Below are 227049 nucleotides of genomic sequence, written 5' to 3'. Positions count from 1 at the left end.
CCCGCGCCCTCGACCGGGTGCTGCAATGGGGCTACTACGTGATCCCCAACTGGCACATCAAGACCTCGCGCGTGGCCTACTGGGACCATATCGGCCACCCCAAGGTCTCGCCCAAATATGACATCGGCATCCAGACCTGGTGGATCAAGCCCGACGCCAAGCCGGCCGTGACCCCGGACACCCACTCGCAGGCCGCCTCCGCCGGCGTGGAGCAATAAGATGCTGGCTTACATTCTGCGGCGACTGCTGCTGATCATCCCTACCCTGTTCGGCATCCTGCTGATCAACTTCGTGATCATCCAGGCCGCTCCCGGCGGCCCGGTGGAACAGATGATCGCCAAGCTCGAGGGTTTCGAGGGCGCCACCAGCCGCATCGCCGGCGGCGGCGCCGAAGTCTCGGTGGCCGGTTCCAGCTACCGTGGCGCCCAGGGCCTGGACCCGGCCCTGGTCAAGGAAATCGAGAAGATGTACGGCTTCGACAAGTCGGCGCCGGAACGCCTGTGGATCATGATCAAGAACTACGCCACCCTGGATTTCGGCGACAGCTTCTTCCGCGACGCCAAGGTGGTCGACCTGATCCGCGAGAAACTCCCGGTGTCCATTTCCCTGGGGCTGTGGAGCACCCTGATCATGTACCTGGTGTCGATCCCCCTGGGGATCGCCAAGGCCACCCGCCACGGCAGCCACTTCGATGTCTGGACCAGTTCGGCGATCATCGTCGGCTACGCGATCCCGGCGTTCCTGTTCGCCATCCTGCTGATCGTGATGTTCGCCGGCGGCAGTTATTTCGACTGGTTCCCGCTGCGCGGCCTGACCTCGAACAACTTCGACCAACTGAGCTGGGGCGGCAAGATCCTCGACTACTTCTGGCATCTGACCCTGCCGGTGACCGCCCTGGTGATCGGCAACTTCGCCACCATGACCCTGCTGACCAAGAACAGTTTCCTCGACGAGATCAACAAGCAGTACGTGATCACCGCCAGGGCCAAGGGCCTGACCAAGCGCCGCGTGCTGTACGGCCATGTGTTCCGCAACGCCATGCTGCTGGTGATCGCCGGCTTCCCCTCGGCCTTCATCGGCATCTTCTTTACCGGATCCTTGCTGGTGGAGGTGATCTTCTCCCTCGACGGCCTGGGCCTGATGAGCTTCGAGGCGGCGATCAACCGCGACTACCCGGTGGTGTTCGGCACCCTGTTCATCTTCACCCTGCTGGGGCTGGTGGTGAAACTGATCGGCGATTTGACCTATACCCTGGTCGACCCACGCATCGACTTCGAAAGCCGGGAGCATTGAGATGAACCTGTCCCCCCTCAATCGCCGGCGCTTCGAACTCTTCAAGGCCAACAAGCGCGGCTGGTGGTCGCTGTGGCTGTTCCTGGTCCTGTTCGGCCTGAGCCTGGGCGCCGAGCTGATCGCCAACGACAAGCCGCTGGTGGTGCATTACGACGACGGCTGGTACTTCCCGGCGCTCAAGCGTTACCCGGAAACCACCTTCGGCGGCGAGTTCCCCCTGGAGGCCAACTACAAGAGCCCGTACATCCGCGAGCTGCTGGCGGCCAAGGACGCCTGGGTGCTGTGGGCGCCGATCCCGTTCAGCTACCAGAGCATCAACTACGACCTGAAAGTCCCGGCCCCCGCGCCGCCCTCGGCGGACAACCTGCTGGGCACCGACGACCAGGGCCGCGATGTGCTGGCGCGGGTGATCTACGGCTTCCGGGTGTCGGTGCTGTTCGCCCTGACGCTGACCATCCTCAGCTCGATCATCGGCGTCATCGCCGGGGCGCTGCAGGGTTTCTATGGCGGCTGGGTCGACCTGGCCGGGCAGCGGTTCCTGGAGATCTGGTCGGGGCTGCCGGTGCTGTACCTGCTGATCATCCTCGCCAGCTTCGTGCAGCCGAACTTCTGGTGGCTACTGGGGATCATGCTGCTGTTTTCCTGGATGAGCCTGGTGGACGTGGTACGCGCCGAGTTCCTGCGTGGGCGCAACCTGGAATACGTGCGCGCCGCCCGCGCCCTGGGCATGCAGAACGGCGCCATCATGTTCCGCCATATCCTGCCCAACGCCATGGTCTCGACCATGACCTTCATGCCGTTCATCCTCACCGGCGCCATCGGCACCCTGACCGCCCTCGACTTCCTCGGTTTCGGCCTGCCACCCGGCGCGCCGTCCCTGGGCGAACTGGTGGCCCAGGGCAAATCCAACCTGCAGGCGCCATGGCTGGGCATCAGTGCCTTCGCCGTGCTGGCGATCATGTTGAGCCTGCTGGTATTCATCGGCGAGTCCGCTCGCGATGCCTTCGACCCGAGGAAATGAGATGAATCAGGACAATCTGATCGAAGTCCGCGACCTCGCCGTCGAGTTTGTCGTCGGCGAACACCAGCAACGGGTGGTCGAGGGCATCAGCTTCGACATCAAGCGCGGCGAAACCCTGGCCCTGGTGGGCGAAAGCGGCTCCGGCAAGTCGGTGACTGCGCACTCGATCCTGCGCCTGCTGCCCTACCCGCTGGCCCGCCACCCGTCCGGGACCATCCAGTACGCCGGCCAGGATTTGCTGAGCCAGAAAGAGAAAACCCTGCGCCATATCCGCGGTAACCGCATCGCCATGATCTTTCAGGAGCCCATGACCTCGCTCAACCCGCTGCACAGCATCGAGAAGCAGATCAACGAGGTGCTGGGTCTGCACAAGGGCCTGACTGGCAAGATCGCCACCCAGCGCACCCTGGAGCTGCTGGAGCTGGTGGGCATCCCCGAGCCGCACAAGCGCCTCAAGGCCCTGCCCCACGAGCTGTCCGGCGGCCAGCGGCAACGGGTGATGATCGCCATGGCCCTGGCCAACGAGCCGGAGTTGCTGATCGCCGACGAGCCGACCACCGCCCTCGACGTCACCGTGCAGTTGAAGATCCTCGAACTGCTCAAGGAGCTGCAGGCGCGCCTGGGGATGGCCTTGCTGCTGATCAGCCACGACCTCAACCTGGTCCGGCGCATCGCCCACCGCGTCTGCGTGATGCAGCGCGGCTGCATCGTCGAGCAGGCGCCTTGCGAAGAACTGTTCCGCGCGCCCCAGCATCCCTACACCCGTGAACTGCTGGCGGCCGAACCCAGCGGCAAGCCGGCGACCAATGAGGTCGGCCCGCCGCTGTTGCAAGTCGAGAACCTGAAGGTCTGGTTCCCGATCAAGAAAGGCCTGCTGCGCCACACCGTCGACCATGTGAAGGCGGTGGACGGCATCAACTTTAGCCTGCCCCAGGGCCAGACCCTGGGCATTGTCGGCGAAAGCGGCTCGGGCAAATCCACCCTGGGCCTGGCGATCCTGCGGCTGATCGCCAGCAAGGGCGCCATCCGCTTTGAAGGCAAGCAGCTGGACTGCCTGTCGCAGCAGCAGGTGCGGCCGTTGCGCCGGGAGATGCAGGTGGTGTTCCAGGACCCCTTCGGCAGCCTCAGCCCGCGCATGTGCGTGAGCCAGATCGTCGGCGAAGGCCTGCGCATCCACAAGATCGGCACCGCCGCCGAGCAGGAACAGGCGATCATCGAAGCGCTCAAGGAAGTGGGGCTCGACCCGGAAACCCGGCACCGCTACCCCCACGAGTTCTCCGGCGGCCAGCGCCAGCGCATCGCCATCGCCCGCGCCCTGGTGCTCAAGCCAGCGCTGATCCTGCTGGACGAGCCGACCTCGGCCCTCGACCGCACCGTGCAGCGCCAGGTGGTGGAGCTGCTGCGCAAGCTGCAGGCCAAGTACAACCTGACCTACCTGTTCATCAGCCACGACCTGGCGGTGGTCAAGGCCCTGAGCCACCAGTTGATGGTGGTCAAGCACGGCCAGGTGGTGGAACAGGGCGACGCGCAGAACATCTTCGCCGCGCCGCAGCATCCCTACACCCGGCAGTTGCTGGAGGCCGCCTTCCTGGTGCCGGCCAGCGAGGCATGAGCGTGAGTTTTGCCTGCTGTCACCGGGCGACGGCCAGCAGGCGAGCGCGGATGCAGCAGTGGCCGGCAGACACCTCACGGCCGCAACCACCTGAGCCAGGTTTCGGCCTCCTAGGCGACGCAGATGCCCGGTACCGCGACCTTCTGGAACAGATGCGGGGAAGCGACCGCCGAGGACGGATAGTGCGAAAGCTTGGCCCTGAACTCCGGATGCACGAAGGCCGCCCGGAAATGCGCGTTGGACTCCCAGACCGCGTAATTGAGATAGGTCGGGCTTTCGCCGATGGCGCGATGCAGCTGGGTGGAAATGAACCCCGGCTGTTGCTTCATGAAGCTGGCATCGTCTTGCCAGGCCTGCAGGAAGGTCGGCTCGTCGGCCTGGTCCAGGGTGAAGACGTTGATCAGGATGACCGGCGAGGCTTCCAGTGTGATCTGGCGGTCGATCGGAAAGGCGGGGTCCATAGGGCGAATGAGAGGCATGGCAAGCTCCAGGTGTGAGGGCTGAATTCGTAACCACATTGCGATATTGACATCATGATGTCAATATCCCTGAAGAATCACTTTGTCTGGATAACCACGTTATGCACGAACCTGAACCCACCCCGGCCGGGGCTGCCCTGACCGACTTCATTCTGAGTATGTTCCGGGCCAGCAACCTGACGCTGGCCTGGGGCGACCGGATAGTCGCACCCCTCGGGCTGACCAGCGCCCGCTGGCAGATTCTGGGCGCGATCGTGGCGGCGGAGCGCCCGCAGCCGGTCGCCTGGCTCGCTCGGGACCTGGAGGCCAACCGGCAGAATGTCCAGCGCATCGTCAACGATCTGGAGAAGGAAGGGCTGGTGACATTCCAGCCCAACCCGCATCACCGGCGCGCACAGCTCGTGACGCTGACAGACAAGGGCACGGCAGCCTTCAACGAGGCTATCCGCCTGTACACCCCGCTGGTCAACGAGCTGTCGGCCGGACTTGAGGTTGAAGATATTCAAACGGCCCTGCGCGTGATCACCGAGCTGCGCAACAGGCTTCAAGGGCAGACAGACACCGAGCAATAACCAGCCGTATTGCGATATCGGTCCAGCATCACGCCTTCAACGGCCCGAGGCCAGGCCTGCTCATGGACTTGTCGGCATCCGCCAGCAAGGTTTCCACATCGACCGGCCGGGCCGGATCGAACTCGATCTGGCCGATGCTGAAGCAGATGTCGTAGATACACTGCTGGGTGGCCGTGCGCTCGTCGAGGATGGCCTGCAGGCGGGTGATGATCGCCAGTTTTTCCACCCGTTCCGAGCCGGTCAGCAGTACCGCGAAACGCTGGTACTCCAGATGCCCGACCACGTCGCTCTCGCGAAAGGCGATGCGCAGGCCGTCGGCGAAGGTTTTCAGCGCCGCCTCGCCTTCGTCCGGCCCGTAAGCGCGGGCGATGCGGTAAATATCGTCGAGATCGAACAGCAGCAAGGTCGCCGGGCAGTTCAGGTCCTTGCAGGCCTGCAACGCATCGCCGGCCAGCACCGCAAAGCCGTGGGGGTTGGGCAGCAGGGTCAGTTTATCGAGGTTGGCTACCTGCACCGCGGCCAGCTCCTGCTCGGCCCGGCGGTTCTGATCGCGCAACAGTTGCCGGGACGGGTCATCCGCCTCCGGGGATGGCACCTGGTCCGGTGCCTGGACAGGCTTGTCTGGGGAAAACATCGCACACTCCATTGGCGGGAATCACCTATAGAGCTTAGTTGCCGAGGCCTACACCTGCCCCGCAACCAGCCCTCCCTGAGGCCCCCTGGCGTCAACTTCCGACCGCCGGACAGGGGCCGCCCGCCTCGGCCCAGAGTTTGAACTGGCTGACGAACACCTCGTGGGGCACCGGTACCGGCGCGCGATTGCCACCGGGGCTCCAGCCCCAGAGCACCAGCTTGTCTTCGCTGACATGCCTGATCAGCGCGGCAAAGTCGCGGTCGCCGTTGCTGGCCTTGTCCTTGATCATCTGGCACAGGCGGTCGGCCGGCAGGCCGATCCAGGCCATCTTGTGCGCCGCCGGCGGCAGGCTCCAGTGCGGCGCCCCCGGTGGCATGTGCGGGCCGTAGCTGGCCGGCGGGTTGCTTGCGCCATGGCAGGTGGCGCACGGCAGCCCCGCCGCGCCCTTGCCGTCCAGGCCACGGACCACGGCCATGGCATGGGGCGTACCGGCGTCGAACTGCAACGGCGCATCCCCGGGAATGTGGCAGTTCTGGCAGCGTGGGCTCTGGAACACCTTCTGCACCGTCGCGAACGCCGCCAGCGCCGGTTCATCGGCGGCGAACAGGTCCGAGGCATAACCGCCCAGGCCGACCAGGATCAGCGCACCGAGGAACAGGTGGCGTTTCATCTCACACCCCCGCCAGTTGCAGCGGCAACTCGCGCAGGCGCTGGCCGGTCAGGGCGAACACCGCGTTGGCCACCGCCGGCGCCGTGGGCGGCACGCCTGCCTCGCCGATACCGCCGGGCTTCTCGGTGCTGGCGACTAGGTGCACCTCGACCTGGGGCATCTCGTTCAGGCGCAACACCTGGAAGTCGTGATAGTTGGACTGCACCACCCGGCCGTCCTTGAAGGAAATGCGGCTGTGCAGGGCCATACCCAGGCCAAAGGTGATGCCCGACTCCATCTGCGCGGTGATGCTTTGCGGGTTCACCGCAATGCCGCAATCCACCGCGCAGACCACCCGGTGCACGCGAATCCGCTCGGCCTCCTGGGACACCTCGACCACCTGCGCCACATAACTGCCGAAGGACTCGTGCACCGCAACGCCCAAGGCATGGCCATTGGGCACGGGTTTGCCCCAGCTCGCCTTCTCCACCGCCAGGTTAAGCACGCCCAGGTGCCGCGGGTGATCCTTGAGCAAGATGCGGCGGTACTCCACCGGGTCCTTGCCCACCGCGTCGGCCATCTCGTCGATCAACGACTCGACGACGAACGCGGTGTGGGTGTGGCCCACGGAGCGCATCCACAGCACGGTGATGCCGGTCATTGGCGAATGCAGGTCGACCCGGTGATGTGGAGTGCCCTTCAGGTAAGGACCGTCCGCCAGCCCCTCGACCGAGGTGTTATCGATACCGTTCTTGACGAAGCTGGCCTCGAACGAGGTGCCGGCCATGATCGACTGCCCCACCAGCACATGCTGCCAGGCCAGCGGCAGGCCCTGGGCGTCCAGGCCGACTTGCGCCTGATGCAGGAACGCCGAACGGAAATAGCCGCCGCGCACATCGTCTTCCCGCGACCAGACGGTTTTCACCGGGGCTGCGGCGGCCTTGGCCACCGCCACCGCCTCGCTGACGAAGTCCGAAGTGGGGTTGGCCCGACGGCCGAAACCGCCGCCCAGGAATTGCGTGTGGATCTGCACCTGCTCCGGCTTGAGCCCGGTGATCTTCGACGCGACCATCTGGTCCAGGGTCTGGAACTGGGTGCCGGTCCAGATCTCGCATTTGTCGGCGCCGATGCGCACCGTGCAGTTGAGCGGCTCCATCGGCGCATGAGCCAGGTAAGGCACGCTGTATTCGGCCTTGATCACCTGGGTCGCCTTGGCCATGCTCCCGGCCGCATCGCCAGCCTCGGCCGCCTTGGTCCCGGGGGTCAGCGCCAGTTTGCGAAAGCTCTGCATCAGGCTTTCGCTGCTCATATTGGCGTTCGGCCCCAGGTCCCATTCGGCCTTGAGCGCATCACGCCCCTGCTTGGCCGCCCAGTAATGCTCGGCGACCACCGCCACGCCCGTGGGCACCTGGAGCACCTTGAGCACCCCGGGCACCGCCAGCGCCGCCTGGGGATCGAAGGACTTGAGGGTGCCGCCGAACACCGGCGAACGCAGGACCACGGCGGTCAGCAGGCCGTCGAAATACATGTCCATGCCGAACTGCGCGCGGCCGGTGATTTTCTCCGGGGTGTCCAGGCGCTTGGTCGGCTTGCCGATCAACCGCCAGTCCTTGGCCTCCTTCAAGCGCAGCGAGGCCGGGGCCGGCACCGGCAGCTGCCCGGCGTCGTTGGCCAAGTCGCCGTAGCTCAGGCGCTGCTTCCCGGCCACCACCCAGCCCTGCTCGGTGTGCAGGGTCGAGGGCGCCACCTGCAGGCGCTTGGCCGCCGCCTCGATCAGCATCTGGCGGGCCGCGGCGCCGGCCTGGCGATAGCGGTCGAACTCCATCCAGGTCGAGGTCGAGCCGCCGGTGATCTGCATCCCGCCGAATGCCGGCAAGCCATACACCGCGGCGGCCGGCGCGTGTTCGACGCGGATCTTCGACCAGTCGGCATCCAGCTCCTCGGCGATCAGCATCGACAGCCCGGTCCAGATGCCCTGGCCCATTTCCGAATGGCCGAGCACCACGGTGACCACCCCGTCCGGGGCGATGCGCAAGAACGCATTGGGCACGAATTCTTCGCTCGCCGCCCGGGCAAAACGATTGGCCCCCGGGATGACGAACGCCACCACCAGCCCGCCGCCGAGCAGCGCGCCCCCTTTGAGAAATCCACGACGCGACGCAGTGATCATGCCTTGTCCCTCTTAATGCCGACTCAGCCGATTTCGGCGGCGCGTTTGACCGCCGCGCGGATCCTTGGGTAGGTGCCGCAGCGGCAGATATTGCCGGACAGCGCCTGGTCGATATCGCTGTCGGTGGGCGACGGGATCTTCGCCAGCAAGGCCGCGGCCGACATGATCTGCCCCGACTGGCAGTAACCGCACTGCACCACGTCCAGCTCGGCCCAGGCGCGCTGCACCGGGTGCGAGCCGTCCGTCGACAGGCCTTCGATGGTGAGGATCTTCTGCCCGTTGGCCACCGCCGCGGCCGGGGTCACGCAGGAACGCAGCGGCGCGCCATCGACGTGCACGGTGCAGGCGCCGCATTGCGCCATGCCGCAGCCGAACTTGGTGCCGGTCAGGTGCGCCACATCGCGCAGCACCCAGAGCAGCGGCATGTCCGCGGGCACCTCGAGCTGCTGGTCCTTGCCATTGATATTGAGTGTCAACATGCATAGTTCCTCAGGCCGAGGGGGACAGGATTCACGGGATCCTGGAGCGGCGTCGCTGTGGCCAAAGGCCTACGCGCGCCGCGAGGTTTTCCATACAGCTAAGCGCAGTTTGCCGAACAGGCCGGATTCTGCGACCGCCGGTCACGCCCAACCGCCCTGGACGGGGCGGCCGGGCGATGACCACAGCATCAAAAATCGGTGGAGGCCGACAGCGCCCGCCAGGTCGCGGTTTCCTGCTCGACGTAGGCGTTCTTCGCCGCGATGGCGCCCAGGGTGTCGGTGCCCAAGGGCAGGCGCAGCGGCGGTTGCCCGGCTTCGACCAGGGCGATCATCGCCTGCGCCAGTTTGTCCGGGTCGCCCGGCTGCTGCTGGTTATAGGCCTTGGCCTGCTGGCGTACCTGGCCAAGGGTGGTGGTGTAGTCGGCGATCGATGCCGGCGACTCCAGCAACGAATTGCCGTCGAGGAAGTCGGTGCGGAAGTAGCCCGGCTCGACCACCGTGACCTTCACCCCCAAGGGCGCCAGCTCGCTGTGCAGGGCTTCGCTCAGGCCTTCGACGGCGAACTTGGTCGAGCAGTAGACGCCGTAGCCCGGCCCCGACTGATAGCCGCCGATCGACGAGATATTGATCACATGGCCACTGCGGGCGGCACGCATGTGCGGCAGCACCCCGCGGGTGACATTGAGCAGGCCGAACACGTTGGTTTCATAGACCCGGCGGATCTCGTCGCCGCTGGCCTCCTCCACCGCGCCGAGCAGGCCGAAACCGGCATTGTTGACCAGCACATCGATACGGCCGAAATGCTCGACGGCCATCTGCGCCACGTCGCGGGCCTGGGCCTCGTCGGTGACATCCAGTTGCGCCGCCAGCAGGCCCGGCTGCGCGCCAAAACGCTCGCTGATCGACTGGGCATTACGCGCGGTGGCCACCACCGCATCGCCATGGGCCAGGGCCGCGGCGGTGATTTTTGCGCCGATGCCACGGGAAGCCCCGGTGATCAGCCAGACACGTTTGAAAGTCGTTTGCGAAGTCATGATCGGTACCTTGTGAGAAGTGGGTGAGCACAAGGTACGCAAGCGCATTGGCTGGAAAAATGGCCTCATGCTACAAGCACTATGAACCTTTCTTTCATAATGGCCTTGCAATGAACCAGGACCCTTTCGACGGCCTGACCGAGTTTCTCGCCGTCGCCGAACACAAGAGCTTCACCCTCGCCGCCACCCAGCTGGGGGTGACCCCGACTGCAGTGAGCCATGCGGTAAAGACCCTGGAGCGGCGTACCGGGGTGCTGCTGTTCCAGCGCACCACCCGCCGCGTGGCCCTGACGGAAGCCGGCAGCAGCCTGTTCATCCGCCTGCGCCCGGCCGCCAGTGAAATCGGCGACGCCCTGGCGGTGCTGGGCAGCTATCGCGACCGGCCAATGGGCACCTTGCGCCTGACCGCGCCACGGCTATCCGGCAAGCTATTGATCGAACCCTTGGTCTCGCGCTATCGCGCGGCCTATCCCGACGTCAGGCTGGAGATTTCCCTGGACGATGCCGCGGTCGACCTGGTCAGCGAGGGCTTCGATGCCGGTATCCGCCTGGGCGAATCGATCGAAAAGGACATGGTCGCCGTGCGCCTGACCCCGGACCTGCAATGGTCGGTGGTGGGCTCCCCGGACTATTTCGCCCGGGCCGGCAAGCCGCAGACCCCGGAAGAACTGACCCGGCACCAGGGCATCGGCTTTCGCTTCCTCACCTCGGGCACGACCCATCGCTGGGAGTTCCGGCGCAATGGGCGGGATTTCACCGTCGGCGTCGAGGGTGCGCTGGTGGTCAACGATCGGCACTTGCTGGTCGCCATGGCGCGGGGCGGACAGGGGCTGGCCTACGCCTGCGACTTCGAGGTGGCCGACGACCTGGCCAGCGGGCGCCTGGAGTCTGTGCTGCAGCCTTTCATACCGCTGAGTTCGGGCCTGTACCTGTACTTTCCCAGCCGCACCCAGAGCCAACCGAAACTGCGTGCTTTTATCGACATGGCCAACGCCTGGGTAGCCGAGCAAGGGCGGCGCTTCTGAAGCGGATGCGCTGGCTCGATACCACTCCTCGCCCGGCTGCGCTTTGTCGATCTACGGCAGCCCCGGCCGCCCCCGGGCTGGCTACGCTTGCTCAAGCGTGGACCAGCCGCCGAGGAGAACCGTCATGTCTTACATTCACCGCATCACGCCCTGCCTGTGGTTCGACCATCAGGCCGAAGCCGCCGCCCAGTTCTACTGTTCGGTCTTCGAGCACTCGCGCATCACCGCCCTCACCCACTACGGCAAGGCCGGCTTCGAGTTCCACGGCCGCCCCGAAGGCTCGGTGATGACCGTGTCCTTCGAGCTCGATGGGCAGACCTTCACCGGCCTCAACGGCGGTCCGGTATTCCAGTTCAACGAAGCGGTTTCCCTGCAGGTCAACTGCCAGAACCAGGGGGAAATCGATCATTTCTGGAGCGCCCTGTCCTACGGCGGCGATCCCCAGGCCCAGCAGTGTGGCTGGCTCAAGGACAAGTTCGGGCTGTCCTGGCAGATCGTGCCCTGCGCTTTGAACCACTGGATGACCGCCCCCGACACGGCCAAGTCGCAGCGGGTGATGCAGGCCCTGCTGCAGATGAAAAAACTCGATATCGCCGCGCTGGAGCGAGCCTTCGCCGGCTAGACCTAATACACTCGCAGACCGACGCTTGCCGATGGGATGCCTTTGATGAAGCCGAGCTTGAGCCCCAGCCTCGATACCGCCCCGCAGTTCTGGCGCGATGCGGCGCTGCCCTTTATCGAGGCCCGCTCGATCGCCGATGGGCGCAAGGTCTGTTACGCCCGGCATGCCCACGAGCATTTCTCCATCGGCGCCATCACCGCCGGGCACAGCACTTACCTGCACGAGCAGGCGCAATTTCGCATCAGTGCCGGCACCGTGGTGCTGATGAACCCCGGCGAAGTGCACGCCTGCAACCCCATCGACGACCAGCCCTGGTCGTATCTCATGCTTTATGTCGACACCCCCTGGCTGACCGATCTGCAGCACCAGCTGGGGTTCAGCCAGGACCAGGGCTTTCGCGCCTTTTCCACGCCCCACAGCGATGACCCCGAACTCTATGCCGGGCTCAATCGCCTGTATGAGGTGTTGGTGGACGAACAGGCCGAGGTCCTGCAAAAACACAGCGCCGCGGTGGCGTTTTTCAGCGACCTGCAACAGCGCCTGAACCCGGCAAGCCGGCCGCCGCGCGAGAGCAACCAGAAGCTGCAACGGGCGGCCGACTACATTCGCCAACACTGCACCCGTTCGCTGAAGCTGGAGGAAATCTGCCAGGCCGCCGAGCTGTCGCCGTCCTACCTGATCCGCGCCTTCAAGCAGCATTACGGCATGACACCCCACGCCTTTGTGGTCAACCAGCGGGTGCAGTTCGCCCAGACCCGGCTGCGTGACGGCGAGCCGATCGCCGACGTGGCCCTGGAAGCCGGTTTCGCCGACCAGGCGCATTTCCAGCGCGCCTTCAAGCAGCACCTGGCGGCGACGCCGGGGCAATATCGCGGGTGATTCATCGCAGCCCGCAAACCGCTTCTGTAGGAGCGAGCGGGCGGCGATCCGACTTGCCCGCGATAGCCATGACACTAAATGCCCGGCACACCGCTCAGATGCTCAAGGCAACAACAGATACACCGCGCTCGCCACCAGCAGCGCCGCCATGCTGCGGTTGAACAAGCGCATGCCCTTCGGGTTGCTCAGGTACTGGCGCAAAAAAGTCCCGGCGTAGGCCCAGCAGGCAATCGACAGGTAGCAGATCACGAAGTACACCAGCGCGAACTGCCACACCAGCAGCGCCTCGCCATTGGCGGCGAACGCCCCCATGCCGGCGACGCAGGCCAGCCATGCCTTGGGGTTGAGCCATTGCATGATCGCCCCGTACAGGGCCGACGGCGCCTTGGCCTTGTCGTCGCTGCTCAGCCGGCCGTCGTCCAGCGCCAGCTTCCAGGCCATGAACAGCAAGAAGGCCACCCCGAACAGCTGGATGCCGCGGGTCAGGAACGGCCACAGCCGCAACAGCTCATGCAAGCCCAGGCCGATCAGCACCAGCAACAGGACAAACCCCAGGGTCGCGCCACCGACATGCCGCAGGCTGGCGCGAAAGCCGAACTGCGCGCCGGAACTCAGGGCCACGATATTGACCGGGCCGGGGGTAATCGAAGAGGCTAGCGCAAAGGCCGCCATGGAAAACACTAGGCTCATCACACACCTTCAAAGGATCAATCGGAAAGTCCGGTGCCCAAGGTAAGTGCGCAGACCGCCCAGTGTATTGAAGAAAAATACCCCCTAGCGTTCGGACGAATCCCATGCTCGATACCCCCTCCTCCGCGACCACCCTCACCGCCCGCCTGCTGTTGCGCGCGCCAACGGCCGCCGACCTGGACGTCACCCACCTGATCCACGGCGACCCACAAACCCAGCGCTACAACCCGGCCGGCCCGGACAGTCGCGAGAGCTGCCAGCACCGGTTGCAGGGCTGGATACAACACTGGCAGGAACAGGGTTTCGGCTATTGGGTGGTCTGCGACCGCGAGCAGCCCGAGCAGGTGCTGGGGTTCGGCGGCGTCATGCACAGCCGCTTCGGCGAGCGCACCGGGCTGAACCTGTACTTTCGCTTCGCCGTCGATGCCTGGGGCCAGGGTTATGCCAGCGAAATGGCCGACGCCGCGCTGCACCTGGCGTTCCGCGTGCTGGGCAAGGAACAGGTGATCGGCCTGGTACGCCCCGACAACCTGCCATCGCGCCGCGCCCTGGAACGCCTGGGCCTGACCCTGGACGGCGAACTGGACGACTTCCCCGGCCTGGCCCCCAGCCTGCTGTACAGCCTCAGCGCCGAACGCTACTTCGCGGCCCAGGCCACATCGCCCACCGACACGGTTCGGAGCCTGGAACCATGAGCCTGATCGAACTGCACCCGGCCCAGCGCGACGAGTTGGAATGCATCGAAAACCTGATGCAGTTCTTCATGTACGAATTCAGCGAGTGGCTGCCGATCAAGCTCGGCCGCCACGGCCTGTTCCAGATCCAGCCGAAGACCGAATACTGGCGCCAGCCCGGCACCCGTCCCTGGCTGCTGCGGGTCGACGGCGAACTGGCCGGCTTTGCCATAGTCGACGTCCAGGTGCACTTTGCCGAGGTGCAGTACAACCTCGCCTACTTCTTCGTGGTCCGGCGCTTTCGCGGTCGCGGCATCGGCCGGCAGGTGGTGGTGCAACTGCTGGAGCTGCTGCCCGGGCACTGGCAGATCTTCCATATCGATGACAACCGGCCGGCCCGGGATTTCTGGGCCCGGGTCATTCCCGCGCTCATCGGCGACGCCTACAGCTGCCATCCAATCACGGCAGACGGCTACCCCTGCACCCTGTATAAATTCCACACCCCGACATCACCCGGGCAATGATCGAGGCGCGATCGTCAACAGCCTCGCCCGCCGCACAAGGACCGCCCTGGCATGGACTCAATGAGCCTTCTGGAAACCGAGCACTGGCGCATCAGCTATCGCCGCGATGCCCGCCACCCGGGCAGCCTGATCGTCGCCTCCCGCGCCCAGGCCAGCGACCTCGTCGACCTCACACCACCGGCGCTGACAACCCTGGGCCAGGTTCTGGCCCTCAGCGAACGCCTGCTGCGCCTGGAGTACCAGCCGCACAAGGTGGTGTTCTACAAGCTGGGGTTCTCCAGCGGCTTCAGCGTGCATTTCCACGTGGTGGCGGTGACCCGGGAACTGTTGCAAGAGATAGTCGAACACCCGGATTATCCCGACGAACCCGACGGCAACGACGCCATTCTGTTCGTCAGCCGCGAATACGCCGAACGGGCGCTGACAGCCACGGAACAGCTTGAGCAGACGCAGCAGGTCGAACGCCTGCGCCAGCGGCTGGCAAGCCTGGACTGAGTCCCAGCAACATCGTCTTGCCAACGGAAAGCGTCGTTCCAGAGACCTCCAGCTACTTTTTTCGATGGATCAAAAAATATCACGCGTGAGTCATTGAGTCGTAACAAAATCCCCTGTAATGTTCTCACGCGTGATACGTGAACAGCGGAGTCACCCCATGAAAAAGACCCTCCCGGCCAGTCAGCCTGCTGACCTACCGGCTTCCTCAGAGAGTCGACAAGGAGAGCGCTCGAAAGCTTCCAGCGACAAGGCGTCCGGCAAGAAACCATCGAGCTTCTACATGAAGCAGATGCGCGCGGGCCTGAGTGCCGCTGGTTATGTGAAACACGAAACCTGGGTACTTCCGGAAAACCGGAGCGTGCTCAAGCACATTGAGAAGAAGCTGCGCCAACCCCTGATCGGCGGCGCACCGGTATTGGAGAATGACATGATCGCAGGTGAGAACTGGACCATCGACCGCCTCTTCAGCGCCTTGCAGGCCCTGGACGAAGTGACCTCGAACGAAATCGGCCTGAGCCTGATTCAAGGCGCCGAGCCAAGCATCAAGCTGGAAATGCACGACTTCGGCGGCCTGCCGATCTACATCGCGGTGGTCGGCGAGCAGATCATCGTCGACACCGTGCTGGTGGACCTGGAGTCGATCAACGACGTCGCCCGCTTCAATGACGCGGTGCTGCGCAGCCGGGAGATGTTCCCCCTCTCCTCGATCGGCATCGAGTCCATGCCCAACGGCCAGACCGTCTACAACATGTTCGGCGCCCTGAGCGCCAGCTCGAACCTGACCAACGTGGTGACCGAGGTCAAGACCCTGGTGGACAACGTTCAACGCGCCACCGAAGCCTTCGAAAGCTTCTTCAACTGATTGCCGAGAATCCGGAGTACGCCTACATGACTCAGTCCATCTGGAACAAACTGTTCACCGCCCTGCGCGGCGGCGCCAACGAAGTCGGCGAAGCCATCGCCGACCAGCAGGCCCTGCGCATCCTCGACCAGGAAATCCGCGACGCCGACAACGCCCTGTCCAACGCCAAGCGCGAACTGGTCACCATCATGGCCAAGCACAAGCTGTCCTCGGAGCGAGTGAGCGAATTCACCGCCAAGATCGCCGACCTGGAATCCAAGGCCCTCGCCTCGCTGCAGGCCAACCGCGAAGACCTGGCCCTGGAAGTCGCCGAAGCCATCTCGACCCTGACCACCGGCCTGGAAGCGGAACAAAAGCAAGCCAGCGAATTCGGCGCCTACGCCGAGAATATGCGCAAGGACATCGGCAAGGCCGAAGCGCGCATCCGCAGCCTGCGCCAGCAAGTGGACATGGCCAAGGCCCGGGAAAGCGTGCAGAAGGCCCAGGTCAGCGCCTCGATCGCCAGCGGCGGCGCCAACGGCAAGCTGGAAACCGCGGTCAACACCCTGAACCGCCTGCAGGCCCGCCAGGATCAGCGCGCGGCGGAAATGGAAGCCCAGGAGCAACTGGCCGATTCGAGCAACGGCAACGACCTGGAACGTCGCCTGCGCGAAGCCAACATCGTACCGGACCAGGGCAGCGCCAACGCGATCCTCGAGCGACTGAAGAAACAGAAGTCGGCCGAGTAAGGCCCCTCCTGTAGCCGCTGCCGCAGGCTGCGTACGACTGCGCAGCAGTCGCAAGGCCAGGCGGCGCGGCACTTCAGAAAGGCTGCGCACTCAGGCTTCGCGACTGCTGCGTCGGAATGCCGCCCAAGCCGATCGCGGGCTTCGCCAGCGGCTACATCCGCAGTGCCCTTTTTCTGGCCTATGGGAGGGCCTCGATGGCAGTTGCAAACGGTTTCAAGACCCTGGCGGGACTGGCCCTGGTGATGATCGCCGTACAGGTGCTCAACAGCCTGAGCGGCTACAGCCTGAATATCTTCGGCCTGATCCCCCGTACCCTGCAGGGTTTGCCGGGGATACTCACCTCGCCCTTTCTCCACGGCTCCTTTACCCACCTGACCGCCAACCTGGTGCCCTTCCTGATCCTCGGCGCCATGGTGATCGCCGAAGGCCAGCGGCGCTTCGTGGTGGTCAGCCTGATCATCGTCCTGCTCGGCGGCGCGCTGGTCTGGCTGTTCGGCTTCCGGGGCATCCATGTCGGCGCCAGCGCCTGGGTCTTCGGCCTGTGGGCCTACATCCTCACCCGTGCCTGGTTGCTGCGTAGCTGGAGCAGCCTGCTGGCCGCCGCGGTGACGATGTTCCTGTATTCCGGCCTGGTCCTGGGGTTCCTGCCACGGGCCGGGGTTTCCTTCGAAGGGCATATCTTTGGTGCCTTCGCGGGGTTCATCGCGGCAAAAATGCTTTTATCCGGCGCCAAGCCGATGTCTAATGCCGCGCGGCAATGAGCCATGCCTTGCCCGGGCACGGCGCGCTGCATCACGGATAGATCAGCTCATCAGGAAATCAGGGATTCGATGTCGATTTTCATCTTGCTTCGGGTATACGCGGCCACCTTCTTCCAGCGCTTCGGCTGGATGGGCCTGGCCATCGCGCTCGGCGTGCATGCCGCGACCTCCTATCTCGGCCTGGTGGCCCTGGGCGAGCAACACCTCACCGCGCCCGCGACCTTCATCTATTTCTATTTCACCACCACCCTGACCGTGGGTTATGGCGACCTGTCGCCGCAATCCGCCGCTGGCCGGGTCTTCGTGGCGGTGTGGGTGATGCTCGGCGGCATCGCGCTGCTGACCGCGGCCATCGGCAAGACCACCAGCAGCGTTATGGACCTATGGAGAAAAGGCATGAAAGGCAAAGGCGACTTCACCGGCCAGACCGGGCATACCGTACTGGTCGGCTGGGAAGGCGCGTCCAGTGAGCGGGTGATCGAATTGCTGCTGCAGGACGAAACCTCCAACGACAACCTGATCGTCATCTGCGACGCGACCCTCGACGAGAACCCGATGCAGGGCAAGGCCGCCTTCGTCAGGGGCGAAAGCCTGTCGTCCGCGGCCCTGCTGTTGCGCGCCGGAGTGCCCGGCGCCGAACGGGTGCTGGTGCGCACCAGTTCCGACGACCTGACCCTGGCCAGCGTGCTGGCGATCAACCAGCTGCGCCCCGCCGGCCATGTGGTCGCCCACTTCAACGACAGTGAAATCGCCACCCTGGCCGCCTCCTACGCGCCAAAGCTGGAGTGCACCTCGAGCATGGCCATCGAGATGCTGGTGCGCTCCTCCCAGGACCCCGGCTCCTCGGTGGTGATCAACGAACTGCTGTGCGTCGGCCAGGGCGCCACCCAATACGTCATGCGCCTGCCCGAGACTTACGAGGGCCGTTTCGCCGAACTCTACGTACACCTCAAGGAACGCTACAACGCCACCCTGATCGGCTACCGCGCCCGCGGCGCGCAACACCCGCAGATCAACCCGCACAGCGATACGCGGATCCAGGGCGGCGAACTCTTCTACATCGCTTCCACCCGCCTCAAGGACATCGACAATGGGATGGTTTAAACGCTTTCTGGGGCTCCAGGCCCCGGCCACCACAGGCTCGAGTTTCGCCACCGGCCCACTGGGCCTGAGCATGGGCGCGGGCATCCGCTTCGATGCCAGCCTCAAGCTGCTGCTCGCCGACAACAGCCGCGTGGCGATTCCCGCCGACCAGGCGGTCTACAGCGAAGGCCTGGTGGACCTGGGCCAGTCCGAATGGCTGTCGCGCTACTACCTGGACGACGAGGACTACTGGCTGCAGGTGCACACCAGTGGCGGCATCGACGGCCAGGTCAAATCGATCATCCTGTTCAACTACCTGAGCAACCAGGCTGTCAACAACGAAGCCGAGCTGCGGCGCCTGGCCGGCCCGGACAGCCTGATCGGCCAGCCCACCTACAGCCTCGAAGGCGTCGAGTACCAGCGCGAATGGGGCACCGAAGCCGGGCAGACCGAGCTGGTGCCGCTGCGCGAGCAGGTGTCCAAGCCGGACGAGACCTTCGCCTTCGAAAGCCATTCGATGCTGTATGCCCGTGACACCGGCCTGACCAATCGCCGCGAGTTCCTGCTGTTTTCCGTGGAGCAATACGCCGACGGCAGCGTCAGCCTGGTGACCTCCCTGGGCATTTCCCTGTACATGACCGACCTGCAAACCCTCTGACAAGGACCAGAACCCATGCTTGAAGCCCTTTCCATTTCCCTGAACAAATTCGCCGTGGTCGGTTTCCTGACCTACATCCTCGGCGCGGCCGTGCTGTTCGCCCTGTTCCAGTTCGTCTACACCCGCCTGACGCCGCACAAGGAGTTCCAGCTGATCCGCGAGGGCAACATCTCCGCCGCCATCGCCCTGGGCGGCGCCATCATCGGTTTCGCCATCCCGGCGAGCAACGTCATCGCCTACTCCATCAGCCTGCTGGACTTCGCCGTCTGGGCGCTAATCGCCGCCGTGGTGCAACTGCTGGCGTTCCTGATGACCAGCCTGGTGCTCAAGGGCACTTCGCAGCGCATCCGCAACGGTGAGATCGCCGCCGGCATCTATGTCGCCGCCGTGGCCATCAGCGTCGGCCTGCTCAACGCCGCCTGCATGACCCCTTCGCAGAACTGATCGACCGCACGGAGCCCTCGATGAAACGAAGCCAATACGTTCAGCTCTCCCTGGCCGCCTCGGTGGCGCTGGCGATCTCGGGCTGCAACTCGGAGCCGGAGACCCTCGCGGTCCAGCAGAAATTCAACTTCCAGTCGGTGCAGGAATGCGTGGACGGCAAGATCGCCGTGGACGTCTGCTCCGATGCCTATATCAAGGCCATGGCGGAGCACCGCGCCCAGGCGCCGGTCTACGACAATCAGGCCGATTGCGATGCCGACTTCGTCGAAAACTGGTGCCAGATGGATTCCAGCGGCAAGTTCGTGCCGAAGCTGGGCGGTTTTGAAATCAACGCCCAGGGCGCGTTCACCCGCGAGCAGCTGGCGGCAGCCGGGGTCAGCCCCGAGGCCGGCCGCAGCTCGTCGTTCAGCAGCAATGACAGCGGCCTGCTCACCGGCCTGCTGATCGGCAACCTGCTCAGCGGCGGCAACCGCAACTATTACTCCGAGCCGGTCTACCGCTATCGCGACGACCGCGGCAGCTACGCCAACTCGACGCTCAACCAGCGCATCGCCAGCGGCTCGACCTTCTCCAAGTCACGCCAGGCGCAGTCGGGCAGCGGCTTTAGGACCACCACCCGGCCGATGTCCGTGTCCTCCTCCACCTCCCGTGGCGGCTTCGGCAGCCAGGCCAGCGCCCGCAGCGGCTGGGGCGGCTCCAGCTCCTCGAGCTGGAGCTCGGGACGCTCGAGCAGCTAAGGAACCGCGCCATGAAGAAGATCCTCTGCAACGAACGCCCGGACTGGCGACAGACCGCGGAAAAACTCGGCTTCCTGTTCCACACCATCGACGGCGAAGCCTACTGGGACGAACGCGCCTACTACCAGTTCAGCCTCAAGCAGATCGAGGACGACCTGGAAGACCCGACCACCGAGATCCATGAGATGTGCATGGACCTGGTGGACCGGGTGGTGCGCAGCGAGGCCCTGCTGGATCGCCTGAGCATTCCGCCGGCCTTCTACGACATGATCCGCACTTCATGGCTCGAGGGTCACCCGCACCTCTACGGCCGCCTGGATTTTTCCTATCACGGCCAGGGCCCGGCCAAGCTGCTGGAGCTGAACTACGACACCCCCACCAGCCTCTATGAAACCGCGGCGTTCCAATGGGGCTGGCTGGAGCAGAACATCGAGCGCGGCCTGCTGCCGCGGCATGCCGACCAGTTCAACAGCATCGACACCCGGCTGCACCAGGCCTTCGCCCAGTTGGGGATCGAACGTCCGTTCTATTTCGCCTCGATGAAGGACTCGGTGGAAGACCGCGCCACCACCGACTACCTGCGCCTGATCGCGGAAAAGGCCGGCATCGAGTCGCGGCATATCGACGTGGAAGACATCGGCCTCACCGCCGAAGGTCGCTTCGTCGACCTGCAGGACCGCTGGATCCCACACCTGTTCAAGCTGCACGCCTGGGAGTTCATCTTCCACGAACCCTTCGGCGCGGCGATTGCCGCCAGCGACACGCAGTTCTTCGAACCGGCGTGGAAATCCATCCTCTCCAACAAGGGCATCCTGCCGCTGCTCTGGGAGGCCCACCCGGGCCACCCGAACCTGCTGGAAACCCACCTGGACCCGCACCCGCAGCGCGACGTGCCCAAGGGCTGGGTGCGCAAGCCGTTCTTTTCCCGCGAAGGCGCCAACATCGAGTTGCGCACCCCGCAGGACGAGGTGGTCAAGGAAGACGGCCCCTACACCGACGCGCCCTACATCCTGCAGTCCTTCGCCCCGCTGCCGCGCTTTGGCGACAGCTACACCCTGATCGGCTCCTGGGTCATCGGCGACCAGGCCGCCGGCATCGGCGTGCGCGAAGACGACAGCCTGATCACCAAGGACTCCAGCCGCTTCCTGCCGCACCTGATCCTCGACTGAACAGTCGCCGGGGCGCGCAATGCGCCTCGGCCTGTTTCTCCAGGCGTTCAAACTGTCGCAGCACAATAACTATCGAGCGCATGGCTTCATAATATTGTTTCAATGACAATTACTCAGGCCTGCCCTATATAACTTGCCCCTTCATTTATCTGAGTTCCGATACAGACCTTACTTAAAGCTGAACGAATATATGATTCGTGGCAATTTAATCTTGACTTGACAGGTCGGCCTGAGTAAATTGCGCGGGCCGGCCAAACCGGCCTTTTTTCAACTCACTAAAGAAGCCAATGGACACAGTATCTAGACGCTGTCTGGTCGATGCGCTTGCGCAGGGCTGGGCACTTAACCCAGAAAATGACGGGACTCGACTTTTCGGTCGGGTGAGCTGCGCTAGAGCTTGACGCTCCTTCGTAACTTGCCTTCACCGGAGCCAGTCCGGTCGCGAGGCAACTGTTATGAACTTCAAATCCACTGTAATGCCCGGCGTACGCGCCTTCGCATCGACCATGCGGGTCAAGCCCTGCGCTGAGCGCGCTGGCGTTTCCCGGGTCGGCACCCTGTATTCCACCCCCTCCTCGCAAACCCGGCCGCGGGCCAACTGGCGCGTCTGCCCGGTCACCTGCCGGCTCCAGCAACGCTGGAGTTTCGACGACAGCCAGGACCCGCAGAGTCGGAGCCTGGCCGGCCTCCTGATGCAGGCCGGCCTGCTGCTGAGCCTGTCCCGGGACTCGCACTTCTAGTTCAATCGAAGGCACTTTCAAGTCCTTCCGGAACGTTTTCCTGAATAAGGAATTCGGCAACTTCCTATTGCCTGCTTAAAACTAAAAGTTGGTGGTAATTGTTATGGACGAAGCCAGTAGTAGGTTCGTCGTCTATTCATGCTCATTGAATAGGCGGCGAACGTTAAAACCAATAAAACGCAACTACCTGAATCGATCGCTTACTTGCGGCTCGACATACGTTCGCTCGTCTTTGAATAGGTGAGTGGTCTGTGTGTCGTGCCGCAAGCCTGCGGCAGGAGCACACGTAATGACTACGGTAAAAACCCGCACCTCCTCCTCGCAAAACCCCACCCGCGACGACACCCGGCTGTCGATGCGTGCCGCCCGCGAAGCGCAAAACAGCCTTGGCGTGACCCTGGACAACGTCAAGTCGAACGCCAACGGCCTGACCGAACTCGACGCCGAAGGCCGCCTGCAGCGCGACGGCTTCAACGAGGTGGCCCACGACCGGCCGCCCCACGCGCTGGTGCAATTGCTGCAAGCCTTCAACAACCCGTTCATCTATGTGCTGATGACCCTGACCGGCATCAGCTTCTTCACCGACTTCTGGCTGCCCCTGCAGGCCGGCGAGGAAACCGACCTGACCGGAGTGATCATCGTCCTGGTCATGGTCCTGGCCAGCGGCCTGATGCGTTTCTGGCAGGAGTACCGCTCGGCCAAGGCCGCCGAGGCGCTCAAGGCCATGGTGCGGACCACCGCCACCGTGCTGCGCCGCGAGCAGATGGGCATGAAGGCCGCGCTGCGCGAAGTGCCAATGCGCGACCTGGTGGTCGGCGACATCGTGCAGCTGTCGGCCGGCGACATGATCCCCGCCGATATCCGCCTGATCGAATCCCGCGACCTGTTCATCAGCCAGGCGGTGCTGACCGGCGAGGCGCTGCCGGTGGAGAAGTACGACACCCTGGGTGCGGTGCAGGAGAAATCCGCCCACCGCACGGCTGCTGCTGACCAGCAGGACCTGCTCGACCTGCCGAACATCTGCTTCATGGGCACCAACGTGGTCAGCGGCACCGCCACCGCGGTGGTGGTGGCCACCGGGTCGCGCACCTACTTCGGTTCCCTGGCGCGCTCCATCGTCGGCTCGCGGACCCAGACCGCCTTCGACCGCGGGGTGAACAGCGTCAGCTGGCTGCTGATCCGTTTCATGCTGGTAATGGTGCCGGTGGTGCTGCTGATCAACGGCTTCACCAAGGGTGACTGGGCCGAAGCCTTCATGTTCGCCCTGGCGGTGGCCGTCGGCCTGACCCCGGAAATGCTGCCGATGATCGTCAGCGCCAACCTGGCCAAGGGCGCCGCGGCCATGGCCAAGCGCAAGGTGGTGGTCAAGCGCCTCAACGCGATCCAGAACTTCGGCGCCATGGACGTGCTGTGCACCGACAAGACCGGCACCCTGACCCAGGACCGGATCATCCTCGAGCACCACGTCGACATCAGTGGCAGCCGCTGCGACCAGGTGCTGCAACTGGCCTGGCTGAACAGCTACCACCAGAGCGGCATGAAGAACCTGATGGACCGCGCGGTGGTGAGCTACGCCGAAAACAACCCGAAGTTCAGCGCGCCCGACGCCTGGAGCAAGGTCGATGAACTGCCGTTCGATTTCGTCCGCCGGCGCCTCTCGGTGATCCTCGCCGACGACAGCGGCCATCATCTGCTGGTGTGCAAGGGCGCGGTCGAGGAAATGCTCGACACCGCCACCCGGGTGCGCCAGGACGGCGTCACTGTGGCCCTCGACGCCGGGCGCCGCGCGGCGCTGCTGGAGCTGGCCGAGGAATACAACCGCGACGGCTTCCGCGTGCTGCTGGTCGGCACCCGCGACCTGGCGCCGGGGCAAACCCGCCAGCAATACAGCGCCAGCGACGAACGCGAGCTGATCATCGAAGGCTTCCTGACCTTCCTCGATCCGCCCAAGGAAACCGCCGGCCCGGCCATCGCCGCGCTGCGCGAGAACGGCGTGACGGTGAAGGTGCTGACCGGCGACAACCCAATTGTCACCGCGAAGATCTGCCGCGAGGTCGGCCTGGAAGTCGGCGAGCCGCTGCTCGGGCGTGATATCGAACGCATGGACGACGCAGTGCTCGCGCGCCTGGTGGAAGAACGCACGGTGTTCGCCAAGCTCACCCCTCTGCAGAAATCCCGGGTGCTCAAGGCCCTGCAGGCCAACGGCCACACCGTGGGTTTCCTCGGCGACGGGATCAATGACGCCCCGGCGCTGCGCGACGCCGACGTCGGTATCTCGGTGGACAGCGGCACCGACATCGCCAAGGAATCGGCGGACATCATCCTCCTGGAAAAGAGCCTGATGGTCCTGGAAGAAGGCGTGATCAAGGGCCGCGAGACCTTCGGCAACATCATGAAGTACCTGAACATGACCGCCAGTTCCAACTTCGGCAACGTGTTCTCGGTGCTGGTGGCCAGTGCGTTCATCCCGTTCCTGCCGATGCTGGCGATCCACCTGCTGCTGCAGAACCTGATGTACGACATCTCCCAGCTGTCGCTGCCGTGGGACAAGATGGACAAGGAGTTCCTGCGCAAGCCGCGCAAGTGGGACGCCAAGAACATCGGGCGCTTCATGCTGTGGATCGGGCCGACCTCATCGATCTTCGACATCACCACCTACGCCCTGATGTGGTTCGTGTTCGCCGCCAACAGCGTGGAAATGGCCGCCCTGTTCCAGTCCGGCTGGTTCATCGAAGGCCTGCTCTCGCAGACCCTGGTAGTACACATGCTGCGCACCCAGAAGATCCCGTTCATCCAGAGCACCGCGGCGTTGCCGGTGATGCTGATGACCGGCCTGGTGATGGCCCTGGGTATCTACGTGCCGTTCTCGCCGCTGGGTGAAATGGTCGGCCTGGTACCGCTGCCGTGGGAATACTTCCCTTGGCTGGTCGGCACCCTGCTGTGCTACTGCGTCGTCGCCCAGACCATGAAGACCCTCTACATCCGTCGCTTCAAGCAATGGTTCTGAGGAACTGAGCCGGGATCGCGTCATCGGTTGGAGCTGGCTTGCCAGCGCTCAGCGATGACGCGGTACTTCTGATGACCGGCGGCGCCTTCATCGCGGGCAAGTCGAATCGCCGCCCGCTCGCTCCTACGGGGTTGGCGTCGCATGCGACCCGGAGAACAACCATGAAACCTATCACCGAGCTGCTGGCCCGCGGCGAGCGCACCTTGCGCGCCCTGCTGGTGAGCACCCTGGAAGGCATCGCCGCCCTGATCACCCTGGTCGGCATCCGCCTGTATGCCAGAAGCCTGTTGAGCCGCGCTGCCATTCGCCTGCTGCTGGGCCTTGCCAGCGCCATTCATCGCCGCTGCATCCGCCTGCTGCGATCCGCCAAGCCATGAAACACACAAGGGAGAGTCCTCATGTCGGGAACTACTCTGCTGATCAACCTCGCCGGCTCCATCGCCCTGCTGCTATGGGGCACCCAGATGATTTCCTCGGCGCTGCTGCGCGGCTTCGGCACCCAGTTGCGCCAGTGGCTGGGGCAGCACCTGAACAACCGCTGGATGGCCCTGCTGTCCGGCATCGCCATCACCGGGGTCCTGCAAAGCAGCACCGCGGTGAGCCTGATGGCCAGCTCCTTTACCGCCACCGGCACCCTGGGCCTGGCCCCCGCGCTGGCGGTGATGCTCGGGGCCAATATCGGCTCGACCCTGGTGGTGCAACTGCTCAGCGTCGATATCTCGATCCTCACGCCGCTGGTGCTGCTGGCGGGCTTTATCGTGTTCCGCCTGCGCGACGACTCGCGCTTTGAAAGCCTCGGCTGCGCGCTGATCGGCCTGGGGCTGATGCTGCTGGCCCTGCGCATGCTCGGCAGCACCCTGGGCGAAGTGGAAGGCACGCCGGTGTTCGCCGCGCTGATGCGTGGCCTCGACGGCGACCTGCTGATCGCCCTGCTGGCGGCGGCGCTGCTGACCTGGCTGTGCCATTCCAGCGTCGCCGTGGTGCTGCTGGTGGCGTCCCTGGCCGCCACCGGGCTGCTGTCCTCGGTGACCGCCATGGCCCTGGTGCTGGGGATCAATATCGGCGGCGCCCTGCCGTCGCTGCTCAACGCCGACTCCAGCGTCGCCCGGCGCCTGCCCCTGGGCAATCTGCTGGTGCGCCTGTGCGGTGCCATCGCGCTGCTGCCGTGCCTGCCCTGGATCGCCCAGAGTGCGCCGGTCGCCGCCGTGGATGCCAGCTTGCAGGTGGTCTACTTGCACAGCCTGTTCAACCTGGTGCTAGCCCTGCTGTTCATCGGCCTGACCGGGCCCATGGCAACCCTGCTCAACCGCCTGCTGCCGGAGCCGCCGCGCGACGTCGACCCGGGCATGCCCCACTACCTGGACGAAGCCGGCCTGGCGGTGGCCAATATTGGCCTGTCCAACGCCGCCCGCGAGGCCCTGCGCCTGGCCGACATGCTGTCGCTGATGCTCGACCGGGTGCTGCGCCTGTTCCAGGCCTCGACCCCGGCCGGTGCCGATGAAGTGCGGCGCATCGACCAGTCGCTGGACCTGCTCAGCGCCGCGATCCGCGCCTACCTGGCGGATATCGGCCAGGACGGCATCAGCGACCAGGACGCCGACCGCGCCCAGGAAATCCTGCTGTTCGTGATCAACCTGGAACACGCCGGCGACATCCTCTCCAGCAGCCTGACCCAGCTGGCGGCGCGCCGGCTGCGGCGTGGCGAGCAGTTCTCGGTGTTCGAGCTGGACTGCATCGAGCCTCTGCACCAGGCCGTGGTGGACAGCCTGAGCCTGGCGATCACAGTGTTCCTGCGTGAAGACCTGGCCAACGCCCATCAATTGGTGAACCGCAAGGAACTGGTCAGGAGGCTGGAAGCCGACGCCAGCCGCGAGCACTTTCGCAGCCTGCGCGAAGACCGCACGGCCTGGGCCGAGTCCGGCGACATTTTCCAGCGGGTGCTGCGCGACTACCGGCGCGTGCACCACCACATCGCGGCCCTGGCCTATCCGGCGCTGGAGCGGGCCGGCGAGCGCGACCTGGATAACGCCGAGCTGAGCGACGTGCTGCTGGACAACCCGTTGAGCATCAACCCGACGGCGCAGGAGCGCGCACGATGCGCGTCCTGATCTGCGCGGGGCGCCATTACGCCGACGTCCAGCTGTGCCGGCGGGTGCTCGACGCCTTTCAGCGCCTGCATGAAGTGCAGGTGCTGATCCATGGCGGCAGCCAGTTCCTCGGCGCGGAGATAGAAGACTGGGGCCGGGAAATCGGCGCCGACATCGTGCGTTACCCGGCCAACTGGCAGCTGCACGGCAAGCTCGCCGAACGCCTGCGCAACGCCTTCATGCTGCGCGACAGCCGGCCCGACCTGGTCATCGCCCTGCCCGGCGGCGACGACACCGAAGAGCTGGTGGCCCTGGCCAGGGCTGCCGGCATCCAGACCCTGTCAGTGAGCGACTGGCAATGACCCTTTTCCCCACTCGACCACGGAGCGGCCCGCGCGGCGCGACCGCTTCCCATGCCTTAGCGAGAACCGCCATGTCCAAGTACAACCCTTCCCGCCACAACCGCTTCGCCAGCCTGACCCGCGACCTGCCCCCGGCGAAACGGCGCATGCTGCGACGCAACCTGATGTTCGTCACCATCACCCTGAGTCTGATCGGCCTGCTGACCCTGGTCGCCAAGGCCAACGCCGCGGGCGGCGCCTACGTGGTGGACGACGGCGCGATCAACGCCCCGGGGGAATGCAACCTGGATATCTGGTACCAGAGCCTGCACCACCAGGGTTCCAACCATGGCGCGGTGTTCTCCCCGGCCTGCACCTTCGCCGGCCTGCCCTGGTTGCAGGTGGGCGCCGCCATCGAGCGCAGCCGCGAGGACGGCCACGGCGAAACCCAGCTGAGCCCGCAGCTCAAGGCGCAACTGTGGAACCGCGAAGACCTGGGCCTGCAACTGGCGCTGGCGACGTCCGCGCATTTCGCCCTCGACCGCGGCCACTCGTTCGACGGTGGCGACATCAGCCTGCCGCTGACTTATCAGCCCCTGGAAAGCCTGCGCCTGAACTTCAACGCCGGCTGGGCCCACGCCTATGACGATGGTCAGCAGAACCATCACTGGACCTGGGGCAGCGGCTTCGAATACGACCTGGGCGAACGCCTGACCCTGGTCGCCGAACGGTACGGCCAGCGCGGCGGCGAACAGGCCTGGCAAGCCGGGCCACGGCTGCATCTGGGAGCGAACCTGGACCTCGACCTGGTGCTGGGCGGCCAGCTGAACGAAGGCCGCGACCGCTGGCTGACCAGCGGCGCGACCTTGAGGTTCTAAGAGGCTTCTGTAGGAACGGCCAGTCGATGCTCGATTGCCGGCGATGAGGACGACGCGGTGTGTCTGATACGCCGCTTCGCGCGCAAGCTGCCCGAAGACAGCTTCTGTAGGAGCCAGGCTTGCCGGCGATAGACACGCCGCGGTGTGCCTGACACAACGCTTCGCGCGCAAGCTGCGCTCCTACAGAAGCAGGAAGCAGGACGCCGGTCTGTCAGGTCAATGCAGCTTCAACGGATATCGCTGCGCCGATACAGGCTCAGGCCCACCGCCAGGACCGCGAGCATGCCGGCGCAGCTGCGGTTGATCCACAGCATCACCCGCGCGGAGAAGGTGCGCATGGCATAGCGCCCGCCAAAGGCGTAGGTCGCCATCATCACGCAATTGATCGCCGTGCTGACCAGCGCCAGGATCAGGTACTGCTGCGCCACCGACTGGTCGGGGCGCACGAACTGCGGCAGGAAGGCGGAGAAAAACAGCAGGCCCTTGGGGTTCGACAGCCCCACCAGTAACGACCGCACAAACGCCCCGCGCCCGCTGCTGGCACTGCCGCCTGTCTGCGTGGCCAGCGCCTGGGTCGGTGCCTTCCACAGCACCCACGCCAGGTACAGCAGGTACGCAGCACCGCCCCATTTGACCAGGGAGAACAACTGCTCGGAGGCTTGCAGCAACGCACCCAGGCCGCAGCCCACCGCACCGATCAGCAGCAGGTCGGACAGCATCGCGCCAGCCATGCCGCAACCGGCGATACGCATACCATGAGTGGCACCGTTATTGAGAGCCAGCAGCATCGACGGCCCCGGGGTCATCATCACCGCGCTGACGGTGACGACGTACAGAAACAATGTGGTGGCGTCCATCCGAACCCTCCGTAAAACCACAGACACGACAGGTCGGCCAGCATACACCAGGCGCGTTCAGCCCGGCAGCGAAGCGCCCCAGTCCGCCACCTGGCGGGCGCTGATGCTGACGCCGCCGCACACCACGATCACCACATCCCGCGCCGCGGCGATGGCCGGATGATCGAGGTAGGCCACCGCCAGCGAGACGCCGCAGGCCGGCTCCACCAATTGCCGCATATCGTCGGCATAACGCACCACACCGAGGATCGCCTCGGCATCCGACAACACCAGCGACTGATAGGGAAAACCCTGGATCTGCTGCAACGGCCAGGCCGCCACCTGGGCGGCGCCGAGGGAGCTGGCGACGGTGTCGATCTTCGCCAATTTGACCGGGTGCCCAGCCGCCAGCCCCGCGGCAAAGGAGGCGCTGCCAGTGGTTTCACAGGCGATGATCCGGCAGTCCTGGCGCTGCTGGCGCAACAGGCCGGTGAGGATGCCGGCCAGTAAGCCACCGCCGCCCACCGACGCCACTATGGTGTCGACCTGCGGACAGTCTTCGAGGATTTCATCGACCATGCTGCTGTGCCCTTGCCACAGCACCGGGTGGTCGAAGGCCGGCACGTATTCGCTGTCGGCGTCGCTGCTCAGTTGCAGCGCGCGCTCGTTGGCCTGGTCCCAGACCTTGCCGTGCACCAGCACCTCGGCGCCGGTCCGGGCGATGCGCTCGCGGGTGGTTTGTGGGGTGGTCTGCGGCACTACGATGCAGGCTTGCAGGCCGAGGCTGGCCGCCGCCATCGCCGTGGCCAGCCCGGCATTGCCACCGGAGGGACAGACCACGCGGCGCTTGCCCTGCTGCGCGGCCTGGGCACAGAGCAGGCCCAGGCCGCGCATCTTGAACGAGCCACTGGGCTGCAGGTTTTCCAGCTTGAGCCAGATGCGCCGGGTGGCCGTGGACAACCCGGGATGCAGGATCAGGGGGGTGCGGATATGCAGCATCATGGGCTCCTTGGAGGAAGACGGGTGTCTTGCAACCATAGATGCTCAGGCCGGCCTATGCCGCCTCCCCCGGCCGCTCGCCGGTCAGCGAATCGGCGGTACGCGAATGTCGCCGCTGCGGCACTGGGTGCGCACGCCCTTGCCACAGGCACCGAAGCCCAGGTTCTTGTCCAGGCAGACCCGCACTTCGGAGAGTTCCGGGCCGCTGCACAACACCGCTACGCCCTTGTCGGGAATGCCCGGGTTGGCCTGGCGAAACAACTGCTCGATCTCCCGGGCCTCGAAGTAATGCACGGTGGTCGAAGGTTCCAGCACTTCAGGAATCTTCACCTTGCCCAGGGCCTGGTCGGAGGTATCCAGGTAACCCATGGCGCCCAGGCCGCTGCAGGTGCCGTGCTTGCTCCATTCGTGTTCCAGCAGCTTGCCGGTGGGGAACATGGTCAGGCCCTTGGCCCGCTCTTCGGCGGTCAATTGAGTCAAGGGCGGGCAGGACTCCGGCCAGCCGCCCTTGGCGTATTGCGGCCACAGGCCATGCAGGACAAAACCGTAGCCCTTGCCGGAGCACTGCTCGTTTTCCGGATGGGTCAGGCAAAAGGTCGGCGACCAGGACAGCGACAGCAGGTAGTAGTCGAACACCCCGGCGACCGAGTCGCGCTGCTGCCGCGCCTCCCGTGCCTGGCTGACACCGACGGTGCAGATCATCAGCGCGGCCAGCGCCGCGGTTGCGAAAAGTTTTCTCATAGACCCTCTCCTTGGGATGGGGCGATTAGTAAACGGCCCCCTAGTGACCTGGCCGGTATCGGCCAGACACCTTTCTTGGCACGGGGCTGTTGCAGGAAGATGACAGCCCGCCTCCCCCGCGGGAGAAGCTGGCCGATGCTAACGAAGCGTTGTAGCAGACAGATCGGGTTGTCGCCATTGCCAGCGGGCGGCTTCTACGGAATGGCCAGGCGAATGTGGAATTTGTAGCGAACACTCGCTTCTGTAGGAGCCAGGCTTGCCGGCGATAGGGATGATGCGGTGTGCCTGACACGACGCCTCGCGAGCAAGCTTCGCTCCTACAGAGGCAAACCTGGGCTTGGCAATAAAAAATGGTCGCGGGCACCAAGTGCGCAAGATCGTTCAAGCCATTCCCGTCGAGGGCTGGCACAGTCGGTTTCCGTTCCTTGGTTGCAGGCTGTCATGTCCAGCGTTCTTCTTCCCCGTACCGCGTTCCTGCGCGGCGCCGTTGCCATCATGCCGCTGTCCCTGGCCACCGCGCCCTGGGGCCTGCTGGCGGGCTCCATGGCCATCGAGGCCAATCTCACGCCCCTGCAAGGCCAGGGTTTGTCGAGCATCGTCTTCGCCGGCGCCGCGCAACTGGTGGCGATCGGCATGCTCAAGGGCGGTGCGGGGATCTTCTCGATCCTGCTCACCACCCTGCTGCTGACCTCCCAGCACCTGCTGTACGGCATGAGCCTGCGCTCGGTGATTTCCCCGCTGCCGGGACGCTGGCGGGTCGGCCTGGGGTTCCTGCTCACCGATGAGCTGTTCGCCCTGACCAGCCAGCACGACAAGCAGCAGTTCGACCGCTGGTACGCCCTCGGCGTGGGCCTGACGTTCTACATCGCCTGGAACCTGTTCACCCTGGCCGGCATCGTCCTCGGGCGCGCCATTCCCGGGCTCGAACACCTGGGCCTGGACTTCTCCATCGCCGCGACCTTTATCGCCCTGATCACCCCGCTGGTGCGCAATGTGCCGACCCTGGTCTGCGTGGCGGTGTCGCTGTTCTGCTCGGTGCTGCTGAGCTACTGGCAATGGGGCTCGGCCCTGGTGCTGTCGGGCCTGATGGGCATGACCGCGGGTTTTCTCTGCAACAAGTTCTACCGGGAGCGCACATGATGGTCTGGGCAGTGATTTTCGGCATGGGGTTGCTGGTGTTTCTCAACCGCTATGTGTTTCTCGAACCGCGCCTGCCGGTGCGCCTGAGCAGCAACGCCCGACAGTTCCTCGGGTTCGCCGTACCGGGCATGCTCACGGCGATCTGCGGGCCGATCGTGTTCATGCCCGAGCACCAGCTGAACCTGGCCTACGACAACCCGTACCTGATCAGCTCGCTGGTGGCCATCGTCCTGGTGATCTACACCCGCAACACCCTGGTCAGCATGCTGCTGAGCATGGCGTTCTTTTTCCTGCTGCGGTGGTGGTTGTAGGAGCTGGCTTGCCGGCGATCGGGGCTGCGCGGGGTGTCAGGCAGGACGCCTCGCGAGCAAGCTTCGCTCCTACAGGTTCGGGGTTTGCCACGAATCCGGCATACGCCGCAAAACTTGTAGGAGCCAGGCTTGCCGGCGATTGGGCGCGACGCGGTGTAACTGACCCACCGCTGCCTCACGACGCCTTGGCCTCCTGCAACAACTGCTGGATCACCTGCTCCTGGGCCTCGTAACTGCCCTCGCCAAAGTGGCTGTAGCGCACCTGCCCGCGGGCGTCGATAAAGTAGTGGGCCGGCCAGTACTGGTTGTCGAAGGCGCGCCAGATCGCGTAGTCGTTGTCGATGGCCACCGGGTAGCCGATATCCAGCTTGCGCACTTGGGCCTTGACGTTGTCGATGACCTTTTCGAAGGCATACTCCGGGGTGTGCACGCCGATCACCAGCAGCCCGTCCTTGGCGTACTTTTTCGCCCAGGCATTCACATAGGGCAGGCTGTGCTGGCAGTTGATGCAGTCGTAGGTCCAGAAGTCCACCAGCACCACCTTGCCGCGCAGGGTTTCGGCGTCCAGCGGCGGCGAGTTCAGCCATTGCACCGCGCCACTCAGCGAAGGCATCGGGCCTTTGCTCGGCAGCGTCTCGACGGGCGTGGCGCCGGCCTTGTCGATCAGGTAGTCCAGGGCCTTGGGCACGGCCTTCAGCAGGCCCTGCTCGAGGGCCGCACCACCTTGAGATGAAGTGCTGGCCAACAGACGGTCGTCCACCCCGCTGCCGATCGCCACCACCGCCAGCAACACCAGGTAACCGGCGGCGCGGCGCAACCAGGCGGTGGCCGGCAGGGACGGCTTGAGCCGGTTGACCAGCCCTCTTCCGGCGAAGATCAGCAGCCCCAAGGACAAGGCACTGCCCAGGCCGTAGGCCAGCAGCAACAGGCTGGTCTGGGCGCTGGCCCCTTGCAGCATGGCGCCGGTCAGGATCACCCCGAGAATCGGCCCGGCACAGGGCGCCCAGAGCAAACCGGTGGCCACCCCGAGCAACAGCGCCGTCAGCGGCCCGGAGAGCTTGCGCGCCCGGTCGAGGCGCAGGCCATCCAGGCGATTGCCCAGGCTGACCCAGGGCCGCGCCAACCAGTTGCCGAAGCGGGTGAAGATCAACGACAAGGCGAACAGCCCCAGCACGATCAGCGCCAGCTGGCGCCCGATGCCGTTGGCGCGGATGATCCAGTCGCTGCTGACCACCGCCAGGCTCGACACCAGGGCAAAGGTCAGCGCCATGCCGCCGAGGGTCAGCAGCACCGAGCCGCGCGAGCGGTCGGCCCGGGCGAACAGGAACGGCACCACCGGAAGGATGCAGGGGCTGAGGATGGTCAGAACCCCGCCGAGAAACGCAATGAGCAACATGGCATCACCTGTGATCGGTCAATGTCCGCCCGCCATCGGCGGCGGGCGTATTCAGGGGTGGCAGGCCGGGTTCAGGCCTGGTTGTCGGCACGCATCCCTTGCGGGGTGCGCTCGTAGCCGCCTTCGGCCAGCCAGCTGTGCGTCTGCAAGGTGCTGGCTTTCAAGGTGCTCGCTTTCAAGGTGGCAGGCTTCAAGGGGCTGGCACTTGAGAGCGGGCTGAGCTGGAAGCAGGTCGAGCAGGATGCCTCGGCGGCGCTGGCATCCACGGCCACGCCGGCCAGGGCCAAGGTCAGGGAAAGCAGGCAGGTTTTCAGGGTATTCATGGGCTGATCCTCATGTTCAACAGGGACTACATGACAAGGGAGTGCACTCAGTTGCCGTCGTTACAGTTGTTGGCGAACTTGCGGTAATCCAGGGCCTGGGTGCGCCCCTGGGAATCGAGGTAGGTCATGCGCGCATTGACCACGCCGCAGCTCGGCTCGGCGTCTTCGGTCATCGACAGGACTTTCTGGATATCCAGCTCGGTGCCATAGCTGTAGGTCTGGGCCTGCACGGTGCTTTCGGCACGGGCCGACAGGGTGCAGATATTCAGGGCGGCGAACAGGCAGGCGGCGTAGAGGGCGGTGCGTTTCATGATGCTTTCCTCGGGCGACAATGGGTTTGGGTGGCGAGGCGAGTGGCTGTGCCTCGATGGCGCCCATTGAATGCGCGGGAGGTATCGCGCTTGTGTCGGCAAACCGCCCTTGCGGTCTCCCTGCGTATCCACGCCGCCGGGGGATACAGAGCGATACAAAGGCGCCGGAAAAACCTTGTTTTGCATCGCCGTGTGTTCAACAAGGCGCCAGATACACTGCAATACAAAGGCCCGCAGGCAAGGCCGGCCGGGCCCTATAAACTAGGCAGCACGACCCTATACAGAGGCAGCCCCATGGATCATGTCGATCACGTATTGATAGTCGATGACGACCGCGAGATCAGAGAGCTGGTAGGCAACTACCTGAAAAAGAACGGCCTGCGCACCACGGTAGTGGCTGACGGACGGCAGATGCGCAGCTTCCTGGAAACCACCCCGGTGGACCTGATCGTGCTCGACATCATGCTGCCCGGCGACGATGGCCTGCTGCTGTGCCGCGAGCTGCGCGCCGGCAAGCACAAGGCCACGCCGGTGCTGATGCTCACCGCGCGCAACGACGAGACCGACCGCATCATCGGCCTGGAGATGGGCGCCGACGATTACCTGGTCAAGCCCTTCGCCGCCCGCGAACTGCTGGCGCGAATCAATGCCGTGCTGCGCCGCACGCGCATGCTGCCGCCGAACCTGGTGGTCACCGAGAGCGGCCGCCTGCTGGGCTTCGGCCGCTGGCGCCTGGACACCACCGCGCGCCACCTTCTAGACCAGGACGGCACCCTGGTGGCCCTGAGCGGCGCCGAATACCGCTTGCTGCGGGTGTTCCTCGACCATCCGCAACGGGTGCTCAACCGCGACCAGTTGCTCAACCTGACCCAGGGCCGCGACGCCGACCTGTTCGACCGTTCCATCGACCTGCTGGTCAGCCGCCTGCGCCAGCGCCTGCTGGACGACGCCCGCGAACCGGCCTACATCAAGACCGTGCGCAGCGAGGGCTATGTGTTCTCGCTGCCGGTGGAGATCCTCGAGGCCACGTCATGAAGCTGGCGCTGCACTGGCCGCGCACCCTCGCCTCGCGGCTGTCGCTGATTTTCCTGATCGGCCTGGCACTGGCCCAGGGCCTGTCGTTCGCCGCGCAGTCCTACGAGCGCTACCAGAGCGCGAAGATGACCATGCTCGGCAACCTGGAGAGCGACGTCTCGACCTCCATCGCCATTCTCGACCGCCTGCCCGCCGCCGAGCGCCCCGCCTGGCTGCAACGCCTGCAACGGCGCAACTATGGCTACCTGCTCAGCGCCGGCGAACCCGGCCAGCCCCTGGACGGCGAGGATGTACCGGTCTCGGTGTACTCGATCAAGAACGCCCTCGGCCGCGACTACGAGCTGGCATTCAACAACATTCCCGGCCCGCGCCAGCACTACCAGGCCCACCTGCGACTGGTCGACGGCAGCCCGGTGACCATCGACGTGCGCCCGGCGCTGATGCCGATGTCGCCCTGGCTGCCGGCGGTGCTGCTGGGGCAGTTGCTGGTGTTGATCCTCTGCGCCTGGCTGGCGGTGCGTATCGCTGTGCGCCCGCTGACCCGGCTGGCCCAGGCGGTGGACAGCCTCGACCCCAATACCCACGGCGTGCACCTGGACGAACAAGGCCCGATCGAAGTGGTGCACGCGGCCAAGGCCTTCAACGCCCTGCAGGCGCGGATCGGCGCCTACCTCAAGGAACGCATGCAACTCTTGGCGGCGATCTCCCACGACCTGCAGACGCCGATCACCCGCATGAAGCTGCGCGCCGAGTTCATGGACGACTCCACCGAGAAGGACAAGCTGTGGAACGACCTGAGTGAAATGGAGCATCTGGTGCGCGAGGGCGTGGCCTATGCCCGCAGCATCCATGGCGCCACCGAGGCCAGTTGCCGCATCGACCTGGATGCCTTTCTCGACAGCCTGGTGTTCGACTACCAGGACACCGGCCAGGACGTCGAGCTGGCGGGCAAGAACGGCGCGCTGATCGACACCCGCCCCCACGCCCTGCGCCGGGTCCTGGTGAACCTGGTGGACAACGCGCTGAAGTTCTCCGGCGCGGCGCGGATCGAGGTCCAGGCACAAGCCGGCGAGCGCCTGTCGGTCAAGGTCCTGGACCGTGGCCCGGGGATCAGCGAAGAGCAACTGGCGGAGGTACTCAAGCCGTTCTACCGGGTGGAAAGCTCGCGCAACCGCGACACCGGCGGCACCGGCCTGGGCCTGGCCATCGCCCAGCAACTGGCGGTGGCCCTGGGCGGCTCGCTGCGCCTGAGCAATCGCGAAGGTGGCGGCCTGTGCGCCGAACTGATCCTGGTCAGCGACAACCAGGCCAGTCTCTGAACGCTTTGCTACACAGGCATACATAACCGCCCTTTGCCGACACAGCCGATATACACGGCCTTGCAAGACTCCTGGGACGCGCCGCGACAGCGGCGCCCAACCTCAAGGAGCCCCTCATGCCCACTCAATCCCTCCCCTTGCGTTTCCACGGCTGGCGGCTGTTCAGCCTGCTGGCCGCCGTCGTGCTGCTGATGACCGCGCTGATCCTGCTGCTCAATCCAGACCTGGTCGAGGCCACCCGTAGCGCCATCCGCGCCACCGCGCGTTCGTCCTTCGTGCTGTTTCTGCTGGCCTTCACCGCCTCGGCATTCGCTGTGCTGCTGCCCTCGCCGCTGGGCCAGGCGCTGGTGCGCGAGCGCCGTTTCATCGGCCTGGCGTTCGCCTTCTCGCACCTGGTACACGCGCTGCTGATCTACAGCTACGGGCAACTGAACCCGGAGTTCTGGCCCGGCCGCAGCACCCTGGACAACCTGCCCGGGTCCGTGGGTTACCTATTCATCCTGCTGCTGACCCTGACCTCGTTCAAAGGCCCGGCATCGCTGCTCAGCCGTACCGCCTGGAAACGCCTGCACACCAGCGGCATGTGGGTGATCGCCGCGATATTCGCTTTCTCCAATTTCAAACGCATTCCCCTGAGCACCTGGTACCTGCTGCCCTTCGCCATCACCTGCTCGGCCATGACGATCAACCTGCTGGGCAAGCTGGCCCAGGCCAACAAACGCCGGCAACGCCAGGCCCTGAGCCCACGCTGAACTCAACCGCGCCGCCCTGTAGCCGCTGCCACAGGCTGCGATCAACGCCGCAGGCGGCGCAGCTTTTGCGATATTCCCCTAACAGGAGATCACCCATGATCCTCACGCTTTCGTCCGCCCTCGACGGGCTGCAACGCCACCTCAACCGCGTCTCCCCCTGGGTCGCGCTCCTCAGCCTGCGCCTGTTGCTGGCCTGGGAGTTCTTCGAAGCGGGCCTGGAAAAATGGCGGGGTGAAAACTGGTTCCAGCAGATCCAGTCCGCCTTCCCCTTTCCCTTCGACCAGTTGCCGGCGAGCCTGAACTGGCAGCTGTCGATGTGGGCCGAGCTGCTGTGCGCCATGGCGCTGCTGCTGGGCCTGGGCACCCGCTTCGCCGCGCTGGTGCTGATGGTGGTCACGGTGGTCGCCACCGCCGCCGTGCACTGGCCGACCGAGTGGTCGACCCTCGGCGAACTGGCCCAGGGTTACGCCATCAGCAACAAGGGCCACGGCAACTTCAAGCTGCCGGTGATCTACCTGGCGGCGCTGCTGCCGCTGCTGTTCCAGGGCCCGGGCAAGCTCAGCCTGGATGCGTTGATCGGGCGCCTGCGCCACGGGCACTGATGCCTCGGGGCAGAAAAAAGCCGCAGCTTGAGCTGCGGCTTTGGTGTTTTTGCGGGGTGGAAAGCTTGATAACAGGCGCATATCCCTGTAGCCGCTGGCGCAGCCTGCGGCTACACAGGGCCGATAACGCCTTGGCCGTGCATCTGTTGCAGCAGGTTCAGGCCATTGGCGAGAAAGGTCTCGAGGTCGTCGATACCTGCTTCCAGGGCCAGGCCTTGCAACTGGTCGCGACCCGATAGCAGTGGAAAGGCCTCGATACGTTGCAGCAGGCGCCAGGCCAGGGGGCTGAGTTCGGAGAAGTGCACCCGGTAGTCGGCATCGCGGCGGATCAGCAGCAAGGTCGGTGCTGCCCCGGGCTCGGCAGGACGCCAGGCCGGCCCCAGGCGCTGCACCGGCCAGGCATAGGCCAGCGGCCAGGCCAGGGGCGACAGGCGCAAGGGCTGGGTCAGCAACCGCTCCGGGTCGCTGGCCGGCAGCGGTTCGGCCTCGGCCTGTTGCAGGGCCATTTCGATCCACTCGTAATGGCTCAGCTCCAGCATAAAGGCCGGCCAGCCGGCGTCCTGCAAAGCGGCGGGCGCGGAGGCCATCCAGGCCACGAACTCGCCGGCGATCTCGCCGAACTTCGGCGTGGCGCAACGGTGCTCGCGCAGGAACACCCGCAGCAGCCGGCGCCAGTCCGCCTCGCCCAGTATCGAGCGCAACACCGGGAAGGTATTGCCAAGCAACGACAGCAGGTTGTCGAACACCAGTTCGCGGTAAATCTCCACCCGCGCGCGGTCCATCCCGGCGGGCGGCGCGCGGCGCTCAGGGTCGCGCAGGTAGGCGGTCAGGGCTTGTTGCTGGGCGTCGAGGGCGATCAGCGGCTTAGCCATGGGCCAGCCTCCCCTGTGCCTGGCAGGCATCGGCCTGCAACTGGCGGATGCTGTCCAGCTCGCCCAGCAGCTCGGCGAATGGCGGAAAGTTGAAGTCCCGCTCCAGCAGGGTCGGCTGCACGCCAAACAGCTGGTAGGCGCGCGCCAGCAAGTCCCAGACCACCGGTTTGACCGGCGCGCCGTGGGTATCGATTTTCAGGCTGTCGGACTGGTCGTAGTGCCCGGCCACATGCATCGCCACCACCCGCTCCGGCGGCAGGCCGGCGAGAAAGGCCCGGGGCTCGAACCCGTGGTTCACCGAGTTGACGTAGAGGTTGTTGACGTCCAGCAACAGGTCGCAATCGGCTTCGGCCAGCACCGCGTTGGTGAAGGCCAGCTCGTCCATGTCCTGGCGTGGCGCGGCGTAGTACGACACGTTCTCCACCGCCAGGCGCCGGCCCAGCACATCCTGGGCCTGGCGGATGCGCGCCGCGACATGGCGCACCGCCTCTTCGGTGAACGGCAGCGGCAACAGGTCGTAGAGGTGCCCGTCGTCGCCGCAGTAGCTCAGGTGCTCGCTGTACAGCGGCACATTAAATCGATCGAGGAACTGCCGGACTTCCCGCAGGAACCCCAGGTCCAGCGGCGCCGGACCACCCAGGGACAACGACAGCCCGTGGCAGCTCAACGGGTAACGCTCGGCCAGGGCGCGCAACGCGGCGCCATGGGCACCGCCGATGCCGATCCAGTTTTCCGGCGCCAGTTCCAGAAAATCAAAAGCGCCCGCAGGCGCCGTATTCAATGAGTCGAGCAAGGCACGACGCAAGCCAAGCCCCACGGCTGCCGAAACGGGCTGCCGTGGGGCTTGGGCGGATGATGGGATGTTGCAGGGTCGTATTGAGGGAGGCATGGGCCCGATCTCCTGTTGCCCCGGAAAAAATCGGGGAGCACCTGGGTGCTCCCCGCCACCGCCGATCAGGACTCGATCGCCGCACCGCACTTGCCTTCGCCACATTTGCCTTCGGCCGAGCCGGCCTTGGCCGCCAGGTACTGCTTGGCTTCGCTCAGGCTGATGGCGCCATCGTGGTTGGCGTCGATCTTGTCGAACTCGGCGGCGCGCTCGGGGGCGGCGGCGATGAACTCCTCGCGGGACACCTTGCCGTCGTGGTTAGTGTCGGTCTTGGCGAACTTGTCTTCGCCGCACTTGCCTTCGGTGGAGGTCTTGACCCCGTCGGCCGCGGCCAGGGTGTAGCCCTGGGACAGCTCGGTCATGCTCAGCGCCGAAGCGGCGGTGGACAGGCCCAGGCCGCCGACCAGTGCCAGGCCGAGCGCGACGTTGGAAACATTGGAGAGTTTGAACATGCTGATACCCCTTGGATGGATTGATTAACGGTTCCCGCCACCGACACCGAGAAGCTCGGTGCTGGCGAGTGGACGTAGTTAATCCGCGGGGTGTATCCGGGTTGTGTGCGCAACCGGCGCCAGGACAAGCAGGTGTATCAGCGCCGGGCCGATACACACTCCGATACAAGGCTGTCGACCACCCGGCCTGCTGAACGCGGGTTCAACTGGCCGGATTACAACGCGGGATGTCTTGCAGCGAGCGGTAGACCGGCAGGCCCAGGCCCTCACCCATCGCGACCAGCGCATCGGCACTGGCGCAGGCACCGCCGATGCGCAACAGCGCGTCGCAACGCTGCAACTGATGCCGCGCACGCTCCTGGAACCGGGCGCCTGGCTCACCGGCAGCGCTCGAATCCTCCGCCGCCAAGCCCAGCCACTGGCCGAACACGGGGCTGTGCCCGGCCTCGAACAGCCGCGCGGCACAGTCGTCCAGGCTGGCGACCTGCCGCGCCAGCGCCGCTGCATCGTCGGTCGCCGAATACCGGGGCGCGGCCACCAGGATCGTCAGCCGACGCGACGGCATCAAGCGCAGCTCCAGGTATTGCAGGAGCATGATGGTCTTGCCGTCGACAATCTCGCCACTGCGCACCATGTCCAGCGCCTGCTGGTAACCCAGCTCCAGCACCTCGATGTCCTCGCCCTCTTCCTCCAGGCCGCCGCCGTCGCCGATGCGGTCGTCGGGGGAATACTCGCCGATGAAAAAGTGCAGGCGCTCGGTGACCGAGCCGGGGCTCATGAAGGCTTCATAGACCTTCTCCACCGCACCGACGCGGTAGCCGGTTTCCTCTTCGGCTTCCAGGCGGATGCGTTCTTCCGGGCTGGCATTGTCCAGCAGGCCGGCGGCGGTCTCGATCAGGTAGCCACTGTGGTCGTTGACGTAGGTTGGCATGCGGAACTGGCGGATCAGCAGCACCCTGCGCCGCTCGCGGTTGTACAGCAGGATGGTCGCGCCATTGCCGCGGTCGTAGACCTCGCGGGTCTGCGCCTGCCAGCTGCCGTCGCGGCGTTGCAGGTCGAAGCTGTATTTCTTCAGCAGGTACCAGTTGTCGGAGAGCATCTCCTCGGCGGTGATGCGCACGGGTGCGGCTTGCATGGTCTTCCCCCTTGGCAATTGGGTGTCGTTCAACTCGTCACTGATGGGCGCCGATCGAGCGCCAGGCAGCCTCGGCCAGTTCCTGGCGATAGGTGCTCGGGCTACTCTGGACCCGGCCGGACAACCAGGCGCGGCAGTAGTTTTCCGCCTGCCCGACGATCAGCGACGGCAGCAGCTCGGCGGGTATCCGTGGTAATTCGTCGGCCCGGGTGTGGGCCGTCAGCCATTCGCGCAATTGGCGGTTGCGTAGCTTGTTGCGGCTGGTCAGCTCTTCGGCGAACGGGCCCTTGGCGACCGCATACCGCGCCTGGAACTGGAACCGCGCCCACTCGGGCTGGGCGTCGACCCAATCCACATAGCTGTGCACCAGCGCCTGCACACCCTGCTCCAGGGTCTGGGCGTCGCTCATGTAGCGCTCGCGCAGGCCGGCCTGATCGTCCAGCGCGGCGAAAAACAGCGCGGCCACCAGCCCTTCCTTGTTGCCGAAGTGGTGATAGATCGCGCCGACGCTGGTATCGCAGGCCGCGCGGATCATTTCGATGGTGGTGGCTTCGAGGCCCTGTTCGTTAAAGCACGCCAGGGCTCGGCGGAGGATGTCGCGTTTGAGTTCGGCCCTGCGGCCGGGGTAGCAGCGTTCAAGCAGATCGATCGTGTCCATTGCCCATCACAAAACCAAGGTCCAGGGAACAAGGCGCGCACGCCTCAGTGAATGGTGGCGCCAGCTTGACATATTTCGCGAAAGCCGAATATTGTTCTTTTACAGAATATTATTCTGTAAACCCTGAAAACAATCCCGATACGAGGCATCCCCATGAGTCAGGTTCTCAGCATGTTCAGCGCCGCCGGCCCGGAAAAATTCAGTCAGATGGCCTGCCAGATGGCCCCCTACTTCAGCACCATCAATCCGTTGATCGCCGAGCTGAGCGCGGGACGTTCGGTGGTGCAGGTGCCGTTTCGCAAGGAAATCACCAACCACCTGGGCACGGTGCACGCCATCGCCCTGTGCAACGCCGCCGAACTGGCGGCCGGGGTGATGACCGACGTGTCGATCCCGGCCGGCGCGCGCTGGATTCCCAAGGGCATGACCGTGGAATACCTGGCCAAGGCCAAGACGTCGGTGCGCGCGGTGGCCGATGGCGGCGCGGTGGACTGGAACAGCAGCGGCGACAAGATTGTCGCGGTGGAGATCTACGATGAGGAAGACCTCAAGGTCTTCAGCGCGCGTATCACCATGAACGTGAAAACCGCCTGACGCAGAAACGACAACGCCCCTCATGAGAGGGGCGTTGGCGATGACGCAGTAAGCTCGCTTACACCTGGATCAGGTTGGCGATCTTCACGTCCGGATCGACATCGGCTTCGTAGTCGACGCCGTCGATCTCGAAGCCGAACAGGCGCAGGAATTCCTGCTTGTAGCCGGTGAAGTCGGTCAGCTGGTAGAGGTTTTCGCTGGTGACTTCATCCCACAACTGCTTCACGCGGTCCTGGATGGCCGGTTCCAGTTCCTTGTAGTCGGCACGCAGGCGGCCTTCCTGGTCGATGATCGGGTTCGGGTTGTACAGGCTGTCCTTGTACAGACCGTAGACCTGCTCGATGCAACCTTCGTGACTGCCCTGCTCTTTCATGACCTTGAACAGCAGCGACAGGTACAGCGGCATGATCGGGATCGCCGAGCTGGCCTGGGTCACCACGGCCTTGAGCACCGATACCCGCGCGTCGCCGCCCAGCTCCGACAGCTCCTTGCGGATGCCGATGACTTTCTGGTCCAGGTCCTTCTTGGCTTCGCCGATGGAACCGTTCCAGTAGATGTCGTGGGTCAGCTTCTCGCCCAGGTAGGTGAAGGCGGTGGTTTTCGCGCCTTCGGCCAGTACGCCGGCTTCGTGCAGCGCGTCGATCCACATCTGCCAGTCTTCGCCGCCCATCACGGCTACGGTGCCGTCGATTTCTTCCTGGGTGGCTGGCTGCAGGGTGGTCTCTTTAACGATTTCCTTGTCGGTGTCGACACCGCGCAGGGTCACCGACTTGCCCAGCGGCTTGAGGGTCGAGCTCAGGACTTCGCCGGTTTTCGGGTGGGTGCGACGCGGAGCGGCCAGGCTGTAGACCACCAGGTCGATCTTGCCCAGGTCGCGCTTGATGGTTTCGATGGTCTGGCGCTTCACTTCGTCGGAGAAGGCGTCGCCGTTGATGCTCTTGGCGTACAGGCCTTTTTCTTCGGCGAACTTGTGGAAGGCTGCGGTGTTGTACCAGCCGGCGGTGCCGAGCTTGCCGTCAACGCTGCCGCGCTCGAAGAACACACCCAGGGTGTTGGCGCCGCAACCGAAGGCGGCGGTGATACGTGCGGCCAGGCCGTAGCCGGTGGAAGCGCCGAGCACCAGTACGTTCTTTGGCCCAGCGTCGATGGTGCCTTGTTCGGTGACGTAGTCGATCTGTTGCTTGACGTTGGCTTCGCAACCGACCGGGTGGGTCGTCACACAGATAAAGCCGCGAACGCGGGGTTTGATGACCATACACAATCTCCCAATTTCAATATGCCAAGAGCCAATACGGGCTGCAGCAGCGTCACTTGTTCAAGTCGTAGACGCTCGGAACGTCCTCGCGTCACGCCTTGGGCTTTCAATGAGTGCAGATTTGCCCGCCAGCATAAGTTCATTCCGGGGTTTGGGCCAGAAAACGCTGAGATTGCCCCATGGCCTGTACAGCCAGGGAAAAGCGGCGGTCATTTGTTCAAACGGTGGGCATCGTAGGCGTCCAGGGCCTGATAGGCGGTGTAGGTTGCCTGCGCCGCGACCAGGCCGGCCAGGCCGAAGGTGGGCACCAGGCCAAACTTGCCGAACCCCTGGGGAATGGGGATGGCCTTGGCAATGGCATCCGCCAGCACCTCCCCCGCCACCGTGGTCGGGGCCATGCCGTGACCGCCAAACCCCACGGCATGCCACACGCCGTTGTCGTCCTGGCCGATCTGCGCCATCTGCTGGCGACCGTAGCTCATCAGCCCGCCCCAGGAATACTCAATCTCCACGTCGGCCAGTTGCGGGTAGACCGTCACCAGGTCGGCTTTGAGCAAGCCGGCGATCGCCTGCGGGCCACGGTTGAGGATGGAAATCCGCCCGCCCCAGAGGATCCGGCTGTCCGCCAGCGGGCGGTAGTAGTCGAAGGCAAAGCGGGTGTCGTAAATGGCCGACTCGCAGTTGATCGAATCCTTCAGGGCCTCGCCCAGGGGCTCGGTCGCCACCACATAGGTGGCAATCGGCAGCGTCGCCCGCTCCACCGGGCGGTACAAACCGCGGGCATAACCACCCGCGGCGAACACCACCTGCTCGGCCAGCACTTCGCCGCCCGCGGTCTTGACCAGGTACTTGCCGCCCTGCCGCTCGATCGCCAGGGCCGCGGAGTGTTCGTGGATATCGATGCCGTAGCCGGCGACAGCCGCGGCCACGCCATACACATACTTGAGCGGGTGGAAGTGAAAGGCATTGCTCTCGAACAAGGCGCCAAAGTAGCGCTCGGTCTTCAGCCTTTCCCGCAACTCGCCTGGGGGCACGTACTGCCAGTCGACGCCATAGACCTCCTGCATCAACTGGCGAGGCTTTTCCAGGCGCGCCGGGTCGTTGAACCAGTTGGCCAGCAGCACGCCCTTGTCGGTCAGGTCGCACTGGATGCCGTATTGCCGGACACGCTGGCGGATCAGCTCGACCGCGTCGATGGTCAGCCGGTAGAGCCGCCGTGCTTCCTCACGGCCCAGGGTCTTGAGCAGCTCGGCATTGCCCAGGCAGTAGCCGCCGAACACAAACCCGCCGTTGCGCCCCGAGGCGCCATGCCCCAGGGTGTGGGATTCGAGGACCACCACGTCCTTGACGCCGCGCTCGGCCAAACCAAGGGCCGTGGAAAGCCCGGCCAACCCGCCGCCCAGAATGCACACCCGGGCCTCCACCCGGCCGCCGAGCGCCGGATAAGCGGTCTTTTCAACCGTGGCTTCGTAATAACTTTCGAGAAAATCCTGACTCATCACTTGGCTCCGAGCTGGGTCATTCGCACAGGAAGACCCGCACTCTCATTCATAGCCGATTCCGGCGGCGGGCAAGTCTCGGACTTGTTGCGAATCATTGAAAAGCTCATGTCGTCGAACCTGACAAACCTGGATCCACTGATGAGCTTGTGCGCCAGCCAGATCACCAGGAACAGCACCAGACCAATATAGGTGGCGGTCATTCCGGCCCAATCGATCGAGTCGCCGAGCAGGGCTTGATAGTTCTGCCCCAGGGTGACGAACAGGCACAGGACAAAGGCGAAAATCGGCCCGAACGGAAAGAACCGCGACACATAGGGCAGATTGCCCAGGTCATGGCCCTGGCGCACATAGCCGCGACGAAACCGGTAGTGGCTGACCGCGATGCCCAGCCAGGCGATAAAACCGAGCATGCCCGAGGTGTTGAGCAACCAGTTATAGATCTGCCCCGGGCTGAAAATGAAGGTCAAGAAGCACAGGGCCGCCACCGTGGCGGTGGCCAGCAACGCCCAGCGCGGGGTGCCGGATGCGCTCAAACGGGCGAAGATCGCTGGCGCCTTGCCTTCCAGGGCCAGGCTGTAGAGCATCCGCGAGGAGGCATACATGCCGGAGTTCCCGGCGGACAGCACCGAGGTCAGGATCACCGCGTTCATCACCGCGGCCGCGCCGAGCATGTCGGCTCGCTCGAAGATCAGGGTAAAGGGGCTGACCCGGATATCGGACACCCCATTCCTCAACAGGCTGGGGTCGTTGTAGGGAATCAACAGGCCGATGATCAGGATGGTCAGCACGTAGAACAGCAGGATCCGCCAGAAGATCTGCCGCACCGCGCGCGGCACGTTTTTCCCGGGGTCCCGGGTTTCACCGGCGGCGATACCGACGAACTCAGTGCCCTGGAACGAAAACCCCACGATCATCGCCACCCCGACCAAGGCCCCCAGGCCGCCGACAATAGGCGCATCGCCAATCAACCAGAGCCTGGGGCCGGCATTTTCGCCGCCGCTGAGAATGCCGAACAGCATCAGAATGCCCACCGTGATAAACAGCAGGATAGTGATGACTTTAATCAGGGCGAACCAATATTCGGACTCACCAAACAAGCGCACCGAGGCCATATTGAGTGCGGTGATAATCAATAAAAAAACCGCACTCCAGATATACCCCGGCACATCCGGAAACCAATAAGCCATGATGATCTGCGCGGCCACCAGATCCACAGCAATGGTCACCGCCCAGGCATACCAGTAGTTCCAGCCCAGGGCGAAGCCGAAACTTTCATCGACATACTTCGAGGCATAAGTGGAAAACGAACCGGTGACCGGCATGCAGGACGCCAGTTCACCGAGGCTGGTCATCAGAAAGAACACCATGGCGCCAATGACCACAAAGGCCAGCAGCGCTCCGCCCGGCCCGGACTGGGCAATGGTCGAGCCCGAAGCAACGAACAGCCCGGTGCCGATGCTGCCGCCAATGGCGATCATGCTCAGGTGCCGGGGCGTCAGGGTTCGTTTCAACCCGCCAGTGGTTTTCTCGCTGTGAAAATCGCCGGCCATGTCGCACGCACCCGGCACTTTTGTGGAGTCTGTCATGGATCACCTTTTTATTATATTTAAGCCACCGATGAGTTAACTCACGCGGTATGGCAGTGTCCCTGGATTGTTTTCCTTCCCCACTAAAGCCCACAAAAATACCGCTGACAAATGATTTTCCAGCATCACATCAGTCGCTCAGGGAATACGCCAGCGGTTACAAGTTTTAAAAAATCGACACACTAGCAAAGTGCTATTCGCCCATAAACCATAACTAAAAATCTGTCAGGATTAGTTGGTTTTCCACGAAGAAAAATAGAAGTTTCCTACGGGCTAATAACTTGATTTAAGGAAAATACTCTTCAAATAGCCCAGCCCGTTCCTGGCGCCCGGCAGGCCTTGGTCTTTGATGGCGGTGCAGGCCCGAATCACCCCGCCGGCTAACCGTGCCAACCAACAAACCACTGCCCGAACACCCGGGCCGGCATGGGTGAGGAAAACAGCTGGCCCTGCCCCACGTCATAGCCCCGCGCCTGCAAGATGTCGCGCTGCGCGGCGTGTTCGATGCCCTCGGCGACCACCCGCAGGGACAGGCCCTTGCCGATGCCGATGACCGCCTCGCTCAAGGCGCGACAGGAGGCGTCGTGCTCCAGCTCCTCGACGAAGCTCTGGTCCAGCTTCAGCTCGCTGATCGGCAAGCGTCGCAGATAGCCCAGGCTGGAATAGCCCGCGCCAAAGTCATCGATGGCCAGGCGCACGCCCAGGGTATGCAGGTCCTGGATGGTCTGCTCGGTAGTCGGGCTGCTGCACAGGAAAACGCCCTCCGTCACCTCCACGCACAGGTCCGCCGGCTGCAGGCCGCAGCGCTGCAACTGGCGGGCGATCAGGGCCGCCAGGTTGAGGTTATGGAAGTTGATCGGCGACAGGTTGACCGAGATGGACGGCACCCGAATTCCCGATTGGCGCCAGCGCGCCAGTTGCTCGCAGGCTTCGCACAGCACCCACTGGCTGAGGTAGTTGATCAACCCGCACTCCTCGGCCAGCGCGATGAATTGCGCGGGCGGGATAGTGCCCAGGCTCGGATGCTCCCAGCGCGCCAGCGCCTCGACCCCGACCAGGCCATTGGTGTGCAAATCGATCTGCGGTTGATAGACCAGGTGCAGGCCGTCGCTGGTCAGGGCCTGGCGCAGCGCCGTCTCCAGCTGCAGGCGCTGCTGGGCGAGCTGGTCCATCTCCTCGAGGAAGAACCTGAAACCGCCGCGCTCGGTACGCTTGGCCTGGTACATGGCGATATCGGCGCAGTGCAGCAGGCTTTCCATGTCCTGGCCGTCGCTGGGGTACAGGCTGACGCCGACGCTGGCCGAAGGAATCATGGCGGTCCCGGCAATATCGGCCGGGGCGCCCAGGGTCAGCATCAGGCGTTCGAGAAAGGCCGTGACCCGGGTGGCGTTCATCCGGGGCAGCACCAGCACGAACTCGTCGCTCGACAGCCGCCCGACGATGTCCGACTCGCGCAGCACGCTGCACAGCCGTTGCGCCATGACCTGCAGCAGCTCGTCGCCCGAGGCATGCCCCAGGGCATCGTTGACCTGCTTGAAGCGGTCCAGGTCGACATACAGCACCGCCAGCTCGCCCTGCTCCAGGGCGACCTCGGCGAGGCTGCGGTTGGCCTCGGCCAGCAGGGAACTGCGGTTGGGCAAGCCGGTCAGGGCATCGGAGCAGGCCATGCGGCGGATCGACTGGCGCGCCTCCTCGCGCTCCAGGGCCAGCATGCACAAGTGGGTCCCGGTCATGATCAGGTGGGTATGGGTGGTATCGGGCTTGCGGCTCTCCCTGAAGTACAGGGCAAAGGTCGCGCAGACCCTGCCGCCGCTGTTGCGCACCGGCATCGACCAACAGGCCCGCACCCCGGCCTGCTGCGCCAGCCAGCGGTAATCGGCCCACAGCGGATCGGTGTCGATATCAGTGACCAGCACCGGCTCGCCACGAAAGGCCGCGGTGCCGCAGGAGCCGGCGGCGGGCCCGATCGGCAGCTCCTCCATGGCCCTGGAGTAGTCGGCTGGCAGGCTGGGGCTGGCCAGGTGATGCAGCAGCCCTTGCGGGTCCACGCTGAGTATCGAGACGACGACCTCCGGCGCCAGGCGCTCGATTTCCTGGCACAGCAGGGTCAACACGTTCTCCAGGGGCTGCTCTTGCAACAGGGCGCCGATGACCTTGTCCTGCAGCACTTCGGGCAGCCTGGAACGGGTGATGTCGGTGAACACTATGACGATGTTGCCGATCCGCCCCTTGGCGTCGAACACCGGCGCCGAGCAGACATGCACCCACAGCCGCTGGCCGTTGCGCTTGCTGACCAGGCCACAGGCTTCATGGGGCTGGCCACTGAGGATGCTCTCCAGGTGCAGCTCGTCGGCCTGGGCCTCCCCCGGGGTATCGGCGACGAAGAACATCTGCGGCGAGCGCTCCAGCAATTCCTCGCGGGAATACCCGAGCAAGCGCACCAGCCCGTCGTTGATGTAGATCAGCCGGCCGTCGGCGTCGACGATGCAGGTGGCCGAGCTGCTGGCGTTGACCGACATCGACAGCAAGCGCTGCTCGATATCCTTCAGCCGCGTCTGGGTCACGTCCTTGAAAAAGGCGGCATAGAGCATGCGCCCCTGCAGAGTGATTTTTGAGATTGCCATCGCGCCCCAGCGTTCTTCGCCATCCTTGCGGGTGATGCACACATCGCGGCTGGTGCCGATGATCTTGTTGACCCCGGTCTCGCCGTCGTTCCGCGAGCGGATGGGGATCGGCACCAGCGTGCCGACCTCGCCGCCCAGCACCTCGTGCCGTTGACAGCCCCAGAAGCGCTCGGCCGCCGCATTGAAGAACACCACCTGGTTGCGATCGTCGATGATCACCACGGCATCGTTGGCCTGTTCCAGGGTCTGCGCGAAAAAGTCAGCCGCCTCTTCTCCGGTCGTTGACCCGACGCTCATATCCATTGCCGCCACTGCATGCATGCCATCACGGTCATCGTCCCTGATCACGGTGAAGCGCCATCAAGAGCCCTCGAACTGGAGGGGGCCGGTCCTCGAAGCAACACCCGACACGGCTCAGCGACACTGAGAAACGCGCTTTACCCGGGCGAGCAGGACATCAGGCCATAGGCGTGGACATGGATCTTCTAGGCCATCGACCTGAAATTAGAGAATAGCCGCGAAGTGACAGGCCCACGGAAAACCGTACGAACCTCGCCAAACCTCGGCAACACCGGGTAATTCGGGCGCTGGCCCATCGGCAACAGCCGCCCCTGCCTGTTGCCCCGGCTGGCCATTTCGTCTCTGGCCATTTCGCCACTTGCGTTGTCCGATGCGCTTGGCTTCTCATGGCGCCCCTGAGCACCACGCGAACCTGCGTGGTTCTTTTCAGGTTCTTCAACCCAGGGCAACAGGAGTGGCGGTGAATAAATTCTCGGACATGAGCACCTTCGTCGCCGTCGTCGAGGCGGCCAGTTTTTCCGAAGCCGGGCGACGCCTGGGGACCACCAAGTCGCTGGTCAGCCAACGCATGCAACAGCTGGAAAAGCGCCTGGGCGTGGTGTTGCTGACCCGTGGCCGGCCGCTGAAGCTGACCGAGGCCGGCCAGCTGTTCTACGCCGATTGCACGCGCATCCTGCTGGACCTGGCGCGCGCCGAAGAGTCGGTGCAGGACCGCCAGGCCAGCCTCGGCGGCACCCTGCGCCTGGCCGCGCCGATGGCCTTCACCCCGCGCTACCTGGCGCCGCTGCTGGCGCGCTTCGCCCTGCAATACCCGCAACTGTGCGTGGACATGGAAGCCCAGGACAAGGTCGCCAACCTGCAAGATGGCCACTTCGACGTCGCCATCCGCCTGGGCAACCTCCACGATTCCTGCCTGGTGGCACGGCCGCTGACCGAGAACCGCCACCTGATCTGCGCCAGCCCCGACTACCTGGCGCGCCAGGGCACTCCCGAACACCCCGGCAACCTGCAGCAGCACGACGGGCTGATCTACTACAACCGCGAGCCCAACGGCATGTGGAGCCTGCCGCTGGACGGCGCGCAGCACTCGTTCCGGGTCCGCGTGCGGATGCGCACCGACTCCGGGCATCAGTTGCTCGAAGGCGCGCTGGCCGGCCTGGGACTGGCGATTCTGCCAACCTTCCTGGCGGCCGACGCCCTGCTCGACGGCCGGCTGGTGTCGGTGCTGGACGACTATGCGCCGTCCGGCGGGCACATCTCGGCGGTGTACCTCAAGACCCTGAAAACCCCGCCCAAGGTCCAGGCGCTGATTCAATTTCTCGGCGAGGAAATCGGTCGCCCGGCGCCCTGGGACGCGGCTTTGATCGCTCGCGGGCTGCTGGCGAGCGGCTCCAGCGCCTGACTGCGCGGGGCCCGCTGCCTGGTCAAGTAATACTGAACCAGCGGTTCACTTTAGAGTGGCTGTCGCTCAACCCGGGCGCACCTTAGCCTCATCTTCCATCTGACAGGCATTCGCCTGCTATGGGAGATGAGCGATGAGTCACCACCAACCAGAAAACCCTTCGCGCCGCAAACTGCTGGCCCAGACAGTCGCCGGCTCGGCGACCCTGGCCATCGGTTCCATGCTGGGCGCCGGCCCCGCTTTCGCGGCAGCCCCGCAAGGCGCCAACGGCAAGCGCGACGGCAGTGCCGGCAACCCGGTCGACGTCCTGATCATCGGCGGCGGTTCCGCCGGCGCGGTCCTGGCCCGGCGCCTGAGCGAACGCAGCGAGCGCCAGGTGCTGCTGCTCGAAGCCGGCCACGTCTACGGCACCCGCGACTACCCGAAAGTGATCGCCAGCAGCGACAGCGTCGGTGGCGATGCCAGCAGCGACTGGGGCTACCAGACCTTGCCCGGCTACATCGGCCATCCGATCCACGCGATTCGCGGCAAGGTGCTGGGCGGCAGCTCGGCGGTCAACGGCGCGGTGGCGATCCGCGCACGCAAGCAGGACCTGGTCAACTGGAACCTGCCTGGCTGGTCCTATGAAGAATTGCTGCCGTCGTTCAAGAAGCTGGAAAAACGCAACACCGGCAGCGCCGAACTGCATGGTCACGACGGCCCCCTGCCGGTGCACCAACTGACCCGCAATGACATCACCCCCATGCAGCAAGCCTTCGTCGACGCCACCGTCGCCAACGGCTACCGCGTGGTCGACGACTTCGACGGCCCCGACGCCAACGGTGTCGGCCCCTACCCGATGAACATCGTCGACGGCGTGCGGGTCAACACCGGCATCGCCTACCTCGACAATGCCGTGCGGGCCCGCGGCAACCTGCAGATCCGCGGCGACGTGCTGGTGGACAAGGTGCTGTTCGACGGCCGCCGCGCCACCGGCGTGCGCCTGGCCAGCGGCGAAGTCATCCATGCGGGCGAAGTCATACTGTCCGCCGGCACCTACGGCAGCGCGGCCATTCTGCTGCGCTCCGGCATCGGCCCGCGCGACCACCTGGCGTCGCTGTCTATCCCCCTGGTCGCCGCCCTGCCCGTCGGCCAACGGATCAAGGATCACCCCTTCTACTACAACGCCTATGCCGCGCGCCCCGAGCTGATCGGCAAGCAGTCCCCGGCCATCGGCGCCAAGCTCTGGACCCACAGCTCCACGGCGAAAAATGGCGACCTCGACCTGCACATCACCGCCACCCACCTGTTCCCCCACGACCAGAGCCCGACCAAGGTCGGTTTTGTCCTGGCCGTGGCCCTGACCCGCCCGCTGTCGGTGGGCAGCCTGAAACTGGCCAGCCGCGACCCGGCCCAGGCGCCGCTGATCGACCTCAACTTCCTGGCCCAGGCTGAGGACCGCGCCCGCCTGCTGGAAGGGGTGAAGCTGGCGCGCAAGATCGGCCAGACCGCGCCGCTGAAGGACCTGATCCATTCGGAACTGAACCCGGGCGCCCAGGCCAGCAGTGACCAGCAGATCGAGCAGTCGATGCTGACCACCCTCGACACCTACCACCACCCCACCTCCAGCGCCCCGATGGGCCATGCCGGCGACCCCGGCACCGTGGTCGACCTGGAAGGCCGAGTACACGGCGTGCAGGGCCTGCGGGTGGTCGACGCGTCGATCTTCCCGGACGCCATCTCGGTCGCCACCAACGTCACCACCATTGCCACCGCCGAATACATCGCGCGCCGCTACAGCTGAGCCGGAGAACACTGCCATGACTATATCCAACACCGTTGCCAAACACTGGATCGACGGCGCCTGGGTCGATTCGACCGAACACCGTGAATCCATCGACCCGGCCACCTCCAAAGTCATCGGCCACTACGCCGATGGCGGCGGCGCCGAGGCCGATGCGGCCATCGCCGCGGCCGTGCGCGCCTTCAACAGTGACTGGACCGACGACAGCGCGTTGCGCGCCCGGGTCCTCGACGAACTGGCCGTCGCCTTCGAGCGCAACAGCGAGGCGCTGGTCGAGCAACTGGCGCTGGAGAACGGCAAGATCAAGCCCGAAGCCCACTTCGAAGTCAGCATGGTGCCGTCCAAGCTGCGCTACTACGCGGCCCTGGCCCGCACCGAACGCGGCCACAGCGGCACCCCGCGCCCCGACGTACTGTCCATCGTGCTGCGCGAGCCCATGGGCGTGGCCGGCATCATCGTGCCGTGGAACTCGCCGGTGGTGCTGATGGTGCGTTCGCTGGCACCGGCCCTGGCCGCCGGCACCACAGTGGTGATCAAGATGCCGGCACAGACCGCGCAGACCAACGCCCTGATCGCCAAGGTGATGTCCGAGGCACCTTCCCTGCCGCGCGGGGTGATCAACCTGTTCACCGAGTCCGGCGGCGAAGGCTCGCGTCGCCTGATCGCCTCGCCCCAAGTGCCGGTCATCAGCTTCACCGGTTCTTCCGCCACCGGTCGCGCGATTTCCGCGGTGGGCGCGCAGTCGCTCAAGCGCTTCGGCCTGGAACTGGGCGGCAAGACCCCGCACCTGGTGTTCGACGACGCCGACCTCGACGCCGCCCTGCCGGTCCTGGAAAAAGCCCTGACCGTGTTCGCCGGGCAGTTCTGCATGACCGGCTCGCGGCTGCTGGTGCAGCGCGGCATCGCCGACCAGTTGCGCGAGCGCCTGGCGGCGCGCCTGCAAGCGGTGCGGGTCGGCCCGGCATCCGACCCGCGCAGCGACATGGGCCCCTTGATCGACAAGGCCAACGTGCAGCGGGTCGACCAGGCCGTCGAGGCGGCAATTGCGGCAGGCGCCAAGGTCATCCTCCGCGGTGGCCCGGCCACGGACGGCGAGCTGGCCAACGGCGCCTTCTACCGCCCGACCCTGCTGGAAGTCAGCGACTCGAAGCTGGACATCGTGCAGAAGGAAACCTTCGGCCCGGTGCTGACCCTGCAAGTCTTCGACAGCGAAGCCGAGGGCCTGGCCCTGGCCAACGACAGCGAATACGGCCTGGCCGCCGCCATCTGGACCCGCGACACCCAGCGCTCGCTGCGCGTCGCCCGCAAGGTGCAGGCCGGCACCGTGTGGATCAACGACTGGGCCAAGGTCTACGACGAATTCGAGGAAGGCGGCTATCGCCAGTCCGGCCTGGGCCGCCTGAACGGCGCCGCGGCGATCGACGATTTCATCGAATACAAACACATCAGCCTGTCGACTGCCGGGGCATAGGTCCAGGCCTCAGTCGACCCGCCACGTACCTGTTTATCCTTAAAGAGGTGACATCAGCATGAAAGGCAAAATCGTACTCGAGGAACACGTCAGCACCGAGCTGAACAACAGCCTGTGGGATGCTTCCGGCGAAGCCACGCGCAATGGCCGAGCCTATATGGCGGATGTGGAAAGGCGCCTGCTGGACAGCGACCAGCGCATCGCCGATATGGACCGTCATGGCATCGACCTCGCCATCCTGTCCCTCACCTCCCCCGGCGCCCAGTCGCTGCTCGATCCGCGCCAGGCCATCGCCTTCGCGCAACGCACCAACGAGCAGGTCACCGAGCAGTTCGTCTCCCGCCACCCGCAGCGCTTCAAGGCCTTCGCCACGGTGGCCCTGCAATCGCCCAGGGCGGCGGCCGATGAACTGGAACGTGCGGTAAAGGATTACGGCATGGTGGGGGCACTGATCAACGGCTACACCAACATCGGCAACGCCGATACCGCGCAGTACCTGGACGAACCGCCGGTATGGGAATTCTGGGAGCGAGTCGCGGCGCTCAACGTGCCGGTCTACCTGCACCCACGCGAACCGCTGCCAAGCCAGCGACGGATCTACGAGGGCTATCCGTCCCTGGTCGGCTCGGCCTGGGGCTTCGCCCACGAAACCGCCACCCACGCGATCCGCCTGATGCTCAGTGGCCTGTTCGACCGTTACCCCAACCTGACCCTCATCCTCGGCCACCTGGCCGAAGGCCTGCCGCTGATGCTGCCACGCCTGGAACACCGCCTGCACATGCAACGCGAAGGCGAAGGCCTGGGCAACGCCAAAAAACCGGTCAGCCACTACTTCAGCCACAACTTCTACCTGACCACCGCCGGCCACTTCCACACCAAGGGCCTGCTGGATTCCATCAGCGAAATTGGTGTCGATCGTGTGCTGTTTTCCGCGGACTATCCGTATGAAAGCATGGCGACGGCGAGTAACTGGTTTGATCAGGCGCTGATCAGTGAGAACGATAGGGAGAAAATTGGGCGGGGGAATGCGCGGAGGTTGTTTGGGTTGAAGTGACACAAAATGGGGTGCGGGTATTTGGGTGAGTGGGTGGTGCCTGGGTATCCGTGCTTTGAACCGTGGCTGCCTGGAAGCGTAAACCGAAACTAGAAGTGAGGATTCACTCCGACCTGAGCTGCCAGTACATAAGCTCCTATTCGTGGAGTTTTCTGAACCGACAGGCACCTAGATCTGTGTGCACTGATTAGGTGGGTGGTTTGTTGTAAAGGTTGAGTAGATCCGTCAACGAGTGCGACAGCACAACTTGATACCTGACGTCTAGCTTGGCTTGCCGAGCGCGTGAAACCGATGCTTTTTCCGCGATAACTCGCGATGAGTACGGAATCGCGGTGTAGAAAGATTGCATATCTAAAACGTCATTCGTGGTCAGTGCACCAGCTTCAGCTTCCAGACGAGCCGACATTTCAGCCTCAACATTTAATGTGGGTACTTCTTCGACCAGAGCTTTGACTGCTGAAGCACCGATCGACTTCAGGCGCTCGTATGAGTAACCGAGGTGATCAGCGATGCGTATGAATAACTCTTCGTGATCCATGAAGAGTTGAACGAAGTAGGCACGACGGCGTAGATCAACCCGCTCTCCTGTCAACCTCTTCCGGCGCATCTCCATTCGACCGACAAGATCCGATAAGCCTTGTTTTAGAGAGGCGTGTGCCATCTGACGTACTTCATCACTCTGTCCAGTCATATAGTCGGTATACAAATCGGCTGGAGAGATGACAGTGAGTATTCGCGAAATCCGTTGGACCTCCTCAGATTGGCTAATCAAGGAGTCCAACGACTCGAACGCCTCAAGAAAACATTCAGCAAGAAACCAATGCTCTGGTAGGTTCATTGGTGGATTGCCGAAGATCTGATGCATGACTGAGCAAATCTCCACCTGAAGCCTGCTCGCCCTGCTTCGATAAGCGAACCCTTTGCTCAATACGGCTTGTGTAGCTGCGACATGGCCTCTACTTTCAGGATCGTTCCGCTTAGACGTCTCAAGCACATGAGATGCTGAAAGGGGGAACAGTGCCCGTCCAGCCTCAACAGCGGCAAGAAGTTGGAAATACACTTCCGCCAGAGGGCCAGATCGCACAGCGCCAGAATAAACACGCGCCAACTCAATCCATTTGTTCTGATCCAGATACACGATATCCATACGATAAATCCCTAGCGCTTACATGTTCACCGGCATCTGGAAGGCCATCGGCCGCTTAGATGCGTTAGCAGGCGTGGGCTAATATCGGCTTCTGACCGAGACTGTGTCAAAACACTTTTGTGCAGATGAACCATCGAAGTCGACGTAAAAATCATGCCCCCTACGCAAAACTCAGGCCTGCTGACTAACCTGACGCTTGCAGATTTAACGTAGACGCGAGGACTTCAAAATAGCGTCTGCACTTTTACAGCCTAGACTAGAAGCGATGGACATAGGTCGCGTCACCGATGCTGCTTTCGGGTCTAGAAGGCAGCAGGGTTTTCTGTCACCCGTGTTGTATTTATCTCTTGGAATTATCGCGTTTCCCGCGACCTGTTCTAAGCTAGACAAGGACTTTCAGAAAGGTAAGGAGCATTGTACAACACGCCATCGAGACATGGCATGCCGCCTAATAGCAGTTAGCCACCTAAACTACCTACATAGCCCACCCCTCATAAGAAAATCTAAGGGAAAAGTATCAAAATGGCCTTTACCGAACCCAACTTACATTCTCGAAATCTTAAATTAATCTCAATGATGTTCATTGTGTATTGGGTATTAGGGCTCGCTCCCGCTGGCGACTCTATCCGGCTTATATTTATTAATTACGAAATCACAAATCCAGCCGCACTCCCATGGATTGCCCATACTATCCTTCTATACTTCGCTTGGCGGTTTTATCTGAGTTCGAGAAATATGATCAAGCATGGATTCATTAAAACAATTAACACCAACCTAAGCGGCAAGCACGGCTCCTTGCTCTACAGGCTACTAGAGAAGCGTGCTAGAGAAGACTATGTAAAAAACCAAAAAGATAAATTCCAGAAAGAACGAGAAGATTATGCATTAGAGCAAGGTATAAGCACTTACAACAATATTGACTTCCTCACTAACCCGCAAGAACTGAAGTACGAGTACGGGGAGTTATGTCTGACTTATCAAGCTTACTATAGGGAGCCGCGCTTGCCGGGAAATGACTTCAGAGGATACACAATAAAATACCAATGGTTTCACTGGCTATGGTTTAAGACCTGGAAGATATTTGAGTTCTTAACAAAAAAAGAAGAAACTCCTGATTATTTGATACCTTGGGTTCTTTTCTTGTGCGCACTACTTACGAGCGCCTTTAACATCTTAGAAATTACGGCCAGAAACATAAGCCTTTTAAGCTAGCACGTGCAGGACACGACCAGCATAATAACATCAACTTTTATATACCTAATCTTAAGACTAAGCAGACCGTAGATATTGGATGTAAAATTTTCAAGCACACACATAGGAGGCCAACCTAATGTTCAGCTTCTCACCATTTAATAAAAGCTTTAGTGATTTAGATGCTCCAGACCTTGCATCACTCAAGGCCGTTACTGAAGGCTGGTACGTTGAATATAAACAAGAGGTTCCTAAATCTGAATCAATAGCTAAGTCAATTGCTGCAATGGCAAATAGCTATGGCGGATGGATTTTTTATGGAATAAAAGAAGAAAGTAAAGAGAACAGCGTTGCAGGTGAATTTATTGGAATAGATAAGAGTTTGGCAGATGCGTCGCTACAAAAGATAAGGCAAGCCGTAACCAGTGCGATCAATCCAGATTGCCATTATGAAGCAAAAGCAATATTCGGCCCTTGTAGTGAGATTAGCTTAGATGGGGCGAAGTGCATCATATGCATAGCTGTTCCACAAAGCATTGAAGCACCGCATGTACATAGCAGAGGAGTCATCTACAGGCGCATAGCTGACGGTTCTGAGCCAGTGGCTGAAACCGATCGCCACATGATTGAAAAAATGTTTCAGCGTTCAACAAAAATAGTCGAGTCATTTAAAAAATGGATAAAGAGAGACCCTGAGTTTTCAAAAGGAGAGTCTGAAACACCTTACTTGAGGCTAATGATTTCACCCAATATATGGAAAATGCCCCGCAACGAATTTGGTCTAAATATTGATACGATAAAGAACGCATTGAACAAAACTGAAGGTAGGGTATCCAGTATACCGTTTGACACGTTTTATACATCCGCAACTGGCATAATTGCCAGACAATGTTCGACAAGAGACCCCACCAACGCCGGCCTCACCTGGCAATTCTATAGAGACCTCAGTAGTGAGGTGCTAATCCCATTGCACTGGACCAAAGGAAGCACGACATATTTGCTAGCTGAGTTGTATAAATATGAACAAGGTCAGAATTTTGTCCAGCTTCTTGAAAGCTCAAAAATCGAGAATACTACAGTTGTGAATCTAAGTATTCTTTATAATTTACTTATGGGGCTAGTTGAAGCTCAGAGAGAGATTTTTTCTCAGGCAGGATGGCCGCAGACCTTCTATATCAAAGCCAAACTTTTGAATGTTTGGCGCATCACCCCGTTTATCGATTGCGAATTCTACATTGAATATCTTAAGAGGCACGGAATTCCTGTTTCTTTGACCAGCGACGTAATTTCCCCTCCCGATTTTCATCCAGACACCTTTTTCTTTGTCGATAATAAAGAGGAGGCTTCTTCCGACTCTTTCCGAATGATGCTTCAGACAATTTGGTGTTTTATTCCAATAGCTGAAGCCTTCGGCATCCCGGTGACCTATCTTCTTCAAGAACAAAAGAAGCCAAGCGATATCGAGCGGGAGAAACCATCCATTTTGACGCAGCTTTCGGACACAGGGATAAGAGCGGCGAAGCTTTAGTACTGGCAAGAACGTCGAGTGATTAAAACACACCACAAGTAATCTCTCGACGAATGTCAGAATCTGTAGCCAAACTCCCACTGAGTAGAATCTCTTGTCCGTTCAATCCAAGCACCTGCTCAAGTCCAGGCCTTGGCCCACGAGGGTTCTCAGCTTTGAATAAGTTGTCAGGCGTCATTGGCTTTGCCTGCTGAATCTTCGAACCTTCCTGTGCGCACCTCACCATTACGAACGTAGCGAGCAATCAGCACCCCACCAGGCGTGCTAGTCGAGTTCACCAAAGTGAAAGCCGAAGCTTGTGCCTGATCATCGAACAAGCGCTTGCCGCGCCCCAATACGATGGGATGGATCATCAGCCGAAGCTCGTCCACCAATCCGGCGGCCAGCAGTTGGCGCACCAGTTCACCGCTGCCCTGGGTCAACAGGTTGGCGCCGTCCTGCTGTTTGAGGGCCTGTATGGCGTCGGCAAGGTTTCCTTGCAGCGCATGGCTGTTGTGCCAATCAAGGGTGTTGGGACTATGGGTGGCCACGTGCTTGGGTACGCGGTTGAACAGGTCGGCGATGGCGCTGTTGCTTGAACCGGCCTGTATGTGTGGCCAATACCCGGCGAATATGTCGTAGGTGCGCCGCCCCAACAGCAAGTCGAACGGCTGCGAGAACAGCTTCTGTATGGCCCGGCCGAAGGCTTCGTCGGCGTAGGGCACTATCCAGCCACCGAAGCGGAATTCGCCGCTGGTGTCTTCTTCAGGCCCGCCGGGCGCTTGAATGACGTTATCCAGACTCGTGAAAGCGGCAACGATGAGCTTGCGCATGGTCTTCTCCTGGTTCGTCTGCGTAAAAACTCACCGGCAGGGAGCGCCGACGATCATTGCGCCCCATCGGCTTCATTCCCTGAAAGATAGTCGAACCAGACTCCGGGAAATCGACAGTGCAATACCGGGGTAACCACCATAAAAAACGCCGTTTCCCCGCCCCCCAGAAACGACGCCCTCCCCAACATCCACCTACCTGTTAAACCTGCAACGCCTCCTCTTCCCTCAGCCCCAACCCCACATCATCAATCACCGCCTTGCCCATCTCCGCAAGAAAGTGCGCGGCCCAGGCGTAACGCTCGCCCTGCTCTTCCATTGCAGCGTCCAGGGCGAGTTTCTTGGCGTAGTACAGCAGGGTCGAAGCGTGTTCCAGGGCTTGGTGCAGAGGCACGTCGGCGTTGACGCGAAACAGGGTTTGATCGCCGTCGCCGCAAGGGCCGAAAGTGACGAAGCCGAGGGTTTTGACTGGGGTGGAGGTGCTCATAGCGCACCTCCTTTTACCCCGTTGAAACGACCACGATTTGCGGAGGCTTTGATAGCGCACATGATTGAAACTCCCATATCAAAGTGAGAGCTGCCACGTTCGTTACCAAGCGAATGGGTGGCAGCTGCGCGCAGGTTGGTAAACCGGAGATACAGGAACCCGGCAGGGACGAGCCCTCCCACGCACAGCCGCCATTGCACGAGTGTGCAGGCACAAAAGAGCGCCTGCAGTTGTGAAATGGGGCGCTGTTGCGCCTGTATCAAAATGGGTTACCAAGCCCGATCGCTGAGTTGGCAGCGACGATCAAAGGCTAGTTCCGGGCTCGATACGGAGCAACGACAAAGGCGTGGCAGTTTATGTCGAACCCATCGTCTTGGAAATATGTGTACTGCGGTAAGTCATGGAGAGCCGCGCTCTGCGCACGGTATCGAGGTTTCAGCCTATCTGCGTTCAGCCATCGCTGGTCGCAACTGGAAACACAGTCGTGCAGAGGTTCGCACTCACGGCCTGATTAACTTTATAAAAATAAACTCGATTATCAGACATACCAGAAACACTAACTGCATATTAAACATTGCAATCAGTATCCGCTTGAGCGATTCAGGAAAATTATCTACATCACCAGCATCCATTAGCCCCTTTCTAATTTGATAGCCAGAGTATGCCAAGGCGCCCGAAATCATCCCAACCATTAAAAATCGACCCCAAGCCCCCATATAAAGGTAATACCTTTGGTTATTTACTACTTTGCAATTTTTCACATACCCCAAAATCTCATCTATTCGGGTGAAGCTCAGATAGAAATACATCCCTCCAACAATTCCCCCGCCCAAAAACGTGGCTACCCCCAAAAAGGTAAGCACGTACTCCGCCGTACTTAGCTTACTCATTGCCCGACACCATAAATATTTTCTCCGAGGAGCTCTCCGAAGGCCCCTTCGCCCTTCCCTGCCAAATAGCTCCCCCGCTCCAACCACCACCAAACCACAGACAACATTGTGGCACCCACCACTTCGCCCATTTCTGTTCCACCCTGCCTGAGTCGGTTAATCCTCCACGTTCAGGGCCTGATTAACTTTAGAACAATTAGTTCAACCATAAAGCAAAACAGTAAAACCAACTGCACATTAAACAGCACGACTAGTTTCTTCTTAAAAGGCTTAGGAAAATTATTCACATCATCAGCATCCATCAACCCTTTTCTCACATGGTAATTAGGATAGGCTAATGAACCCGCAATCATCCCTACCATAGCCATGCGCCCCCACGCCCCCATATAAAGGTAAAACCTATTATTTATTACGGCCTTGCAATTTTTAACATACCCTAAAATTTCATCCATTCGCGTACACCCCCAATAAAAGAACACCCCTGAAATAATTACCCCACCTGACAGTGTTACAACACCACAAGAAGCAAGCACATACTCCACTACACCAAACTTACTCACTGCCCAGCCTCATATATGATCTCCCCAACAAGTTCCCCGAAAGACGCTCCGCTCTTACTCACCAAATAGCTACCACCACCTACCACCACCAGACCACAGATGACACCACCGACTCCGCCTGTAGGCACTGCCACTGCGGCACAGATAGTGTTTGAAGCAGTAGTCAAAGCCGAAGTAGAAAATATTCCGCCAGCAACTCCCACTGCAAAACTCCCCGTCTCAGTAAACTTCACTTTCTCACAGGCCTTTTTATTCCCCGCAGAACAAACATCTTGAACTTTCATATAAGAGGCGCCACCCCCTAAAGCGATCCCTACCCAGCCACCATACTTGAGCACCTTGGAAGCCTTCGAGACACCCTCGATATGCGTGGCGTAACCCGGTATCTGACCCACCGCGCCTGCGCGGGTCCAGTGATGGACCAAACTACGGCTTGAAATCCCCAAGGCCGTTTTCAGATCAGGGTGGTCGGGAAAGGCAATGCTCATTTTCGTGATGGTCGTCAGGTGGGTGTCCAGCCGGGCAAACAGCGTTCGCCTTTCGGCAAAGAATTGGACGCTGCGTAGATGCCCATCCCGCAGGAAGTACGTTTGATGGAGGGATTCGATTTCCTGCAAGGTCCTTTTGATACTGTCCAGATGATTGCCGGCTGCTGACGTAGCAACACCCAGGCTGGTTGAACCATAAGACAGCACCGACTCGATCTGCTGCCGGTACTGGACCATAAAGGCCGCCTCCTCGGCCGTGAGGGTGTCCAACGCGGCGCTGACCTTTTCCGCAGCGTCCATCAGCAGTGCTTCTTCACGGGTGCACTGATGGTTTTCGGGATGGCTGAGGACCACCATCTGGCCGGGTTTGGCGGTGTCCGTCAGTTGGGGGTTGAGCCGACGAAATTTCTCCAGGAGGGCCGCGTCGGGCTGACCGAAAAGCACCACTTCGAGGGCTGCACGGCTCATCGGAGACTGAACGATATAAAAGCCCGGCTCTACGCTTTGTTGTGACACCTGAGCGGGTGCTGACAGCGCCGTTTCTCTGATGGGTGCCAGTCCCTTCACCTGATCGCGCGGCACCGAATCTGCAAATTCGTTTTGCGAGTATCCCCGCCTGATCGCTTCGGCCCATTGGTGGGTATTCGCCACAACTTGCGGTACCAAGGCAGTGGGAACTGGAACCGGTGGCTGATTATCCGAGAGGACAGAAGACTGAGTGGCGACAAGACGGTTAGAACCTACAGGGCAGCCACACTGAACAGCACCCCCTTCTACCGCGATAGCCTGTTGGTTATCCAGCCATGTGTTATGGCCTTCCGCGATATAACCCACTGACTGGCACACCGGGCACCACACGGGGTCGGTGATGCGTGCAACTTTGCGGTACTCAACGATGGTCGTTGATGAACCTGCGATAACCTTCCCACCCGTCGTGGTCGGGTCCCCTTCCCTGATGACATAGGCCATGAGTACATCCTGAGTGTCTGAGAAATTCAGGCACCGACCCTATCAATGCAGAAAAGTCGTAAATATCAGAGCTTTCCCAAACCTCCGTACTAAAAGTCTCTATGAACCGCAGGGGACGAATAAGAACGATCAGAACCACCTGATTCGCTCTTCAACGGGTCGACGAGGATCACGGATGATGGGTGGTGCTACGCCACCACACCGATAAACAAATCGAGGTGATTGGGTAAGGACTCTTTGATGACTGCGGCTATCTGACTGGCCTGCTCATTGGTCAGTGGTAGCTCACCATCAGCCTCTGCGGCGAGGCTTTCCCAACCCAAGATATCCATGACCTTCTGTTCAAATTCTGGAGCAACGTCCAACTCATACTTTAATGATGTGTCGTCAAAGCTATCGGGTAAAAAGCCGGTGAGGTACAGGTGCATAGGCCGTATCCCGATTCCTAGGCAAAAACGCTAATACAGATATCCAGATCACTCGGTATGGGTTGCCCAAGCACACTCTCAATCTGCCTGACTTGCGTTGCGGTTAACGCTACAACGCCATGTCTCACGCCATCTTCGAGAGAACTCCAGCCGATCAGATCAAGCACGGCCTGATTGAATTCCGGTGCTACGTCCAGTTCAAATTGCACAAATTCATTTTCGTGACCATCGGGGAAAAAGCCTGCGATACATAAAAACATCAGGTTCTGCTGGCCTCGCTCATTCCGTCGTTGCAGAGTCGGATTTCCTGCCTTTTTGTCATCCTCACCCGCACCGTGCGGAGTGCCCTATTCATAGATTTTTCTTGAGCTATCGACTCAACGGTGACGCTGCCGTTCGTACCCCAATGAACATATCAAGGTCGTCAGGTAAGGCTTCTTTGATGGCCGTTGCTACTTGCCTGACCTGCTCCTTGGTGAGCGGCAGCTCGCCATCGGCTTCGGCCGCCAAGCTTTGCCAACCCAATATTTCCATTACGGCCTGTTCAAATTCAGATGAGACGTCCAACTCGTATTGCAATGAATCATCATTAGCTTCGTCAGGTAGAAAGCCAGTGATGCATAGGTACATAAAAACTCCTTTCCAGTAGGTCGTGTCCGCTTCCGCATTGCCCATAAAAAAGCCCCCATCAGGATGGAGGCGAGTTTGTTAGCAGTTGGCAACAGGACGTTACCCTAAATGACCACAGGCAGGTCGCAGGAAAATTCTGAATTGGATGTGCGCGTCTTCTCTCAACGCTCCGGCGGACTCAACCGTCCATCCAGCGCGAAGCGCTCCTGCAACACCAGCTCATACAACCCCGTGGCCAGCAGTGGGTTGATCAGCAGGTTCCAGCTATGGCGCGACACGCTGGAGGGGATCAGCACGAAGGGGTGCTGTTCCAGCAGGCTGGCGCCGAAGGCTTGTTGGCTGTGGCTGGGGGTACCGGGGATCAGCCAGTTGGGGTTGGGGATGTCTGCGGGGCGGACGGTGTGGACCTTTGAGGGGTCCAGCACCCGGGCCGCGGTCAGGGTGTGGGGCAGGCAGTCGAGGGCCTTGAAGCCCTTGTGCACCGCCACCTCAAGGATGGCGGTCGAGGCGTCCAGGCTGGCGTACACCACTTGCAGGCCCTTGGGGTTCCAGCGGCCGCCGCTGCCTTCGGCGCCGATGCCGCTGTTCCAGGTCGAGGCATGCCGGGCCTGGTCGAGACGCCAGAAATGCAGGGACGGGGCCAAGGGGTCGGTGAGCATCAGTAGACCCCGAACTCGAGCCGGTGCAGAAAGTCCGTCACCAGTTCATAGCCCACCGGATTGGCCAGCAGGTCGATGGGGACTTCGCCATCCAGGCCCAGGGCCGGCTGGGTCATCCAGTCTTCGGCCAGCGCCCGGGAGCCCAGCACCGCCTCGGCCTTTTCCAGCACTTGCGCGTAATGCAAGGCGCGGGCGCTCTGTTCGGGGGTCAGGGCCTGGTCCTGGTTCTTCAGCCGCCGCGCCAGTGTGCGCTCGGAGAAACCGACGATCTTCGACAGCACGTTGTAGCGCTTGAAGGCCTCGACCGACTCCACCAGCTCGATCACCGCGCCGAGGGAGAACCCCAGCTGGGTGGCCCTGAAGACCGCCATGGGGTCATCGGCGTCGGTGCCCGGCAGCAGCCCGCGCACCATGGGCGAAGGCAGCGCATAGACAGCCGCCTCTTCGCGCAGCAGGTTCGCCTTGGCCTTGGGGCTGCGCACCAACACTTTGACGTATCTTGCGTAGGCCTTGCTTTTTTTCGCCCGTTCGCCCTGGGCGGTGGGCTTGAGCACCTCGGCCTTGACCTTCTCGGGCTTGGCTGAAGGTTTCACGGTGGCGGTATTTTTGGCTGCGGCGGTCATGCTCATCTCCCTGCCTGATGACAGATGGCATTAATACTAATGCCATTTGGCAAAAGAAAGAACCGCCAGCTTACCAACGGTCGTCAGGCCCCGGTGACGCTTCGCCGGCATGCGCCACGGCGCAGCTTAGCCCTGCGCCTGCTCCAACGCCCATTCGATATCCTCGGTGGCAACCGGAGTGCCCTCCAGCCACAGGCTGTTGTCGGCCAGGCGAATGCTCAGGCAGACCGCCTCGCGATCTCCGGGGTACTTGCGCAACAGCAGCTCCACCGCCGCAGTCGATAACGAGCTGGATACCAGGTCCCACGGCCCGCCGCTCAAGTCCAGCAGCACCCGGCCATCGCGACCATCCACCACCTTCGGTGCATACACCCAATGGCTCATGCGCATTTCATGGGGCTCGACGCTGATTGTCAGGTGTTCATAACGCTTCGGGTCCATGACCATTCCTTGGTAACCGCTGGTACGCGCCATTTTGTGGGAGCGAGGCCTGTCAGCGATAGCCATCACGCGTAATGCCGGGGTACCGCGTTATCGTTCATCGCGCGCAAGCTGCGCTCCTACAGAAGCCGTACACGCAATTCTGTAGGAGCGAGGCCTGCCCGCGATAGCCGTCACGCGCAATGCCGGGGTACCGCGTCATCGTTCATCGCGCGCAAGCTGCGCTCCTACAGAAGCAAGGCACACGTATACGAGGGCGATCCGTTGTGTGCTTCTCGTCCATATCTCGCGGATTCGCTACTATGTCCGCCAGTTACCCGCCTTCTGCCCAACCACTGCGGAGCCTCAATGCCCAACCCCAAGGACATCGCCAGCGATAGCGGCGCCCCGATGATTCCCGAGCAGCGTCGCGAGCTGATTCTGCGCCAGTTGCGCAAGCACCAGGTGCTGAGCGTGCATCAGTTGATGGAGATGTTCGACTGCTCGCACATGACGGTGCGCCGCGACATTGCCCTGTTGGAGCAGGAAGGCCGGGCCTATTCGGTGACCGGCGGGGTGCGTATCGCCAGCCAGTTGCACAGCGAGCCGAGCCACCAGAGCAAGGCGGTGGTCGAGCTGCCGCAGAAGCAGGCCATGGCCCGGCTGGCGGCGCGCCTGTTGCACGCGGACATGACGGTGTACCTGGACGCCGGCACCAGCACCCTGGAGATCGTGCCGTACATCAAGGCGCTGTCGGGCATGACGGTGGTGACCAACGACTTCGGTATCGTCCAGGCGCTGATGGAGGCGCCGCAGGTGACGGTGATCCACACCGGCGGCCAGCTCGACCACGACAACCATTCCTGCGTCGGCGGGCTGGCGGTGGCGACCCTGCGTCAGGTGGTGACCGACATCGCCTTTATGTCCACCAGTTCCTGGGACCTGCGCCGCGGCATCACCACGCCGTCGGCGTTGAAGGTCGAGGTCAAGCAGGTGGCGATGCAGTCGGCGTCCCAGGTGGTGCTGGTGGCCAGCAGTTCGAAGTACGGCACCTTCAGCATGTACCGCATCGCCGGGCTGGAGCAGTTCGACGTGATCATCAGCGACGACGACCTGGCCCAGGCCGCGGCGGACGGGATTCGCAAGCAAGGGGTGGAATTGCTGCTGCCGTCCGACCTGCAAGCCAAGGCAGCGAAGGACTGACAGCCGGCCTAACGCGTCTCAGCGGTGTTTTTTTCTGAACCACAGCACGCAGGCAATATCCCGCAGGTCTTCGCTCAAGCCGTCGAGGGCCACCCGGGTGGTCCGGCGAATGCGCCGCAGCCATTCCACCACCGCGCACAGGGTGGCGAAAAAGAACAACAGCACGAACAACTGCCGCAGGCCGAAGCCCTGGTCCAGCCCCTGGGCGCGGAAGTGGTTCCACAGCCAGAGGCCGCAGGCGGCGCTCAGCACCACCAGCAGCACGCTGGCGATATTGATCCACTGGCCAAGCATGGTGGTGCGCCGGGCGCGGCGGTATTCGCGCTCGATGCGCTCCAGGGTCAGGGTGGGGATCTGTTCCCAATGCAGATCGTGCGGGCGACAAGGCGCGTCGTCCAGGCCCGACTGGTCTACGAATATCGACTTGCCCATGCTCCCCTGCTCCTTGATGGCACCAGTGATGGCCCTGGCGACGGGGAGCAATGTACCCGCAGGTGGGGAGCGCAAGCCGACACCGTCAGAAATCTTCAGATTCCCGCGCAATCACGCTTCGCGGGCGGCACGCACTGACCAGCGCCACCGCCCTGCCCGCTCCTCAGAAGGCTTTCCAGTCCCGCAGCCATTGCAGGCCAGCGGAGGTATCGCCCCGCGGCCGATACTCGCAACCGACCCAGCCGTCGTAGCCCAGCTGGTCCATCAATCCGAACAGATACGGATAGTTCAACTCGCCCAGGTCCGGCTCCTGGCGGTCCGGCACGCCGGCGATCTGGATATGGCCGATGCCGGCGAAGTCGCGACGCAGTTTGGTCGCCAGGTCGCCCTCGACGATCTGGCAGTGGTAGCAGTCGAACTGCACCTTGAGGTTGCTCGCGCCGACTTCCTTGCAGATCGCCTGGGCCTGGTCCTGGCGGTTGAGGAAGAAGCCCGGCATGTCGCGGGTGTTGATCGGCTCCAGCAGCACGGTGACCCCGATCTTGGCCGCCTGGGCGGTGGCGTAGGCCAGGTTCTCCAGGTACACCCCGTGATGGCGTTCGCGCAGGCTTTCCGAGGGCAGCAGGCCGGCCATCACATGGATCCGTGAGTTGCCCAGCACCGCGGCGTATTCCAGGGCGCGGTCGAAGCCGGCGCGGAACTCCGCCTCGCGCCCGGGCAGGGTCACGGTGCCCCGCTCGCCCGCCGCCCAGTCGCCGGGCGGTGCGTTGAACAGCGCCTGGACCAGGCCGTTGTCGCTCAGGCGCTGCTTGAGTTCCTCGGCGCTGTAGTCGTAGGGGAACAGGTATTCCACCGCTTCGAAACCGTCGGCCGCAGCGGCGGCGAAACGGTCGAGAAACGGGTGTTCCGGGTAGAGCATGCTTAGGTTGGCAGCAAAACGAGGCATGTTGGCTCCTAAAAACGGCTCAGACAAAAGGCCAGATCAGCAAGGTAATACAGAAACCCAGGGTACCGAGCAAGGTGGTGATCACAGTCCAGGTGCGCAGGCCGTCGGCCACGTTGAGCCCGGCGAGTTTGGTGAAGATCCAGTAGCCGGCGTCGTTGATATGGGACATGGCCAACCCGCCACCGCCCATGGCCAGGCACAGCAGCGCCATGTGGTTGGGGGTCAGGTTCAGGGTGGCGATCAGCGGGCTGATGATCCCGGCGGTGGTCACCAGGGCCACGGTGGTCGAACCCTGCACCGCACGCAGGAGCATGGTCAGCAAGAAGCCCAGGGCCAGCACCGGCAGGCCGGTGGTGCGCAGCAGGTCGGAGACCACCGCGCCGATCCCGGTGTCCACCAGCACCTTGCCGAACACCCCGCCGGCCCCGGCGATCAGGATCACCATGGCCACGCCCGGCAAGGCCGAGCCGATCACGTCCGACACCTGGTTGCGGCTCCAGCCACGGCGCGAACCCAGCAGCCAGGCGCACAGCAAGGTATCGATCAGCAGCGCCACCAGCGGCGCGCCGAGCACGGTCATGACGCCACGCAAGTTTGACTCGGCCGGCAGCAGCGAAGTGGCCAGGGTGCCCAGCAGGATCAGCACGATCGGCAGCAGGATCAGGCTGACGATCAGGCCGAAACCGGGCGCGGGCGCCGGCGGCAGCTTGGCGACTATGGCGCTGGTGGATTCTTCCAGGCCCATGTGGGACACGGCCACTGCGGCCTGTTGCGGGTCCTTGGCATTGCCGTTGGTCCAGGCCTGCAGGTCCTCGTTGGTCACATGGGGTCCATAGACTTCGGCGCGGATGTCGTCGGTCATCGGGTAGAAGCGCCGAGTCATGCGCCCGGCCACGCGGTAACCGACGTAGCACAGCAAGGCGGTGAGCGGCAGGCCGAACATCAGCACCCGGCCCAGGTCGGCGCCCAGCTGGCTGGCCGCGGCCACGGCGCCCGGATGGGGCGGCAGGAACGCATGCACGGTGAGCAGCGCAGCGCACATCGGCAAGGCGAACACCAGCAGCGGCTTGCGCGCCCGGCGAGCCACGCCATAGGCCAGCGGCATAAGGATGATCACCCCCACTTCGAAGAACACCGGCACGCCGATGATGAACCCGGCGATGGTCAGCGCCAGCGGCGTGCGGCGGTTGCCGAAACGCTCGATCAGGGTCTTGGCCAAGGCCTCGGCGCCGCCGGACAGCTCTATGATCCGCCCGATCATGGCGCCGAGGGCGATGATGATCGCGATATGGCCGAGGGTCTTGCCCATGCCGCCTTCGATGGTCGCCACCAGGTCGGCCGGTTTCACCCCGGCCACCAGTGCCACCAGGATGCTCACCAGCATCAGCGCGACAAAGGGCTGGAACTTGTACTTGAGCACCAGGAACAGCAGCAGCGCGATGCCCGCGCCGGCCGTCAACATCAGGATAAGCGGGCTCATTGCGCGGCACCTCCCTCATAAGAGGAAGAAACAGTGGTGAAGCCAAAACAGCTGCAGTCAGGGAACGTCATGCTGGGATGTCCTGTTGTTATTGTTTTTTCAGGCAAGCCGGGGCCGTCGAGAGCCTGACGACTCCCGGGCAGTGCTTGCAGTGTCGGTTTTCAGTTTCAAGTTGCAGCGGCGCGCTACCTACCAGTGCGCGCCGAAGGTCTCTCGCAGCTCATCCAGGGCTGCCTGATCCAGCGGCGCGGGCTTGGGGTTGCTCATCAGCCAGAGTCGCGCGGTTTCTTCCAGTTCTTCCAGGGCGTAGCTGGCCTTGGCCACCGAGCTTTCCCAGACCACCGGCCCCAGGCGTTCGAGCATCACCCCGCGCACGCTGTTGGCCAGTTGCGCCACCTGCTGGGCGACCTTGGGCGAACCCGGGCGCTGGTAGCCGATCAGCGGAATGTGCCCGACCTTCATCACCTGGTACGGCGTCAGCGGCGGCAGGATGTCGTCCGGCCGCCATACGCCAGCCAGGGTCAACGCCACCAGGTGGGTGGAATGGGTATGCACCACGCCACCGACGCTCGGGTTGCGGTCATAGACCTGGCGATGCAGGGCCAGGGTCTTGGATGGCTTGTTGCCGGACACCCACTCCCCCGCCAGATTGACCTTGGCGATGGCCGCCGGATCGAGGCGGCCAAGGCAGACGTCGGTCGGGGTGATCAGCCAGCCATCGTCGAGGCGCGCGCTGATATTGCCGGCGCTGCCCACGGTGTAGCCGCGTTGGTAGAGGCTGCGACCGACGTCGCAGATCTCTTCGCGCAGGGCCTGTTCCTTGTTCGCCGCAGCGCTCATTGGCCACCTCCGGCCAGTTGTTTGAGGGCCTTGGCGAAGAAGTCGCGGCTGCCGAAGTTGCCGGATTTCAAGGCCAGCGCCAACGGCTCGGCGGAGTTGCTGAGGGTGACCGGCACGCCCGGGTCGATCTGCGCGCCGATCTGCAACAGGTTGACCCCGAGCGCCTTGACCACCGCGCCGGAGGTTTCGCCACCGGCAATCACGAAGCGGCGCACGCCGTTCTGGCGCAGGCCAGCGGCAATCTCGCCCAGGGCGTTCTCCACCAGCGTGCCGGCGCGCTCGACGCCGAGCTGTTGTTGCACCGCCTTGACCTCGGCCGGGGTGCTGGTGGCGTAGATCAGTACGGTTTCATCACTGTCGCGGGCAAAGGCCAGGGCCTGCTCCACCACCGGTTTGCCCGCGGCCAGGGCCATGGGGTCGATGCGCAGGGCCGGACGGTCGGCCTCCAGCCAGGCCGCGACCTGGCCGATGGTGGCCACCGAGGCGCTGCCGGCCAGCACCACTTCGCCGCCTTCAACGGTCGGCAGCGACGCCACATCGAAGTCGCGCAATTTGCCGGCGCGGCGGAAGTTGCCCGGCAGGCCCAGGGCCAGGCCCGAGCCGCCGGTCAGCAGCGGTAGGTCGGCGCAGGCGCTGCCGAGGGTATAGAGGTCCTGATCGGACAGCGCATCGGCGACGGCCATGCCGATCCCCTGCTGGCGCAGTTCGGCGATCTTCGCCCGCACCGCCTCGACGCCCCCAGCGATGCTGTCGTAGCGCAGCAGGCCGACTTTCAGTTGGGTCTGGGCCTGCAGCACGCGCACCAGGTTGGCGTCGGTCATAGGCGTCAGCGGGTGATGCTGCATGCCCGACTCGCTGAGCAACTGGTCCTGGACGAACAGGTGGCCGCGGAAAATGGTCCGGCCGTTTTCCGGGAACGCCGGGCAGGCCAGGGTGAAATCACTGTTCAGGGCCTGGAGCAAGGCCTCGCTGACCTGGCCGATATTGCCGGCGGCGGTGGAATCGAAGGTCGAGCAGTACTTGAAGAAGATCTGCTCGCAGCCCTGTTCGCGCAGCCAGTCCAGGGCGGCGAGGGATTCCTCGACCGCCTCGGCAACCGGCGTGGTGCGCGACTTGAGGGCGATGACGATGGCGTCGGCATCCAGCCCGGCCGCCACTTCGCGGCTCGGGATACCGATGCTTTGCACCGTGCGCATGCCGCCGCGCACCAGCATGTTGGCGAGGTCGGTGGCGCCGGTGAAGTCGTCGGCGATGCAGCCCAGCAGCGGGCGTGCGGTGGAATCGGTCATGGAGCGTTCCTCAGACAGGCTCGGGCTTGGCGGTCGGCAGGTCGATGCCCGGGAAAATCTTGATCACCGCCGAGTCGTCCTCGCGGCCGAAACCGGCGCTGGAGGCCTGCATGAACATCTGGTGCGCGGTGGCCGACAGCGGCAGCGGGAATTTGCTGGCGCGGGCGGTATCCAGCACCAGGCCCAGGTCCTTGACGAAGATGTCCACCGCCGACAGCGGCGTGTAGTCGGCCTTGAGGATGTGCGGCACGCGGTTCTCGAACATCCAGGAGTTGCCGGCGCTGTGGGTGATCACTTCGTACAGGGCATCGGCGTCCACCCCTTCGCGCAGGCCCAGGGCCATGGCTTCGGCGGACGCGGCGATGTGCACCCCGGCCAGCAGCTGGTTGATGATCTTGACCTTGGAACCCAGGCCATGGGCGTCGCCCAGGCGATAGACCTTGCCCGCCATGCCGGCGAGTATCGCTTCGGCCTTGGCGTAGGCGGCAGCCGGGCCGGAGGTCATCATGGTCATCTCGCCGGCGGCGGCCTTGGCCGCGCCGCCGGAGATCGGCGCGTCGAGGTACAACAGGCCCTGCTCGGCCAGGCGCTCGCCCAGCTCCACGGCGTAGGTCGGCGCCACGGTGGCGCAACCTATCACCAGGCTGCCGGCACCCAAGGCCGACACGGCGCCATCGCCACCGAACAGCACGGTTTCGGTCTGCTCGGCGTTGACCACCACGGTGATGATCACATCGCAGGCTTCGGCCATTCGCGCCGGCGACGCGCAGGCCACCCCGCCTTCGTTGGAGAACTGCTGGGTGACCGCTTCACGCACGTCACAGGCATGCACATTGAAGCCCGCGCGCAGCAGCGAGCGGGCAATGCCCAGGCCCATCGCGCCCAGACCGACAACACCGACATTCTTGTTATTCATGGGGTACTCCAGGGAAGACAGCAGCCTGGTCCACGCCGGCAAGGCGCAAGCGGCGGGCCGCGGGGTAAATGGGAGCACGGGCGGCGGGGGCGACAGTGTCGCTTGGCAGGTGAATCGAGACCTTGTCGGACATCGAAGGGCCGTCCTGTGATTTGTTGTTATCAGGTTGTGGCCGATCATCCACCAATGAACTGATTATGTGAAGTATTTTTTCAATCTAACATTTATTAACATTGCCGAACATGAATGCCAGACATTCCGCAGCTGCCTTGCAGCCCGCGCAGAATCAAACGGACGAGCGGTAGGCCATTGCGACCAACGAACTGATCTGTATCAAACAAGCGTCTACACTCGAGACCGATGCTGTTAGGCGCAACATCAACGATCAGCGGTACCGCCCTTCATCGTCCACCCATTGACGGTGGGCGCCGGACAGCGCTGTATGGTCAATCCGCAATGCTTGAACAAGGATATTCAACATGGCAAAGATCAATGTATTGGCTGGTGATTTTCTACAAGGGAATGGTGAGTATCGTCAGGGAGTCTTCAGGTTGGCCACAGCCACCAACCCCTCACCGGGGGTCGAGGTCAAAGCCTCCGCATTCAAACATCTGGAAATCGCGACACAGGACAGCATCACCAACAGGGACGCCATTGGCTACGGCATCGCCGGGGCCATGCTGCTGGGTCCGGTGGGTGCTCTTGCGGGCTACCTGATAGCCGGCAAGGAAACCGAGGTGACCTTCATCGCCACCTTCAAGGATGGCCGCAAACTGTTGGCGGCCACAGACAGCGAAACCTACCGGGATATTGAAAAACGACTGACGGCCTGACGCCCGTCGTCTGTCGTCCGCCCATGCCCGCAACTTCGGGCATGGGCTACTCCCCTGCCCTACGCCGATTCCGCTTCGCTCGGCCCAGCCCGGCGCTTCTGCCGTTCGCCTTCCAGCCAGACCACCAGCCCCAGCAGGCTGCCGCCGGCAATCAGCAGGCTGACGAACCAGCCCAGGGTTTCCGCCAGCTGGGTAAAGAACAGCGTGTACAGCTGGATGATGAAGAAGGTCGCGCCATAGCCCACCAGCATGGAAAAGCGCAGGCGAATGCCCAACGCCAACAGGCCCAGGCTGAACGCCGCCCACAACCCGTTGAACAGAACCAGCTCGCTGGACTCGGCCAGGTGCCACGGGCCGTCGATCAGGTCGTAGCTGCCGAACAGCGACAGCAGCCACAACGCCATCTGGGCCATGAACAGCCCGGCGGAAATCCACACCTTGGCAAAGCCGCGATAACGGGCCAGCCATGACGCCTCGCCCCACAGATGAACAAAGCCGAACAGGGCCATGGCCAGGGCCGCGCCGAGGAAACGCAGCGGATAGTTCATGCCGAACCAGTAGGCGCCCCAGCCCGATTCATAACCGCTGCGCCCGCCGAACCAGACGAAGAACAGCACGCTGCACAGGGTCAGCAGCAAGACGTTGTTCAGCACGTAGCTGAGCGCCAGCAACAGCAGCAGGTCCACCAGCAACAGCGCCGGCCAGTTGCCCGAACCGTCGGAGTAGATCATGCCCAGCACCAGGCTCAGGCTGATCAGGGCAAAGCCGCCGAGCAACTCCAGGGTCGCGCCGAGCAGCTTCAGTTGCTTGCCCAGCAGCCAGCGTCCGGCGCCGAACAGCCCGACCATCAACACACCCAGGCCACCGGCCAGTTTCGGCAAGGTGAACGTCAGGTGTTCATGCAGCAGGATCAGCAGCCCAGCCGCCAGGCTGATGGCGCCGAAGGTCAGGAACCAGCGCCCCAGGGAGCACCAGTCCCAGCGGGTCAGCGGGTACAGCTCGGCGATCCGCGCGTGGGCCTGGGTGTCGATCAGGCCGTCGCGCAGCCATTGGTCCAGGGCGTTGTGCACCTGGCGATTACGGCGATCCGGGTTCATTGGCCAGCCTCCCCGGCGCGCAGCGTGGTGCGTTCGAACAACCAGCCCAGGAGCATGCCCACCGCGCCGGCCACGGCAAAAAACACCGCGGCGCTCAGGTGTTCCCAGGCGTACTCATAAAAGCGCGTGTACAGGTCGATGCCGAGGAACACCACGCCGAAACCGGTGAAGCTGGGGTGCTTGAAGCGCGCGCCGAGCACCAGTTGGGCGATGGCGCCGAGGGTGAACAGCAGGGTCCAGGCCAGGGTCTGCTGGTAAGCCTCCTCCAGGCTGAGGAACCACAGCGAGCAGTTGAAGTACAGCAGCCCGAAGATCACATACAACCGTCCGAAACCGCTGAACCGGCGCAAGGCATGATCCTCGGCGCGCTGGTGCCACAGCCCCAGGAGCGCCACCAGCCCAGCGATCACGGCCATGGAGCGCCGGTCCTGGATGCCGAAATAGTAAGTGCCGGAACCGCCATACCACTCCCACGAACCCAAACCGTGGAAGACGCAGAGCAGGCCCAGCAGCAGCGGCCAGCGCAGACGATAGCCATAGGCGGTAGCGATGCTCAGGGCGGCGGTGACCAGCAGCGCCAGCGGCAGGTTGCCGAACTCGCCGGTCTCGCTGTCGGAGCTGCCGAGCAACAGGCTGGCGCCCATCAGGATCAAGCCGATGGTCAGGATCGCCACCCCGGTGACCGGCATGCGCCGCGCCGGGTCGCGGGCCAGGCGCGCGCCGATCAGCCACAGCCCGACACCGGCGGCGAAAAACAATACCGCCCCCACCAGCACCGACTCGGCCAGCAGGCCAATGCCGCCCAGCACCGCCATGCCGATCAGCAGCACCGCGCCGATGCCCAGCCATTGCAAGACCGTGGACAGGCGGTGTTCGGGACGTTCATACAGGGCGCCGAGCCGCTGCTGCGCCTCGGCATCGATCAAACCACGGTGGCGCCAGTCGGCGATTTCGTGGAGCAACATCTGCTGGGTGGTTTTTCTCATGGCGCTCTTGGTTCAAGGTGTGGACATCGGCCGCAAACCGGCCGTCGACTGTGCAGCATAGCCGAGCCTGTGTCTGGCAAGACGCCCCGCGACGCTAACGCGGCACGCCGCGCCGATGAAAAAGGCCGCCCCGAGGGCGACCTTGTTTTCCTGCCAGCGGCATCACCTCGCCCTGGGGCAAGGGTACGCCGAGCCAGGCGCGCGCCTGTCAGCGCAAGGCACTACTCCGCTGTCGTCGGATCGATGATCGAGGTCACCCGCGATACCCGGTCCGCCGGAAAGCCGCCTTGCCGGGCATGCTCCCGGATGAGCTCCTCGTTTGGCGCGATATAGACGCAGTAGATTTTGTCGCCCGTGACGTAGCTGTGCAGCCACTGCACCTGCGGCCCCATTTCATCGAGTACCTCGCAGGACTTTTGCGCGATCCCTTGCAGATCCTGCGCCGACAGCGCTCCAGCGCCCGGAAAATCGCGTTCAATCACAAATTTAGGCATGACAACCTCCAGTTCTGTTCCGCTCTTGCTGAAGCAACAACTTCAGGCCGATCGCCAACGGCTATTGCCTGCCGATCACCGCCGCCAGCAACGGCGCGGCCTGTTCATCGGTCAGCGCCGGGTGCACGTCCATCCTGAGCAGGTCGCTCCACTCCAGCACCCATTTCTGCATCAGCGTGAGATCGTCGGTCTGCGCGATACCAAACCCCGTCATGCCGCCGACGGCATGCCAGCGCCCCAGCATGCTCACCCCTGCGGGTGGCGCCCCGCCGGTCTTGAGAAATCGCTCGATCGCACTGTTGCGACGTTCGGGGCTGATTGACCAGCTGACAATGAATAACATTTGCCACCTCCAGCGAAACTGGCGCCCGTTGTTCTGCGCGCGCACCTGGCAGGCACCTTGACCACGGCCACGCATCGGTATCGACCCGCATTCCGTCTGGTCTGAAACGATTGTCCCAAGGGAAGGAATAGCAGCCTTGCGCCCCCGCCGCATGACCGCCGATCCTGTTCCCGCCCCCAGTATGAAGCCACCGGTCAGCGGCCCAATCCCTCTCGCTCCTCAAGTCGCCTGAAACCACCCCCGATTGGCGCCGCAACGCCCTCCTTGCAGCGTCGGGGGGCCGGTAGATAAAGCCTGATCCGGGGGCTATACCTATGCATAGCGGTCGGCCCTACACCTAAGGAAGGGGAAAGAGACCATGGACAACAGCAATGGCTCGGGTAACAACCTCGTCCTCTGGTTACCGGGTAGCGCCCTCATCCTCAGCCTGGTGGTCTCGACCTTCGCCCTCACCCGCGAGCCTTTCCTCGAGCCACGCCCCATCGGCGCACAATTCCAGGTGCAATCGCCGATAGAAGCCCGTCTGTGGCAGGACCCGTTCGATGCCCTCGAGCGCTATCGCAAAAAGTTCAAGGACGGTAACAAGGCCGCGGGGACTGACTTTGAGTGCAGCCCCAAGCTTGTTGTCAGTAAACCATTGGTACTGGACGACGAACCGCAGCAACCACCGCCAGAGCCTCCCCAACTCATGGTGGCGCTGGTCGAAGGCGGCCCCTATGCCGATGAAGTGGAGCTGCGCCGGCGCATTCGCTATGCAATCCTGGCCGGGTTCAAAAACTCCCGCATGGTGCCCGAGGATGAGCAGCACATCCGCTGCCTGGCCCTTGCGGACGACCTGTCAGACAGGCCGATAACCTCGCAAGCCGGTCAGCAAGGAAAGCCGACGTACGCAGAAATCCCCTATGAAGCCTTCATCGCCAATCCATTCGACCCACCCAGGGACATGCAGGACAAACAGCGCCCATCCGCCCGGACCATTCTGCTCTGGGTAAAGCAGGAGCATCTGGGTTCACACCCGCTACAACAACTCGAAGCCTTGCGCCGCACCCTGCAGAGCAGGCTTCATTCGGATTGCGGCCCGCCACAAACCTGCCCGGGGGTGTCCAACCAGACACTGCTGAAGGTCATCGGCCCCTCTACCTCGAAAGTCTTGCTCGATATGTATAGGGACGAAGCCAACGGCCACGCCAAGCCCGATATCGAGATTTACTCCCCCCTGGCCACCGCTGATTACGAAACATTGATGCGTGCCCTAGGCAAGCCCTCGCCCGGCGAAGGCGCCTCCCAACAGCAAACATCAGCGACGCCTGAACCCATGAAACTGCTGCGCACCGTCAGCCACGACGGCACCCTGACGCGCCTACTGCTGGACGAACTGAAGCTGCGCCATGTGAATCCAGTCGCGGGTGTGCAATGCAGAGAAGGGGCACCGCAGCGGGTCGGAACCCATTGCGATACTGGAGGCTGGCAGCGCTCCAATCGCATTGCGCTGGTCTCCGAGTGGGACAGTTTCTACAGCCGCGCACTGATTGAGAGTTTCAAATCGCAGGTTGCCAAGGACATCGACAGCAAAGACCAGGCTGCCGTCAATGACTGGGTATTGCGCTTCAGTTATCTGCGAGGCATGGACGGGCGCCTGCCAGAGGAAGCCGCAAGCGCCAACAAAACGCCCGGCACCGATGACAATAAGAACAGCAAGGACAAGAACACCCTGGATCTGAGCCCGCTGGAGAAGTCCGACGGCAATTCCCAGCTCGACTACCTGCGCCGCCTCGCCGACCACATCGCCCGCGAGGACGAAGCCTATCGCCGTAACGGCACCAGCGGCATCGGCGCCATCGGGGTGCTGGGGGCCGATACCTACGACAAGCTGCTGGTGTTGCAGGCCCTCAAGGGCCGGATGCCAAACAAGGTGTTTTTCTCGACCAACCTCGATGCACGCATGCTCCAGCGCGGTCAGGCCCAGACCACTCGCAACCTCGTCCTGGCAGCACCCTACGGACTCACGCTGACGCGTGCCCTGCAACAGGATGTGCCGCCGTTCCGCGACAGTTTGCAAAGTGCCGTGTCCATCGCGGTTCTGGCCGCGCAGGCGCCACAGCCCTACGAGGCCAAGCGTGCAAAGTTCGACTACTCCACATCGGAGCTGCTTTCGCCGGGCATCTATGAAGTGGGCATCAGCGGCTTCATCCCCCTGCCCAGAAAGCTGACCGCAGAACGTCCCAAGGACTGCGCCGCACCCGGCCATCCCCAGTCATCGACGCACGACATCATGGCGCTGCGCTGCCTGCAGGATCCGTCGCCACCTCCCTATCCCGAACTCTCCCAGTCGGTACGCGACAAGCTCGATGAAAAGCAGTCACTTTTCTGGGCCGGGCCGCTTATGGTCATCCTGCTGGTATTGGTGATTCTCCTGGGCTGGTGGTGGACCTATGTGCAATCCAGCGACGACAAACTGCCACCCTGGGTACGCAGTATCCCGCTGACGCTGTTTGTGGTGTCCGGACTGTCGGCATGGCTCGCCGTGCAGTTCTGGCGCGTGGAGTTCATGTGGACCGCGTTCGTGCTGATCCTGCTGGGCATCGTTTGCTCGGAACTTGCCCGCCGTCATCAGTCCGAACCAGCGCAACCCGGACAGCCCCCCGTCCCTGCGACCAGTGGATTGTTCGACGCCTCGGCGTGGTACCTCATGGTACCGGTCGTGGTATTCATCCTGGCCTTGCTGTGGTTGTACCAGATCCGGCGCGTATTGACGGAGGACGGGCTGGGTGAGCCAATGTTCCTGTTCGAGGGCATCAGTGCCTGGCCCACCGTGGCCCTGCGCCTGCTCGCCGTGATCATCTCGATCACTGCGCTGGCCTGGGGTTGGCGCAACTTGCGCATCAACAGTCTCGAGATCGAAAAGGCCTACCACCTGGATCTGTACATGAGCAGGCTGCGGATGAGCCTGTGGGGTCTGCTACGGCGCCTCGTTCACAGAGAAAAGGGTACAACGCTGCAAAAGTGGCGAGCCGCTCTTGGACGTTGCCTGTTCCTGACCCTGTTCCCGCTCTCAACCAACAGTCGCGATTGGAACATGCCTAAGCGACTGACAGCCGCGGTCCAGCCCTATGCTGCAGACAAGCGCAGGATCATTTTCGTGACGAGCTTCTGGAAAGAGCACTGCGTGGGTGGCACCTTCGGCGCCCGAATGCTGCGAAGCATCCTCGCTACCTGGATATTCATGGTCGCCACCAGCGCGCTCTTCGTGCTCTGGCCAATGGAAGGAATGCCCATTCGGGGCGAGTCGCCGATCTGGATGTTGAGCTGGCTGCTGCCCACCCTGGCCTTCCAGTTGCTGGTGTTCTGGGTGGTGGATGCCAACCGCCTGCTGACGCGATTCATCCGCAACCTGAGCAAGAATTTTGCGATCTGGCCAAGAGCGTTACGCAAGGAGCACCAGAAGCTCTTCGGTGTTTCTCTGCACCCCTGCATCGATGATTGGGTGGACATGCAACTGATCGCCAAGCGCACGGCGACCGTCAATCGCCTGATCTATGCCCCGACGATCGTCATGCTGATCCTGATTGCGTCGCGCAACAGTGTGTTCGACAACTGGCCGACCCCGCCCAGCATCGTCATTTCATTCCTGCTGACCACACTGATATTGCTTGTCTCCGCGCTGTCGCTGCGACGTGCCGCAGAAAAGGCGCGTGGCGCAGCGTTACAGCGTCTGGATAACTACCTGCTGGAAATCACCGACAGCACACCTGTCTACAAAAAGCTCGAACTGATCCGCGGGCGCATCGTTGCCCTCAATACCGGGGCCTTCTCAAGTTACTCGCAAGAACCACTGGTACGCGCCCTGCTGCTGTCGCTGACCGGGGTGGGCGGCTCGCTGATTGTCGACGCGTTGAATTACGCGAAGTTCTAGATACCGGCGGTCAGGAGCGAACTGGCCGATCAGCCTTTGACGGCCATCGTTCAAGCATCACGAACCCGGCAGCGGTCAATGAATGGCTATGCTTGATCTGTTGCTGGAAGCAATCCCGCCTCCCCCGAGAACCGGCCGCGACGGGCGTCCCCTTTTCCGTCAACGCCCCCCTAGCGCCGCCCAACATCGGCAAGGAGCGGTTCGAGATGCAACTGATCAGCGTGACAATCGACAAGCCGGAAGCCACCAACTTCATTTTCGGCCAGACCCACTTCATCAAGTCCGTCGAGGACATCCACGAAGCCCTGGTCGGCGCCGTGCCGAACATCGCCTTTGGCCTGGCCTTTTGCGAAGCCTCCGGCCAATGCCTGGTGCGCTGGTCCGGCAGCGATCCGGCGATGATCGCGCTGGCGCAAAAAAACGCCCAGGCCATCGCCGCCGGCCATAGCTTCATCCTGTTTCTCGGCGACGGTTTTTATCCGTTGAACGTGCTCAACACCCTGAAGATGGTGCCTGAGGTGTGCCGCATCTTCTGCGCGACCGCCAACCCGACCCAGGTGATTCTCGCTGAAACGGCACAGGGCCGGGCGGTGCTGGGGGTGGTGGATGGCTTCTGCGCCAAGGGCCTGGAAGGCGACGACGACATCCTGTGGCGCAAGAACCTGTTGCGGCAAATCGGCTACAAACAGTGAGCGCTGCGCCCACAGGCTACTCGGACGGTGTGGTCCGGCAACTCTTGCGCTGACGAATCTCCTGCTCCGAAGGACGCTCCTTGACGAACTCGAAGCGCGGTTCGCCCTCGTTGTAGGTGACCAGCCAACCCCACTCTAGCTCGGACTCATCCTGGCCCGGTTTCGGCGGCGCCGCCCACCAGGGCTCTTTGCTGACGATCTGGCGCATGCTCCCTCCCGTTGATTCGGCCCCTCAACTATAGCGTGCAAGCCTTGAGGCATCCGGATTTCGGCCGGTCGGCGAATCCGACGAGATGGCGCCCCCAATCACCGCGCCAACGCCCACTCGGCCAGCGGCCGATAACGGCCTTTATGGGATTCGAACAGGGCGAAGTGCCGGGCACTCAGGTGAAAATCCGCAGGGGTCTCGGACTCGGGCACCGGCGCCCGATAGTCGCGCATCAAGGTCAAGTGCGGACGAAACTCCCGAGGCGAATCGACCAGCCCAAGCGGCAGCAGCGCTTCCTGCAAGGCATACACCAGCTGACGCAACTCCAGCGGCGCCTGTGTCGGCGCCAGCAACAAGACCCCGGCCCGGCGCCAGACCTCCAGGCGGTCGAGCGGAACGTCCAGCGGCTCACCGGAGGTGCGCACGCCCGCCGCCGCGGCGCAGATCCGCGGAACCTGCGCCACCGCGACCGAGCCCAGGAACATCAGGGTCAGATGAAAGTTTTCCGCCGCCACCGGCCGGCCACTCCTGAGGCCAAGCGCGCCGCGCCACTGGGCGATGGCCCGGCGTTGGGCGGCTGTGCAGGGCAAGGCGAAGAACAGCCGCTTGAACGGCTCGCGGGACTCATCATTCATGCCCTGTCCTCCGATTCGGCCCGGGCAAAGTGCTGTCTGTCAGGTTACTCCAGGCCCCCGGTTTTTCGGCAGCGCGAACCGACGGCCAGGCCATGATGCCCAAGGTTGTAAGGGGCGACGGCAAACCGGCGGTCGGCACCAACAGCATAGCCAAGCACTGGTCCAACCGTCTGCCTGGGCGCCCGGGCCGCGTCAGCCGAGCGGATACAGCGCCTCGTCGAACTGCGACAAACGTGGAAACTCGATGGGCAGGTCGTCGGCGACCTGCTCCAGTCGGTGCCGATAAGCCACCAGGAACTCCTCGCGGGCCTGATCGCTGATATAGGGCACATGCCAGGCGACGAAGGGCTCCAGCACCTCGAACCCGACATAGGCCAGGGTGCCGCGCAGGATCGGCCGCAACATGTCGTTCAGCGGCCCATGGATCGCCCCCTCGCCGAACATGTGCTCGCGACCGCCCAGGGTCACGCTGACCAGCGCCTTCTTGCCGCTCAGGCCGCCCTGGTCATAGAAACGCTTGCCGCCATAGCAGATCCCGGACACCAGCACCCGGTCGATCCAGCCCTTGAGGATCGCCGGCGCCGAAAACCAGAAGATCGGAAAATTCAGGATCAGCAGATCCGCCCACAGCAGCTTGTCGAGCTCCTGGCGGATGTCCGCGGCGATCGACTGGCTTTTCACCCCCAGGCGTTGTTCCAGCGCGTACACCAGATAGTCGGGATTCTCCCGCGAGGAAAAATCGGCGGCACTGGCCACCGGGTTCCATTGCATCGCGTACAGGTCGCTGACCTGCACCTGGTGCCCCTGGGCCTCGAGGGTGCGCAGCGCCTGGTCACGCAGGGCGGCGGTAAAGGATTGCGGCTCGGGATGGGCGTGGACGATCAGTACATTCATGGCAGGTTCCTTAGACATGTTCCAATGAGCAAGGCGGAATAAAGACTGCACCAAGGTGACGAGACACAAGACCACAAAGGTCTGCGCCCCGCCACCGGCAGTACGGGAATCAGCGCTGGATGGCCTTGATTTCGACAAACTCGGCCAGGCCCTCCTCACCCCATTCGCGACCGTTGCCGGACTGCTTGTAGCCACCGAACGGCGCCTGATAATTGAACGCCGCACCGTTGATGAAGCACTGCCCGGCGCGCAGTTGCCGGGCCAGGCCCAAGGCGCGCTCGGGGCTGGCGGCCCAGACCCCGCTGGACAGGCCGAACGGTGAATCGTTGGCCAGGGCGACGGCCTGGTCTTCGTCGGCATAGGGAATCAGGCACAGCACCGGGCCGAAGATTTCCTCCTGGGCGATGCGCATGCGGTTGTCGACATCGGCGAACAGGGTCGGCGCGACATAATGGCCCCGCTCGTACTGCGCCGCACCGCCCCACAGCAGGCGCGCGCCTTCCTGCTGGCCGAGCTGGATGTAGGCCTCCACGGTGCGGCGCTGGGAGGCCGAGCACATCGGCCCGAGAAAACTCCGTGGGTCCCGAGGGTCGCCCATGCGCAGGCTCCGCGCCTCTTCCACCGCCAGCTCCAACGCCTCGGCATAACGCCGGGCCGGCAGCAGCATGCGGGTCAGCGCGGTGCAGGTCTGGCCGGAGTTGATCATCACGTCCTGCACGCCATACCGCACCGCCGCGGCCAGGTCGGCATCCTCACCGATCAACAGCGGCGACTTGCCGCCCAGCTCCAGGCACACCCGCTTCACCGACGGCGCCGCGGCCTGAGCCACGCGCACCCCGGCGCCGGTGGAGCCGGTGAACGACAGCATGTCGACGTCCGGGTGCCGGGCCAGGGCTTCGCCGACCTTCGAGCCCGGCCCGCTGACCAGGTTGAACACCCCGGCCGGCAGGCCGATGGCCTCGATCATTTCGGCCAGCAGAAAGGCATGCAGCGGCGTTTCCTGGCTCGGCTTGAGCACCACCGTGCAGCCCGCCGCCAAGGCCGGCGCGAGCTTGCCGATCAGTTGATGCAACGGATAGTTCCAGGGGTTGATAAAGGCGCAGACGCCCACGGGTTCGCGGACCACCAGCGAGTTGCCGACCTCGCGCACTTCATCCATCGCCCCGGCGAGTCCGACGTACTGCTCCAACCCGACGATCGGCCCGTCGACCTGCACCGCACGGCACCACTGCACCGGCATGCCCAGTTCGGCGGTGATCAGCGCGGCCATCTCGTCGGCCCGCTGGCGCAACTGCCCGGCCAGCGCCCGGATATAACCGGCACGCACCGCCGACGGCGTTCGCGACCATGGGCCGAAGGCGCGCCGGGCCGCGGCCACGGCGTTATCGACATCGCGCTCGTCGCCCAGAGGGACCCTACCGACCACCTGCTCGGTGGCCGGGTCGGCGACCTCGGCCCTGCCTTGCCCCGACGGCAGGCGCCAGGCCCCATCGATGAACAGTCGGTTGTAATCACGCATCGATCGCGGCCTCCAGCAACTCACGGGCACAGCGGGCGATCCGCTGGCAGGCCTCGCGCAGTGGCGCCGCACCCAGGACCAGCCCCAGGCGGATATGCCCGGCGGCGCTGGGGCCGAAGGCTTCGCCGGCCAGCACCGACACCCCATGGCGTTCCAGCAGGCGATCGGCGAACGCCTGGGCGCTGAGCCCGGTTTCGCGGATATCGACCATCACGAACATCCCGCCATCGGGTTTCAGCGCGCGCACGCCGGGGCAATCGGCCAGGCATTCACAGACCAGGTCGCGGCGCTGGCGATAGGCTTCACGCATGGCCTCCAATTCCGGCAAAGCGCTGTCCAGGGCGACCACGGCGGCATCCTGGATAAATTCCGGCGAGCCGTAGAGCATGCACAGGGCGAGGTTTTCCAGGTGCGCCGCCAACGCCGGCGGCGCGACCACCCAGCCCAGCCGCCACCCCGTCATGGCATGGGATTTCGACAGGCTGTTGAGGGTCGCCGTACGCTCGGCCATGCCCGCCAGGCTGGCCGGGCTGATGTGCTCGCCATCGAACAGCAGTTCGCTGTAGACCTCATCGGAAATCAGCCACAGGTCATGCTTGATACACAGCTCGGCCAGGGCCTGCCATGTACTGCGCGGCAAGCTGGCGCCCGAGGGATTGTGCGGGCTGTTCAGGGCCATGGCCCGGGTCCGCGGGGTAATGCGCGCGGCGACGTCTTCGGGCAACACCCGAAAGCCGTTTTCGGAACGCACCGGCACCGGCACCACCACGGCGCCACAGGCACCGAACACCGCTTCATAGGTGACATACATCGGCTCGGCGACCAGCACCTCGTCGCCCGGATCGAGCAGGCACTGGGCAACGCTGAACAGCGCGCATTGGGCACCGGCCAGCACCATCACCTGATCGGCGTCGACCTGCTGGCCGCTGCGCTGCCGATGCCGCCGGGCGATGCTTTCGCGCAGGCTGCGCTTGCCGCGCACGTCGGTGTAATGGGTATTGCCGGACAGCAGGCTGTCGATGGCTGCCTGCACGATAGGCGCCGGGGTGTCGAAGTCCGGGTCGCCGACCGACAGCAGCAGGATGTCCTCGCCCTGCTCCTGCCTGGCCAGGGCCCGGTAGTGGATACCCCAGGCGGCGGCACCGTCACCGGCGATACGTTGAGTCAGATCGGAAAAACGCATGGTAAGAGTCCCCGCAAAAAGCGTTGAGGGTCAGCGCGCACAAGCGTGCTTGAGTTCGATCAGGGTCACGCCGTTGCGGCGAAAGCCGCTGCGCAACTCGTTCTGCAATTGATCCAGGCTCTGCGGCTGGGCCACGGTGCAACCGAAGGCGCGGCCCAGCGCGGCGAAATCCGGATTGCGCGGCAACACGCCGACCGGTTCGATATCCAGGCCGAGCATGTCGTCGCGGATCTGCCCCAGCGCGTCGTTGTTCCACAGCAGTATCACCAGCGGGCTGTCCAGTTCCTCGACGGCGGTCGCCAGCTCCTGCGCGGTGTAAAGAAAGCCGCCGTCGCCGACCAGCACCAGCCCGGGCCGCTGCGGCGCGCCGAACGTGGCGCCGATCCCCGCCGGCAGTCCATAACCCAGGGTGCCGTAGCCGGTCGGGTGCAACCAGCTGCGCGGCGCCCGACTGGCGAACAGGTAGTTGCCGGTGTAGGCCAGCTGGGTCATGTCGCTGCTGACAAAGGCCTGCTCCGGCAGCTCCGCGGCCACCCGCTCGAGAATCGCCTGGTGGATCAGCTGCAGGGGACCATGGCCGGCGCGTACCGCCGCGCGCAGCCGCGCCACGGCCTCGATGGCCGCCGTCGCGTCCCGGGGCGTTGGCGCCAGGCGCTGCAACAGGGCCGCGACGGTCTGCCGGGCGTCGCCCTGCAAGGCCAACGCACAGGGGTAGAAGTCATTGAACTTGCGCGGGTCGATATCCACCCGCAGCAACTCGGCGTTCAGCGGCAGGCGCTCGCGCCAATAGTCGGTATCGGCCATCTCGGTGCCCACGGCCAGCACCACATCGGCTTCGCCGACCAGTTGCCAGCCCGGCTCGACACACAGGGTCGAGCCGGCGTTCAGCGGCGCCTGGGGTGCCAGCAGGCCCTTGCCGGCGACACTGCTGAAAAATGGCGCGGCCAGGCGTGTGCTGAGCTGTTGCAACTCCTGCGCCGCATCGAGCGCGCCGCCGCCGGCGATGATCATCGGCCGCCGGGCAGCCTGCAGCTTGGCCGCCGCCTGATCCAGGGCCTGCACCGTCGGCACACCGCGGCCCGGGCGGCGCCGCACTTCAGCGCTCCAGTCCCGAGCCACCGGCGCGGCCAGCACATCCAGTGGCACCGAGATATGCACCGGCCGCGGGCGCTCGCTGTCGAACACCGCGTAGGCGCGGGCAATCAGCTCGGGCAGGTCCTCGGCACTCAGGGCCACCGCGGAGAACGCGGTGATCGGCGCGGTCATCGCCCGCTGGTCCTGGGTTTCGTGCAGGCAGCCCCAGCCCTTGCCGAGGCTGGCGGTGTGATTGACGCTGGAAATCACCAGCATCGGGATCGAGTCGGCGTAGGCCTGGCCGATGGCGGTCGCGGCATTGGTCACGCCGGGGCCGGTGATGACGAAACACACCCCCGGCTTGCCGCTGACCCGGGCATAACCGTCGGCCATGAAACCCGCGCCCTGCTCGTGACGGGTCAGGACATGGCGGATGCCGCTGCCGGGCAAGCCGCGATACAGCTCCAGCGTGTGCACGCCGGGGATGCCGAATACCGTATCGACGCCGTAGTTGGCGAGCAGGCGTACCAGGGCCTGGCCGCCGGTCAAGGTAGTGCTGTGCATATTCATCTCCTCAGGCGTGGCCGAGGCGTATCAACGCATCGACCGCAAGGGTGCCCCGGGCACCGACCAACAATGGGTTCACATCGAGTTCGAGCAACTGCTCGGCGTTTTCGCAGGCGTAGTCCGCCACCGCGCGGATCGCCGCCACCAGCGCGTCGAGGTCCGCCGGCTCGCGCCCGCGAAAGCCCTGCAGCAGCACCGCGCTGCGCAGGCTGAGCACGGCCGCGCGAATGGCGCCATCGGTGGTCGGCAGCAACAGGCTGCGGCTGTCCTGGAGCAGTTCCACCAGCACGCCCCCCGCGCCGATGACCAGCGCCAGGGCAAAATCGTTTTCGCGCTTGATGCCGACGATCAGCTCGGCCAACGGCGCACTGGCCATGGGTTCCAGCAGCACCTGGGCGAACGGCACCTGCGGAGCGCAGGCGGCGATCCGTGCGCCCATCTGCTCCAGCGCCCCCTTCAACGCCGCCGGAGAGCCCAGGTTCAGCGCCACGGCACCGACCTCGGTCTTGTGCGGCAACTGCGTGCTGACCGCCTTGAGTACCAGCGGGTAACCCAGCGCCTGGGCCGCTTGCAGGGCATCGTCCGGGGTGCTCAAGACCCCGCTGGGGATCGGCAGGCCGAAGACCTGCAAGGCCTGTTTCGATTGCCACTCGTCGAGCAGCCGCCCGCCCCCTGGCAAGGAGCCCGGCAAGGCCTGCGGGCACAGGGGCGTCAGCGCCGCCTCGCCGAGGTCCAGCAGGGCCTGGCGGGTCGTTTGATAACGCGCGATGCGCGCCCAGGCCGCCAGGGCGTCCTCCACCCCCTGCAAGGCCGCCACACCCCGGGCGTGCAAACGCTCACGGGCACTGGCCGGCAGCAGTTCGGGAAAGGCCGAGGTGACGAAACCGCTCTTGCCGTGGCGCTCCAGCGCCGCGCAGTAAAGCTCCAGCAGCAGGTCGCACTCCTGGCGCTCGCCGGTGAATGACGCCGGGTAATCGAGCACCAGCATGGCCGCGTCGGCTGGGCTGCGCAGGGCACTGTCGAGCATGCGGTCCAAGGCCTCGCCATCGCCCCAGATCGCAGTGGTGAAATCCAGCGGGTTGACCAGGTTGGCGTAAGCGGGCAACACCTGGGACAGTTCGGCGCACTGGCTGTCATCGAACTTGACCAGGCTCAACTCGTTGCGCTCGGCATAGTCGGCGATCAACCCGGCATCGCCACCGGAGCAGGCCAGCGCCACCAGGCTGTCGCCCGCCGGCAGCTTGCCGCAGGCGGCGGCCTTGAGGGTCTCGACGAAACTCACCGGGCCGCTGACGCGGATCACCCCGAGACGGGCGAACAGGCTGTCGTACAGCGCATCGGAACCGGACAGCGAACTGGTGTGACTCAAGGCCAGTTCAGCGCCGATCTGCGACACCCCGGTTTTCAGCGCCACGATCGGAATGCCCTTCTCCAGCGCCTTGTACGCCGCCCTGGCAAAGCCGGGCACGTTTTTCAGGCCTTCCAGGTGCAGGCCGATGGCAGTCACCCGCGGCTCGTCGAGCAGCACGTCCATCAGCTCGGCGATGCCCAGCTGCGCCTGGTTACCCACCGAGGCCATGTAGGCCACCGGCAAGGAGCGGTCGCTCATCGACAGGTTGTAGGCGAAGTTGCCGCTCTGGGTCAGCACCGCCACGCCCTTCTCCACCGGCTGGCCGCCATGGGCCACCGGCCACAGCGCCGCGTTGTGCAGATAGTCGAGCAAGCCATAGCAGTTGGGGCCCAGCAGGGCCATGTTGCCGGCGGCGTCGAGCAACTGGCGTTGCAGGGCCTGGCCCGCGGCGCCGGTCTCGGCAAAGCCCGAGGCATAGCAGATCGCCCCGCCCGCGCCCTTGGCCGCCAGCTCGGCGACGCAGGTCAGGGTCAGCTCCCGGTTGGTGGCAACGAACACCGCATCCGGGCCACAGGGCAGCTGGGCCACGCTGGGAACGCAGGGTATGCCTTCGAGGCTGGCATGCTGCGGGTTGACCAGCCACATCTGGCCCTGAAAACCGCCTTCGGCACAGCGCCGCAGCGCCCGGGCCATGCTGCGACCACCGACAAAGGCCAGGTGGCGCGGCGCGAGCAGACGTTTGAGGTTGTCGCGAAGAATCTGGGACATGGACATTCTCCAGGCGGCTCAGCGCAACAGCGGACGCAGCAGTTCGCGGGAAATGATGTGGCGCTGGATCTCCGAAGTGCCCTCCCAGATCCGCTCGATCCGCGCATTGCGCCAGATGCGTTCCACCGGCCCCTCGTCCATCAGGCCCATGCCGCCGAAAATCTGCACCGCTTCGTCGGCCACGCGCCCGAGCACCTCACTGGCGAACAGCTTGGCCATGCCGGCCTCGCCGTCGGTCATGCTGCCCTGGTCCATCTTCCAGGCGGTGTGCAGGGTCAACAGCTCGGCCGCGCGGATCTGCGTGGCCATGTCGGCCAGCTTGAACGACACCCCCTGGTAGCTGCCGATCGGCTGGCCGAACTGTTGGCGATCCGCCGCCCATTGCAGCGATGCATCCAGCGCGCGCTGGGCCTGGCCGACACAGTTGGCCGCGACCATCACGCGGCCGGCGGTGAGCCAGGCGTTGGCCACGTCCCAGCCCTTGCCGACTTCGCCCAGCACCTTGGACGCCGGCACTCGGCAGTCGTCGAAGAACATCTCGAAGGTGTGATAACCGCGGTTGCTCACGCATTTGGGCCCGCGGCGAATGGTCAGGCCCGGGGTGCCGCGGTCCACCAGGAAGGAGGTCACGGCGTTGCGCTTGCGACCGTTGTGCTCGTAGGTGTCGGTCACGGCGAAGACAATCGCGAAATCGGCGTGGCCGGCGTGGCTGATGAAATGCTTGCTGCCATTGAGGATAAAGTCGTCGCCGTCGCGGACCGCGCGGGTCTTGATCGCGTTGGCGTCGGAGCCGGCGCCCGGTTCGGTGAGGGCAAAACAATCGATCTTCTCGCCCTGGATGCAGGGCAGCAGGTAGTCGTCGATCTGCTGGCCGGTGCAGGCCATGAGAATCTTCGACGGCCGTGCGACAAACACATGCAGGGCCCAGGAACACTTGGACAGCTCACGCTCGATCAGCGCCTGGGACAGATAGTCCAGGCCACCGCCGCCGACTTCCTCGGGCATGTTGAAGGCATAGAAACCGGCGGCGATGGCCTTGCCGCGGATCTGCGCGGCCAGCTCCGGGGGGACTTCGTCGGCGCGGTCCACCGCCTCTTCGTGGGGCAGCAATTCCTTGGCGACGAAGCTGCGAACCGCATCCACCAACATTTCTTGTTCTTGGCTCAGTTGGAAATTCATGGCGCTACCTGTTGTGCGTTTTTATTGAGGGACCTGCAGGAGCCGGCTGGCTGGCGATGTGGGCGCCGCGCGGTGTCAGGCATGACGCCATCGCGAGCACTCGAGCGTCGACCGGCTGCTCCTACGGGGTCGGGCCTAGCGACCGATAAAGTTCGGCGCGCGTTTTTCCGTAGCGGCGCGCAGGGCCTCGGCGCCATCCGCGCTGCGCCCGCACAGCAGGCCGGCGGCCAGCTCGGCCCGCAGTTGCTCGGGCAGGCTGCGCCCGGCGCCTTCGCGCAGCAGTCGCTTGGTCTGGGCAAAGGCAAAGGTCGGCCCGCTGGCCAGGCGTGCGGCCAGCGCCCCGGCCACACTCGACAGCTGTTCGTCGGCGCACACCTCGCCGACCAGTCCGGCCGCCAGGGCGCGCTCGGCCCCCCAGGGCTCATCGAGAAACAGCAGGCGCTTGGCCTGTTCGCTGCCGATCAGCCGCGGCAGGTGCCAACTGGCGCCGGCGTCCGGCGAGTACGCCATGCTGGTGTAGCCCGCCTTGAACCGCGCCGATCGGGCAGCGATGCGCAGGTCGCAACACAGGCTCAGGTCCATGCCGGCGCCGACCGCGGTGCCGTTGATCGCGGCTATGGTCGGTTTGTCGAGGCTGTACAGCCGGCTCATCAAGGCATGGGCGGTTTCGGTCCAGCCATAACTTTCCAGCGCGCCACGGGCCTCGGCTTCGGCCCACTCGGCCAGATCGGCGCCCGCGCAGAAACTGCGACCGCTGCCGGTCAACACCAGCACCCGGACCGCCGGGTCGGCGTTGCAGTCATCCAGCAGGCCATGGAGTTTTTGCAGCGTGGGAATGTCCAGCGCATTGCGTTGGTCGGGGCGGTTGAGGGTGATCCAGGCAACGCCTGCTTCGACCTGGCAGAGCAGCGACGATGGAGTAGTCATGTGAGTCCTCGAATTATTGTGTTTGGCGTGAGGTGGGGACGACTTGCCGACGATACTAAACGAGTGTTCAGCAAGGCGACAATCCGCGCTCCAAGGCCTTGTAACAGCCGTAAACAGGCGCTACTTGCTTGTTTTCATTGAGTTATTTCTCTGTTCCGCGGTGCGCGGCCGGCGTGGTGTTACAACTTTGAACAACTGGCTACAGAGGGAGCGGCGGCTGCGCCGCCTGTCGCGAGCAAGCTTCGCTCCTACATGAACGGCGCCTGTCCTTGTAGGAGCGAAGCTTGCTCGCGATAGAACCGAATGCCCGACGCCCACCTTGAGCACAAACGAAAAACGCGACAGTCACCTGTCGCGTTTTTCGTTGCGGCGGCCGGACCTAGACCGGCACGGTTGGCGCCAGCACCATCTGCCGCTTGCGCTGGATCAGGTAGTAAGCGCCGTAGCAGATCGCGATAAAGCCGAAGCCCCAGTACAAGGAGGGTCGCTGGGTCGCGTCCATGGCCAGGAACACGAACAGCGAGCAGCACAGGCCGATGCACAGTATCGGCAGGAGCGGGAACCACGGCGCCCGGTACTTCAGGTCACTGAGCTGGCCGCCGTCGCGCAGATAGGCGCGGCGGAACTTGTACTGCGCCAGGGCGATGACGATCCAGGTCACGGTGCCGGACATGCCGCTCACGGCCATCAGCACCATGAACAGCGTGTCGGCGGCAATGAAGCTGGTCATCAGCGAGATCAGGGCGAAGCCCAGGGTGATGCTCAGCGCCCGCAGCGGCACGCCACGCTTGCTCAGCGGCGACAGACTTTTGGGGGCCATGCCGGTTTTCGACATCGCCCACAGGATCCGCGTCGAGGCATAGAGGCCCGAGTTGCCGACCGAGAGGATCGCGGTGAGGATCACGAAGTTCATCAGGTCGGCGGCATAAGGAATACCGACCATGTCGAACACCTGGACGAACGGGCTTTCCATCAGCCCCGCCTGCTGCCAGGGCACGATGGCCGAGAGCACCACGATCGCCAGCACGTAGAAGATCAGTACGCGGAACACCACGTTGCGCACCGCCCGCGGGATGCTCTTTTCCGGATGGTCGGTTTCCCCCGCCGCCACGCCCATGATCTCGCAGCCCTGGAAGGCGTAGACCACGGTCATCATCACCGCGAACACCGCCGAGAGGCCGTTGGGGAACAGGGTGTCGCCGATCAGGTTGCTCATCATCGGCGCCGGTGCGCCGCTGGCCAGCGGGATAGCACCGAAGATCACCAGCACGCCGACCACAATAAAGCCGAGGATCGCCGCCACCTTGATCCCGGAGAACCAGTATTCCGCCTCACCGAAAGCGCGGGTGGCCAGGGCGTTGATGCCGAACAGCACCGCCACGAACAGCGCCGACCAGTACCAGATCGGCACGCCAGGGAACCAGCGCTCCATCAGCATCCCGGCGGCGGTGAACTCCAGGCCCACGGTGGTGGCCCAGCTCATCCAGTACACCCAGCCGATCATGAAGCCGGTGGCGGGACCGATGAACTGGGTGGCGTGGGTCTGGAACGAACCGGATACCGGCATCTGCACCGACAGTTCGCCGAGGCAGACCATCACCAGGTACATCAGAAAACCTGCCACCAGATACGCCAGGATGGCCCCGACCGGGCCGCCCTGGTTGATGATCACGCCAGAGCCCATGAACAGCCCGGTGCCGATCACCCCGCCCAGCGACAACATGAAAATGTGCCGGCTCTTCAAGGCCCGGGTCAGGTGGATGCCTTTGCGTTCGATAGATTCGCTCATGTCGGCACCTCAGCAGTCAGTGAGGGGCGCGACGGCCGACAGGACGTCATGACGCGGGGAAGGATCAGCTTTACGGCAGTTCATTATTATTATCTCCAATAAGCTTCGAGGACCGCGCCCGGCGCGGTTCAAGCGATTATTGGAAAGCCATGTAAGTTCGCGTTGAACCTAAAGATCAAAGATGTAAAAAGTCGTAAGGATTTTGTACGTCAAGCCTCCAGCAGCGCATCCAGGGTCTGCATGGAACGTTGCAATTGCTCGTTCACCTGCGGGGCCAGGCGCTGCACCGCCTGCTGATCGTTGCCCAGGGCCGCCGCCTCCAGCGCCCGCATGACCCTGGCCAGGGCGCTCAGGCCCAGCGAGTCGCTGCTCCCGGCCAGACGGTGGGCCAGATGGGCGATTTCAGTACAGTCGTCGGCCGCGATGGCGTCCGTGAGCGTCACCCGGTGCTGGGCCAGCGAATCGCGCAGTACCATCAGCAGGCCCTTGAGCTTCTCGGTGCCCAGCAAGGTGCGGTGGGTTTCCAGCAACGCCCCGTCCAGTTCCTCATCGGCCTGTGCCGCAACAGCCAGCGGCGCCTGGCCCGCCAGTGCCTGGCGCAGGCTGTGCAGTTTCAGCGGCTTGGCCAGGATGCCTTGCATGCCGGCCTCCAGATAGCTGCGCACCAGGGCCGGCTGGACGCTGGCGGTCAGGGCGAAGATCCGACAGTCGCGATTGGCCCCCGGCGTGCCGCGAATGCGTTTGCACAGTTCGACGCCGCTGATGCCTGGCAGGTGCACGTCCAGCAGAATCAGGTCGAAACGCCGCTGCTGGCAGAGCGTCAGGGCCTCAGCGCCCTCTTCGGCAAGCCAGACCCGGTGCCCGTCGCTCTCCAGCAGGCCGCTGACCACCTCGCGGTTCAGCGCCATATCCTCGACCACCAGAATTTCCAGCGCCTGCACCGGCGTGCTGGCCGTCGCGACTTCGTTGCCGCCCGTGGCGGCCTGCAGCTGCAGCTCGAACCAGAAGCGACTGCCCCGCCCCACTTCACTGTCGACGCCAATACGACCGCCGAGCAACTCCACCAGATGCTTGCTGATCGCCAGGCCCAGGCCGGTGCCGCCATAACGCTGCGCGACCTCTTCGCTGGCCTGGGTGAAGCGCTCGAAAATCTTCTCCTGCATCGCCGGGGCGATGCCGATGCCGTTATCGCTGACGCTCAGGCGCAGACGCTGGCCGCCCTGCTGCGTCGCCTGCGGCACCACCTCGACCGCAACCAGGATCTGCCCGGCCGTGGTGAACTTGATCGCGTTGGCCAGCAGGTTGCTCAACACCTGGCGCAAGAACTGCTCGGCGCCGTGCAGGCGCTCGGCCAGTTGCCCATCGATCCGGCTGCGCAGGCGGGTACCGTTGCCCTGTGCCCGCGGCTCCAGCAGCGTCAGCACTTCGTCGATCAGTTGCCGCACCGAGAAGTCCACCGGCTCCGGATGGCTTTCACCCTCCTCCAGCCGGGCGAAATACAGCACCTCGTTGAGGATCGTCAGCAGGCCTTCCCCGGCTTTGTACAGGGCTTCCAGGCGTTTGCCGTCGCGCTCGTCGAGGGGCGCGCCGCGCAGCAGTTCGGCCATGCCGAGAATGCCGTTGAGCGGCGTGCGCAACTCGTGGCTCATGGTGGCGAGAAACCGCGACTTGGCGAGGTTGGCCGCTTCGGCCTCGTCCTTGGCGCGCATCAGGCTGGCGGTGCGCCGCTCGACCATTTTCTGCAGCTCGTCGCGCTTGTCCTGCAAGGCCAGGCGATCGACTTCGCGGCGGTCGATATCGCTGAGGATCGCCCGGCGCATGTCATCCAGGGCGTGGGCCACGGTATCGATTTCGTCTTCGCCGCCGTGGCGGCTCTTGTCCAGGCGCAGCGGCTCGTGCCAATCGCCGGCGGCGACGCGCCGGGCAAACCCGGCCATCACTTGCAGGTGACGGGTCACCAGCCGGTAGAACAACCCCGACAACGCCACCGCCAGGCCGCAGAGAAACACACTCATCCACAACAGGCTGGTCAGCCCGGTGGCGTACAGGCGCCGATGCACGGCGCCCAGGTCGGTGCTGACTTCCAGCTGGCCCAGGTGCCGCGAGCCACCGCTGGGTGGCTGGTAATCCAATTCGAAACGCTCGATGCGCAGCGGCCCGGTCGGCTCGGGGTTGCCCTGCACGAGGTCGAAGTCCGGGCTGCGCAAGTGCACCCGGGCCACGTCGGAGAAGTCCACCAGGCCGCGCAACTGCACATTCAGTTGCTCCTGGTTCAAGTCCCACAGGCTGCGCTCCAGGCTGGCCAGGTAACCGGCGCGGATCAGCGCCATGCGCGAATCGATGTCGCGCATTTCCCGGCGGTACTCGAAATACAGTTGCACGGTGCTGGCAAGCACGGTGAAACACAGGCTGAACAGCAGGATGAACAACAGCAGGCGCCGCAGCAGGCCACCGGGCCGGGCGCTGATCATCGGGCACCCGCCGGTAGCTTGAGCATGTCGCGATAGGTGGCCTCGCTTTCATTCAGCCAGCGTTCGATCTCGCCGGCATCGACCATGCGCTGCAACTGCGCATCGATTTCCGGCATGCGCCGGGCCAGCGGGGAGCGCCGCGAGACCGCGATCCGCAGGTAGTCGACGCTCAAGGCCGCGGGCAAGGCCACGATGTCTTCGGCCCCCGGCAGGCGCTCGACGAACAACTGCCCGGTGCGCCGCTCCTGGGTGATGAAGTCGATACGGCCGCGAATCAGCTTGCCAAAATTCTGCTGGCTGTCGGACACCCATTCGATATTGCGGTGCCGGGCGACAAAGCGGTCGAACTCCAGGCCGTAGCTTTCGCCGAACAGCAAGCCGCCGCGGTAACCGGCCAGGTCGTCGAGGCGCTCGAAGCGCACCGGATGGCGGCGATTGACGAACACCGCGACCTCTTCGCGCAGCACCGGCACCCTGGAAAAACGCATGCTCTGTTCGCGTTGCGCGGTGCTGTAGGCCAGGATCACGTCGACCTGCCCTTCGGCGGCGTCCAGCAGGCAGCGCTGCCAGTTGCCGAGTACGACGATCTCGACCTCGTAGCCCAACTGCCCGAACAGCTGCTTGACCACGTTGGGCGCCAGGCCGCGCACCTGCCTGCCGTCGCTCCAGGACACCGGCGGATACACCGGGTAGTCGCAGTAACGGATGCGCTCGGCGGCCAGGGTGCCGAGCGGCGCCAGCAGCATCAGCAGCGCCAGCCATCGCCCCCGGGCATTCATGCCGCCACACTGGCAGTGAACAGATACCCGGCGCCGTGGATGGTGATGATCAGTTGCGGTTCGGCCGGATCGTCATGCAGCTTGCGGCGCAGGCGACCGACCAGCACATCGATGGAGCGATCGTTGGGCACCCACTCGCGGTTGCGGATCTGGTCCATCAACTGGTCGCGGCTCAGGGTATGCCCACTGTTGCGCAGGAACACACTGAGCAGCTGATATTCGCCCTGGGTCAGCAGGGTTTCGCCGCCAGCCTGATCGATCAGGCGCCGACGATCGGTGTCCAGGGCCCAGGCGGCGAACTGTTTGACCGGGCGCGCAATCGCCGGCTCGGGCTTGCACGCCTGGGCATGGCGCACCCGACGCACCAGGTTTTTCGCCCGGGACACCAGCTCGCGCGGGTTGAGGGGTTTGATCACGTAGTCATCGGCACCGCATTCCAGGCCCACGATGCGGTCGATCTCGTCGTTGCGTCCGGTGATCAGGATGATCCCCACCTCCGAACGCACCCGCAGCTCCCGGGTCAGGGTCAGGCCGTCCTTGCCCGGCAAGCGGATATCCAGCATCACCAGATCGACCACGTGGGAGGCCAGGAAGGTTTCGGCCAACTCCGCCGTCTCGGCGCAGTGCACTTCGTAACCTTCCTGGGAGAGATAGGCATGCAGCAGTTCGCGAATCAGCGGATCGTCGTCGACGATCAGTACCCGAGGAGTCATCGCTTGTTGTCCTGGACCTGCCCGAAGGCGCGTTTCTTATTAGAGTTTTACCGCATCAGCGCCCAGAGGTTAGCTACTGCTGAACGATCGATCAACAGCCCTCCGTCTATCGCCGGAATCGCCGCCGGGCACCGGCCTGCAAACCGTCGACCCAGGCCTCGCAGATCTGTATGCCCTGGTTCGGGGTGAAGGTCCCGGGATTGAGCCCCGACTCCAGCCAGAGCCCATCGAGCAAGGCGCTGAGGCTGATCGCGGCAAGGTCGGCATCGAAGCCTTCCCAGCCCTCCTCCACGGCCAGGTCGCCGAGCACCCTGCTCAGCTCGTTGCGGTACTCGCCATAGGAATGTTCGTGGGCCTGGTTGATCGCCTCGGCGGTCTTGACCGCGCCCCAGAACGCCAGCCAGGCGTCGAGCAACTGCGGGTCGAGCAACTCGGCCGAGAACGAACCACGAAAGAACGCCGACAAGCGCTCCCGGGCACTCGGCGCGGCCTGGGCCATGGCCTCGCGCAACAGGTGCATGACCCGTCCGGTCACCGCCAGATAGGCCTCGGCCACCAGTTCGTCCTTGCCCGAATAATGATGGCTGATCAGCCCTACCGACACCCCGGCCTCGGCACAGATCCGGCGTATCGAAGCGCCCTGGAAACCATGGCGCTTGAGGCAGACCAGGGTGGCCTCGATCAAATTGGCCTTGCGCAGTTCCGGCTCCATCCGGGAAAAACGGGCTTCCTGACTCATCGGGGGCAATCTCCTTTGGGCAATCGATGGGGGCGGCGCTGAACGACTGTACAGCAAGAACCTTGGCCGCCTCCAGCGCTCGCCACGATTGGCCCCGGGCGCTTACTTGCTGGCCCAGGCGTTGAAACGCTCTTCGAGCTCCTCGCCATGATCGACCCAGAACGCCACGTCCATCGCCAGCGCACCCTTCAAGTTCTGCGGGGCGGTGGGCACCCATCGCGACAAGCCGGGATCGAGCCGGGCGGCCGCCTCGGTGTTGGTCGGTCCGTAAGGAATCTGCTCGACGTACTTGAGCTGGGCCTCGGGCCGGTTGGCAAAGGCGATGAAACGCTTGGCCTGCTCGACATGCCTGGAACCCTTGATGATCGCCCAGTAATCCATGCCGTACAGGCTGCCGGGCCAGACCAGCCCCAGATGGCTGCCGGCCTGGGCCGCCTGGGCGACGCGGCCACTATAGGTCGAGGTCATCACCACATCGCCGGCCGCCAGCCACTGGGCCGGCTGCGCCCCGGCCTCCCACCACTGGATATAGGGCTTGAGCTGGTCGAGCTTGGCGAAGGCGCGATCGATACCCTGCGGCGTATTCAGCTGCGCATACACATCCTCGACTTTCACCCCGTCCGCCAGCAGCGCGAACTCCAGGTTGTACACCGCGCGCTTGCGCAGGCCGCGCTTGCCGGGAAATGTCGTCACGTCCCAGAAGTCCGCCCATGAAGCCGGCCCCTTGGCCAGTTTGTCCGTGTCATAGGCGATGGCCACGCTCCACACCAGGGCCGCCGAACCGCAGGCTTGCGCCGCGTCGGCGATCAGCTGGTCGGCGCGCCCCAGGACCTTCCAGTCCAATGGCTCGTACATGCCCTCCTCACAACCGCGCATCAGGTCCGGACCTTCGATCTGCACCAGGTCCCAATCGACATTGCCGGTGTCGACCATGACCTTGATCCGGGCCATTTCGCCGTTGTACTCGCTCTGGATCAACTTGCTCTGGTCAATGGCGCTGAACGGCTGGAAGAACGCCACATCCTGGGCCTTTTGCCCGGCGCCGCCGTAACCGACCACCACCATCTCCGGTGCCGCCTGAACGCAGCCCAGGCCTGCGGCCAGGGACAGCAACAAGGGGGAGAAAACGTGCTTGAGCCTATTGGATTTCATCGCTGGTTCCTCGTGCAGGTACCGCGCGGGCAAGGTGCCGACGCAGCCCTTTTTTATTGTTGTGAGGTTCGCCCCAGGGGTGGGCGCAGGTCGAAGCTACTGCAACGCTTAGTAAAAAAACAAGTTGATTTTTTACTTTGGGTAAATTTCTATAGGGAAAACAATAACGCCGCACCTCTTGGCCGCGGCCCCGCTGGAGCACCTGCATGTCGATCTCAAGCCCTGCTTTCGCCCACCTTTTCGAGCCATTGCAGCTGCGTGGCAAGCGCCTGAAGAACCGCATCATGTCCAGTGGTCACGACACCTCGATGCCCACCGACAATCTGGTCAATGAACAACTGATCGCCTATCACCGGGCACGGGCCGAAGGCGGCGTCGGGCTGATCGTGCTGCAGGTGGCCGGGGTCCACGACAGTGCGCGCTACACCTCCCATGTGCTGATGGCCACCGACGACGCCTGCATCGACGGCTATCGGCAGCTCGCGCAGACCTGTCACGCCCACGGCACCCTGGTGCTGTCGCAGATCTTTCACCCCGGGCGGGAAATCATGGAGTCCGGCGACGGCCTGCTGGCGGTCGCCTATGCCCCTTCGGCGGTGCCCAACGAGCGCTTCAGGGTCATGCCCCGGGCCCTGGACCAGGGCATGATCGACGAGATAGTCGACGGTTACGCAACCGCTGCGCGTCGCCTGCACCAGGCCGGGCTGGATGGCGTGGAAGTGGTCGCCAGCCATGGTTATCTGCCGGCGCAGTTCCTCAACCCGCGGGTCAATCGGCGCAGTGACGAATACAACGGCGACCTGCAGCAGCGCCTGCGCTTTCTGCGCGAGGTCATCGCGGCGGTCCGGGCCAGTACCGACGAACAGTTCATCATCGGCCTGCGCATCAGCGCCGACGAGCGCGACCCCGAGGGCCTGACCGAGGACGAGTCCCTGGCGGCCGTTCAGGCCATGCAGGAGCAACTGGACTACGTGCATATAGTCGCGGGCACCTCGGCGTCCCTCGGCGGCGCCGTGCACATCGTGCCGCCGATGGCCATCGAGGCCGCCTACCTGGCCAGGGAAGCCGGGACCTTCAAGGCCAGCCTGAAGATTCCGCTGTTCGTCACCGGACGCATCAACCAGCCCCAGGAAGCCGAACTGATCCTCGCCCGCGGCCAGGCGGATGTGTGCGGCATGACCCGCGCGCTGATCTGCGATCCGCAGATGCCGAACAAGACCGAGGCCGGGCGCGCCGAAGACGTGCGCGCCTGTATCGCCTGCAACCAGGCGTGCATCGGGCACTTTCACAAGGGGCTGCCGATCTCCTGTATCCAGCACCCGGAAACCGGCCGCGAACTGCTGTTCGGCGCCCTGCGCCCGACCCTCAAGCCGCGCCGGGTGATGATCGCCGGCGGCGGCCCGGCCGGGATGAAAGCCGCGGCGGTGGCCGCGCAACGTGGGCATGAGGTGACCCTGTATGAGGCCAGCGCGCAATTGGGTGGCCAGGTGCTGCTGGCGCAACTGCTGCCGCGCCGCAGCGAATTCGGCGGCGCCAGCACCAACCTGCAGCGGGAGATGGAGCTGGCCGGCGTGCGCGTGGTGCGCAACACCCGCGTCGACCGCGCCCTGGTGGAGCGCGAGCGGCCGGACGTGGTGATCATCGCCACCGGGGCCGAGCCTTATTGGCCAGCCTTCGAGCGTGGCGGGGAACTACAGGTGGTGGATGCCTGGCAGGTGCTACGCAATGAGGTGCAACTCGGGCGCTCGGTGGTGGTGGTCGACTGGCGCTGCGACTGGATCGGCCCCGGCATCGCCGAACGCCTGACCCGCGCCGGGCATCAGGTGCAGCTGGCGGTCAACGGCACCCACTGCGGGGAAAACCTGCCGCTCTATGTGCGCGATCAACTGGCGGGCGAGTTGCACAAGCTGGGCATTGCCATCACGCCCTATGCCCGGCTCTACGGCTGCGACGACAACACTGTCTACCTGCAACACACCGCCAGCGGCGAGCCGATGCTGATGGAAAACGTCGACAGCCTGGTGCTCTGCCAGGGCCATCAGCCGCTGGACAGCCTGGCCACCGAGCTGCAGGGGCTGGTGGAATTCCAGCGCATCGGCGACTGCCTGGCGCCGCGCACCGCCGAGGAAGCGATTTATGAAGGATTGAAGGTCGCCTGGCAGCTTTGAGCCTGTTTATACTCCGAGGCCTTCAGGCGGGCGCAGCGACGCGCCCGTCTTCTTCCCGGTTCGGAACACGCCATGAGCAACAGCAGCACGACGCCGCCTGCCAGCAGCGCGCCCACGCCAGCGAGCGGCGCGGCAGCGCCACACTTTCTCGGGACGCGGATTCGCGGCCTGCGCAAGCGCCGCGGCATGACCCTGGCCACCCTGGCCCAGATGAGCGAACTGACGGCCGGCTATATCAGCCAGTTGGAACGCAACCTGGCCTACCCGTCCATTCCCGCGCTGTTCAATATCGCCCGCAGCCTGGGCGTGACCATCCAGTGGTTCTTCGCCAGCGAAGCCAGCACCGCGCCTGAAGACAGCGGCTATGTCGTACGCAAGAACAGCCGCCTGAGCGTGCATTACGAAGACGGTATCGTCGACCAGTTGCTGAGCCCGCAGCCCAACCGCCAGCTGGAAATCCTCCACTCGCGTTTTCCGCCCGGCACCTACAGCCAGCAAAACTACAGCCATGACGGCGAGGAAGCCGGTTATCTGCTGTCCGGGAGCTTCGAGCTGTGGGTCGGCGAGCGCTACTTCCAGCTCAACGAAGGCGACAGCTTCAGTTTCTCCAGCCAGGAACCCCACCGTTATGGCAATCCCGGCGAGGTCGATGCGCTGGTGATCTGGGTGATTACCCCGCCGACCTTCTAAGCCCCAGCCTTTAGCCTTGGGCGTCAAACCCGTCATGGAAACGGACTTCGCCCCGAGGGCTGCTGCCGTCGAAGGACAACGCCTGAAAATATTCGGCTGGCACACCCGGCAGCACCAGCCCGTCCCGGGTCCTGAAGCCGAAACGGCCTTAGTAGCCGGGGTCGCCCAGCACCACGCAACCCTCCGTCCCCAGACCCGGCCTGTCGGCATTCAGTCATTTTTATCGGTTGTAATGCTCATTGACGTCCGCCCCCTTTCACAGGAAGAGCACGATGAGACTCGCGTCCTACAACGTTGAAAACCTGTTCAACCGCGCCAAGGCCATGAACCTGGAAGGCTGGGCCGAGGGCCGGCCTGTGCTGGAGCGTTTCGCCCGGCTCAACCAGTTGCTGGGCGAGCCCATCTACACGGACCAGGACAAGGCGCAGATGGTCAAGCTGCTGACCGAACTGGGGCTGAGCAAGTCGGACCAGGGCCCCTTCGTGATCCTGCGGCAGAACCGCGGCAGCCTGGTCAAGCGGCCCAAGGCCGGGGGCCTGGAGATTGTCGCCAACGGCCGCACCGAGTGGGTCGGCTCGCTGGAGCTGATCGACGCCCCGGTGGACCTGGAAGCCATGCGCAACACCGCGCGGGTGATGATCGACCTGCAAGCCGATGTGCTGGCGGTGGTCGAGGCGGAAAGCCGCCCGGCCCTGCGCGATTTCAATACGGAGATCATCGGCGCCCTGGGCGGCCCGTTGTACCAGCACGTGATGCTGATCGACGGCAACGATACACGGGGCATCGACGTCGGCCTGATGACCGCCGAGGGCTACCCCATCGGCCAGCTGCGCAGCCATGTCGACGACACCGCGGCCAACGGCGAGCTGATCTTTTCCCGCGATTGCGCGCAGTTCCAGATCCCCCTACCCAGCGGCAAACAACTGATCGTGCTGGTCAACCACCTCAAGAGCAAAGGCTACGGCAGCCTCGCGGCCTCGGCGAGAAAACGCCTGGCCCAGGCCGAGCGGATCAAGACCATCTACGAGGAGCTGGTGGCCCAGGGCGAGGCCTATATCGCGGTGGTCGGCGACTTCAACGACACCCCGGACAGCGCGCCGCTGGAGCCCTTGCTCAAGGGCACCGACCTCAAGGATGCCTTTGTCCATCCGGCCTTCGATGACGGCGGTTACCCCGGCACCTTCGACACCTGCAAGGCGGCGAACAAGATCGACTACCTGCTGCTGTCGCCCGCGCTGTTCGCCACCGTCACCGCCGGCGGCGTATGGCGCAAGGGCATGTGGCCGGGCAGCAAGCCCAAACGCTGGAACGCCTACCCGCAGTTGGACAAGAAGGAAAACGCCGGCTCGGATCACGCGGCGGTGTGGGTCGACCTGGATCTGTGAGCCGAACAGGCCCCTCTCCTGAGCGGGGCCTGAGGCACAGCCTGGTCAGCCCTTGACGGTGGCGCTGGCGGCCTCGTGGATAAAGGCCGCGACCTCCGCCGCTCGCGAGGCCAGCGAGGCATGGGAGCTGGCCAGGGTGAGGGTCTTCCGGGGGTTGAGCCGGGCGGCCATCATCTGCTGGTTGCGCGGATGGATCATGCGGTCGTCGCTGGAGATCTGGTACCAGGACGGCTTGTTCTTCCAGGCCGGCGCGCTGATGGTATCGCCGAAGGTGCTGGCCAGCGGCGCCTTCTGGGTCACCGCCATAACCAGCGCCTCATCGGCGCCCAGGTCCTGGCAGAAGCTCTCATGGAAGGCTTGCGGCTTGAGCCACAGGTAGCCATCGCTGTCCGGCTCGAGGTTGGCCGCCGCCGCGGGCAGTTGCTGCTGGGTGATGGAACCCGGGCTTTCCCCGGCATCCGGGGCGAAGGCGGCGATGTACACCAGCCCGACCACGTTGGGCTGGTCGCCCACTTCGGTAATCACCGCGCCGCCGTAGGAATGCCCCACCAGCAACACCGGGCCATCGACCTGGGCAATCATCCTGCGGGTGCGCTCGACGTCATCGGCCAGCGACGTCAAGGGCATTTCCACCGCGCGGATCGCGCCGTAGCCCTTGCGCGCCAACTCGATGATCACCTTGCTCCAATGGGCCGCATCGCCCCAAAAACCGTGCACCAACACAATCGTAGGCTGATCACTCATGAGCTTGAATCCTCTGTCTGGATAAAGACCGCTCGCCGATGGCGGCGGTACTGCCGGCCCAGGGCACTGCAGGGAAGGTCGCTCGTCGGGCAACAAGGCAGGAGACGCCCTCCCCCGTGCTGGCTTATGCTCGGGCGCGCTCATTATCGAAGGGGACGGTGCCGACCGACCATGACCGAGAAGCCGAAGACTGTGCAGAGACACCTGACCCCACCCGCTTCGCCAACCGACCTCAGGCACCCGGCCGCCGATGTGTTTTTCGAAGTGTTCAGCCTGGCCCGGATGCGTGGCGAGCTGCTGGGCGAGACGCTCCTGCAGCCCGACCAGGTGCTGCAGCGAGCGGCGGGCAGCGCCTGTTTCCATGTGATCCAGGACGCCGGCTGCCAGCTCAGGCTCAACGGCACTAACGAAGCCACCCGGCTGATGCCCGGGGACATCCTGTTCGTACCCCACGGCCAGGCTCATCAACTGCACAGCGCTGCCGATGCCAGCCCGGACCTGCCGGCGCGCATCACCAGCGGGGTCTTTCAGTTCGAGGGTGGGTGCGGCCAGGCCTTGATCCAGGGCTTGCCCGGGGTGCTGCAAGTCAGTTGCCAGGGCGAGGACCCGAGCGACTTGATCGGCTCCCGTGAATGGCTGTCGCTGACGGTGGCGGCGATGCAGAAGGAGGTGCAAAACCCCTCGATCGGCAGCCGCATCATGCTCTCGCGGATCATCGACCTCATGTTTATCTGGGCCGTGCGCCATTGGCTGGCCCATGCCCCGCAAGGCATCGGCGGCTGGATCGCTGCCCTGCGCGACCCGCTGATTGGCCAGGCGCTGGCGCTGCTGCATGCCGAGCCGGGCGCGGCGTGGAGCGTCGAGCGCCTGGCCGGCCTGGTCAACCAGTCGCGCTCCAACCTGGCGCAACGTTTCACCCAGCTGGTGGGCCAATCGCCGATGCGCTACTTGATGCACTGGCGCATGCAACTGGCCGGTCAGCGCCTGCAGACCTCCAGCCTGCGCATTTCGCAGATCGCCGAACAGCTGGGTTATGAATCCGAGGCCGCCTTCAGCCGGGCCTTTCGCCGCGAGTTCGGGGTCGCTCCCAGCGAATATCGTTCACAGGGTTGAGCGGATTTGCTGCCATCTGCTGGATGCGGGATTTAGCCCCGCCCTTTCAACGCCTCGAACAACGCCGCCGAAGCGTTGTACAGCGGCACCCGACCCTTGAGCAGGATCTGCGCGCTACGCCGGTAGGCGGCCGCGTCGATGCGCATCGAACCGCCCTCTTCGCGCGCGGTAATCAAGGTGTCCAGCACCCCCGCCGGGTTTTCGATCGACACCGGGTATTCCGCCGTGGTGGCGCTCAGCGGCTTGGGCGTCTTGAGCAGTTCATGGGCCACGGTGCCTTGCGCCAGGCAGGCGGCGGCCAGGCAGCAGCCACCGGAGACGGCCAATGAAGGATGGGCATTCTGCGGGGTGAAATAACGGGTATTGATATCCCCCGTGCCCTGGGCCGGGCTGACGATGCAGATCTTCGGCAGGGTTTCGCTGCGCTGCAATTCCTCGGCGCTCATCAGGGCACCGCTGCGGTTGCGCAATTGCATGCGCAGGCCGCCCTGCACCATCAGGCTGATCAGCCGCGCCTTGAATTCGCCATCGGCGTCCAGCTGCGCCGGGGTTTCCAGGCCGGTCTTGCCCAGGTCCGCGGCCTGGACAATGACCATCGGCACCGCCACATCGAGGCAGGTGGCGCGCACGCCGTCGAGCAGGTCGATGCGCTGCCCGGTGGGAAACAGCTGGCCGGTCTTGGCCCCCACCGGGTCGCTGAGAAACAGGTCGACCCCGGGGAACACGCCATTGACCCCGGGAATGCGCGTATCGCTCAGCAGGCGCCCATCCCGGAACGCCAGGCGCGCGAGCATGGTGGTCTGGGTGTTGCTGTTGAAGATCTCGATCTGCGCGCTGTCCTCGTCCGGGCTCAGCCAGCCACGCTCCAGGGCATACAAGGGCAAGGCCGCCGACATGTTGCCGCAATTGACGCTCCAGTCGATCGCGCTTTTACCCGCCGCCAACTGCGCCAGGGTGCTGACCAGACGCGACTCGCCGGGCCGCCGCTCGGCGATGAACACCTTGTTGCTGGTGGGCCCGCCACGGCCCAGCCCGGTGATCTGGTTATTGCCCGGCAGGTCGCCACTCAGCGGCACCCCCATCAAGTGGCGCAGCAGTTCCTCGACCAGCGCCGGGTCCTCGGGCAGGGTCTCGCGAGCCAGGATCAGACCGGTGGACGTACCACCGCGCGCATGCCAGACCGGGAATTCAAGGATGCCAGCGCGGATTTCGGGAAGGTCCAGTTCAAAAGACATGATCGGGCTCGCAACGATGGACGACAGGCAGGGATCATAAACCGCTGCCCGCGCGAGCGCAGCTTTCCAGGTTCAAGGCCGCGCGCGCCCTGAGGGCCGCCAGGCAGATGAACGAACTTGAACTAGTATGGATTGCGTAAGGCCCGTGCCATAAGACTGTCGGATGGCCGTGGCTGACCAAGGTGCTTCATAAGCGGTTGCGTGCGAGCTGAAGGCTTCCGGGAGGCGAATCATGCTCGATCAGATTGCGCTGGGCATTCTTATCTTCGCCGGGATAGTCCTGTTCTACGGAATCATCGTCCTGCACGATATTCCCTACGAAATTGCCGTCCATCGGAACCATCCACACCAGGACGCGATTCACGCGGCCGGCTGGGTCAGCCTGTTCACCCTCCATGCCCTGTGGCCGTTCCTGTGGATCTGGGCCATGTTGTACCGCGAGGATCGAGGTTGGGGGTTTGCCACCGGCAAGCCGCAGCCGCAGGGCGAACAGAGCCTGGCGCAAGAGCTGGCCGAGCTGCGCCAGCGGGTCGAGCGCCTGGAGGGACAATCCCAGGCCGGGGCCCGCCCGGAAAGGAAGATGTGACCCATGGACCTGTTACTGATCCTGACCTACAGCGCCATCTGCGTGGCCATCTTCAAGATATTCCGTATCCCGCTGAACAAATGGACGGTGCCCACCGCCGTGCTGGGCGGCGTGGTGTTGATCGGCGCACTGATTTTCCTGATGAACTACAACCACCCCTATTCGGAAGTGGCGCGCTCCTACTTCGTCTCGGTGCCGGTGATCCCGGTGGTCACCGGCAAGGTGATCGAGGTGCCGGTGCAAGGCAACAAGATGCTGGAGCCAGGCGACGTGCTGTTTCGCATCGACCCCGAGCCGTTCGAGAACCGGCTCAAGTCCCTCAAGGCCCAGCAGGTGGCGGCGCGGGGCGACCTGTACCGGATCAACGAGTTGATCAAGCGCAACTTCGGCACCCGCCGCGAGCAGGAAGCCGCGATTGCCAAGGTGGACGACCTGCAGGCACAGATCGACAACGCCCAGTTCGAACTGGACAACACCGTGGTCCGCGCCCCGAGCAAAGGTTTCGTCACCCATGTGTCGCTGCGCCCGGGGATGATGGCAAGCAAGCTGCCGCTGCGCCCGTCGATGGTGTTCGTTCCGGACGAGGGCCAGTATTTCGCGGCCTGGATGCGCCAGAACAGCCTGCTGCGCCTGGTCCCTGGGGACGAGGCGGAAGTGGCGTTCGACGGCATCCCCGGCAAGGTATTCAAGGGCCAGGTCAAGAATGTCATCACGGTGATCGGCGAAGGACAGATACAGCCTTCCGGCACCCTGATCAGCTACACCGGCTCACCGCCACCGGGGCGGGTGCCGGTGGTCATCGAAATCACCGACCCGGACTACCTCCCCTACGCCAAACTCATGCCCGGCGGCGCCTATGGCCAGGCGGCGCTCTACAGCCAGCACTTCCACCATGTGGCGATCATGCGCAAGATCCTCCTGCGCATGGCGGCCTGGATGAACTACATCTTTCCGTTCCATTGATGGGCTGGGATCGGGGCTGATACTTGGTGCGTTGCGAGTCCAGCTTGATTTCACTATCGGTTGAGTGGTTGCTTTCGGCCCAAGGCTGAAAGCAGGCATCGGCCACTGACAAGCAACGGGTCGCTCATGGGCTCACTAAAAGCGCGGCCCGTTTCGGGCATTGTCCAAGTGCACTCAGGCATCCTGTCTCGATGCATCCAGTAACCGGGCAATTCTTTTACGCAAATCCCCATGGGTTTCCTCTGCGTAGGGAATCGCTGTTTTCCAGTCATAAAACCATACGGGCATCTTGCGATTCTGTTCGGGCTCAGAGGAGTAGCGCGGAAAGATATGGCAATGCAGTTCTGGCTCCGAATTCCCTAGAATTTCATAGTTCATACGAAGGGCCCCGGTTGCCTGTAAAACGGCGTCACCCATGCGGGCCATATCGAGCAGGTAGGTGGTTCTGGCCTCGGCATCCAGATCGTTCAGGCTCGGAACGACGGGGTCGGGCAACAACAGGCAGTAACCAGGTAGAAATTGCACATCGCCCATGACCGCCCAACCTGAGGCCATTCGGCAAATCACTTTATCGTTAGCTCCGTTGCGTGCTAACTCGACACGTTGCGAGATCAGCGGCATGCATAGTCCTTAATGGTGTTTTAGGTGGCATCGACTAACGACTTCACATGAGTAGCAAAATCATCTTGTATCGGTCGGAACCCGCAGCGAAGGTAAAATTCTGCGCCCTCGGGTGTATCCGTGGATAGGCGCACGACACGAAATCGCTGAGCCGCATAGGCCAAAAGCTGCTGCACCAGGGCCTTACCCACATTCTGTCCCCTTGCTGCACGCGCGACGTATACCCTCCGCAGCCTGCCGATGTCCGGCCCGGCATATGGATCATATGAAAGACCACCGATGGCAATCAGTTGCCCATTGCGCAAGGCTCCCAAAAGGCATTCACCTGGTTGATCGAATCGATTGGAGCCGTTTTTCCAATCCGCAACCAAGCGCGTGAGGAACCTGAAACCTTCTGCAGTTGCCTCCGCTTCCAGTACCAGGATTTCCGGAGGAAGCGCTGAGATTTGACGTATCGCCAGTTCGCCCGTTGATGTAACCACTCGATATCCCTGTGCTTGCGTTGGTACCTGACTGACTCATCTGCGCGGACAGCACGTCCATTCTTCAAGATTAACTCTCGGGAGATTTTTACACGCTCTGGACCCAAAGGGGACATCCGCGAAAGACAGCAATCGGCCAGAAGCAGCCCTTCGCAGCGAACCGCACTTCATTCCACCACTGATATGGAGGAGCTCTCCTTGGAAACCCGTTCAGGGTGACTCTCCGTATGCTTCAGATTTATTAGCCTCCTGTTCTTCCTGTTTTCACAGCTGCGTGAAAAACTGCGCGCTCTTTGCCGCTCACTTTTTGTCTGTTTTGATGGAACTGCCGATGGACATCATGGATACCAAGCAAGAAAACACCCTCGAAAAATCACTCAGGCTGGCGGCGGATGAACCGGCCCATCGACCTGACTTTTTCAAGACTCTGTTGAATTCCACGATCTACGTCCTTGGCACTGCCGGCACTGGCGAAGGTCAAGTCAACCTCGAGGCTGGTAGCAACATCAGCATCGCGCATTGGCAGAAGCCTGACGGCTCCGCTGTCATCCCGTTTTTTTCTTCGTTGCAAACACTACAAAGATCCATAGATAGCGAAGAGTCCTACATAGAGATCCCGGCCAGATCGCTGTTTGAAATCACACTGGGTACCCCTCTTTTCCTCAATCCAAAGTCTCCTTACGGGAAAGAGTTTTTCCCGGAGGAAGTGCGCCATCTGCTCTCCGACGAGATCGGCCAAAAGCCAGTGCAGCGCACGGTCGAAAAAGACACCAAAGTGCTGCTCGGACAGCCGTCGCAATATCCGTCGAAGATGGTCAATTCGCTCACACAATTACTCGCCAAACATCGCAACGTAAAGCGTGCGTTTCTTGCGTTGATGCATGACGCATCGTCTGATCAAAAGCCTCATCTGATCATTGGTATTGAAGCGGACGGAGATATTGAACTGGTCATGCGCGAAGCCGGTAACGTTGCCGGGGATACTGCTCCGGATGGTGAACCCGTTGACCTCTATCGCGTTCACGAAGGGGAGTCAGGCCTTAGCGATTACTTCCTAAAGCAAACCGCCCCCTTCTATGAACGGAAGTCGGCAGGCTGGCTGCGTTCATTGTTTGGCTTTGGCAAAGCGTGACAGAGATCAAACGCCGTGCTAACCGCAGAGCAGGCCTGCGAAATCGTGCTTGGCCTGTTTGACGGCGTCATGAGAGATGGCAAACCTGAGCGTTTTGTCATTCAGTCATGTGAGCTTTCCGCCAACGGTGATTACTGGGTTATTCGCAGTAACAGTGAGGATTACGTCGTCCACGGCATGACGGAATTCTGCTACGTCGGTGTTAACGCGAACTTGATCAACGTCATTACGGGCGAGCGTGAGACGGTCGTCAGTTGCATGAGTGTCGATGAGTATCTGCAAGACAAATACGACCTGGAGGCAGCGTCGGGCAACCAGTATGTACTGACCCCGGCAATTGACCGAGGCGACAAACCGGCGCTGGTCAATTTGCGTCGAAAACTGCAGTGCACCTACCCGCAAACCCTTGCGTTGCTGACTGGCATACAACGACTTTGGCTCACAGGTAAACGCAGGCTTCTTGAAGACGCGCAGCGACTGCTTCTCGAACAAGGCATAACCACCCAAATCGAGTTAGTGCTTGATGCCGGCGAAGCAGTCGCCATCGGCGTCGAAACCTGGCACATCGAAGCGGTGTTGATGGCTGTGCGCGAGAGGTTGTGCTGAGCCGACGCCAAGGAGCAGTCATATAAAATGCCATAACCCACCATCAATAGATGCGGCCGACGCCATGCCCCAGCCCACAAGTCACCTATTGGCTTATGTAAGGAAAATCAGCGATTTCCGGCCTGACGTTACCGCTATCGTGCTTTTCGGCCTGAAGGCCGAAGACGATGGCCTGGTGTATCTGGAGATACGCTTTAATGACTACGGAAAACTCCAAATTGAAGGCGACCACTTGATGCTGGGATTGGATGAGGCACTAGAAAGCGCCGAGTTCGAGTACGGTATTTTGCCAAATGATTGGCGAGTAATGAGCGAGGCGGAAATTCAGCGAATCCCATTCTTTGTCGGTGGAACATGCGTTTAGTGATTTGACCGCTTTGGGTCGATTGCTACCATCAGCGACTGACGGCCTCTGACCCAGTGCTTATGCGCCATGCGTAGGACTAGCCCACTGCCCGATAAAGTCGCCAACTCTCCGCTCAATGTCACTCTCAACTGTCCGCAGCCGCAGAATAGGAATGCCACTTCTAGCCAAAATCTCATTTTTCATGGCGTCCCGAGCTGCCTGCACGGGCCGGTCGTGGTACCCGCCATCGACCTCGATCACCCCTATCGGTTTCTTGCCCACTTTGAAATAGATCACGAAATCGCAACTGGCGCGCCTCATGAACGCCCGCTGGGGCTCCGTCCAGTCGAGGCTACCCGGCGATGCAAGCTTATCCAGCTGGATCTGTGTGTGGTACTTCAATGCCTGGCACGCCGGGGCTGACAGCGCTTCGCGCAGCAACTGTGCCACGATCTGCTCCGACTTGTAGCGTGAATCCTCGGGCCGCAGGCGGGCGTCCAAGCGTGCCAGAGACTGGTCGTACTCGCGGTACAGCAAGTCGAATGCCGACACCACCGGCGCGCGTACGATCTGCTCGTCCTGCGCGTAATAGCTGATGTAGCGGATCAGCGCGGCGATGTGGCCATTGTTGTCAGTGAACACCTCATCGCCAGTCACCAGGGTGAAGCGATGTTTGGCCCGCGAAACTGCCACGTTGATCATGCGTGGGTCGTCGACGAAATCCAGGCGTGTTCGCGCCTGGTTGTAGCGCTTCTTGTCCAGCACGGTGGAGAAGACGATCTCGTCGCATTCGCGCCCCTGAAACTTGTGCACGGTGTCCTTGACGAAATCCGTCGGCAAGTGCGTGTCGGAAAGGTTGACTTGCGCCCGGAACGGGGCGATGTAACCGCGACCTTCGCCGTCCATTCCGACGGGCTGCCCCTCGTCCTCAAGCACCTTCAGCAGGGAGTCCAATTCCCGAAGGTTGGTGTTCTTCCTGGCGTGGTTGCCCTTGGCTGTCACCACCAGGCGCAGGGGGGCTTCGCCCTTGTCCTCGGTCATAGGCACCAGTGCGTTGTCGTAGAACTGCTGGTTGCAGAACTGGATGATCCTGGGGTGGCAGCGGTAATGTTCTTTCAGCAGGGTTCTGGGCAGCGCGTCCTGGAAAACGCTGATACACGAATCGAGTAGGCTGTAGCGTTCGCAATCGTAGGCCTCGGTGGGCGCCTGCAGTCCCAGCTTCACGGGGATGTGTGCCAACTGGCGGTTGTCGCCAACGACGATCAGGTTCTTCGCGCAGCCCAGAGGCAGGATGCCTGGCACGATATCCTGTAGAGAGGCTTCGTCGATGATCACGTAGTCGAGGATCGCGCCGGGGGCGATCGAATTGACGATGGAGTGCGTGCCGCTTCCCAGGATAGGGAAACGCTGCACGAAGGCATCGAAATGATTGCGGTAAGTTTTGGCATCGAAGCTGTCCGACGGCGGTACCTGAAGTTGCAGATGCTGCTTCAGATGGTGCATCGATGCTGTTGTCAGTTCTTTCAGCAGTGCCGTGAAATTCGCGCGTGCCAACGATTCACGGCACGCCCGCAGCTCCGCTTCCTTGTCCCGTAGCGACTTGTCGTAGTAATGCATCTGCAATGCATGGAAAACGGCCATGCGCGCCTCGCCCTCGGCGAATGGCTTGGTGCGAAAGATTCTGAATTTGAACAGTAGCTCGATGCGGTCTTTGAGATGAATGCGCTGCTCGCCGAGGTAAGCCAGGTAGGCCATGAGGTCCGCAGTCTTGCGCGGTGTCAGGCCGTACTTGTCGAGCGAGCCTGTGGCCTGTACATCGCTTTCTGCCTGCCACTGCTGCAGGTAGCGCCGCTCGATGACCAGCTCGTCCAGCTCGATTTGCAGTTGTGCCGCCCTGTTGTGGTCTTGCAGGTGCTGCTTCAAGCGGGTCAGCAAGGCCTGGATCTCATCTAGGGACGGTGCCGGCTCGGGCGCGCTTGATGGCCACGCAGGCAGGTCGGCGAAGAAGGCCTCACGTTTGTCCTGGTTGCCAAGCTTGGCGACCAAGTGGCCCAGGCCGTATTTCTCCAGCTTTTCGTAGACGTTTTCCACGGCAGCATTGTTGTTGGACAGCACCGCTACCGTCTGCCCACGTAACAGAATATTGGCGAGGATGTTGAGGATCGTCTGGGTCTTGCCGGTCCCTGGCGGGCCTTCGATCACGCTGATTTGCGCGCTGAACGCCCGCTCGACCGCCTGAAGCTGACTCTCGTTAAGCCCGAACGGATAGATGAGCCCCCGACCCGGCGCCAGCGTGCCGTTGCGCCCCGTACAATAGGCTTGCAAGGCAGTGCCAGCGATGGCGGGCAGTTTTCCGAGCTGGCGCACCACATTGTCGGCAATTTCACGATCAGTCTTCGACTCAGCGTGATCCTGTCGGGCATTCGCCACGATAGTGAAATAGCGGAAGACCGGCGTTTCCTTCATCGATGTCGGGGCGGTAAAGCCGATACCGTCCATCTTGTAGACGTAGGGTTTTTTGCCGCCCGAGTAGTGCACGACGGCATATCGGTCACCGTAAATCGTAGCTTTGGCAATGGGCTTGACGATCGTGCTGCCGGGCTTGTGCAGCAATACATTGGTCAGCTCGCGGGTGGGCAGAACTTGGCAGTTACTGAGCGGGTGGGTGTGTTTTGTCTTGGAGGGGTAGTGACAGGTCAGTTCCAGGGCTTCGTACTTGTCGCTCCAGCGAATCGCCCAGTCGCTGATCTTTGCGGTCTTGTCCTCACCATCCACCTGAATCGAAGCCATATTCCTTATCCCTATGCGCATGACATCCGGCTTCGCCTCGCGCCGAATGCTACTTTCTCCAAGAGGAGTCATCTTGCCATCATTGCGGGCAGGGTCGATAGCCGGTTCATGCGTTTAGTCATCTTCCGTGCTTCCGGCTGAGAGCAGCCCATCGCAAACGGCAGCTATCGACTGTGGATTCAACCGGAAGCAGCCCTTTGCTACAGCATTAAACACTCAGTTCTGTGCGCGACTGGCAAGCCTGCGAGCTTTGTGGCGGTCGGATTGAGACAGGGTTCTGCTCTCGGAGCAATGCATCAGGAGTTCAGTCAGTTTGGGATCTTGGGGAACCCCCTGTTCCAACCATTGAAGAGCCAGCCCCGCCCAGTACTCGGAATGGGACTCCAAGGCCGTGACCAGCAACTGTCGCAAGGCTATCTCGGTTGGTAGCGCTCGTTTGATTCGTAGGGCCCCTATAGCACCAGGCAAATCGAGTGCTACCGCTTCATATGGCTTTTCAAGCAGTGGCAACAACCAAACGTAGCTGAACGCGTTGCTCATTTCTCCCTCACTAACCTACCCATGGCCATTCAGATCTCCGCTCTCCCTGCCGCGTCCAAGAACATATATTGGCGGTGAACGTCATGGGAGCCCGCCATCACTATCTCTCTCCTTCACCCTGGTTGCTTCTGCCCCCTAACTGACAATGGCCTGGTTACTCCCTAGCTAAATTGCGCTCGTACATAGTGACGTGTTGAGGAAACAACTCACCGTACAATGGGTGCTGTATGCCCAGAATGTTTATCTCAATGCAAGGCGGCACAAGCTCTTCCGAGTAGTCCAGAATGCCCACCCCCACACATGGAATCACCACACCCGCTTCAGTCTGAACAGAAAGGTCGAGAGCTGACTGATCGCGATGATTCGTGCAGCACTCGCTCTTGATAACGGCATACCCATCAGCGGGCTCAAACTGGCCGAAAGCAACACCCATGGGGGGATCGCCATACTCAAGCGCTGAATAGCCCACCAATACCAGTCCGCTAAAAATTGAGAATTGGGCCATGAGATTTCCTGCTTATTGCCACTTGCCTTAAACCAAAACAGCTGAGCACTACTCGGACGGGCCTGACGCGAGACAGAGCAATGCTTACCGACAAACTCACGCCCGCCGCGCCAACAACAGCACCGAAGCAGCCCCCGACAACAGCACCGCACAGCAGCGGTTGAAGATCTTCTTGCCCCGTGGCTCGGCAAACCAGCGGCGCATGTGCAGGCCCATGTAGGCGTAGGCGCTGATGGCAATCCACTCCAGGATCAGAAACAGCACGCCCAGCACCAGGAACTGGGCGGACACCGGTGCCTGAGGGTCGACGAACTGCGGCAGGAAGGCGGTGAAGATAAGGATTGCTTTCGGATTTCCGATGGCCACCAAAAACTCCTGCCGGGCCAAGGACAGCAGGCCCAGTGGCGCGGTCTTTTTCTCGGACTCGACCTGGGTATCCGCGGTCCACAGCTGGTACGCCAGGTACAGCAGGTAGCCAGCCCCCAGAATCTTGATCCCATGGAACAGCAGTTCCGAAGCCTGCAGCACCACCGCCAGCCCGGCCGCCGCCAGGGCGATCATCACCGCGAAGGCGGCCAGCCGCCCTACTCCCGCCAGGCAGGAGGCGCGGAAGCCATAGGTGGTGGCATTGCGAATCGACAACAGATTGTTCGGCCCTGGCGCCATGTTCAGGGCGAAACAGGCCGGGAGGAAAAGCATCAGGGTGGCAAGGTTCATGGAGGCGTCCGTCGGCTGATGGCTTGAGTTCCACAGCAACCCACCGGGCTGCCGCAGACCCACAAGCCTGCCCAATCCAGCGCAGGCCGTCGAGATTTTTTGTCGATGCAGGATTCGCTCAGTCCTCGATGGCGGCAAGCCCCGGCAGCAGCTTGTCCAGGGTCAGCGGAAACTCGCGCACCCGGATGCCGCTGGCGTTGTAGACGGCATTGGCCAAGGCCGCCCCGACCCCGCACACACCCAATTCGCCCAGGCCCTTGACGCCCAGGGGGTTGGCCTTGGTATCGGGTTCTTCGAGAAACAGCACATCCATCGCCGCGATATCGCCGTTGACCGGCACCAGGTACTCGGCCAGGTCATGGTTGACGAAATGCCCGTGGCGGGTGTCAAGCAGGGTCTGTTCCATCAGCGCCGCGCCGACGCCCCAGGTCATGCCGCCGAGGATCTGCGAGCGCGCGGTCTTGGGGTTGAGGATGCGTCCGGCGCCGATCACCGCGAGCATGCGCCGCAGACGGACTTCGCCGGTGTCGATGTCCACCGCGACTTCGGCGAAATGCGCGCCATTGGAATGCTGGGAAAACTGCTTGTAGTCCTCCCCCATCGGCCCGACGCTGCCTTCGGCCTGCAACCCCGCGGGCGCCACCCGCAGCAGCAGGTCGCTAAGGCGTTCCGAGCGCTCGCCGGTGCTGATACGGCCGTCGGCGAAGCGCACCTCTGCTTGGTTGTAAGGCGCGCCGGCAGCCTGGATGATCCGCTGCTTCAGGGCCTGGCAGGCGGCCTCCACCGCCGAGCAGGAACTGGCCGCCCCCCAGGAACCGCCAGAGCCCGAGGTCTGCGGAAAGCGGCTGTCACCCAGCTGCACCTGCACCGCCGACATCGGCACCCCCAGGCTTTGGGCCGCAACCTGGGTCAGGATGGTGTAGGTGCCGGTGCCGATATCGGTCATGTCCAGGCGCACCAGCACTCGCCCGGTCGGGCCCAGGCTCACCAGGGCCCTGGACAGCCCCAGGTAGTTGGGCCGGATCGCCGCGGCCATGCCCATGCCGATCAGCTTGCGGCCCTCGCGCAGGCTGCCGGGCTTGGGCTTGCGGCGGCTCCAGCCGAAGCGCTCGGCGCCGGTGCGCATGCAGTCCAGCAGATTGCGCGAGGCGAAGGGCACACCCAACTCGGGGTCCACTTCCGGCTCATTGCGCACCCGCAATTCGATGGGGTCCAGGCCCAGGCGTTCGGCCAGCTCGTCCATGGCGCTTTCGAAGGCGAGCATGCCCGGCGCCTCGCCCGGCGAGCGCATCCACTCGCCGCGATTGAGGTCGACCGGTACCAGCCGATGGCGGGTCAGGCGGTTCGGCGCGGCATACAGCGAACGGGCAAACACCGCGGTCTGCTCGCAGAACTCTTCAAAGCGCGAGGTGCTCGACCAGACGTCATGCCCCAGGGCCGTCAGCTGGCCGCTGCGGTCCGCCGCCAGCCGCACCCGATGCTGCATGGCCGGGCGATAACCTGCGTTGGCAAACATCTGCTGGCGGGTCAGGGCCACCTTCACCGGGCGCTTGAGCACCCGGGCGGCGAGCGCCGCCAGCACCGCGTCGGGATGAATGATCAGCTTGGAGCCGAAGCCGCCGCCGATATAAGGGCTGACAATGCGCACCCGCGCCGGCTCGATGCCCAGGGTATTGGCCAGGCCGCCGCGGAAGTTCGCCAGGGTTTGCGCCGAGGTATAGAGGGTCAGGTCGTCCCCGGACCACACCGCGATGGACGCATGGGGCTCCATCGCCACGTGGCTCTGGTACGGGGTGCTGTAGGTGCTGTCGAGCTTGACCGGGGCATTGGCGAACCCCGACTCGAAATCGCCGACGGCACTGTCGGTCTGGAGACCGGCGTTGGTCCGCGGCGGGATGTAGGCCTGGGCCAGGCGTGAAGCGAGCTCGAAGTCGCCTTGCTCGGGGGTGTAGCTCACGCGAATCAGGCGCGCCGCCGCTCGCGCGGCCTCGAAGGATGCAGCGACCACCAGCGCCACCGGCTCGTCGTAATAACGCACAGCATCGGTCGCCAACACCGGGCGCGATCGGCTGAACACCTCGGCCGTGGTCGGTGTCACCGCGGGGCCGAATGCCACCTGGGCGGGGGCGTTGCGGTGGGTCATGACATAGAGCACGCCCGGCGTCCGTTCGGCCTCGCGGGTGTCGATCGCGCTGATGCGGCCCCGGGCGATGGTCGCCCCGAGGATGTAGCCATAGGCGGTGTCGCCCATTTCCCGCTGCTCGTAAGCGTAGGTCGCGCGGCCGGTGACTTTCAGCCGGCCATCGACCCGGTCCAGCGGTTGGCCGATGGGGCCGTTGGCGGCGGATGGGGTGGGTCCTGATGTGCTCATGCCGATGCTCGCTCTTGGGTCGCGCTGGTCAGCAACTGGCGCAGGGTGCGTTTGGCCAGGGGAATCTTGAAATCGTTGCCGCCCTGCCCGCGCGCGCCGGCCAGGGCGATGTCGGCGGTGTGCTGGTAAACCGTCATAGCGGACGGCTGGCCGAGCAGCGCCTGCTCCGCCGCCGTGGCCCGCCAGGGTTTGGGAGCGACGCCGCCCAGGGCGATGCAGGCCGTACGGACCTGCCCCGCGCGGACTTCAATCACCAGCGCCACGGCAACCAGGGCGACGGCATAGGAGGAGCGATCCCGCACCTTGCGATACAGCTGCCGGCCCGGGGGTGGTGGCGGCAGCGTGATGGCCTCGATCATCTCGCCATGGACCAGCTGAGTTTCGATCTCGGGCGTGGTCCCGGGCAGGCGGTACAGCTGATCCAGGGCCAGGGAACGGCGCTTGCCGTCGGGCAGGACCGTTTCCACCCGCGCCTCCAGGGCGACCATGGCCACCGCCATATCCGAGGAGTGCACCGCGATGCACGACTCGCTGGCGCCAAGAATCGCGTGCATACGGTTGTGCCCCTGCAAGGCCGAACAACCGCTGCCGGGCACGCGCTTGTTGCAGGCCATGCCCGGGTCGTAAAAGTACGGGCAGCGTGTGCGTTGCAGCAGGTTGCCCGCGGCCGAGGCCTTGTTGCGGATCTGCCCCGAGGCACCGGCCAGCAACGCCTGGGACAGCAATGGGTAGCGCTCGCGGACACGGCTGTCGGCGGCCAGGTCGCTGTTGCGCACCTGGCCGCCGATGCGCAGGCCGCCATCGGCACTGTCCTCGATCGCCGCCAGGGGCAAGCGGCTGATATCGATCAGGTGGCTGGGCCGCTCTATGCCCAGCTTCATCAAGTCGATCAGGTTGGTACCGCCGGCGATAAAACGCGCCTGCGGCTGCGCGGCCATCAGGCTGACGGCCTGCTGTACGTCGCTCGCGCGCTCATAACTGAAAGGCAGCATGGGTTCAGGCCTCCTCGGCGGCGTCGCGGATGGCGGCGACGATATTCGGATAGGCAGCGCAGCGGCACAGGTTGCCGCTCATGCGTTCGCGGATCTCCGCGTCGCTCAGGGCGACGGGCTGGGTCTGCAGGTCATCGGTGACATGGCTGGGCCAGCCGGCGCGCACCTCCTGGAGCATGCCCACTGCCGAGCAGATCTGCCCCGGCGTGCAGTAGCCGCACTGGAAGGCGTCGCGGGCGATAAAGGCGGCTTGCAGGGGGTGCAGCAGGTCGCCATTGGCCAGCCCCTCGATGGTGGTGATCTCGTCGCCGTCATGCATGACCGCCAGGCTCAGGCAGGCGTTGATCCGGCGGCCATTCACCAGCACCGTGCAGGCGCCGCACTGGCCGTGATCGCAGCCCTTCTTCGAGCCGGTCATGCCCAGTTGATGACGCAGTGCGTCGAGCAGCGTGGTGCGTGGGTCGAGGTCCAGCATCTGGTCGTTGGCGTTGATGCGCAGGGTGATCGCCTGGGACGGCAATGGCTGAGCCGGGGTGGATAGCGCTGGGGCGGATGGGGGCTGAGACTGGAGCTGGGCCCTGCCGCCGCCCACCCACAGCAGGCTGGCGGCGGCCCCGGCTTGCAGGAGCGCGCGGCGCGACGGACGCGGTGAATCCAGGTCTTCCATGGTGCTCTCCTGAAATGAACGGCTGGACGCGAGTATCGCCAAGGGCGTGGCGCCGTTCTTTCAGGTATCAGGACGAGCTTGTCAGGATTCTGGAAGCCTGCTGGCGGTAGGTATTCGGGGTGGTCCCGGTGATGCGCCTGAAGGTCGAGGTGAAGTGGCTCTGGCTGGAGAACCCCAGCTCCAGGGCCATGGCGCTGATCGGCATGCTGCCGGCCCGCAGCAGGCTTTCGGCGCGGCGCACCCGGCGCTCGATCACGTAGGCATAGGGTGCCATGCCGGTTTCCGCCTTGAAGTGACGGGCGAAGGTGTCGACAGGCATGCCAGCGATCCGCGCCAGTTCGGTCAGCGAGAGGCTGCCGTCGATGCGCGCATCGATGTAGTCGCTCAAGCGCTTGAGCAACTGCGGCCCCAGGCGCCCGTTGCCAGCGCTGCCGATATCGACCCGCCCCAAACGCAGCCCCACCAGCGCCACCAGATGCTCTATATAGCTGGCTTCCAGGACCTGCCCACTGACCATCTCGGCACTGAGGGCGGCGAGCAGCGAGTGGATCACCCCATCGCCGCTGTTGAGGCGCATGGGCAGCTCGGCCAATTGCGGGCAGCCTGGGAAATCCAGGGCCGTGTCGATCCACAGGGCGGTGTAGATCAGGTCGGCATCGCGAAAATAGCCCTGACGCTCGACGCCGGCCGGCACGAAGCTGATCGAACCGGGGCGGTCGCAGCCCTCGTAATTGAGCGTCGAACTGCTGCGGATGTGGGTCCTGGCCGTGGCCCCGCGCTCGGTGAGGATCACCACGTGCTGCGGCGCGGTCCAGCTGAGCTCTGCCTCGCGGCAGGCCCAGCGACGATGATCGATGGTCACCAGGCCGTCGAACAGCGACGCCGACTGCAGTACCGCACCCTCGGCGCCCCGCGCACGGATGCAGCCCGCGCCGACCCGAGGTTGCAGCGACAGGTTTGCGGATTCCCTTGATACGCTCATAAGCCAGGCACCTCCCATGGGGTACAGCGAGCGGCCAGCCTACCCCAGGATCAGTGACAACTTCCAAGCGGAAAAGAACCTGCCTGGGGCAATCCCCGGCCAAACCGAACTGATTTACAATGCCGTTCCTTTGCCTGAGGCTGGCGTTTCGTGGATGCTCTGTCGCTTGTCTATAAGCACCTGATCGACTGGGTGATCGCCCCCATTACCCAGCAGTTTCTCGGCATTTTCAATCTGAACGGCCGCCTCGGGCTGTTGTTCCTGTGCCTGTCCTACGGCGTCGCCTATGGCCTGTTCCGCTTCAGAAAGCGCCGCGGCCTGGGCCACGCCCGCTCGTTCTGGCACTTCATCGGCGGCGGCCGGGTGCACCTGCATCCCTCGGCGCTGCTGGATTACCGCTACTACTTCGTGCGCGCCATCCTCAAGGTCGCGCTGGTGCTGCCCATCGTCCACCTGGTCGACCCTTACATCCTGCGCTCCGGGGACTACCTGGCGTTTTTCAGCAACCTCTGGGGCGAGCGCCCGCGCCTGGGGCAGAACCTGGGGTTGTCGCTGCTCTACGGGCTGGGAGTGTTCCTGCTCAAGGACTTCATCCATTACTGGGCGCACCGGGCCTTTCACTCGCGCTGGCTGTGGGAATTCCACAAGGTCCATCACTCGGCGCCGGTGCTGGTCCCGGCGACGGCGAGCCGGGTGCACTTCGTGGAAAAGATCGTCGAGAAACTGAGCATCAGCCTGTGCCTGGGCCTCTACGCCGGTGGCTTCTGGTACGCCTGCGGCGGCGAGATCAGCCGCTACACCCTGTTCGGCGTGACCTACCTGGTGTTCATCTTCAACAGCCTGGCGGCCAACCTGCGGCACAGCCATGTCTGGCTGTCGTTCGGCCCGCTGCTGGAGCATGTGCTGAACAGCCCGGCCCAGCACCAGATCCATCACAGTGACGCGCCCCGCCACTTCAACCGCAACTTCGGCACCAACCTGTCCCTGTGGGACTGGATGTTCGGCACGCTCTACGTCACCCGCTCGACGCCCGAGCCGCTGCGCTTTGGCACCGGGGAACCGGACCCGCAGCGTTACCTGACGGTCTACAGCCTGATCGTCACGCCCTTCGTCGAGACCGCCCGCAAGCTCCTGGCGAAACGCCCGCGTGGGGTGGCGCCGCAAACGCCCTATTCATAAACGGGGCGCCCGCTATTCCTCGAAACGACTGCTGGCATCACGATCGCGCTCGTAGTGCCTGCCCAGCGGAAACGCCGGCAACCAGGACTCGCGCCGAATAGTCCAGCTTTCGTAGGTGGGCTTGAGTTGATCGGGAGCGTCCAGGGCGCCCAGGTTCACTTCGATTTCGTCGGCGCTGCGGGCAAACACCGACGAGCCGCAGCAGGGGCAGAAAAACCGCCCGGCGTAGTCGCGGGTTTCGCCCTCGATGGTCACCGCGCTTTCGGGGAATATCGCCGAGGCATGGAACAGCGCGCCATGGTGCTTGCGGCAGTCGAGACAGTGACACAGGCCAACCCGATACGGGCGCCCCGCCGCGACGATCCGCACCTTGCCGCACAGGCAACCGCCAGTGAATCGTTCCATGCCGCACCTCCTCTTGGGTCAAGCGTGGGTGGTGGCCAGCCAAGGCCGCGGTCAGTCATGGGACGGCTGTTGCGCGGCGCCGGCCCGGCCTGGTTCTTTCTGCGCCTCACGCTGCAACTGATTGCGCCAGACCCGATAAGCACGAATGCCGGCGCGCACCGAGGCGAACAACAATCTCTGCTCCAGCTCGCGCGCCAGGCCCGAACGCACCAGCATCCGCAGGAATGTCCCGTGCGGCCGGGCAATAGCCAGGACTATGCCCCGGGCCAGCAGGGTGTCGCGCACCTCCCTCAAGGCCACGATGCCGCTGACGTCGATCGAGGTCACCGCTTCGGCGACGAACAGCACGGCACGGGGCTCGGGCTCGCGCTCGACCGCTTCCAGCAGGCGCGCCTTGAAGTAGTCGGCGTTGAAAAACAGGATCGCGTCATCGAAGCGATACACCACCAGCCCCGCCAGCGTGCGCGCCTGCGGGTATTGGCTGATATCGACCTGGCCTTCGATCCCGCGCACCCAGCCCAGCACCGCATCGGTGGGCTGATAGATGCTTTTGAGCAGCCGCAGGATCGCCAGCAGCACCGCGACGATGATGCCCGGCAGCACGCCCACGCCAATCACCCCCAGGGTGGTCAGCACGCACAGCCAGAACTCGAAACGGCTGAGCTTGCGGATGACCCGCATCGCCTGGATGTCGATCAGACCCCAGCCCGCCATCAACAGCACCGCCCCCAGCGCCGCCTGGGGGATCCAGGCCATGGGCGCGGTGAAGAACAGCAGGATCAGGGCAATCACCAGGGCCGCGATAATCCCCACCAACTGGCTCTTGCCCCCCACCATGCTGTTGACCGCCGTGCGCGAATCGGCGCCGCTGATGGCGAAACCGCTGGAGACCCCGGCGGCGATATTGGACACGCCCAGCGCCAGGAACTCATGGTTGGCGTTGATCGTGTAGCCGTTGCGGGCGGCGAAGCTGCGGGCGGTCAGCATCGCACTGCAAAAACTCACCGTGGCGATACCCAGCGCGTCGCGCAGCAGGCTTTTCAGTTCGGCCAGGTTGGTCTGCGGCCAGCTCAACTGCGGCATGCCCGAAGGGATCGGGCCCAGTACGGAAACCCCGCGGCTATCCAGGCCCAGCACCCCGACGCACAGGGTGGCGATGGCCACCGTCACCAGCGCCGCGGGCAGCCTGGCGAAGCGCCGCGGCAACCAGATCAGCAGCGCCAGGGCGCCTACCCCGATGGCCAGGGTCGGCAAATGGGTTTCGCCCAGCCGCTGCAGCATGTTCAACAGGCTGAGAATGAAACCCTCGCCTTCGATTTTGTAGCCCAGCACCTTGCCCAGTTGCCCGGCCAGCAGGCTCAAGCCGATGCCGTTCAGATAGCCGATCAGGATGGGCCGCGAGAAAAAGCTGGCAATGAACCCCGCCCGGGCAATACCGGCGCCGATCAGCATCAGGCCGACCAGCACCGTGACGATCACGGCCAACTGCGCCAGGCGCGCAGGATCGCCCAGCGCCAGGGGAGCGATCGCGCCGGCGACCATGGCGCAGGTGGCTGCATCCGGCCCGACCATCAGCTGCCGCGAACTGCCCACCAGGGCATAGACCATCATCGGCAAGACGCAGGCATACAAGCCGTACTGGGGCGGCAGCCCGACGATCTGCGCGTAGGCGATGGCAATCGGGATCTGCACGGCCGCCACCGACAACCCGGCCTGCAGGTCGTACCTGAACCATTCGCGGCGGTATTGCAAGAGATTGGCCAAGCCTGGCAGCCAGCGGGCGAGCAGCATGGAGGTACCTTCGAGGAACTTTGACGGCGATTGATGGCGAGCGCGAAATATCGTGCCCTGGATGAGAGATAAGCAGAGTCGGTTTTCTTTTCAATAAAATATCAGCGCATCGAGCCTCCCCTGGTTTAGCAAGCCCCACGGTTGCCTCCTGGCGAAACGCTTGCGAGAGCAGGCGCCCTGCCATCTCCGGTATCCGATGATCGGGCCTGGCAGCCCGCGGGCTCCTTTACTAGGGTCTATCCAACAGCAGCCGAACCGGTTTTAACTGGCCTGAGTTCACTGTCCAAGCCGTACTCCTTCTCGAACAGTAGCGTGTTCGCCTACTCGTTCCTCCCGGTACTCAAGGAGAGAACCATCCAGGAAGTGCAAGTGACACTTCTTGCCTGCCAAGGGACATTCTGAAACACATCAGGCTTTCAGCTAGAGGGTTCTACACCCGAGCGCCGAGGTGATAAAGAGGCGCACTCATCGAAAGGAGATCGAAGATGGCTAGCATATTGAAAGTTTTGGACATTCACCTGTCACTGCTCAAGTCCAACCCACCACAGCTGCATATATTGGCCCATGGCCTGGTGGGCTCTCCGGGCTGGACCAACCCAAGATTGCAACCGCGGTTTTACATCGACTTCCCGAAAGACGGGATTCAAGACTTCGACTTCGTTGCTGACCCGCCTCAGGGCGTTTCCATACTCCCCGTCTATCCCATCACCGCATCTGAGCACTGGGAAAACCCACCACTCAAGAAGCTCAAAGGCGTAAGGGTTCACTCGGCCAACAACTTCGTTGAAGAGTATATCCAGGGTGCAAAATCCGTAGCCTGTTAACAATCAAGAGGGATATGTGTCAGGTCCTGACCTGACACATTTCAGAGCAAACCCAGCCTGATGTTTATTCCAGCCATTGCCTATTTTTTGCTGTTCCTGGGGTCGTCCGCCGGGTTCAGATAGGTGATCCCCCAGGGCCCCGTGCCGTGCAGCTGGAGCACGGCTTCCTGTTTGCGGGTGGCGGCGTACATCGGCATGCCGACGGGAATGATCAGGGTGTCGCCCGGGTGATAGGCCTTGGCCTTGGCCGCATCGAAGCTGTCGCCGGTGGCGAAGTAGAAGGTGCCCGAGATCACGGTGACACGCTCGGTCACAGGGTGGGTATGCACCCCGACTTTCGTGTTGGCCGGCAGCATCAGGCGCAGCGTGAAAGGCTCTGGTTTTTTCAGGTCGCCTTCGATCACCGACATCATCACGCCGGGCCCTACCGCGGGCGCGGGTGTCCATTTCAGTTCGGCCGGGGTGGCGGCAATCAACCCTGTGCCCTCGGCCAGAGCGGCAGAGGCCAGGAAGGCCGCGCTGAGCAAGGCCAGTGAAACAGCGACAGCTTTATGGGCGCTCATCGTGATGTCCTCGCGTTTGAGAGCTCTGTGTGAATCGCAGCAGCGGCCAACATAGCGTCAACGCAAAAGCACAGCGGCTGCGCGATCGAGTCATATAGGGTGACGATAGCCGAACGCCGATGCGTGGATATATCCATTGCGAACAGCCTTGATAGCGCAGGGGTATTGCCGCACAGGCAACCGCAGGTGAATCGTCCGATGCTGCGCCTGCCCTGGAATCGAAGCCTTCGTTGCAGGCCAGCAAGGCTCGTCTTCCCGAGTGCCGCGTTGGCGCAACCTCGCCAACGGCCACCCTCGGTGCTGATAAAACCCGACGCCCGTCGACCTGGCAAAAGAAGCCAAATTGCCATGTGTTTCCTTCGTTCTTTCATACGTCGCAGTTCTCACTGCCCGTTCCCCATGCCTGGAGTTCCCCCCGATGCCTTCGCCCCGTCCCCTGCCCTCTGCCTTGCTGGGTCTGGCCCTTGTCTGTCCGGCCCTCGCCGAAGCCCAGGGCCTGGAGCTGGGGCAAGTGCTGATCGGCGCCGAGGAACGCAGCGGCGAAGACGCATCGATCGAGGAAGCCAAGACCCGGCTGGCCCAGGTGCCCGGCGGCACCAACCTAGTTGACCTACGCCGCCCGCTGCAGGGTCGGGTGGCCAGCAACCAGGATGTGCTGGCGTATCAGCCGGGGGTCTATGCCCAGTCCGCGGGCAACGAGGGGGTGAAGATCTCGATCCGTGGTTCGGGGATCAACCGCGCGCCGGGCGCCCATGCCTCGGGGCTGTACACGATGCTCGACGGCCTGCCGCTGAGCGGCCCGGGCGGCACGCCCTATGAGTTGCTGGAGCCGCTGTGGCTGGACCGGGTGGAAGTGCTGCGCGGCGCCAACGGCTTCGACCGCGGCGCCCTGGCCCTGGGCGGCGCCATCGACTACATCAGCCACACCGGCTACGACGCCCCACAGTTGCAGGTGCGCTACGCCACCGGCAGCCACGGTTATCAGCAGCGCCAGGTCAGCTCCGGGCAGGTGCTGGGCGACTTCGACTACTACCTGGCGCTGACCGACGCCCGCTCCGACGGCTACCAGGACCACAGCGCCAGCGAGAGCCAGGGGGTGATCGCCAACTTCGGTTATCGCTTCAACCCGAACCTGGAAACCCGCTTCTACATCCGCCACCGCCAGACCGACAATGACCTCGCCGGGCGGGTCACCAAGCGTTCCATCGAGCACGACCCACGGGCGGCCAATCCGGCCTACGTGACGCGCAACGACAGCCGCGACCAGCCGGGCAGCACCTTTATCGGCAACAAGACCACCTGGTACATCGACGACGATTCGAGCATCCAGACCGGCCTGGTCTACCACGACTACCCCATGGACCTGCGCGAGGGCCCCAACCGCCTCAAGGTGGCCTACACCGACGTCAGCGGCACCTTCGACTACAAGCGCCGCGATACCCTCTGGGGCCTGGAAAGCCACAGCACCCTGGGCCTGCGGGTGACCAAGCACCTGCCCAACTCAGGGGCCAGCGAGCTGGTGCGCATCCCCAGCGGCAACACCGCGGGTTTCGCGCCGGGCACCCACATGCGCAACTTCACCTACCAGGGTTCGGACAGCGTCCTGCATGTCGGCAATGACCTGGAGATCGCCGATGACCTGTGGCTGACCACCGGCCTGGCCGCGATCTACACCCGCCGCGAAAGCGCCGTGACCTACCCCGACGGCGGTGGCAAGACCAGCCTCGGCGACTGGGACTACGCGCCGCGCCTGGGCCTGCGCTACCAGCTGACCCCCGACCTGCAGCTGTTCGGCAACCTCAGCCGCTCGGTCGAGGCGCCACACCCCTGGTCGCTGATCTACAGCTCCAATATTCGCTTCCCGGCCGGCAGCGGCGCCGCCACCGGCACCCAGCGCGACCCGATCAAACTGCAAAACCAGACCGCCACCACCCTGGAACTCGGCGGCCGTGGCGACAGCGCCCTGGGCCAATGGAGCCTGGCCTGGTACTACGCCCAGGTGCGCCACGAACTGCTCTCGGTATTGCCGGATGCCAACGCCACCACGCCCTACGAACTCAACGCCAGCCCCACGGTGCACCAGGGCGTAGAAGCCAGCCTGCAAAGCAACCTATGGTCAGGGAACGACGGCGGCCAGCTGAGCCTGCGCCAGAGCTACACCTTCAGCGACTTCCACTACCGCGACGACGAGCGCTTCGGCGACAACCGCCTGCCGGGCCTGCCGATGCACTACTACCAGGGCGAACTGCGCTACGACTGGCCCCAGGGTTTCTTCGCTGCGCTCAACACGCAACTGGTGTCCAAGGTGGCGGTGGACTACGCCAACAGCTACTACGCCGATCCCTACGCATTGTTCGGCGCCACCCTGGGCTACAACGCGCCCAAGGGCGACTGGCAGACCTGGCTGGACTTGCGCAACCTGACCGACCAGCACTACGCCGCCACCGTCACCCCGGGCTACGACGACAAGGGAATGGACGCGGCGCGATCCACGCCGGGGGAAGGCATGGCGATGTATGTCGGGGTGTCATGGAGCCTGCGTTAAGGGCTAGCAGTGGACACGCGATCCCGCGTGTCGGGCAGCATGACGCCCCGCAGAAAAGGAGCGATATCGATCAGCTCTCAGGGGAAAGGATTGGCTCGGGGCTGGTTTCAGCAGCCAGCTTCAATCGGTCGGCCTTGCTGATGTACTTGGGCTTGCTGCGCGGGGCCAGCTTGGCACTGGCCTTTTTCGCGTGAGCCTTCAATAGCTGGTTTATTTTTTTACGACGGTTCATGTTTTTCTGCTCGGCCGGTAAGTGTTCGAATGATATCAGCTAAGGATATCGGGCCAGACTCCCCTGGTGCGCACTGAGTGCATGACCTAGCAATAACTTTTGTAAGTGCTATTCGAAATCACCTTGCGCCGGCCGACCAAACCGCTGGTGATAGCGCCCGCAACCATAAGCTCGCCTGGGTTGCCATTGAAGTGCCCGATCAGGCCAGATGCGTGACTACTTCAGGATAAACAGGTCCCCTTCCACACTCAGATCGCCGTGTTTACGACGCGGCGCGACAGCGTCATAAACGATTAGCAGACCTTCCCCAGCCTCCTCACCCACGTCAAACAAACACATACCCTCGGCATGATCGTCACCTTGCCCGAAAGGCACCTCCAGAACCCTCTCCAATTGCTCCGCAAAAACCACAAGCTCCTCATCAGATGCGAAGCCGCCACGCCAACGGAACACCGTTACCGGTCCGTCCAGGTCCATGGTCGGCCCCGCCAGAATCAGCAGATCGTCGCCGCTGACGCACAGGTCTCGCACCCCCAGGCCATTGAGCGCGAAGAAATGCTTGCGGTAGCGCCGCCCTTCCGGCCCGATCTTCTTGAGCACCAAGGTTTCGCTGGAGTCGTCATTGAGTTCAGGCTCGATCTCCAGCAGCACGGCCCATCCGCGCAGGACCGGCCCACGCAACCCCAACAGCAGCCGCGGGCCAATGACCGCCATCCCTTCGATATCGAAACCGTTGTCTTTACCCGGGATGGGCAGGAAGTCCCGTAACTGATCGTCTTTGGCAATTTCCCAGGTCAAGTCGTTGCCAAGCGCGTTGCCACGTAGCCGCGCCGCCGTACGTCCATCGGCATCCACCTCCCTGGCAAAGCCATAGCTGTCGCCCTGCCGTACTACCGGAATGCGGGCCAACAAAAAGCGATTGCCGTCTGCCTCTACCGTCGATAGGCGCTTGATGTTCTTTTGCGCCGGCTTGTCGGGCTCGGCCTTCTTGCGCTTGAGGCTATGGGAACCCACCACCCAGAGGTAACCCCGGTCATGGTCATAGGCCAATCCCTCGATATCGATCTCGGCGTCTGGCGCTGGTATGGGCAGGTCCAGGTATTCCATGAGCGAGAACGATTGGTGCTCATCGCAGATCACGACGCCGCCTGGTGCAGCGCCCTGGACTTTCAGACGCTCCAGGCTTGTGGCTTCGTCGTTGGCCACCCACAGTGTGTCGCCAATCCGCTGAGCGACCGAAAGGCCATCGCGCAACGCTGCAAGCCCTGGGGCAAAGCTCAGTATCACCACATTGATTCGCTCGCTCATGAGTACTCTCCTGCCAGACGGGGTGAAGCGAACAGGCTGTTGTCGAGGCTAGTGGCTACCCAACGACAAGCAAGATTATTGTCTAGCACGTTTTTTCACAGGCGATAGAGCGGTGGCGCATAACTTGAGAGAAGGCCTGGCCGAACTCCTCGGCGAATGTGATGAGCGACTTGTATTCAGGATCTACATCACAGGCGCTTCGTGTACAGGCGTGACGACATGGGGTCATACCCTCGTATCTTTGCTGGGGTAGCCGATGTCGATCTGATCGTGTTCGTGATGACAGCAACGGCTGTTCGCCTTGAGAAGCTGGCCGCACGTGGTCTTTCGCGAATGGGCTTCGCAATATGACAACCCGGATTTCTCCGGGCGCGACACGAGGCGTGGATAGCGGAGCAAACGGCGCAGGTTTTGCGCATTGACGGGGCGAGTATTGTTGAAGATATGGCCGCGCAGCCCCTTCACTCGGTGATTCGATAATGTTGCTTTGGGTCGTTTACAGACCTTCGCATCAAGCTGCAATCGGCCCAAGAACTGCCACACGCATTCAAGACGAGGACAGAAAGTTCAACTCCAACCTGCTGATCGAAGACCTGACGAAACAGGTGAACAACCCAATCGACACTGTGACCGGGCATCTCGGTAATCAATGACTATGCTTTGACCTAATGTGCAAATCGCTCCGACCGGTAATCCATAGCGCTGTTCTACCAGCCAACACCAGAAAAACAGGCCCATGAAACCGATGCCCTCCCTTGCCGTTGTTGCCCTTGCCTCAATCATGGCCGCTATCGGCTTTACGACCCATGCAGCCGAGGTGCCGTTGGGTAGCCGTTCCCTGGAAGGTCACATCATTACGCGGGTGCTGGCCGTTGATCCGGTGAATCATCAAGTCACCATAGAAGACACCAACAAAAGCCCGGTATCCATCCAACTCACGGAAAAAGCCAAGGCCCTGGGCAACCTGAAGGTCGGCGACAAGGTCGATATCCACGTTGTTCGCTCAGTCGCCTATGTGCTCGACACGAATGTCGAAGCTGCGCCAGGGGTTAGCGACGAATCAATGACTATCCGTGCCACACAGGACAATCCTGACCCAGGCGGCGAGGCGGTTCGCAAGGTCAAGGTCACGTCAAAGATCACTCGCATTGACTTGGAAAAGCATGAAGTGACCTTGCTACCTCCGGAGGGCGAACTGACCGTCCTGAAGGTCGAGGACCCACAGCTTCAGGCCCGAATGAAGAAGCTCCAGGTGGGTCAGACGATCAACGCCATCTACACCGAGGTAATGAAAGTCAAAACCTCGCGCTGATATGGCTGACAAGCAGAGATCTTGATGAAGGCTACTCCGGACGCTTCGATATGACAGAACTATTGAATGCTATAGCGCTGGGATTACTGGCCTTACTACCCCTGATCAATCCGCCTACAACAGTGGCTTTATTTATTGCCCTGAGCAAAGGCCTTAGCCAAAAAGAAAAAAACAAACAGGCGCTTTCGACTGCGTTTTATGTCTTTCTCATCATGGCACTTACCTATTACGTAGGTGAGTTTGTTATGGACGCTTTTAATATTTCCATTCCGGGCTTGCGCATGGCAGGCGGTGGCATTCTCATAATAATGGGCTTGAAGATGCTCTTCCCGCAGCCTGTCCATGTTTCTCCTGTCGTCAACAGCGCAAAGGAACAGGCCAGTTTTGCCTTCATTCCGCTGGCCATGCCCAGTACTGCCGGGCCAGGAACGATCGCAATGATTATCAGCTCCTCCGCGACCATTAAACACAGCACGTTATTTCCAGCCTGGGTTCTATTAACCGCACCTCCATTAATCTTCTTGTTTACTTCCATTATTCTCTGGATCTGCTTACGCAGTTCAGGACCCATAATGAAACTAACAGGGGAGTCAGGCATTGATGCAGTATCACGCTTGATGGGCTTTCTACTCGTATGTATGGGGGCTCAGTTCGCCATAAATGGGTCGATAGAAATAGTACAAGCCATCATTGACAATAATTTTCATTTACCCCGCCCTCAATAATTCAATCTCCACACTGCGGGAGGCTAAAGCATGGGTGTCTGCTACCCTTAGCGGAGTCATCGAGGTCGGCCGTTCTCACTCCCTGACATTGATCCAGTCCTCTCAAGCCTGCCTGACCACATGAGGTGGGGCGATGCGCATTTCATTACTTTACGCGGTGTCAGCTGTACTGGTTCTAAGTGGATTTTCTTGCCTGGCGCAGACCCAGAATGCGCCTGCAAACGCTGCGGCTACAGCGCCCCTGACGGCACCGGCCAAAGATGTCGTGTTTACCCAAGAGCAGCTGGATCAAATGCTGGCCCCCATTGCGTTATACCCGGACCCACTGTTGGCACAGGTATTGATGGCCAGTACCTACCCCGGGGAAATCGCCGAGGCGGTCACCTGGTCCAAAGCACATCCGGGCGCCAAGGGCGATGATGCGGTCAAACAAGTGTCGAACCAGACCTGGGACCCGAGCGTACAGGCGCTGGTTGCCTTCCCGCAGGTCCTGGCAACGCTGGGACAGGACCCTGTCTGGGTACAGCGTCTGGGCGATGCCTTTCTGGCGCAACCCGACGATGTCATGGACGGTGTGCAGCGCTTGCGGCATCAGGCGCAAGCAGCAGGCAACCTGCAGAGCAACCAATATCAGAACGTGACGGTTCAGACTGCACCGGCACCAGCAGCCCCTGCCCCTGCCCCTGCCAACAGCTCCACGATCATCGTCATCGAGCCTGCCGACCCGAAAGTGGTCTACGTCCCCACGTACAATCCGACCACTACCTATGGCACCTGGGCCTACCCTGCTTCGCCGCCCGTCTACTATCCACCGCCCCCCGCGTATTACCCCGGATCAGCCTTGATGGCCGGGCTGGCGTTTGGCACCGGCGTGGCGATCGTCGCCTCGCTGTGGGGCGACTGCGACTGGGACAACAACGACATCGACATCGACGTCGACCGCTACAACAACATCAATCGCAACACCCAGATCAACAGGAACCAGAACAAGTGGCAGCACAACTCCCTTCATCGCGATGGTGTTCCCTATAGAGACAGCAGGAGCCGTGAACACTACGGTCGCCAACTGGACGGAGCCAATCAGCGTGGAGCCTTTCGAGGGGATAATGCCCAACGCGCCCAGGCGCGTGAAAAAGCCCGCAGTTCAATGGACAGGCACGGTATCGAACGACCGGCCACCACTAACCTCCAGGCCCGTGATCAAGCGCGCAGAGCGCAGGTCGATAATCGCATGCAAGCCGGGGCAGACAGACCGAGAGCCTCTGACAGGAACCAAGGCACTGACAGAAACATCCGGGACAATCAGCAACCCAGACAACAGAACGCTCAGACGAATCAGCGCCGCCAGGAACTCTCCCAAGCGCGCCAGGAAACGCCAAAGCGCCCGACCGCCAGCCCCGGCAGTGCACGCAATAACGCTTTTGCCGGCGCGCGCTCGCCGTCCCAGTCGAACGCCCAGGCCCTCCGTGGTCGAACCAGCCAGGCATCCGCCACGCGCCCCAGTGCTGCGCGATCCGCCGGCCATCAGATCAGCAGGCCGTCCAGTGCTCCCATGCGACAAAGAGGGGGGGGCCGGCGTTGAACACACTTCCTCGAGTGAAAGCATTCATGGGCTCCCTCCCTCGCATCCTGATGATCAGCGCCAGCCTGGCATGGTCATGCACGGCTATGGCACAGCAGGCATTTCCAACCCCGGAACAGGCCGCTCAGGCGTTCGTCGAAGCCCTGGGTACACAACAGGCCGATCAGGCACGCCTGATCCAGCTGCTGGGTGAAGACTGGCGCAGTTTCATCCCGCGAGGTGGCGTCCAGCGCAGTGACGTGGATGCGTTTTTGAAGCTCTACCGCGAGCAACATTCCATCGAAAAAACCAGTGACCGCAACGCTGTCCTGTCGGTCGGCAGTGACCACTGGACACTGCCGATACCCCTGGTAAAAGCCGAAAAGGGTTGGCGCTTCGACATCAAGGCCGGTAGCGCCGAAGTCCGTACGCGGCGAATCGGCAGCAACGAACTGGCCGCGGTGCAATCGGTGCTGACCTATCACGACGCCCAGATGGACTATGCGTCAGTGGATCGTAACGGTGATGGCGCCCTCGAATATGCGCAGAAAATCTTCAGCACTCCCGGTAAGCACGACGGACTCTATTGGGCGGATGACGATAGCGGTCAACTCAGCCCCTTGGGTCCACTGTTCGGCAATGCCATCGACGATGAAGATTGGCATGGCTACCACTTCCGCATCCTCGCGGGACAAGGTCCCTCGGCACCGGGTGGCGCCTACAGCTACCTCATCGGCGACAAGATGAGCCGTGGCTTTGCCCTCATCGCCTGGCCGGCGAAATACGAGGACACCGGGGTGATGAGTTTCATGATCAGCCATGAGGGCCAGGTGTTCGAGAAAGACCTGGGACCCGAGGGTTATAAATTGGCGCAGTCGATGAAGCGGTTCGATCCCGATGACAGCTGGCAGGAGGTCACCCTGGATCAGAAGCCGTAACATTTGCCTTGCTGCAATCGTTCGTTAGCGGGTCGTAAAAGACATGTTTCGCCTCTTATTTCAACAGGCGGTAATCGGCTAGAAGCGGACACTTTCCAAGTGTAGATTCCGACCCTAAAACTGACGCTTAAAACTGTCTTCGACAGTAGGGGCGATTCACTACTCATCATTGAGCTGCTGTATACCCTTCATCATCGAAAACATAGACTTGATTTCCGAATCTGAGATATCACCAGCCCCGGCTTGAGGACCAGTATGCTGATAGGGAGTTTCGTCAGCTTCTTGCTCGCGCTCTTCGAGTACTTCGCGTCGGTTCTCAATGTCTCGGGTGATCGCCTCGTCGATGCCAACACCGTAGGCCCTTGCAGCGCTGACAAGTTCTTCGTGAAAGGTACTGAGTTCTTGGCTGGAAGAAACATCGGCGAGTTTGTCGTCGATGCCGACAATGAATCCTCGTAACGCATCAGCCGCTGCGTTACGTACCATGCTCGAGTCGGCTAATTGAGCCATTGCATCGGCAATACTCATGATGTCGTCAATCGCAAAGTCTTCGCCAATGTTGGCGAGCATTTTTGCAGCGGCTTCCGTCAACACGTCACGAGTTCGATCAAGTAGGTCGCCCGTTTGATACCGCAGCCGCTTCAACTGTCGCAGCGAAAACAGGCACTCGTAATAATCACTACCCTCGATTCCTTGTCCCCTCAAGTCGTTCATTACTCTGTCAAGAATCGACTGAGTCTGAAGCCCCGGCAAATGTTCGTCCATTTCGAGGATGTGCCGGAGGGATGCAATTGCTGTAGTACATCCATGGTTCTGAATGCGATCCATAGCCTCGACCCACAGGCCTTCATCGCTAAACTGGCTCTGACATGTCGTGATATGAAGTTTGAAGAAACTCCATGCACTGCGAAACTCGTAGATCGTCGCTACGGCTCGCACGACAACTGGGAGAAGGTGATCGTCGGTGACCACCTTGCTTAGAAAGTCGCGAATGCCGGGGTTGGCAAACGAAATTTCCTGCTCTTTGACCGACACGAACGAACCACTCAATTCCTTCAGCCCATTGCGGAACCGTGCAGCTGCTTCCGATGGTGATATCTGATAGCCCGCACTTGCAGTGACGCGCTTGAACATCTGCGAGCAAGAGTTGGTCCCTACATACGGGCCGGAGAAAAAGATTGCCCACATCAAGCACCTCGCATCGGCGCTCAAGTGCGCTCTATACGGCCTCTCCCAGAGCTCCGCCGGATTCTCCAATACCCGTAGCACGGTTGTCTGAATGGGCTCCTCCCGCACCGAGTAATAGTCGGCTGACGTCAGCAGCTCAATCAGGCGGGGACTGAAGTTCCGGTGATCAATCATCTTGAGAAAGAAGTCACCGCCCAGGAGCCTGGCCTTTTCCTCGTCGACCAAATCCGAGAAATAGATGTGGTTGAATACAATCTTTGCCTTGATGCTGCGGGTATAGACCCCGACGTTCAATACCATTTCGCTCGCAGTCACGCGAGGTGATGAAAGCTTATCCGACTGAATCTGCGCTTGGTTTAAAAGATAAGATCTGGTCGTCAGAATAAAACGCAAATCTTTGTTGTTTCGTAGTCGGTCCAGAAAAACTGGTAGTCGCTGATCGACTTTGCCGAGCAACTCGTTGGTCAAGCTGATCTGACCCAGGAAATCGTCGAGAAAGATGAGTCGCTTTTCACCGGCCGAGCTTACTGCCATAGCTTCTTGAAGGTCGTCAACGACGAAAACCTTCCAGTTCTGCTCCATATGCAACCAAAGCAACATGCGTCCAAGCGTTGTCTTTCCGACACCCGGTTCACCCGCAATGATCAGCACTCCGCGGTCTTGCAGAATCCTCTCTGCCTCCCCCAAGCTCGCGTTGTGGACGAACTTGGGAACCAGTTGTTTAATGCGCGCGAGCTCCGCGTCCGTCCTGTTGTAGACCACGCTGTGTAAGATTCGATCGAGAACATCTGTGCTGGTCAACCAAAGCTTGAAATGCTGGCGCAACACATGGGGATGCTTGCCCAAGAGGTTGTTCAAGTCCTCGCGACCTATCACGTCGCCAACGCTTATGGGCGCGGATGGCATGGCTTGAACAACTTTGTCTTTCAGCGCCGGCGTAAGTGATACTGACGTCGCAAGGATGTATCGACTTGGAGACAATCTCAGGACCTTCGGGTCCTCCTTGGCAGCAGCCAGAACCAGACTCCTGCTCCCGCCCTCAGCATGATGCTTAACCTGAACCACGACACCTTGATCCGCCACGGCAAAGCGGAAGTCGATTCCTCCGTCTTTTCCTGGGCCAAAACTCTCCATTGTGATGTTGAACTCCGCCTGCAGCAGGTCGCGCACAAGCAGCTCGAAGTCAATGGGCGAAAGCGTTCGGAAGTCGTACATGTGGTCAGGGCTGTGTCGCTGCAATCAGGGCGTCCATGTGCGGCCTATCGTTCTCCGTGATGGCATCGATCAGATCCCTGACAGCATGCTCTAGGTCAAAGATCAGCTCGTTGTTGCCTGCAAATCGATCAAGCGTATTGCCGTGGCTGAAGTAGTGGAAGATCTTGAGGATTCGCTTCGCCCGCTCTACACCAAATAGAACTTCTGCACGTTCGTCAACCAGCTCTGAGTCCTTCGGTCCAGGAAGCCTAGAGTAGGTGTAGAGCTCGACGAAGCGTCTCATCGCATTCGGGAGCAACATCAGCACATCATGTGCGGTCTTATCCGGTGCCTGGTTGAACTGATGAATGACTTCGAAAAGGAAGTGGTATTCGGATTGATAGCGTGCCAGTGACGCCGGCATGTCTTCCAGCGTTGATGACTTTTCAGCAATTCGTTTGATCAGAAAGAGCCGTGCTCCCTGCTTGCTTGCCACAGGCTTGATTTCCCTGAGCAGGTTGAAAAACTCAAAATTGTGCGTGGAGACGAAGAACTGCTTGCAAGTCGTCTTCCACGGTGCATTTTTGTCCTGTTGTGTGAAAAACAGCGCCCGTATAGCAGCGGTCACCTGAAAAATGTGATTAGCGTCCAAGCTTGAGATCGGGTCGTCGATGTAGACGATGGTCTCCTTGAACTCCGCAGGCTTGATCTCCTGCAGTTTCGTAAGGAAGTATGAAAAAGCAATGGCCGTTCGTTCGCCGTCGCTCAGATTTTTTGCGGGGGCCCCATCCTTTCGAATCATTTGAAATCGATCTTGGCCTGCTGGGTCTTTGACGACCTTTATCTGAACAGCCTCGCTACCCAGCATCGAAGCCAAGCGCTCATTGATCTTCTCCCGACCTTGTTGAGCTTGACTGATCTGGGCTTGGAGCTTGTCGATCTCTGGCTGGAACTTGGCGACGTAGGCCTTCAGCCGCTCGTACCGCTTGACCTGCCGATCTCTCTTCACTTCCAGGCCGGCGGCATCCTGCTCATCGAGGAACTGTTGCACGTAGTGATACTTTGCCTTACGCAGAGAGTCAGATCTGGCCTTCGTGAAGTTCGAGGCCAATTCATTGTTTTGCTTGATGATTGCATTGACCGCTGTTACTGCGTCCTTGATCACTACCTCTAAGCCTTGGGCCAGTGGGCTGGGCGTCATAGTTTTGCGTGAATCATCAGCCTTGCGTTGAACTTCGCCGGTGAGCTTCTTGATCGCTTGGTTGAGGGCATTGATGGCAGCCGGCAATACATCGATTGCGAGGTTGTAGCTGTCTCGAAATTGCGGGTTGAGTTCGGCAGCTTTCGGCCATGTCAATCTGAGCTCAGCCGCCTTCACACGCTCAAGTAATCCGTTAACTTTCTCTTGGTGGTCTGTCAGATCTTTCGAGAAGTGAGTACGTAATGCCTCAAGACGAGCTGGTGATAGCTCGTTACCGCAAAATTCACACGCACCAGTGGTGGAGTGTAGATGCAAGCCACTTTGCACCCAGCGCTCAATTTCTGGGTTCTCTTCAAGATGCTTCAAAGTTCTAGAAAAGCTTGGCGTTGCGGCAAGCACCGTCACGGCCTCTTTGTACAGAGCCTCAATCGCAGGAGATGCTTGAAGCTCATCAACAGTGCTTGGTCTCTTGGAGTCAGGCGTCAATGCCAATTCAATAGCATCAGAAAGTTCTTTCTCCATCAAAAGCTGGGAGTCGAGAATACTCACAACCTGCACATCTTGCCCCAGATGCGCGGCTGTATAGGGGTCAACCTTTAAGCGTTGGCGGATGAACTTAGCAGCTTCCGTCTTAGTCTGGGCAATGCGCGACTTCAGAGCCTCGACTTCACCATTCAGCTTGCGTTGAACCGAATCGGAGCGTTTGATCCGCTCAACTAGCTTGTCGATCTTTCGCTGTGCTTCCTCGGACTCTTTACCAAGCAGAAGGATGGGGTTAAAGCTTCCGCCATCGAAGTGCAGATTGGCCTTTACAAAATCGGAATTGAAAACGCGAACTGAAATGCTGCTCAGAGTGAAGTTTTTTTCGGTGATCGCATCATTGTCAGTTTCGAAGGAGAATTCGCATCCGAATAAGTCTGGATTGGTTGTTTTTGCCTCAAGCTGGGCGAACAGCCGGGAGAGGGTTGTCTTCCCAGAATAGTTCCAACCATAAATGAGGTTCTTGATTCCGAACTCTTGAGTACCTGCAGGCTTGTTGTAGTTTTGGTAGACCCCAAGCCCTTTTATTTTTTCGATGCTCTTAAGCATGTGCCCTCCCTGATCTCAACGCAGAGCTACCTGCAATCGGGTCAGCAAACCATAGCGCAGTCAGAAGAGTCGATCCACGTTAGGCCCCATTGATCTTGGTCAGTCCTCGGAGTTTTATTTTGAGACCCCATAAGGAGCCGGTCGCCGACGGCAGCTACTGGCCGGTTGTTGTGCCTATCTCAACTGGCTGCTTTGGGTCGTTTTCTACCTTTCCTGAACGACTTAAATCGGCCAGAAGCAGTCATCCGCTGTCTCTACGAATTTCCGCCCATCCACTGTGTATCGCAGTGTATCTACACAACCTCCCGCTACATAAGCTTGCATCCGGCCCGGGATTCGGACACAGGCCAGATACGTCGCTGCCTTCAAATGCACCCCAGGTTGAAGGGGATCAGCCAGGTCCCCTGCCCCACGGCTTGCATTCAATGGAGAGATCAGCATGAAGATGACACTGCGTAACCACAGAACCGGCGCGTCGATCCTGGCCCTCACCCTGTTCGGCATCCTCGGCACAGCCCACGCACAAACGAGCACAGCGGCACAACCGGAGACGAGCAATGCCGGCACCACTTACGCGGTGCCCTCTCCTTTCGGCCCGCTGAAGCATGTCGATGCCGGGCTGCTGGACGTGGCCTACGCCGAAACAGGCCCCGCCGATGGCCCGGTGGTGATTCTGCTACACGGTTGGCCGTACGACATTCACAGCTACGACGAGGTCGCGCCCCTGCTGGCCGCCAAGGGTTATCGGGTGCTGATGCCCTATGCGCGGGGCTATGGGGATACCCGTTTCCAGTCGGCGAAAACCCTGCGCAATGGCCAGCCGGCCGCGCTGGCCAGTGACGTCATCGACTTCATGGATGCGCTGAAGAGCAAGCAAGCGGTGCTCGGCGGTTATGACTGGGGCGCGCGTTCGGCGGATATCGTCTCGGCGCTGTGGCCGGAGCGGGTCAAGGCGCTGGTGTCGGTCAGCGGCTACCTGATCGGCAACCAGGCGGCCGGGCAGAACCCGCTGCCGCCCAAGGCGGAATTGCAGTGGTGGTACCAGTTCTATTTCGCCACCGATCGCGGTCGTGCCGGCTACGAGAAAAACACCCATGATTTCGCCAAGCTGATCTGGCAACTGGCCTCGCCGCAATGGAAGTTCGACGACAGCACCTTCAAGCGCAGCGCCAAGGCCCTGGACAACCCCGACCATGTCGACATCACGGTGTTCAACTACCGCTGGCGCCTGGGGCTGGTTCAAGGCGAGAGCCGCTACGCCGCCCTGGAGCAGAAACTGGCCACGGCTCCTGCCATCAGCGTGCCCACCATCACCCTCGAAGGCGATGCCAACGGCGCGCCGCACCCGAACCCCGAGGACTACGCCAAACGCTTCACCGGCAAATACCAGTTCCGCCTGATCAGCGGCGGCATCGGCCACAACCTGCCACAGGAAGACCCGCGGGCGTTCGCCCAGGCAGTGATCGATGCGGATCGTCTTTGACCAGGGTTCTGCTGCCAGCCCCCTGCCATGAGGGGGCTGGCGTTTTGCTCTAGGCTACAGAAAGCTGGATACCCTCTTGACCCGCATGCCATAGCAAGGAGCGCTCCCCATGGCCAATTTCCAGAACGCCCAAACGATCGATGGTTTCACCATGAAGCTCTGGCGCGGCGAACGCATGTGCCTGATCGGTTTCGACGTCGAGAGCCCACCCGCGGACCTGGTGGGCTTTGCCATCGAATGCAGGTTTCCCGGCACCGACGAGTTCAAGCCTCTGCCCAACCGCATCGCCTTTGCCTACGACGAGCCCACCCACAGCGCGGTGGATGGCCAGCGCAAGTATTCCTCGCTGGAAGCGCCCTTCCAGAAGTTTCGCTGGGTTCATGTGCCCCATGAGGTCGAGCAAGGCACCTTCACCTACCGCGGCCGGATGATGCACATGGCCAACGACGGCCAACTGGTGCCCGGCACGGCCATCGAACTGGCGATCGACCTCGACCCCATCAGCTACGAAGGCATCCTCGACATTGGCTTCACCCGGGGCTTCACCTCCTCCCAGGCCTTTCGCGACCGGGTGCCCGCGGGCGTCAAGGTCAATGATTACGGCAAGAGCCTGATTCCATCGAAAACCAAGGACGGGCTCGACCACCCGAAGACCGAGACGGCCATGTACCAATGGCTTGGTTTCGAGGCAGTGTCGATGATTTTCGCGGTGCTGGATGAGGTCCTGCAGCAGCCGGACACCAGCCTCGATGTCTTCGCCTACGACCTCAACGAACCGGACATCCTCGCCAAGATGGAAGCCCTCGGCGACCGTCTGCGCATCATCATCGATGACGCCGGCGATCACGCCGCCCTCGACAGTTGCGAGACCCGGGCCGCCAACCGCCTGGTGGCCTCGGCCGGCGCGGACCGGGTTCGACGCAGTCATTTCAATGGCCTGCAACACCACAAGGTGCTGATCGCCCGACGCAACGGCAAGCCCTACCAGGTGCTGTGTGGCTCCACCAACTTCAGCTTTCGCGGCTGTTATGTACAGAACAACAATGCGCTGCTGTTCAAGCATCCTGAAGTAGCGGAGCTGTTCGGCCGGGTCTTCGAGGCCGGCTTCAACGACCCGAAAAACTTCGAGGCCAGCGACCTGGCGCAGAAATGGCACGTCATCGAAACCGCCACCGCGACAGCGCCAGGCCCGCGCCTGCATTTCTGCTTCTCGCCGCATGACCACAGCGATCTGTCGCTCAGCCCGATCGGCGGCGCGATCGACCAGGCGAGCCGCTCGGTGCTGTTCAACATCGCCTTCCTCAATCAGATCACCAGCGGGCCCCTGCACGACTCGATCAGCCGCCTCTACAAGCGCCCGGTGTTCAACTACGGCGTGACCGACAAGGCCTCGGGCATGGATGTGATCAAGCCCGATGGCACCTCGGCCGAGGTGGATTTCGCCTATCTGGCCAAGTACGCACCGGAGCCTTTTCGCAGCGAGTGGTCGGGCGGCACCGGGATTTCCGTGCACAACAAGTTTGTCGTCACCGACTTCAACCTGCCGAGCGCCAAGGTCTTCACCGGTTCCTCGAACCTGTCCATTTCGGGGGAAGAAAAAAACGGCGATCACCTGATCCTGATCGAGGACCAGAAAATCGCCGTGGTCTATGCCATCCAGGCCCTGCTGATATTCGACCACCTGCATTTTCGCAGCCTGATGCAGAAGGCCTTCACGGGCGCCGATGAGACCCAGGGGAAGCAGCCACTGCCACTGTTACTGAAAAAACCCACGACGATCTCGGGCCAGCCTGCCTGGTTCGAGGCGTACTACGTCGCAGGCTCGCAGAAACAGGGCGACCGGCAGTTGTTCTCTCACTAAGGGCGCGAACTGTCGAAAGCCGCCAGGCGCCAGGAAGGCCTCATGCCCTGCTGGCGCCTGCGCGGGTCAAACCGTGACGATCATGCAGCCGATCGCGCCGGACTCATGGTAGATGGCGTGGCCGTTGTTCTCCGCAGTGAACCCGCGCAACGAGCGTTTGGCCACGTCGCTATAGGCCAGGGAAACCACCCAGCGGGCATCGACCGGCTCGGTGTATTTGGCAATCTTCTCGATGTCCTTGCGGGTTTCCGTCAGCAGTTTGTTGCCAGCGTTGGTGGCGCTCTCGACTTTCACCTCAATGGCATAGCTCTCGACACCCTGTTGGACGAGTAGGTCGAGGTGCAAGGCCTGGTTCGGCGGTGGATAGGGTACTTCGCGAGCGGTCGACAGATGCGCTGCGCGCAGCAGCAGAAGAAACTCGACCTGGAACCAGACTTCCCAAGCCGCGCCGGTACTGATGGCGGCTTCGATACGCGAGTGGTCGCTGAGAATGATGTGGCTCAGTTCAGTGTTTTTCATCGTAGGTTCCCTCTATTGGATGGTAGAGAGAGGAACGAACCGCCGGCGCCGTTGTGAATAATGAGCGTGAGGCCGGCATGCCTGCGCATGCCGGCCTCGCGGTTTTATTTCTTGATGGAAAGGATAGTGGCCGCACCGCCTTCCAGGCGGAACGCGAAAGTCACCTGGTCGCCAACCGCCAGCCCCGCCAACTGCTCCGCGGTCGCGGCAAAGGCCATGGTCATCGGTGGCCATTGCACGGCGGGGACGGCGCCGTGGGCGATGGTCACTTTGTGCTTGGCGGTATCGATGGCCTTGATCCTGCCCTCGGCAGTGGCCTGTTGGGCCTGCTGGGTTTCCTGCTTCATCGGCATGCCATTCATGTTCATGTCGTCCATTTTCATGCCGGGCATGTCCTGCGCGTGGGCGGCAAGAGACAGCGCGGCCAGGGTGCTAGCGAATGCGATCTGGATCAGTTTCATGTTCCCTGGAGCCTTGCTAACGTTAACAATTTATATTTTACAATTAATTCAATAACTTAAAATTAATAACCATTTTTAGTTTTTTCCGAAGTCAGCTCAACGACTGAGAGAAGAAAAGCCCCCACATAGCTGCAGAGAATGAACTCGACATCATTCCCATGGTCCCTGTTATGCGCTGATAAAGCGTTCTGAATAATTGAAAACTCAGACGCCTTTTTAGGACGTTTCCTACGGCAATTCCTTTTCAGCTTTGTTAGCGTGTGCATCAATTTATATTTGCCGGGCCAAGTATGGTCGAGCTTTCGCACTTGAAGTTTGCCCTTCCTGCGCATCAGAGCCCGCCCTGCGCCGGGGCAAAAAAGGAACAATGGATGTTCAATACTTACCTCCTGTGCCTCAGCTTGATGGTCAAGTACCTCAAGCATAACCTTCAAACTCTCGCTTTCTCCCGCAACAAATCCAGCAGCAAGCCTGACGTCTTGACGGTCAGCGCTGCAATCCTCTGTGGTTTCTGCTCTTGGAATAGGGGCTTTCCACTGCTCATTTCTAGCCTATCAGCTTAAGGACAAGCCTATGTTCGCGCCGGCCAATACTGCGCACTTCGAACTACTGATTCCTTCTGTGCGCAATGATTTCAAGGTACTGGCCTTTGACGGTGCCGAAGCGATCAGCACCTTGTATGCGATCCAGGTTGAACTGGTCAGTGAGTATCCCGATTTTGATCTGGAAAGCCTGCTCAGCCAGCCTGCGTTTCTCCAGTTCGGCCTCAATGGTGAAGGCCTTCACGGGCGTATCGACGATGTATTCGTGGGAGAAGCCGGTAAACGCCTGACCCGTTACCACCTGACCTTGGTGCCAGCGCTGCATTACTTGCAGTTCAGCCACAACCAGCGAATTTTCCAGCATCTGACGGTGCCACAAATCGTGGCCAAAGTGCTCCAGGGGCATGGGATTCAGGCCGATGCGTTTACCTTCAATGTCAGCACTAGCCCTCAGCGCGCGTACTGCACTCAATATGGTGAAAACGACTTCGAGTTCATCCAGAGGCTGTGCAGCGAAGACGGGATTTCATGGCATCACCAACACAGCCAGGATGGCCATCAACTGGCGTTCACCGACGATCAGGCTTATTTCCCTAAGCTGGGAGCAACTCCTTATCAGCAAGGCTCTGGCTTGGCAGCGGACAACCCGGTAATCAGTCAGTTCTCCCTGCGTTTCAGTACTCGCACCAGCACGGTGACTCGGCGTGATTACGACCTGAAACGCCCAAGCTTGTTGCTGGAAAGTCAATTTACTGCCGAGTTCAGCCCTGCACTCGAAGACTACCGCTACCCAGCTCTGATCGAGAATGAACAGCGTGGGAAACAGTTGGCTCGACAGGCACTGGAACGGCACCGCACCGACTACCAGTTAGCTGAAGGTAAAAGCGATCAGCCAACCCTGCGCAGTGGTCACTTCTTCGACCTGACCGAGCACCCGCGCCAGCAGTGCAACGACTTGTGGCTGCTGCTCAGTGTGACCCACTCCGGAAAGCAGCCCCAGGCTCTTGAGGAGTCGGTCACCAGTGACAGCAAACCCGAAGACGGCTTCACCCAAGGTTACCGCAATACGTTCAGTGCAATTCCTTGGGACGTGTTCTATCGGCCACCGCTGGTCACGCGCAAATCGGTTTTGGTTAGCCAAACCGCCCGTGTCACTGGGCCTGTGGGCGAAGAAATCTTCTGTGATGAACATGGGCGGGTCAAAGTCGAGTTCCATTGGGACCGCGCCGAACTTGGCAGTGACAAGAGCAGTTGCTGGCTACGGGTATCATCGAGCTGGGCGGGGGACAGTTTCGGAGCGGTAACCATTCCACGTATCGGTATGGAAGTGGTGGTGACTTATTTAGAGGGCAACCCCGATAATCCGTTGATTACGGGGTGCGTGCCTAACAAGCTCACACCTGTGCCCTATCCCCTGCCGGCAAACAAAACCAAGACCGTGTTGCGCAGTCACAGTTCGCCGCACAGTGGTGGCTACAACGAACTGTCGATTGAAGACCGCAGCGGCCAGGAGCTGATCTACCTGCGTGCTCAACGCGACATGGAGCAGAGGGTCGAAAACGACAGTCGGTTAGAGGTCGGAAACGAGCGTCATGAAACCATCAAGGGCAACAGCATCACGGTGCTGGAAGCCGAAGAGCAACGCACCGTCACCGCTGACCGTAAAGTGGATCTCAAAGCTAACGACTATTTGCAAGTCGCTAGCAGCAGCCATACCCGCGTCGGGCAAACCGTGGTGATTGAGGCCGGGCAACAAGTCCACCTCAAAGCGGGTGCCCAACTGATCCTCGACGCTGGAGCCAGTATCACCTTGAAGGGTGGTGGTCAGCATATCGTGATTGGCCCGGGTGGTATTTTCAGCAGTACCGAGATTCAAATCGGTGGTGCACCCACTGCGGGAACGGCTGCTGCTCCAGTGTTGCCAGGAATGCTTGAAGGACTGTCAGCACCCGCGACACTGCCTCTCCCCAACCTATCGCTTTATCAATAGCAATCGGTGGCCGGTGCACTCCTGCCCATTCCGGGCTGCCAACTCGACGCATCAGGTCATTGCCCAATTCACCATCCAGGTAAGACGGCATGATCAACTCCATCTCTTCACCCTTTCAAACACCAGTAGCACCAGGAGTCCTGTGTGTGATTCTGGATGCCAGTTTTGACTCGGATTTGCAGGCTCATGTCGATCAGGCCATCAGCTACGGTGTCGAACGCTGCGTCCCGCTGTTCGACAACACCCCCTATACAGCCTTGCAAGCCGCGGGACCATTCGCCTTGCTGTGTCCGGTACCCGGTGCGTTGATGGAGTATGCCAGTACGCTGCTTGAACAGGCCGATGCCGGATTCGTGGCCTACTTGAAGGATGACCAGTCCTTCGAGCAGGCCGTTGAACATTGGCGCAGCCTACTCACCGTCAGTACCGCTGACACTCCGGCCCAGATGATGCGTTTTTTTGAACCACGCTGGCTGGAGCCGTTGTTGAGCAGCCTCGATGAAACCGAGCTGTTGCAGTTCATGGGGCCGCTCACTGACATGGCCTGGCGCAACGAGCTGGGCTGGCGTCATCAGGCTCACCCTCATCCCGAACCGGAAGCCGAGGTCCAAGCGCCAGGCTGGCTGCACCTGGGGCACGAGCGGCAGGCCCTGATGGATCAGCAGCGCTTGAAGGTGCTGGCCGGACGGTTTGCTCAGGACTATCAGGCGGTATTGCCCATGCCCGAGCCCGCGGCTTTTGTGTATCGACAGCTACTCACGGCCCAGCAAGCAGGGTATCTGCAGTTGGCCGAGCAAGAGCGCTGGCTGCGTCTGTCGCTGAGCAAGGGCGATGACTTCTGGAGTCGATCCCCGCATACCGAATTACTGGCCCGTAACGACCTGGGTCTTGGCGACAAGCTGATCGAGCTTGAACGTCTCTGAATCACAAGGATGATGATGAATGAGCAGTACTTACACGGTAAAAGATGGCGATACCCTGGGGAAAATTGCCCAGCAACATGGCGCTAAAGCATCTGAGATTCAGGCGCTTAATCCGATCATCAATGACCCCAACCACATCAAAGCCGGTTGGGAGTTGAAGCTTCCCGGGGCCGCTTCAAAACCCGAACTACCACCCCCAATGCATGCAGACAACACCAGCTCGACCGCGCTCAAGGGGCAGGCTCAATGCGACGAGGAACTGGTCGATGTTGCCCACATTACCGGTGAGCCTCACTTCTATGTGTTGACCGACAAACAGTCCAAAGCACTGAAGCAAGAAATCAACGCGGTTCAGAAACTGATGGATGAACTGCATCAGAACCTGTCCAAAGCTTTGCCCACTACTGAGTGCAAGAAACCTCAAGACCCGAAGGCCAGTTGCGCCTGTGCCCGTTGCATCAAAGATGCTTGGGCGGTCAAGGCTGAAGGGGCTGGGTTGTTGATGCGCGAGACCAAGCCGCAGCCGACCAAAGCAGCTCCTCTGACAACTGATAAAGACCTTCAAGGCCAGCTGGCGAACTTGCAGGGGGCTCGTGACTGGTATCAGCGTTACACGCCCAGCTTTGCTGGAACAACGCAATTTGAAACCAACTGGAAGTCCTTGCAAAACAAGAAGATCCTGGAGCTGGATGGGAAAATCGGCAAACTACGTGCCCAACTGGCAGCGCAGAAAAAAGCCGAATCAGAAGACAGCTCGAGCAGTGCCAATAGCGCAGCGCCCGACTTGAAGCATGGCAAGGGGCGCGGCATTGAAAGTCAGCGCGGTAAGCAAACCAAGTCCGGTATTACCGTCGTGGAAATCATCCTGTTCAGCGACCCCACTCGGCGTCACTACATCTCGATCCCGTACCGCAACACCACACCTTGGAATATTCGAGTCCCAACGCGGGTCATGGCCGGCAAGCCGTTCGGCAAGCAGCTGGCGAGTGATCTGATAAAGGACATCAAAAATGCGGTCGGCGGTCGGCGCAAGGCCGGCCCTTTGGGCAATCTTGAACTGAAGCTCAGTACCTGGACCAGTAAACAGGACAATCTGCTCAACACGCTGCATCAAGAGGTGGCCTGGACCTCCAATCAGGGTGATGCATCGCGCTATGCGGTATCCGCAGAAGCTCACGCCCTGCGCTTTGCTGCCAGCGCCAGTGCCGGCGTGAACAACTGGAACCCCAAGGAGGGAAGCATTGATGTCGGAGTCAAAGGCAGTGCGGCGTTCTCTCTGGTAGAGGCCTCAGCGTCTCTGAATAGATTTTTCCCGAATCAGGGCGGATACGTTGCCAACATGTCCTATATCAATGCCGTGGGTAAAGAAGTCTTGCACCCCATAGGCGTGTTTCGTGTAAGCGGCAAGTTGGAGTTGTCGTGTTTTGTCGGAGCTAAGGTACAAGGTGAAGCCGGGGTAAAAACACAATATAAGCCTACCGAAACCCCGGCAGGCGCTACTGCCTTGTTAGGTACTCCGACGATGGAAGTCGGACGTAGCGGCAACATCGGCGTCAAAGGCGATGCTTTTGCCGGTGCCCAAGCAGGCGGTGCCCTGAGCGGTGCATTTGAGTGGGTTGAGCCGGACAAGCAAGGTACGGGAAAAGCCGTCGTCGGCCAGACCAATGCTAGCAGCAGTTGGGCCAAGCTGGCCGAGGTCAAGGCGGAGGGAAATGCCGCTTTCGGTATCGGTGCCAGCGGTGAGTTCGGTATCAGTATTGCAAGCAACCGACTGGCATTTAATTGCAAGGGGTCTGTGGTTTTTGGTCCTGGGGCCGGTGGTGGGTTTGGTACGGTGGTGGACCTGGAGCAGGTCGGGAAGCTTACATTGTTGTTTTGCAATGCCTTGGCTGATATGGATTACAGGTATCTGCTGGGAGTTACGGAGGGCGCTTTCAGCTATATAACCTCAGGTCTATATCAGGTGGCAACCAGCCCCATCAAAGTAGCTAATGAAGCATTTGATGATGGGGTTGTTGCGATGCGCGATTGGTGGAAAGTACGTGCCGCATCTAAGATCGAGGCGCAAAACCTAGCCAACTATGTGATTCAGCACAAAGCCGACAAAGTCATGATGATTCGGGGACAACCTCTGCCCTTTGGCCTACTTCCGCCAGAAACACTTGGCCCAATGGTCTATGTACTGACCGAAGGATTTGTCGAAAGTTTTAATGAGCTGCAAGAAGAGGCACTAGTTATTTTGCTTTCAGAGATACGGCACTGGAGGCAATTCATCGAGGTGCTTGAGCACTGCTCGCCCAAGGCTGAGAAAGTCAATGCGATGGATAGTCTGGAGCGGATTAACGCCTTGTTGGATGGCTACGAGCAAAACCAGTTCAATCGGTTTATTGATAGTCTGGCAATTAATCAGCTGACTGGGACTTCGACCAGAGTGGCCTGGAACCCAAGCAATGCTTGGCGTAAAGAGAAAATATTGCTGGTTGCTCGTAACAGCGGGCGGTTTGATGGTTTGGCTTAAGTTAGTGATACCCCTACAACAAAGGCGCTTAATAAGCGCCTTTGTTTTTTTAACGTTATAGAGGTTTTTCAGATTGAATTGAGCAGCGAAAACTGACGCCAGCATAGTGGCCATCTTGCATCGGATCAACACCCCAGCGTCGAATGGTACTGGCACTCAACAATGGATCCTCTAGCATATTTGTGCCCCTCCAAACTCGTTGGGTACCCGAGCTTGGCCCTTTCGGATTTTCGACGGGTGAATGACGATAGTAATCTTTGTCATACCAGTCATTAATCCAATCCGTCGCATTACCCGAAAGGTTGTAGATACCCAATGGGTTAGGGACAAATTTATCCACAGGAAATGTATCCATTTCATCGGGCTCTGGAAAATTTCGTCCGTAGTTCAAACTGCCATTATCGGTCGGAAACACCACATGTTGGCCGCGATTACGGGCGGCATACTCCCATTGAGCCTCAGTCGGTAGATCTACGGGGTAACCACTCAACTGACCTAGCCAGCCGCAGTACTCCTTGGCCTCTTGCCAACTTTGGGCGGGAGCCGGCAGATTAGGTTGATGGAGAGACTTCAAATCTTCACGCTTACGGCGCTCTGCATTAAAAACAGGTTTGCCCTGGGCAATGAAAAATAAATCGAAGTCACCTATCGTTGTCTGAAACTTAGATAGGTAGTAACTACTCAACTTAACGGGATGGACGAAATCATCATCGCCGAATATGGTGATGTTACCCATTTGATCTCGGTCTAGACCGCATGGCCATTCACATAAATTTTTGGGGTCATCATCATACGGCCAACCGAAATCCCCCATCTGGAATTCACCACCCTCGACAAATACCATGTTGTCCAGTGATTGCACAACGGTATTCAGTAGCTTGCCGCGAGTCTCGGTGGAAAGTTTTGGATATTTCTGCCCGATGGTCGCAGCGATCTGAGCGACTTTATCGGGCGAGAGTTTTTGGCTCTTAGGCAGGGGGGATGATTGCACTTGGCAGCCTGTCAGCATCAATAAAGTGCAGAGAGATAACAGAGTCTTTCTTACCACAGGAATGTCCTTATACATGTGAAACGAGTTCTCAAGTCTATCATTTTTATCTGCCTGCATGACTTCATTGGCTAGGGATCAAAATACTTAATCGGCATTACTTACAGAGGCGGTTCAGGGAAGGTGCCGGCGGCGCATCAGGCGATAGGCCGCCGGGATGACGAACAGGGACAACAGGGGCGCGGTGAGCATGCCGCCGACCATGGGCGCGGCGATGCGGCTCATCACTTCGCTGCCGGTGCCGCCGTCCAGCAGGATCGGCAGCAGGCCGGCGATGATCACCGCCACGGTCATGGCCTTGGGGCGCACGCGCTGCACCGCGCCTTCGTGAATCGCCGCCAGCAGCCCGCGCTCGCTGCCCTCGCCGGACTCCTGGCGTTCGGCCCAGGCGTTTTTCAGGTACAGCAGCATGATCACGCCGAACTCGGCGGACACCCCGGCCAGGGCGATAAAACCGACGCCGGTGGCCACCGACAGGTTGAACCCCAGCCCGTAGAGGAACCACACCCCACCCGTCAGGGCGAACGGCAGCGTGGCCATGATCAGCAAGGCCTCATCGAAGCGGGCGAAGGTCAGGTACAGCAGCACGAAGATGATCAGCAAGGTGGCCGGTACCAGCCAGGTGAGCCGGGCGTTGGCTCGCTCGAGAAACTCGAACTGCCCGGAGTAGCTCAGGCTCATGCCCGGCTGCAAGCGCACCTGCTCGCTCACCGCCCGGCGCAGGTCGGCGACCACCGAGGCGATATCCCGCCCCCGCACATCGACATACACCCAGCCCGAAGGCCGGGCGTTCTCACTCTTGAGCATCGGTGGCCCCTCGCTGACCTTGACCCTGGCCACAGTGCCGAGGGTGATCTGGCTGCCCAGCGGGGTGTAGATCGGCAACTGCTGCAAGGCATCCAGCGAGTCCCGCCAGTCACGGGGGTAACGCAGGCTGATCGGGAAGCGGGCCAGCCCTTCGATGGTCTCGCCGATGTTTTCACCGCCGATGGCGCCACTGACGATCGACTGCACGTCGGCGATATTCAGGCCGTAGCGCGCGGCCGCCTGGCGGTCGATGTCCACGTCGATATAACGCCCACCCGTCAGGCGTTCGGCCAGCGCCGAACTGACTCCCGGCACCTCCCTGGCCACCCGCTCGACCGCCTGGGTCACCCCATCGATCTGCTGCAGATCGCCGCCGGCCACCTTGACCCCGATCGGGCTCTTGATGCCGGTGGCGAGCATGTCGACGCGGTTGCGGATCGGCGGAATCCAGATATTGGTCAGCCCCGGCACCCGCACCACCCGGTCCAGCTCGGCCACCAATTTTTCCGCGGTCATGCCGGGGCGCCATTGATCATGGGGCTTGAACTGGATAGTGGTTTCGAACATCTCCAGGGGCGCCGGGTCGGTGGCGGTTTCCGCGCGGCCGGCCTTGCCGAACACATGCTCGACCTCAGGCACGCTCTTGATCAGCCGGTCGGTCTGTTGCAGCAGTTGCGCCGCCTTCTGCGCCGACAGCCCCGGTAGCGCCGAAGGCATGTACAGCAGGTCGCCTTCGTCCAGCGGCGGCAGGAACTCGCCGCCCAGGCGCGAGATCGGCCACAGCGCACTGAGAAACACCAGCAAAGCCACCAGCAAGGTCGCCCTGGGCCTGCGCAATACCGCGTCCAGGGCCGGTTGATAGAGGCGGATCAACCAACGGTTCAGCGGATTCTGCTGCTCGTTGGGAATCCGCCCGCGAATCCAGTAACCCATCAACACCGGCACCAGGGTCACCGACAACCCCGCCGCCGCGGCCATGGCATAGGTCTTGGTGAACGCCAGCGGACCGAACAGCCGCCCTTCCTGGGCCTCCAGGGTGAACACCGGGATGAACGACAGGGTGATGATCAACAGGCAGAAGAACAGCGCCGGCCCGACCTCGGTCGCCGCCTCGGTGATCACCTGCCAGCGCTGTTCGCCTTGCAGGCTGTGCCCGGGGTGGGCCTGGTGCCAGGCCTCGAGTTTCTTGTGGGCGTTCTCGATCATCACCACCGCCGCGTCGACCATGGCCCCGACCGCGATGGCGATGCCGCCCAGGGACATGATGTTGGCGTTGAGCCCCTGCTGGCGCATCACCACAAAGGCGATCAATACGCCGATCGGCAAGGAGATGATCGCCACCAGGGAAGAACGCAGGTGCCAGAGGAAGATCCCGCACACCAGGGCGACGACTATGAACTCCTCCAGCAACTTGTGGCCGAGGTTGCTCACCGCGCGGTCGATCAACTGGCTGCGGTCGTAGGTGGTGACGATTTCCACGCCGGCCGGCAGGCTGCGCTTCAGCTCTTCGAGGCGGGTCTTCACCGCGGCGATGGTTTCCCGGGCGTTCTTGCCGCTGCGCAGAATCACCACGCCGCCCACCGCTTCGCCCTCGCCGTCGAGTTCGCCGATGCCGCGGCGCATTTCCGGGCCGAGCTGGACAGTCGCGACCTCGCCCAGGGTCACCGGCACCCCGCCCGCCCCGAGCTTGAGCGGGATCGCGCGGAAGTCATCGAGGCTCTTCAGGTAGCCGGAAGCCCGCACCATGAACTCCGTCTCCGCCATCTCCAGCACCGCGCCACCGGTTTCCTGGTTGGCCTTGCCGATCGCCGCGCCGACCTCGGCCTGGGTGATGCCGAGGCTGGCCAGTTTCAGCGGATCGAGCAGCACCTGGTACTGCTTGACCATGCCGCCCACCGTGGCGACTTCCGCGACGTTCGGCAGGGTCTTGAGCTCGAACTTGAGGAACCAGTCCTGCAGGGCCCGCAGTTGCGCCAGGTCATGCCCGCCGCTGCGGTCCACCAGGGCGTACTGGAAAATCCAGCCGACCCCGGTGGCATCCGGTCCCAGCGCCGGCTTGGCGCTGGCTGGCAAGCGGCTCTGCACCTGGCTCAGGTACTCCAGCACCCGCGAGCGCGCCCAGTACAGGTCGGTGCCGTCTTCGAACAGCACGTAGACAAAGCTGTCGCCGAAGAACGAATAGCCGCGCACGGTCTTGGCCCCGGGCACCGAGAGCATGGTGGTGGCCAGCGGATAGGTCACCTGGTTCTCGACGATCTGCGGCGCCTGCCCCGCATAGGGCGTGCGGATGATCACCTGCACGTCCGACAGGTCCGGCAGCGCGTCGACCGGCGTGCTCTGCACCGACCAGACACCCCAGGCGCTGACAAACAGGGTCGCCAGCAACACCAAAAAACGGTTGGCCACCGACCAACGAATCACGGCCGCGATCATGGCTGGCTCCCCGTTTTATCCAGGCGTTGGACCCGCAGCTCATTGCCGCTCTGGCTCAGCGCCACCCGCACCTTGTCGCCCACCTTGAGGCCCTGCATCAGGCCGGGGTTGGCCAGAGGAAAGGTCATGGTCATGGCGGGCATGCCCAGGCTCTTGAAGGGACCATGAGCCAGCGTGACTTCCTGGCTGTCGATGGCCAGGATCTGGCCCTCGGCTTCATGCAGGACGGCTGCGGGTGCCGCCAAGGAAGCGGCGACTATGCCCTTGAGGCTGGCTTCCGAGTCCAGCAGGAACTGCCCGGAAGCCACCACCTGCTGCCCTTCCTCCAGGCCTTGCAAAATCGCCGTCTGGCCAGCGTTGTCCGGCCCTGGCTGCACCTCCACCGGGCGGTAGCGCCCTCCCTCTTCGGCGAGCATCACCAGGGCCCGGCGGCCAGTGCGAATCACCGCCTCGCTGGGCACCCACAACAGAGGTTGCTGGGTCGAACGCTTGAGACTGACCTGGGCGCTCATGCCCGGCCGCAGCCGACCTTGCGGGTTAGGCAACTCGACCCGCACCCGCAGCGTGCGGCTATCGGCATTGGCTTCCGGAAGGATCGCGTCGACCTTGCCCGCGAAGACCTCCCCCGGAAAGGCCGGCAAACGAGCCTCGGCCACCTGCCCCGCGACGAGCGAGCCCGCCTGCGACTCCGCAACCGCCACCGCCAGCCAGACGCTGTTCAAACCGTTAACCCGGGCCAGGGTCTCGCCGGCGGCCAGGGTCATGCCCTGGCGGACATTCAGCTCTTGCAGCACACCGCCGATGGGGCTGGTCAGGGTCAGGTTCGGCTGGACCTTGCCACTGCGCTCGACCTGGGCAATCAAGGCCGCCGGCATCCCGCTAAGGCGCAATCGCTGCCGTGCAGCGGCCAGCAGAGCGGCATCGCCACTGGCCTTGAGGGCGAGGAATTCCTCCTGGGCGGCCGCCCACTCCGGCACCAGGATATCCGCCAGGGCCGCATTGGCCTTGAGCAGATCCCCCGGGGCGCGGGCATACACCCGTTCGACAAAACCCGCGGTGCGCAGCTGAACGACCGCCACCTCGCGCTCGTTGAACGCCAGCACCCCGACGGCATCGACGCTGCTGGCCAACACCCCGCGCGTGACGCTGGTCAGGCGCAGGCCGAGGTTCTGGGTCAGGCTCGGGTCTATGCGTACCGCCGCGCCATCCCCTTGGGCTCCCTGGCCCTCCGCGTACCGCGGCACCAGTTGCATGTCCATAAAAGGCGACTTGCCCGGCTTGTCGAACTTCTGCTGCGGGTACATCGGGTCGTACCAATACAGCGCCTTGGGTTCGGCCGCGGCTCCCTGTCCAACGGCGGCAGCGGGTACTTCACTGAGGCGCGGTCGGGCCAGCCAGTAACCGGCCGCGATACCTACGGCAATCGAGACGCCGACCACCGCCGCCACTTTCCACATCGATGCCTTCATTGCGCACTCTCCCCATAGGCGAAATACAGCCGAGCGTTGGTCAGGGCACGCTGCTCCTCGACGTCGATCTGCTTGAGGCGGGCCTCGATCAGTTCGCGGCGGGCGGCGACCACCGCCGCCAGGTCGCCCTTGCCGGCGCGATAGCTGGCCAGGCTCAGGTCGACCTTTTCCCGGGCCAGCGGCACCAGGCTTTGCTGGTTGCGGCGCACCGCGCGATCCAGGCGCTGGTAGTCGGCCAACTGCGCTTCCAGTTGCTCGGCATGCTCCCGGGACAGGGCTTCGCGTTCGGCCTCCAGCTGGCTTAGCTCGGCCTGGCGGGCAGCGATTTTGGGGTTCTGGCGCGAGCCGGGAAACAACGGCAAGTCCCAGGAAAATTGCACGCTGACCATGTCGCCGAACTCCCGGCCACGGCGCTGGTAGTCCAGCTCCCAGCTCCAGTCCGACTGCTTGTCGGCCTCGGCCTCATGCACCCTGGCCTGTGCCTCGCGGGTCATGGGCGCGAACGCCGCCAGTTCGGGGTGGTGTTGCAACTTGTGGGCGTAGCCTGCGCTGTCCACCGGCCACTCGGGCAGGCGTCCCTCGGGCCGGTCGTTGGCGGCGGCGCCGATCCAGCGCTTGAGCGCGGCCCGGGCCTGGGCCCGCTGGCTGATCAGTTCATCCTCGCGCTCGGCCAGTTGCGCGGCTTCCTGGCGGGGCGTCACCGCATCCGCCGGTAACCCGCGGCCACCGGCGATCTGCGCGCGCACGGTGTCGCCCAGCAGGCGGTTTTCCTTGTAGAAGTCCTGGAGCAACGCCGTCTTGCGCTCCACCGAATAGCTGCCGATCCAGGCCAGGGCCGTGGCCTGGCGCACGTTAAGCAGTTCCACCCGACGCTCGGCGGCGGCCCGTTCGACCGCCCCGGCGGCGACCTCGACGCGGGCCTTGCGCTTGTCGCTGTTGGGCATTTCCTGGCGGATCCCGACCATCTGCATGGTCATGAAGTCCTGGTCGAGGCGCCAGCGGTCTGCACCGCCAATAGGGTAGTTCTGCACCCCCAGCAACAGCTTGGGGTCGGGCAGTTCGCCGGCGGGGATGGCCGCGCTGCTGGCGGCCTGGATTTTCGCGTCTTGGGCGCTCAGTGACGGCGCGTTGTTCTCGGCCAGGCGCAACGCCTCTTCGAGGGTCAAGGCGCCAGCGAGGCTCGGCCACACCAGCACGCCCGCCGCCAGGCCGGCCACGAGGGACCTGCCTGTGCAATAGCACTTGGGGTTCATGTTGACGATTCCTGTGATGATCCACCGCGCGCCCGAAAGACAGGCGCACAGCCATGTCATCCCGTTAATACGGAATGAGGTTCAGGGGGATACAGGAATCAGGCCCGGGGCGGTCGCCATACCCCGGAAGGTTTTTGCGCGGGCAAAAAATCGCTGGAGAAAGACAGGACAACGGGGTGGGTCAGGGTCACGGCGGGCTTGACGATCGAGACTTGCAGCATGCCGCCGGTCTTGCATTCCTGGCCCGGCTTGCAGGGTTTGCCGTGTTCGACCGGGCTTTTCATGTCGTTGCAGCAGTCCATGCCCATGTCGTCCATCATCGCCATGCCCATGGTCTTCATCGGGCAGGGTTCGGTCGGCGCCTGAACGCCCGCCATCCCGCTGAGGGGAAGCGCCAGGCTGATCAGGAAGACAAGACAAAACCGCAGGTAGCGTTTCATGGGAATGGAGTCTAGTGGTGGAGAGCAGCTCTTACAATTGCGCCGATCGCATAAACAGGTCGCCGAAAAAACCCGGCTGCGGGCGATATCAACGGAGCTGGATTAAGCCAGGATTAGCCCACGAAAAAAACCGCTACAAAGACCGCTCGAACACCCCCGCCGCCTCCAGCATGTGCACCAGCGATTCCGGCCAGACGGTGGCCTCGGTGGATCGCAGATCGTCGACGGACCACCAGTGATGGTCGGCCATTACCTGGACCTCGGACGAGGTCCAGCCCGCACGGGAGAGCGACTGGTCTGGCGCGTGCACCACAAAATACTGCTCGACGGAGGTGACCCACTCGCCGCTGGGCAGTTGCATGGGGAACCGGCGATCGGCCACCGGTTCTCCAACCGTGCCGACCCGGATGCCAGTTTCCTCGTGCAGTTCACGGACCGCGGCGAGCTGGAAGGTTTCTGCCCCTTCAAGCCCGCCACCGGGCGTGGCCCAGTAGTCATCCCCCGCCAGCGCCCCTTCCTTGTGCAGGAAGCGGAACAGCAGGACCTTTCGCGAAGGGCTGATGACCAGCAACCTTGCCGACTTTCGTTCACGCATCGCTATCTCCCTGAAGTGTTTGATGTGTTCGCCGGCGCGCCTCACAGCGGCAGCGAACGGTCCTGAATCACCCGTTTCATCACCAGCGTCGAGGTCAGGCGCTGGACGTTGGGCAGTTTGGACAGGCGATCATCGTAAAGCTGCTGGAAGGCCGGCAGGTCGCGGGTGATCACGTGCAGCAGATAGTCCGGCTCGCCAAACAGCCGTTGCGCCTCGACGATCTGCGGGATGGGCACCAGCGCCGCTTCGAAGGCGGCAACCGCCTGGTGGTCGCCTTCGCGCAGCGTGGCAAACACCATCGCCGAAAACGTCAGGCCCAGGGCACTGGGCGAGAGCTGGGCGCGATAGCCCTGGATCACCCCCGACTCCTCCAGGGCCCGCACGCGGCGATGGCACGGCGACAGGCTGAGGCCGACCCGCTCCGCCAGTTCGGTCACCGACAAACGCCCGTCCGCCTGCAACTCGGCAAGAATCTTCTGATCAATTCTGTCCATATGGAAGGATCTACCCGAAAATCGTATTCAGACTGGAATAATAGAGAAAATATTCTAATCACACTTCATTAATCTTTCCGCGAACCCGATTTTGCGAGAAAGAACCATGCCCTCCCCGATTAAAACCACAGTCAACCGGCCAGAAACAGCATTCGCCCAGCAGCACAAGGCAGGACGGCCATGAGCCTGAGTATTTTCGCGGCGTTCTGGGCGGTGTCATTGCTGTTCGTGATCACGCCCGGAGCGGATTGGGCCTACGCGATATCGGCGGGTTTGTTCGGGCGGGTGGTGATACCCGCGGTGGCCGGCCTGTTGATCGGGCATCTGCTGGCCACTGTGATAGTGGCCGCTGGTGTCGGTGGGTTGATCGCCAGCAATCCCCTGGCCCTTTCGCTGCTGACCCTGGGTGGGGCCAGCTATCTGCTCTGGTTGGGTATCAATATGCTCCGGCACCCGTCCGTGCCGCGCGCCGGGGACGCCCAGGCCTCGGCATCCTGGGCCCGCTGGACACTCAAGGGCGCCTGCGTCAGCGGCCTCAACCCCAAGGTGTTCCTGCTGTTCCTGGCCTTGCTCCCGCAATTCACCGACCCCTTGGCCGCCTGGCCGGTGCCGCTGCAGATCCTCGCGCTGGGGCTGCTGCATGCCTTCAGTTGTGGGGTGATCTACCTGCTGGTGGGCTTTGGTTCGCGCGCCGTGTTGCGCACGCGCCCGGTGGCCGCGCAAGCCGTCAGCCGGCTCTCGGGAGCGCTGATGATCATCATCGCCGTGCTGCTGTTGATCGAGCAGATCCTGCGCTGAGCCTGTATGTTCCACGGGTATCCAAAGGGCTCGAATACAGTGCTCCCGCCGAATAAACACAAGGATGAGGAACCGTAATGAAAAGCTTCCGACAGCGTGCCGCCGAAGGGCTTCAGGCAGGCGATCGCTTCACCCTCTCCCGCCGCTTTTCACAAGCAGACATCCAGGGCTTCGCCAGGCTTTCCCGCGACTACAACCCGGTGCATTTCGATGCCGAGTTCGCCACCGCCCGGCGCTTCAGGGCTCCGGTTTCCCACGGCCTGCTGACCGCCAGCCTGCTCACTGAAATCGGCGGGCAGATCGGCTGGCTGGCCTCGGCCATGACCTTCCAGTTCAAGCAACCGGTGTATGCCGGCGACACCATCACCTGCCACTGGGTCATCCAGGAGGTGGATGACCAAGGCCGGGCCACGGCGGCCATCAGCATGACCAACGAAGACGGCATCATCGTGCTGGAAGGCCAGACCCGCGGCCTGGTGCCAGGGGCGAAGGAACGGGAAATCCTGGTCCGCATGCTGGCCGAGGGCGATCCTACAAATGGCGCGGGGGAATAACGGGGGTTGAGTGAACCGCGCCTCGGATTCGCCCTTATCGATATTCGGCCTGGGCCTACTCCTGCATGACGATGTCGACCGAGATCTCCCGTGCCGGAACCGTTCCTTTGTTCTCAAGCCAGTGCGTGGTGTCCCTGTCCTCGGGCCACCCCACTCCGGGGCCATAGTCCGTGTCGCCGCCATTGCGATGGTCAGTGATGGTTCCTTCCAGTATGTAGACGACGCCTGGCCGGTCTTTATGGTTATGAATCGGCCCGAATACACCTCCAGGCTCGATGGTCACCAGACGCATTCTGAGTTGGCGCCCGGTCATACCCTCGATCTCCGGACCCAGGTCAATGGTTGCCAGTACCTGCACTGCAACACCTTTGGTTTCAGGTGCCACTTGTTCATTGCTCATGATGCTCTCCTCTCTGTACCTACAGAGCCTCACTAGCAGTAGACACCCCTGAAAGGTGAGAGCTGCCGATAAGCGACAAAGGGTCGGAGTCGGCTTTTCATGGCAGGCAGGAATCGGCCGGAAACGGGCGTTCAATGCGGACAAGGATGGATCGACATCCTGCTCTCGGCTTCAGGAACCACAAATTTCATTCCCGGTACGGTCGCCCCCGCTATCCGCCTTTAACTGGCGCTGCAAAACCTGCACAATCGCCGGCTTTTTTCGCGACAGGAAGTTCCCATGCAACGGATTGTGATTCTGGGTAATGCCGGGAGCGGGAAGTCCACCCTCGCCCGCGCCCTCGGCAAGCGCCGGAACCTGCCCGTGGTCCACCTGGACACACTGTTCTGGGAGCCCGGCTGGGTCGAACCCGACGCCGAGCAGTTCCGCGAACGGGTCCGCGCAGCGGTCGCACCGGCTGCCTGGGTGTGCGAAGGCAACTATGCCCGACGGACCTTCGACCTTCGCCTGCCCCGTGCCGACCTGATCATCTGGCTCGATACACCGCGACTCACCTGTTTCACCCGGGTGATCATCCGCAGCCTGATGAACCGTCCCCGGCCTGACCTTGCCGCAGGCTGCACGGAAAAGCTCGACCGGGCGTTCCTGACCTTCCTGAACTTCGTGTGGAATTTCGACCGTGGCTACCGCCCGGGGATCGAGGCGGTGCGCCTGGCCATAGGCCCGCTGGTTCCTACGCTGCACTTGCGCGGTGCCCGGCAGATTGCCGCGTTTCTCGATAGCTTGCCGGCGACGCCCGAAGCCTGCCTTGAATGAATGCAGGGTCGCCATCTCGGCACAACCGCTTTGGGCCGATAGCGACCCGTCACGCCTGGCTGCTTAAACCCTTTGCGGTCGTTCGGGGGCGCCCAGGAAGTCAGGGACGATTCAAAGTTTGATTTAGCCTCCCATACTTGCCAAAGGAGGGAATATCCCTGGCTGCCCCCTTGGAGAGATTGGCTATATAAACAAACGCACATTGATATTATGAAACGCGATTTTCGAACTATATGTAATACATTCGCAGTCACTTTCACGGAGGAACTTTATCTTTAATAAAAAACATAACAATGCGCTTGAATCGCTCGCTTCGTTTGCAGGGACGAGCTAAAGCCCGCCCCTGAGCTTAATCGTCAGGTAGGGTGTTGAGATCCCCCGCGACTCAACGCTTATCATCTCTCGGGATAGTCGAAGGGAATTGCCATGAACAGATCATCGGATGTTATTCACTTGAGTAGCGTGACGCGCGAAGACGTTGAGTTGCTATACAAGGAAAAGGAGAGGCATCTTCATGAGAAAATTGATGCGACCAGAGATGCTTATTTCGGATTCATCTTCCCGATAAATCGCTCCGATCTTTCAGCGGTTTCAGAAGCATTCGAACTGGATTACAAAGTTGCGCAGCTGATCTATAAGAAAAGCAAGAGCTTTTCTACCTTCAAGGTTCCGGGCAGGAAGTTTGGCCAGCTCACAAATCATATATACGGCGCATCCGTACTCGCCCTAAGAGGGAAAAGCCTCGATACAGGCCTGGAGTCGGTCTCTGATCGCAGCATCAACGAACTTGTCGCAGTAAACGAGGATGTAATTCTAGAAGTTGCAGGAGTGAGAGCATCCTGGTTTGGAAGAATCTTCTTCCCTGCGCAAGCATTTTCAAATGCAATCTCTGTTTTTGGCGGCAACGTAAGTCCGGAAGCGCTTTATGCCCTGGCCAAGGATTACGGTTATGCCAGTGCCGCGGGCAGTCGCAATACGATCAGGGGCGACTTCGGTATTGCACTGTGGTTAACCTTGCTTGCCCGAGCGCCTTGAGCTTTATCAGCCGTTCGACATCCTCAACAGCGACTGCTTAAATGGGCGCCCTTTCGTCTCAAGGGGCGCCCTTAAATGACTGACACCTTCCAGGGCAGCTGCCTGTGCGGCGCCGTCAAATACCAGCTCTCGTCCCGCCCCAAGGCGCTTTCCCACTGCCATTGCAGCCAGTGCCGTAAAAGCCATGGGGCGGCGTTCGCCAGTTATGGCAGTGTGTTGCGCAGCGATCTGTGCATCGTCCAGGGTGCCGAGAGCCTCCAGTCCTATCGATCCTCCGAGTCGGTGCTGCGCCAGCTTTGCGGGCAGTGCGGCTCGTCGCTGTTCTGGTCCAGAGACCAGGGCGAACACGCCGACTGGATCTCGATCGCCCTGGGCACCCTGGATACGCCCTTCACCTCGAATAAACAGAAACACATTCAGGTGGCGTTCAAGGCAACCTGGTACGAAATCCAGGATCATTGGCCGCAAGAACCATGACTGCAATCAGGTAAAAACCGATGGCAACCGACGCAAGGCACACCCAGGCGCCTCCACTCCGCCAGACGGCTCCAAGGCCAGGCGCGATCCCCTCTAAGCTGAATAGAGCAGCACTGCAAACAGGCTTCTACCCTCTTGATACAGGTGAACCGGGATGACCAGAACAGCAGCACGCCACTACTCGTCATGGATCCTGTTTTCCCTGCTCGCCATCAACCTGGCGCTGGTAGCGGGATGTTCAAGCAAAGCCGCCAAGTATCGTTATTCGACCGCCAGCATCGGCTCAAACTGTTACGCCAAAGCGCTCCCCACTTCCGGCGAAGGCGGCCTGGCCTGGGGCTCCACCTTGAGCATGGCACGCCAGAAATCCCTGAATAACTGCATCCGTTATGCCGGCCGCTCCGGCGGCACGCCCAGCACCTGCAAAGTGGTGTTGGCGGAGTGCAAGAAATAGCCGTGCGCAAGAAATAACAGGGAGGCAGCGAAGCGGGCCGTTCGGTTCTCAGGGTATCAGTTCATCCGGATGCCCTACCCTCATCAGGTCGACAACACGGAGGTTGATATGGGCAACGCGGTAAACAAACGAGTCGTGGTCATTGGCGCGGGCATAGTGGGCGCGTCCCTGGCGTATCACCTGGCGGGCAAAGGTGCCAAGGTCATCCTGGTGGAGGCTGAAGACATAGCGTCTGGAGTAACGGGACGCTCATTCGCCTGGATCAACACCTCCCACAGCGGGCCCGATCCCATTGCGTCATTGCGCGGTGCGGCGATCCAGGAGTACCGCCGGCTCGAAACCGAGCTGCCTGGCCTTAAGGTGCGCTGGACCGGCGCCCTGTCCTACGGCGCAAGCCCGGGTGAAGTGCCGCAAGCCTCAGGCAACCCGCCTTCGCCAAACTTGGTGTCGCGCTCGCAGATTCTCGACCTCGAGCCAAACCTCAAGCATCCCCCGCAGCAGGCCTGGTATGCCGCCGAAGAAGGCGCGCTGGACGCCGTGCAAGCCACCCATGCGTTGCTCGCCGGTGCCCAGGCTCATGGCGCGCAGGTGCTCACCCAGACTCGGGTGCTCGGCTTTACCACCCAGGGTGCACAGGTGACGGGCGTCGAAACCACAGGGGGCAGCCTCGAGGCCGACATTGTGGTGCTGGCCGCCGGGACGGGCATCACCCAACTGACCGAGCAGCTGAACCTGCCCCTTCCAATAGCGGCCTCCCCGGCCATATTCATCCGCTACGCCTCACAACCCGACCTCGTGCGCACCATAATCTCCAGCCCGGAAATGGAAGTGCGGCAAGGCACGGATGGCAGGCTACTGGCGGCGGAAGATTACCTGGACGACGCGTTGGAAAACCAGCCAGCCGCGATAGCGCTACGAACCGCCCAGGCCATCCGGAACGAACTCCATGGGGTTGCCTCCATAGAGCCGGAATGGGCCTGTGTCGGGCTCAGGCCCATATCGGTCGATGGCACGCCCATCATCGGCTATCTGCCCGATATCGGCGGCGTATACGTTTGCGTGATGCACCCTGGAGTCACGCTGGCGGCGATAGTCGGCCGCCTGGCCAGCGAGGAGATCATCGACGACACGACATCCCCTGCCCTTGCCCCCTGCCGCCCCGGGCGCTTCTTCCAGGCGTAGGGAACAGGTGTCTGGGGCGAGCAAGATGACAACCTCTCCAACAAAACCTGGTTGGGCACGCCACTCGACACCCTTCGCTGAACTCGCAAAAGCTACGCTTGATCATTGACCGGCTATTACCCCGGGCCGCTCCGCAGGACGCGTTGCTGATAAGGAAATCGAGAAAACCATGACTGACCGCGAGCAACTCCATCGAGAGGGTTATGTGCTGCTGCGTCGAGCGATCCCGGCCGAGTGGCTGGATGACCTGCGTGCCACGTTCGATGCGGGCGTGATGTCGTCGAGCCAATGGCCCGTGCCCCGTGGCATGGACTGGCGCCATTCGCTGCTGGACTCTGACTTGAAGGTTCAGGCGGTGTGTCGCTTGCCGCAGGTGCTGGCGGTGGTGGGCGAGTTGATCGGGGAACGCTTCTTCCTCTCCCAGGTGGAGGGTCGCGAGCCCCTTGTCGGTGGCGGTCATCAGCAGTTGCACCGCGACCTGTCGGCCCAACGGCCAGGCGACATCGCCAACGCCCTGGCTTTTTTCGACGACTATGGCCCCGAGAACGGCGCCACCCGCATCGTCCCCGGTAGCCATCGTCCCGGGCCGGGAGAGCCGCCATTCGACTTCACCGACGAGTCCCGGTCCGTGCAGCTCTCAGGCTCCGCCGGCGACATCCTGGTGTTCGATGTCGACCTGGTGCATGCCGGCAGCCTGAACTCGCTCGGCGCACGCCGCCGCTCGCTCCTGATCAGCTATTTTTCCGAGCCTCTCTATGCGTCGCACCTGGAAACCCTGGGCCTGCGAAATATCCGGATGGACACGAGCGAGCGCTTCGATCCAGCAGATTTTGCCCCCGGGGGGCCATATAGCCCGACCAGGCTGATAGGGACTCTCGCCACAAGCGGCGAAATTGCACGCCACTTGCCCCCCGTTTGCATGCGACCTGACCAGTCATTTGCATTCGTTCTGACTACTGATTGCATCGAATTTGACCCGCATGCTTCGTCGCCATGACCGGCAGAGAACGGCCAGAAACGGGTGTTTCGCCTTGGCGCCAGAGCGCCGCTCAGCGAACGATTGAGCCAGCGATGAAAGTCATGCGCGTCGGCGCGAATATAGGCTTTAATGTCCGGGCAACTCACCTGTGCCCAACATTGGGTTTCGACCGCATACGAGATGGGCCCAACAGCCTGCCGCAGATCGCTATGCGCTTGTCTGATCAAGGAAGATAACAACAATGAAAACAGCTTTCGGCGCCCTGTTTCTGATCTGCCTGACTGCCAACGCACTCGCTGACGATAACCCTGTCGGCTTCCGGTCCTCCACGCTGCAGGACACGCACAATGACCGCTCGCTGGAGATGGTCGTCTGGTACCCCAGTGCAACTACCGCCACCACGCAATTGATCTCCGATAATGTGGCATTTTTCGGTGCTGCTGCCGTTCGTGACACGCCACCGGCCGCCGGCGAACACCCATTGGTGGTGCTCTCCCACGGTTTCGGGGGCAACTGGAGCAACCAGACTTGGCTTGCCAGTGCTCTGGCCCATAAGGGTTACATCGTCGCCGCGGTCAACCATCCTGGTACCACTAGCCGTGACCGTAGCCCTCCAGCAGCGGCGCAGTTATGGCAGCGGCCCGTCGATCTGAGCCGAGCCATTGAAGCGGTCACGACTCAACCTGAAAAATTTGGCCTGGTCGCGAAGCGCCGAATTGCTGTAGTGGGCCATTCGCTGGGCGGCTGGACCGTCATGGAGATCGCCGGTGCTCGTTTCGATCCAGACCGATTCACCCGTGACTGCAAAGCCCACCCGCAGTTGTCCAGTTGCACCAATTACCAACAGATAAACCCCGCAAGCACCTCAGCATTGAAGGCCGGGTTGGCCGCCGATTTGCGCGATAAACGCGTCACCGCTGTGGTTACACTGGACCTGGGCCTTTCACGCGGGCTGACCGATGAAAGCCTTGCGGCGCTGCCGGTACCAGCGCTAGTGATCGCTGCCGGCGCACCCTCGCAAGAGCTTCCCGCCCAGTTGGAGTCCGCCAACTTGGCCAAACGCCTGCCCCAAGCGTCAAGCCGTTACGTCGAAATCAGCGACGCAAGCCACTTCAGCTTCATGTCGGTGTGCAAACCTGGTGCGGTGGCATTGCTCGAAGAAGCAGTACCAGGCGATGGCATCATTTGCCGAGATGGCGACAACGGCCGCTCACGTGAGTTGATCCAACAGCAGATCACCTCGCTGATCACCGAGTTTCTGGCGCAGTCATCTGGCGACAGAGAGGACATTCTGTAGACCATCAGTATTAGGGTTGCCGGTGCTCGGTAAGAACAGCGCCGGAGCCGTTTCCGCGCCCGCGTAATCTGTCATGTCGGCTGGCTGGGAGTGACCGCTTTGGGTCGGGAGTCACTGCTAGCCGAAGGCAGCTCCCGACCAGAAGTAGGGTTTTGCAGTGCAATGGGGAGCAGCTCAACACGTATCACATTGGCTGGCCTCCTGGTGCTAGCCGAAACGAACAATAGAGGTTAGAACCCATGCCTCGTGAGGGATCACAAAGGAAAACTTATGCCCATCGACAATTGTCTTCATACATTTGAAGAGCTTGCCTCAACGGTGTTGCCTGGCCATTTTGCAAGGCTAAAGGTTGCTCTAGAGACTCCAATGCCTGCTGCAACCTTTGTTGGCTTCAAGAGCGCATCAAAAGAAGCTCTGTCCAAGGTGGGTAGAACCACAGACTTCCCAGGGTGCTACGTCTTCAGCGATCAAGGTAAGCCGGTCTATGTAGGTATCTCGAGAGGGGTAGTAAAGAGGCTCGTCCAGCATTTAAATTTCGAGTCGCACAACACCGCAAGCCTCGTCTACAAAATGGCTGCAGAAGACTATCCGCACGAAATGAAGCGTGATCAAGCGATGAAAGACGAACAATTCAAGGAAGTCTTTCTTTCAGCTCAGGGGCGCCTCCGCCAAACGACGGTGGCCTTTATCGAAGTCAACAATGACCTTGAGTTGTACGCCTTCGAAGTACTTGCGGCCATGAAGCTAGACACAGATGTATGGAACACATTCCGCACACACTGAAGCTGATAGCTAACCTTTCCATAAAGCGAACTCTGCCACGCAAACAGGTCGCCTCCGTTCATTACAAACGTTAAGTCGCGTCCGCGCTGAATCGAACGTGGTCTGAAATGAGCGCTCGCTTCCGGCCAGAAGCTGCCATTCCGTGCCGCAGCCTTAGACCAGCTGGATAACAAGGGCCAACCAGTTGGCCTCTATCGCGCAAAAGACAACCTTACCGCTGATCGCTACGGTCTCTCTTGCTCTCGGATCAGTCCAAGAAGATCAATAATTGACGCTGCTGGTTCTGTGTCCACTGATGCCAAAAACCCGCTTGCAAGCCTCCCCGTCAAACGAAATATCTCCATAGCCAGGCAGATTTGATCCAAGCCGTGGCGCGATCTCCAGTACCTGCTGCGGCTGATCGACGTACGGCCCCATGATCTGTTCATGACTCGCCAGTAGGCGAGCCCCTCCAATCAGCGTCGACGAACCTCTCCTTCGGCAAGGCCTTCTGCTCCTCTATCGGCGGTTGGAGCCCTTTTGCAAATTCAAAAATGGATCCATTAAAAACCTTAACAGTAACTTATAGTCCGATAATCGCCCATAAAATAACCGTAAACTCTATTTCATTCGTTGACACTCAAACACCACCACCCATCTAATGGATCCATTAAATAAAAACAATCACCATCCTGGAGAGCCTCCATGTACCCCAAGAACACCTGGTACGTTGCCTGCACCCCCGATGAAATCGCCGACAAGCCCCTGGGGCGGCAGATCTGTGGTGAAAAGATGGTTTTTTACCGGGGGCCTGAAGGCAAGGTGGCGGCGGTCGAGGATTTCTGCCCCCATCGCGGCGCGCCGCTCTCCCTGGGCTATGTGGAAAACGGCAACCTGGTGTGCGGTTATCACGGGCTGGTGATGGGTTGCGATGGCAAGACCGTGGAAATGCCCGGGCAACGGGTGCGCGGCTTTCCCTGCAACAAGACCTTTGCCGTGGTCGAGCGCTACGGCTTTATCTGGGTCTGGCCCGGCGATCAGGCGTTGGCCGATCCGGCGCTGATCCATCATCTGGAATGGGCGGTCAGCGACGAGTGGGCCTACGGTGGCGGGCTGTTCCACATCCAGTGCGACTACCGCTTGATGATCGACAACCTGATGGACCTGACCCACGAAACCTACGTCCACGCTTCCAGCATCGGCCAGAAGGAAATCGACGAGGCGCCGCCGACCACCAGGGTCGATGGCGATGAAGTGGTCACCGCGCGGCATATGGAAAACATCATGGCCCCGCCGTTCTGGCGCATGGCCCTGCGCGGCAACGGCCTGGCCGACGACGTGCCGGTGGACCGCTGGCAGATCTGCCGCTTCACCCCGCCCAGTCATGTACTGATCGAAGTCGGCGTGGCCCATGCCGGCCAAGGCGGCTACAACGCGCCGGCGCAGTTCAAGGCGTCGAGCATAGTGGTGGATTTCATCACCCCGGAGAGCGACACCTCGATCTGGTACTTCTGGGGCATGGCGCGCAACTTCAACCCGAAGGACGAGGCGCTGACCGCGAGCATTCGCGAAGGCCAGGGCAAGATTTTCAGCGAAGACCTGGAGATGCTCGAACGCCAGCAGCAGAACCTGCTGGCCCACCCCACGCGCAACCTGCTCAAGCTGAATATCGACGCTGGCGGCGTGCAGTCGCGGCGGGTGCTGGAGCGCCTGATCGCCCAGGAGCGCACCGGCGAAGCGCAGCTGATCGCCACGGCCACGGCCTGAATCCGGCGCGGCACTACGCCGGCAGTGCACCGGTGCCGCGCCCTGCCCTTTCCCCAAGAAAAGAAACAGAAGTGACCGCCATGGGCGGCAGCACTCGGAGGACCGACGATGATCGATGTGGTGGTGGTATCCCGTAACGACGAAGCCCAGGACATCTGCAGCTACGAGCTGGCCAGCGCCGATGACAGCCCGCTGCCGGCCTTCAGCGCCGGCGCGCATATCGATGTGCACCTGCCCGGCGGCTTGATCCGCCAATACTCCCTGTGCAACCACCCTGAAGAGCGCCATCGCTACCTGATCGGCGTGCTCAAGGACCCGAGCTCACGGGGCGGCTCGCTGGCCATGCACGAGCAGATCCACCCCGGCATGCGGCTGCCTATCAGCGAGCCGCGCAATCTGTTTCCGTTGGCCCATGAAGCCCGGCGCAGCCTGCTGTTCGCCGGCGGCATCGGCATCACCCCGATCCTGTGCATGGCCGAACGCCTGGCCCACAGCGGCGCGGATTTCGAGCTGCACTACTGCGCCCGTTCGCGGGAGCGCGCGGCCTTTGTCCAGCGTCTATGTAGCTCGTCTTTTGCCGACCGGATATTCCTGCATTTCGACCAGGAACCCGAGACAGCACTGGACGCGGCCAAGGTCCTGGCCGCGCCGCGCAACGACGTTCATGTCTATGTGTGCGGCCCCGGCGGCTTTATGCAGCACGTGCTGGACACGGCCAAGGCCGCGGGCTGGCAGGAGCCATGCCTGCATCGCGAATACTTCGCCGCCGCTCCCCTCGATACCCGAGCCAATGGCGGTTTCTCGGTCAAGGTCGCCAGCAGTGGCCAGGTCTTTGAGGTGCCTGCGGACAAGAGCGTGGTGCAAGTTCTGGAGAGCCATGGCATCGAGATTGCCATGTCCTGCGAACAAGGGATTTGCGGCACCTGCCTGACCCGGGTGCTGGAGGGGGTGCCGGAGCACCGCGACCTGTTCCTCACCGAGGACGAGCAGGCGCGCAACGACCAGTTCACCCCCTGCTGCTCACGCTCGAAAACGCCGCTGCTGGTGCTGGATATCTGAGGGGATTCACGCGGGGCGGAGAATGACCTTCATCCGCTCGTCCGCCGCCGCGCTGCTGAAGATCTCGGCATAACGCAAGGTGGCGTTGGCATGCTCGCGCATGATCGCCTCGGCCCGCGCGCCCTGGCGATTGACCAGGGCATCGAACACCGAATGGTGCTGCATATGGGCGTAGTTGAAGCGCCGGTATTCGCGGGCCATGTCCTGGCGATCCACCGCCAGCGCGGTCACCGAGGCGAACGGCAGGTGATCGTTGCGCGCCAGGGCGTCGGCGATCGCCGGGTTGTGGCTGCCTTCGACAATCACCTGGTGAAAACGCATGTTGAGGTCGTGATAGACCTCCAGGTCGTCCTCGGTCACATAACCCTTGGCGAACAACTGGTCGCCCTGGGCCAGGCACAACTCAAGGGCCGCCCGCGCCTCCTCCGACAAGCCGCGCTCGGCAGTCTGACGCGCCGCCAGCCCCTCGAGCACACCCCGCACCTCGACCGCGCCGGCGATGTCCTCGGCACTCACCGAACGCACCTGGAACCCACGCCCGCCAAAACGCACCAGCAGGCCTTCCTGCTCCAGGGTGCGAAACGCCATGCGCACCGGCATCCGCGACACCCCGAACAACTCCGCCGTGGGAATCTCCATCAACCGCTCCCCCGCCGCCAGCTCGCCCGAGGCGATCATCTTGCGCAGCGCGACCAGCACCAATTGACCGGGCTTACTCATCCAGGCAACTTCCAGAAAACGTGGGCGGCCATAGTACCGCAAGCCTTGCGTTGGCGGCATGCTGATACAGGCGTGCTGGCGATGGCGACCTCACGGACCTCATCGCGGGCAAGCCTCGCTCCTACAGATGATGCGCAACCTACTGCCTCCCCTGTAGTCGCTGCCGAAGGCTGCGATAGGACCGAAGGTCCTTCAACGGCCTAAAAATCCCTGCGCCCGCTTCGCGGTCGATCGCAGCCTTCGGCAGCGGCTACAGGGAATGTACTCACCCCCAGGCCGGCCGGCAGGCCGCCGTCTTGCTCTTGCTTTGGCTTTTGATCTGAAGGCCCCGTTAACCACGATGGCCGAACGCAGGTATTGAGCCGTGGGTAACCCGGCAGGGATGCCGGGTTAGCCGCCCCAGGCCATGGATGGCCTGTGGCGGCGGCCCACGGAGCAATGCCTTCGTTCGGGCATGCCGAGCCTAGGCGAGGCACCGAGTGGTGGGGCAAAGCGCTTTGGTTACTTTGGCGCTCTTCCAAAGTGACCCGCCGTAAGGGCGGAACCCTAAGCTGCCGTTACCGCAGGAATGGATATGCACTCCGTCCAAAAAATGCAGCGCCAGCACGGACGCTATCGCGGGCAAGCCTCGCTCCTACAGAAGCCTGCAAACGTATCCGCCGTGACTGCAATGTGCACCACCCAAAAATGCAGCGCCAGAACAAACACCATCGCAGGCAATCGAGCGTCGACCGGCCGCTCCCGCCCGCGATGGAGCCGGAAGCCTCAGAACGACAACGGATAACTCACAATCACCCGAGTCTGATCAAAGTCGCTATTGAAGCTGCGCCGATTGGTAGCGTTATTCACCCGCACACTAAGGTTCTTCAGACTCCCACTCTGAAAGGTATACCCCACCTCCGTATCCCGTTCCCACTCCTTGCCATTGCTCCCAGCCTTGGTCGTGGCATTCTCGCCATGCCCATAGCGCACCATCGCCAACAATCCCGGCACGCCCATGGCGGCAAAGTTGTAGTCATAACGCACCTGCCAGGAACGCTCGTCGGCGTTGCTGAAGTTGCCGTTGAACATATCGTTGCCCAGGGTCCGGCCGCTGCTGCCATACACCGACATCCACGGGCTGTCGCCACTGACCTTCTGCAAGCCCAGGTACAGGGTATGGCCAGCGGTTGAGGCCGAGAGCAAGGCATAGGCGGTGCGACTCTGGATCTCGCCGATGCGCGCCTGGCCGTCATCCTTGTCGATGAAGTAGCCGAGGTTCGCCCCCAGTACCCAGTCGCCCACCGGCTGCTTGTGCAGCAGGTTGAAGTAGCTCTGCTGATAGATGTCTTCCAACTGCGCATGCCAGGCACCGATCAAGGTGCGCTGCTGGTTGAAGCGGTACTCGGCGCCGGCATAGGTGAAGCCATCGGAGGTCACCCCGGGCGCGGCCCAGGCCGAAAGGTCCTGCATATCCGAAGAGTTGCGCAGGCTCACCGAACGGTACTGCCCGGCCTGCAACCCCAGCCCGGCGATTTCCCGCGAATCGAGCATCGCCCCACGGAAGGTCTGCGGCAGCAGCCGGCCATCGTCGTAACGCAGCAACGGGATGTCCGGCAGCAACTCGCCGACCTTCAATTCAGTGGCGGAAATACGCATTTTCGCCGCCACGCCAGCGCGGCCGTAGTTGTCCGCCGCGCGCCCGTCGCCATGCACCGGCAGCAGCTCGGAACCACTGGTGCCACGCCCGCTGTCGAGCTTGACGCCGAACATGGCGATGCCGTCCAGGCCGAACCCGACGACGCCCGGGGTGTAGCCGGAATTGAACTTGAGGATAAAACCCTGGGCCCATTCCTCGACCTTGCTCTTGGCCGCCCCCGGGTCGCGAAAATCCCGATTGAAGTAATAGTTGCGCAGCACCAGGTCAGTCTTTGCGTCTTCAAAAAAGCCACCGTCTTCGGCCCAGGCCGGCAGGCCCGTGCCCAGTGCCAATGAAGCCGCGGCCAGCGAGCGCGCGAGGATGCAGTGAGGGGTGTTCATTATTATTGTTCTCCGCTTTGCATAGGCGCAGCCGTTCCCCGACAGGCCGCTCCAGGCCCGCCTCCTATCGGCTGCAAAAATGCCCGGTCTGTCTTTTGGCAAAGACCGGGCGATATCGTCAGCTCAACGCATCAGAAGGGATAACGACGCGCCGAGTGCTGCACGCTGATCCAGTGATCGCGGGTGAATTCGTCGATCGCCCAGTCGCCGTTGAAGCGCCCGAGCCCCGAGTTCTTTTCCCCACCGAAGGGCGCGTTGGCCTCGTCGTTCACCGGGATATCGTTGATATGAGTCATGCCCGCGCGAATCCGCCGGGCGAAGTTCACCCCGCGCTCCAGGTTGCGAGTGAACACCGCGCTGGACAGGCCGAACTCGCTGGCGTTGGCCAGCTCCAGGGCATGGGCCTCGTCCCGCGCGCGCAGCAGCCCCACCAGCGGGCCGAAGATTTCGTTGCGCGCCAGGTCCATGTCGACCTTGACCTCACCGTAGACATGGGGCGCCAGCAGATTGCCCTGGGCCCCGCCCTCGTAGAGCGGCTCGGCGCCTTCGCGGCGGGCCAGTTCGATCTTCTCCCGCAGGCCCTGCAACTGCCGCTCATTGATCACCGGGCCGATGACCGTCTCGATCGATTGCGGATCGCCGACCTTGAGGCCCTTGACCCGCTCGACGAAGCGCTCGGCAAAGGCGTCGTAGAGGCTGTCGTCGACAATGATCCGGTTGACCGCCATGCAGATCTGCCCCTGGTGCAGGAACTTGCCGAACACCGCCGCGCTCACCGCCTGTTCGAGATCGGCGTCGGCCAGGACCACGAACGGGCTGTTGCCGCCCAGCTCCAGGGCCACATGCTTGAGGTGCGCGCCGCCGCTGGCGATGCGGCCGATGCCACGACCCACCGGAGTGGAACCGGTGAAGGTGATCAGCGAAGGCACCGGGTGCTCGACAAAGGCATCGCCGATCTCGCTACCCGCCCCCACCACCACGCTGAGCACGCCCGCCGGCAGGCCGGCCTCCTCGAAAATCTTCGCCAGCAGCAGGCCGCCGCACACCGGCGTATCGCTGGCCGGCTTGACCACCACCGCGTTGCCCAGGGCCAGCGCCGGGGCAATGGAGCGCTGGGTCAGGTGCAGGGGGAAGTTCCACGGGCTGATGACCCCGACCACCCCCAGGGCGCTGCGATAGACACGGCTTTCCTTGCCCGGCACATCGGACTCGAGAATGCGCCCGTGGACCCGCGCCGGGAACGACGCCGACTCCAGGGCGATGGCCCGCGCCGCGCCCCACTCCAATTGCGCCTTGAGCCGGGTGCTGCCGGACTCGCGAATGATCCAGTCGACGATTTCCTCGCGGCGCCGGTCGAACACCGCCACCACCTGATGCAGCACCGCCGCCCGCGCCGACGGCCCGAGCGCCGCCCATTGCGGCTGCACCGCGGCGGCCTTGGCATAGGCGGCATCCAGGTCCGCGCGGTTGGCCTGGGCCACTTCCAGCAACAGCGCGCCGTCGAACGGGTTGCTCACCGCCAGGGTTTTACCGGCGGCGCCGGCGCGCCACTCCCCGGCGATGGGTTGCAGGTGCAGATCGCTGTAGACAGCTGGGGACTCACTCATGACAAAACTCCTCGAAGGCAGGACTCACAGGAAAGATGGGCTCGCGACTCAGGCCGCCGAACCGGGTTTACGTGGCTATTCATGACCGCCTCCGGTGGCCGCCCGCGCCTCGATCAGGCGCAGCAGCCCCAGCAGGGTTTCGGTGTGCGGCACAGCGATGCCGGCCTGGCGCGCCCTGGCCAGGACCTCGCCGTTGATCGCGCCGATTTCCGTGGGCCGCCCGGCCAGTACGTCTTGCAGCATCGACGGTTTGTGCGTCCGGTGGTGGGCGATGGCATAAGCCACAGTCTCCAGGCAGTGCTGCGCATCCGTTGCCACCCCCACCGACTGCGCGACGCTGAGCACCTCCAGCACGATGGCCCGGGCCAGCGCCACGCCTTCCGGCGCGGCATCCAGTTGCCCCACCGTGCAACCGGTGACAGCGCACAGGCTGTTCAAGGCCGCGTTGAACGCCACCTTCTCCCAGATCGAGGTCCAGACCCGCGGGTCCACCGCGCATTGCAGCCCCGCCGCCTGCAGCACCGCGGCAACCTGGTTGCCACCCTGGCGCTCGACGCCATCCAGCGACAGCACCCGGACCACGCCCTGGCCATGGGAGCGAACATGGGCCGGCCCGGCCATGTCGGCGGGCCAGGTGGTCATGCCGATCATCACCCGCTCCGAGGCGACGTGGCGGCACAGCGTTTCGGCGTTGCCCAGGCCGTTCTGCAGGGTCAGCACCAGACTGTGCTCGCCGATATGGCCGGCAATACCGCGTAGCGCGTTGTCGGTGTGCTGGGCCTTGGTGAAGACCAGCAACAGGTCAGGCTGGCCCGTCACCTGCTCCGGTCGGCAGGCGCTCAGGCCGCCGATGCGCCGGTCGCCGCTGTCGGTCTCCAGGCGCAAGCCCTGGCGACGGATCGCCTCCAGATGCGCGTCGTTGATGTCCAGCAGCGTGACCTGCTGCCCGCTTTCCGCCAGCAGGCCGCCAAACAGCGAGCCCATGGCGCCCGCCCCGAGAATGCTGATGTTCATCGAACCTCCTTATGGTTGTGAGGGTTGATCGGCAAGGTGCTGCTTGTCGGCCCGGGTTGATCCAGGCGCCCGCCGGGGAATATGTCGGCGTACCAGCACCAGGGCGATCAGCGCCAAGACCATTACCGTTCCCAGCAACGTCAGATAGCCGTGGGCACCGCCCTGGGTGATCACCGTGGCGCCGACGAAGGCGCTGAGGATCGCGCCCATGCGCCCGAAGGCCAGGGCCGATGCGGTGCCCGTGGCACGCACGGCAGTGGGATAGATAAAGGCGCACAGCGCATAGAGGGTGGACTGCACCGCGTTGACGAACAAACCGTGCACGCCAAAGCCGAAGATCAGCAGGCTGGTGTTCTGGTCGACGTCCAGGGTCTGCATGGCGAAGGCGCTGGCCGCGCCGCCGGCGCAACAGATCAGCAGCGGCCAGAACGAGCCCCAACGGGTCATGGCCACCGCGCAGACCAGCGCGCCGATCACCCCGCCCAGGTTGTAGGCGGTAAGGCCGGAGCTGGCCAGCGCCAGCGGCAAGCCTTCGGCCAGGAGCATGGTCGGCAGCCAGCTGAAGGCGCTGTAGACGGCGGTCAGGCACATGAAGAACGCCACCCAGACCGCCAGGGTATCGCGCCCGTAGCCGGGGGCGAACAAGGCACGGAAGCCGCCCTGCTGCTCGCTCTGCTGCTCCAGCGCATCGGTGTAGCGCACGCCCTCGGGCATGGGCCGGCCCATGCGTCCCAGCAGCGCGGTCAACTCGCCCCAACGCTGCGGCCGGCGCGCCAGGAAGCGCGGCGACTCCGGCAAGGTCGCCAGCAGCAACAGGCCCAGGACGATGGGCAGGCTGCCGCCGATAAAGAACAAGGTGCGCCAGCCGTACAGCGGCAGTACGTGGGAGGCGAACAGCCCCGCCAGCATCCCGCCCAGGGGCACACAGACGATGGTCGCCGTGACCGCCAGGGTGCGGCGGCGCGCCGGGGTGAACTCGGCAGTCATGGTGGTGGCGCTGGGCAAGGCACCGCCGATGCCCAGCCCGGCGATAAAGCGCAGCGCCGCCACGGTCAGCGCATCCGGCGAGAGGCCGATGGCGCAGGTCGCGGTGCCGAACAGGATCACGCTGGCGATGACCGCCATGCGCCGGCCGAAACGATCGGCGAACAGCCCGGCGCAGGCACTGCCGATGCCCATGCCGATCAGCCCGGCGGCCACCGCGGGGGCGAAGGCCTCGCGGGTGATCCCCCACTCCTTGATCATCAGCGGTATGGCGAAACCGATGAGCTGACCGTCGAAACCGTCCATCACGATCGACAGCGCGGCCAGCAACACCACGATCTTCTGCATCCCGGTGTAGGGCCCGTCATCAAGCAGGGTGCCGATGTCGGCGCTGCCGGAAACCGGGCTCGACCGCTGGGGCCTAGCCTCCATCACTTCACTGACCGAAGTCGTGTTCATAGCCACCTCTTTTTATTGTTGTGGTGAGTGTGCGCAAGGCGCGGTTGGCAATGCCGGGTCTTCGCCCGGCAATAGGAACTCAGTCCTTGATGATCAGGGCTCGATAGTCAGGGTCGGCACCTCGATCAACACCGGGCGATTGCCGGCCAGGGCCGCGCTGAAGGCGGCGGCGAATTCGGCGCGGGTCGCCGCATGCTGCGCCTGCACGCCATAGCCCTGGGCAATGGCGCAGAAGTCCAGCCCCGGTACGTCCAGCCCCGGCGCATCGCTGACCTGCAGCACATCGGCGAACCAGCGCAGCGCGCCGTAGGTGCCGTTCTTGAGGATGATGAACACCACCGGGATGCCGTATTGGGCAGCGGTCCAGAGCGCGGTGATGCCGTAGTTGGCCGAGCCGTCGCCGATGATCGCCACCACCCGCCGCCCGGGTGTCGCCAGTTGCACGCCGACCGCGGCCGGCAAGCCGAAGCCGAGACCGCCGGCGGCGGGAAAGAAGTAACTGCCGGGCTCGCTCATCTCCACCCGCTGCCAGAACGCGCCGACGGTGGAGGTGGACTCCTTGACGTAGATCGCGTCCCGCGGCGCCAGCTGGTCGATCAGATCGAACACCGTTTCCGGGCGCAGCAGGCCGCCCTCCTCGCGCACCGGCGCCGGCAGCGGCAAGGCGCTCGGCAGCGGCCGCTCGCTCTGTGGCAGCACCTCGACCAGGGCTTCGAGGGTCAGGGCGATATCGCCCACCAGCGCGTCGCCCATGGGCGCCCGCGCCGCCTCACCCGGATCGCAAGTCAGGTGCACCAGTTCACAGTCCGCCGGCAGGTAATCGCCCGGGGCGTATTGGTGGTAACGGAACACCGGAGCGCCCACCACCAGGATCAGGTCGTGCTCGGCCAGGCAGCGGCTGATCCCGGCGATGGCCGCTGGCAGCACGCCGCGGAAACACGGATGACGGGTGGGGAACGGACAGCGTGAAGCGGAAGGCGCGACCCAGGCCGGCATGCGCAGTTTTTCCGCCAGCTGCACCGCCAGGCCGTTGCTGCCACTGCCGTCGACATCCGGGCCGAGCACCAGCACCGGGCTACGCGCCGCCGCCAGGCGCTCGGCCAGCGCCTGCAATTGCGCCGCCGAAGGCAGGCCGGCGCTGGCCACCTGGCGCCGCGCCAGATGCTCGACACCGGCCGGCGCCGCGCAGGCCCAGTCGTCATAGGGGATCGACACATACACCGGCCCGCGTGGCGCCAGGTTGGCCATGTGGATCGCCTGGCTCAGGGTACGCGGCACGTCCTGGGCCGAGACCGGTTCGTGGCTCCACTTGACCAGGGGCTTGGGCAGTTGCGCCGCATCGACATTGGCCAGCATCGCTTCCACCCCGACCATCGAGCGCACCTGCTGGCCGGCGGTGATCACCAGCGGGCTGTGGGAATACCAGGCATTGGTCAGCGCGCCCATGCCGTTGCCGGTACCGGCGGCGGCATGCAGGTTGACGAAGGTCGGCTTGCCGGTGGCCAGGGCGTAACCGTCGGCCATGCTCACCACCGCGCCTTCGTGCAGGCCGAGGATGTAGCGGAAGTCCTCGGGAAAACCCTTGAGAAACGGCAGCTCGTTGGAGCCAGGATTGCCGAAGATGGTGGTCAGGCCTTGCTCGCGAAGAATCTCGTAGGACGCAGAGTGAACGGTTTTCATAAGGACCCTTGTTATTGGATTTCGGGTTACTCTTGCAGCCACTACAAAATTGATCAAATCGATACTATCTCTATCAAAAATAAGACCTATCTATATTCATAACGGCAGCAAGGGGCGACATGAGCCACATCGATCTGAACCTGATCCGCACCTTCGTCACCCTCTACGAAGCCCGCAGCGTGACCCTGGCCGCCGAGCGCCTGTTCGTCACCCAGCCCTCGGTCAGCTATGGCCTGGCACGCCTGCGCGAGCTGTTCGACGACGCCCTGTTCAGCCGCACCCGCGACGGCATCCAGCCGACCTTTGTCGCCGAACAGCTGTACGGCCCCTTGCGCGAATCCCTGACCCGCATCGAAAGCACCGTGCAGGGCTGCCGCCAGTTCGACCCCGCGAGCACCGAGCGGCGCTTTCGCATCGCCCTCTCCGACCTCGGCGAAATCGGCTTTTTGCCGCTGATCCTGGCGCGCCTGAACCAGGACGCGCCACTGGCCGAAGTCGAGGTCCTGCCGCTGCAGGTGGACCAGGTCGGCGAGTGGCTGGCCAGCGGCAAGGTCGATGCCGCGATCTGCCGCCAGCCGGTCCCCGGCGTCCGCAGCCGGGTGCTGATGCACGAGCGTTATGTGTGCCTGCTCAGCACCGGCCACCCGCGCATCGACCAGCAACTGAGCCTCGAACAGTTCCTCGCCGAGCGGCACGTTGCCGTGACCCGCACCACCGGCCACGGCAATGTCGAAGACGTGCTGAAAAACATGAATGTGGAACGGCGTATCAGCCTGCATGTGCCGCACTTCTCGGTGCTGCCGAAAATCATTCCCGGCACCGACCTGCTTGCGGTGCTGCCGGCGCAGATCGCCCGGTTGTTCATCCACGAAGGCGAGCTGAAGATGCTCGAACTGCCGTTCCCGGTGGCCGAGTTCGCCGTGTCCCTGAACTGGCACCCCAACAGCGACAGCTCCGCCGCCCTGCGCTGGTTCTGCGACACCATCGCCGACGCCATCATCAGCGGCCAGGGCCAGAACTAGGCGCCGGCCATCGCTGGCTGCGCCCGGGCCCGGGCCGGCTTGAGCAGCAACAGGCAGCCGGCGGCGATCACGAACACGCTGGCAAACACCCCGTACAGATGCAGCGGCTGCCAGCCGCCATCCAGCAGGAAGCCGGCCACGGTGGGCGAAAGGATCGCGCCGATGCGGCCAATGCCGATGCCCCAGCCGACGCCCGTGGCGCGCACCGAGGCGTCGTAGACCACTGGCGACAGCGCATAGAGACCGGCCACGCAGCCATTGGAAAACAGCCCGATCAGCAGCCCCAGGCCCAGTGCCGCGGCAATCGACGAGGCCGAGCCGACAAACAGCACCAGCAGGCCGGCGGTGATCAGCATGAACAGCGCCAGCACCCGGCCCAACGGCCAGCGCGAGGCCAGGCCGCCGATCAGCGCCGCGCCGAAGATCCCGCCGACGCTGAGCAGCACCCCGCCGGTGATCCCCTGCTGCGCCGAGAGCCCAGCGGCCACCAGCAGTTTCGGGGTCCAGCTCATGACGAAGTAGAAGCCGAACATCACCAGGAAAAACAGCAGCCAGATCAGCAAGGTGGTGCGGCGCATGGCCGGCGCCAGCAACTGGCCGAAACCGCTGGGCGCGCCGGCTTGCCTGGGCAGCTCTGGCGGCAACTGTTCAAGCTCGGGCTGCTCCAGGCGCCGGGCCAGGCGATTGACCCGTACCAGGGCATTGCCGGGGCGGCGGGCAAGCAGGAAGTCCAGGGATTCGGGCAGCCACAGCAGCACCAGGGGAATCACCAGCCAGGTCACCGCACCGCCGAACAGGAACACCGAGCGCCAGCCCCAATGGCCCAGCAACCACACCGCCAACAGCCCGCCCAGGGTGGCACCCAGGGCATAACCGGTGGATTGCAGGCTGACCGCGAGGCCGCGCCAGCGCTTGCTGGAATACTCGCTGGCGATCACGTTGCTGCTGGCCAGGATGCCGCCGATGCCAAGACCGGTCAGGCCGCGCAGCAGCGCCAGTTGCAGGGGTGTCTGGCTCAGGGCCGAGAGCAGCATGCCGAGCCCGGACAGCGCCAGGCAGAACAGGATCAGCGGGCGCCTGCCGAACCGATCGGCCCAGGGCGCGATAAACAGCGAACCCGCCGCCATGCCGAACAATCCGGCGCTGAGCAACAGGCCGACCTGCGCCCCATTCAAACCCCACTCGGCCGACACCGAGGCCGCGGTGAAGGCCATCACCAGCACGTCGAAACCATCGATCATGTTCAAGACAATGCAGATGCCAATGGCCAGGCACTGGAAGGAACTCATCGGGCCGCTGTCCACGCGGCTCTTCAGGTCGAGCGTCATGACCGCACCTCCCCAGCGCATAGCGGCGACAGCGAGAGGGAAAACAGCAGCGTGCACACAGACAGGCGGCGGACGGAACCCAGGCAGTTCCGCGCCCTTGATAAGCCATTCATGACGAGACCCTTCTTGTAGTTTTTATCGGGGGACGGTCGGGAGGGACCCGCCATCGCCAGATGGCTAATCAATCATTCAATGGATCCACCAACAAGAGGTGAGATCGGGTTAAACCCTGGAAAAATCGCTTAAGTCCCTGGATAAAGTCTGAGGCATTTTTATTTAAAAGATAAAAATCAATGATTTAATCAATAAGTCGTTGGCTGATATTTCCGGGCGATTATCGACCAGACTTAGAGGGCACAGGCTATTGAGGGTCCTATGGCTGTGAATGGCTACAGAACCCAGCCTTAATGGATCCAATAAATCATAATTCTCAAGGCAAACGCCCGGCTTTTCATCCATGGACCGACAGTCCGCCTCAAGGGCTATAACCTCATCTTTCAGCGCCCTGGCCCTCGGGTCAGCCGCCACATTTTGTAAAGCTTCCCCAGCCACAGATTGGCGAAATGATTATTGGGCTGGTGAGTGCATCTGCTAAAACGCGGTTTTTATCCGTGCGCGGTGCCACAGCCCATGTCCTCCTCGTTTCTCTCGCGCTGGCGCTCTCGCCGGTGTTCGCTGCTCGGCATGGCTGCCCTGTTGATAGGCCTGCCAGTGGGCTGCCAGGTGCTGGAGCACAAGGAGCGCGAGCTGGTGTTTCGCGTCGAACCGGGCAACGCCAGCTGGTATCGCGGCTTGCCGGCCGGGGTGCGCGAGCTGGAGTTCAAGGGCGACAGCCTCAAGCCCGAACAGAACATTCATGCCTGGTGGTGGCCGGCCCAGCGGGCCGATGCGCCGGCCATCCTCTATCTGCACGGGGTGCGCTGGAACCTCACCGGGCAGTTGTTCCGCATCGAGCAACTGCACGCCCTGGGGTTCTCGGTACTGGCCATCGACTATCGCGGCTTCGGCCAGAGCCTTGGTGAGCCACCGTCGGAAACCAGCGTCTATGAGGACGCGCGGATTGCCTGGGAGCAGTTGCAAAGGCTGCAACCCGACGCTGGCAAGCGCCTGATCTATGGCCATTCCCTGGGCGGCGCGGTGGCGGTGGAACTGGCCGCGCAACTGGGGCAACAGGCGGCCAGCGACGGCACGCCGATTCCGGCGCGCGGGTTGATCGTCGAATCCTCGTTCACCTCCCTGGCCGCTATCGCCGCCGAGTTGGGCAACACCTCGTTGCCAGTGCGCTGGCTGCTGTCGCAGAAATTCGACTCCCTCGACAAGATCGCCCATATCGGCATGCCGCTGCTGATCGTCCACGGCCTGGACGACCGTTACGTGCCCGCGCGCTTCAGCCAGCAACTGTTCGACGCCGCGCAGCAGCCCAAGCAACTGCTGCTGGTTCCCGGCGCCACCCACAACAACAGCATGCACCTGGCCGGCGAGCGCTATCGCCAGGCCCTGAATACCCTGCTGCACGCCCGGCCGGCGAAGGTCGCCGCGGCAGTGCCGGCCCGCGTGCCGACCAGCTGAGCCACGAACCAGCACCGTTGCCGTTACACCCTCCGGCATCAGCGGAATGACCTCGTCCTTAGACAACCTGTAACAACTCCGGCTGGCCCCTGCGCGGCTTAAATGAGATGGTCCCCTGTTGATTGTTTTGGAGGCATGTCATGACTACATTTCAATTCATCGCAGGCATGGTCTTTTGTCTGGCGGGACTGGGCGTGAGGGCCTACCTGGCCGTGCAGCATCCCGGGGAAGAAAAGGCCTGGCGCTCGTCCGGCGCGCGAAAGTCCGCCAAGTAAGCCTTGCCCCCGCCCCTGAATACCGCTGATGGCCTCCCGGCCAGCCCCGCCTGGACCTGGTGGAGGCCCATGAAAAATGCCCGTCTCTCGCGATACGGGTATTTTTTCGGCTCAAGGAATCCGTCATCCCGCCTGATGCCGGCCGACAACAATGGCAAAATAGCCGCCGTCCATGCCCGAGATCGTCCCCATGCAAAGCATCACCGCCCTCACCGCCCGGGAAATCTGCCAGGTGCTCAGAGAGCTGGCCCTCGGCACCCGCACCCTGGGCCCATCGAGCCACCGCGTATTGACTGCGGACGATAGCTGGCAGGTGCGGCTCGACATCGACGGCTGGGCCCTGACCCTGGTCAGCCATGGCCAGAGCCTGAGCCACTGCGAGCAGTGCCTTTCGCCGGATGGCCGGGTCGAGACGCTCGACGCCTGGCAGCGCTACGGCACCGACCCGGTCAAACTCCTGAGCATCTGGGAACACCAGCAGTTGCAGCGCCTGCTGCAGGCGTTGTGAAGCCACGATTCCTGCACTGCACCCATCAATAGACCCACGCCAATCCCCCGCCCGTCCGCACAAGCAAGCAAAACCCATGTCGTTCATCGGGATAATCGGAATCGGCCATGGCGTTTTTCCCGGGCTTCTATACTCATTTTCGAAGAGGCGCGCACCAGCACTGCGGGCCTCATGAGCGCAGTTCCGCCGTGAACATGAAGTCGCCAGCGGCAAAGGATTGCGAGGGGTGTGGCGCCACAGGTGCCACCCGGCCTGATGCTGCAAGGGAGGTGCATTCATGAACACGACTCGACAGGATGTGGCAACACTCGGCTCCGGATGGAACAACAAGGTCTTGCTCAACTACGCGCTGGCCATGCGCGAACTGGACAAACTACCGATCACCAACCGCAACAGCTGGAAGTTTCTCGGCGCCATGCACGGCTTCGACCGGCAGTTGTGGGTTGAGGTGAATGTCCTGGGCGATGCCGATCCGGTTCCCAAGGACCTGACCAACTTTACCTACGGCAGCCAGTGCCAGCACGGCAGCTGGTACTTCCTGTCCTGGCACCGCGGTTACCTGGCGGCCTTCGAGGCAATTGTCGCGGCCAAGGTGAAGGAACTGACGGGCGACGACTGGGCGCTTCCGTACTGGAACTACCTCAACAACAAAAACCCGGAGGCGCGGCGGGCCCCGGAAGCATTCCTGGCGAACACCCTGCCTGACGGCAGCCCCAACCCGCTGAAGAAATACCCTCGCCGGCAGGGCTTTACCACGCTGCGGCCGAACTCCCTCGATGCCTTCAGCCTGGCGGCGATGCAGGAGAACGATTTCCAGGTCGGCAATGACGGCAGCATCGGCTTCGGTGGCGGGGTCACCGGCAATTTCGCCCAGTTCGCCCGCTGGACCGGCGACCTGGAGAACAACCCGCACAACACCGTGCATCGTCTGATCGGCGGTGGCGAAGGCTTCATGGCCGATCCCTACCTCGCCGCCCTGGACCCGATTTTCTGGTTGCACCATTGCAACGTCGACCGGCTCTGGGAGGCCTGGATGAACACCGCGGGCAAGACCATGGTCCGCGATCCGCGCTGGCTCGACGGTCCGGCCGACCGCCGTTTCATCATGCCGACGGTCGGTGGCAGTGACCCTGGCATGAAATTCACCGGCCGTGACACCTTGAAGGGTGGCAAATTGCACCCGAGTTATGCCGACTTGAGCATCGGCACGGGCGTGAAACCAGGAGTAGAGGCCGTGACACGGGTCAAGATGGGTGCGCCGGAACAACAGAACATCGAACCTATCGGTGCCAACCGTTCGGTGGTCACGGTCGGCGGCGCGCCGGTGCGCACCCAGGTCGACCTCGATCGCCAGGCCACCAGCACCGGCATCGCCGCGATGGGCGCCACCGACCTGGGCCAGCCGGTGACCCGGCTGTACCTGGCGCTGGAATCGGTGCGCGGCTCCGCGCCCTCGCCGCAGCTTGCGGTCTACATCAACCTGCCGAAAGACAGCGATCCGCAACAGCATCCCGAGTGCCATGCCGGCAGCCTGACGCTGTTCGGGCTGAACGTCGCCTCGCGCCCGGACGGTGGCCACGGCGGCCATGGGCTCGGCTATACCATCGACATCACCGACCTGGCCCAGCGCCTGACCGATGCTGGCGATTTCGATCCGGACTATCTGCGGGTGACCCTGGTCCCGGGCGAGCAGGTATCGGCGGATAAACCGGTGACCGTGGAGCGGATCAGCGTGCTCAAGCGCAGTGGTATCGTCAGCTGAGTAACGCCTCATGCAACCCGGACCGGTCTTGCTCAGCTTCACCCGGGCGCCCTGGCCGTTGCTGTTCGCAACGGCCGGGCTGGGCCTGGCCCTGTGTCTCTACACCACCGGGCACAGCACCCTTCCCGCCTTCTGCAGCGCTGTGGGTGGGCTGTCCATCGTCACCAGTTGGCCCACCGCGCTGAAAGCGGAGCTGGCCCTGAACCCGGCGCAGCACATGCTGGCCGACTGGGCCCTGATGCTGCTGGCGATGATGCCGCCCCTGCTGGCGATGCCGCTCATGCATGTCTGGCACTCCAGCCTGCCGCGCCGGCGCATCCGTGCGGCGCTCGTGTTCCTGCTCGGTTACACGGCCTTATGGATGGCCGCCGGACCGTTGCTGATGGTGCTCGCCTTGCTGCTGCAACTGAGCGTCGCCGGCGCGTCACTGACCACGGCCCTGCTGGCTGCCCTGCTGTGGAGCGCCAGCCCGTGGCAGCGCGCGGCGCTCAACCGTGGCCACCGCATGCGCCGGATCGGTCTGTTCGGCTGGGCCGCCGACCGCGATTGCCTGGTCTTCGGCGCAACCCACGGGGCCTTGTGCATCGCTTCGTGCTGGGCCTGGATGCTGGTGCCACTGCTGGGCGGGGCCTGGCACATTCCGCTGATGCTGGTGGCCGGGGCCATCATGCTGGTCGAACGCCTGGCACCGGGCGATCGGCCGCGCTGGCACTGGCCAGCGATGCTCCCTCGACTCGATCTCTGGCTCCTTATTACGCGCAAGGTGGCGCACTCCCATGACTAGACGGACCTGCCTGACGATCGGCGTGAGCACGCTGACGCCGCTGCCCAACCAGACACTGCGTTTCGCCTACCTCGACGGCGCCGTGCTCGCCGCCCGTTCGATCGGCGACTGGGCGTTGCGCTCGGGCTTCGGCGCCGACAACGTCAGGATCGTCGACGACGGCCCCATAGACGGCCAGGGCAATCCGGTCACCCGCGAGCGGGTGCAACAAGCGGTGGACGAGCTGTTCCCCTCGGGAGCGGAAGTGGTCGAGCAATTGATCCTGGCGTTTTGCGGCCATGGCCTGACCGACGCGAATATCGGCTCGATCTCCTGGCTGTTCAGCGATTCGCTGCGCCAGAAATACCGCGTCCTGGCCGACTCGTTCTACACCGAGCTGCTACTGCACGGCGTACAGCGCATCACCCTGATCACCGATGCCTGCCGCGAAGCGCCGAAGAGTCTCGACCTGACGCGACTGGATGCGGTGCGCGGGATCGTCGTGCAAGGCACGCAAGTGGAAAACCCCAAGTTCGATCGCCTGGCCGCCTGCCAGGACGGGCAGCTGGGTTACATGGTGTCCGAGCCGATGTCCGGCGCTCCGGGCAAATGCGTGTTCTCCGGGGTGATCGCCGATGCGCTGTGGGGCATCGAGCCGACCGCCATCAGCAATGGCCTGATCACCACCGCGACCCTCGGCATGTGCGTGCGCTCGCGCACCACCGAGCGGGCGAAAGAATATCGCCTCAAGCTCAATCCGCAGTGCCTGGTCGATCCGGAACCGGCCGTGCTCTACAACACCGCCAAGCCGTTGCCGGGCCCCGCCGGGTTGCAGCCCTGGCCAGCCGCGGGCAACGCCGCCACCATGGGCCCGTCCACGGCCGCCGGCCCGGTGGACTCCGCCGAGCATAACCTTGAGCGGGTACACAGCGACGCGGCCTTTCGCCAGCGCATGCTCGGCGCCGATTTCGGGCTCAAGCAGCATGACCTGGCGGTTCCCGCCGACCAGATGATCACCATTCCCGACTCCAGCAAGGAGCTGCTGCAGGACCTGGTGGTGCTCCGCCAGCAGAGCCCGCGTTTTCCCGAGAAGAAGCAAAAGGTCAAGGCGCTGGTCCAGCGCCTGGAGGCGGATGCCGCCGCCGATATGCGCAAGTCCGCGGCCACCGAGGTTCGCCGCCGGATGAAACAGATCGGCGACCCCGGCGAGGCCAACCTGATCGTCTACGGCGAGGGCGCGAAGCTTCTGTCCCGGGCCCCGATCGAGCGACTGGACAGCACCTCGCTGTTCGAGACGTTCCGCGCCACCAGCGATCCCCAGGGGATGCCGGTCCTGGTGGAGCTGGCCGATGGCAGCTTCACACCGGTGGTGCCTTATGCGGGTCAGTACGCCGTGGTGATGCCCAGCCCCCTCGGCGATATTTTCCAGGCCTATGGAATGCCCAAGGCCCCCGACAGATACCTGGCGATGCTCGGCGCGATCGACGATTTCGCCGCTGGCCGGCTACAGGCCGAAGACATCGACCAGTTCGCCGCCGGCGTGTGCCATAAAAAGCATGCCGACCCCATGCTGGGCGTGATCTGCGCCTACCTGTACCGCGCCGTTGCCGACTACGACAGCATCCGGCGCCTGGCGTATTTTTATGCCGCCCAGGGTCAGCCGGTGCCCTTCGACATTGCCTTGCTCGGGGCCATGCGGGTGACTCTCGAGCCAGACGGCACCCCACAGCTACAAATACCGGCCGTCAAGGCGCGCGCGCTCCGACCCAAGGCGGCCAAGGCCCCTGACTATATCCGGCGCGCGACACCCGCGGTGCAGGCCTGGATCGGTGGACGCTGCCCCTGGCTGGGATTGGGCTGGGACTATGTCAACGACCCGCGGCCGGAATGGGCCGCACTGGTCGAAGGGCTTGCCGAGCATGCCAAGGCGGTGCGGCACAGCGGATCCACGGTGCTGCCGGAAAAGGCTGCCCGCAAGCTGGCAAAAGCCTGGCGTCTGCGACCATCGGCCCGCGAAGACCTGACGCGACCCGCGGTAGCCCGCCAGGCGCCCGCCAAGGAAACGAACCGGCCCTCGCAGCGGTCTGAACAGTGATGGCATTGAGAATGGGGCAGCACCACAAAGCCCCGCCATTCACAATGGAGGTCTCATCATGAGCGCCCTGACAATCGAAGGCTGGTGCAAGTCCAGCGATGGGCAAAAATCCATGTCGCTGGGAGAGATCCATTTCTACGTCGATGGCCCCCTGCACCTGCGCCTGGAAGAAGCCGAGGAACGCCTGCAGAAAACCCATGAACAGGAGGCCATGGTCGACGTCAACATGGACACCATGGAGCTGATCATGCCCGAGGGGTACAGCCCCCTGTCCGACTGCCGGATGCGCGTCTACCTGCAGCACGGCCGCGGCCAGTTCCACCTGGTGGGGCATCGAGCCAGCGATGGCAGCCTGATCTATAGCAATGCGGTGTTGATCGACCAGCTGCTGTAGAGGCTGCCGCGCCGCCCGCTATCGGTGCTTCACCGAAGCAGGCGTGCGGCAGTAAGAATTCGCTGTCCCGATTCCCGCGGGAGGGCGTCGCTTGCAAGGCGAAGACCGCCATTAGCGCAGCGCCAGAGCCAGGCCGCGGCGCTCACCGGCTGAATCGGTTTCGAGCCTGCGCGTGCCCCTGACTTGCAACATCTTCCAGCCGTAGCACGTCTCTCACCGGGCATCCGTTCGACCGCCCACCATGCCGGGTACTTGGCAATTTCCCACTCCATACGTATATTCGGATATTCATATATTTAGACCAGCGACGCCCATTTCGCGCCCTGGCCCAGCCCCTCTGCCCGGAAGCCCCGATGAAAATCCTCTTCATGTGCACCGCCAACAGCTGCCGCAGCGTTCTTTCCGAAGCCCTGTTCAACCATCTGGCGCCGGCCGCTCATCAGGCGGTGAGTTCGGGCAGCTTCCCCAGCGGCACGCTCAACGCCCGCGCCCTGGCCACCCTGGAACAGGCCGGCGTCAGCACCGCAGGCCTGTACAGCAAAGGCTCGGAAGCCTTCGCCGACAGCCCGCCCGATATCGTCATCACCGTCTGCGACAAGGCCGGCGGCGAGCCCTGCCCGGTGTATTTCGGCCCGGCGCTGAAAAGCCATTGGGGGCTGGAAGATCCTTCGCAGGTCCAGGGCGATGAACAGGCGATCCAGGCCGCCTTCGAACAGACCGTGCAGAAGATCCGCCAACGCTTCGCCGCCTTCTTCGCCCTGGACCTCGACCACCTCTCGCCCACCGAGCTGAAAAACGCCCTCGACCGCATCGGAGCGCTGTGATGAACGACGACCACAAACCCAGCGAAGAACAGCTGTCCGCCCTCGATCTCGAACTGCTGCAAACCTTGGCGCCGGAGCATCTGGAGACCCCGGCAACAGCCGCGCACAAACCGCGCATCCTGCTGCTCTACGGCTCCACCCGCGAGCGCTCGTTCAGCCGCCTACTGACCCGGGAAGCGGCGCGCATTCTCGAATTCCTCGGCGCCGAAACCTATATCTTCGACCCCAGCGGCCTGCCGCTGCCGGACGATGCACCGGTGGATCACCCCAAGGTCCAGGAACTGCGCGAACGGGTGCTGTGGTCCGAGGGCCAGGTCTGGTGCTCGCCGGAACGCCACGGCGCCATGTCGGCGGTGTTCAAGGCGCAGATCGACTGGATCCCCCTGACCCTCGGCGCGGTACGCCCGACCCAGGGCAAGACCCTGGCGGTGATGCAGGTCTGCGGCGGCTCGCAGTCGTTCAACACGGTCAATCAGCTGCGTGTGCTGGGCCGCTGGATGCGCATGTTCACCATCCCCAACCAGTCCTCGGTGCCCAAGGCCTTCCTCGAGTTCGATGACAACGACCGAATGAAGGCCTCGCCCTACTACGACCGGGTGGTGGATGTGATGGAAGAACTGATGAAGTTCACCCTGCTCCTGCGCGGCCGCGCCGATCTGCTGGTGGACCGCTACTCGGAACGCAAGGAAAGCGCCGCGGCACTGTCCAGCCGGGTCAATCAGCGTTCGATCTGATATTGCAACCCCGGCACAGACTTTCACTTACTGAGGAACATACTGATCCTGTGTTCTGACAAACGCGTCGAATGCCTGGGAGTTGTAAACGTCCAGGCATCCATAAAACACCATCTTCTGATCAGAGTACTTACTCAAGGCCGAGGTCTTCTGGTAGGCATCCAGGATGAATTTTTCTGTTGCCGCATAAGGATCATGCAGCACCTCCTGCGTGTCTTCATTCTGCACGATCATGTGCATGCCCTTTCCCATGAAAGAGTAGGCACCAATGGCCAACGAGATATCCTCTTTGATTGCGGACGGCTCCTTGAACTGACTGTCGATGCAATTAGCCAGCCCGTAGTTCTTGAGCATTTCACGAGCCTTGGGTAGATCAGCAGCATTAACAGCAAAAGAGCACAGCAGACATAGGCAAAACGCCGCGAACCAACGCGTCATCCTTTCAACTCCCAAAAAGCTTGTTCCTCAAGCTTCACACAAGAATCCGCAAATCCAAATCCCGCACCACGAATTCCAGCGCAAGAGACCGAGTGCGGCGTCGGGCATTGCTGGTTAATCTCTGGCGACGCCCTTCGCCCAGGACTTGCCATGCCCGATCCGTTTCTTGAGGCCCGTGCCTTTCTGGCCGGGCTCGACCCCGACTGGGCTCGTCATGTCGAGGCAGTCGGCCCCTGCCTGCACCAGGCCAAGCCGGCCCGCGAACCCTGCGAGGCGCTGGTGCGGGCGATTGCCTATCAGCAGCTGCATGCCCGCGCCGGCGATGCGATTCTCGGGCGTTTTCTTGGGTTGTATGGCCCGGCGGCCTTCCCCTCCCCTGAGCAGATCCTTGCCACTGATTTCGAGCCATTGCGCGCCTGCGGTTTTTCCGCCGGCAAGATCGCCACTATTCGTGGCATCGCCGAGGCGACCCTGAGCGGTGTGGTGCCGGACTACGAGACGGCCCGGAGCATGGACGATGAGGCGCTGATCGAGCGCCTGACCAGCCTGCGCGGCATCGGTCGCTGGACCGTGGAGATGCTGCTGATCTACAGCCTGGAACGCCTGGACATCCTGCCCGCCGACGACTTTGGCGTGCGCGAAGGCTACCGCCGCCTGAAGGGCCTGGAGCGGCAGCCGACGCGCAAGCAGATGATCGAGATCGGCCAGGCCTTGCGCCCCTACCGCACGGTGGCGGCCTGGTATCTGTGGCGGGTGCCGGCGCGTTGATCGCCGGCAATCGAGCGTCGACCGGCTGCTCCTACGCAAGCGTGTCCATCTCGATTCCGCGCCACGCCCCTGTAGGAGCGAGGCTTGCCCGCGATGACGATCTCAAGAACAGCATCGCCCCAGAGGCCCTCATCGCCAGCAAGCTTGGCTCCTGCAGAGACCATGCACACCCCGTCAGCGCACCAGCGTTTCAGTTCATCCCCAGCCAGTTCGGCAGCGCCAGGGAAATGAACGGCACGTAGGTCACCAGGATCAGGAACGCCAGCAGGATCATCAGCCACGGCAAGGCCGCGCGGATGGTCTGGCCCAGGCTCAGGCCGGTCACCGCCGAGGTGACGAACAGGTTCAGGCCCACCGGTGGATGCACCAGGCCGATCTCCATATTGACCACCATGACAATCCCCAAGTGGATCGGGTCGATGCCCAGTTTCATGGCGATCGGGAAGAAGATCGGCGCCAGGATCAGCACGATGGCCGAAGGCTCCATAAAGCTGCCCGCCACCAGCAGCACCACGTTGACCATCAGCAGGAAGCCGATGGGCGACAGCCCGGCATCCATGACGAAGGTGGTGATCTGCTGCGGGATCTGCTCGGTGGTCAGCACATGGGCGAAGAGCATGGCGTTGGCGATGATGAACATCAGCATGATCGACAGCCGGCCCGACTCCACCAGCACTTTCGGGCAGTCGCGCAGGCGCATGTCCTTGTAGACGAACAGCGCGACGAAGGCCGAATACACCGCCGCCACCGCCGCCGCTTCGGTCGGGGTGAACAGGCCGCTGTAGATGCCGCCGAGGATGATCACCAGCAACAGCAGGCCCCAGAAGGCCCGGCGCGCGGTGCTCAGCCATTCGCGGAACGACACCCGCGGTTGCGCCGGCAGCTTCTTGATCCGCGCGACGATGTAGATCACCACCATCAGGATCACGCCCAGCAGCAGCCCCGGGACGACTCCGGCCATGAACAGCTTGCCCAGCGAGGTTTCGGTGGCCGCCGAGTACACCACCATTACGATCGACGGCGGGATCAGGATACCCAGGGTCCCGGCGTTGCAGATGATCCCGGCGCCGAACTCCCGTGGGTAACCGGAACGCACCATGCCGGCCACCGCAATCGAACCCACAGCAGCCACGGTTGCAGGCGACGAGCCGGACAGCGCGGCGAACAGCATGCACGCCAGCACCGCGGCAATCGCCAGGCCGCCGCGGATGTGCCCGACGCAGGCGTTGGCGAAATCGATCAGGCGTTGCGCCACGCCGCCGGTGGTCATGAAGGCCCCGGACAACAGGAAGAACGGGATCGCCAGCAGGGTGTAAGCCTCGGAGGTCTCGAACAGCTTGATCGCCAGGGAACTCAGGGAGTCCGGGCTGAACAGCAGGATCGACGTGGCGCCGGCGAGCCCCAGGGAAATGGCGATCGGCACGCCGAGGAACATGAAGACGAACAGCATCAGAAACAGGCAGAGAATGGCCATCAGTGCTGATCCTCGTGGTGACTGGCAAGCTTGCTGGCCTCGGCCGCCTCATCGGCCAGGCCCAGGTTGATCTGCCCGCGCATGAGGATGCGCCACATGATTTCCAGGTAGCGGATCAGCACCAGGGCAAAACCGAAGGGCACGATCATCGCGATATGCGACAGGTGAATGCCGAACTGGTCCAGATCCTCGGCTTCGATGCCGGCCTGGATCAGCGCCATCAGCCACTTGAAGCTGGCGACCATGAACAGCCCGGCGTAGACCATGCAGCACAGGCAGGCGATCACCGCCAGCAGGCGCTGGGCCGGGCGCGAGGCCAGCTTGACCAGCGCGTCCACCCCCAGGTGCCCGGCAGTGCGCACGCCGTAGGCAATGCCGAAAAAGATCAGCCAGCCAAACAGCATCTTGGTCAGCGCCACGCTCCAGACCATCTCCTGGGCCAGCTCCATGAGGAAGTCGCCGATCCCCAGGAACAGCGCGCTGCCCCCTTCCCAGGCATCGCCGATGGAGTAGAACAGCGGGTAGAGGTTGTTGAGCACCACGTAGACGAAAGTCACCAGCGTCATGGCCGCCAGCAGGAAGGCGATGAACGCCTCTTCAAAATGTTCCCAGAACCGCCTCAGCCTGTGCATTGAGGTTCTCCGCGAAAGTGCCAGTGGAGTGCAGCCCGATAACGGCTGCCGATGGGCCGCTGCGAGCGCAGCGGCCAGGGCGTGCTTACTGCGCCTGGTTGGCGGCTTCGGCGGCCTGGATCAGGTCGGCGCCGATATCGCCCTCGAACTTCTTCCACACCGGGCGCATGGCTTCGCGCCACTCGTTACGCTGCTCGGGAGTCAGAGCGACGATTTCGCTGGTCTTGGCGTCGATGATCTTCTGCCGGGAAGTCTGGTTCAGGGCTTCGGCCTGCTTGTTCACTTGCACCGAGACCTCGGCCATGATTTTTTCCAGCTCGCCGCGCACATCCGGCGGCAGGCCGGTCCAGAACTTGGCGTTGGTGATCACCATGTAGTCGATCAGGCCGTGGTCGGTCTCGGTGAAGTACTTCTGCACCTCGTGGACTTTCTGGCTTTCATAGTTCGACCAGGTGTTCTCGGTGCCATTGACCACGCCGGTCTGCAGGCCCTGGTAGACCTCGGCGAAGCTCATCTTGCGCGGGTTGGCGCGCACCGCCTTGAACTGTTCCTCCAGCACGCTGGAGGCCTGCACGCGGAACTTCAGGCCACGGGCGTCCTTGGGTTCCACCAGTTTCTTGTTGGCCGACAGCTGCTTGAGGCCGTTGTGCCAATAGGCCAGGCCGAGGATGCCCTTGTCCTGCATGGAGGTCAGCAGTTGCTTGCCCTCGGCCTGCTGGAAGCGGTCGACGGCGGCGAGGTTGTCGAAGAGGAATGGCAGGTCGTAGATCTGGATCTTCTTGGTGTACTGCTCGAACTTGGCCAGGGATGGCGCGAGCAACTGTACGTCGCCCAGCAGCAGCGCCTCCATTTCCTTGCCGTCACCGAACAGCGAGGAGTTCGGATACACCTCGACCTTGACCCGGCCCGGCAGGCGCTCCTCGGCCAGTTTCTTGAACAACAGGGCGCCCTGGCCCTTGGGGGTGTTTTCCGCCACCACGTGGGCGAACTTGATCACGATAGGGTCGGCGGCCTGCGCGAGACCGGCGCCCAGCAATGCGGCGGCACAGAACAACGCCCGAGAGAGCTTGAACATGGACTTCACCTTCTTATTGTTGTGGTTGATCGCAGAGTGCCTAAGGGCACGCGTATTGAGAATTTCGAATTTTTGATACCTGCGTTCACCTGCACCGAACGCCACAGCTTCTTCTGTAGGAGCGAGCGGGCGGCGATCCGACTTGCCCGCGATAGGCCCTCAAGGCCGATGCAAAGCTCAAGGACTTCATCGCCAGCAATCGAGCGTCGACCGGCTGCTCCTACAAAAGCCATGCAAGCCGGCGGACTTTTGTCATACGCACGCTTCTGTAGGAGCGCAGCTTGCGCGCGATGAACGATGACGCGGTGCGTCAGGTATTCCGTGGTGTGCTCTTCGCGGGCAATCGAGCGTCGACCGGCCGCTCCTACAGAAGCAGCCTGCACGATCCCTTGCCAGCCGCCAGGGCTGCCTAAGAGGCCAGCGCCAGCAAGCGCTGGGCCCGCAGCAGCACCGGCGCGTCGACCATCTGGCCGTCGATCTGGTAGGCGCCGGCGCCGTGGCTGCCAGCGTCCACCACCCGTTGCGCCCAGGCCAGGTCTTCGGCGCTGGGGGCCAGGGCCTGGTGGATCACCGGCACCTGTTTCGGGTGGATGCACAGGGCGCCGCCGAAGCCCATTTCGTAGGCGTGGCGGATAGAGGCGCGCAAACCTTGCGGATCGTCGATGGCCGGGTGCACGCCATCCAGCGGCGCGACCAACCCGGCGGCGCGCGAATGCAGGATCAGCGCCAGCCGCGCCTGGTCCAGGGCGAACTGCGCCGCCGCCGAACCGCTACTGAGGTTGAGGTCCAGCGCCAGGTCCAGGCCACCGAAAGACAGGCGCTGCACCGCGGGAGCCCGGGCGATTTCCGCCAAAGCCAAGAGCCCTCGGGCGCTTTCGATGATCGGCCAGATCTGCTTGCCGATGGCCGCCACGGTAGCCACCTGGGCGGCGCTTTCGACCTTGGGCAGCAGGATGCCGGCGACCCCGGCGTGGCCTTTGCAGAACGCCAGGTCGGCGGCATGTTCGGCATGCTCCGGAGCATTGACCCGCACCCACAACCTGACCTGGGGTTGGCTGTTGAGGAACTGGCCGAGGTTGTCCCGGGCCTGGCGCTTGAGCGGCTCTTCCACGGCGTCCTCGAAATCGACGATCACCGCATCGGCGCCGCTGGCCAGGGCCTTGCTAAAACGCTCGGGACGGCTGCCCGGCACGAACAAGGCAGAGCGGACAATAGGGTTGGACATGTTGAATTCCTTGTATGTGATGCGGGGCCGTTCCCGAACACCGGGACACGACAGATTTCCTCTTCTGTAGGAGCGAGCGGGCGGCGATCCGACTTGCCCGCGATAAGCCCGCAAATCCGATGCAAATCTCGAGGGCCTCTTCGCCAGCAAGCTTGGCTCCTACAGAAGCGATGCAAGCCTGCGGGCCTGTGCGTACCCGCCTCTGTAGGAGCGAGGCTTGCCCGCGATGAGGCCCTAAAGGCTGATGCAAACCTCAAGGCCCTCTTCGCCAGCAATCGAGCGTCGACCGGCTGCTCCTACAGAAGCAGTGCAAGCCTACGGATCTCAGATCACGCCATTGGCCCGCAACTGTTCGATGGCCTCGGCAGACAAGCCCAGTTCGGCGAGGATCGCGCCGCTGTGCTGGCCCAGCCCCGGGACGCCGTCCATGCGTGGTTCGAACGCGGCATTGCGCGCCGGCGGCAGCAGCGACGGCAGCTTGCCGGCCGGACTGTCCACCTCGCGCCAGCTGTCGCGGGCCTTGAGTTGCGGGTGCTGCCACACGCCCTGCATGTCGTTGACCCGGGCGCTGGCGATCTGCGCCTGTTCCAGCCGGGCGATCACCTCCTCCACCGTCAGCCGGGCGAAGCTGTCGACAATGATCTGGCGCAGCGCCTCGCGATTGGCCGAGCGCTTGAAGTTGGCCGAGAAGCGCTCGTCGCCGGCCAGCTCCGGCAGCAACAGCACCTTGTCGCAGAACGCCGCCCATTCGCGCTCGTTCTGCAGGCCGAGCATCACCGTGCCGCCGTCCCCCGCCGGAAACGGCCCGTAGGGATAAATGGTCGAGTGCGCCGCGCCGGCCCGGGGCGGTGGCGGCGCGCCGTCGAAGGCGTAGTACATCGGGTAGCCCATCCACTCCACCAGGCTTTCCAGCATGCTCACGTCGATGCGGCTGCCCTGCCCGGTCCTGTCGCGCAGCAACAGCGCCGAGAGGACGCCGCTGTAGGCGTACATGCCGGCGGCGATGTCGGCGATCGAGCAGCCGGCCTTGGCCAGTTGTTCCTCGCCCGGGCCGCCGGTCACCGACAGGAACCCGCCCTCGCTCTGGATCAGCAGGTCGTAGGCCTTTTTCTTCTCATAGGGACCGCCCTCGCCATAACCGGAAATGTCGCAGACGATCAGCCGCGGAAAACGCTCATGCAGCGCCTCGAACGACAGGCCCATGCGCGCCGCCGCGCCCGGCGCGAGGTTCTGCACCAGCACGTCGGCCTGGGCCAGCAGGTTTTGCAGAATGTCGCCGGCGGCGTCCTGCTTGAGGTCCAGGGTCAGGCTTTCCTTGGAGCGGTTGGTCCAGACGAAATGCGAGGCCAGGCCGCGCACGCGTTCGTCGTAACCGCGGGCAAAATCGCCGCTGCCGGGGCGCTCGACCTTGATCACCCGTGCGCCGAGATCGGCTAGTTGGCGGGTGCAGAACGGCGCGGCGATGGCATGTTCCAGGCTGACCACGGTGATGCCGTCCAGCGGCCGGGGTTGTGCGGTGTTGGTTGTCATAAAACGTCCTCGGGGCTGGCTCAAAGCAGTTCGTTCAGTCGCGCGGTGTCGCGCAGGTGCCACACCTGGCGGATCAGGGCCGCGCCCTGCTCCGGCGTGCGCGCGCCGGAGAAGCGCAGCAGGCGCTGGAACTTGTCCGCAAGCTCCGCCCGCGACAGGCCATTGCCCGGATCGCCCTTGGGCTCGTCGATGGCGCCGTGCAAGGTACGGCCGTCGTCGGTGCTGACCACTACCCGGCCAAGCCAGCGCTGCGGGTAGGCACGGTCCACCTCGGGGTCGAGGACCATCGACACCTTGTCGCGAAACGCCGCCACCGCCGGATCGTTCAGCGCCAGCTCATGGAACTCCGGCAAGCCGGCCTTGCCATGCACGGCGATCAGGCCGAGCACGGTGCCCATGGAGAACTTGGCCTGGTGCACGGTCTGCGGCACCTTCACCCGCCCCAGCACATCGATGGCGCCCTGGTGCACGCGGGTTTCCACCCGGGCGATCTGCTCATGGCCCAGGCCTTCACGCTGCATCAGCGCCAGCAAGGCATCGGCGGCCGGGTGGGTATGGCGGCAGGAGGCGTGGAACTTGAACGAGGTTTCCAGCAAGGCCCAACGCGAACCGAGCCGATCGGACAGCCTGCTCGGCTCGGCATCCCAGGACATGCCCGCGGCCACGCCCTGCTCGCCTTCGAGAATATTGCGCGCGCCGGTCAGCCCGTCCCGGGTCAGGTAGGCGGCGAGCAAGCCATCGGCCGCGGCCTTGGCCGTGTGCAACTGCTTGGAGTCCGCGGCGTCGCGCAAGAACTCCCAGAGCCCGGCGGCCTGGGTCCCGGCGCTGCCCAGCAGGTTGATGAACTGCGTCTGGTCGAAGTCCATCAGCTTGCCCACCGCCACCGCCGCGGCGAGGGTGCCGACGGTGGCCGTGGTGTGGAAGATCCGGTAATGGGAACGGCCCATGAACTCGCCGATGCGAATCCCCGCTTCATAACCGGTCACCGCCGCCAGCAGCAACTCGCGGCCGGACTTGCCCAGGTCCTGGGCCGCCGCCAGGGCCGCCGGGAACACCACGGTGGCCGGGTGCAATACCGAGCTGTTGTGCAGGTCGTCCTGCTCCACCAGATGGGAGGACGCGGCGTTCACCAGGGCGGCGAAATAGGCCGAGCTGCCGCGACCGTTGACCAGGATCCGCGCCGGGCCATCGGCCGGGCCCATATGCTGCGCGTAACGCTCGAACAACGGAATCGGATGCGCGCCCTGGCTGGCCAGGGCGGAGCCGAGCCAGTCGAGGAACAGCTCTTCGGTACGCGCCAGCACGCTGTCGGGCAGCTGCTGGTAGTTCAGGCCGGCAAGGAACCCGGCCAAGGCTTGGGTATGGCTCATGCTCGGTTCCTCAGAAGCTGCGCGGCAGTTCGAGCAGGTGCTCGGCGACGTAGGACAGGATCAGGTTGGTGGAGATCGGCGCCACCTGGTACAGGCGGGTCTCGCGGAACTTGCGCTCGACGTCGTATTCGCAGGCGAAACCGAAACCGCCGTGGGTCTGCAGGCAGGCGTTGGCCGCCTCCCAGGAGGCCTTGGCCGCCAGGTACTTGGCCATGTTGGCGCTGGCCCCGGCGTTGCCGCCGCTGTCGTATTCCTCGCAGGCGCGCCAGCGCATCAGGTCGGCGGCCTCGATCTCGACATGGGCTTCGGCGATGGGAAACTGCACGCCCTGGTTCTGCCCGATGGGCCGGCCGAACACCACGCGGTCGCGGGCATACTGGCTGGCCTTTTCGATAAACCAGCGGCCGTCGCCGATGCACTCGGCGGCGATCAGGGTGCGCTCGGCGTTGAGGCCGTCGAGGATGTACTTGAAGCCCTTGCCCTCCTCGCCAATCAGGCTGTCGGCGGGGATTTCCAGGTTGTCGAAGAACAGCTCGTTGGTCTCGTGATTGACCATGTTGGCGATCGGCTGCACGGTCAGACCATGGCCGATAGCCTCGCGCAAATCGACCAGGAAGATCGACATGCCTTCGGACTTCTTCTTGACCTCGGCCAGCGGCGTGGTGCGCGCCAGCAGGATCATCAGGTCGGAATGCTGGATGCGCGAGATCCACACCTTCAGCCCATTGATCAGGTACTTGTCGCCGCGCTTGATGGCGGTGGTCTTGATCTTGGTGGTGTCGGTGCCGGTGGTAGGTTCGGTGACGCCCATCGATTGCAGGCGCAGTTCGCCGCTGGCGAGTTTCGGCAGGTAGAAGCGCTTCTGCGCTTCGCTGCCGTGCCGCAGCAGGGTGAACATGTTGTACATCTGCCCGTGCACGGTGCCGGAGTTGCCGCCGCAGCGGTTCACCTCCTCGAGGATCACTGAGGCTTCCGCCAGGCCCAGGCCCGAGCCGCCGTATTCGGCCGGGATCATCGCCGCCAGCCAGCCGGCGTCGGTCAGGGCCTTGACGAAGCTTTCCGGGAAACCTTTTTCTTCATCGATCCGGCGCCAGTAGGCGGCGTCGAACTCGGCGCACAGGGCACGCACGCCTTCACGGATGGCATTCAATTCTTCGTTGCTGTTGGGGTTCATCGAACGGCGCTCCGCCTGTGGTTATTGTTGTGGGATCGGGTCGAACAGCACTTCGCCGCGCTGGGCCAGGCCAGCGTCGTTGCCAGCCCAGAGCTCGGCGACGCCGGGGCGGACGAGGCGCCCGCCGACCTCGAACGGCTGCGGCGCGATCAACGGCCGTAGGCCACGATAAGAGAAGCGCCGCAACCGGGCCCCGGGATGGGCGCGGCAGAACGCCCGCAGGCTGAGGGTGGCGATCAGCGGGCCGTGCACCACCAGCCCCGGATACCCTTCGGTCTCGGTGACGTAGGGAAAGTCGTAATGGATGCGATGGCCGTTGAAGGTCACGGCGCTGTAGCGGAACAGCAGGGTCGGGCTGGGCTCGACGGTTTCCCGCCAGTCGCCCTGGATCAGCGCTTCGCCGCTGCCCTGCTTGGGCGGGCTCGGCTCGCGGTAGACGATGTCCTGTTCCTCGCGGATCGCCAGGCGACCGTCCTGGGAATACTCATGGCGCACCGTGACGAACAGCAGCGCGCCGGTGCGCCCGGTCTTTTCCTCGACATGGCTGATGGTCGACACGCAGTGCGCAGCGAAACCGGCGCGCAACGGCTCGAAGAACTCCAGCCGGCCACCGGCCCACATGCGATTGCGATTGGCCGCCGGCGGCAGGAAGCCGCCACGGGCCGGATGGCCGTCGCCGCCCAGGGCGCTTTCGGCCAGGGGCTCCTGGAAAAAACACCATTGCCACAGCGGCGGCAAGGCCTCGCCATGGGCCGGCACGGGTTCGCCGAAGGTCGCGGCGATGCGCTTGAGCAGGTTGTCGCTGAGCAGGTCTCGGGCTTGCTGGCTACGGCCTATCCAGGCGCTGGGGTCGGTCACGCTCATCGGGTCGGGTCCCTATTGCAGTGGTGGTGCGCCCGATCATGCAAGCCGCTGTGCGTTCTGAGAATTTGCATTTCAATAAACCGGCGTTCGGTTATGCTGAACGCCGCTTTGCCCCTCTTCCTCCCAGGAGCCCGTCCATGCATTTCGATCTGGCCGACCTGCGTCTGTTTATCCATATCGCCGAATCGCCGAGCCTGACCCAGGGCGCCAAGCGCGCCTTTCTCTCGCCAGCGGCGGCCAGCGCGCGGATCAAGGCCCTGGAAAGCCAGCTCGAAACCCGCCTGCTGTACCGCGACAGCCGCGGCGTCGAGGTCACCCCGGCGGGCGAGCGCCTGTTGCAGCATGCGCGGCTGATCATGCGCCAGGTGGATTACCTGAAAAGCGAGTTCACCCAATACGGCGGTGACTCCACCGGGCATATGCGCATCTTCGCCAACACCACGGCGGTGACCGAATTCCTGCCGGAAATCCTCGCCGGCTTTCTGTCGAAACGCCCGGGGGTCACGGTGGACCTGCAGGAGCGCCTGTCCCGGGACATCGTGCGTGGCGTGCTCGACGGCACCGCCGACATGGGCATCATCGCCGGCCCGGTGGAAGCCAGCGGCCTGCAGGTCCTGCATTTCAGCACCGACCACCTGGTGCTGATCCTGCCGGTCGACCACCCACTGGCGACGCAGCAGGCGGTGACCCTGGAGCAGACCCTGGCCTACCAGCACATCGGCCTGCACGAAGGCAGCACCTTGCTGACCTTCCTGCGCGAACACGTGGAACGCACCGGCAAGCAGCTGTCGCTGCGGATCCAGGTGTCGAGCTTCGAAGCGGTGTGCCGCATGGTCGAGGCCGGCGTCGGTATCGGCATCATTCCCGAATCGGCCGCCATCCGGCACAGCCGCACCATGCAGCTGGTGACGGTGAAACTCGACGAGGCCTGGGCCATGCGCGAACGCAGCATCATCGTCCGCGAGCTGGAGGCCCTGCCCGGCACCGTGCGGGCGCTGATCGCCACCTTGATGCCCGAGGCCTGATCGCTCGGGGGCCATCTACCCCCTGGCGCAAAACCTTCGCCGACACCGCGGCGCGTTGACCTGAATCAAGGGCCTGGCGCCTGACAGGTGTGAATGTTCAGGCAATCCTCTGCACCTTCACGGAGACTTGCCCATGACCAGTACCGCCATCCACACGCCTGCCCTGGCCGCCTTCGCCCAGCAGAAGGGCGAACACTGGATAGACGCCCTCAACGACGGCAGCCCGGTGCTGATCCGCCCGTTGCGCGCCGAAGACCGCGACCGGGAAAAGGCCTTTATCGAGAACCTCTCGCCGACCACCCGGCACCACCGGTTCCTGGGTGAAGTGAAGGAAGTCGGCGAGGCCCTGCTCAGCCAGTTGATGGATGTCGATGGCCGTGAGCGCGTGGCTTATGTGGCCCTGGTCCACGACAACGGCTCGCTGCGGGAAATCGGCATCAGCCGTTACGCCACGATCGGCGCGGACATGGACACCTGCGAGTTCGCCGTCACCGTGGCCGACGAGTGGCAGCACAAGGGCCTGGATGCCTTGCTGATGCGCCACCTGGTCGCCCGGGCCAAGGACCAGGGCTTCAAACAGATGTACTCCCTGGATTGCCCGGCCAACCACCGCATGCGCGAACTGGCCGCGACCCTGGGTTTCAATCGGGCCATCGACCCGGACGATGCGACCCAGGTCCGCTACCACCTGGCGCTGTAAACCAGCCTCAGCCCGCCGCCCCGCCACATTGCGCGCAAAACCGCGCGCCGGCGGCCAGCGTGCTGCCGCACTGGCGGCACGCGGCGGGTTGCAGCGAGGTCCCGCACTGCTGGCAAAACCGCGCCTTGGCCGCGTTGTTCGCCCCGCAGTCCGGACACAGCGGACCGCCCACTGGCGGCGCTGCGCCATCTGCGCGCTGGCCATGCCCGCTGCCATGCCCATTACCGCCATGCCCATTACTGTGGTGGCCACCCTGATAACCGCCATGCCCACGGCCCCGATGACCGCCCAGCAAACGTTCGAAAAAGCTCATGTCGATCACTCCTGATAAAGAGAGTCGACAGTAAAAAGCCTGAAGTAGCTACAGGGTCAACTCAGTACCGACCAGCGCCCATGGAGAACGCTCCAGCCGACAACGACTAGGCTGACGGTCATAGTCCATGAATCGTCGGAGGCCATCATGCAACTCGAAGGTTCCTGCCATTGCGGCGCCGTGCACTTCAGCCTGAACAGCGCCCACCCCTACCCTTATCAACGCTGCTACTGCTCGATCTGCCGCAAGACCCAGGGCGGCGGCGGGTATGCGATCAACCTCGGCGGCGATGCCGCCAGCCTGAAAGTCCGCGGCCGCCAGCACATCTCGATCTACCACGCGCTGCTCAGGGAACCCGGCAAACGTGCCCGGCGCAGCAGCGCCGAGCGGCATTTCTGCGGCCGCTGCGGCTCCGGGTTGTGGCTGTTCAGCCCGCAGTGGCCGGAACTGATCCATCCCTTCGCCTCGGCCATTGACACGCCGTTGCCGATACCGCCGGAGCACACCCACCTGATGCTCGACTCCAGGGCGCCCTGGGTGGAAATCGACTGGCATCCCCACGACCTGCAATTCGCCCACTACCCCGAGGAATCCATTGCTCAATGGCATGAGCGCCTGGACCTGCAACGCTAAGCGCCGGGCATTCACAGTCTTTGACAGTTTTGCGACAAAGCTGCCAAAGATTGCCCGCGCCCACGTCCCTAGCATGAGCGCATCCATTTCCCCACGGGTGCGTCATGTACGGTCGGTTTCTCGGTCTTTTTCTGCTCGGCGTGCTGCTCGGCGGCCTCAGCTGCCAGGGCACGCCGCCCATGGCCCCGACGTATAGCGCCGCGGCGCCGCCTGAAATCCTCTTCCAGCCCGAACCGACGCACAAGGTCGCCAAGCGGCCGCACGCTGGCCTGGACAGCGCCTATTCCCGAGCCAATACCCCCTCCCACACCCTGCTGAGTTTCTAGCCTCCGATGAAGACCTCGATCCTTCCTAAAACCTTGTGCCTGCCTCTTGCTTCGCTGTGCCTGCTGACGTCCAGCGGCCCGCTCTGCGCCGCGGACTGGCAGTACCAGCTGCAAGCCGGCGCCGCCAGTGTGCCGCGCTACAGCGGCAGCGACGAACGCACCGTCGCCCCGATCCTGGGTGGCGCAATCGTCAGCCCCTACGGGGTGTTTCTCAACACCGAACAGGGCCTTGGCTGGGGCAATGAATGGGGCGACCTGGCGTTCAGCACTTGGGTCGGCCCCAGCGCGGCACGCAAGGACCGCAAGAGCGGCTACAAGGGTTCGGACCATCTGGCCGGCATGGGCTCGATCAAGTCCCGCGCGCAATTCGGCGCCCACCTGGGCTACACCCTGGGCACCGTGGAACTCGGGGCCACCCTGCAGCACGCGTTGAAGAAGAACGACGACCCCGACACCGGCTCGGCCTACAACCACCTGCAGTTGAGCATTGGCAGCACGCTGTATGAAGGCCGCTACGGGCGCCTCGAGGGCAGCCTCAACAGCCAGTTCGGCGACGGCGATTACCTGCGCACCTGGTATGGCGTCAGCACGGCCCAGGCCGGCAGGACCCGCTTCGCAACCTATCGCCCCAAGGGCGGTTTTCTCAGCCGTGGCGGCGACCTGACCTGGACAGTGCCGGTCAGTGAACAGATGAACGTCTCGACGGTGCTGGCGCTGCAGTACCTGGGGCGGGAGGCGGCGGACAGCCCGATTGTCGAGCGGCGGATGCAGACGTCGTTGGCGACGACGCTGGAGTACAGCTTTTAAGCGGTGTTGGCCGTTCTGATGCTATCGCGGAACATCAGGTACACCACGTTATCGTTCATCGCGGGCAAGCCTCGCTCCTACAGAAGCACGCCATTCTGTAGGAGCGAGGCTTGCCCGCGATCGGTGCGACACGGACCATCAGGTGTTCCCGGTTATTCGACCTGCGCCCAGGTCATGCGAAACGACGCGCCGCCCCACTGCGAATCCGTCACCTCGACCTGGCCGCCGTGGGATTGCGACACCCGCCGCACCAGCGCCAAGCCAAGGCCGAAGCCGCCGGTGCGGCGGTCGCGGCTGGCGTCGAGCCGGGAGAATGGCTCGAAGATCTTCTTGCGCCCTTCCACCGGCACGCCCGGGCCGTCGTCGTTGACCTGGATTTCATAGCCCTGCCCGACCCGCACCAGGGACACCTCGACACGCCGCTCGGCGTAGCGAATGGCATTGCGCAGCAGGTTGATCACCGCCCGCGCCATGAACCGCGGTTCGATGCTGATGCACTCGACCTCGCAGGCCCGGATCAGGATCTGCACCCCCGCCGCTTCCGCCTCCAGGGCGACACTGCCGACCACGCTGTCGAGCCAGCTGTGGGCCTGGATAGTCTCGCGGTTGATCACCGTGGCGCCGTGTTCCAGGCTGGCATAGGTCAGCAGCTCGGAGACCATTTCCTCCAGCTCGCCGAGATCGGCGTACATGTCGGCGATCAGCTCGCGGTTGTGTTTCGGATCGGACTGCTTGAGCTGGTCGAGTTCGAACGACAGGCGGGCGATGGGCGTGCGCAACTCATGGGACACCGCGTTGGTCAGCTCGCGCTGATTGGCGATCAGGCCTTCGATGCGGCTGGCCATGCGGTTGAAGTGTTCGGCCAGCTCGCGAATGTTCGAGCGCCGCGACAGGTGCAGGCGCGCGCTCAGGTCGTTGTCGCCGAAACGTTCGGCCGCCAGCCGCAGCTGTTCCAGGTCGCGCCAGTGCGGACGCACCCAGAAATACAGGACGATGCCCACCAGCGCGCCGAGAAAGACATAGGCGGCGATGGTGTAGAAGCGGGTCAGCGAGGGCTCTTCCGGCAACTTGATGCTGAGCAATTGCGGGCCCTGGTCGATGCTGGCGATAAACTCGGTGAACTCTTGCCGCACCACCAACTGGTTGGATGCCAGCAAGGCTTGTTCACGGGCGCTCAGGCCCAGCGCGTCGGCGTTCACCAGGCGCAACTGCAAGCCGTAATGCGGCTGCAGCCCCTGCAATTGCCGTTCGCGTTCGACGCTATCGAACGGCCGCAACTGTTCCACCAGGCTATAGGCCGGCCCGCGCACCGCATCGCGGTTGTAGGCTTCCAGCGGGTCTTCGAGGATCGCCGTGAAGATGTGATCGACCGCGGTGATCGCCCCGGCAAAACCTATGGCCAGGACAATGTACAAACCCAGAAACAGCCGCAGCATCTAGAGCTCCCACGCGAAGGGATTGAACAGATAGCCCTTGCCCCAGATGGTCTTGATGCACACCGGTTCGCGGGGGTTGTCCTGGAGTTTGCCGCGCAGCTTGCTGATGTAGACGTCGACGCTGCGGTTGAGGCCGTCGAAGGCGATGCCGCGCATGCGGTTGAGGATGTCGTCGCGGGAGAGGATCTTGCCCGCCGAACTGGCCAGCAGCCACAGCAGCTCGAACTCCATGGTGGTCAGTTCGATCAGCTCGCCGGCCAGGCGCACTTCCCGGCAACTGCGGTCGAGGGTCAGGCGGCCGAACTCCAGCGCGCCGCGCACCGTCGGCTCCGGTAGCTGGCGCCGTTGCAGGGCACGCAGGCGGGCCAGCAGCACCGGCGGCTTGATCGGCTTGATCACGTAGTCGTCGGCGCCGGACTCAAGACCCAGGATATGGTCCAGGTCGTCTTCCTTGGCGGTGAGAATGACGATGGGCGTGTCCGCCACGTTGCGGATCTCCCGGCACACGTGCAGGCCGCTCTGGCCCGGCAGCATCAGGTCGAGGACGACGATTTTCGGCTTGAACTCGAGAAAGGCCGTCAGCGCCACATCGCCACGATGCACCGCCCGAACCTCGAAACCGTGTTGGGACAGGAAGTGCGCGATCAGCCCGGCGAGCTTCTCGTCATCTTCCACCAGCAATACTTTGCCAAGACCCGGGTTATCCATAAATACCAGTCTGAGAGCGCACAATTGGGGTGCGCATTATAGGCGGCATCGGATAAGTCTGAGACCAGGACAGACAGCAAAAACCGGCCCAGGTGGCCGGTTTTCAGTGATGTTTCATGCTTTTAAGAGTTTTTTACAATTTGCCCGTAGTTTTCAACCGACCTGGGCCGTTTTACAGAGTAGGCACGCCGCTGTGGAAGCGGAACTCGACGTCCGGCGACTCGATCAGTTCGCGCTCGGCGGCGCGCACCTTCTCGATCACCTGGGCGATGTCCTTGGCGTCGCCGTACTGATAGGCCAGCTTCAGGTAGCCCTGGAAGTGCCGGGCCTCGCTTTTCAGCAGGCCGAAATAGAACTTGCCCAGTTCTTCGTCCAGGTGCGGCACCAGCGCCTCGAAACGCTCGCAGCTGCGGGCCTCGATAAAGGCGCCGACCACCAGGGTGTCCACCAACTTCACCGGTTCGTGGCTACGCACCACCTTGCGCAGGCCCGAGGCATAACGCCCGGCCGACAGCTGGCGCAGTTCGATCTTGCGCCGTTTCATCAGGCGCATGACCTGCTCGTGGTGCACCAGTTCTTCCCGGGCCAGGCGCGACATCATGTTGATCAGGTCGACATGGGAGTGGTACTTGGCGATCAGGCTCAGGGCCGTGCTGGCCGCCTTGAATTCGCAGTTCTTGTGGTCGATCAGCAGGGTTTCCTGATCCGCCAGGGCCGCCTGGACCCAGGCATCCGGCGTGCGGCAGCCGAGGAACTCATGGATTTCCGGCAGGTTCATGGCCGTTCGTCCTTCTGGGCAGCCTTGAAGATAATGTGCTCGCAAGGCAGGACGGTGGCGACTTCAGGGATAGATAACATGGGGCTCACGGCATAAGGGTTCACGGCGAAGGGCGCCGATTATACCGGCCGCGCCACAGACCACCAGCCGCGGCGCTTGATGTGCATCAACATCCACGGCGACGCGCAGCAACTATAGTTGTGCAAAGTAGCCTTAATACCTCTCTGGAGATCCCGACCATGCAAGCCATCCGCAGCATCCTGGTGGTCATCGAGCCCGAGCATTCCGAAAGCCTCGCGCTCAAGCGCGCCAAGCTGATCGCCGGGGTGACCCAGGCCCATCTGCACCTGCTGGTGTGCGACAAGAAGCACGAGCACTCGGCACTGCTGAGCGTGCTCAAGAGCAGCCTGCTGAGCGAGGGCTACAGCGTGACCACCGAGCAGGCCTGGAACGACAGCCTGCACAGCACCATCATCGACGTGCAGCAGGCCGAAGGCTGTGGCCTGGTGATCAAGCAGCACTTTGCCGACAACCCGCTGAAAAAGGCCCTGCTCACCCCCGCCGACTGGAAACTGCTGCGCTACTGCCCAAGCCCGGTGCTGCTGGTGAAAACCGCCAAGCCCTGGACCGGCGGCGTGATCCTGGCGGCCATCGACGTCGGCAATGCCGACGGCGAGCACCGCACCCTGCATGCCAGCATCGTCGACCATGGTTTCGACATCGCCAGCCTGGCCAAGGCGCAGCTGCATGTAATCAGCGCCCATCCGTCGCCGATGCTGTCGGCGTCCGACCCGGTGTTCCAGCTCAAGGAAACCATCGAGGCGCGCTACCGCGAGCAGTGCAAGGCATTCCAGGCCGAATTCGATATCGACGATACCCACCTGCATATAGAGGAAGGCCCGGCGGACGTGCTGATCCCGCACACCGCCCATGAATTGCAGGCGGCGCTGACCATCATCGGCACCGTGGCGCGCACCGGGATTTCCGGGGCGCTGATCGGCAACACCGCGGAAGTGGTGCTCGACTCCCTGGAAAGCGACGTGCTGGTGCTCAAGCCGGAGGTCATCATGGACCACCTGGAAGAGGTGGCCAGCAAGCATTAATGCAACCTTTCGGCCGCCTTCGCGGGCAAGCCTCGCTCCTACAAGATCCCACCGGCCTGTAGGAGCGAGCGGGCGGCGATCCGACTTGCCCGCGATGCTTTTAGCGATCAGGCGCCAAAGGCGTCCTTGAGAAACCCCGGGGCGATATACCGCTGGTAGTGGGCTTCCGACAGGAGGAAAAACTCCCGATCGATGGCATCGCGCAACTCCGGCAGTTCCCAGTCGCGAAACTCCGGCAGCAGCACCATCCCGTAGGCTTCCAGCTGGTTGATCACCCGCGCCCCGCGGGCGATCAGCTGATAGGCCCAGCAATATTCCGACTGGTGCGGCACGAAGCGGATCTTGCGCTGCTCCAGCTGCTCGCGCAGCCGCTGGGGATCGAAGACCTCCAGCTTGGCCGCCATCACCTGCACCAGCAATTGCTCGAGACGCAGCCACACCGCGTGTTTTTCTTCCTCGTTGTAGCCGTTCCAGTGGATCACTTCGTGGTGGAAACGTTTGCAGCCACGGCACACCAGGTCACCGTAGACAGTGGAGCAGAGGCCGACGCAGGGGGTCTTGATCGTCTGATTGGGCATAAGTAGGCAATACGCGAAAAAAGCGAAACAGGCCCGCATGTTAGCCCTTTGTCTAACATTGATCACCCCTCAAACTTCAGGGGCGAACTTACCTTTAATTTTTTTTTGCCGTAGAATCAGCCAGCCTTTTTAGGCGCCAATGTCCGTTAGAAGCTGTTTTCAAAGCGTCACGAGCACAGTCGTTCCTTCAGAGCGGTGTTGGCGATGGGTCTTTCCAGCGGGGAAAGCCCAGCGCCAACCCTCATCAGCTCCCGTTCTGCAGGCGTAAAACTTTGAAAGCAGCTTCTGTAAGGAATTGTCGGTAATTCTGGCCAAGTGACCCACAACGTCACGCAGCGCATGAGTACGGCAATTTCGGGATGAGCGTCCCGGACACCCATTTGGGACCACTGATGAGGGTAATACTGTGCTTGAAGCCTACCGCAAACATATCGAAGAGCGTGCAGCCCTGGGTATCGTTCCCCAGCCGCTAAACGCCGAACAAACTGCAGGCCTGGTCGAGCTGCTGAAGAATCCCCCCGCTGGCGAAGAAGCCTTCCTCGTTGACCTGATCACCAATCGCGTTCCGCCAGGAGTCGACGAAGCCGCCTATGTAAAGGCCGGTTTCCTCTCCGCGCTGGCCAAAGGCGAAGCCAAATCCCCTCTGCTGGACAAGAAGCGCGCCGTTGAACTGCTGGGCACCATGCAGGGCGGCTACAACATCGTGACCCTGGTCCAGCTGCTGGACGACGCCGAACTGGCGCCGGTCGCGGCCGCACAGCTCAAGCACACCCTGCTGATGTTCGATGCCTTCCACGACGTCGCCGAAAAAGCCAAGAACGGCAACGTTCACGCCCAAGGCGTACTGCAATCCTGGGCCGACGGCGAGTGGTTCAAGAACCGCCCGGTACTGGCCGACAAGATCAGCCTGCGCGTGTTCAAGGTGACTGGCGAAACCAACACCGACGACCTGTCCCCTGCCCCGGATGCCTGGTCCCGTCCTGACATCCCGCTGCACGCCCTGGCCATGCTGAAAATGGCCCGTGACGGCATCGTTCCGGATCAGCAAGGCGCCATCGGCCCGATGAAACAGATCGAGCAGATGCGCAACGACGGCTTCCCGATCGCCTACGTCGGCGACGTGGTCGGTACCGGTTCGTCCCGTAAGTCGGCGACCAACTCCGTACTGTGGTTCTTCGGCGACGACGTTCCTTACGTGCCGAACAAGCGCGCGGGCGGCTTCTGCTTCGGCAGCAAGATCGCGCCGATCTTCTACAACACCATGGAAGACGCCGGCGCCCTGCCGATCGAATTCGATGTGTCGAAGATGAACATGGGCGACGTGATCGACCTGTACCCGCACGCCGGTAAAGTCACCAAGCACAACAGCGACGAAGTCCTGGCCACCTTCGAAATGAAGACCCCGGTCCTGCTCGACGAAGTCCGCGCTGGCGGCCGTATCCCGCTGATCATCGGCCGTGGCCTGACCGAGAAGGCTCGCGCCGAACTGGGCCTGCCACCGTTCGACCTGTTCAAGAAGCCTGAAACTCCGGCTGAAAGCACCAAGGGTTTCACCCTGGCGCAGAAAATGGTCGGCAAGGCTTGCGGTCTGGCAGAAGGCAAAGGCGTTCGTCCTGGCACCTACTGTGAACCGAAGATGACCACCGTAGGTTCTCAGGACACCACCGGTCCAATGACCCGTGACGAACTGAAAGACCTGGCGTGCCTGGGCTTCTCCGCTGATCTGGTGATGCAGTCCTTCTGCCACACCGCGGCGTATCCAAAGCCGATCGACGTGACCACCCACCACACCCTGCCTGACTTCATCATGACCCGCGGCGGTGTTTCCCTGCGTCCGGGCGACGGCATCATCCACTCGTGGCTGAACCGCATGCTGCTGCCAGACACCGTGGGTACCGGTGGTGACTCGCACACCCGTTTCCCGATGGGCATCTCGTTCCCGGCCGGTTCCGGTCTGGTCGCGTTCGCCGCTGCCACTGGCGTGATGCCACTGGACATGCCGGAATCGATCCTGGTGCGCTTCAAAGGCAAAATGAAACCTGGCATCACCCTGCGTGACCTGGTTCATGCCATTCCTTACTTCGCGATCCAGAACGGTCTGCTGACCGTCGAGAAGAAAGGCAAGAAAAACGCCTTCTCCGGCCGCATCCTGGAGATCGAAGGCCTGGAAGGTCTGACCCTGGAACAAGCTTTCGAGCTGTCCGACGCCTCGGCCGAGCGTTCGGCTGCCGGTTGCACCATCAAGCTGTCGAAAGAGTCGATCACCGAGTACCTGCAGTCCAACATCACCCTGCTGCGCTGGATGATCGGCGAAGGTTACGGCGATGCGCGTACCCTGGAGCGTCGTGCTCAAGCGATGGAAGCCTGGATCGCCAACCCTGAGCTGATGGAAGCCGATGCCGACGCCGAATACGCCGAAGTCATCGAAATCGATCTGGCCGACATCAGCGAGCCTGTACTGTGCGCGCCGAACGACCCGGACGACGCTCGCCTGCTCTCCAGCGTTGCTGGCGAGAAGATCGACGAAGTGTTCATCGGTTCCTGCATGACCAACATCGGTCACTTCCGCGCTGCCGGCAAGCTGCTGGATCAGGTCAAGGGTCAGCTGCCAACCCGTCTGTGGCTGTCGCCGCCGACCAAGATGGACGCTCACCAGCTGACCGAGGAAGGCTACTACGGCATCTACGGCAAGGCTGGCGCGCGCATGGAAATGCCGGGCTGCTCGCTGTGCATGGGTAACCAGGCACGCGTCGAGCCGAACTCCACCGTGGTTTCGACTTCGACCCGTAACTTCCCGAACCGTCTGGGTGACGGCGCGAACGTCTACCTGGCTTCGGCCGAGCTGGCGTCCGTTGCGTCCATCCTGGGTCGCCTGCCGACCGTCGAGGAGTACATGGAATACGCCGGCAAGATCGACAGCATGGCAGCGGACGTGTACCGCTACCTGAGCTTCGACCAGATCGCCGAGTTCCGTGAGGCTGCTGCGAACGCCAAGATTCCGGTGGTTCAAGCCTAAGGCTGCAAGGCAATGAAGAACGCCGCGTATCCCACGACGATACGCGGCGTTTTTTTATCCCGGCGATTATCTCGCTAGTCGCTCCAGCGCCAGAACGCCAGGCGCTTTCCCCTACCAGATCTGGTAGTTGTTGCCCCCGTGCGCCCTTGCTAAAAATCATGTTACTGCCAACGACGCTCGTCTGAACGTCGCACGCCGCCTACTCGTCACGGCCCTGGGCTGAGATTTGCCAACCCGCGCCGATCATTCCAAGCACTCACACGACTATAAAGACATTCCGCGCACGACAGCTGGGGCCAGCTGCCGCGGACTCTTTCGCCCCATCAGAAGCAGCAAATGGAGGTGTGCTATGTGGCGTGACCCTTGTGTGATCGAAACAGTGCTCAACGCTTCGCGGTCGCCAAGTGCCCGCTAGCGCTATCCCACCCTTGGCCGACGACGGCCAGCACGCTCAAGGACGAGTCATGCACCTGACCACCATCGGCTTCGCCGCCAATGTCTTCCCTTTTATCAGCCGAGGCAGCGCCCTCGAGGTCCGCGGCCATGCCGCGACACTTCGCCGCATTCCGGCCTTGACCCCGGCCATGAGCCCAATCGAAACGGGCTTGTGCCCGAGCGGCCGGGCCCGCGCCGGGGTGGCCTCGTGAAGAGCACCGGGCCCAGAGTGCCTGCGGTGTTCCTTATGAGCCCCATGAACATTGACAGTGGATTGCCGTGGACTAGATTCCCTGCCTCGCAAGGCATCAAGGCGACCGCCATGGAGAAACAACAGGATTTCGTGCACTGGTGGAATGACCTGCGCATAGAGATGCTCAAGCAACAGGAAAGCACACAGGTATTTGCGCTGCTGGAACGGGAAGCCCGGTCCCTGGGATTCGATTTTTACGCTTACGCAGTCAGGCATTCGATCCCCTTCACCCGCCCGAAAACCGAGATCTACGGCTCTTATCCGCAATCCTGGATGGAGCGTTACCACCAACAGAACTACGCCGCGATCGACCCGGCGGTCCTCAACGGCCTGCGCTCCACGGAAATGGTGGTATGGAGCGACGCCTTGTTCGGCAAAGGCTCGGTATTGTGGGGCGAGGCCCGGGAGTGGGGTCTGCGGGTAGGCGCCACCTTGCCCATCCGCACGCCCGACGGCGGACTGAGCCTGTTGTCGGTAGCCCGCGAGAGCACCGCGATCAGCCTCGTGGAACGGGAAGAGATCCGCCTGCGCCTGCGCTGCATCATCGAGCTGGTGACCATGCGCCTCGGCGAACTCGGGCACCCCAGCACCCAGTCCGAACAGCTGGAACTGAGCGCGCGGGAGCGGGAAATCCTGCAATGGACGGCCGACGGCAAGAGTTCCGGGGAGATCGCCGTGATCCTGAGCATCTCGGTGAACACCGTGAACTTCCACCTCAAGGTCATCCAGAAGAAATTCGGCGCGGCCAACAAGACGCTGGCCGCCGCCTACGCCGCCGTCCTGGGGCTGATCTGACGCTTCACCCGACGATAAGGATATCGACCCATGATCACTGTGATTTCACGGCATGAAAGCCAGCTTTCGCCGGCACTTCGTGACGACCTCGGCCGCTATCGACACGCGGTCTTCATCAAGCAACTGGGCTGGCAACTGCCCGCCGGCACCCGCCGACCCGGGCACGAAGTCGATCAGTTCGACCACACCGACACCCGCTACACCCTGGCGCTGGACAGCGAGGAAAAGGTCCACGGCTGCGCCCGCTTGCTGCCGACCACCCAGCCCTATCTGCTGTCGGAAGTGTTCGGTTTTCTCTGCGACCGGCCCCTGCCGCGGCAGGACGACACCTGGGAAATCTCGCGTTTCGCCGCTTCGGCCCTGGAAGACGGCAAGCTGCCGATGCGGGTGTTCTGGTACACCCTGCACACCGCCTGGACCCTGGGGGCGAACTCGGTGGTGGCGGTGACCACGCCGGCGCTGGAGCGCTACTTCCTGCGCCATGGCGTGGCGCTGAGCCGGCTCGGCCAGCCGCAACGGGTCAACCGCGACCACTTGCTGGCCCTGGACTTTCCGGCCTACCAGAAAAACGGCCGCGCCGCGCTTTATACGCAGTCAGCGGCCGTGGCTTCGCTGAATCAGGCATTTCTGCGCGGCAACCCACCGCCAACAGGCGGTGGGTTGCCGGCGGGTCAGGCGCTCAGGGAGTAGACCAGCGCGGTGATTGCCACCAGGCCAACCAGGGTGACGAACACATTGGAGGCCTGGCCGCGGTAGCGGGCCATGGCCGGCACCTTGCGGATGGCGTACATCGGCATCAGGAACAGGATGGCCGCGATGATCGGGCCGCCCAGGGTTTCGATCATCCCGAGGATGCTCGGGTTGAGCGTGGCGACTATCCAGCACACCACCAGCATGAAGGCCGCGGTCATGCGGTCCAGGGTCTTGGCGCCCGGGCGGCGGCCGCTTTTCACGATCAAGCCCTTGAGACCTTCACTGGCGCCGATGTAGTGGCCCAGGAACGACTTGGCGATGGCCACGAAAGCGATCAACGGCGCGGCGAAGGCGATGGTCGGGTTGCTGAAGTGGTTGGCCAGGTACGACAGGATCGACAGGTTCTGCGCCTTGGCTTCGGCCAGTTGGGCCGGCGACAGGGTCAGCACGCAACTGAAGACGAAGAACAGCACCATCGCCACCATCAGCAGGTGGGCGCGGGACAGGATCTGCGAGCTGCGCTCTTCGGCGTGCACGCCATAACGACGCTTCTGGTCCACGGCAAAGGCCGAGATGATCGGCGAATGGTTGAACGAGAACACCATGACCGGGATCGCCAGCCACAGGGTGTGCAAGAGCGCCGAAGGCTCAGGCAGGGTACTGGCGGTGCTGAGGATGCCGCCGTTCCAGTGCGGAATCAGGAACACCGCGAGGAACAGCAAGGCGACGATGAACGGGTAGACCATCAGGCTCATGGCCTTGACGATCACCTGCTCGCCGCAGCGCACCACGGCCAGCAGGCCGAGGATCAGCACCAGCGACAGCACGGCGCGCGGCGGCGGCATGATGTGCAGCTGGTGCTCCATGAAGCTGCCCACGGTGTTGGTCAGGGCCACGCTGTAGATCAGCAGGATCGGGAAGATGGCGAAGAAGTACAGCAAGGTGATCAGGGCGCCGGCCTTGATCCCGAAATGCTCTTCCACCACTTCGGTGATGTCCGCGCCGTCACGCCCGGAGAGCACGAAGCGGGTCAGGCCACGGTGAGCGAAGAAGGTCATAGGGAACGCCAGCAGCGCCAGGATCAGCAGCGGCCAGAAGCCGCCCAGGCCGGCGTTGATCGGCAAGAACAGGGTCCCTGCGCCGATGGCGGTGCCGAACAGGCCCAGCATCCAGGTAGTGTCATGGCGATTCCAGCCAGCGAGGGTCGCTGGGGCTGCCGCTTCAAAGCGTTGATCAACGCTGTTGGCCTGATCATTCATCCGGTGGGATCTCCACATTCCGGTCATTTGCCACTCGGCCAGGACGCGTCGGAATACCCGACAGACAGAGCCCTCGCCGAAACAGGGGCGCGATTGTCCGGGATTACTCACCAGAAGCAAAGACTTAGCTGAGGAACGGTTTGCCGGCGCAGCTGTCTGGAGCGCGGTTTTGCGGGGGCAGGCACAGCGTTTCATTGATCTGTAGCAAGCGCTAGGCTCAGGTTTCTCAGGCCTTAGGGTCGGATGTGCCGATCAAACGCAGAAGCCAGGGCAAGGCCCTGGCTTCTGGTTGGCTGCAACAAGGAGGTTCGGCGGTCGGGCTCAAGGCTTGTCCAGCGAATGAGCCCGCCCGCCAACGGCAAACGCTAGGTCTGCCCTTCCGCTTCCGTCAGCGCGGCCTGCACCAGGGGGTGCAACGTCGCGCCGGGATGGGTGGTCTGCCAGGCCGCCAGTTCTCTGCGCATGGCCGGTGTCCAGAAGCTTTGCAGGTGCTGGCGCACGCTACGCACTGCCTGGGCGTTGTCCGGTTCGCTGGCGAAGAACTGGGCGATCTGGTTGGCCATCTTGATCAGGCTTTCGCTGCTCATCGGCGCACCTCGGCTTTCTCGGCGTGACGACGCTCCCTCAGCAGGCGCCCCTGTTCATCGCTGAACGCCTGATAACGTTTCTGCCATTCGGAAGGCTGGCTGACCCGCACGACTTCTACCGCCGTCACCTTGTATTCCGGGCAGTTGGTGGCCCAGTCGGAGTTGTCGGTGGTGATCACGTTGGCGCCCGATTCCGGGAAGTGGAAAGTGGTGTAGACCACCCCCGGCGCCACCCGCTCGCTGACCTTGGCCCGCAGCACCGTCTGCCCGGCGCGACTGCCGATGCCGACCCAGTCGCCATCGACGATGCCGCGGTTCTCGGCGTCGGTCGGATGGATTTCCAGGCGGTCCTCCTCGTGCCAGGCCACGTTGTCGGTGCGCCGGGTCTGAGCGCCGACGTTGTACTGGCTGAGGATGCGTCCGGTGGTCAGCAGCAACGGGTAGCGGCTGTTGACCTTCTCCTCGGTGGGTACATAGCCAGTGAGCATGAAGCGGCCCTTGCCGCGCACGAACTCATCGATGTGCATGGTCGGCGTGCCGTCCGGCGCGGCATCGTTGCACGGCCATTGCAGGCTGCCGTGACGGTCCAGCTCGGTGTAGCTGACGCGGTGGAAGGTCGGCGTCAGGCGCGCGATCTCGTCCATGATCTCCGATGGATGGCTGTACTGCATCTTGTAGCCCAGGGCCTCGGCCAGTGCGATGGTGGCTTCCCAGTCGGCCTTGCCGGCCAGGGGCTCCATCACCTTGCGCACTCGGGAAATGCGGCGCTCGGCGTTGGTGAAGGTGCCGTCCTTCTCGAGGAAGGAGCTGCCCGGCAGGAACACATGGGCGAACTTGGCCGTCTCGTTGAGGAAGATGTCCTGCACCACCACGCACTCCATGGCCGTCAGGGCGGCGGTCACGTGCTGGGTGTTGGGGTCGCTCTGGGCAATGTCCTCGCCCTGGCAGTAGAGCGCCTTGAAGGTGCCGTCCAGGGCCGCCTCGAACATATTGGGGATGCGCAGGCCCGGGTCGGGTTGCAGGGTCACGTTCCAGGCCTGTTCGAACTCGGCGCGCACCGCCTCGTTGGAGATATGCCGATAGCCAGGCAGCTCGTGGGGGAAGGAACCCATGTCGCAGGAGCCCTGGACGTTGTTCTGCCCGCGCAGCGGGTTGACCCCGACACCCTCGCGGCCGATGTTGCCGGTGACCATCGCCAGGTTGGCGATGCCCATCACCGAGGTGCTGCCCTGGCTGTGCTCGGTGACGCCCAGGCCGTAGTAGATGGCCGCGTTGCCACCGGTGGCGTAAAGCCGCGCGGCCTCGCGGATCTGTTTGGCCGGCACCCCGCAAATCGGCCCCAGGACCTCGGGGGAGTTCTCCGCCAGGCTGACGAAGTCGCGCCAGCGGGCGAAGTCCGCCGCCTCGCAGCGCTGATCGACGAAAGGCTGGTTGACCAGGCCCTCGGTGACTATCACATGGGCCAATGCATTGAGCATGGCCACGTTGGTGCCCGGACGCAGCTGCAAATGCAGGTCGGCACGGGCATGGGGCGAATCCACCAAGTCGATGCGCCGTGGGTCGATGACAATCAGCCGCGCGCCCTGGCGCAGGCGGCGCTTGAGCTGGGAGCCGAATACCGGGTGCGCGTCGGTGGGGTTGGCGCCCATCACCAGGATGACGTCGGCCTGCATCACCGAGTCGAAACTCTGGGTGCCGGCGGATTCGCCCAGCGTCTGCTTGAGACCATAGCCAGTGGGCGAATGGCAGACCCGGGCACAGGTGTCGACGTTGTTGTTGCCGAAGGCGGTACGCACCAGCTTCTGCACCAGGTAGGTCTCTTCGTTGGTGCAACGGCTGGAGGTGATGCCGCCGATGGAGTCGCGTCCGTATTTCAGCTGAATGCGGCGCAACTCGCTGGCCGCGTAGGTGACCGCCTCTTCCCAGCTGACCTCTTGCCACGGATCGCTGATGTGCTTGCGGATCATCGGCTTGGTGATGCGGTCCGGGTGGGTGGCATAGCCCCAGGCGAAGCGGCCCTTGACGCAGGAGTGGCCGTGGTTGGCCTGGCCGTTCTTGTCCGGGACCATGCGCACCAGTTGCTCGCCTTTCATTTCGGCGCGGAAGGAGCAGCCCACGCCGCAGTAGGCGCAGGTGGTGATGACGCTGCGCTCCGGCTGGCCGATTTCCACCACGCTCTTTTCCATCAGGGTGGCGGTCGGGCAGGCCTGCACGCAGGCGCCGCAGGATACGCATTCGGAATCGAGGAAGTTGTCGCCGCCGGCCGCCGCCACTCGGGAATCGAAACCGCGCCCGCTGATCGTCAGGGCGAAGGTGCCCTGGGTTTCCTCGCAGGCGCGCACGCAGCGGTTGCAGACGATGCACTTGCTCGGGTCGTAGTCGAAATAGGGGTTGGAGACGTCCTTCTGTTCGTCCAGGTGGTTGGCGCCCTCGTAGCCGTAGCGTACTTCCCGCAGCCCCACCTGCCCCGCCACCGTCTGCAACTCGCAGTTGCCGTTGGCCGAGCAGGTCAGGCAGTCCAGCGGGTGGTCGGAGATGTACAGCTCCATCACGTTGCGCCGCAGGCTGGCGAGTTTGGAAGTCTGGGTGTGGACGACCATGCCCTCGGTCACCGGCGTGGTGCAGGAGGCCGGATAACCGCGCATGCCCTCGATTTCCACCAGGCACATGCGGCAGGAGCCGAAGGCTTCCAGGCTGTCGGTGGCGCAGAGTTTGGGGATGGTGGTGCCGAGCAAGGCCGCGGCGCGCATCACCGAGGTGCCGGAGGCGACGCTGATTTCCCGGCCGTCGATGGTCAGGCTGACCTGCACCGCGCTTTCGCGGGCCGGGGTGCCGAGGTCGATATCACTGGTAGGGTCGAAGATATTGATCATTGGTCGGCCTCCGTGGTCGCCAGACCGAAGTCGGCGGGAAAGTGCTTGAGGGCGCTGGCGACGGGGTAGGAAGTCATCCCGCCCAGGGCACAGAGCGAGCCGTATTGCAGGGTGTCGCAGAGGTCTTGCAGCAGCAGCGCCTGTTCCTCGCGGGCCGCGGCGTCGGTGCTGGCGATCAGGCGGTCCACCACCTCCACTCCACGGGTCGAGCCGATCCGGCACGGCGTGCACTTGCCGCAGGACTCCTCGGCGCAGAACTGCAAGGCGAAACGGGCCATGTGGGCCATGTCCAGGCTGTCGTCGGCGACCACCACGCCACCGTGGCCGAGCATCGCGCCCATGGCGGCGAACGCCTCGTAGTCCAGCGGCGTATCGAACTGCGCGGGGGGCACCCAGGCCCCCAGCGGCCCACCCACTTGCGCCGCCTTCAATGGCCGGCCGCTGGCGGTACCGCCGCCATAACCTTCCACCAGCTCACGCAGGCTCAGGCCGAAGGCGCGTTCCACCAGGCCCGCCTGGCGGACGTTGCCGGCCAGTTGGAACGGCATGGTGCCCAGGGAACGTCCCATGCCGAAGTCGCGATAGAACTGCGCGCCCTTCTCCAGGATGATCGGCACCGAGGCCAGGGTCAGCACGTTGTGCACCAGCGTTGGCAAGCCGAACAGGCCCTGCAGGGCCGGCAGCGGCGGTTTGGCGCGAACCGTGCCGCGCTTGCCTTCGAGGGATTCCAGCAGCGCCGTTTCCTCACCGCAGATGTAGGCGCCGGCCCCCACCCGCACGTCCAGCTCGAAGGGCCGGCCGCTACTGCCCACGTTCGCCCCCAGGTAGCCGGCCTCGCGGGCGATGCGCAGGGCCTCGTTCAGGGTGCCGATGGCGTCCGGGTATTCCGAGCGCACGTAGATATAGCCCTTGCTGGCCCCCACGGCGAGGCCGGCGATGATCATGCCTTCGATCAGCAGGAAGGGGTCGCCCTCCATCAGCATGCGGTCGGCGAAGGTGCCGGAGTCGCCTTCATCGGCGTTACAGACCACGTACTTCTGGGTACCCGCGGCTTCGCGCACGGTGCGCCACTTGATACCCGCCGGAAAGGCCGCGCCACCCCGGCCGCGCAGGCCGGAGTCGAGCACGCTGGCGACCACCTGCGCGCCCTCCATCTGGATGGCCCGGGCCAGGCCCCGGAAACCGCCCTGGGCGCGGTAGTCGTCCAGGGACAACGGTTGAGTGATGCCGGCCCGAGCGAACAGCAGGCGCTGCTGGCTCTGCAGATAAGGGATCTGCTCCACCGGCCCCAGGGCCGATGGGTGGCTGCCGGGGTCTGCCGCCAGGGCGTCGAGCAGGCTCGGCACGTCCTCCGCGGTCAGGGGGCCGAAACCCAGCCGGCCGTCGGCGCTGTCCAGCTCCAGCAGTGGCTCCAGCCAATAGAGGCCACGGGAGCTGGTGCGGCGCAGTTCCAACGGCAGTTGTCGACGTTCGGCCTCACGCACCAGCGCAACGGCCACCTTGTCCGCGCCCACGGCGCGGGCCACCGAATCGCGGGGGATATAGAGCTTCAGCATGCGCCATCCTCCAGGCAGCCACTCACCAGCTGGCGCAGGCGCTCGGGGGTGATCCGGGCGTGCAGCTCGCCGTCCAGCTCCAGGGCTGGCGAACAGGCGCAGGCCCCCAGGCAATAGACCGGTCGCAGGTTGATACTGCCGTCGGCCGTGGTGCCATGGTCGTCCAGCAACAGTTGTTCGCGCAGTTGCGCAGCCAGGTGTTCGGCCCCCCGGCTCTGGCAGGACTCGGCCCGGCACAGACGCAGGGTATGGCGCGCGGGCGGGGTGGTACGGAAATCGTGGTAGAAGCTGATCACGCCGCGCACTTCAGCCAGGCTGAGGTTGAGGGCATGGGCGATCTCGGGGATGGCGGTGTCGGGGATGTACCCGCAACCGTCCTGGATGGCGTGGAGAATCGGCAACAAGGCACCGGGAGTGTCCTTTTCGCGCTCCAACACGCTGTGAATCAGAGGCAGGTGAAGCGTGTCATCAGACATAAACGTACCTCGGCATCTCGAACGCCACCGCCGCATAGCGGCAGCCGTCCGGAGTCTTCGGCTGCAGCGCCCGACCACGTCACGGAGGCGTGGATCCTCGGTCGCCATTCTTGCTCTCCGGCCAAGTGTCTTGGCGCACCGGGTCCGGGGCATCCTGGAAGCTTGCCCATCACCATAGCCCGGCGATTGCACCCAGGCGACCCATCGTGTCCTGAAAGCGACCTGCCGGTCGGGAGTGCTGGCCCGCACCCGCTCAAGACACTGAAGCAAGGTCAGCGCAGCCCACAGGCCCATCGATTATGCGCCCGCCCGGCTCGCTGATGCAGCACGGCAAAAGCGGCAGACCGCTAAGGCCCGGCCCAAACAAACATCCCTCTCGGATTGACAGTGCTCGAACCCTGGCCCCATGATCGGCGCCATGAATCTTTTCCCGCGCCGCCTCACCCGCACTACCACCACGACCGCTTCCGGCGGGCCGTGTGGTCGCTGCATGAGCTGACAACAGCGCAGTCGAACCCAAGGCCCCGCCAGCAATGGACGGGGCCTTTTGTTTCTCCGTCCAGCTGGCTCACAAGGAGAAACACCATGCCGTCACCCCAGGCCCAGCGCCCCGCCCTGCTGATCGTCGACATGCAGGTCGGCCTGTTTCACGGACCGCAGCAGCCCTTCGAGGGGCAGCGCGTACTCGACAACATCAACCAGTTGATCCACCGCGCCCGGCAGGCCGGCGCGCCGGTGATCGCCGTGCGCCATACCGGCCCGCAAGGCTCGCCCATCGCCGCCGGCAGCGCGCCGTGGCAACTGCTGCCGCAATTGCAACTCGAGGCCAACGACCAGCGGCTGGACAAAACCCGCCCCAATTGTTTTGTCGGCACCGGGCTGGCCGAACACCTGCGGGCGGCGCAGGTCGATGAACTGGTGATCGTCGGCATGAAAACCCAGTACTGCATCGACGCCACCTGCCGCGCCGCCCTGGACCTGGGGTTCGCCGCCGTGCTGGCGGAGGATGCCCATACCTGCATGGACACCCCGGCGCTCCCGGCCCGGGCGATCATCGACCACCACAACGCGACCCTGGACGGCGCCTTTGTCCGGCGAGTGAAAACTGCCGATATCCGCTTCTGAACACTTCCGTGTAGGAGCTCAATTTACCGGCGATAACCCCTTGAGGCCGATGCTGCTCTCCAGACCGTCATCGCGGGCAAGCCTCGCTCCTACAGAAGAAGTATCAGGCTCGCCGCTGCTTCTGTAGGAGCCAAGCTTGCTGGCGATTAGGCCCTTAAGGGCGACGACGCTCTCGAAGGCCGCAGCCGCGGGAAAAACCCGCGACTGCGCCTTGCCAAAGCGCCCTGCAATCCGCAATCTTGAGCCCTTGAGTGGTTTATCACGGTACAGCAGCTCCAGGAGCTGTACGCCGGTTGCCGTCGATGCGCCGTACGCCGTCCGTTCCTCTTCAGTCCTTCAGGAGACACGCATGCCCGCCACCGTTCTGGTCCTCGTCGAAACCATCAATGACTACCTGTGGATCCTGGAAAACCAGGGTTTCCACCTGATTCTCGCGCCGACGCCCAGCGAACGGGCGGACGCCATCAAGGCCCATGCCGGGCAGATCAACGCCGTGCTCACCCGCGGCCCGCTGGGCCTGACCGCCGAAGAAATCGCCGCCCTGCCGCACCTGGAAATCATCTGCGTGATCGGCGCCGGCTACGAGCAGGTCGACCTGCAGGCGGCGAGCAACCGCGGGATAGCGGTGAGCAACGGCGCCGGGGTCAACGCCTCGTCGGTGGCCGACCACGCCATGGCCCTGCTGCTGTCCCTGGTCCGCGACATTCCCCGTGCCGATGCCGCCGTGCGGCGTGGCGAATGGCCGAAAGTCATGCGCCCGTCCCTGGCCGGCAAGCGCCTGGGCATCCTGGGCCTTGGCGCCGTCGGCCTGGCCATCGCCAAGCGCTGCGCCAATGGCTTCGACATGAGCGTCAGCTACCACAACCGGCAGATCCGCAGCGACGTGCCTTACAGCTTCTGCCCGACCCCGACCGAACTGGCGCGGCATTCGGACTTCCTGGTGGTCGCCACGCCTGGCGGCATAGGCACTCGCCAACTGATCGACAAGGCCGTGCTGCAGGCCCTGGGGCCCGAGGGTTTCCTGGTGAACATCGCCCGCGCCAGCGTGGTCAATACCGCCGACCTGCTGCAGGCCCTGGAACAACGCAGCATCGCCGGCGCGGGCCTGGACGTGTTCGACGACGAACCGCGGGTGCCGGATGCCTTGAAGACCCTGAACAATGTGGTGCTGACACCCCACGTCGCCGGGCTGTCGCCGGAAGCGACCCAGGCCACGGTGGAGCTGGTGGGCAAGAACCTCGTCGCCCACTTCAGCGGCCAGCCGCTGTTGACCCCCATCGCCCTGCCTGCCCCGAACTGAACCCGGCGCGCTACGAAAGGCGCCGGCGGCGCTGCGCACAAACAGGCTGATGCGCGAGCCCGGTCGGAATGCTCATTCAGGCCCGGCGAACTGGACTAGAGTGAAGCCGGGCACATTCAAACGCTTGTATCAAAAGCAATGATTGTCCGGCAACACGCTCACCTATAAAGGCCTGCGGCGATTGTGGCGCTCAGGTGGGCACATTAGATTAGCCAATAATCTCTGGCCTCCAGAATAAGCAGAAGGGATAAGCATGGCGCTTACTGACCAGTCCACCCGTACTCGCTCCGGCGAGGAACTCGATGCCAACCTGATCGATCCGTACCTCAAGGCACATATTCCGGGCCTGACCGGCACCCCGCAGATCAGCCAGTTTCCGGGCGGTGCTTCGAACCTGACCTACCTGCTGGAATACCCGGGACAGGAATTCGTCCTGCGCCGCCCGCCCTTCGGCCACAAGGCCAAGTCGGCCCACGACATGGGCCGCGAATACCGCATCCTCAACCAGCTCAAGGACGGCTTTCCGTATTGCCCGAAAGCCTATGTGCACTGCACCGACGAATCGGTGATCGGCGCCGAGTTCTATGTGATGGAACGGGTCAAGGGCATCATCCTGCGCTCCGACCTGCCGCCGGAGCTGGGTTTCGACGCGGCCAGGACCGAGGCCCTGTGCAAGAGCTTCATCGACAAGTTCGTCGAGCTGCACCGGGTCGACTACAAGGCCTGCGGCCTGAGCGACCTGGGCAAGCCCGAAGGTTATGTGCAACGCCAGATCAAGGGCTGGAGCGATCGCTACGAGAAAGCCCTGACCCCGGACGCGCCCAAGTGGGAAGCGGTCAAGGCCTGGCTCAACGACAAGATGCCGGCCGATCACCCGACCTCCAGCATCGTGCACAACGACTACCGCTTCGACAACGTGATCCTCGACCCGGCCAACCCGATGCAGATCATCGGCGTGCTGGACTGGGAACTGACCACCCTGGGCGACCCGCTGATGGACCTGGGCAACACCCTGGCCTACTGGATCGAAGCCGGCGACCCGGCGCCGGTGCAACTGATGCGCCGCCAGCCGAGCAACGCCCCGGGCATGCTGACTCGCCAGCAGTTCGTCGACTACTACGCCGAACGCGCCGGCATCCAGATCGGCAATTTCGACTTCTACTACACCTACGGCCTGTTCCGCCTGGCCGGCATCGTGCAGCAGATCTACTACCGCTTCTTCCATGGCCAGACCCAGGACAAACGCTTCGCGCAGTTCATTCACATGAACAAGCTGCTGGAGCAGATGAGCCTGCAGGTCATCCACAAATCCAGCCTCTGATCGTCCCGGCGCCAGGCACACAATAAGGAAAAACCATGTCCAAGACTCAGTTGTTCGACCTCGACGGCAAGATCGCTTTCGTCTCCGGCGCCAGCCGCGGCATCGGTGAAGCCATCGCCAAGCTGCTGGCCCAGCAAGGCGCCCATGTGATCGTCTCGAGCCGCAAGCTCGAAGGCTGCCAGCACGTGGCCGACGCCATTGTCGCCGCCGGCGGCAAGGCCACCGCCATCGCCTGCCATATCGGCGAGATGGAGCAGATCAGCCAGGTGTTCGCCGGCATCCGCGAACAGTTCGGGCGCCTGGACATACTGGTCAACAACGCCGCCACCAACCCGCAGTTCTGCAACGTGCTGGACACTGACCTCGGCGCCTTCCAGAAGACCGTCGACGTCAACATCCGCGGCTACTTCTTCATGTCGGTGGAAGCCGGCAAGCTGATGCGCGACAACGGCGGCGGCAGCATCATCAATGTGGCTTCGATCAACGGTGTGTCCCCCGGCATCTTCCAGGGCATCTACTCGATGACCAAGGCCGCGGTGATCAACATGACCAAGGTCTTCGCCAAGGAATGCGCACAGTTCGGCATCCGCTGCAACGCCCTGCTGCCGGGCCTGACCGACACCAAGTTCGCCTCGGCGCTGGTGAAGAACGACGCGATCCTCAAGACCGCCCTGGCGCAGATCCCCCTCAAGCGCGTGGCCGACCCGAGCGAAATGGCCGGCGCCGTGCTCTACCTGGCCAGCGATGCCTCGAGCTACACCACGGGCGTGTCACTGAACGTGGACGGCGGTTTCCTTTCCTGAGCGATCCTCGCCGTACAACTAAAGGCAGCCTGCGGGCTGCCTTTTTATTGCCCGGCACCCACACCTCGCCCCAACCTTTCTCAAACAGAAAACCAAACCTGTCACAGTTTTGGTATCAAGCTCGTAGCACTCTATAAATATTTTGTTACAAGCTCATTTGTCATGCTATAACCCTCTCGCAGTTATTTTTCTGCAACACCACTCATGTGAAACACCATTGTTTGAAAACAGCGGAGGCCGATGTGCGCCTTAAAGAAAAACAACTTGAGGATCAACAACTGACCATTCGGTGATTGTCGACTTCTTAATATGTACCACCTAGTGAGTATCAAGCGAACAGTAACGATAACCGAGACTGAACTCCCTATTGCTCAGTAAAAACAATAAGTACACCAGGTGTTTCCAAACAGCACCTTTGTTTCAGCCCATCATTTAAACCCTGCCTATTACAAGAGATCGAAACATCAGTTTCGACCAAGGACATATCTCAAGGAAAAGGAACATGGACGTAGCAGGTATCGATTCAGGCAAACGCAGCAACCCTTTAAAACCAGCTTCCCTGAGCCCTGTCGCAATGGCCATCGCCTTGTGGCTGGGTCAGGGCCAGATGGCTCTGGCAGATAATCCGCCCACCGGCTCGCCCTATACGCCCCAGGTATTGGAGGCTGCGTTCAGGAACGCCGCTGCGTCATTCGCGCCGGGCAGCGCCGTGTATACCAACTTGCGTTTTGGTATAGGCAATACCCTGGACCTGGCAGCCAAAGAGTTTGCCGCACAATCGACAAAGTTCGACTCGTTGCTGCAGCAGAACTACGAGTTGCAGGCGGAAAACCTGTCGATCAGTGCAATGCTCGGCGATACGAGCAAGCCACTTGATTCCAACAACAATCTGGATCGCTATAAAAGCCGCCTGTTCAGCAACTCCGGCCGTTATACCCAGAACATATACGACTTCGCCAAAGCGATTATTGCCAACCTGCCGGCGGCCCAACCTTATACCTATATAGAGCCGGGTGTGGCCACGGACCTGCACAAACAACTCAATGCCGGACAGTCATGGTCCGCCGCGACCGGCAACTGGAGCAATAACGCGCAAACCTGGAAGACTCCGGAAGCCCAGGTCAACTCCGGCCTGGACCGGACCAACGCCTATTACGCCTATGCCCTGGGTATCACCGGGAAAGGGGTAAACGTCGGCGTGCTGGACTCGGGCATCCTCAGTGAACATTCGGAATTCCAGGGCAAGAACGCCGCAGGCGAAAACCGTGTGCAGGCGGTCACCTCTACCGGCGAATACTACGCAACCCATCCGCGCTATCGGTTGGAGGTGCCGGCCGGCGAGTTCCACAAAGGTGAGCACTTCAGTATTCCAGGTGAGTACGACCCGAGCTTCAACGACGGCCACGGCACGGAAATGTCCGGAGTACTGGCGGCCAGTCGCAATGGTACCGGCATGCACGGCATCGCCTTCGACGCCAATCTGTTCGTGGCCAACACCGGCGGCAGCGACAACGACCGTTATCAAGGCTCCAACGACCTCGACTACAACGCCTTCATGGCCAGCTACGACGCGCTGGCGGCGAAAAAAGTGTCGATCGTCAACCAGAGCTGGGGGCAGAACTCGCGTAATGAGGTAGAGAACCACTTCGGCACTGTCGGCGACAGCCCGCAGGATATCCTCAGGGACATGACCGCCGCCTACCGGCCGTTCTGGGACAAGACCCACGCGGGCCAGAAGACCTGGATGGATGCCATGGCCGACGCCGGCCGGCAGTACTCGTTCATCCAGATCATCTCCGCCGGCAAC

General features: G+C 62.9%; 213 protein-coding genes and 2 pseudogenes (2 of these 215 only partly in view). 101 read left to right on the top strand and 114 right to left on the bottom strand.

Annotated features, from left to right (window positions below):
- The 4 genes in view from C4K38_RS13875 to C4K38_RS13860 are tightly spaced (at most 1 nt apart) and all read left to right on the top strand, a layout consistent with a single transcriptional unit that may run on beyond the window.
- Positions 1–218: the final stretch of an extracellular solute-binding protein gene (locus C4K38_RS13875; protein ID WP_053278863.1), read on the top strand. The gene continues 1636 nt to the left of window position 1, outside the view; 218 of the gene's 1854 nt are visible here — the last part of the coding sequence; its start codon lies off the left edge, out of view; the stop codon is at positions 216–218.
- Between the two features lies 1 nt (position 219).
- On the top strand, positions 220–1293 hold the full coding sequence (locus C4K38_RS13870) for a microcin C ABC transporter permease YejB (protein WP_009048701.1): 1074 nt from the start codon (positions 220–222) through the stop codon (positions 1291–1293).
- A gap of 1 nt (position 1294) precedes the next feature.
- A complete protein-coding gene (locus tag C4K38_RS13865) occupies positions 1295–2314 on the top strand; it encodes an ABC transporter permease (protein WP_009048700.1) in 1020 nt (339 codons plus the stop codon).
- A gap of 1 nt (position 2315) precedes the next feature.
- Entirely contained in the window at positions 2316–3926 is a 1611-nt protein-coding gene (locus C4K38_RS13860; RefSeq protein WP_053278862.1) for an ABC transporter ATP-binding protein, read from the top strand.
- Between the two features lie 110 nt (positions 3927–4036).
- On the opposite strand, the gene C4K38_RS13855 is transcribed toward C4K38_RS13860, so the two are convergent.
- Positions 4037–4405: an antibiotic biosynthesis monooxygenase family protein gene (locus C4K38_RS13855; RefSeq protein WP_053278861.1), complete on the bottom strand. Its 369-nt coding sequence runs from the start codon at positions 4403–4405 to the stop codon at positions 4037–4039.
- A gap of 101 nt (positions 4406–4506) precedes the next feature.
- On the opposite strand from C4K38_RS13855, the gene C4K38_RS13850 reads away from it, so the two are divergent.
- The gene (locus C4K38_RS13850; RefSeq protein ID WP_053278860.1) at positions 4507–4977 is read left to right on the top strand and encodes a MarR family winged helix-turn-helix transcriptional regulator; all 471 of its coding nucleotides are present in this window, start codon (positions 4507–4509) and stop codon (positions 4975–4977) included.
- A 28-nt stretch (positions 4978–5005) separates the two neighbouring features.
- Here C4K38_RS13850 and C4K38_RS13845 read toward each other — a convergent pair whose 3' ends face one another.
- The 5 genes from C4K38_RS13845 to C4K38_RS13825 form a co-directional block, all read right to left on the bottom strand.
- Positions 5006–5611: a GGDEF domain-containing protein gene (locus C4K38_RS13845; protein WP_025809211.1), complete on the bottom strand. Its 606-nt coding sequence runs from the start codon at positions 5609–5611 to the stop codon at positions 5006–5008.
- A gap of 91 nt (positions 5612–5702) precedes the next feature.
- Positions 5703–6281: a hypothetical protein gene (locus C4K38_RS13840; RefSeq protein WP_053278859.1), complete on the bottom strand. Its 579-nt coding sequence runs from the start codon at positions 6279–6281 to the stop codon at positions 5703–5705.
- A 1-nt stretch (position 6282) separates the two neighbouring features.
- Positions 6283–8430 carry a xanthine dehydrogenase family protein molybdopterin-binding subunit gene (locus C4K38_RS13835; protein ID WP_053278858.1) on the bottom strand — a complete coding sequence of 716 codons (2148 nt, stop codon included), beginning with the start codon at positions 8428–8430 and terminating at the stop codon, positions 6283–6285.
- Positions 8431–8453: 23 nt separating this feature from the next.
- Complete coding sequence (locus tag C4K38_RS13830; protein ID WP_009048695.1) at positions 8454–8909, bottom strand: (2Fe-2S)-binding protein; 456 nt, start codon at positions 8907–8909, stop codon at positions 8454–8456.
- 188 nt (positions 8910–9097) lie between these two features.
- The gene (locus C4K38_RS13825; RefSeq protein WP_053278857.1) at positions 9098–9943 is read right to left on the bottom strand and encodes an oxidoreductase; all 846 of its coding nucleotides are present in this window, start codon (positions 9941–9943) and stop codon (positions 9098–9100) included.
- A gap of 110 nt (positions 9944–10053) precedes the next feature.
- Here C4K38_RS13825 and C4K38_RS13820 point away from each other — a divergent pair, with 110 nt between their 5' ends.
- From C4K38_RS13820 to C4K38_RS13810, 3 genes are all read left to right on the top strand, one after another.
- Entirely contained in the window at positions 10054–10968 is a 915-nt protein-coding gene (locus C4K38_RS13820; protein WP_053278856.1) for a LysR family transcriptional regulator, read from the top strand.
- Between the two features lie 124 nt (positions 10969–11092).
- A complete protein-coding gene (locus C4K38_RS13815; protein ID WP_053278855.1) occupies positions 11093–11590 on the top strand; it encodes a VOC family protein in 498 nt (165 codons plus the stop codon).
- A 45-nt stretch (positions 11591–11635) separates the two neighbouring features.
- The gene (locus C4K38_RS13810; RefSeq protein ID WP_053278854.1) at positions 11636–12469 is read left to right on the top strand and encodes an AraC family transcriptional regulator; all 834 of its coding nucleotides are present in this window, start codon (positions 11636–11638) and stop codon (positions 12467–12469) included.
- Between the two features lie 102 nt (positions 12470–12571).
- On the opposite strand, the gene C4K38_RS13805 is transcribed toward C4K38_RS13810, so the two are convergent.
- Positions 12572–13159, bottom strand: coding sequence for a LysE family translocator (locus tag C4K38_RS13805; protein WP_053278853.1), 588 nt, complete (start codon positions 13157–13159; stop codon positions 12572–12574).
- Positions 13160–13263: 104 nt separating this feature from the next.
- Between C4K38_RS13805 and C4K38_RS13800 the strand changes: the two genes are divergently transcribed.
- The 17 genes from C4K38_RS13800 (at position 13264) to C4K38_RS13720 (ending at position 28347) form a co-directional block, all read left to right on the top strand.
- A complete protein-coding gene (locus C4K38_RS13800; protein WP_053278852.1) occupies positions 13264–13854 on the top strand; it encodes a GNAT family N-acetyltransferase in 591 nt (196 codons plus the stop codon).
- Positions 13851–14357, top strand: a complete 507-nt coding sequence (locus tag C4K38_RS13795) for a GNAT family N-acetyltransferase (RefSeq protein ID WP_053278851.1) — start codon at positions 13851–13853, stop codon at positions 14355–14357. Before C4K38_RS13800 ends, C4K38_RS13795 begins: the two co-directional genes overlap by 4 nt.
- Positions 14358–14417: 60 nt before the next feature.
- Complete coding sequence (locus C4K38_RS13790; protein ID WP_231998546.1) at positions 14418–14852, top strand: HIT family protein; 435 nt, start codon at positions 14418–14420, stop codon at positions 14850–14852.
- A gap of 157 nt (positions 14853–15009) precedes the next feature.
- The gene (locus C4K38_RS13785; RefSeq protein ID WP_081001494.1) at positions 15010–15714 is read left to right on the top strand and encodes a YjfI family protein; all 705 of its coding nucleotides are present in this window, start codon (positions 15010–15012) and stop codon (positions 15712–15714) included.
- Positions 15715–15740: 26 nt separating this feature from the next.
- Positions 15741–16442 carry a PspA/IM30 family protein gene (locus C4K38_RS13780; RefSeq protein WP_053278849.1) on the top strand — a complete coding sequence of 234 codons (702 nt, stop codon included), beginning with the start codon at positions 15741–15743 and terminating at the stop codon, positions 16440–16442.
- Between the two features lie 194 nt (positions 16443–16636).
- Positions 16637–17203 (top strand): rhomboid family intramembrane serine protease, encoded by a 567-nt coding sequence (locus C4K38_RS13775; protein ID WP_053279050.1) that lies wholly within the window; start codon positions 16637–16639, stop codon positions 17201–17203.
- A gap of 69 nt (positions 17204–17272) precedes the next feature.
- Positions 17273–18307: a potassium channel family protein gene (locus C4K38_RS13770; RefSeq protein WP_053278848.1), complete on the top strand. Its 1035-nt coding sequence runs from the start codon at positions 17273–17275 to the stop codon at positions 18305–18307.
- Positions 18294–18944, top strand: a complete 651-nt coding sequence (locus tag C4K38_RS13765) for a DUF2491 family protein (protein ID WP_053278847.1) — start codon at positions 18294–18296, stop codon at positions 18942–18944. The genes C4K38_RS13770 and C4K38_RS13765 overlap by 14 nt, the downstream gene beginning before the upstream one ends.
- 15 nt (positions 18945–18959) lie before the next feature.
- On the top strand, positions 18960–19388 hold the full coding sequence (locus C4K38_RS13760; RefSeq protein WP_028682288.1) for a DUF350 domain-containing protein: 429 nt from the start codon (positions 18960–18962) through the stop codon (positions 19386–19388).
- A 20-nt stretch (positions 19389–19408) separates the two neighbouring features.
- Positions 19409–20125, top strand: a complete 717-nt coding sequence (locus C4K38_RS13755) for a DUF1190 domain-containing protein (RefSeq protein WP_025809226.1) — start codon at positions 19409–19411, stop codon at positions 20123–20125.
- An 11-nt stretch (positions 20126–20136) separates the two neighbouring features.
- Positions 20137–21294, top strand: coding sequence for a glutathionylspermidine synthase family protein (locus tag C4K38_RS13750; protein WP_053278846.1), 1158 nt, complete (start codon positions 20137–20139; stop codon positions 21292–21294).
- A 455-nt stretch (positions 21295–21749) separates the two neighbouring features.
- Positions 21750–22034: a hypothetical protein gene (locus C4K38_RS13745; protein ID WP_053278845.1), complete on the top strand. Its 285-nt coding sequence runs from the start codon at positions 21750–21752 to the stop codon at positions 22032–22034.
- 289 nt (positions 22035–22323) lie between these two features.
- Positions 22324–25041 (top strand): magnesium-translocating P-type ATPase, encoded by a 2718-nt coding sequence (gene mgtA, locus C4K38_RS13740; RefSeq protein ID WP_053278844.1) that lies wholly within the window; start codon positions 22324–22326, stop codon positions 25039–25041.
- Between the two features lie 161 nt (positions 25042–25202).
- The gene (locus C4K38_RS13735) at positions 25203–25418 is read left to right on the top strand and encodes a hypothetical protein (protein ID WP_009048678.1); all 216 of its coding nucleotides are present in this window, start codon (positions 25203–25205) and stop codon (positions 25416–25418) included.
- Between the two features lie 21 nt (positions 25419–25439).
- Positions 25440–27149 carry a Na/Pi cotransporter family protein gene (locus C4K38_RS13730; RefSeq protein WP_053278843.1) on the top strand — a complete coding sequence of 570 codons (1710 nt, stop codon included), beginning with the start codon at positions 25440–25442 and terminating at the stop codon, positions 27147–27149.
- Positions 27137–27490: a DUF2493 domain-containing protein gene (locus tag C4K38_RS13725; RefSeq protein ID WP_016704625.1), complete on the top strand. Its 354-nt coding sequence runs from the start codon at positions 27137–27139 to the stop codon at positions 27488–27490. Before C4K38_RS13730 ends, C4K38_RS13725 begins: the two co-directional genes overlap by 13 nt.
- Positions 27491–27561: 71 nt before the next feature.
- Entirely contained in the window at positions 27562–28347 is a 786-nt protein-coding gene (locus C4K38_RS13720; RefSeq protein WP_053278842.1) for a PA4824 family protein, read from the top strand.
- A 227-nt stretch (positions 28348–28574) separates the two neighbouring features.
- Here C4K38_RS13720 and C4K38_RS13715 read toward each other — a convergent pair whose 3' ends face one another.
- The 3 genes from C4K38_RS13715 to C4K38_RS13705 all read right to left on the bottom strand — a co-directional run bounded on the left by C4K38_RS13715 (position 28575) and on the right by C4K38_RS13705 (position 30923).
- Positions 28575–29204: a LysE family translocator gene (locus C4K38_RS13715; RefSeq protein ID WP_053278841.1), complete on the bottom strand. Its 630-nt coding sequence runs from the start codon at positions 29202–29204 to the stop codon at positions 28575–28577.
- 57 nt (positions 29205–29261) lie between these two features.
- The gene (locus tag C4K38_RS13710; protein ID WP_053278840.1) at positions 29262–30182 is read right to left on the bottom strand and encodes a pyridoxal-phosphate dependent enzyme; all 921 of its coding nucleotides are present in this window, start codon (positions 30180–30182) and stop codon (positions 29262–29264) included.
- A gap of 84 nt (positions 30183–30266) precedes the next feature.
- Positions 30267–30923, bottom strand: coding sequence for a ribonuclease T2 family protein (locus tag C4K38_RS13705; RefSeq protein WP_053278839.1), 657 nt, complete (start codon positions 30921–30923; stop codon positions 30267–30269).
- 441 nt (positions 30924–31364) lie between these two features.
- Here C4K38_RS13705 and C4K38_RS13700 point away from each other — a divergent pair, with 441 nt between their 5' ends.
- A complete protein-coding gene (locus C4K38_RS13700) occupies positions 31365–32063 on the top strand; it encodes an AzlC family ABC transporter permease (RefSeq protein ID WP_053278838.1) in 699 nt (232 codons plus the stop codon).
- The gene (locus C4K38_RS13695) at positions 32063–32374 is read left to right on the top strand and encodes an AzlD domain-containing protein (RefSeq protein ID WP_009043562.1); all 312 of its coding nucleotides are present in this window, start codon (positions 32063–32065) and stop codon (positions 32372–32374) included. Before C4K38_RS13700 ends, C4K38_RS13695 begins: the two co-directional genes overlap by 1 nt.
- 175 nt (positions 32375–32549) lie before the next feature.
- On the opposite strand, the gene C4K38_RS13690 is transcribed toward C4K38_RS13695, so the two are convergent.
- From C4K38_RS13690 to C4K38_RS13680, 3 genes are all read right to left on the bottom strand, one after another.
- The gene (locus C4K38_RS13690; protein WP_053278837.1) at positions 32550–33770 is read right to left on the bottom strand and encodes a cytochrome c biogenesis protein DipZ; all 1221 of its coding nucleotides are present in this window, start codon (positions 33768–33770) and stop codon (positions 32550–32552) included.
- Between the two features lie 71 nt (positions 33771–33841).
- The gene (locus C4K38_RS13685) at positions 33842–34093 is read right to left on the bottom strand and encodes a hypothetical protein (protein ID WP_053278836.1); all 252 of its coding nucleotides are present in this window, start codon (positions 34091–34093) and stop codon (positions 33842–33844) included.
- A gap of 47 nt (positions 34094–34140) precedes the next feature.
- A complete protein-coding gene (locus C4K38_RS13680) occupies positions 34141–34404 on the bottom strand; it encodes a DUF2790 domain-containing protein (RefSeq protein WP_053278835.1) in 264 nt (87 codons plus the stop codon).
- 294 nt (positions 34405–34698) lie between these two features.
- On the opposite strand from C4K38_RS13680, the gene C4K38_RS13675 reads away from it, so the two are divergent.
- The 4 genes from C4K38_RS13675 to C4K38_RS13660 all read left to right on the top strand — a co-directional run bounded on the left by C4K38_RS13675 (position 34699) and on the right by C4K38_RS13660 (position 38112).
- Positions 34699–35439: a response regulator gene (locus C4K38_RS13675; RefSeq protein WP_053278834.1), complete on the top strand. Its 741-nt coding sequence runs from the start codon at positions 34699–34701 to the stop codon at positions 35437–35439.
- Positions 35436–36758: an ATP-binding protein gene (locus C4K38_RS13670; protein ID WP_053278833.1), complete on the top strand. Its 1323-nt coding sequence runs from the start codon at positions 35436–35438 to the stop codon at positions 36756–36758. The genes C4K38_RS13675 and C4K38_RS13670 overlap by 4 nt, the downstream gene beginning before the upstream one ends.
- A 116-nt stretch (positions 36759–36874) precedes the next feature.
- A complete protein-coding gene (locus tag C4K38_RS13665; RefSeq protein WP_053278832.1) occupies positions 36875–37510 on the top strand; it encodes a hypothetical protein in 636 nt (211 codons plus the stop codon).
- Between the two features lie 95 nt (positions 37511–37605).
- On the top strand, positions 37606–38112 hold the full coding sequence (locus C4K38_RS13660; protein WP_053278831.1) for an HvfX family Cu-binding RiPP maturation protein: 507 nt from the start codon (positions 37606–37608) through the stop codon (positions 38110–38112).
- 110 nt (positions 38113–38222) lie between these two features.
- Here C4K38_RS13660 and C4K38_RS13655 read toward each other — a convergent pair whose 3' ends face one another.
- The 5 genes from C4K38_RS13655 to C4K38_RS13635 form a co-directional block, all read right to left on the bottom strand.
- Positions 38223–38984 carry an HvfC family RiPP maturation protein gene (locus C4K38_RS13655; protein WP_053278830.1) on the bottom strand — a complete coding sequence of 254 codons (762 nt, stop codon included), beginning with the start codon at positions 38982–38984 and terminating at the stop codon, positions 38223–38225.
- Positions 38977–39873 (bottom strand): HvfB family MNIO-type RiPP peptide maturase, encoded by an 897-nt coding sequence (locus C4K38_RS13650; RefSeq protein ID WP_231998547.1) that lies wholly within the window; start codon positions 39871–39873, stop codon positions 38977–38979. Before C4K38_RS13650 ends, C4K38_RS13655 begins: the two co-directional genes overlap by 8 nt.
- 65 nt (positions 39874–39938) lie before the next feature.
- Entirely contained in the window at positions 39939–40325 is a 387-nt protein-coding gene (locus C4K38_RS13645) for an EF-hand domain-containing protein (RefSeq protein WP_009048660.1), read from the bottom strand.
- A 202-nt stretch (positions 40326–40527) separates the two neighbouring features.
- Positions 40528–41460 carry a GDP-mannose pyrophosphatase NudK gene (gene nudK, locus C4K38_RS13640; protein ID WP_053278829.1) on the bottom strand — a complete coding sequence of 311 codons (933 nt, stop codon included), beginning with the start codon at positions 41458–41460 and terminating at the stop codon, positions 40528–40530.
- Between the two features lie 37 nt (positions 41461–41497).
- Positions 41498–42118 carry a TetR/AcrR family transcriptional regulator gene (locus C4K38_RS13635; protein WP_053278828.1) on the bottom strand — a complete coding sequence of 207 codons (621 nt, stop codon included), beginning with the start codon at positions 42116–42118 and terminating at the stop codon, positions 41498–41500.
- 153 nt (positions 42119–42271) lie between these two features.
- Here C4K38_RS13635 and C4K38_RS13630 point away from each other — a divergent pair, with 153 nt between their 5' ends.
- Positions 42272–42712: a hotdog fold domain-containing protein gene (locus C4K38_RS13630; RefSeq protein WP_053278827.1), complete on the top strand. Its 441-nt coding sequence runs from the start codon at positions 42272–42274 to the stop codon at positions 42710–42712.
- Positions 42713–42770: 58 nt separating this feature from the next.
- Here the strand turns inward: C4K38_RS13630 and fabV are convergent, their stop codons facing one another.
- The 4 genes from fabV to C4K38_RS13610 all read right to left on the bottom strand — a co-directional run bounded on the left by fabV (position 42771) and on the right by C4K38_RS13610 (position 50027).
- On the bottom strand, positions 42771–43967 hold the full coding sequence (gene fabV / locus C4K38_RS13625) for an enoyl-ACP reductase FabV (RefSeq protein ID WP_025809251.1): 1197 nt from the start codon (positions 43965–43967) through the stop codon (positions 42771–42773).
- 209 nt (positions 43968–44176) lie between these two features.
- A complete protein-coding gene (locus C4K38_RS13620; RefSeq protein ID WP_053278826.1) occupies positions 44177–45466 on the bottom strand; it encodes an NAD(P)/FAD-dependent oxidoreductase in 1290 nt (429 codons plus the stop codon).
- Positions 45466–47019, bottom strand: a complete 1554-nt coding sequence (locus C4K38_RS13615) for an amino acid permease (protein WP_053278825.1) — start codon at positions 47017–47019, stop codon at positions 45466–45468. Before C4K38_RS13615 ends, C4K38_RS13620 begins: the two co-directional genes overlap by 1 nt.
- A 416-nt stretch (positions 47020–47435) precedes the next feature.
- Positions 47436–50027 carry an EAL domain-containing protein gene (locus C4K38_RS13610; protein WP_231998548.1) on the bottom strand — a complete coding sequence of 864 codons (2592 nt, stop codon included), beginning with the start codon at positions 50025–50027 and terminating at the stop codon, positions 47436–47438.
- A gap of 412 nt (positions 50028–50439) precedes the next feature.
- On the opposite strand from C4K38_RS13610, the gene C4K38_RS13605 reads away from it, so the two are divergent.
- The 4 genes from C4K38_RS13605 (at position 50440) to C4K38_RS13590 (ending at position 55689) form a co-directional block, all read left to right on the top strand.
- Positions 50440–51381 carry a LysR family transcriptional regulator gene (locus C4K38_RS13605; protein ID WP_053278823.1) on the top strand — a complete coding sequence of 314 codons (942 nt, stop codon included), beginning with the start codon at positions 50440–50442 and terminating at the stop codon, positions 51379–51381.
- Positions 51382–51514: 133 nt separating this feature from the next.
- A complete protein-coding gene (locus C4K38_RS13600; RefSeq protein WP_053278822.1) occupies positions 51515–53164 on the top strand; it encodes a GMC family oxidoreductase in 1650 nt (549 codons plus the stop codon).
- A 16-nt stretch (positions 53165–53180) separates the two neighbouring features.
- Entirely contained in the window at positions 53181–54635 is a 1455-nt protein-coding gene (locus C4K38_RS13595) for an aldehyde dehydrogenase family protein (protein WP_053278821.1), read from the top strand.
- Between the two features lie 58 nt (positions 54636–54693).
- The gene (locus C4K38_RS13590) at positions 54694–55689 is read left to right on the top strand and encodes an amidohydrolase family protein (protein ID WP_053278820.1); all 996 of its coding nucleotides are present in this window, start codon (positions 54694–54696) and stop codon (positions 55687–55689) included.
- 187 nt (positions 55690–55876) lie between these two features.
- Here C4K38_RS13590 and C4K38_RS13585 read toward each other — a convergent pair whose 3' ends face one another.
- Positions 55877–56836, bottom strand: coding sequence for a hypothetical protein (locus C4K38_RS13585; RefSeq protein ID WP_124345279.1), 960 nt, complete (start codon positions 56834–56836; stop codon positions 55877–55879).
- Between the two features lie 522 nt (positions 56837–57358).
- On the opposite strand from C4K38_RS13585, the gene C4K38_RS13580 reads away from it, so the two are divergent.
- The gene (locus C4K38_RS13580; protein ID WP_053278818.1) at positions 57359–58048 is read left to right on the top strand and encodes a hypothetical protein; all 690 of its coding nucleotides are present in this window, start codon (positions 57359–57361) and stop codon (positions 58046–58048) included.
- Between the two features lie 118 nt (positions 58049–58166).
- Positions 58167–59555 (top strand): AlbA family DNA-binding domain-containing protein, encoded by a 1389-nt coding sequence (locus C4K38_RS13575; protein ID WP_081001493.1) that lies wholly within the window; start codon positions 58167–58169, stop codon positions 59553–59555.
- 167 nt (positions 59556–59722) lie between these two features.
- On the opposite strand, the gene C4K38_RS13570 is transcribed toward C4K38_RS13575, so the two are convergent.
- The 11 genes from C4K38_RS13570 to C4K38_RS13520 all read right to left on the bottom strand — a co-directional run bounded on the left by C4K38_RS13570 (position 59723) and on the right by C4K38_RS13520 (position 66539).
- Entirely contained in the window at positions 59723–60367 is a 645-nt protein-coding gene (locus tag C4K38_RS13570; RefSeq protein ID WP_053278816.1) for a dihydrofolate reductase family protein, read from the bottom strand.
- A 199-nt stretch (positions 60368–60566) separates the two neighbouring features.
- Positions 60567–60851 (bottom strand): DUF3077 domain-containing protein, encoded by a 285-nt coding sequence (locus tag C4K38_RS13565; RefSeq protein ID WP_053278815.1) that lies wholly within the window; start codon positions 60849–60851, stop codon positions 60567–60569.
- A 500-nt stretch (positions 60852–61351) separates the two neighbouring features.
- A complete protein-coding gene (locus C4K38_RS13560; RefSeq protein WP_053278814.1) occupies positions 61352–61741 on the bottom strand; it encodes a hypothetical protein in 390 nt (129 codons plus the stop codon).
- 170 nt (positions 61742–61911) lie between these two features.
- Entirely contained in the window at positions 61912–62301 is a 390-nt protein-coding gene (locus C4K38_RS13555) for a hypothetical protein (RefSeq protein ID WP_124345278.1), read from the bottom strand.
- Positions 62298–63758, bottom strand: a complete 1461-nt coding sequence (locus C4K38_RS13550; protein ID WP_053278813.1) for a PAAR domain-containing protein — start codon at positions 63756–63758, stop codon at positions 62298–62300. Before C4K38_RS13550 ends, C4K38_RS13555 begins: the two co-directional genes overlap by 4 nt.
- Positions 63759–63946: 188 nt before the next feature.
- Positions 63947–64186, bottom strand: a complete 240-nt coding sequence (locus C4K38_RS13545) for a pyocin S6 family toxin immunity protein (protein WP_053278812.1) — start codon at positions 64184–64186, stop codon at positions 63947–63949.
- Between the two features lie 17 nt (positions 64187–64203).
- Complete coding sequence (locus C4K38_RS13540) at positions 64204–64446, bottom strand: pyocin S6 family toxin immunity protein (RefSeq protein ID WP_053278811.1); 243 nt, start codon at positions 64444–64446, stop codon at positions 64204–64206.
- Positions 64447–64555: 109 nt separating this feature from the next.
- On the bottom strand, positions 64556–64816 hold the full coding sequence (locus tag C4K38_RS13535; protein ID WP_053278810.1) for a pyocin S6 family toxin immunity protein: 261 nt from the start codon (positions 64814–64816) through the stop codon (positions 64556–64558).
- A 161-nt stretch (positions 64817–64977) separates the two neighbouring features.
- Positions 64978–65475, bottom strand: a complete 498-nt coding sequence (locus C4K38_RS13530) for an RES family NAD+ phosphorylase (RefSeq protein WP_053278809.1) — start codon at positions 65473–65475, stop codon at positions 64978–64980.
- Positions 65475–66098: an Xre family toxin-antitoxin system antitoxin gene (gene parS / locus C4K38_RS13525; protein WP_053279048.1), complete on the bottom strand. Its 624-nt coding sequence runs from the start codon at positions 66096–66098 to the stop codon at positions 65475–65477. The genes C4K38_RS13530 and parS overlap by 1 nt, the downstream gene beginning before the upstream one ends.
- A 126-nt stretch (positions 66099–66224) precedes the next feature.
- Positions 66225–66539 carry a hypothetical protein gene (locus C4K38_RS13520; RefSeq protein WP_053278808.1) on the bottom strand — a complete coding sequence of 105 codons (315 nt, stop codon included), beginning with the start codon at positions 66537–66539 and terminating at the stop codon, positions 66225–66227.
- A gap of 348 nt (positions 66540–66887) precedes the next feature.
- Here C4K38_RS13520 and C4K38_RS13515 point away from each other — a divergent pair, with 348 nt between their 5' ends.
- Positions 66888–67721: a DeoR/GlpR family DNA-binding transcription regulator gene (locus C4K38_RS13515; RefSeq protein WP_025809273.1), complete on the top strand. Its 834-nt coding sequence runs from the start codon at positions 66888–66890 to the stop codon at positions 67719–67721.
- A gap of 18 nt (positions 67722–67739) precedes the next feature.
- Here C4K38_RS13515 and C4K38_RS13510 read toward each other — a convergent pair whose 3' ends face one another.
- The 6 genes from C4K38_RS13510 to ltnD form a co-directional block, all read right to left on the bottom strand.
- On the bottom strand, positions 67740–68153 hold the full coding sequence (locus C4K38_RS13510) for a hypothetical protein (RefSeq protein WP_053278807.1): 414 nt from the start codon (positions 68151–68153) through the stop codon (positions 67740–67742).
- 163 nt (positions 68154–68316) lie between these two features.
- On the bottom strand, positions 68317–69099 hold the full coding sequence (gene otnI / locus C4K38_RS13505; protein WP_053278806.1) for a 2-oxo-tetronate isomerase: 783 nt from the start codon (positions 69097–69099) through the stop codon (positions 68317–68319).
- A 19-nt stretch (positions 69100–69118) separates the two neighbouring features.
- Positions 69119–70579, bottom strand: coding sequence for a GntT/GntP/DsdX family permease (locus tag C4K38_RS13500; protein WP_053278805.1), 1461 nt, complete (start codon positions 70577–70579; stop codon positions 69119–69121).
- A gap of 189 nt (positions 70580–70768) precedes the next feature.
- Positions 70769–71419: a 3-oxo-tetronate 4-phosphate decarboxylase gene (gene otnC, locus C4K38_RS13495; RefSeq protein WP_053278804.1), complete on the bottom strand. Its 651-nt coding sequence runs from the start codon at positions 71417–71419 to the stop codon at positions 70769–70771.
- Complete coding sequence (otnK, locus tag C4K38_RS13490; RefSeq protein ID WP_053278803.1) at positions 71416–72708, bottom strand: 3-oxo-tetronate kinase; 1293 nt, start codon at positions 72706–72708, stop codon at positions 71416–71418. Before otnK ends, otnC begins: the two co-directional genes overlap by 4 nt.
- Positions 72709–72718: 10 nt before the next feature.
- On the bottom strand, positions 72719–73624 hold the full coding sequence (ltnD, locus tag C4K38_RS13485; protein ID WP_053278802.1) for an L-threonate dehydrogenase: 906 nt from the start codon (positions 73622–73624) through the stop codon (positions 72719–72721).
- A gap of 479 nt (positions 73625–74103) precedes the next feature.
- Here ltnD and C4K38_RS13480 point away from each other — a divergent pair, with 479 nt between their 5' ends.
- Entirely contained in the window at positions 74104–74457 is a 354-nt protein-coding gene (locus tag C4K38_RS13480; RefSeq protein WP_009048629.1) for a hypothetical protein, read from the top strand.
- Between the two features lie 59 nt (positions 74458–74516).
- Here C4K38_RS13480 and C4K38_RS13475 read toward each other — a convergent pair whose 3' ends face one another.
- The 4 genes from C4K38_RS13475 to C4K38_RS13460 form a co-directional block, all read right to left on the bottom strand.
- Positions 74517–75554 carry a hypothetical protein gene (locus C4K38_RS13475; RefSeq protein ID WP_053278801.1) on the bottom strand — a complete coding sequence of 346 codons (1038 nt, stop codon included), beginning with the start codon at positions 75552–75554 and terminating at the stop codon, positions 74517–74519.
- Positions 75551–76540, bottom strand: coding sequence for a DUF2157 domain-containing protein (locus C4K38_RS13470; RefSeq protein WP_053278800.1), 990 nt, complete (start codon positions 76538–76540; stop codon positions 75551–75553). Before C4K38_RS13470 ends, C4K38_RS13475 begins: the two co-directional genes overlap by 4 nt.
- 221 nt (positions 76541–76761) lie before the next feature.
- Positions 76762–77034, bottom strand: a complete 273-nt coding sequence (locus C4K38_RS13465; protein ID WP_025809282.1) for a DUF4242 domain-containing protein — start codon at positions 77032–77034, stop codon at positions 76762–76764.
- Positions 77035–77095: 61 nt separating this feature from the next.
- Positions 77096–77377 carry a DUF3303 domain-containing protein gene (locus C4K38_RS13460; RefSeq protein ID WP_025809283.1) on the bottom strand — a complete coding sequence of 94 codons (282 nt, stop codon included), beginning with the start codon at positions 77375–77377 and terminating at the stop codon, positions 77096–77098.
- 358 nt (positions 77378–77735) lie between these two features.
- On the opposite strand from C4K38_RS13460, the gene C4K38_RS13455 reads away from it, so the two are divergent.
- The gene (locus C4K38_RS13455; protein ID WP_053278799.1) at positions 77736–81290 is read left to right on the top strand and encodes a hypothetical protein; all 3555 of its coding nucleotides are present in this window, start codon (positions 77736–77738) and stop codon (positions 81288–81290) included.
- A 206-nt stretch (positions 81291–81496) separates the two neighbouring features.
- The gene (locus tag C4K38_RS13450) at positions 81497–81982 is read left to right on the top strand and encodes an adenosine-specific kinase (protein ID WP_053278798.1); all 486 of its coding nucleotides are present in this window, start codon (positions 81497–81499) and stop codon (positions 81980–81982) included.
- Positions 81983–81998: 16 nt separating this feature from the next.
- On the opposite strand, the gene C4K38_RS13445 is transcribed toward C4K38_RS13450, so the two are convergent.
- The 15 genes from C4K38_RS13445 to C4K38_RS13375 form a co-directional block, all read right to left on the bottom strand.
- Complete coding sequence (locus C4K38_RS13445) at positions 81999–82190, bottom strand: hypothetical protein (RefSeq protein WP_053278797.1); 192 nt, start codon at positions 82188–82190, stop codon at positions 81999–82001.
- A gap of 98 nt (positions 82191–82288) precedes the next feature.
- Positions 82289–82825: an RNA 2',3'-cyclic phosphodiesterase gene (gene thpR / locus C4K38_RS13440; protein ID WP_053278796.1), complete on the bottom strand. Its 537-nt coding sequence runs from the start codon at positions 82823–82825 to the stop codon at positions 82289–82291.
- A gap of 192 nt (positions 82826–83017) precedes the next feature.
- Positions 83018–83719 (bottom strand): NAD(P)H-dependent oxidoreductase, encoded by a 702-nt coding sequence (locus C4K38_RS13435; protein ID WP_053278795.1) that lies wholly within the window; start codon positions 83717–83719, stop codon positions 83018–83020.
- Positions 83720–83828: 109 nt separating this feature from the next.
- The gene (locus tag C4K38_RS13430) at positions 83829–85238 is read right to left on the bottom strand and encodes an aldehyde dehydrogenase family protein (protein WP_053278794.1); all 1410 of its coding nucleotides are present in this window, start codon (positions 85236–85238) and stop codon (positions 83829–83831) included.
- Positions 85231–86421: a pyridoxal phosphate-dependent aminotransferase gene (locus C4K38_RS13425; protein ID WP_053278793.1), complete on the bottom strand. Its 1191-nt coding sequence runs from the start codon at positions 86419–86421 to the stop codon at positions 85231–85233. The genes C4K38_RS13430 and C4K38_RS13425 overlap by 8 nt, the downstream gene beginning before the upstream one ends.
- A 30-nt stretch (positions 86422–86451) precedes the next feature.
- A complete protein-coding gene (locus tag C4K38_RS13420) occupies positions 86452–88059 on the bottom strand; it encodes a 5-guanidino-2-oxopentanoate decarboxylase (protein ID WP_053278792.1) in 1608 nt (535 codons plus the stop codon).
- A gap of 10 nt (positions 88060–88069) precedes the next feature.
- The gene (locus tag C4K38_RS13415; RefSeq protein ID WP_164487038.1) at positions 88070–90172 is read right to left on the bottom strand and encodes an acetate--CoA ligase family protein; all 2103 of its coding nucleotides are present in this window, start codon (positions 90170–90172) and stop codon (positions 88070–88072) included.
- Positions 90173–90199: 27 nt separating this feature from the next.
- Positions 90200–91360, bottom strand: a complete 1161-nt coding sequence (locus tag C4K38_RS13410; protein ID WP_025809292.1) for an acyl-CoA dehydrogenase family protein — start codon at positions 91358–91360, stop codon at positions 90200–90202.
- A 135-nt stretch (positions 91361–91495) separates the two neighbouring features.
- Complete coding sequence (locus tag C4K38_RS13405) at positions 91496–92287, bottom strand: enoyl-CoA hydratase/isomerase family protein (protein ID WP_053278790.1); 792 nt, start codon at positions 92285–92287, stop codon at positions 91496–91498.
- A gap of 379 nt (positions 92288–92666) precedes the next feature.
- A complete protein-coding gene (locus C4K38_RS13400) occupies positions 92667–94076 on the bottom strand; it encodes an amino acid permease (RefSeq protein WP_053278789.1) in 1410 nt (469 codons plus the stop codon).
- A gap of 209 nt (positions 94077–94285) precedes the next feature.
- Positions 94286–96547: an ATP-binding protein gene (locus tag C4K38_RS13395; RefSeq protein ID WP_053278788.1), complete on the bottom strand. Its 2262-nt coding sequence runs from the start codon at positions 96545–96547 to the stop codon at positions 94286–94288.
- The gene (locus C4K38_RS13390; protein WP_053278787.1) at positions 96544–97326 is read right to left on the bottom strand and encodes a substrate-binding periplasmic protein; all 783 of its coding nucleotides are present in this window, start codon (positions 97324–97326) and stop codon (positions 96544–96546) included. The genes C4K38_RS13395 and C4K38_RS13390 overlap by 4 nt, the downstream gene beginning before the upstream one ends.
- Positions 97323–98039 (bottom strand): response regulator, encoded by a 717-nt coding sequence (locus C4K38_RS13385; RefSeq protein ID WP_053278786.1) that lies wholly within the window; start codon positions 98037–98039, stop codon positions 97323–97325. Before C4K38_RS13385 ends, C4K38_RS13390 begins: the two co-directional genes overlap by 4 nt.
- 106 nt (positions 98040–98145) lie before the next feature.
- Positions 98146–98778 carry a TetR family transcriptional regulator C-terminal domain-containing protein gene (locus tag C4K38_RS13380; protein WP_053278785.1) on the bottom strand — a complete coding sequence of 211 codons (633 nt, stop codon included), beginning with the start codon at positions 98776–98778 and terminating at the stop codon, positions 98146–98148.
- Positions 98779–98880: 102 nt separating this feature from the next.
- A complete protein-coding gene (locus C4K38_RS13375; RefSeq protein ID WP_053278784.1) occupies positions 98881–99930 on the bottom strand; it encodes an ABC transporter substrate-binding protein in 1050 nt (349 codons plus the stop codon).
- A 206-nt stretch (positions 99931–100136) separates the two neighbouring features.
- On the opposite strand from C4K38_RS13375, the gene C4K38_RS13370 reads away from it, so the two are divergent.
- The gene (locus C4K38_RS13370; protein ID WP_053278783.1) at positions 100137–102098 is read left to right on the top strand and encodes an oxidoreductase; all 1962 of its coding nucleotides are present in this window, start codon (positions 100137–100139) and stop codon (positions 102096–102098) included.
- 72 nt (positions 102099–102170) lie between these two features.
- A complete protein-coding gene (locus C4K38_RS13365) occupies positions 102171–102788 on the top strand; it encodes a cupin domain-containing protein (RefSeq protein WP_053278782.1) in 618 nt (205 codons plus the stop codon).
- 10 nt (positions 102789–102798) lie between these two features.
- On the opposite strand, the pseudogene C4K38_RS32770 reads toward C4K38_RS13365, so the two are convergent.
- A pseudogene (locus C4K38_RS32770) lies at positions 102799–102969 on the bottom strand (GNAT family N-acetyltransferase); the annotation flags it as partial.
- Positions 102970–103060: 91 nt separating this feature from the next.
- Between C4K38_RS32770 and C4K38_RS13355 the strand changes: the two are divergent.
- Entirely contained in the window at positions 103061–104173 is a 1113-nt protein-coding gene (locus C4K38_RS13355; protein WP_053278781.1) for an endonuclease/exonuclease/phosphatase family protein, read from the top strand.
- Between the two features lie 45 nt (positions 104174–104218).
- Here the strand turns inward: C4K38_RS13355 and C4K38_RS13350 are convergent, their stop codons facing one another.
- Positions 104219–104917: an alpha/beta hydrolase gene (locus tag C4K38_RS13350; RefSeq protein ID WP_053278780.1), complete on the bottom strand. Its 699-nt coding sequence runs from the start codon at positions 104915–104917 to the stop codon at positions 104219–104221.
- A 171-nt stretch (positions 104918–105088) separates the two neighbouring features.
- On the opposite strand from C4K38_RS13350, the gene C4K38_RS13345 reads away from it, so the two are divergent.
- A complete protein-coding gene (locus C4K38_RS13345; RefSeq protein WP_053278779.1) occupies positions 105089–106030 on the top strand; it encodes an AraC family transcriptional regulator in 942 nt (313 codons plus the stop codon).
- 32 nt (positions 106031–106062) lie between these two features.
- On the opposite strand, the gene C4K38_RS13340 is transcribed toward C4K38_RS13345, so the two are convergent.
- Positions 106063–107265: a PrpF domain-containing protein gene (locus C4K38_RS13340; RefSeq protein ID WP_053278778.1), complete on the bottom strand. Its 1203-nt coding sequence runs from the start codon at positions 107263–107265 to the stop codon at positions 106063–106065.
- Between the two features lie 232 nt (positions 107266–107497).
- Between C4K38_RS13340 and C4K38_RS13335 the strand changes: the two genes are divergently transcribed.
- Complete coding sequence (locus C4K38_RS13335; RefSeq protein WP_053278777.1) at positions 107498–107851, top strand: DUF3302 domain-containing protein; 354 nt, start codon at positions 107498–107500, stop codon at positions 107849–107851.
- Between the two features lie 3 nt (positions 107852–107854).
- Positions 107855–108814 (top strand): HlyD family secretion protein, encoded by a 960-nt coding sequence (locus tag C4K38_RS13330; RefSeq protein ID WP_053278776.1) that lies wholly within the window; start codon positions 107855–107857, stop codon positions 108812–108814.
- A gap of 174 nt (positions 108815–108988) precedes the next feature.
- On the opposite strand, the gene C4K38_RS13325 is transcribed toward C4K38_RS13330, so the two are convergent.
- The gene (locus tag C4K38_RS13325) at positions 108989–109435 is read right to left on the bottom strand and encodes an HIT family protein (RefSeq protein ID WP_053278775.1); all 447 of its coding nucleotides are present in this window, start codon (positions 109433–109435) and stop codon (positions 108989–108991) included.
- Positions 109436–109455: 20 nt separating this feature from the next.
- A complete protein-coding gene (locus C4K38_RS13320; RefSeq protein ID WP_081001492.1) occupies positions 109456–109917 on the bottom strand; it encodes a GNAT family N-acetyltransferase in 462 nt (153 codons plus the stop codon).
- Positions 109918–110248: 331 nt separating this feature from the next.
- Between C4K38_RS13320 and sseB the strand changes: the two genes are divergently transcribed.
- The 3 genes from sseB (at position 110249) to C4K38_RS13305 (ending at position 112019) form a co-directional block, all read left to right on the top strand.
- Positions 110249–111049, top strand: a complete 801-nt coding sequence (sseB, locus tag C4K38_RS13315; protein WP_081001491.1) for an enhanced serine sensitivity protein SseB — start codon at positions 110249–110251, stop codon at positions 111047–111049.
- A gap of 15 nt (positions 111050–111064) precedes the next feature.
- Positions 111065–111655 (top strand): hypothetical protein, encoded by a 591-nt coding sequence (locus C4K38_RS13310; protein ID WP_053278774.1) that lies wholly within the window; start codon positions 111065–111067, stop codon positions 111653–111655.
- 64 nt (positions 111656–111719) lie between these two features.
- Complete coding sequence (locus C4K38_RS13305) at positions 111720–112019, top strand: hypothetical protein (protein WP_053278773.1); 300 nt, start codon at positions 111720–111722, stop codon at positions 112017–112019.
- Positions 112020–112079: 60 nt separating this feature from the next.
- On the opposite strand, the gene C4K38_RS13300 is transcribed toward C4K38_RS13305, so the two are convergent.
- From C4K38_RS13300 to C4K38_RS13270, 7 genes are all read right to left on the bottom strand, one after another.
- The gene (locus tag C4K38_RS13300; protein ID WP_053278772.1) at positions 112080–114791 is read right to left on the bottom strand and encodes an AAA domain-containing protein; all 2712 of its coding nucleotides are present in this window, start codon (positions 114789–114791) and stop codon (positions 112080–112082) included.
- A gap of 694 nt (positions 114792–115485) precedes the next feature.
- Positions 115486–115836 (bottom strand): hypothetical protein, encoded by a 351-nt coding sequence (locus tag C4K38_RS13295; RefSeq protein ID WP_231998549.1) that lies wholly within the window; start codon positions 115834–115836, stop codon positions 115486–115488.
- Positions 115837–115932: 96 nt separating this feature from the next.
- The gene (locus C4K38_RS13290; RefSeq protein ID WP_053278770.1) at positions 115933–116553 is read right to left on the bottom strand and encodes a LysE family translocator; all 621 of its coding nucleotides are present in this window, start codon (positions 116551–116553) and stop codon (positions 115933–115935) included.
- A gap of 118 nt (positions 116554–116671) precedes the next feature.
- Positions 116672–118924, bottom strand: a complete 2253-nt coding sequence (locus tag C4K38_RS13285) for a xanthine dehydrogenase family protein molybdopterin-binding subunit (RefSeq protein WP_053278769.1) — start codon at positions 118922–118924, stop codon at positions 116672–116674.
- Complete coding sequence (locus C4K38_RS13280) at positions 118921–119916, bottom strand: FAD binding domain-containing protein (RefSeq protein WP_053278768.1); 996 nt, start codon at positions 119914–119916, stop codon at positions 118921–118923. Before C4K38_RS13280 ends, C4K38_RS13285 begins: the two co-directional genes overlap by 4 nt.
- A 4-nt stretch (positions 119917–119920) precedes the next feature.
- Positions 119921–120583, bottom strand: coding sequence for a 2Fe-2S iron-sulfur cluster-binding protein (locus C4K38_RS13275; protein WP_053278767.1), 663 nt, complete (start codon positions 120581–120583; stop codon positions 119921–119923).
- A 67-nt stretch (positions 120584–120650) separates the two neighbouring features.
- Positions 120651–121565 (bottom strand): helix-turn-helix domain-containing protein, encoded by a 915-nt coding sequence (locus C4K38_RS13270; protein ID WP_053278766.1) that lies wholly within the window; start codon positions 121563–121565, stop codon positions 120651–120653.
- 150 nt (positions 121566–121715) lie between these two features.
- Here C4K38_RS13270 and C4K38_RS13265 point away from each other — a divergent pair, with 150 nt between their 5' ends.
- Positions 121716–122744 carry a sterol desaturase family protein gene (locus C4K38_RS13265; protein WP_053278765.1) on the top strand — a complete coding sequence of 343 codons (1029 nt, stop codon included), beginning with the start codon at positions 121716–121718 and terminating at the stop codon, positions 122742–122744.
- Positions 122745–122756: 12 nt separating this feature from the next.
- Here C4K38_RS13265 and C4K38_RS13260 read toward each other — a convergent pair whose 3' ends face one another.
- Positions 122757–123149, bottom strand: coding sequence for a GFA family protein (locus C4K38_RS13260; RefSeq protein WP_053278764.1), 393 nt, complete (start codon positions 123147–123149; stop codon positions 122757–122759).
- Between the two features lie 51 nt (positions 123150–123200).
- Positions 123201–124940 carry a SulP family inorganic anion transporter gene (locus C4K38_RS13255; protein WP_053278763.1) on the bottom strand — a complete coding sequence of 580 codons (1740 nt, stop codon included), beginning with the start codon at positions 124938–124940 and terminating at the stop codon, positions 123201–123203.
- A gap of 485 nt (positions 124941–125425) precedes the next feature.
- Between C4K38_RS13255 and C4K38_RS13250 the strand changes: the two genes are divergently transcribed.
- The gene (locus C4K38_RS13250; protein WP_053278762.1) at positions 125426–125764 is read left to right on the top strand and encodes a hypothetical protein; all 339 of its coding nucleotides are present in this window, start codon (positions 125426–125428) and stop codon (positions 125762–125764) included.
- Positions 125765–125844: 80 nt separating this feature from the next.
- On the opposite strand, the gene C4K38_RS13245 is transcribed toward C4K38_RS13250, so the two are convergent.
- Positions 125845–126327 carry a cupin domain-containing protein gene (locus tag C4K38_RS13245; RefSeq protein ID WP_025809327.1) on the bottom strand — a complete coding sequence of 161 codons (483 nt, stop codon included), beginning with the start codon at positions 126325–126327 and terminating at the stop codon, positions 125845–125847.
- 418 nt (positions 126328–126745) lie between these two features.
- On the opposite strand from C4K38_RS13245, the gene C4K38_RS13240 reads away from it, so the two are divergent.
- On the top strand, positions 126746–128872 hold the full coding sequence (locus C4K38_RS13240; RefSeq protein ID WP_053278761.1) for a TonB-dependent receptor family protein: 2127 nt from the start codon (positions 126746–126748) through the stop codon (positions 128870–128872).
- A 70-nt stretch (positions 128873–128942) separates the two neighbouring features.
- On the opposite strand, the gene C4K38_RS13235 is transcribed toward C4K38_RS13240, so the two are convergent.
- Together C4K38_RS13235 and C4K38_RS13230 are read right to left on the bottom strand one after the other, a co-directional pair.
- The gene (locus tag C4K38_RS13235; RefSeq protein ID WP_081001490.1) at positions 128943–129104 is read right to left on the bottom strand and encodes a DUF2986 domain-containing protein; all 162 of its coding nucleotides are present in this window, start codon (positions 129102–129104) and stop codon (positions 128943–128945) included.
- A 216-nt stretch (positions 129105–129320) separates the two neighbouring features.
- Positions 129321–130412 (bottom strand): DUF3616 domain-containing protein, encoded by a 1092-nt coding sequence (locus C4K38_RS13230; protein WP_053278759.1) that lies wholly within the window; start codon positions 130410–130412, stop codon positions 129321–129323.
- Positions 130413–131148: 736 nt separating this feature from the next.
- Here C4K38_RS13230 and C4K38_RS13220 point away from each other — a divergent pair.
- From C4K38_RS13220 to C4K38_RS13205, 4 genes are all read left to right on the top strand, one after another.
- Positions 131149–131724: a hypothetical protein gene (locus tag C4K38_RS13220; RefSeq protein ID WP_053278758.1), complete on the top strand. Its 576-nt coding sequence runs from the start codon at positions 131149–131151 to the stop codon at positions 131722–131724.
- Between the two features lie 50 nt (positions 131725–131774).
- Positions 131775–132449, top strand: a complete 675-nt coding sequence (locus tag C4K38_RS13215; RefSeq protein WP_053278757.1) for a MarC family NAAT transporter — start codon at positions 131775–131777, stop codon at positions 132447–132449.
- A 133-nt stretch (positions 132450–132582) separates the two neighbouring features.
- Entirely contained in the window at positions 132583–134031 is a 1449-nt protein-coding gene (locus C4K38_RS13210; RefSeq protein WP_053278756.1) for a DUF3300 domain-containing protein, read from the top strand.
- Between the two features lie 26 nt (positions 134032–134057).
- Positions 134058–134948: a DUF2950 domain-containing protein gene (locus C4K38_RS13205; RefSeq protein ID WP_053278755.1), complete on the top strand. Its 891-nt coding sequence runs from the start codon at positions 134058–134060 to the stop codon at positions 134946–134948.
- Positions 134949–135107: 159 nt separating this feature from the next.
- On the opposite strand, the gene C4K38_RS13200 is transcribed toward C4K38_RS13205, so the two are convergent.
- Positions 135108–137306: an nSTAND3 domain-containing NTPase gene (locus C4K38_RS13200; protein WP_164487004.1), complete on the bottom strand. Its 2199-nt coding sequence runs from the start codon at positions 137304–137306 to the stop codon at positions 135108–135110.
- Positions 137307–137355: 49 nt separating this feature from the next.
- Positions 137356–139620: an AAA family ATPase gene (locus tag C4K38_RS13195; protein ID WP_053278753.1), complete on the bottom strand. Its 2265-nt coding sequence runs from the start codon at positions 139618–139620 to the stop codon at positions 137356–137358.
- A 439-nt stretch (positions 139621–140059) separates the two neighbouring features.
- Between C4K38_RS13195 and C4K38_RS13190 the strand changes: the two genes are divergently transcribed.
- Both C4K38_RS13190 and C4K38_RS13185 read left to right on the top strand, forming a co-directional pair.
- Entirely contained in the window at positions 140060–141103 is a 1044-nt protein-coding gene (locus C4K38_RS13190; RefSeq protein ID WP_053278752.1) for an alpha/beta fold hydrolase, read from the top strand.
- Between the two features lie 109 nt (positions 141104–141212).
- Positions 141213–142964 carry a phospholipase D-like domain-containing protein gene (locus tag C4K38_RS13185; protein WP_053278751.1) on the top strand — a complete coding sequence of 584 codons (1752 nt, stop codon included), beginning with the start codon at positions 141213–141215 and terminating at the stop codon, positions 142962–142964.
- A gap of 66 nt (positions 142965–143030) precedes the next feature.
- Here the strand turns inward: C4K38_RS13185 and C4K38_RS13180 are convergent, their stop codons facing one another.
- Positions 143031–143483 (bottom strand): hypothetical protein, encoded by a 453-nt coding sequence (locus C4K38_RS13180; protein WP_053278750.1) that lies wholly within the window; start codon positions 143481–143483, stop codon positions 143031–143033.
- A gap of 104 nt (positions 143484–143587) precedes the next feature.
- On the bottom strand, positions 143588–143944 hold the full coding sequence (locus C4K38_RS13175) for a copper-binding protein (RefSeq protein WP_053278749.1): 357 nt from the start codon (positions 143942–143944) through the stop codon (positions 143588–143590).
- A gap of 573 nt (positions 143945–144517) precedes the next feature.
- Here C4K38_RS13175 and C4K38_RS13170 point away from each other — a divergent pair.
- From C4K38_RS13170 to C4K38_RS13160, 3 genes are all read left to right on the top strand, one after another.
- Positions 144518–146476, top strand: coding sequence for a type VI secretion system Vgr family protein (locus C4K38_RS13170; RefSeq protein ID WP_081001489.1), 1959 nt, complete (start codon positions 144518–144520; stop codon positions 146474–146476).
- Between the two features lie 89 nt (positions 146477–146565).
- Positions 146566–147399, top strand: coding sequence for a DUF4123 domain-containing protein (locus tag C4K38_RS13165; protein ID WP_081001488.1), 834 nt, complete (start codon positions 146566–146568; stop codon positions 147397–147399).
- 19 nt (positions 147400–147418) lie between these two features.
- Positions 147419–149917, top strand: coding sequence for a LysM peptidoglycan-binding domain-containing protein (locus C4K38_RS13160; protein WP_081001487.1), 2499 nt, complete (start codon positions 147419–147421; stop codon positions 149915–149917).
- 55 nt (positions 149918–149972) lie between these two features.
- Here the strand turns inward: C4K38_RS13160 and C4K38_RS13155 are convergent, their stop codons facing one another.
- The 7 genes from C4K38_RS13155 to C4K38_RS13125 all read right to left on the bottom strand — a co-directional run bounded on the left by C4K38_RS13155 (position 149973) and on the right by C4K38_RS13125 (position 158456).
- Positions 149973–151025: a formylglycine-generating enzyme family protein gene (locus tag C4K38_RS13155; RefSeq protein WP_231998550.1), complete on the bottom strand. Its 1053-nt coding sequence runs from the start codon at positions 151023–151025 to the stop codon at positions 149973–149975.
- 54 nt (positions 151026–151079) lie between these two features.
- Positions 151080–154205 carry an efflux RND transporter permease subunit gene (locus tag C4K38_RS13150; protein ID WP_053278746.1) on the bottom strand — a complete coding sequence of 1042 codons (3126 nt, stop codon included), beginning with the start codon at positions 154203–154205 and terminating at the stop codon, positions 151080–151082.
- The gene (locus C4K38_RS13145; RefSeq protein ID WP_053278745.1) at positions 154202–155674 is read right to left on the bottom strand and encodes an efflux RND transporter periplasmic adaptor subunit; all 1473 of its coding nucleotides are present in this window, start codon (positions 155672–155674) and stop codon (positions 154202–154204) included. Before C4K38_RS13145 ends, C4K38_RS13150 begins: the two co-directional genes overlap by 4 nt.
- Entirely contained in the window at positions 155671–156927 is a 1257-nt protein-coding gene (locus C4K38_RS13140) for a TolC family protein (protein ID WP_053278744.1), read from the bottom strand. Before C4K38_RS13140 ends, C4K38_RS13145 begins: the two co-directional genes overlap by 4 nt.
- 98 nt (positions 156928–157025) lie before the next feature.
- Entirely contained in the window at positions 157026–157367 is a 342-nt protein-coding gene (locus C4K38_RS13135) for a hypothetical protein (RefSeq protein ID WP_053278743.1), read from the bottom strand.
- Positions 157368–157500: 133 nt separating this feature from the next.
- Entirely contained in the window at positions 157501–157962 is a 462-nt protein-coding gene (locus tag C4K38_RS13130) for an NUDIX hydrolase (protein WP_053279044.1), read from the bottom strand.
- Positions 157963–158003: 41 nt separating this feature from the next.
- Positions 158004–158456 (bottom strand): Lrp/AsnC family transcriptional regulator, encoded by a 453-nt coding sequence (locus tag C4K38_RS13125; protein ID WP_025809349.1) that lies wholly within the window; start codon positions 158454–158456, stop codon positions 158004–158006.
- Positions 158457–158636: 180 nt separating this feature from the next.
- On the opposite strand from C4K38_RS13125, the gene C4K38_RS13120 reads away from it, so the two are divergent.
- Together C4K38_RS13120 and C4K38_RS13115 are read left to right on the top strand one after the other, a co-directional pair.
- Positions 158637–159254, top strand: coding sequence for a LysE family translocator (locus C4K38_RS13120; protein ID WP_053278742.1), 618 nt, complete (start codon positions 158637–158639; stop codon positions 159252–159254).
- A gap of 77 nt (positions 159255–159331) precedes the next feature.
- Entirely contained in the window at positions 159332–159808 is a 477-nt protein-coding gene (locus C4K38_RS13115; RefSeq protein ID WP_053278741.1) for a MaoC family dehydratase, read from the top strand.
- Between the two features lie 55 nt (positions 159809–159863).
- Here C4K38_RS13115 and C4K38_RS13110 read toward each other — a convergent pair whose 3' ends face one another.
- The gene (locus C4K38_RS13110; RefSeq protein WP_025809352.1) at positions 159864–160208 is read right to left on the bottom strand and encodes a cupin domain-containing protein; all 345 of its coding nucleotides are present in this window, start codon (positions 160206–160208) and stop codon (positions 159864–159866) included.
- Positions 160209–160487: 279 nt separating this feature from the next.
- Here C4K38_RS13110 and C4K38_RS13105 point away from each other — a divergent pair, with 279 nt between their 5' ends.
- The 10 genes and pseudogenes from C4K38_RS13105 (at position 160488) to C4K38_RS13060 (ending at position 170036) form a co-directional block, all read left to right on the top strand.
- Positions 160488–161024 carry a P-loop NTPase family protein gene (locus tag C4K38_RS13105; protein WP_009048569.1) on the top strand — a complete coding sequence of 179 codons (537 nt, stop codon included), beginning with the start codon at positions 160488–160490 and terminating at the stop codon, positions 161022–161024.
- A 426-nt stretch (positions 161025–161450) separates the two neighbouring features.
- Complete coding sequence (locus C4K38_RS13100; protein WP_053278740.1) at positions 161451–162059, top strand: hypothetical protein; 609 nt, start codon at positions 161451–161453, stop codon at positions 162057–162059.
- A gap of 75 nt (positions 162060–162134) precedes the next feature.
- A complete protein-coding gene (locus tag C4K38_RS13095) occupies positions 162135–162536 on the top strand; it encodes a GFA family protein (RefSeq protein ID WP_053278739.1) in 402 nt (133 codons plus the stop codon).
- A gap of 154 nt (positions 162537–162690) precedes the next feature.
- Positions 162691–162990, top strand: coding sequence for a DUF4189 domain-containing protein (locus C4K38_RS13090; protein ID WP_053278738.1), 300 nt, complete (start codon positions 162691–162693; stop codon positions 162988–162990).
- Positions 162991–163098: 108 nt separating this feature from the next.
- Positions 163099–164172 (top strand): NAD(P)/FAD-dependent oxidoreductase, encoded by a 1074-nt coding sequence (locus C4K38_RS13085; RefSeq protein ID WP_053278737.1) that lies wholly within the window; start codon positions 163099–163101, stop codon positions 164170–164172.
- Positions 164173–164341: 169 nt separating this feature from the next.
- A pseudogene (locus C4K38_RS13080) lies at positions 164342–165007 on the top strand (phytanoyl-CoA dioxygenase family protein); the annotation flags it as partial.
- Positions 165008–165392: 385 nt separating this feature from the next.
- On the top strand, positions 165393–166448 hold the full coding sequence (locus C4K38_RS13075) for an alpha/beta hydrolase family protein (RefSeq protein ID WP_053278736.1): 1056 nt from the start codon (positions 165393–165395) through the stop codon (positions 166446–166448).
- Between the two features lie 270 nt (positions 166449–166718).
- The gene (locus C4K38_RS13070) at positions 166719–167231 is read left to right on the top strand and encodes a GIY-YIG nuclease family protein (RefSeq protein WP_231998551.1); all 513 of its coding nucleotides are present in this window, start codon (positions 166719–166721) and stop codon (positions 167229–167231) included.
- Between the two features lie 684 nt (positions 167232–167915).
- Positions 167916–168977 (top strand): Rieske 2Fe-2S domain-containing protein, encoded by a 1062-nt coding sequence (locus C4K38_RS13065; protein ID WP_053278735.1) that lies wholly within the window; start codon positions 167916–167918, stop codon positions 168975–168977.
- Between the two features lie 108 nt (positions 168978–169085).
- Positions 169086–170036: a PDR/VanB family oxidoreductase gene (locus C4K38_RS13060; protein WP_053278734.1), complete on the top strand. Its 951-nt coding sequence runs from the start codon at positions 169086–169088 to the stop codon at positions 170034–170036.
- Between the two features lie 6 nt (positions 170037–170042).
- On the opposite strand, the gene C4K38_RS13055 is transcribed toward C4K38_RS13060, so the two are convergent.
- From C4K38_RS13055 to mdlC, 6 genes are all read right to left on the bottom strand, one after another.
- Positions 170043–170756, bottom strand: coding sequence for a GntR family transcriptional regulator (locus C4K38_RS13055; RefSeq protein ID WP_025809368.1), 714 nt, complete (start codon positions 170754–170756; stop codon positions 170043–170045).
- Positions 170757–171521: 765 nt separating this feature from the next.
- The gene (locus C4K38_RS13050; RefSeq protein ID WP_053278733.1) at positions 171522–172775 is read right to left on the bottom strand and encodes an OprD family porin; all 1254 of its coding nucleotides are present in this window, start codon (positions 172773–172775) and stop codon (positions 171522–171524) included.
- A gap of 131 nt (positions 172776–172906) precedes the next feature.
- Positions 172907–174382 (bottom strand): aldehyde dehydrogenase family protein, encoded by a 1476-nt coding sequence (locus C4K38_RS13045; protein ID WP_053278732.1) that lies wholly within the window; start codon positions 174380–174382, stop codon positions 172907–172909.
- 75 nt (positions 174383–174457) lie between these two features.
- Positions 174458–175396 carry a ketopantoate reductase family protein gene (locus C4K38_RS13040; RefSeq protein ID WP_053278731.1) on the bottom strand — a complete coding sequence of 313 codons (939 nt, stop codon included), beginning with the start codon at positions 175394–175396 and terminating at the stop codon, positions 174458–174460.
- Between the two features lie 9 nt (positions 175397–175405).
- Positions 175406–176839 carry an MFS transporter gene (locus C4K38_RS13035; protein ID WP_053278730.1) on the bottom strand — a complete coding sequence of 478 codons (1434 nt, stop codon included), beginning with the start codon at positions 176837–176839 and terminating at the stop codon, positions 175406–175408.
- Between the two features lie 93 nt (positions 176840–176932).
- A complete protein-coding gene (gene mdlC, locus C4K38_RS13030) occupies positions 176933–178519 on the bottom strand; it encodes a benzoylformate decarboxylase (protein ID WP_053278729.1) in 1587 nt (528 codons plus the stop codon).
- A 119-nt stretch (positions 178520–178638) separates the two neighbouring features.
- Between mdlC and C4K38_RS13025 the strand changes: the two genes are divergently transcribed.
- Entirely contained in the window at positions 178639–179541 is a 903-nt protein-coding gene (locus C4K38_RS13025; RefSeq protein WP_025809374.1) for a LysR family transcriptional regulator, read from the top strand.
- On the opposite strand, the gene C4K38_RS13020 is transcribed toward C4K38_RS13025, so the two are convergent.
- Positions 179538–180869, bottom strand: coding sequence for an MFS transporter (locus C4K38_RS13020; RefSeq protein ID WP_053278728.1), 1332 nt, complete (start codon positions 180867–180869; stop codon positions 179538–179540). The two genes, C4K38_RS13025 and C4K38_RS13020, sit on opposite strands and share 4 nt — an antisense overlap.
- Before the next feature lie 630 nt (positions 180870–181499).
- Here C4K38_RS13020 and C4K38_RS13015 point away from each other — a divergent pair.
- From C4K38_RS13015 to arsH, 9 genes are all read left to right on the top strand, one after another.
- On the top strand, positions 181500–182438 hold the full coding sequence (locus tag C4K38_RS13015) for an alpha/beta hydrolase (RefSeq protein WP_053278727.1): 939 nt from the start codon (positions 181500–181502) through the stop codon (positions 182436–182438).
- A 140-nt stretch (positions 182439–182578) separates the two neighbouring features.
- Positions 182579–182713, top strand: a complete 135-nt coding sequence (locus tag C4K38_RS32715; RefSeq protein ID WP_262387389.1) for a hypothetical protein — start codon at positions 182579–182581, stop codon at positions 182711–182713.
- A gap of 190 nt (positions 182714–182903) precedes the next feature.
- Positions 182904–183221, top strand: coding sequence for a DUF7693 family protein (locus tag C4K38_RS13010; RefSeq protein WP_053278726.1), 318 nt, complete (start codon positions 182904–182906; stop codon positions 183219–183221).
- A 277-nt stretch (positions 183222–183498) separates the two neighbouring features.
- Positions 183499–184983, top strand: a complete 1485-nt coding sequence (locus C4K38_RS13005; protein ID WP_053278725.1) for a tyrosinase family protein — start codon at positions 183499–183501, stop codon at positions 184981–184983.
- 10 nt (positions 184984–184993) lie between these two features.
- Positions 184994–185767, top strand: a complete 774-nt coding sequence (locus C4K38_RS13000) for a copper chaperone (protein WP_053278724.1) — start codon at positions 184994–184996, stop codon at positions 185765–185767.
- The gene (locus C4K38_RS12995; RefSeq protein ID WP_053278723.1) at positions 185760–187841 is read left to right on the top strand and encodes a hypothetical protein; all 2082 of its coding nucleotides are present in this window, start codon (positions 185760–185762) and stop codon (positions 187839–187841) included. The genes C4K38_RS13000 and C4K38_RS12995 overlap by 8 nt, the downstream gene beginning before the upstream one ends.
- Before the next feature lie 58 nt (positions 187842–187899).
- Entirely contained in the window at positions 187900–188235 is a 336-nt protein-coding gene (locus tag C4K38_RS12990) for a hypothetical protein (RefSeq protein ID WP_053278722.1), read from the top strand.
- A 353-nt stretch (positions 188236–188588) separates the two neighbouring features.
- On the top strand, positions 188589–189059 hold the full coding sequence (locus tag C4K38_RS12985; RefSeq protein WP_053278721.1) for an arsenate reductase ArsC: 471 nt from the start codon (positions 188589–188591) through the stop codon (positions 189057–189059).
- Positions 189059–189793, top strand: a complete 735-nt coding sequence (gene arsH / locus C4K38_RS12980) for an arsenical resistance protein ArsH (protein WP_053278720.1) — start codon at positions 189059–189061, stop codon at positions 189791–189793. Before C4K38_RS12985 ends, arsH begins: the two co-directional genes overlap by 1 nt.
- 27 nt (positions 189794–189820) lie before the next feature.
- On the opposite strand, the gene C4K38_RS12975 is transcribed toward arsH, so the two are convergent.
- Positions 189821–190231 (bottom strand): T6SS amidase immunity protein Tai4 family protein, encoded by a 411-nt coding sequence (locus C4K38_RS12975; RefSeq protein WP_053278719.1) that lies wholly within the window; start codon positions 190229–190231, stop codon positions 189821–189823.
- A gap of 150 nt (positions 190232–190381) precedes the next feature.
- Here C4K38_RS12975 and C4K38_RS12970 point away from each other — a divergent pair, with 150 nt between their 5' ends.
- On the top strand, positions 190382–190999 hold the full coding sequence (locus C4K38_RS12970) for a DNA-3-methyladenine glycosylase family protein (protein ID WP_053278718.1): 618 nt from the start codon (positions 190382–190384) through the stop codon (positions 190997–190999).
- A gap of 190 nt (positions 191000–191189) precedes the next feature.
- Here C4K38_RS12970 and dctM read toward each other — a convergent pair whose 3' ends face one another.
- The 8 genes from dctM to C4K38_RS12930 all read right to left on the bottom strand — a co-directional run bounded on the left by dctM (position 191190) and on the right by C4K38_RS12930 (position 200343).
- A complete protein-coding gene (gene dctM, locus C4K38_RS12965; protein ID WP_053278717.1) occupies positions 191190–192473 on the bottom strand; it encodes a C4-dicarboxylate TRAP transporter large permease protein DctM in 1284 nt (427 codons plus the stop codon).
- Positions 192473–193105 (bottom strand): TRAP transporter small permease, encoded by a 633-nt coding sequence (locus C4K38_RS12960; RefSeq protein ID WP_053278716.1) that lies wholly within the window; start codon positions 193103–193105, stop codon positions 192473–192475. Before C4K38_RS12960 ends, dctM begins: the two co-directional genes overlap by 1 nt.
- Positions 193106–193190: 85 nt before the next feature.
- The gene (gene dctP / locus C4K38_RS12955) at positions 193191–194180 is read right to left on the bottom strand and encodes a C4-dicarboxylate TRAP substrate-binding protein DctP (RefSeq protein WP_053278715.1); all 990 of its coding nucleotides are present in this window, start codon (positions 194178–194180) and stop codon (positions 193191–193193) included.
- Between the two features lie 409 nt (positions 194181–194589).
- Entirely contained in the window at positions 194590–195405 is an 816-nt protein-coding gene (locus C4K38_RS12950; RefSeq protein ID WP_053278714.1) for an HpcH/HpaI aldolase/citrate lyase family protein, read from the bottom strand.
- 324 nt (positions 195406–195729) lie between these two features.
- On the bottom strand, positions 195730–196935 hold the full coding sequence (locus C4K38_RS12945; RefSeq protein ID WP_053278713.1) for a CaiB/BaiF CoA transferase family protein: 1206 nt from the start codon (positions 196933–196935) through the stop codon (positions 195730–195732).
- Positions 196936–196955: 20 nt separating this feature from the next.
- Complete coding sequence (locus tag C4K38_RS12940) at positions 196956–198305, bottom strand: MmgE/PrpD family protein (RefSeq protein ID WP_053278712.1); 1350 nt, start codon at positions 198303–198305, stop codon at positions 196956–196958.
- Positions 198306–198315: 10 nt separating this feature from the next.
- Positions 198316–199479, bottom strand: coding sequence for an acyl-CoA dehydrogenase family protein (locus C4K38_RS12935; protein WP_053278711.1), 1164 nt, complete (start codon positions 199477–199479; stop codon positions 198316–198318).
- A 21-nt stretch (positions 199480–199500) separates the two neighbouring features.
- Complete coding sequence (locus C4K38_RS12930; RefSeq protein WP_172833178.1) at positions 199501–200343, bottom strand: HTD2 family dehydratase; 843 nt, start codon at positions 200341–200343, stop codon at positions 199501–199503.
- Between the two features lie 137 nt (positions 200344–200480).
- On the opposite strand from C4K38_RS12930, the gene C4K38_RS12925 reads away from it, so the two are divergent.
- Positions 200481–201368 carry a LysR family transcriptional regulator gene (locus C4K38_RS12925; RefSeq protein ID WP_053278710.1) on the top strand — a complete coding sequence of 296 codons (888 nt, stop codon included), beginning with the start codon at positions 200481–200483 and terminating at the stop codon, positions 201366–201368.
- 133 nt (positions 201369–201501) lie between these two features.
- Positions 201502–202068, top strand: a complete 567-nt coding sequence (locus tag C4K38_RS12920; protein WP_053278709.1) for a GNAT family N-acetyltransferase — start codon at positions 201502–201504, stop codon at positions 202066–202068.
- Positions 202069–202075: 7 nt separating this feature from the next.
- Here C4K38_RS12920 and C4K38_RS12915 read toward each other — a convergent pair whose 3' ends face one another.
- Positions 202076–202381, bottom strand: coding sequence for a double zinc ribbon domain-containing protein (locus tag C4K38_RS12915; protein ID WP_081001486.1), 306 nt, complete (start codon positions 202379–202381; stop codon positions 202076–202078).
- 147 nt (positions 202382–202528) lie between these two features.
- Between C4K38_RS12915 and C4K38_RS12910 the strand changes: the two genes are divergently transcribed.
- From C4K38_RS12910 to C4K38_RS12900, 3 genes are all read left to right on the top strand, one after another.
- Complete coding sequence (locus tag C4K38_RS12910; protein WP_053278708.1) at positions 202529–203014, top strand: GFA family protein; 486 nt, start codon at positions 202529–202531, stop codon at positions 203012–203014.
- 104 nt (positions 203015–203118) lie between these two features.
- Positions 203119–203340, top strand: coding sequence for a hypothetical protein (locus C4K38_RS12905; protein WP_053278707.1), 222 nt, complete (start codon positions 203119–203121; stop codon positions 203338–203340).
- 6 nt (positions 203341–203346) lie between these two features.
- Complete coding sequence (locus C4K38_RS12900) at positions 203347–204147, top strand: MipA/OmpV family protein (RefSeq protein ID WP_053278706.1); 801 nt, start codon at positions 203347–203349, stop codon at positions 204145–204147.
- Between the two features lie 152 nt (positions 204148–204299).
- On the opposite strand, the gene C4K38_RS12895 is transcribed toward C4K38_RS12900, so the two are convergent.
- From C4K38_RS12895 to C4K38_RS12885, 3 genes are all read right to left on the bottom strand, one after another.
- Positions 204300–205583 (bottom strand): ATP-binding protein, encoded by a 1284-nt coding sequence (locus C4K38_RS12895; RefSeq protein WP_053278705.1) that lies wholly within the window; start codon positions 205581–205583, stop codon positions 204300–204302.
- Complete coding sequence (locus C4K38_RS12890; RefSeq protein WP_053278704.1) at positions 205584–206291, bottom strand: winged helix-turn-helix domain-containing protein; 708 nt, start codon at positions 206289–206291, stop codon at positions 205584–205586.
- A 172-nt stretch (positions 206292–206463) separates the two neighbouring features.
- Positions 206464–207069: a MiaE family protein gene (locus tag C4K38_RS12885; protein WP_053278703.1), complete on the bottom strand. Its 606-nt coding sequence runs from the start codon at positions 207067–207069 to the stop codon at positions 206464–206466.
- Between the two features lie 239 nt (positions 207070–207308).
- Between C4K38_RS12885 and C4K38_RS12880 the strand changes: the two genes are divergently transcribed.
- Entirely contained in the window at positions 207309–208172 is an 864-nt protein-coding gene (locus C4K38_RS12880) for a universal stress protein UspL (RefSeq protein ID WP_053278702.1), read from the top strand.
- Positions 208173–208279: 107 nt separating this feature from the next.
- Here the strand turns inward: C4K38_RS12880 and C4K38_RS12875 are convergent, their stop codons facing one another.
- Positions 208280–208750, bottom strand: a complete 471-nt coding sequence (locus C4K38_RS12875) for a DUF1289 domain-containing protein (RefSeq protein WP_009043436.1) — start codon at positions 208748–208750, stop codon at positions 208280–208282.
- A gap of 406 nt (positions 208751–209156) precedes the next feature.
- On the opposite strand from C4K38_RS12875, the gene acnB reads away from it, so the two are divergent.
- The 4 genes from acnB (at position 209157) to C4K38_RS12855 (ending at position 213939) form a co-directional block, all read left to right on the top strand.
- Positions 209157–211766, top strand: a complete 2610-nt coding sequence (gene acnB, locus C4K38_RS12870) for a bifunctional aconitate hydratase 2/2-methylisocitrate dehydratase (RefSeq protein ID WP_053278701.1) — start codon at positions 209157–209159, stop codon at positions 211764–211766.
- 464 nt (positions 211767–212230) lie between these two features.
- Positions 212231–212413: a hypothetical protein gene (locus tag C4K38_RS12865; RefSeq protein WP_053278700.1), complete on the top strand. Its 183-nt coding sequence runs from the start codon at positions 212231–212233 to the stop codon at positions 212411–212413.
- Between the two features lie 110 nt (positions 212414–212523).
- Entirely contained in the window at positions 212524–213249 is a 726-nt protein-coding gene (locus C4K38_RS12860) for an autoinducer binding domain-containing protein (protein WP_053278699.1), read from the top strand.
- A 30-nt stretch (positions 213250–213279) separates the two neighbouring features.
- Entirely contained in the window at positions 213280–213939 is a 660-nt protein-coding gene (locus tag C4K38_RS12855; protein ID WP_053278698.1) for an acyl-homoserine-lactone synthase, read from the top strand.
- Here the strand turns inward: C4K38_RS12855 and C4K38_RS12850 are convergent.
- The 5 genes from C4K38_RS12850 to C4K38_RS12830 form a co-directional block, all read right to left on the bottom strand.
- Positions 213921–215201 carry a serine/threonine transporter gene (locus C4K38_RS12850; protein WP_025809405.1) on the bottom strand — a complete coding sequence of 427 codons (1281 nt, stop codon included), beginning with the start codon at positions 215199–215201 and terminating at the stop codon, positions 213921–213923. The genes C4K38_RS12855 and C4K38_RS12850 overlap by 19 nt on opposite strands.
- A gap of 365 nt (positions 215202–215566) precedes the next feature.
- On the bottom strand, positions 215567–215788 hold the full coding sequence (locus C4K38_RS12845; protein ID WP_053278697.1) for a formate dehydrogenase subunit delta: 222 nt from the start codon (positions 215786–215788) through the stop codon (positions 215567–215569).
- The gene (gene fdhF / locus C4K38_RS12840) at positions 215785–218661 is read right to left on the bottom strand and encodes a formate dehydrogenase subunit alpha (protein WP_053278696.1); all 2877 of its coding nucleotides are present in this window, start codon (positions 218659–218661) and stop codon (positions 215785–215787) included. The genes C4K38_RS12845 and fdhF overlap by 4 nt, the downstream gene beginning before the upstream one ends.
- Positions 218658–220217 carry a formate dehydrogenase beta subunit gene (locus tag C4K38_RS12835; RefSeq protein ID WP_053278695.1) on the bottom strand — a complete coding sequence of 520 codons (1560 nt, stop codon included), beginning with the start codon at positions 220215–220217 and terminating at the stop codon, positions 218658–218660. Before C4K38_RS12835 ends, fdhF begins: the two co-directional genes overlap by 4 nt.
- Positions 220211–220693 carry a formate dehydrogenase subunit gamma gene (locus C4K38_RS12830; RefSeq protein ID WP_038631829.1) on the bottom strand — a complete coding sequence of 161 codons (483 nt, stop codon included), beginning with the start codon at positions 220691–220693 and terminating at the stop codon, positions 220211–220213. The genes C4K38_RS12835 and C4K38_RS12830 overlap by 7 nt, the downstream gene beginning before the upstream one ends.
- A 585-nt stretch (positions 220694–221278) precedes the next feature.
- Here C4K38_RS12830 and C4K38_RS12825 point away from each other — a divergent pair.
- The 5 genes from C4K38_RS12825 to C4K38_RS12805 form a co-directional block, all read left to right on the top strand.
- On the top strand, positions 221279–221818 hold the full coding sequence (locus C4K38_RS12825) for a cysteine hydrolase family protein (RefSeq protein WP_053278694.1): 540 nt from the start codon (positions 221279–221281) through the stop codon (positions 221816–221818).
- A 349-nt stretch (positions 221819–222167) separates the two neighbouring features.
- Positions 222168–223118, top strand: a complete 951-nt coding sequence (locus tag C4K38_RS12820) for a 2-hydroxyacid dehydrogenase (RefSeq protein WP_053278693.1) — start codon at positions 222168–222170, stop codon at positions 223116–223118.
- 253 nt (positions 223119–223371) lie between these two features.
- Positions 223372–224439, top strand: a complete 1068-nt coding sequence (locus C4K38_RS12815) for a phosphotransferase family protein (protein ID WP_053278692.1) — start codon at positions 223372–223374, stop codon at positions 224437–224439.
- A 35-nt stretch (positions 224440–224474) separates the two neighbouring features.
- Positions 224475–225242 carry an SDR family oxidoreductase gene (locus tag C4K38_RS12810; RefSeq protein ID WP_053278691.1) on the top strand — a complete coding sequence of 256 codons (768 nt, stop codon included), beginning with the start codon at positions 224475–224477 and terminating at the stop codon, positions 225240–225242.
- A 502-nt stretch (positions 225243–225744) separates the two neighbouring features.
- Positions 225745–227049: the start of an autotransporter domain-containing protein gene (locus tag C4K38_RS12805; protein ID WP_053278690.1), read on the top strand. The gene runs 2427 nt beyond the window's last position; 1305 of the gene's 3732 nt are visible here — the first part of the coding sequence; its start codon is at positions 225745–225747; its stop codon lies beyond the right edge, outside the window.

Source organism: Pseudomonas chlororaphis subsp. piscium (assembly GCF_003850345.1).
Classification (GTDB): Bacteria; Pseudomonadota; Gammaproteobacteria; order Pseudomonadales; family Pseudomonadaceae; genus Aquipseudomonas; species Aquipseudomonas piscium.
The sequence above is the reverse complement of the archived record's forward strand: the minus strand, read 5'-3'. Positions and strand labels throughout refer to the sequence as shown.

Coding starts and splice junctions, on each gene's coding strand:
- C4K38_RS13775 (WP_053279050.1), top strand. CDS start 16,637: ATGGCAGTTGCAAACGGTTTCAAGACCCTGGCGGGACTGGCCCTGGTG.
- C4K38_RS12815 (WP_053278692.1), top strand. CDS start 223,372: ATGGCGCTTACTGACCAGTCCACCCGTACTCGCTCCGGCGAGGAACTC.
- C4K38_RS13270 (WP_053278766.1), bottom strand. CDS start 121,565: ATGAGCGTATCAAGGGAATCCGCAAACCTGTCGCTGCAACCTCGGGTC.
- C4K38_RS13765 (WP_053278847.1), top strand. CDS start 18,294: ATGGGATGGTTTAAACGCTTTCTGGGGCTCCAGGCCCCGGCCACCACA.
- C4K38_RS12945 (WP_053278713.1), bottom strand. CDS start 196,935: ATGACAACCAACACCGCACAACCCCGGCCGCTGGACGGCATCACCGTG.
- C4K38_RS13365 (WP_053278782.1), top strand. CDS start 102,171: ATGAGCAACAGCAGCACGACGCCGCCTGCCAGCAGCGCGCCCACGCCA.
- C4K38_RS13420 (WP_053278792.1), bottom strand. CDS start 88,059: ATGCACAGCACTACCTTGACCGGCGGCCAGGCCCTGGTACGCCTGCTC.
- C4K38_RS12915 (WP_081001486.1), bottom strand. CDS start 202,381: ATGAGCTTTTTCGAACGTTTGCTGGGCGGTCATCGGGGCCGTGGGCAT.
- C4K38_RS13870 (WP_009048701.1), top strand. CDS start 220: ATGCTGGCTTACATTCTGCGGCGACTGCTGCTGATCATCCCTACCCTG.
- C4K38_RS13795 (WP_053278851.1), top strand. CDS start 13,851: ATGAGCCTGATCGAACTGCACCCGGCCCAGCGCGACGAGTTGGAATGC.
- C4K38_RS13010 (WP_053278726.1), top strand. CDS start 182,904: ATGCAAAGCATCACCGCCCTCACCGCCCGGGAAATCTGCCAGGTGCTC.
- C4K38_RS13430 (WP_053278794.1), bottom strand. CDS start 85,238: ATGCGTGATTACAACCGACTGTTCATCGATGGGGCCTGGCGCCTGCCG.
- C4K38_RS13790 (WP_231998546.1), top strand. CDS start 14,418: ATGAGCCTTCTGGAAACCGAGCACTGGCGCATCAGCTATCGCCGCGAT.
- C4K38_RS13855 (WP_053278861.1), bottom strand. CDS start 4,405: ATGCCTCTCATTCGCCCTATGGACCCCGCCTTTCCGATCGACCGCCAG.
- C4K38_RS13180 (WP_053278750.1), bottom strand. CDS start 143,483: ATGAAAAACACTGAACTGAGCCACATCATTCTCAGCGACCACTCGCGT.
- C4K38_RS13480 (WP_009048629.1), top strand. CDS start 74,104: ATGGCAAAGATCAATGTATTGGCTGGTGATTTTCTACAAGGGAATGGT.
- C4K38_RS13695 (WP_009043562.1), top strand. CDS start 32,063: ATGGTCTGGGCAGTGATTTTCGGCATGGGGTTGCTGGTGTTTCTCAAC.
- C4K38_RS13290 (WP_053278770.1), bottom strand. CDS start 116,553: ATGAACCTTGCCACCCTGATGCTTTTCCTCCCGGCCTGTTTCGCCCTG.
- C4K38_RS13070 (WP_231998551.1), top strand. CDS start 166,719: ATGCCCATCGACAATTGTCTTCATACATTTGAAGAGCTTGCCTCAACG.
- C4K38_RS13475 (WP_053278801.1), bottom strand. CDS start 75,554: ATGAACCCGGATCGCCGTAATCGCCAGGTGCACAACGCCCTGGACCAA.
- C4K38_RS13600 (WP_053278822.1), top strand. CDS start 51,515: ATGAGTCACCACCAACCAGAAAACCCTTCGCGCCGCAAACTGCTGGCC.
- C4K38_RS13735 (WP_009048678.1), top strand. CDS start 25,203: ATGAAACCTATCACCGAGCTGCTGGCCCGCGGCGAGCGCACCTTGCGC.
- C4K38_RS13045 (WP_053278732.1), bottom strand. CDS start 174,382: ATGAGTGAGTCCCCAGCTGTCTACAGCGATCTGCACCTGCAACCCATC.
- C4K38_RS13325 (WP_053278775.1), bottom strand. CDS start 109,435: ATGCCGCTGATCTCGCAACGTGTCGAGTTAGCACGCAACGGAGCTAAC.
- C4K38_RS13455 (WP_053278799.1), top strand. CDS start 77,736: ATGGACAACAGCAATGGCTCGGGTAACAACCTCGTCCTCTGGTTACCG.
- C4K38_RS13380 (WP_053278785.1), bottom strand. CDS start 98,778: ATGAGTCAGGAAGCCCGTTTTTCCCGGATGGAGCCGGAACTGCGCAAG.
- C4K38_RS13850 (WP_053278860.1), top strand. CDS start 4,507: ATGCACGAACCTGAACCCACCCCGGCCGGGGCTGCCCTGACCGACTTC.
- C4K38_RS13750 (WP_053278846.1), top strand. CDS start 20,137: ATGAAGAAGATCCTCTGCAACGAACGCCCGGACTGGCGACAGACCGCG.
- C4K38_RS13065 (WP_053278735.1), top strand. CDS start 167,916: ATGTACCCCAAGAACACCTGGTACGTTGCCTGCACCCCCGATGAAATC.
- C4K38_RS13560 (WP_053278814.1), bottom strand. CDS start 61,741: ATGAGTAAGCTAAGTACGGCGGAGTACGTGCTTACCTTTTTGGGGGTA.
- C4K38_RS13405 (WP_053278790.1), bottom strand. CDS start 92,287: ATGACTACTCCATCGTCGCTGCTCTGCCAGGTCGAAGCAGGCGTTGCC.
- C4K38_RS13720 (WP_053278842.1), top strand. CDS start 27,562: ATGTCCAAGTACAACCCTTCCCGCCACAACCGCTTCGCCAGCCTGACC.
- C4K38_RS12820 (WP_053278693.1), top strand. CDS start 222,168: ATGCCCGCCACCGTTCTGGTCCTCGTCGAAACCATCAATGACTACCTG.
- C4K38_RS32715 (WP_262387389.1), top strand. CDS start 182,579: ATGACTACATTTCAATTCATCGCAGGCATGGTCTTTTGTCTGGCGGGA.
- C4K38_RS13245 (WP_025809327.1), bottom strand. CDS start 126,327: ATGAGCGCCCATAAAGCTGTCGCTGTTTCACTGGCCTTGCTCAGCGCG.
- C4K38_RS13075 (WP_053278736.1), top strand. CDS start 165,393: ATGAAAACAGCTTTCGGCGCCCTGTTTCTGATCTGCCTGACTGCCAAC.
- C4K38_RS13040 (WP_053278731.1), bottom strand. CDS start 175,396: ATGAACATCAGCATTCTCGGGGCGGGCGCCATGGGCTCGCTGTTTGGC.
- C4K38_RS13195 (WP_053278753.1), bottom strand. CDS start 139,620: ATGCTTAAGAGCATCGAAAAAATAAAAGGGCTTGGGGTCTACCAAAAC.
- C4K38_RS12910 (WP_053278708.1), top strand. CDS start 202,529: ATGCAACTCGAAGGTTCCTGCCATTGCGGCGCCGTGCACTTCAGCCTG.
- C4K38_RS13280 (WP_053278768.1), bottom strand. CDS start 119,916: ATGCTGCCTTTCAGTTATGAGCGCGCGAGCGACGTACAGCAGGCCGTC.
- C4K38_RS13240 (WP_053278761.1), top strand. CDS start 126,746: ATGCCTTCGCCCCGTCCCCTGCCCTCTGCCTTGCTGGGTCTGGCCCTT.
- C4K38_RS13095 (WP_053278739.1), top strand. CDS start 162,135: ATGACTGACACCTTCCAGGGCAGCTGCCTGTGCGGCGCCGTCAAATAC.
- C4K38_RS13745 (WP_053278845.1), top strand. CDS start 21,750: ATGAACTTCAAATCCACTGTAATGCCCGGCGTACGCGCCTTCGCATCG.
- C4K38_RS13340 (WP_053278778.1), bottom strand. CDS start 107,265: ATGTCTTTTGAACTGGACCTTCCCGAAATCCGCGCTGGCATCCTTGAA.
- C4K38_RS13375 (WP_053278784.1), bottom strand. CDS start 99,930: ATGAAATCCAATAGGCTCAAGCACGTTTTCTCCCCCTTGTTGCTGTCC.
- C4K38_RS13425 (WP_053278793.1), bottom strand. CDS start 86,421: ATGCGTTTTTCCGATCTGACTCAACGTATCGCCGGTGACGGTGCCGCC.
- C4K38_RS13810 (WP_053278854.1), top strand. CDS start 11,636: ATGAAGCCGAGCTTGAGCCCCAGCCTCGATACCGCCCCGCAGTTCTGG.
- C4K38_RS13165 (WP_081001488.1), top strand. CDS start 146,566: ATGATCAACTCCATCTCTTCACCCTTTCAAACACCAGTAGCACCAGGA.
- C4K38_RS13805 (WP_053278853.1), bottom strand. CDS start 13,159: ATGAGCCTAGTGTTTTCCATGGCGGCCTTTGCGCTAGCCTCTTCGATT.
- C4K38_RS13175 (WP_053278749.1), bottom strand. CDS start 143,944: ATGAAACTGATCCAGATCGCATTCGCTAGCACCCTGGCCGCGCTGTCT.
- C4K38_RS12985 (WP_053278721.1), top strand. CDS start 188,589: ATGAAAATCCTCTTCATGTGCACCGCCAACAGCTGCCGCAGCGTTCTT.
- C4K38_RS12935 (WP_053278711.1), bottom strand. CDS start 199,479: ATGAACCCCAACAGCAACGAAGAATTGAATGCCATCCGTGAAGGCGTG.
- C4K38_RS13110 (WP_025809352.1), bottom strand. CDS start 160,208: ATGAGCAATGAACAAGTGGCACCTGAAACCAAAGGTGTTGCAGTGCAG.
- C4K38_RS12900 (WP_053278706.1), top strand. CDS start 203,347: ATGAAGACCTCGATCCTTCCTAAAACCTTGTGCCTGCCTCTTGCTTCG.
- C4K38_RS13385 (WP_053278786.1), bottom strand. CDS start 98,039: ATGACTCCTCGGGTACTGATCGTCGACGACGATCCGCTGATTCGCGAA.
- otnI (WP_053278806.1), bottom strand. CDS start 69,099: ATGCCTCGTTTTGCTGCCAACCTAAGCATGCTCTACCCGGAACACCCG.
- C4K38_RS13295 (WP_231998549.1), bottom strand. CDS start 115,836: ATGGCCCAATTCTCAATTTTTAGCGGACTGGTATTGGTGGGCTATTCA.
- C4K38_RS13710 (WP_053278840.1), bottom strand. CDS start 30,182: ATGCTGCATATCCGCACCCCCCTGATCCTGCATCCCGGGTTGTCCACG.
- C4K38_RS13355 (WP_053278781.1), top strand. CDS start 103,061: ATGAGACTCGCGTCCTACAACGTTGAAAACCTGTTCAACCGCGCCAAG.
- C4K38_RS13620 (WP_053278826.1), bottom strand. CDS start 45,466: ATGAGTCAGGATTTTCTCGAAAGTTATTACGAAGCCACGGTTGAAAAG.
- C4K38_RS13050 (WP_053278733.1), bottom strand. CDS start 172,775: ATGAACACCCCTCACTGCATCCTCGCGCGCTCGCTGGCCGCGGCTTCA.
- C4K38_RS13785 (WP_081001494.1), top strand. CDS start 15,010: ATGAAAAAGACCCTCCCGGCCAGTCAGCCTGCTGACCTACCGGCTTCC.
- C4K38_RS13580 (WP_053278818.1), top strand. CDS start 57,359: ATGGCCTTTACCGAACCCAACTTACATTCTCGAAATCTTAAATTAATC.
- C4K38_RS13230 (WP_053278759.1), bottom strand. CDS start 130,412: ATGAGCGAGCGAATCAATGTGGTGATACTGAGCTTTGCCCCAGGGCTT.
- C4K38_RS13840 (WP_053278859.1), bottom strand. CDS start 6,281: ATGAAACGCCACCTGTTCCTCGGTGCGCTGATCCTGGTCGGCCTGGGC.
- C4K38_RS12860 (WP_053278699.1), top strand. CDS start 212,524: ATGGAGAAACAACAGGATTTCGTGCACTGGTGGAATGACCTGCGCATA.
- C4K38_RS13445 (WP_053278797.1), bottom strand. CDS start 82,190: ATGCGCCAGATCGTCAGCAAAGAGCCCTGGTGGGCGGCGCCGCCGAAA.
- C4K38_RS12905 (WP_053278707.1), top strand. CDS start 203,119: ATGTACGGTCGGTTTCTCGGTCTTTTTCTGCTCGGCGTGCTGCTCGGC.
- C4K38_RS13465 (WP_025809282.1), bottom strand. CDS start 77,034: ATGCCTAAATTTGTGATTGAACGCGATTTTCCGGGCGCTGGAGCGCTG.
- C4K38_RS12845 (WP_053278697.1), bottom strand. CDS start 215,788: ATGAGCAGCGAAAGCCTGATCAAGATGGCCAACCAGATCGCCCAGTTC.
- C4K38_RS13845 (WP_025809211.1), bottom strand. CDS start 5,611: ATGTTTTCCCCAGACAAGCCTGTCCAGGCACCGGACCAGGTGCCATCC.
- C4K38_RS13460 (WP_025809283.1), bottom strand. CDS start 77,377: ATGTTATTCATTGTCAGCTGGTCAATCAGCCCCGAACGTCGCAACAGT.
- C4K38_RS13510 (WP_053278807.1), bottom strand. CDS start 68,153: ATGGGCAAGTCGATATTCGTAGACCAGTCGGGCCTGGACGACGCGCCT.
- C4K38_RS13565 (WP_053278815.1), bottom strand. CDS start 60,851: ATGAGCACCTCCACCCCAGTCAAAACCCTCGGCTTCGTCACTTTCGGC.
- C4K38_RS13250 (WP_053278762.1), top strand. CDS start 125,426: ATGGCTAGCATATTGAAAGTTTTGGACATTCACCTGTCACTGCTCAAG.
- C4K38_RS12995 (WP_053278723.1), top strand. CDS start 185,760: ATGACTAGACGGACCTGCCTGACGATCGGCGTGAGCACGCTGACGCCG.
- C4K38_RS13725 (WP_016704625.1), top strand. CDS start 27,137: ATGCGCGTCCTGATCTGCGCGGGGCGCCATTACGCCGACGTCCAGCTG.
- C4K38_RS13210 (WP_053278756.1), top strand. CDS start 132,583: ATGCGCATTTCATTACTTTACGCGGTGTCAGCTGTACTGGTTCTAAGT.
- C4K38_RS13140 (WP_053278744.1), bottom strand. CDS start 156,927: ATGAACCCCAAGTGCTATTGCACAGGCAGGTCCCTCGTGGCCGGCCTG.
- C4K38_RS13675 (WP_053278834.1), top strand. CDS start 34,699: ATGGATCATGTCGATCACGTATTGATAGTCGATGACGACCGCGAGATC.
- parS (WP_053279048.1), bottom strand. CDS start 66,098: ATGACCGCCGCAGCCAAAAATACCGCCACCGTGAAACCTTCAGCCAAG.
- C4K38_RS13825 (WP_053278857.1), bottom strand. CDS start 9,943: ATGACTTCGCAAACGACTTTCAAACGTGTCTGGCTGATCACCGGGGCT.
- C4K38_RS13410 (WP_025809292.1), bottom strand. CDS start 91,360: ATGAATTTCCAACTGAGCCAAGAACAAGAAATGTTGGTGGATGCGGTT.
- C4K38_RS13205 (WP_053278755.1), top strand. CDS start 134,058: ATGGGCTCCCTCCCTCGCATCCTGATGATCAGCGCCAGCCTGGCATGG.
- C4K38_RS13450 (WP_053278798.1), top strand. CDS start 81,497: ATGCAACTGATCAGCGTGACAATCGACAAGCCGGAAGCCACCAACTTC.
- C4K38_RS13615 (WP_053278825.1), bottom strand. CDS start 47,019: ATGGCCGGCGATTTTCACAGCGAGAAAACCACTGGCGGGTTGAAACGA.
- C4K38_RS13000 (WP_053278724.1), top strand. CDS start 184,994: ATGCAACCCGGACCGGTCTTGCTCAGCTTCACCCGGGCGCCCTGGCCG.
- C4K38_RS13570 (WP_053278816.1), bottom strand. CDS start 60,367: ATGCGCAAGCTCATCGTTGCCGCTTTCACGAGTCTGGATAACGTCATT.
- C4K38_RS12825 (WP_053278694.1), top strand. CDS start 221,279: ATGCCGTCACCCCAGGCCCAGCGCCCCGCCCTGCTGATCGTCGACATG.
- C4K38_RS13185 (WP_053278751.1), top strand. CDS start 141,213: ATGGCCAATTTCCAGAACGCCCAAACGATCGATGGTTTCACCATGAAG.
- C4K38_RS12880 (WP_053278702.1), top strand. CDS start 207,309: ATGCAAGCCATCCGCAGCATCCTGGTGGTCATCGAGCCCGAGCATTCC.
- C4K38_RS13395 (WP_053278788.1), bottom strand. CDS start 96,547: ATGATCAGCGCCCGGCCCGGTGGCCTGCTGCGGCGCCTGCTGTTGTTC.
- C4K38_RS13535 (WP_053278810.1), bottom strand. CDS start 64,816: ATGTACCTATGCATCACTGGCTTTCTACCTGACGAAGCTAATGATGAT.
- C4K38_RS13015 (WP_053278727.1), top strand. CDS start 181,500: ATGTCCTCCTCGTTTCTCTCGCGCTGGCGCTCTCGCCGGTGTTCGCTG.
- C4K38_RS13800 (WP_053278852.1), top strand. CDS start 13,264: ATGCTCGATACCCCCTCCTCCGCGACCACCCTCACCGCCCGCCTGCTG.
- C4K38_RS12895 (WP_053278705.1), bottom strand. CDS start 205,583: ATGCTGCGGCTGTTTCTGGGTTTGTACATTGTCCTGGCCATAGGTTTT.
- C4K38_RS13705 (WP_053278839.1), bottom strand. CDS start 30,923: ATGAGAAAACTTTTCGCAACCGCGGCGCTGGCCGCGCTGATGATCTGC.
- C4K38_RS13060 (WP_053278734.1), top strand. CDS start 169,086: ATGATCGATGTGGTGGTGGTATCCCGTAACGACGAAGCCCAGGACATC.
- fdhF (WP_053278696.1), bottom strand. CDS start 218,661: ATGATCAATATCTTCGACCCTACCAGTGATATCGACCTCGGCACCCCG.
- C4K38_RS13520 (WP_053278808.1), bottom strand. CDS start 66,539: ATGGACCCGAAGCGTTATGAACACCTGACAATCAGCGTCGAGCCCCAT.
- C4K38_RS12950 (WP_053278714.1), bottom strand. CDS start 195,405: ATGTCCAACCCTATTGTCCGCTCTGCCTTGTTCGTGCCGGGCAGCCGT.
- C4K38_RS13700 (WP_053278838.1), top strand. CDS start 31,365: ATGTCCAGCGTTCTTCTTCCCCGTACCGCGTTCCTGCGCGGCGCCGTT.
- C4K38_RS13630 (WP_053278827.1), top strand. CDS start 42,272: ATGAGTCAGGTTCTCAGCATGTTCAGCGCCGCCGGCCCGGAAAAATTC.
- C4K38_RS13390 (WP_053278787.1), bottom strand. CDS start 97,326: ATGAATGCCCGGGGGCGATGGCTGGCGCTGCTGATGCTGCTGGCGCCG.
- C4K38_RS12855 (WP_053278698.1), top strand. CDS start 213,280: ATGATCACTGTGATTTCACGGCATGAAAGCCAGCTTTCGCCGGCACTT.
- fabV (WP_025809251.1), bottom strand. CDS start 43,967: ATGGTCATCAAACCCCGCGTTCGCGGCTTTATCTGTGTGACGACCCAC.
- C4K38_RS13650 (WP_231998547.1), bottom strand. CDS start 39,873: ATGCCTCCCTCAATACGACCCTGCAACATCCCATCATCCGCCCAAGCC.
- C4K38_RS13500 (WP_053278805.1), bottom strand. CDS start 70,579: ATGAGCCCGCTTATCCTGATGTTGACGGCCGGCGCGGGCATCGCGCTG.
- C4K38_RS12810 (WP_053278691.1), top strand. CDS start 224,475: ATGTCCAAGACTCAGTTGTTCGACCTCGACGGCAAGATCGCTTTCGTC.
- C4K38_RS12875 (WP_009043436.1), bottom strand. CDS start 208,750: ATGCCCAATCAGACGATCAAGACCCCCTGCGTCGGCCTCTGCTCCACT.
- C4K38_RS13330 (WP_053278776.1), top strand. CDS start 107,855: ATGGACCTGTTACTGATCCTGACCTACAGCGCCATCTGCGTGGCCATC.
- C4K38_RS13680 (WP_053278835.1), bottom strand. CDS start 34,404: ATGAAACGCACCGCCCTCTACGCCGCCTGCCTGTTCGCCGCCCTGAAT.
- C4K38_RS13150 (WP_053278746.1), bottom strand. CDS start 154,205: ATGATCGCGGCCGTGATTCGTTGGTCGGTGGCCAACCGTTTTTTGGTG.
- C4K38_RS13275 (WP_053278767.1), bottom strand. CDS start 120,583: ATGGAAGACCTGGATTCACCGCGTCCGTCGCGCCGCGCGCTCCTGCAA.
- ltnD (WP_053278802.1), bottom strand. CDS start 73,624: ATGAATAACAAGAATGTCGGTGTTGTCGGTCTGGGCGCGATGGGCCTG.
- C4K38_RS13585 (WP_124345279.1), bottom strand. CDS start 56,836: ATGGATATCGTGTATCTGGATCAGAACAAATGGATTGAGTTGGCGCGT.
- mgtA (WP_053278844.1), top strand. CDS start 22,324: ATGACTACGGTAAAAACCCGCACCTCCTCCTCGCAAAACCCCACCCGC.
- C4K38_RS13335 (WP_053278777.1), top strand. CDS start 107,498: ATGCTCGATCAGATTGCGCTGGGCATTCTTATCTTCGCCGGGATAGTC.
- C4K38_RS13055 (WP_025809368.1), bottom strand. CDS start 170,756: ATGAGTAAGCCCGGTCAATTGGTGCTGGTCGCGCTGCGCAAGATGATC.
- C4K38_RS13670 (WP_053278833.1), top strand. CDS start 35,436: ATGAAGCTGGCGCTGCACTGGCCGCGCACCCTCGCCTCGCGGCTGTCG.
- C4K38_RS13860 (WP_053278862.1), top strand. CDS start 2,316: ATGAATCAGGACAATCTGATCGAAGTCCGCGACCTCGCCGTCGAGTTT.
- C4K38_RS13035 (WP_053278730.1), bottom strand. CDS start 176,839: ATGAACACGACTTCGGTCAGTGAAGTGATGGAGGCTAGGCCCCAGCGG.
- C4K38_RS13590 (WP_053278820.1), top strand. CDS start 54,694: ATGAAAGGCAAAATCGTACTCGAGGAACACGTCAGCACCGAGCTGAAC.
- C4K38_RS13545 (WP_053278812.1), bottom strand. CDS start 64,186: ATGCACCTGTACCTCACCGGCTTTTTACCCGATAGCTTTGACGACACA.
- C4K38_RS13830 (WP_009048695.1), bottom strand. CDS start 8,909: ATGTTGACACTCAATATCAATGGCAAGGACCAGCAGCTCGAGGTGCCC.
- C4K38_RS13100 (WP_053278740.1), top strand. CDS start 161,451: ATGAACAGATCATCGGATGTTATTCACTTGAGTAGCGTGACGCGCGAA.
- C4K38_RS12975 (WP_053278719.1), bottom strand. CDS start 190,231: ATGACGCGTTGGTTCGCGGCGTTTTGCCTATGTCTGCTGTGCTCTTTT.
- C4K38_RS13120 (WP_053278742.1), top strand. CDS start 158,637: ATGAGCCTGAGTATTTTCGCGGCGTTCTGGGCGGTGTCATTGCTGTTC.
- C4K38_RS13645 (WP_009048660.1), bottom strand. CDS start 40,325: ATGTTCAAACTCTCCAATGTTTCCAACGTCGCGCTCGGCCTGGCACTG.
- C4K38_RS13435 (WP_053278795.1), bottom strand. CDS start 83,719: ATGAATGTACTGATCGTCCACGCCCATCCCGAGCCGCAATCCTTTACC.
- C4K38_RS13285 (WP_053278769.1), bottom strand. CDS start 118,924: ATGAGCACATCAGGACCCACCCCATCCGCCGCCAACGGCCCCATCGGC.
- C4K38_RS13345 (WP_053278779.1), top strand. CDS start 105,089: ATGACCGAGAAGCCGAAGACTGTGCAGAGACACCTGACCCCACCCGCT.
- C4K38_RS13170 (WP_081001489.1), top strand. CDS start 144,518: ATGTTCGCGCCGGCCAATACTGCGCACTTCGAACTACTGATTCCTTCT.
- C4K38_RS12830 (WP_038631829.1), bottom strand. CDS start 220,693: ATGTCTGATGACACGCTTCACCTGCCTCTGATTCACAGCGTGTTGGAG.
- C4K38_RS13780 (WP_053278849.1), top strand. CDS start 15,741: ATGACTCAGTCCATCTGGAACAAACTGTTCACCGCCCTGCGCGGCGGC.
- C4K38_RS13220 (WP_053278758.1), top strand. CDS start 131,149: ATGAAACCGATGCCCTCCCTTGCCGTTGTTGCCCTTGCCTCAATCATG.
- C4K38_RS13020 (WP_053278728.1), bottom strand. CDS start 180,869: ATGACGCTCGACCTGAAGAGCCGCGTGGACAGCGGCCCGATGAGTTCC.
- C4K38_RS12920 (WP_053278709.1), top strand. CDS start 201,502: ATGACCAGTACCGCCATCCACACGCCTGCCCTGGCCGCCTTCGCCCAG.
- C4K38_RS13820 (WP_053278856.1), top strand. CDS start 10,054: ATGAACCAGGACCCTTTCGACGGCCTGACCGAGTTTCTCGCCGTCGCC.
- C4K38_RS13130 (WP_053279044.1), bottom strand. CDS start 157,962: ATGCGTGAACGAAAGTCGGCAAGGTTGCTGGTCATCAGCCCTTCGCGA.
- C4K38_RS13260 (WP_053278764.1), bottom strand. CDS start 123,149: ATGGAACGATTCACTGGCGGTTGCCTGTGCGGCAAGGTGCGGATCGTC.
- C4K38_RS13655 (WP_053278830.1), bottom strand. CDS start 38,984: ATGGCTAAGCCGCTGATCGCCCTCGACGCCCAGCAACAAGCCCTGACC.
- C4K38_RS13755 (WP_025809226.1), top strand. CDS start 19,409: ATGAAACGAAGCCAATACGTTCAGCTCTCCCTGGCCGCCTCGGTGGCG.
- C4K38_RS12930 (WP_172833178.1), bottom strand. CDS start 200,343: ATGAGCGTGACCGACCCCAGCGCCTGGATAGGCCGTAGCCAGCAAGCC.
- C4K38_RS13085 (WP_053278737.1), top strand. CDS start 163,099: ATGGGCAACGCGGTAAACAAACGAGTCGTGGTCATTGGCGCGGGCATA.
- C4K38_RS13005 (WP_053278725.1), top strand. CDS start 183,499: ATGAACACGACTCGACAGGATGTGGCAACACTCGGCTCCGGATGGAAC.
- C4K38_RS13595 (WP_053278821.1), top strand. CDS start 53,181: ATGACTATATCCAACACCGTTGCCAAACACTGGATCGACGGCGCCTGG.
- C4K38_RS13515 (WP_025809273.1), top strand. CDS start 66,888: ATGCCCAACCCCAAGGACATCGCCAGCGATAGCGGCGCCCCGATGATT.
- thpR (WP_053278796.1), bottom strand. CDS start 82,825: ATGAATGATGAGTCCCGCGAGCCGTTCAAGCGGCTGTTCTTCGCCTTG.
- C4K38_RS13190 (WP_053278752.1), top strand. CDS start 140,060: ATGAAGATGACACTGCGTAACCACAGAACCGGCGCGTCGATCCTGGCC.
- C4K38_RS13370 (WP_053278783.1), top strand. CDS start 100,137: ATGTCGATCTCAAGCCCTGCTTTCGCCCACCTTTTCGAGCCATTGCAG.
- C4K38_RS13350 (WP_053278780.1), bottom strand. CDS start 104,917: ATGAGTGATCAGCCTACGATTGTGTTGGTGCACGGTTTTTGGGGCGAT.
- C4K38_RS13575 (WP_081001493.1), top strand. CDS start 58,167: ATGTTCAGCTTCTCACCATTTAATAAAAGCTTTAGTGATTTAGATGCT.
- C4K38_RS13660 (WP_053278831.1), top strand. CDS start 37,606: ATGATCCTCACGCTTTCGTCCGCCCTCGACGGGCTGCAACGCCACCTC.
- C4K38_RS13770 (WP_053278848.1), top strand. CDS start 17,273: ATGTCGATTTTCATCTTGCTTCGGGTATACGCGGCCACCTTCTTCCAG.
- C4K38_RS12850 (WP_025809405.1), bottom strand. CDS start 215,201: ATGAATGATCAGGCCAACAGCGTTGATCAACGCTTTGAAGCGGCAGCC.
- C4K38_RS13300 (WP_053278772.1), bottom strand. CDS start 114,791: ATGGCTTCGATTCAGGTGGATGGTGAGGACAAGACCGCAAAGATCAGC.
- C4K38_RS13215 (WP_053278757.1), top strand. CDS start 131,775: ATGACAGAACTATTGAATGCTATAGCGCTGGGATTACTGGCCTTACTA.
- C4K38_RS13550 (WP_053278813.1), bottom strand. CDS start 63,758: ATGGCCTATGTCATCAGGGAAGGGGACCCGACCACGACGGGTGGGAAG.
- arsH (WP_053278720.1), top strand. CDS start 189,059: ATGAACGACGACCACAAACCCAGCGAAGAACAGCTGTCCGCCCTCGAT.
- C4K38_RS12885 (WP_053278703.1), bottom strand. CDS start 207,069: ATGAACCTGCCGGAAATCCATGAGTTCCTCGGCTGCCGCACGCCGGAT.
- C4K38_RS13815 (WP_053278855.1), top strand. CDS start 11,093: ATGTCTTACATTCACCGCATCACGCCCTGCCTGTGGTTCGACCATCAG.
- C4K38_RS12970 (WP_053278718.1), top strand. CDS start 190,382: ATGCCCGATCCGTTTCTTGAGGCCCGTGCCTTTCTGGCCGGGCTCGAC.
- C4K38_RS13685 (WP_053278836.1), bottom strand. CDS start 34,093: ATGAATACCCTGAAAACCTGCCTGCTTTCCCTGACCTTGGCCCTGGCC.
- C4K38_RS13160 (WP_081001487.1), top strand. CDS start 147,419: ATGAGCAGTACTTACACGGTAAAAGATGGCGATACCCTGGGGAAAATT.
- C4K38_RS12890 (WP_053278704.1), bottom strand. CDS start 206,291: ATGGATAACCCGGGTCTTGGCAAAGTATTGCTGGTGGAAGATGACGAG.
- C4K38_RS13255 (WP_053278763.1), bottom strand. CDS start 124,940: ATGCTGCTCGCCCGCTGGCTGCCAGGCTTGGCCAATCTCTTGCAATAC.
- C4K38_RS12990 (WP_053278722.1), top strand. CDS start 187,900: ATGAGCGCCCTGACAATCGAAGGCTGGTGCAAGTCCAGCGATGGGCAA.
- C4K38_RS13665 (WP_053278832.1), top strand. CDS start 36,875: ATGCCCACTCAATCCCTCCCCTTGCGTTTCCACGGCTGGCGGCTGTTC.
- C4K38_RS12865 (WP_053278700.1), top strand. CDS start 212,231: ATGCACCTGACCACCATCGGCTTCGCCGCCAATGTCTTCCCTTTTATC.
- C4K38_RS13155 (WP_231998550.1), bottom strand. CDS start 151,025: ATGCAGGCAGATAAAAATGATAGACTTGAGAACTCGTTTCACATGTAT.
- C4K38_RS13715 (WP_053278841.1), bottom strand. CDS start 29,204: ATGGACGCCACCACATTGTTTCTGTACGTCGTCACCGTCAGCGCGGTG.
- dctM (WP_053278717.1), bottom strand. CDS start 192,473: ATGGCCATTCTCTGCCTGTTTCTGATGCTGTTCGTCTTCATGTTCCTC.
- C4K38_RS13730 (WP_053278843.1), top strand. CDS start 25,440: ATGTCGGGAACTACTCTGCTGATCAACCTCGCCGGCTCCATCGCCCTG.
- C4K38_RS13025 (WP_025809374.1), top strand. CDS start 178,639: ATGAGCCACATCGATCTGAACCTGATCCGCACCTTCGTCACCCTCTAC.
- C4K38_RS13690 (WP_053278837.1), bottom strand. CDS start 33,770: ATGTTGCTCATTGCGTTTCTCGGCGGGGTTCTGACCATCCTCAGCCCC.
- C4K38_RS13835 (WP_053278858.1), bottom strand. CDS start 8,430: ATGATCACTGCGTCGCGTCGTGGATTTCTCAAAGGGGGCGCGCTGCTC.
- C4K38_RS13760 (WP_028682288.1), top strand. CDS start 18,960: ATGCTTGAAGCCCTTTCCATTTCCCTGAACAAATTCGCCGTGGTCGGT.
- sseB (WP_081001491.1), top strand. CDS start 110,249: ATGGACATCATGGATACCAAGCAAGAAAACACCCTCGAAAAATCACTC.
- C4K38_RS12835 (WP_053278695.1), bottom strand. CDS start 220,217: ATGCTGAAGCTCTATATCCCCCGCGATTCGGTGGCCCGCGCCGTGGGC.
- nudK (WP_053278829.1), bottom strand. CDS start 41,460: ATGCAAGCCGCACCCGTGCGCATCACCGCCGAGGAGATGCTCTCCGAC.
- C4K38_RS12925 (WP_053278710.1), top strand. CDS start 200,481: ATGCATTTCGATCTGGCCGACCTGCGTCTGTTTATCCATATCGCCGAA.
- C4K38_RS13105 (WP_009048569.1), top strand. CDS start 160,488: ATGCAACGGATTGTGATTCTGGGTAATGCCGGGAGCGGGAAGTCCACC.
- C4K38_RS13235 (WP_081001490.1), bottom strand. CDS start 129,104: ATGAACCGTCGTAAAAAAATAAACCAGCTATTGAAGGCTCACGCGAAA.
- C4K38_RS13115 (WP_053278741.1), top strand. CDS start 159,332: ATGAAAAGCTTCCGACAGCGTGCCGCCGAAGGGCTTCAGGCAGGCGAT.
- mdlC (WP_053278729.1), bottom strand. CDS start 178,519: ATGAAAACCGTTCACTCTGCGTCCTACGAGATTCTTCGCGAGCAAGGC.
- C4K38_RS13635 (WP_053278828.1), bottom strand. CDS start 42,118: ATGGACACGATCGATCTGCTTGAACGCTGCTACCCCGGCCGCAGGGCC.
- otnC (WP_053278804.1), bottom strand. CDS start 71,419: ATGAGCGCTGCGGCGAACAAGGAACAGGCCCTGCGCGAAGAGATCTGC.
- C4K38_RS13400 (WP_053278789.1), bottom strand. CDS start 94,076: ATGAGCGAATCTATCGAACGCAAAGGCATCCACCTGACCCGGGCCTTG.
- C4K38_RS13145 (WP_053278745.1), bottom strand. CDS start 155,674: ATGAAGGCATCGATGTGGAAAGTGGCGGCGGTGGTCGGCGTCTCGATT.
- C4K38_RS13135 (WP_053278743.1), bottom strand. CDS start 157,367: ATGAAACGCTACCTGCGGTTTTGTCTTGTCTTCCTGATCAGCCTGGCG.
- otnK (WP_053278803.1), bottom strand. CDS start 72,708: ATGACCGATTCCACCGCACGCCCGCTGCTGGGCTGCATCGCCGACGAC.
- C4K38_RS13305 (WP_053278773.1), top strand. CDS start 111,720: ATGCCCCAGCCCACAAGTCACCTATTGGCTTATGTAAGGAAAATCAGC.
- C4K38_RS13470 (WP_053278800.1), bottom strand. CDS start 76,540: ATGAGAAAAACCACCCAGCAGATGTTGCTCCACGAAATCGCCGACTGG.
- C4K38_RS13090 (WP_053278738.1), top strand. CDS start 162,691: ATGACCAGAACAGCAGCACGCCACTACTCGTCATGGATCCTGTTTTCC.
- C4K38_RS13865 (WP_009048700.1), top strand. CDS start 1,295: ATGAACCTGTCCCCCCTCAATCGCCGGCGCTTCGAACTCTTCAAGGCC.
- C4K38_RS13125 (WP_025809349.1), bottom strand. CDS start 158,456: ATGGACAGAATTGATCAGAAGATTCTTGCCGAGTTGCAGGCGGACGGG.
- C4K38_RS12960 (WP_053278716.1), bottom strand. CDS start 193,105: ATGCACAGGCTGAGGCGGTTCTGGGAACATTTTGAAGAGGCGTTCATC.
- C4K38_RS13530 (WP_053278809.1), bottom strand. CDS start 65,475: ATGCTCACCGACCCCTTGGCCCCGTCCCTGCATTTCTGGCGTCTCGAC.
- C4K38_RS12940 (WP_053278712.1), bottom strand. CDS start 198,305: ATGAGCCATACCCAAGCCTTGGCCGGGTTCCTTGCCGGCCTGAACTAC.
- dctP (WP_053278715.1), bottom strand. CDS start 194,180: ATGTTCAAGCTCTCTCGGGCGTTGTTCTGTGCCGCCGCATTGCTGGGC.
- C4K38_RS13540 (WP_053278811.1), bottom strand. CDS start 64,446: ATGTTTTTATGTATCGCAGGCTTTTTCCCCGATGGTCACGAAAATGAA.